We start from the raw sequence: 230686 nt of genomic DNA on the forward strand, positions 1-230686 counted from the left end.
CAGCATCAGCATGGCAAAAAGCGCAATGAGCCCAACGATATTCAGCAGCAGAATGGCGATCAGATATTCACGCCAGTTCATCTCCCGATCGACTATCCCCAGTACGCGCCAGATCCCTTTTTCAACGCTTCCCGTGCCGGGCAGGGGGACGTTGTTGATCAATCGCGCCAGTCCCGTTCCCAGCGGCCTTGCCAGGACGAACAATACCACTAAGAAGCTGGCAATAAGCAAAAACGCCTGAGCAGCCATCAGAATGCCTCCGCGTTAATCAGGGCATAGACCAGATAACCCAATAACAGGAACACCAGCACGATGCCGGCAATAAGACCTGCACTCACAATCCACCTCCGGGTGACTTTTGTTGTTGTGCTAACGGTAGGATTTATGGCGCAAAGATTTCGCAAAAATCAGAAGGGTGGGTGTAAAAAAAGTATAAAAATGGAAAGCCCACAATTTAACTATTGATAAGTAAATCATTAACTTTTTTGTAACTTAATTACGGCGCGAATGTAAATATTCACTAAATGGATAAAAATAAGTGGTCGGATGAGTAGTAAAATTACACGCAAAGCGATATTATTTTATCCAGGTCACAGATTTCACATTTTCCGGAGAAGGTTTCCGGCCAACTACAGGGGAGAAAAAAATGGATCTTTATAAAGAGTATCCGGCTCATATCGTGTTCATGCGTCGCACTTTCGCCGTAGTGGCTGGCGTGCTGGCCCTGCCGGTGATGCTGTTCTGGAAAGATCGCGCGCGTTTTTACAGCTATCTGCACCGCGTCTGGGCGAAAACCAGCGAGAAGCCGGTGTGGATGGATCAGGCAGAGAAAGCGACCTGCGATTTCTATTGATACAACGCGGACACGTAGCCATAAAAAAACCGCCAATAGCAATATGGCGGTTTTTTTGTCCCTCGGGATTCGCGGTCCGTTGGGTGGTTTTTTCAAGCTCTCACACAGAGGCTTATAAGCATACGTTTGCTGGTTGAATAAGCAACTGCCTCAATCCTAAATATATTCTTAATATCAGGTTCAATGGGTTACGTTTTGCTCACGTGATGTTTACCATGCTGCGTCCCTTTCCGCCATCTCGCAAATGGGCACCGGTCCCGGGAGAGGTGTTACAACAACCGTAGGTCAGGCTCCACACAGAGCTTGTGTCCACCGATTTATCACCGGTGGTGAACGGTGGAGCGGTTAGCAGCAGGGACCGCATAGTGAAACGCTATATATGCATCGCGTTCATTGTCGCCAGCGTACTCGTTGTAAAGAGTGATGAACCTAATGCGTTTGTCGCTTTAACCACGATAGCGCAGGACAAGTAGCGTTAAGGCCGCCCCGGGCGGCCTTTTTTATTTCATCCCGTCTACACTTCATGGCAAAGTAGTTCTATGCATGCTTTTTCCTTGTATGGCATGCCCTTATGGACATAATGGACAATAGCCTGGAGTTTTATGCCCACCCATCTGGTTTGGTTTCGCGCGGATTTGCGCGTACATGACAACATCGCTCTCGCGGCAGCCTGCCGCTCTGATGACGCCAGCGTGCTGGCGCTATTTATCGCCACGCCTGAGCAGTGGCAGCGGCATGATATGGCTCCACGGCAGGCGGCTTACCTCAAATCACACCTGAATGAACTGCAGCACGCGCTTGCCGGGAAAGGCATTCCGCTGATCTACAAAGAGGTCAGCGATTTTACCGCGCAGCTTCATATGCTGCAGGAGATATGTCAGCAGAACGGCGTCACGCATCTTTTTTATAACTACCAGTACGAACTGAACGAACAGCAGCGGGACCGCCAGCTGGAGAAAATGCTGGGAGAGGTGGTATGTGAGGGATTTGATGACAGCGTGATGCTGGCTCCGGGCAGCGTTATGACCGGCGGTCACGAAATGTATAAAGTGTTTACGCCGTTTAAAAATGCTTTTGTTAAGCGCCTGAAAGAGGCGCTGCCGGAGTGCGTACCCGCGCCCGCCGCCAGAGGAGAGGCTATAACCGATCTCCCCGAATTAACGTTCAACTATCCCCAACGGGCATTTGATGAACTTCTGTTCCCTGCCAGTGAGAAGGCCGCTATTGCGAAGCTGCGCCAGTTTTGCAAGCAGGGCGCGGGAGAATACGACGCGCGCAGGGATTTCCCGGCAATTGAAGGGACAAGCCGGTTATCGGCCTGCCTGGCGCTGGGCGTGCTCTCTCCTCGCCAGTGTTTGCATCGTCTTCTGGCCGAACAGCCGCAGGCGCTGGACGGTGGTGCGGGCTCGGTGTGGCTGAACGAACTTATCTGGCGTGAATTCTACCGCCATCTGATGACGTACCATCCCAATCTCTGCAAGCATCGTCCGTTCATTCCGTGGACCGACAGCGTAAAATGGCAGCACGATGAGGCACTTTTACAGGCCTGGCAAAAAGGGGAGACGGGCTATCCGATTGTGGACGCCGCTATGCGCCAGCTAAATGAAACCGGGTGGATGCACAATCGTCTGCGAATGATTACCGCGAGCTTCCTGGTGAAAGATCTGCTTATCGACTGGCGAATCGGAGAGCGCTATTTTATTTCTCAGCTGATCGATGGCGATCTGGCTGCGAATAACGGTGGCTGGCAGTGGGCGGCCTCTACCGGCACCGATGCGGCTCCCTATTTCAGGATTTTTAATCCGACCACTCAGGGGCAAAAATTTGATGCCAACGGCGACTTTATTCGCCGCTGGTTGCCCGCGCTCAGGAACGTTCCTGAAAAAGCGATCCATGACCCGTGGGCATGGGCGGATAAACAGGGCGTAAAGCTCGATTATCCCCGCCCGATTGTCGACCATAAACAGGCGCGCGTCGCCACGCTGGCGGCGTACGAAGCCGCACGAAAAGTTTGAGAGAATGATGATGAAAAACAGTGAACTGGAACGCCTGATTAACGAAAAACTTAATACCGCCTCCTTTAGCGACTATGGCCCGAATGGCCTGCAGGTCGAAGGGCGCGAAACGGTGCAGAAAATCATCACCGGCGTGACGGCAAGCCAGGCGCTGCTGGATGAGGCGGTGCGTCAGGAAGCCGACGCGGTGATTGTCCATCACGGTTACTTCTGGAAAAACGAATCGCCGATTATCCGCGGCATGAAGCGCAACCGCCTCAAAACGCTGCTGTCGAATGATATCAACCTGTACGGTTACCATCTGCCGCTGGATGCGCATCCTGAACTGGGAAATAACGTCCAGCTGGCACAGCTGTTAGGGATTACCGTGATGGGTGAAATCGAGCCGCTGGTGCCGTGGGGCGAACTGTCGATGCCGGTACCGGGGCTGGAGCTGGCATCGTGGATCGAAGCGCGGCTGGGGCGTCGTCCGCTGTGGTGTGGAGATACCGGGCCGGATACCGTGAAGCGCGTGGCGTGGTGTACCGGCGGCGGCCAGGGCTTTATCGACAGCGCCGCGCGCTTTGGTGTTGATGCGTTTATTACCGGCGAAGTTTCCGAGCAGACGGTTCACTCTGCCCGCGAGCAGGGGCTGCATTTCTACGCGGCAGGCCACCACGCTACCGAGCGCGGCGGTATTCGCGCCCTCAGCGAGTGGCTGACGGAAAATACCGATCTGGATGTGACCTTTATTGATATTCCTAATCCGGCCTGATGAGAGGTAGTTAAGTGCAGCGAGCGCGTTGTTATCTTCTGGGTGAAACCGCGGTAGTTCTGGAGCTTGAGCCTCCCGTGACGCTTGCCACGCAAAAGCGTATCTGGCGCCTGGCTCAGCGGCTGCCCGAGCTACCCGGCGTGGTTGAAGCTATTCCGGGTATGAATAATATCACCGTGGTGCTACGCGATCCGCACACCGGGGCGCTGGATGCCATTGAGCGTCTGCAGCGCTGGTGGGAAGAGAGCGAGGCGCTGGAGCCAGAATCGCGGACGATTGAGATCCCGGTTGTCTATGGCGGCAAAGGTGGCCCTGACCTGGGCGTGGTGGCCGAACACTGTGGATTAACAGTAAAGCAGGTTGTGGAGCTGCACAGCTCGGTGGATTACGTCGTCTGGTTTCTGGGTTTTCAGCCGGGCTTTCCGTATCTGGGCGGATTATCTCCCCGGCTGCATACCCCGCGTCGGGCTGAGCCGCGCCTGAGCGTACCCGCAGGAACGGTGGCAATTGGCGGTGAACAAACCGGAATTTATCCGCTTACTTCACCGGGCGGCTGGCAGCTTATCGGGCACACCTCTATGCCACTATTTAAACCGGGGCAGGAGGCACCGATCCTACTGCGTCCGGGTGATACCCTGCGCTTTATCCCGCAGAAGGAGGGGGTATGTTAACGCTTATTCGCGCGGGGCTTTATACCTCCGTTCAGGATGCCGGACGCTTTGGCATGCGCCAGTCCGGCGTGAGCTACTGCGGTGCGCTCGATCGTCCTTCGCTGGAGATTGCCAACCTGCTGGTAGGCAACGCGGGCAGCACGGCGGCGTTAGAAATTACGCTGGGTCAGTGCGTTATTGAATTTGGTGAGGAGACCTGGTTCGCCTTAACCGGCGCAGGCTGTGACGCGACGCTGGACGGCAAAGCGGTGTGGACCGGCTGGCGATTGCGGGCGAAAGCCGGGCAGCGTCTGACGCTTAAGCGTCCTCTGCACGGCGTGCGCAGCTATCTTGCCGTGGCGGGGGGCATCGACGTGCCGGAGGTGTTGGGGTCGTCCAGCACCGACCAGAAAGCGGGAATGGGCGGCCATGAAGGACGGCTGCTGCGCGACGGCGATCGTCTTGCGATTAAGCCATCAGCGCGCCATTTCACCACCACGCAGGGCGTGAAGCAGCTGTTGTGGGGGAACGTGATCCGCGCCTTGCCGGGACCAGAATATCAGGAGTTTGATGAAGCCTCGAAAGAGTCTTTCTGGCGTTCGCCGTGGAAAATCAGCCCGCAGAGTAACCGTATGGGTTACCGGCTTCAGGGGCAGCCGCTGACCCGCACGACTGACCGGGAGCTGCTTTCCCACGGGCTGCTGCCGGGGGTGATTCAGGTGCCGGGCAACGGGCAGCCCATCGTACTGATGAACGACGCGCAAACTACCGGCGGCTATCCGCGTATTGCCTGCATTATCGAAGCGGATCGCTACCATCTGGCGCAAATCCCTCTCGGTCAGCCGATACATTTTGTGCAGTGTACGCTGGAGGAGGCGCTAAAGGCGCGGCAGGATCGGCAGCGCTATCTCGAACAGCTGGCGTGGAGGCTTGATGGTAAAGATTGATTTAAACGCCGATCTGGGGGAGGGCAGCAGCGCCGATGCGGAACTGATGACCCTGGTCTCCTCGGTCAATATCGCCTGCGGTTTTCACGCGGGCGATGCGCAAACCATGCTGGAGAGCGTGCGTAATGCCATTAAAAACGGCGTGGCGATTGGCGCTCACCCGAGCTTCCCGGACCGGGAGAACTTTGGCCGTACGGCGATGGATCTGCCCCCTGAGACGGTCTACGCTCAGGTGCTCTACCAAATCGGCGCGCTGGAGGCGATAGCGCGCGCTGAGCATGGCGTGCTGCGTCACGTCAAACCGCACGGCATGCTCTATAACCAGGCAGCGAAAGATCCGGCGCTGGCGGAGGCGATTTCCCGCGCGGTGCGGGACTGCAATCCGCAGCTGATTCTGGTTGGCCTGGCGGGTAGCGAGCTTATTCGTGCCGGAGAACGGCTGGGGCTGACGACGCGGCAGGAAGTCTTTGCCGATCGGGGATACATGCCGGACGGCAGCCTGGTGCCGCGCACGCAGGCCGGTGCGCTGATTACTGACGAAAATAAAGCGCTGGCGCAGACGCTGGCGATGGTGCGCTTCGGGCGGGTGACCGCCGTGGATGGAACATCCGCAAATGTTCAGGCCGATACGGTGTGTTTACACGGCGACGGGGAGCATGCGCTCCAGTTTGCGCGACGCCTGCGGGCGGCGTTCTCTGAAGAGGGCATTCTCGTCAGCGCAGATTGATTATAAAAGGACAATGACATGCCTGAAGGTCCGGAGATCCGCCGCGCGGCGGATAGCCTGGAGGCGGCGATAAAGGGCAAACCGCTGACCGATGTCTGGTTTGCCTTTCCTCAACTTAAGCCGTTTGAAACAGAGCTGGTGGGACAGACGGTGACCCATATTGAAACGCGCGGCAAAGCGTTGCTCACGCATTTTTCCCATAACCTGACGTTATATAGCCATAACCAGCTCTACGGTGTGTGGCGCGTCGTCGATGCGGACGAGCAACCGCAAACGACGCGCGTGCTGCGCGTCCGGTTACAAACGGCGGATAAGGCGATCCTGCTCTACAGCGCCTCTGATATCGAAATGTTAACGCCGGAGCAGCTGCTGACGCATCCGTTCTTACAGCGCGTCGGGCCGGACGTGCTGGACATGCGCCTGACGGCGAGCGACGTGAAGGCCCGACTGTTATCGCCCAAATTCCGCAACCGCCAGTTTTCCGGATTGTTGCTCGATCAGGCTTTTCTGGCGGGATTAGGCAACTATCTGCGGGTGGAAATCCTTTGGCAAGTGGGGCTGGCTCCTCAGCGCAAGGCCTCTCAGCTTAGCGAGGAACAGCTGGACGCGCTGTCGCACGCGCTGCTGGATATTCCGCGGCTGTCGTACAACACGCGCGGCCTGGTGGATGAGAACAAACATCACGGGGCGCTGTTCCGCTTTAAGGTGTTCCATCGGGCGGGGAAAAAGTGCGAGCGTTGTGGTGGGGTGATTGAGAAGGCTACGATCTCTTCCAGACCGTTTTACTGGTGCCCTCGGTGCCAGATGTAAAAAAGCCGGGTGGCGGAGGTAAAAGCAAAACGGCAACGAAAGTTGCCGTTTTTAATGTTTTCACCCTCTCCCTGTGGGAGAGGGCCGGGGTGAGGGCATCAGGCCGCACCCAACGTTTTTTAGCGCTTCAGGTCAGACTTAAAATCACGCTGCTCGTAGCCGGTGTACAGCTGACGAGGACGGGCGATTTTCATGCCTTCGCTGTGCATTTCGTTCCAGTGCGCAATCCAGCCCACGGTACGCGCCATGGCGAAGATCACGGTGAACATGGAAGACGGAATGCCCATCGCTTTCAGAATAATGCCAGAGTAGAAATCGACGTTCGGGTAGAGTTTCTTCTCGATGAAGTACGGGTCGTTCAGCGCGATGTGTTCCAGCTCCATCGCCACTTCCAGCAGATCGTCTTTGGTGCCCAGCTCTTTCAGCACTTCATGGCAGGTCTCACGCATAACGGTTGCGCGCGGGTCGTAGTTTTTGTAAACACGGTGACCGAAGCCCATCAGGCGGAAGGAGTCATTCTTGTCTTTCGCGCGACGCACGAACTCTGGAATGTGCTCAACGGTGCTGATCTCTTCCAGCATCTTCAGCGCCGCTTCGTTCGCGCCGCCGTGCGCCGGTCCCCACAGGGAGGCGATGCCCGCAGCGATACAGGCGAACGGGTTCGCGCCTGAAGAGCCTGCGGTACGGACAGTAGAGGTAGAGGCGTTCTGCTCGTGGTCAGCGTGCAGGATCAAAATACGGTCCATCGCGCGTTCCAGCACCGGATTCACTTCATACTCTTCGCACGGCGTGGAGAACATCATGCGCAGGAAGTTGCCGGCGTAGGAGAGGTCGTTACGCGGATACACAAACGGCTGGCCGATGGAGTATTTGTAGCACATCGCCGCCATGGTCGGCATTTTGGACAGCAGGCGGAACGCCGCGATATCACGGTGACGCGGGTTATTCACGTCAAGTGAGTCGTGGTAGAACGCCGCCAGCGCACCGGTAATCCCGCACATCACCGCCATTGGGTGAGAGTCACGACGGAACGCATGGAACAGACGGGTAATCTGCTCATGGATCATGGTGTGACGGGTTACGGTGGTTTTGAATTCATCGTACTGCGCCTGCGTCGGCTTTTCGCCGTTAAGCAGGATGTAGCACACTTCCAGATAGTTGGATTCGGTGGCTAACTGATCGATGGGGAAGCCGCGATGGAGCAGGATACCTTCGTCACCGTCAATGTAGGTGATTTTGGATTCGCAAGATGCGGTAGAGGTAAATCCAGGGTCAAAGGTAAATACTCCTTTGGAACCCAGCGTACGGATATCAATAACATCCTGACCGAGCGTGCCTTTTAGCACATCCAGTTCAATAGCATCATCACCATTTAGGGTGAGTTTTGCCTTTGTATCAGCCATTTACGGTCTCCTTAGCGCCTTATGCTTAAGACTGCTTTTACCGGATTTGCCTTCAGCTGTTAATCACCGTTACCAGATTGTTATTTGGCTTACCGCTCAGCTCACGAGGAGTAACCAGGGTACAGAGCTATGGCGCCTTGCAGGTAAACGAATGAAATATCAGTGAAACAACAGCAAATCAGCGTTTTTGCAGTCCGAATTATTCAAACCTGTATATCACTAATAACTGTCCTGATAACTTCGGTCAATACCATCACACTGTTACATAACTATTTGTCAGGTGAAAGAGAGACCTCATAACTTTTGCGCATTATATGCCTTTTCTGATGACGTTTGTAACAATATTGTTTAACATTTGTCAAATCAGATGATTAAAAATTAAAAAGATGTTGTTATCGTGACCCTGATCACTGTTCCAGAGAAAACCCAACAAACTGTATGTAGGTTAATTGTAATGATTTTGTGAACGGCCTATACTGCCGCCAGGTCTCCGGAACACCCTGCAATCCCGAGCCACCCAGCGTTGTAACGTGTCGTTTTAGCATTTGGAAGCAATGTTTTGCATGACGCGCAGTTATAGAAAAGGAACGCTGCTTGACCCGCATCGCAGTCCGGAGGAAGGAAACAATAAGAACAGCATGTGGGCGTTATTCATGATAAGAAATGTGAAAAAACAAAGACCTGTCAATCTGGATCTCAAAACGATCCGGTTCCCCGTAACAGCAATAGCGTCCATTCTGCACCGTGTTTCTGGTGTGATTACGTTTGTGGCGGTCGGTATTTTGCTGTGGTTACTGGGCACCAGCCTCTCTTCCCCTGAAGGATTCCTCCAGGCCTCGGCCATCATGAATAGCTTCTTCGTGAAATTTATCATGTGGGGCATTCTCACCGCGCTGGCCTATCACGTTGTTGGCGGCGTACGCCACATGCTGATGGACTTTGGCTATCTGGAAGAGACGTTCGAGGCCGGGAAACGTACCGCGAACATTTCATTTGTGATCACTGTCGTGCTTTCACTTCTCGCAGGAGTTCTCGTATGGTAAGCAACGCCTCCGCATTAGGACGCAACGGCGTACATGACTTCATTCTGGTCCGCGCTACCGCCATCGTCCTCACGCTTTACATCATCTATATGATCGGTTTCTTCGCGACCAGCGGCACGCTGACGTGGGAAATCTGGAGTGGTTTCTTCGGATCGGCCTTCACCAAAGTGTTCACCCTGCTGGCCCTGTTCTCCATCCTTATCCATGCCTGGATCGGCATGTGGCAGGTGTTGACCGATTACGTTAAACCGCTGGCGATTCGCCTTCCGCTGCAACTGATTATTGTTGTTGCGCTGCTGGTTTACGTCATTTATGGATTTGTTGTGGTGTGGGGTGTGTAATGAAACTGCCAGTCAGAGAATTTGATGCTGTTGTGATTGGTGCGGGTGGCGCAGGTATGCGCGCCGCACTGCAAATTTCCCAGAGCGGCCAGACCTGTGCGCTGCTCTCTAAAGTGTTCCCGACCCGTTCCCACACTGTGTCCGCGCAGGGCGGTATTACCGTTGCGCTGGGTAACTCCCATGAAGATAACTGGGAATGGCACATGTACGACACGGTAAAAGGTTCCGACTATATCGGCGACCAGGATGCCATCGAATATATGTGTAAAACCGGCCCGGAAGCGATTCTGGAGCTGGATCACATGGGTCTGCCGTTCTCCCGTCTGGAAAACGGCACCATCTATCAGCGTCCGTTTGGCGGCCAGTCGAAAAACTTCGGCGGCGAGCAGGCGGCACGCACCGCGGCGGCGGCTGACCGTACCGGTCACGCGCTGCTGCACACCCTGTATCAGCAGAACCTGAAAAACCACACCACCATCTTCTCCGAGTGGTATGCGCTGGATCTGGTGAAAAACGCCGATGGCGCAATTGTTGGCTGTACCGCACTGTGCATCGAAACCGGTGAAGTGGTTTACTTCAAAGCCCGCGCGACCGTGCTGGCGACCGGCGGTGCGGGCCGTATTTATCAGTCCACCACTAACGCCCACATCAACACCGGTGACGGTGTCGGTATGGCTATTCGCGCCGGCGTACCGGTGCAGGACATGGAGATGTGGCAGTTCCACCCAACCGGTATCGCCGGTGCGGGCGTGCTGGTCACCGAAGGCTGCCGCGGTGAAGGTGGCTACCTGCTGAACAAACACGGCGAGCGCTTCATGGAGCGTTATGCCCCGAATGCGAAAGACCTGGCGGGTCGTGACGTGGTGGCGCGTTCCATCATGATCGAAATCCGTGAAGGCCGCGGCTGCGATGGCCCATGGGGTCCACACGCGAAGCTGAAGCTCGACCATCTGGGTAAAGAAGTGCTGGAATCCCGTCTGCCGGGCATCCTGGAACTGTCCCGTACTTTCGCGCACGTCGATCCGGTGAAAGAGCCGATTCCGGTTATCCCAACCTGCCACTATATGATGGGCGGTATTCCGACCAAAGTGACCGGTCAGGCGCTGACCGTGAACGAGCAGGGCGAAGACGTGGTCATTCCTGGCCTGTTCGCGGTAGGCGAAATCGCCTGCGTATCCGTACACGGCGCCAACCGTCTGGGCGGCAACTCCCTGCTGGACCTGGTGGTATTTGGTCGTGCGGTGGGTCTGCATCTGCAGGAGTCCATTGCCGAGCAGGGCGCGCTGCGTGATGCAACCGACGACGAAATCGACGCCTCTCTTGAACGCCTCAACCGCTGGAACGGTAACCGTAACGGCGAAGATCCGGTGGAAATCCGTAAAGCGCTGCAGGAGTGCATGCAGCACAACTTCTCGGTATTCCGCGAAGGCGATGCGATGGCCAAAGGCCTTGAGCAGCTGAAGGCGATCCGCGAGCGTCTGAAAAATGCCCGTCTGGACGACACCTCCAGCGAGTTCAACACCCAGCGCGTTGAGTGCCTGGAGCTGGATAACCTGATGGAAACCGCATTCGCAACCGCGATGTCGGCAAACTTCCGTACCGAAAGCCGTGGCGCCCATAGCCGCTTCGACTTCCCGGATCGTGACGATGAAAACTGGCTGTGCCATTCCCTGTATCTGCCAGAGTCGGAAACCATGACGCGTCGTAACGTCAACATGGAACCGAAACTGCGTCCGGCGTTCCCGCCGAAGATTCGTACTTACTAATGCGGAGACAGGATAATGAAACTCGAATTCTCAGTTTATCGTTATAACCCGGATGTTGATGACGCTCCGCGCATGCAGGACTATACCCTCGAAGCGGAAGAAGGTCGTGACATGATGCTGCTGGATGCCTTAATCCAGCTGAAAGAAAAAGATCCTACGCTGTCGTTCCGCCGCTCCTGCCGTGAAGGGGTATGTGGCTCTGACGGTGTGAACATGAACGGCAAAAACGGCCTGGCCTGTATCACGCCAATTTCAGCGCTGCAGCGTCCTGGTCAGAAAATTGTTATCCGTCCTCTGCCAGGCCTGCCGGTCGTGCGTGATTTGGTGGTAGACATGGGGCAATTCTATGCACAATATGAGAAGATTAAGCCTTACTTATTGAATAATGGGCAAAATCCACCCGCTCGCGAGCACTTACAGTCTCCTGAGCAGCGTGAAAAACTCGATGGTCTGTACGAGTGTATTCTCTGCGCATGCTGTTCAACGTCCTGCCCGTCGTTCTGGTGGAACCCGGACAAGTTTATCGGCCCTGCGGGTCTGCTGGCTGCCTATCGCTTCCTGATCGACAGCCGCGACACCGAAACCGACAGCCGTCTGGAAGGATTAAGTGACGCTTTCAGCGTATTCCGCTGCCATAGCATCATGAACTGCGTCAGTGTGTGTCCGAAGGGGCTGAACCCGACGCGCGCCATCGGCCATATTAAGTCGATGCTGCTGCAGCGCAGTGCGTAAGTAGTGAGAGGGGAGCGCTGTTCCCCTTACCCTAACCCTCTCCCAAAGGGAGAGGGAATAAATTGCAGAAACCTTTAAAAACTGCCCTGAAGTCTAGACAGTTTCTAAAGGTTCCTTCGCGGGCCAAATGAAAAGAGCTCGCAGGTGAACCCCGGCACGTACACGCGGTGTGCGTGGTAGTTTCTACGGCGAAAGTAAGCATAAAAATGCTTAAGGGATCACGATGCAGAACGGCGCAATGAAAGCCTGGCTGGACTCTTCTTACCTCTCTGGTGCCAACCAGAGCTGGATAGAACAGCTCTATGAAGACTTCTTAACCGATCCTGACTCAGTGGACGCAAACTGGCGTTCCATGTTCCAGCAGTTGCCTGGTACAGGGGTCAAACCGGATCAATTCCATTCCAAAACACGTGATTATTTCCGTCGTCTGGCGAAGGATGCCTCACGTTACTCTTCTGCGATTTCCGACCCTGACACCAATGCGAAGCAGGTTAAAGTCCTGCAGCTTATCAACGCTTATCGCTTCCGCGGTCACCAGCATGCGAATCTCGATCCGCTGGGACTGTGGCAGCAGGAACGTGTGGCCGATCTCGATCCGGCGTATCACGATCTGACCGAGGCCGATTTCCAGGAAAGCTTTAACGTAGGTTCCTTTGCCATCGGCAAAGACACGATGAAGCTGGGCGATCTGATTGACGCGCTCAAGCAAACCTACTGCGGCTCCATCGGCGCGGAATATATGCACATTACCTCTACCGAAGAGAAACGCTGGATCCAGCAGCGCATCGAATCCGTAGCGGGCCACGCGACCTTCTCGGCCGACGAGAAGAAACGCTTCCTCAGCGAACTGACCGCAGCGGAAGGGCTTGAGCGCTATCTGGGCGCGAAGTTCCCGGGCGCAAAACGCTTCTCGCTGGAAGGCGGCGACGCGCTGGTGCCGATGCTGAAAGAGCTGATTCGCCACGCAGGCAAGAGCGGCACCCGTGAAGTGGTGCTCGGCATGGCGCACCGTGGTCGTCTGAACGTGCTGGTCAACGTGCTGGGTAAAAAACCGCAGGACCTGTTCGACGAATTCGCGGGCAAACATAAAGAACACCTCGGCACCGGCGACGTGAAGTACCACATGGGCTTCTCGTCAGATATCGAAACCGAAGGCGGTCTGGTTCACCTGGCGCTGGCGTTTAACCCGTCACACCTGGAAATCGTCAGCCCGGTGGTTATCGGTTCCGTGCGCGCGCGTCTGGATCGTCTGGACGAGCCGAGCAGCAATAAAGTGCTGCCAATCACCATCCACGGTGATGCGGCGGTCACAGGGCAGGGCGTGGTTCAGGAAACCCTGAACATGTCGAAAGCGCGTGGTTATGAAGTGGGCGGTACCGTTCGCATCGTGATCAACAACCAGGTGGGCTTCACCACCTCTAACCCGCTGGATGCCCGTTCTACCCCGTACTGCACCGACATCGGTAAGATGGTACAGGCGCCAATCTTCCACGTTAATGCGGATGACCCGGAAGCCGTTGCTTTCGTTACCCGTCTGGCGCTGGACTTCCGTAATACTTTTAAGCGCGATGTGTTCATTGACCTCTTCTGCTACCGCCGTCACGGCCACAACGAAGCGGATGAGCCAAGTGCAACCCAGCCGCTGATGTACCAGAAAATCAAAAAACACCCGACCCCGCGCAAAATCTATGCTGACAAGCTGGAAAGCGACAAGGTGGCGACGCTGGAAGATGCGACCGAAATGGTCAACCTCTACCGCGACGCGCTGGACGCGGGTGAATGCGTGGTGAAAGAGCTGCGTCCGATGAACATGCACTCCTTTACCTGGTCGCCGTACCTCAACCACGAGTGGGATGAGAGCTACCCGAACAAGGTTGAGATGAAGCGCCTGCAGGAGCTGGCTAAACGCATCAGCACCGTGCCGGACGCTATCGAGATGCAGTCTCGCGTGGCGAAAATCTACGCCGACCGTCAGTCCATGGCGGCAGGCGAGAAGCTGTTCGACTGGGGCGGGGCGGAAACGCTGGCCTACGCAACGCTGGTTGACGAAGGCATTCCTGTTCGTCTGTCCGGTGAGGACGCGGGCCGCGGGACCTTCTTCCACCGTCACGCAGTGGTTCACAACCAGTCTAACGGTTCAACCTACACTCCGCTGCAGCACGTGCATAACGGTCAGGGCCAGTTCAAGGTCTGGGACTCCGTGCTGTCTGAAGAAGCGGTCCTGGCATTCGAATACGGCTACGCCACGGCGGAACCGCGCACCCTGACCATCTGGGAAGCGCAGTTCGGCGACTTCGCCAACGGTGCGCAGGTCGTTATCGACCAGTTCATCTCCTCCGGCGAGCAGAAGTGGGGCCGCATGTGTGGCCTGGTGATGCTCCTGCCGCACGGTTATGAAGGCCAGGGTCCGGAGCACTCCTCCGCGCGTCTGGAACGTTATCTGCAGCTCTGCGCCGAGCAGAACATGCAGGTCTGCGTGCCGTCCACCCCGGCTCAGGTGTACCACATGCTGCGTCGTCAGGCGCTGCGCGGTATGCGCCGTCCGCTGGTGGTGATGTCGCCGAAATCCCTGCTGCGTCATCCGCTGGCGGTGTCCAGCCTGGAAGAGCTGGCGAACGGTACCTTCCTGCCGGCCATCGGTGAAATTGACGAGCTGGATCCGCAGGCCGTGAAGCGTGTGGTGATGTGTTCTGGTAAGGTTTATTACGACCTGCTGGAACAGCGCCGCAAGAACGATCAGAAAGATGTCGCCATCGTGCGTATCGAACAGCTTTATCCGTTCCCGCATCAGGCGATGCAGGAAGTGCTGAAACAGTACGCTCACGTACATGATTTTGTCTGGTGCCAGGAAGAGCCGCTCAACCAGGGCGCATGGTACTGCAGCCAGCATCATTTCCGTGAAGTGATTCCATTTGGGTCAGCCCTGCGCTATGCAGGTCGCCCGGCCTCCGCCTCTCCGGCGGTAGGGTATATGTCCGTTCACCAGAAGCAGCAACAAGATCTGGTCAATGACGCGCTGAACGTCGATTAATTAAAGGATACATAATGAGTAGCGTAGATATTCTTGTTCCCGACCTGCCTGAATCCGTAGCAGATGCGACCGTCGCTACCTGGCACAAAAAACCAGGCGATGCCGTTAAGCGCGATGAAGTGCTGGTAGAAATCGAAACTGACAAAGTGGTACTGGAAGTACCGGCTTCGGCGGATGGCGTTCTGGACGCGGTGCTGGAAGATGAAGGCACCACCGTCACCTCTCGTCAGATCCTGGGGCGCCTGCGTGAAGGCAACAGCGCGGGCAAAGAGTCCAGCGCGAAGTCTGAAGAGAAAGCCTCTACGCCGGCTCAGCGCCAGCAGGCTTCTCTGGAAGAACAGTCTAACGACGCCCTCAGCCCGGCGATCCGTCGCCTGCTGGCTGAACACAGCCTTGACCCGGCAGCCATTAAAGGCACCGGCGTGGGTGGCCGCCTGACCCGCGAAGACATCGACAAGCACCTGGCGAAAGCGCCTGCTCAGGCAGAAGCGAAAGCCCCTGCGGCAGCTCCGGCAGCTCAGCCTGCTCTGGGTGCCCGCAGCGAAAAACGCGTACCGATGACGCGCCTGCGTAAGCGCGTGGCCGAGCGTCTGCTGGAAGCGAAAAACTCCACCGCGATGCTGACCACCTTCAACGAAGTGAACATGAAGCCAATCATGGATCTGCGTAAGCAGTACGGTGACGCTTTTGAAAAACGTCACGGTATCCGTCTGGGCTTTATGTCCTTCTACGTGAAGGCGGTGGTTGAAGCGCTGAAACGCTACCCGGAAGTGAACGCGTCTATCGATGGCGATGACGTGGTTTACCACAACTACTTCGACGTCAGCATGGCGGTTTCTACCCCACGCGGCCTGGTGACCCCGGTTCTGCGTGATGTGGATACCCTGGGTATGGCTGACATCGAGAAGAAAATTAAAGAGCTGGCCGTGAAAGGCCGCGACGGCAAGCTGACCGTAGACGATCTGACCGGCGGTAACTTCACCATTACCAACGGCGGCGTATTCGGCTCGCTGATGTCTACCCCGATCATTAACCCGCCGCAGAGCGCGATCCTGGGTATGCATGCCATTAAAGATCGCCCGATGGCGGTAGACGGTAAAGTTGAGATCCTGCCGATGATGTACCTGGCGCTCTCTTACGACCACCGCCTGATCGACGGCCGCGAGTCCGTGGGCTTCCTGGTAGCTATTAAAGAGCTGCTGGAAGATCCAACGCGTCTGCTGCTGGACGTCTAGTAACGATTTAGCATCACCTGCCCCGTGGACCGGCACACGCTGCGCCGGTCTACAGGTTTGAAGATAACGATTACCCTGAAGGATGGATAGAACACATGAACTTACATGAATATCAGGCCAAACAGCTGTTTGCCCGGTATGGCTTACCGGCTCCGGTGGGTTATGCCTGTACTACCCCGCGTGAAGCAGAAGAAGCCGCATCTAAAATCGGTTCCGGCCCGTGGGTAGTTAAATGTCAGGTTCACGCTGGTGGCCGTGGTAAAGCGGGCGGTGTGAAGGTTGTTAAGAGCAAAGAAGAGATTCGTGCGTTTGCTGAACATTGGCTCGGCAAGCGTCTGGTGACCTACCAGACAGATGCGAACGGCCAGCCGGTCAACCAGATCCTGGTCGAAGCGGCGACCGACATCGCGAAAGAGCTGTACCTGGGCGCGGTGGTTGACCGTAGCTCCCGTCGCGTGGTGTTCATGGCGTCTACCGAAGGCGGCGTGGAAATTGAAAAAGTGGCGGAAGAGACCCCGCACCTGATCCACAAAGTGGCTATCGATCCGCTGGCGGGTCCAATGCCTTATCAGGGTCGCGAGCTGGCGTTCAAGCTGGGTCTGGAAGGCAAGCTGGTTCAGCAGTTCACCAAGATCTTCATGGGCCTGGCGACTATCTTCCTTGAGCGCGATCTGGCGCTGATCGAGATCAACCCGCTGGTGATCACCACCCAGGGCGACCTGATCTGCCTCGACGGCAAGCTGGGCGCTGACGGCAACGCGCTGTTCCGCCAGCCGGATCTGCGCGAAATGCGCGACCAGTCTCAGGAAGATCCGCGTGAAGCACAGGCTGCTCAGTGGGAGCTGAACTACGTGGCGCTGGATGGCAACATCGGCTGCATGGTTAACGGTGCGGGCCTGGCGATGGGCACCATGGACATCGTTAAGCTGCACGGCGGTGAGCCGGCGAACTTCCTTGACGTGGGCGGTGGCGCAACCAAAGAGCGCGTAACCGAAGCGTTCAAAATCATCCTCTCTGACGACAACGTTAAAGCGGTACTGGTTAACATCTTCGGCGGCATCGTCCGTTGCGACCTGATTGCTGACGGCATCATCGGTGCGGTAGAAGAAGTGGGTGTTAACGTTCCGGTGGTTGTGCGTCTGGAAGGTAACAACGCTGAACTCGGCGCGAAAAAACTGGCTGACAGCGGCCTGAATATTATTGCAGCGAAAAGTCTGACGGATGCAGCTCAGCAGGTTGTTGCCGCAGTGGAGGGGAAATAATGTCAGTTTTAATTAATAAAGATACCAAGGTTATCTGCCAGGGCTTCACCGGTAGCCAGGGGACTTTCCACTCCGAACAGGCGATTGCCTACGGCACGCAGATGGTTGGCGGCGTAACGCCAGGTAAAGGCGGCACCACGCACCTGGGCCTGCCGGTGTTCAACACCGTGCGTGAAGCGGTAGAAGCGACGGGCGCAACCGCGACCGTGATCTACGTTCCGGCACCGTTCTGCAAAGACTCCATTCTGGAAGCGATCGACGCAGGCATCAAGCTGATCATCACCATCACCGAAGGCATCCCGACCCTGGATATGCTGACCGTGAAGGTGAAGCTGGACGAAGCAGGCGTGCGCATGATCGGCCCGAACTGCCCAGGCGTGATCACTCCGGGCGAATGCAAAATCGGCATCATGCCTGGCCACATTCACAAGCCGGGCAAAGTGGGCATCGTTTCCCGTTCTGGTACCCTGACCTATGAAGCGGTTAAGCAGACCACCGACTACGGCTTCGGCCAGTCCACCTGCGTGGGCATCGGCGGTGACCCAATCCCGGGATCTAACTTCATCGACATCCTGAAGCTGTTCCAGGAAGATCCGCAGACCGAAGCGATCGTGATGATCGGTGAGATCGGCGGTAGCGCGGAAGAAGAAGCGGCTGCTTATATCAAAGAACACGTGACCAAGCCAGTCGTGGGCTACATCGCGGGCGTGACCGCGCCGAAAGGCAAGCGTATGGGCCACGCGGGCGCGATCATCGCCGGTGGTAAAGGTACGGCTGATGAGAAGTTTGCTGCGCTGGAAGCCGCAGGCGTGAAGACCGTTCGCAGCCTGGCGGATATCGGCGAAGCACTGAAATCCATCATTAAGTAAGTCCTCTCTGCTCCCCGAACGGGGAGCGATGAAGTATAAAAATGTCCGTTTCGACATGGTTGGCCGCTGTAAAGCGGCCTTTTTTATTGCCTGCGTCTGGCGACGAGAGTGAACTTGTAGTCGTCGGTATTGAACACGTTGCGGCTGTATTCAAACACCCGTCCGTCTTTCAGGAACCCGCGGGAGACTTTTTCCAGGATCGGCTTTGCCGGATCGAGCGACAGCGCGGCGATCGCCTCCTCTGACGGCATGATCGGCATCAGCTCCTGCTCGCTGCGATCGATAACCAGCTTTTTGATCTGCTCAACGTAGTGATATTTCGAATTCTCCATCACTTCCCAGGTGAGGTCGGGAAACATGGCCAGCGGCATCCATGTCTCCTCCAGGTTCACCGGCTTCTGCTTGATGAAACGCACGCGCTTAACGTGCCAGACCTTATCTTCCACGCCAACCGCTAATGTTGCCGCCAGCCGCGCATCGGCTTTCACCACTTCAAAGATTTTGACATCACTGTGCGTATCGACATGACGATCCGCCAGCTTTTCGTAAAAGCCGGTGAGCTGATAAATATCGTAATTAACGCGCTCCTCTTTTTTTACATAAGAGCCGCTGCCCTGAATACTTTCGATGATCTGCTCATCGGCGAGCAGTTTCAGGGCCTGCCGCACGGTGACGCGGCTGACGCGAAACGCCTCCTGAAGACTGGACTCCGTCGGCAGCGCGTCTCCGGGTTTTAATTCCCCGGCGTTGATTTTCTCGCGGAACGCATCGGCTATCTGCCGGTACATCGGTTTGTTGCCCATTTTATCGCGCCTGCTTAATACCTTTTCAGGGAATTATGCATTCAACTGATGATTTGTAAATAATACAATTAAAATACAAATTTGGCTTTTAGTGAAAGTGATCACATAAATGTATTATCAGGTCTGCCAGAATCCTCCCCAGACAATAACTCTGTATAGGTGAGGATCTTTATGAACCTGACGACTCTGACCGATCCGCGTGCTGTTTGCGTTAAGGCGCAATTTACCCGCCGGGATGAGGCAATCCGTCAGCTTACGGCGCGGCTGGTGGCGCTGGGCAAAATCGCTGATGCCGATGCGTTTCTGGAGGAGGTGTTTCATCGGGAATCGCTTGGGCCGACCGCGCTGGGTGAAGGACTGGCCGTTCCTCACGGTAAATCAGCCGTCGTGAAGGAGGCGGCTTTTGCCGTGGCAACTTTGCGAGAACCGCTTGCATGGGAAGGCGTGGACGGGCCGGAAGAGGTTGAGCTGGTTTTTCTGCTCGCCATTCCGCCAGCAGAAGCGGGTTCGACCCATATTCAGGTGCTGACGGAGCTGACGTCTCGCCTGGCGGATGACGATCTCAGGGCGCGCGTGATGGCTGCTACCACGGCGGAAGACGTGCTTGCTGCGCTTGAAGCTGCCCCTGACACGGAAGAGGCAGCCGTCGCGCTGAATGCCCCGACAATCGTCTGCGTGACCGCCTGTCCGGCCGGGATCGCGCATACCTATATGGCCGCAGAGTACCTGGAAAAAGCGGGACGCAAGCTTGGCGTCAACGTGGTGGTCGAAAAGCAGGGGGCGAACGGCATTGAGGGGCGCATCACCGCGCAGCAGCTTCGTGAGGCCAAAGCGTGCATTTTTGCCGCAGAAGTGGCGATCAAAGAGAGCGAGCGTTTTCAGGGGATCCCCGCCATCTCTGTGCCCGTCGCGGAGCCTCTGCGCCATGCTGAAGCGCTTATTGAGCGCGCGCTGGCGCTGCAGCCTGCATCCGATGCGCGTCCTGCGCATGTCGATACCGAAACGAAAAAGAGCGTTAAAACTGAACTCAAGCAGGCACTTCTCAGCGGTATCTCTTTTGCGGTGCCGCTGATCGTCGCTGGCGGTACGGTGCTGGCCGTGTCGGTACTGCTGGCGCAAATCCTGGGTCTGCAGCACCTGTTTGACCAGGAAAACTCGTGGCTGTGGATGTACCGCAAGCTTGGCGGCGGCATGCTCGGCATTCTGATGGTACCTGTTCTGGCGGCCTATACCGCGTATTCGCTGGCGGATAAACCTGCGCTGACGCCGGGCTTTGCGGCCGGTCTTGCTGCCAATATGATCGGCTCCGGTTTTCTGGGCGCTATCGTCGGTGGGCTGATCGCGGGCTATCTGATGCGCTGGGTGAAAAACCACATCCGGCTCAGTAGCCGCTACAACGGCTTTCTGACCTTTTATCTCTATCCGGTAATTGGCGTGCTGGGCGCGGGCAGCCTGATGCTGTTTGTGATTGGCGAACCGGTGGCCTGGCTCAATAACACGCTCACCGTCTGGCTTAACGGACTCTCCGGCGCGAATGCGCTGCTTCTGGGGGCAATCCTCGGGTTTATGTGCTCATTCGATTTGGGTGGCCCGGTCAACAAAGCCTCTTACGCGTTTTGCCTGGGGGCGATGGCGAACGGCGTTTATGGTCCTTACGCAATCTTTGCCTCCGTCAAAATGGTATCGGCCTTTACCGTGACAGCGTCGACGATGCTGGCGCCGAAGCTGTTTAAACCGTTTGAAATTGAAACCGGTAAATCAACGTGGCTGCTCGGCCTGGCGGGCATTACCGAAGGGGCGATCCCGATGGCGATTGAAGATCCGCTTCGCGTCATTGGCTCATTTGTGCTCGGCTCCATGGTAACAGGCGCGGCTGTCGGTGCGATGGGGATCGGGTTGTCTACCCCGGGGGCCGGGATTTTCTCTCTCTTTTTACTTCACGATGCCGGGTTGGGCGGTGTGGTTGCGGCGGCGGGCTGGTTTGGCGCGGCGCTGGCGGGGACCGCTGTCTCCACGTTTGTTCTGCTGCTCTGGCGACGCCAGGCGGTAAAAAAGGGCAAGTACCTCACAGAAGACGCCATACCGTAAAAACTCACAAAACAGGAAACGAAGATGAAAGCTGTATCTCGCGTTCATATCACGCCGCATATGCACTGGGACCGTGAGTGGTACTTCACCACTGAAGAGTCGCGCATTCTTCTGGTCAATAATATGGAAGAGATCCTGACCCGCCTGGAGCAGGACGACGAGTATAAATATTACGTCCTTGATGGCCAGACGGCGGTGCTGGAAGATTATTTTGCCGTCGTGCCCGAAAACCGCGCACGGGTAAAGGCGCTTGTGGAGCGCGGAAAACTGATTATCGGCCCCTGGTATACCCAGACCGATACCACGATTGTCAGCGGCGAGTCGATTGTCCGCAACCTGATGTACGGCATCCGGGACTGTATGGCGTTCGGCGAGCCGATGAAGATCGGCTATCTGCCGGATTCGTTTGGTATGTCCGGCCAGCTTCCGCATATCTATAACGGATTTGGCATTACCCGGACGATGTTCTGGCGCGGCTGCTCGGAACGACACGGGACCGATAAAACCGAATTTCTCTGGCAGAGCCAGGACGGCAGTGAAGTCACGGCGCAGGTGCTGCCGCTGGGCTACGCGATTGGTAAGTACTTACCGGAGGACGAAGCCGGCCTGCGAAAACGGCTCGACAGCTATTTCGACGTTCTGGAAAAGGCCTCCGTCACCAAAGAGATTTTGCTGCCCAACGGTCACGATCAGATGCCGCTGCAGCAGAACATTTTCTCCGTGATGGATAAGCTGCGTGAAATCTATCCGCAGCGTCAATTTGTAATGAGCCGCTTTGAAGAGGTGTTTGACCACATTGAGGCACGCCGCGATGAACTGGCGACCCTGAAAGGGGAGTTTATCGACGGGAAATACATGCGCGTGCACCGGACAATCGGCTCCACGCGCATGGATATCAAAATTGCCCATGCGCGTATTGAGAACAAAATTGTCAACATCCTCGAACCGCTGGCGACGCTTGCATGGACGCTGGGCTTCGATTATCACCACGGCCTGCTGGAGAAGATGTGGAAAGAGATCCTTAAAAACCACGCTCACGACAGCATCGGCTGCTGCTGCAGCGACAAGGTGCATCGTGAGATTGTCTCTCGTTTTGAACTGGCTGAAGACATGGCAGATAACCTGGTGCGTTTCTATATGCGCAAGATTGTCGACAACATGCCGCAAAGCGACGCCGACAAACTGGTGATGTTCAACCTGATGCCCTGGCCGCGTGAAGAGGTGATGAACACCACGATTCGACTGCGCGCCAGCCAGTTCCGTCTGTTGGATGATAAAGGCAACGAGATCCCGTATTTCATTCGCAGCGCGCGCGAGCTGGACCCTGGTCTCATTGACCGGCAGATTGTCCATTACGGTAATTATGAGCCGTTTATGGAGTTTGATATTCAGATCAGCCAGATACTGCCGTCGATGGGCTACCGTACGCTGTTTATCGAGCCAAACGTGGCCGGGAAGGTGGTCTCTCCGGTGATAAACACCGAATCCTTGCTCGAAAACGCCTTCTGGCAGATTGATTTAAATAACGACGGTACGCTGCGCCTGCGCGACAAAGAAACCGGGCTGATTTATGACCGGGTGCTGGAAATCGAAGAGAGTTCGGATGATGGCGATGAGTACGACTACTCGCCTTCGCGGGAAGAGTGGAGACTCACTTCAGCGCAGGGCGAGCATCAGGTCGAGGTTATACACGAAGGCTGGCAGAGCAGGGCGGTGATTCGCCATCAGATCGCGGTACCGGCTAATCTGGCCGAACGCGCGGCGGGTCAGCGAAACGGGTCTCTCGGCGCTGAGGTTGAAATCACGCTTAGCCACCACAGCAGACGTATTGATGTGGCGGTGCGTCTGGATAATCAGGCTGACGACCACCGCGTTCGCGTGCTGATCCCAACGCCGTTTACAACCCAGGGCGTGTTAGCGGATACGCAGTTTGGCACCCTCACTCGTCCGGTGCAGGATGCGGCGATGGAAAACTGGCAGGAGGAGGGGTGGAAAGAAGCGCCGGTTCCCGTCTGGAATTTACTCAACTATGCCGTCCTGCAGGAAAAACGAAACGGGCTTGCGCTGTTCACCGAAGGACTACGCGAGTTTGAAGTAGTAGGCGAGAATAAAAAAGCCTTTGCCCTGACCCTGCTGCGCGGCGTGGGGTTACTCGGGAAAGAAGATTTGCTGTTGCGCCCCGGTAGGCCTTCAGGAATCAAAATGCCTGTTCCTGACTCCCAGGTGCGCGGTTCGTTAAGCTGTCGCTTTAGCCTTTTCAGCTTCAGTGGTACGCCGGAAAACGCGGGCGTCGCGCAGCAGGCTAAATCGTGGTTAACGCCGGTGCAGTGCTATAACAAAATTCCCTGGGACGCGATGAAGCTTAATCGCTCGTCGTTTACCACGCCGGAAAGTTACAGCCTGCTGGCGCTTTCGCCCTCGGGATGCGTGCTCAGTACGCTCAAAAAGGCTGAAGATCGAGACGAGCTCATTCTTCGTCTGTTCAACCCTTCCGAGTCCAGCGCATGTGACGCGACGTTATCCGTGGGTCCGACCGTGAAACGGTGCTGCGAAACGGACATGAATGAACGGATAATAGACAATCGTGAAGAAGAGGGCATCGTCGGGGCGTTCAGACCGGGACAGTCACGAACCTTCAGCATTCTTCTTGCCTGAAAACCGCTGACACGATCAAAAGGCCGCAGAGTTTGCGGCCTTTTTTCATTAAATAGTCACGCTTCGGTGTTAACTTCCGGGATAATAAAAGTAAATTAAATGTAATTTCTAAGAGTTGCAAAAACAGAATGGAAAAATAAACTGGCCCAGCTACGCTTATTGTTTGTCCCGCTTCGATAGGGCATTTTTCTCTCGCGTTAATTAAAATCACTTCTGTTTATATTTTTTTTGGTCTTCGATAACCAATCGCATCTTTGCATGCACATATCATTAACATGGTTTTTACCATTCTCACCGCAGCTAAACATGATTAACATCAAGACCGGTTTTTGATTTAAATCAAAGTTTAATGCTTGGAAAAAGATGCCGAAAAGCGCTAAATTGTCCCCGATCAAAATGGCCGAAAAGTGGTAATTTTGCTATAAATTGATCGCCGTCGAAAAACGTAAATGTGATTCAATAAAAACCTGTTTATTGTAAGGGTTTTGCAGCGTATTATATTTGCGGGATCAATTTGAGTTTTTTATTAACCTATTTGTAACCTGTCGTCATCGTTTTTATCCTTCTCCAGGGTAATAACGACGACCAGGATGCGAATAATTTGTATTGGGGCATGCGTGTGAATCTCTTTCTGACGGGGTTCACTCTCGGAGTCTTCATGCGATGAGCAAGGAGTCATAATGTTAGACGTAGTCGAACTGTCGCGCTTACAGTTTGCCTTGACCGCGATGTACCACTTCCTGTTTGTGCCGCTGACGCTCGGTATGGCGTTCCTGCTGGCAATTATGGAAACGGTTTACGTCCTCTCCGGCAAACAGATTTATAAAGATATGACCAAGTTCTGGGGCAAGTTGTTCGGTATCAACTTCGCGCTGGGCGTGGCAACCGGTTTGACCATGGAGTTCCAGTTCGGGACTAACTGGTCTTACTATTCCCACTATGTAGGGGATATCTTCGGTGCGCCGCTGGCCATTGAAGGCCTGATGGCCTTCTTCCTCGAATCCACCTTTGTAGGTCTGTTCTTCTTCGGTTGGGACCGTCTGGGTAAAGTTCAGCACATGGCCGTAACCTGGCTGGTGGCATTAGGTTCGAACCTGTCCGCGCTTTGGATCCTGGTGGCGAACGGCTGGATGCAGAACCCGATCGCGTCTGACTTCAACTTCGAAACCATGCGTATGGAGATGGTCAGCTTTGCCGAGCTGGTCCTGAACCCGGTTGCTCAGGTTAAATTTGTTCACACCGTGGCATCTGGCTACGTGTGCGGCGCGATGTTCGTGTTGGGTATTAGCTCCTACTATATGCTGCGCGGTCGTGACTTCGCGTTTGCCAAGCGCTCCTTTGCTATCGCTGCAAGCTTCGGTATGGCTGCAATCCTCTCCGTTATCGTTCTGGGTGATGAATCCGGTTACGAAATGGGTGACGTGCAGAAAACCAAACTGGCCGCTATCGAAGCCGAATGGGAAACCCAACCGGCGCCTGCTGCCTTTACGCTGTTCGGTATTCCCGATCAGGACGCGCAGGAAAACCGCTTCGCCATCCAAATCCCTTACGCGCTGGGTATCATCGCAACCCGTTCTGTCGATAAGCAGGTAACGGGTCTGAAGGAGCTGATGGTTCAGCACGAAGAGCGTATCCGTAACGGTATGAAGGCTTACTCGCTGCTGGAACAGCTGCGTGCCGGCTCTACCGATCAGGCCGTTCGCGATCAATTTAACGACGTGAAGAAAGACCTGGGCTACGGTTTGTTGCTGAAACGTTATACCCCGAACGTTTCTGATGCGACGGAAGCACAGATTCAGATGGCGACCAAAGACTCGATTCCACGCGTTGCGCCACTGTACTTCGCATTCCGTATCATGGTGGGCTGCGGCATCATCATGCTGCTGATCATTGCGGCGTCCTTCTGGTCCGTGATTCGTAACCGCATCGGCGAGAAAAAATGGCTGCTGCGCACCGCGCTGTACGGTATTCCACTGCCGTGGATCGCGATTGAATCCGGCTGGTTTGTAGCGGAGTATGGCCGTCAGCCATGGGCGATTGGTGAGGTACTGCCAACGGCGGTCGCGAACTCTTCCCTGACGGCAGGCGACCTGATCTTCTCCATGCTGCTGATCTGTGGTCTGTACACCCTGTTCCTGGTGGCTGAACTGTTCCTGATGTTCAAGTTCGCGCGCCTTGGCCCAAGCAGCCTGAAAACCGGTCGCTATCACTACGAGCAGTCCACTGCGACTACTCAGCCGGCACGCTAAGACAGGAGTCATCAAATGATCGATTATGAAGTATTGCGTTTTATCTGGTGGCTGCTGGTTGGCGTTCTGCTGATCGGTTTCGCCGTCACGGATGGTTTCGACATGGGGGTGGGGATGCTCACCCGTTTCCTCGGTCGTAATGACACCGAGCGTCGAATCATGATTAACTCCATCGCCCCTCACTGGGACGGTAACCAGGTGTGGCTGATCACCGCAGGCGGCGCGCTGTTCGCTGCCTGGCCGATGGTCTACGCGGCTGCGTTCTCCGGCTTCTATGTGGCGATGATTCTGGTGCTAGCCTCTTTATTCTTCCGTCCGGTCGGTTTCGACTACCGTTCCAAGATTGAAGATACCCGCTGGCGCAACATGTGGGACTGGGGCATCTTCATTGGTAGCTTCGTTCCACCGCTGGTGATTGGTGTGGCATTCGGTAACCTGCTGCAGGGCGTACCGTTCCACCTCGATGAATACATGCGTCTTTACTACACCGGCAACTTCTTCCAGTTGCTGAATCCGTTTGGCCTGCTGGCCGGTGTGGTGAGCGTGGCGATGATCATCACTCAGGGCGCAACTTACCTGCAGATGCGTACTGTGGGTGAACTGCACCTGCGTTCCCGTGCTACTGCTCAGGTGGCGGCACTGGTGACGCTGGTTTGCTTCGCTCTGGCAGGCGTGTGGGTGGTGTACGGTATTGATGGCTACGTGGTGACGTCTGCGATTAACCACTCGGCACCGTCTAACCCGCTGACCAAAGAAGTGGCGCGTCAGGCTGGTGCATGGCTGGTGAACTTCAACAATACCCCTGCGCTGTGGGCGATCCCGGCTCTGGGCGTGCTGCTGCCGCTGCTGACCGTGCTGACGTCTCGTCTGGAGAAAGGTGCTCTGGCATTCGTGTTCTCTTCACTGACGCTGGCATGCATCATCCTGACGGCGGGTATTGCCATGTTCCCATTCGTCATGCCATCCAGCACCATGCTGAATGCTAGCCTGACCATGTGGGATGCAACCTCCAGCCATATGACGCTGAACTTAATGACTTACGTTGCTTGCGTGTTCGTTCCGATTGTTCTGGCATACACCATCTGGTGTTACTGGAAAATGTTCGGTCGTATCACCAAAGAACATATCGAAAGCAACACCCACTCTATGTACTAAGTAAGGAGCTGAATATGTGGTATTTCGCATGGATTTTAGGGACGCTTCTTGCCTGTGCTTTTGGTGTCATCACTGCCCTGGCGCTTGAGCACGTCGAAGCGACCAAAGCGGGTGAAGAAAAACACTGATGAATATTATCGCGAAGCTTTACGCGGTAATGGATAAGCGCCCGTTAAGGGCGCTTTCTTTAGTGATGGCATTACTGCTGGCAGGCTGTATCTTCTGGGACCCGTCGCGCTTTGCGGCAAAGACCAGCGAGCTTGAGATCTGGCACGGCTTCCTCATCATGTGGGCAGTGTGTGCCGGGGTGATCCACGGCGTGGGCTTTCGTCCGAAAGCCGTTCACTGGCAGGGAATTTTTTGCCCGCTGATTGCCGATCTGGTGCTTCTCGCCGGTTTGATTTTCTTCTTCTTCTGAATAAGAAATGTCCGTTAACGTTATGGGCTTACCCGAGCCCATAAAAATTTACTCTCCGTTTACTTTCCCCCATTCCAAACCATCTTCCCCGCGCGTATAGTAGCGAAGTTTAAAAGCTCTAACTTTTGTTGCATTACTGGGATGTAAAGTGAATACAACGCTGTTTCGATGGCCGGTTCGTGTCTATTACGAAGATACCGATGCCGGTGGTGTGGTTTACCACGCCAGCTACGTTGCTTTTTATGAACGGGCACGCACAGAGATGCTGCGCCATCATCACTTTAGTCAACAGGTGCTGTTGGCTGAGCGAGTTGCCTTCGTGGTACGCAAGATGACGCTTGAGTATTTTGCGCCTGCCAGACTCGACGATATGCTCGAAGTCCAAACTGAAATTACATCAATGCGCGGGACCTCACTGGTTTTCACGCAGCGGATAGTCAACGCAGAGAACACCGTACTGAACTCAGCTGAAGTACTGATTGTTTGTGTTGATCCAACCATAATGAAGCCTCGTGCGCTTCCTAAGTCTATTGTCGCGGAGTTTAAGCAGTGACTGACATGAATATCCTTGATTTGTTCCTGAAGGCAAGCCTTCTGGTTAAACTTATCATGTTGATTTTGATTGGTTTTTCAATCGCGTCCTGGGCCATCATTATCCAGAGAACGCGTATCCTCAATGCAGCTGGCCGTGAAGCGGAAGCATTTGAAGATAAGTTCTGGTCGGGTATTGAACTTTCTCGCCTGTATCAGGAGAGCCAGGGACGCCGTGAAAACCTGACCGGCTCCGAACAAATTTTCTATAGCGGATTCAAAGAGTTCGCTCGTCTGCATCGGGCAAACAATCATGCGCCGGAAGCCGTCGTGGAAGGGGCATCGCGTGCGATGCGTATCTCCATGAACCGCGAGCTGGAAAATCTTGAAACGCACATTCCTTTCCTCGGCACCGTGGGTTCTATCAGCCCGTATATCGGTCTGTTTGGTACCGTGTGGGGGATCATGCACGCCTTTATCGCGCTGGGCGCGGTGAAGCAGGCGACGTTGCAGATGGTTGCACCGGGTATCGCTGAAGCACTGATTGCGACCGCTATCGGTCTGTTTGCGGCAATTCCGGCGGTAATGGCTTACAACCGTCTGAACCAGCGCGTGAACAAACTGGAACTGAACTACGACAACTTTATGGAAGAGTTCACTGCGATTCTGCACCGTCAGGCGTTTACCAGCACCGAGAGCAACAAGGGGTAAACCATGGCCAGATCGCGTGGACGAGGTCGTCGCGAGCTCAAGTCCGAAATCAATATCGTGCCACTGCTGGACGTTCTGCTGGTACTGCTGCTGATCTTCATGGCAACAGCGCCCATCATTACCCAGAGTGTGGAAGTCGATCTGCCGGATGCGACAGAATCACAGGCGGTGAGCACCAATGACGATCCTCCGGTCATCATTGAAGTTTCCGGCGTAGGGCAGTACAGCGTGGTGGTAGAGAAAGATCGTATGGATCAGCTGCCACCTGAGCAGGTTATTGCCGAAGCGCAGCGTCGCCTGGAGTCAAATCCGAAAACGGTCTTCTTAATCGGTGGCGCGAAAGACGTACCCTACGATGAAATTATTAAAGCGCTGAACTTGCTACATAGTGCGGGTGTTAAGTCTGTTGGCTTAATGACTCAACCTATTTGATCATCCGCGTAGTTTTTGGGAACCGATAGTGTCAAAGGCAACCGAACAGAACGACAAGCTTAAGCGAGCGATAATCGTCTCCGCAGTGCTGCACGTTATTCTTTTTGCAGCGCTGATCTGGAGTTCGTTCGACGAGCATATTGATGCATCAGCAGGCGGCGGTGGAGGGTCTTCCATTGACGCCGTAATGGTGGATCCCGGTGCGGTAGTGCAAAACTATAATCGCGAACAACAGCAGAAGGCGAGTGCCAAACGGGCTGAAGAGCAGCGTGAAAAACAGGCGCAACAGCAGGCGGAAGAGCTGCGTGAAAAGCAAGCCGCCGAGCAGGAGCGTTTGAAGCAGCTTGAGAAAGAACGTTTGCAGGCGCAGGAAGCCGCGAAAGCGCAGGCGGAACAGCAGAAGCAAGCCGAAGAGGCCGCGAAGAAAGCGCAGGAACAGCAAAAGCAGGCGGAAGAGGCGGCAGCAAAAGCCGCAGCGGATGCCAAAGCGCAGGCTGATGCCCAGGCAAAATTAGCGGCAGAAGCGGCGAAGAAAGCGGCTGCCGATGCCCAGAAGAAAGCTGAGGCCGAAGCCGCGAAGAAAGCCGCTGCGGATGCCCAGAAGAAAGCCGAAGCGGAAGCCGCGAAAAAAGCCGCTGCTGACGCACAGAAGAAAGCTGAAGCCGAAGCCGCGAAGAAAGCCGCTCAGGACGCAGAGAAGAAAGCGGCTGCCGAGGCTGCGAAGAAAGCCGCTGCGGCTGAGAAGGCTGCTGCCGAAAAAGCTGCCGCCGCTGAAAAAGCCGCTGCTGATAAAAAAGCTGCAGCTGAGAAGGCCGCTGCCGATAAGAAAGCCGCTGCTGAAAAAGCGGCTGCTAAAAAGGCTGCTGCCGCTGAAAAAGCCGCGGCCGCCGCAGGGGTTGACGATCTGCTGGGGGATTTAAGCTCCGGTAAGAATGCACCGAAAACGGGCGGTGGTGCGAAAGGAAACAACGCAGCGCCGACCGGAAGTGGTAACACTAAGAGTAACGGTGCGACAGGGGCTGAAATCAACGGCTATGCCGCGCAGATTAAATCGGCGATTGAAAGCCGGTTCTACGATGCGTCTTCCTATGCCGGTAAAACGTGTACGCTGCGTATAAAACTGGCTCCGGACGGCATGCTGCTTGATATTAAGTCTGAAGGTGGCGACCCGGCTTTATGTACTGCGGCTCTGGCTGCAGCGCGTCAGGCGAAGATGCCTAAACCGCCTTCTCAGGCAGTCTACGAAGTCTTCAAAAATGCGCCGCTGGACTTCAAACCTTAAGTTACATTTTCCCCGTGCAAACGGGGAAAAATAGACCAGGTTTAGTCACAGGGTTCGGGTAGTTTTGTCTATTTGAGTTTGTTAACATTCTGCTAAATTATCGTGGGTAAGGTTACCCGGATAAGGGAGATATGATGAAGCAGGCATTACGTGTAGCATTTAGTTTTTTAATGCTGTGGGCAGCAGTCCTGCACGCAGAAGTACGTATCGAGATCACCCAGGGGGTGGACTCGGCACGCCCAATCGGTGTTGTTCCGTTCCAGTGGGCCGGTCCTGGCGCTGCACCTGAAGATGCCGGTGGCATCGTGGCGGCTGACCTGCGTAACAGCGGTAAATTCAACCCGTTAGATCGTTCTCGTCTGCCGCAGCAGCCGGGCAGTGCGCAGGAAGTCCAGCCTGCTGCATGGTCTGCGCTGGGTATCGATGCCGTGGTGGTGGGGCAGGTTACGCCTAACCCGGACGGTTCTTACAACGTGGCCTGGCAGCTGGTAGATACCGGCGGTGCACCGGGTACCGTTCTGGCACAGAACTCTTACAAGGTCACTAAACAGTACCTGCGCTACGCGGCACACGCGGCCAGCGACGCGGTATTCGAAAAGCTGACCGGTATTAAAGGTGCGTTCCGTACCCGTATCGCATATGTGGTACAGACCAACGGCGGTCAGTTCCCGTACGAGCTGCGCGTCTCTGACTACGACGGTTACAACCAGTTCCTGGTGAAACGCTCTTCACAGCCGCTAATGTCTCCAGCCTGGTCTCCGGACGGGTCTAAGCTGGCCTACGTGACCTTCGAAAGTGGTCGTTCTGCGCTGGTTATCCAGACGCTGGCTAACGGTGCGGTGCGTCAGGTAGCGTCGTTCCCACGTCACAACGGTGCGCCTTCCTTCTCTCCAGATGGGTCTAAACTGGCGTTTGCGCTTTCTAAAACCGGTAGCCTGAATCTGTACGTGATGGACATTGGCTCTGGCCAGATCCGTCAGGTGACCGACGGTCGCAGCAACAATACTGAACCATCATGGTTCCCGGACAGCCAAAACCTGGCATTTACCTCTGACCAGGCAGGCCGTCCACAAATCTATAAAGTGAACATTAACGGCGGTGCTCCGCAGCGTATCACCTGGGAAGGCTCTCAGAACCAGAACGCAGACGTGAGCAGCGACGGTAAATTCATGGTAATGGTCAGCTCCAACGGTGGGCAGCAGCACATTGCCAAACAAGATCTGGTAGCGGGTGGCGTTCAAGTTCTGTCGTCAACGTTCCTGGATGAAACGCCAAGTCTGGCACCTAACGGCACTATGGTAATCTACAGCTCTTCTCAGGGGATGGGATCTGTGCTGAATCTGGTTTCTACAGATGGGCGTTTCAAAGCGCGTATTCCGGCCACTGATGGACAGGTAAAATCACCTGCCTGGTCGCCGTATCTGTAAATAATAATTAATTGATTACTAAAGGAATCATAGAAATGCAACTGAACAAAGTGCTGAAGGGGCTGATGATCGCTCTGCCTGTAATGGCAATCGCAGCGTGTTCTTCTAACAAGAACGCCAGCAATGACCAGAGCGGCGAAGGCATGATGGGTGCCGGTACCGGTATGGACGCGAACGGCAATGGCAACATGTCTTCTGAAGAGCAAGCGCGTCTTCAGATGCAGCAGCTGCAGCAGAACAACATCGTTTACTTCGATCTGGATAAATACGACATCCGTTCTGACTTCGCTGCGATGCTGGATGCTCACGCTAACTTCCTGCGTAGCAACCCATCTTACAAAGTCACCGTAGAAGGTCACGCGGACGAACGTGGTACTCCAGAGTACAACATCTCCCTGGGTGAACGTCGTGCTAACGCCGTTAAGATGTACCTGCAGGGTAAAGGCGTTTCTGCTGACCAGATCTCCATCGTTTCTTACGGTAAAGAAAAACCTGCAGTACTGGGTCACGACGAAGCGGCTTACTCCAAAAACCGTCGTGCCGTACTGGTTTACTAAGAGAATTGCATGAGCAGTAACTTCAGACATCATCTGTTGAGTCTGTCGTTACTGGTTGGAATAGCGGCCCCCTGGGCCGCTTTTGCTCAGGCACCAATCAGTAGTGTCGGCTCAGGCTCGGTAGAAGACCGGGTCACTCAGCTCGAGCGTATTTCTAACGCTCACAGTCAGCTTTTAACCCAACTCCAGCAGCAACTTTCCGATAACCAAAACGATATTGACTCTCTCCGTGGTCAGATTCAGGAAAGTCAGTATCAGCTTAACCAGGTTGTGGAACGTCAGAAGCAAATTTTATTGCAGATAGATAGCCTCAGCAGCGGCGGTGCAGCAGCACAACCCGCAGCGGGCGATCAAAGCGGCGCGGCAACCTCAGCGCCTGCGCCGTCTGCTGATGCTTCAGCCTCAACAGGAGCGCCTGTACAGAGCGGTGACGCGAATACGGATTACAATGCGGCCATTGCCCTGGTGCAGGATAAATCTCGTCAGGATGACGCGCTCGCTGCGTTTCAGAACTTTATCAAGAAATACCCTGACTCAACCTATCAGCCAAATGCGAATTACTGGCTCGGTCAGTTGAATTACAACAAGGGTAAAAAGGACGATGCGGCGTTTTATTTTGCCTCCGTGGTAAAAAATTACCCGAAATCGCCGAAAGCGCCAGATGCGATGTTTAAGGTTGGCGTGATCATGCAGGACAAAGGCGACACGGCGAAAGCCAAAGCGGTTTATCAGCAGGTGGTCGCAAAATTCCCGGGCACCGAAGGTGCTAAGCAGGCGCAAAAACGCCTGAATTCGATGGGATGATTATCGCATGACCAGAAATCGCGTTATTTCTGGTCGTGCAGCATGATTACTAAGCAGTTAAGTGATCTTCATCGAAATTTTTGTTGCGCAGAATTCTTAAATCAGTAATATATGCCGCCGTTGCCACGGGATATCAAACAACGTGAAAGCAGCATAAAAGTGGGTCGTTAGCTCAGTTGGTAGAGCAGTTGACTTTTAATCAATTGGTCGCAGGTTCGAATCCTGCACGACCCACCAATAAGTCAGGTGGAATTAGTAGTAAAACGTGAAGGATAACGTTGCGTCAGCAACGGCCCGTAGGGCGAGGCGAAGCCGAGTCATCCTGCACGACCCACCACTTAACGCAGTTCCGGCAGTACAGAGTGGGTGATTAGCTCAGTTGGTAGAGCATCTCCTTTACACGGAGGGGGTCGGCGGTTCGAGCCCGTCATCACCCACCACTCGGGTCGTTAGCTCAGTTGGTAGAGCAGTTGACTTTTAATCAATTGGTCGCAGGTTCGAATCCTGCACGACCCACCAATTTTATTGGTGCCGAGTGATAATTCAGGCAACACCCGAATGGGTCGTTAGCTCAGTTGGTAGAGCAGTTGACTTTTAATCAATTGGTCGCAGGTTCGAATCCTGCACGACCCACCAGCCTGAATAAATTTGCAGTACATCCCGCAAGGGGTCGTTAGCTCAGTTGGTAGAGCAGTTGACTTTTAATCAATTGGTCGCAGGTTCGAATCCTGCACGACCCACCAATGTAAAAAAGCGCCCTAAAGGCGCTTTTTTGCTATCTGCGATCTGGATGATTCGAACCTGCAGCAGGTTCGAGCCGAACGTAGTGAGGCACCGGAGCCGTTTACGGCGACGGCCCGAAGGGCGAGCGAAGCGAGTCATCCTGCACGACCCACCAGTGTAGAAAGGCGCCCTAAAGGCGCCTTTTTGCTATCTGCCGTACAACAAATGCTTCGCCCATCTATTCCCGGTGACTTTTCACTCCAGATTCGCTATCTTGTTTAGTATATAAAACACAATTGCCCTGCGTTTTGCTTTGTCAGGCAAAAGAAAGGCAATATTGTTAAGCCAGTAAAACGAGAAGCCATAATGAGCGTGATGTTCGATCCTGAAGCCGCAATCTATCCGTTTCCGCCAAAGCCTGTGCCATTAAGCCAGGATGAAAAACAATTCTACCGCGAGAAGATCAAACGGCTTCTCAAAGAGCGCGATGCGGTGATGGTGGCCCATTACTACACCGATCCGGAAATCCAGCAGCTGGCGGAAGAGACCGGGGGCTGTATTTCTGATTCACTGGAGATGGCCCGCTTCGGTGCAAAACATCCCGCTTCCACGCTGCTGGTTGCAGGCGTGCGTTTTATGGGCGAAACGGCAAAGATCCTCAGCCCGGAAAAAACCATTCTGATGCCGACGCTCAATGCGGAGTGTTCGCTTGATCTCGGCTGCCCGATTGACGAATTCAACGCCTTCTGCGACGCCCATCCTGACCGGACCGTGGTCGTTTACGCCAACACCTCTGCGGCGGTAAAAGCGCGCGCAGACTGGGTGGTCACGTCGAGCATCGCCGTTGAGCTGATTGAGCATCTGGACAGCCTGGGTGAGAAAATTATCTGGGCCCCGGACCGCCATCTTGGCAATTACGTTCAGAAGCAGACCGGCGCTGACGTTCTCTGCTGGCAGGGCGCCTGCATTGTGCACGACGAATTCAAGACCCAGGCGCTGTCCCGTATGAAGGCGCTTTATCCTGACGCGGCCATTCTTGTGCACCCTGAATCACCGCAGTCGATTGTTGATATGGCCGATGCGGTTGGCTCAACCAGCCAGCTTATCAACGCGGCCAGGACGCTGCCGCACAAGCAGCTCATCGTCGCGACCGATCGCGGTATCTTCTATAAGATGCAGCAGGCCGTACCGGAGAAAGAGCTGCTGGAAGCACCAACGGCAGGTGAGGGCGCGACGTGCCGCAGCTGCGCGCATTGCCCGTGGATGGCGATGAACGGCCTGAAGGCCATTGCCGAAGGGCTCGAGACAGGCGGTGCAGCGCATGAAATTCATGTGGATGCCGCTCTGCGTGAAGGTGCGTTAATTCCGCTTAACCGCATGCTGGATTTTGCGGCTACACTACGTACTTAATTCAAAAACGCCCTGGGGAAAAGATGGATTTTTTTAGCACGCAAAACATTCTGGTTCATATACCGATTGGTGCAGGTGGCTATGACCTGTCATGGATTGAAGCCGTAGGCACGCTGGCGGGGTTGCTGTGTATCTGGCTGGCAAGCCTGGAGAAGATCAGCAACTACGCGTTCGGGCTGATTAACGTCACGCTGTTTGCGATTATCTTCTTCCAGATCCAGCTGTACGCCAGCCTGCTTTTACAGCTGTTTTTCTTCGCTGCCAATATTTACGGCTGGTACGCCTGGTCCCGGCAGAACAGCCAGCAGGAGGCTGAGCTGCAGATCCGCTGGCTGCCCTTACCGAAAGCCATCGCCTGGTTTGTCGCCTGCGTCGTCGCAATTGGTTTGATGACCGTCTACATCAACCCGGTGTTTGCGTTCCTGACCCGCGTTGCCGTTTCGGTCATGTACGCTATTGGCCTCAACGTGACGATGCCGGAGCTTCAGCCGGATGCCTTCCCGTTCTGGGATTCCTGCATGATGGTGCTGTCGATCGCGGCGATGGTGCTGATGACCCGTAAATACGTTGAGAACTGGCTGCTGTGGGTCATCATCAACGTCATCAGCGTGGTGATTTTTGCCCTTCAGGGCGTCTATGCCATGTCGCTGGAGTATCTGCTGCTGACCTTCATTGCCCTGAACGGCAGCCGGATGTGGATCAAGAGCGCGCGTGAGCGTGGCTCACACGCGCTTTCAAGCTAGTGGTGATGATGTGAATGGTCGGGCTGCGTCTCGTTAAGGTGGCAGTCCGGCCCGCTACAGGGCTGATACTCCATCTGGATGGTGGCGTGACCAATCTCATAGTGATGTTCAAGAAAGTGCTGGATGCGTTCAAGCAGCGCGTCGTGGTCGTGGGGCGGGATGACCTGCACGTGCAGCGTCATGACCGGCTTCTCGCCTACCAGCCAGACGTGCACGTGATGAACGTTACGCACTTCCGGGACAGTACGGCGCAGGTTTCGTTTCAGCTCGTCGATGTCCATTGATGCCGGCGCCCCTTCCAGCAGTTCATTGACGCTCTCCTTCAGTAGCCGCCAGGCGCTGCGCAAGACCAGACACGATACCAGCACGGAGAGAATGGGGTCGACAGGCGTCCAGCCGGTATAGAGGATCACCAGCGCGGCGACAATCGCCCCGACTGAGCCGAGCAAATCCCCCAGCACATGCAGAGCCGCAGCGCGAACGTTGAGGTTCTTTTCCCCGCTGCCGCGATGCAAAATCCAGAACGCCAGAATATTTGCCAGCAACCCCGCCACGGCAATCACCATCATTGTCGTCCCGGCGATGGGCTGCGGGTGCCTGAAACGCTGTACGGCCTCCCAGACGATTAGAACAGTAATAACCACCAGCGCGATGGCGTTAACAAACGCGGCAAGGGTGGTCAGCCTCAGCCAGCCGAAGGTATGACGCGCGTTGGGCGGGCGGCGAGCAAACTGCACCGCCAGCAGGGCGAAAAGCAGCGCTGCGGCATCGGTCAGCATATGTCCGGCATCAGCCAGCAGCGCCAGCGAGCCGGAAACCAGGCCGCCAATGACCTCGATAACCATAAACGTGGCCGTAACGCCAAAGGCCAGCATAAGTCGTTTTGCATTGTCGTTGCCGGGAGAAGATGGGTGTGAGTGGGTGTGCGCCATGTCTGCTTTCCTGATTCGTTATTATTTTAGTGTAGCGTTTTTAACAGGTTACTCCAAAAAGAAAGGAGAGCCTGGGCTCTCCTTTCGCATTTGAAGCATCAAGAATTACTGGGTTGTGCCATCAGTTTTGGTATTGGCGTCGTTACCCACTTTGTCGTTCGGATCGGGACATTTGCCGTCCTTGCACATCGAGTTCTTATGAACCTCATCCGAGCTCATGTTGTCATGATTCATGGTGTCGGAAGCACTACCGTTCGGATGCAGCATGGTACCGCCGGTATTGGTATTGCCGGTATTGATTTGGCTGTTATCGACATTATTCGGGGCGATATTCTGTTTCGCATCAGGCGCAACCTGGCCTGCCGCTGCTGCCGCATTGGCATCACCGTTGCTGTCTGAAGCCCCCGTTTCTGCGGCCAGGACGCTGCCGCTGGCAAGGGTGAGTGTGGCAGTCAGGAAGAGGGTGGTCAGTTTTGTCATTTTCATGATGGTGCTCCTGTTCTTGTCGTTACGCTGGATAACATTCTCCAACAGTGCATCTTTTTATAGGCGAAAGATTCCGCCTTACGGACTTACGCCAGTAGGGAATCGCGTTTAAGCGTTTAAAAATGGTTGTTACAGTTAAAAAGCTTAGGTTAGATCTCATTTTTCGCTATTTTGTGGCGATTTTTAGGCGAATTCCAGGAATTATCTGCGTGAAGTGTAAAACCGTGTTTACACTTCCTGGTCGACAAGATAGATTGAAAGGATTGCTTTCATTACTAAAGATATGGCAGAGCTGGAAAGAAGATGAATTATCAGAACGACGATTTACGCATCAAAGAGATCAATGAGTTATTACCTCCTGTAGCACTCCTTGAGAAATTCCCCGCCACTGAAAATGCCGCAAATACGGTTTCTCATGCTCGTAAAGCGATCCACAAGATCCTGAAAGGTAATGACGATCGTCTTCTGGTGGTGATTGGCCCGTGCTCCATTCACGATCCTGCCGCTGCGAAAGAGTATGCTGCGCGTCTGCTCACCCTGCGTGAAGAGTTAAAGGATGAGCTGGAAATCGTCATGCGCGTCTATTTTGAAAAACCGCGCACGACCGTGGGCTGGAAAGGGCTGATTAACGATCCGCACATGGATAACAGCTTCCAGATCAACGACGGCCTGCGCATTGCGCGCAAGCTGCTGCTGGAGATCAACGACAGCGGCCTGCCTGCTGCCGGCGAGTTCCTGGATATGATTACGCCACAATACCTGGCAGACCTGATGAGCTGGGGTGCCATTGGTGCCCGTACCACTGAATCTCAGGTTCACCGCGAGCTGGCTTCCGGTCTCTCATGTCCGGTGGGCTTCAAAAACGGTACTGATGGCACCATCAAAGTGGCTATCGATGCCATCAACGCCGCGGGTGCGCCGCACTGCTTCCTGTCCGTGACCAAATGGGGTCACTCCGCCATCGTCAACACCAGCGGTAACGGTGATTGCCACATCATTCTGCGTGGCGGTAAAGAGCCAAACTACAGTGCAAAACACGTGGCAGAGGTGAAGGCCGGGCTGGAAAAAGCCGGGCTGCCACCGCAGGTGATGATCGACTTCAGCCACGCCAACTCCAGCAAGCAGTTCAAAAAGCAGATGGAAGTGGGGGCAGACGTCTGTCAGCAGATCGCCAACGGTGAGAAGGCGGTAATTGGGGTGATGATCGAAAGCCATCTGGTTGAAGGTAACCAGAACCTGGAAGGCAGCGAGCCGCTGGTGTATGGCAAAAGCGTCACCGATGCCTGCATTGGCTGGGACGATACCGATGCCATCCTGCGTCAGCTGGCGAATGCGGTAAAAGCGCGCCGCGGCTGAGTCCTCACGCACAAATAAAAAAGCGCGGAAGGCTCCGCGCTTTTTTTTATGTCCGGCGAAAATTACTTCGCTTTACCCTGGTTCGCGACAGCCGCTGCTTTCGCTGCGATCTCGTCCGCGTTACCCAGGTAGTAATGTTTGATTGGCTTAAAGTTTTCGTCGAACTCATATACCAGCGGTACGCCAGTTGGGATGTTCAGTTCGAGGATCTCGTCTTCGCCCATGTTGTCCAGATATTTCACCAGCGCGCGCAGGGAGTTACCGTGAGCAGCGATGATCACGCGCTCACCGCTTTTCAGGCGTGGCAGAATGGTTTCGTTCCAGTAAGGCACAACGCGGTCGATGGTCAGCGCCAGGCTCTCGGTGGTTGGCAGCTCAGCGTCGGTCAGTTTCGCGTAGCGCGGGTCGTGGCCCGGATAGCGCTCGTCATCTTTGGTCAGCTCTGGTGGGGTGACCGCGAAGCCGCGACGCCACTGTTTAACCTGCTCGTCACCGTATTTCTCAGCGGTTTCCGCTTTGTTCAGACCCTGCAGCGCACCGTAGTGACGCTCGTTCAGTTTCCAGGATTTCTCAACCGGCAGCCAGGCCTGATCCAGTTCGTCCAGCACGTTCCACAGGGTGTGGATGGCACGTTTCAGCACAGAGGTGTAAGCAAAATCAAAGCTGAAGCCTTCTTCCTTCAGCAGTTTACCTGCTGCTTTTGCTTCGCTTACGCCTTTCTCGGACAGATCAACGTCGTACCAACCGGTAAAGCGGTTTTCGTTGTTCCACTGGCTTTCGCCGTGACGCACCAGGACCAGCTTAGTAATAGCCATCTCTTACTCCTCAAGCATTTTTAGAATGATAACAATTCTCATTATATTGCTGTGGCCGTGCCAGCAGCAACGCTTAACCCTAACCATAGCGAAAATAGTCTCTGAGTGTAAGATGCTTGTGAATCCAGGGTTAGGATTTTGTCAGCGATCGGCGCTATTTTCAGCAAGACGCGCAGAAAAAAGCCCTCCGATGGGAGGGCTGGAAATCATTTCGGAATAAAATGGTATTCCGTCACGCTAATGTACTCTTCACCGGGGCGCAGCACGCAGTCCGGCTGCGGCCATTCCTGATGATTGGGGCTGTCCGGCAGGAACTCGCTCTCAAGCGCAAGTCCTTGCCAGTCGCTGTACTCATTGTGTTCGCGCGCCGTAGTGCCGCCGAGGTAGTTGCCCGAGTAGAATTGCAGGGCAGGGGCGGTGGTATACACCGTCATCTGCAGTTTCTCATCGCTGGACCAGACCTGTGCGGCAGGCTGCTTCACATCACCTTTGGCGTGCAGCAGGAACGCGTGATCGTAGCCTTTCACCTTGCGCTGATCGTCATCGCTCAGGAAATCCTGGGCGATAACTTTCGCGCTGCGGAAGTCAAAGCTGGTCCCGCTCACCTCTTTCAGGCCCTGATACGGAATGCCCATCTCGTCAACCGGCAGATACGCGTCCGCCAGGATCTGCAGCTTGTGGTTACGCACGTCGCACTGGTTGCCGTCGAGATTGAAGTAGGCATGGTTAGTCAGGTTAACCGGACACGGCTTGTCGACCGTCGCACGGTATTCAATGGCGATACGGTTGTCGTCCGTCAGCGTAAAGCGCGCGGACGCGGTAAGGTTCCCCGGGAAGCCCTGATCGCCATCAAGCGAATCCAGCGAGAACAGCACTTCGCCGTCGTTTTGACGAACAATTTTCCAGCGGCGTTTATCAAATCCGTCCGGACCGCCGTGAAGCTGGTTCTCGCCCTGGCTTGGCAGCAGCGGGTACTGCACGCCGTCGAGCTCAAAACGGCTTTTCGCGATGCGGTTGGCATAGCGCCCGACGGACGCGCCCAGATAGGCAGACTGATTAACGTACTGCTCGGGTGAGGCGCAGCCCAGCAGGGTTTCGCGCACGCTGCCGTCCGGCATCGGTACGCGGGCAGAAAGCAGGGTCGCACCCCAGTCCATCAGCGTAACCACCATCCCCGCGCTGTTGCGCAGGGTTAACAGGCGATACGGCAGACCATCCGGTGCGAGGGTAGGTGTTTCGTTTAGCACTGTCCGGCTCCTTGTGATGCTTTACATACATAGAACGTTTCTTTGATGCCCGTTTGCGCTTCGTACTGCTTCGCCACGGCGTCCTGGACGGCAGGGACCAGCTCTTCCGGCACCAGCGCGACGATGCAGCCGCCAAAGCCGCCGCCCGTCATGCGCACGCCGCCTTTATCGCCAATAACCGCTTTGACGATGTCCACCAGGGTGTCGATCTGCGGCACGGTGATTTCAAAATCATCGCGCATGGAGGCGTGAGATTCCGCCATCAGCTCACCCATGCGCTTCAGGTCACCTTTCGCCAGCGCGGAGGCGGCTTCAACGGTACGGGCATTTTCGGTCAGCACGTGACGCACGCGTCTGGCGACGACAGGATCCAGCTCGTGCGCCACTTTGTTAAATTCATCGAGCGTCACGTCGCGCAGGGCAGGCTGCTGGAAAAAGCGCGCGCCGGTTTCACACTGTTCGCGGCGTGTGTTGTACTCGCTGCCCACCAGCGTGCGTTTAAAGTTACTGTTGATAATCACGACGGCCGCGCCTTTTGGCAGGGGAACGGCTTTGGTACCAAGCGAGCGGCAGTCGATCAGCAGCGCATGCTCTTTTTTGCCCAGCGCGGAGATCAGCTGGTCCATGATGCCGCAGTTGCAGCCCACGAACTGGTTTTCCGCTTCCTGACCGTTCAGGGCAATTTGCGCCCCGTCCAGCGGCAGATGATACAGCTGCTGGAAGACGGTTCCCACGGCCACTTCGAGCGAGGCCGACGAGCTTAAGCCCGCACCCTGCGGCACGTTGCCGCTGATGACTAAATCGGCGCCGCCGAAGTTCTTGTTGCGCTTCTGCAGATGCTTCACCACGCCGCGCACGTAGTTAGACCACTGCTGGCTGTCGTGCGTCACAATCGGGGCATCAAGGGAAAACTCGTCCGTCTCATTACCGTAATCCGCCGCAATGACGCGGACTTTACGGTCGTCGCGCTTCGCACAGCTGATAACCGTCTGGTAATCGATGGCGCACGGCAGCACGAAGCCGTCGTTGTAGTCGGTGTGCTCGCCGATCAGGTTGACGCGACCAGGCGCCTGAATTACGTGGGTGGCAGGGTAGCCAAATTTCTCAGCAAACAGGGATTGTGTTTTATCTTTCAGACTCATTTTTAGACTCCTGATTCGCGATAGTGGACGTCGCTGACGGCACGCAGACGCTCTGCCGCCTGTTCCGCCGTCAGGTCACGCTGGGTTTCCGCCAGCATTTCGTAGCCCACCATAAATTTACGTACCGTCGCAGAGCGCAGCAGTGGTGGATAGAAATGGGCATGCAGCTGCCAGTGCTGATTCTCTTCCCCGTTAAACGGTGCGCCGTGCCAGCCCATGGAGTACGGGAAGGAGCACTGGAACAGGTTGTCATAACGGCTGGTCAGTTTTTTCAGCGCCAGAGCAAGGTCGTCGCGCTGCGCGTCGCTGAGATCGGTGATGCGCTGAACGTGCGCTTTCGGCAGCAGCAGCGTCTCAAACGGCCAGGCGGCCCAGTAAGGGACGACGGCCAGCCAGTGTTCGGTTTCCACCACGGTACGGCTGCCGTCGGCCAGCTCACGCTGGGTGTAATCCACCAGCATCGGCGAGCCATTTTCCGCGTAATACGCTTTTTGCAGACGGTCTTCACGCTCGGCTTCGTTAGGCAGGAAGCTGTTCGCCCAGACCTGGCCGTGCGGATGCGGGTTGGAGCAGCCCATTGCCGCACCTTTGTTTTCAAACACCTGCACCCACGGGTAAGTTTGACCCAGCTCGGCGGTTTGCGCCTGCCAGGTGCTGACCACCTCTTTCAGTGCCTCAACGCTCAGCTCCGGCAGCGTTTTGCTGTGATCGGGGGAGAAGCAGATCACGCGGCTGGTACCGCGCGCGCCTTCACAGCGCATCAGAGGATCGTGGCTTTCCGGCGCGTCCGGCGTGTCGGTCATCAGAGCGGCAAAATCGTTGGTAAACACGAAGGTGCCCTTGTAGTCCGGGTTTTTATCCCCGGTCACGCGCGTGTTGCCCGGACAGAGGAAGCAGTCCGGGTCGTGCTGCGGCAGGGTCTGTTTTGCAGGCGTCTCCTGCGCCCCCAGCCAGGGGCGCTTGGCGCGATGCGGAGAAACTAAAATCCATTGCCCGCTTAACGGGTTAAAACGACGATGCGGATGATCGACGGGATTAAATTGCGTCATGACGGATCCTTAGTCCGGATAGCCTTGCGGGTGGCGTGACTGCCAGTGCCAGGTATCCTGTGCCATTTCATCAAGCGTGCGCGTCACACGCCAGTTAAGCTCTTTGTCGGCCTTGGTGGCGTCGGCCCAGTAAGCAGGGAGATCGCCCTCACGACGCGGTGCGAAGTGGTATTTCACCGGCTTGCCGCAGGCTTTGCTGAAGGCATTGACCACGTCCAGCACGCTGCTGCCGACGCCGGCGCCGAGGTTGTAAATATGAACGCCAGGTTTATCCGCCAGCTGCTGCATCGCGGCCACGTGGCCGTCGGCCAGATCCATGACGTGGATGTAGTCGCGCACGCCGGTACCATCTTCGGTGGGGTAGTCATTGCCAAAAATCGCCAGCGAGTCGCGGCGGCCCACGGCAACCTGCGCGATATACGGCATCAGGTTGTTCGGAATACCCTGCGGATCTTCACCCATATCGCCAGACGGATGGGCGCCGACCGGATTGAAGTAGCGCAGCAGCGCGATGCTCCACTCCGGCTGGGCTTTTTGCAGATCGGTCAGGATCTGCTCCACCATCAGCTTGCTTTTGCCGTACGGACTTTGCGGCGTACCGGTCGGGAAGCTTTCAACGTAAGGAATTTTTGGCTGATCGCCATAGACGGTGGCGGAGGAGCTAAAGATAAAGTTTTTGACGTTTGCCGCGCGCATGGCGGAGATCAGACGCAGGGTACCGTTGACGTTGTTGTCGTAATACTCAAGCGGTTTCGCAACGGATTCACCGACCGCTTTCAGCCCCGCGAAGTGGATCACCGCTTCGATGGCGTGGTCGTGAAGGATCTCGGTCATCAGCGCTTCGTTGCGGATGTCGCCTTCAACGAAAGTCGGCTGTTTACCGCCAAGACGTTCAATCACCGGCAGCACGCTGCGCTTACTATTGCACAGGTTGTCGAGGATGATCACATCGTGACCATTTTGCAGCAGCTGCACACAGGTATGACTTCCGATGTAACCGCTACCACCTGTTACCAGAACTCGCATAATTCGCTCCATTGGGCCTATGGTATGTAATAACCATAGCATAACAGAGACGCAAAAAGTGTGACATGGGATAAAATAGTGGAATCGTTTACACTCGTTTTCACACTCGCTTTTTCGATGACGTAGAGCATTCTAGATCAAAGAGATAGCGATGTATTGATGCAAGTTATCTGAAAAGAGGAGGGCGGTGCCCTCCGCGGTTTAATCTACGTTGCTGAGAAGGTAGCGATAACCCTCACCGTCCGCGACGAACTCGAGGCGGTGGGTGATGCAGGCGGGGGCATCTTCGGCATGGTGTGAAACGAACAGCAGCTGCGTTTCACCTTCGCTAATCAGCACGTCCACAAAGCGGCGGACCAGCTGTCGGTTAAGCGGATCCAGCCCCTGCAGCGGCTCGTCGAGGATCAGGAGCGTAGGGTGTTTTACCAGCGCGCGAACGATCAGTGCCAGGCGCTGCTGCCCCCACGACAGGCTATGAAACGGCGCGTCAGCCACCCGGTTATCCATCCCCAGAATATCCAGCCACTGCTGGGCCAGCTTGTGCTGTTTATCTGACACTGCCTGATAAATGCCGATGGAATCAAAATAGCCGGAAAGGATCACGTTGCGTACCGTGGTACTGACCCGGTAATCCAGATGCAGGCTGCTGCTAACGTAGCCAATGTGCTTTTTGATATCCCAGATGGTTTCGCCGCTGCCGCGACGGCGGCCAAACAGCGTTAGATCGTTGCTGTAGCCCTGCGGGTGATCGCCGGTTATCAGGCTCAGCAGCGTGGATTTCCCCGCGCCGTTGGGACCGACAATCTGCCAGTGTTCGCCAGGATTGACCGTCCAGCTGAGGTGATTCAGGATCGGTCGTTCGTCATAGGAGACTACGCCATCGCGCAGGACGATAAGCGGCTGCCGGGGATCGAGACCGTGGCGTGCTGCCGGCGCGTCGGGATCCGGCAGCGCAATGCCCGCCAGCTTTTCGCTGTGCGCAAGCTGGGCAATCAGCGCCTGTCGGAGCAGCGCGGACTTTTCTCCGGTTTCGATCAGGCTACAGTCTGCCAGCACGCCCGCGTTCTGCACGAAGTCAGGAATTTCATCAAAGCGGTTCAGCACCAGTACGATCGTATAGCCTTCCTGATTCAGAGAGTCCAGCAGGGCAGCCAGCTGGGCGCGGGAGTGGACATCCAGCCCGTCAAAGGGCTCATCCAGAATCAGCAGCTCCGGCTGGCTCATGAGCGCCTGGCACAGCAGCGTTTTCCGCGTCTCGCCGGTAGAGAGGTACTTAAAGCGCCGGTTCAGCAGCGCGGAAATGCCAAACTGTTCCGCCAGATGCTGACAGCGGGCGGGATCTTTCACCTCATCCTGAATAATTTCCGCCGCCGTGCGGCCGGTATCTTCTTCGCCAGGACTGAGTAAATCGGTATTGTTGCGCTGCCACTCGTCGCTGACCAGCTTCTGTAGCTGTTCAAAGGACAGGCGCGTCAGGCGCGTGAAATCGCTCCGGCATTCGCCTTTGAGAAGGGTAAGCTCTCCGGCCAGCGCGCGGGCCAGCGCGGATTTACCGCTGCCGTTAGTGCCGACAAACGCCCAGCTTTCACCCGCGCGTATTGTCAGATCGGCAATCGTCAGCGTTCGGGTATCGCTAAGACGAAACGTACCTTGCGAAATATGCAATGATGACATGATGTATCCCATTTTTTGCAGCAATAGATATCAGGGATACGCACTGTCGTCACGATTGTCAATGCGCTCAGCACAATGTGGCGATAATCACCCGGTCCGCGTTGAAATATGCGGTGACGACAGCACCTTCTTCTAAATCGTTCGCCTCGCTGAGCGGGACCGTGGCGCAAAGCGCCTGTCCGTCTGCCAGGGGCATCAGCACTTCGCACTGCTCCTTGCCGCGTTCGATATGGCTGATGGTGCCCCGCAGCTGGTTATCAGCCGCCTTTGCTTTGTCCGGGTCGCGTGTGATATTGACCCAGGGTGCTTTCAGCAACACCAGCACCTCTTTACCTTCATCCAGGTCAAGGCGCTCTGCGCTCTGGGCCGTTATCGCCGCTTTCAGACGGGTGACACCATCGGCAAGCAGGATCTCAACATGCTGCTGTACCTGGAGATTATCGCGCGCCGTCACCGTACCAAACCACTGGTTGCGGGCGCTGGTCTGCAACGAGAAGCGGGAAATGGCGGCCAGCAAGCTGTCCAGCGGAACGTTGTCGTCGTCACTCAATACATCGAACGCTTTTTGCTGAATCTGGCCCAGGAGATCGTAGAGCTGAATCAGGCGCAGGCCGTAGCGTGTGACAACAGCACCTCCACCGCCTTTGCCCCCTGTGGCTCTGTCCACCAGCGGATGCTCGCTCAGGGTGTTCATGTCATTGATAGCATCCCAGGCGCTTTTATAGCTAATCCCGGCGTTCTTAGCGCCCTGGCTAATTGAGCCGGTTTGTTCTATCTGTTTAAGCAGGGCAATACGTCGGGGATCGGCGAAAAGCTTTTGCTGAAGTCGGAGAGTAAGAAGAATTTCGGCCTGCATAACAGTGTCCTGGCAAAAAGAATATTGTGACCCAAATGGTGCAGGGCGCAAAGGGCACCGCACAAAAGGGGATGTTTTTCTTACTTTTCAGGGTAGAATAGCCCATTCACAAAATCTGGAGAAAACCATGTTAGAGTTGTTGAAAAGTCTGGTATTCGCCGTGATCATGGTACCAGTAGTGATGGCCATCATCCTCGGTGCCATCTACGGCCTGGGTGAAGTTTTCAACGTCTTTTCGAATATCGGTCACCGAGACCGTGCGAAAAAGCAGCATTAATTTCCCACAAAACGCCCGGCTTGCCCGGGCGTTTTGCTCTCAAGCTTTTCTTACTTTCGCCGATATTATTTAACGTAACACACCGTGTTACCCCTTGAGCGGTACGAATTACCGCTGGGATCTCCCTGACGATACCGTTATATTAATATGTATATAACGCTACTCACAGGAGTTACAGATGGCACGTTCATGGGTACGCCTTTTCGCAGGGGCAACGCTGACGCTTTCACTTACCGGACACGCGCTGGCGGACGAAGGTAAAATCACGGTCTTTGCGGCGGCGTCGTTGACCAACGCGCTGCAGGATATTGCGGCGGCGTATAAAAAAGAGAAAAACGTCGAGGTAGTCTCCTCTTTTGCCTCTTCCTCTACGCTGGCACGGCAGATAGAAGCGGGCGCTCCGGCAGATCTGTTTATCTCTGCTGACCAAAAGTGGATGGACTACGCGGTGGAGAAGAAATCGATTGATGCGGCGACCCGCGAAACGCTGCTGGGCAATAGCCTGGTTGTGGTTGCACCGAAGGCCAGCGCGCAGGGTGAAATCACCATCAATAAAGAGACAAACTGGACCCGCCTGCTGAACGGTGGCCGTCTGGCGGTGGGTGACCCGGAACACGTTCCGGCCGGAATTTACGCCAAAGAAGCGCTGCAAAAGCTGGGCGCGTGGGAGGCCCTGTCACCAAAACTGGCCCCGGCGGAAGATGTGCGCGGCGCGCTGGCGCTGGTGGAGCGTAACGAAGCTCCGCTGGGCATTGTGTATGGTTCCGATGCCGTTGCCAGCAAGGGCGTAAAAGTGGTTGGCACCTTCCCGGAAGACTCCCACAAGAAAGTGGAATATCCTGTGGCGATTGTTGATGGACATAAAAATGCGACCGTAACGGCCTTCCGCGATTATCTGAAGGGGCCGGAGGCGTCCGCAATCTTTAAACGTTATGGATTTACGACTCACTGATGATACTGACCGATCCTGAATGGCAGGCTGTTCTGCTGAGCCTTAAAGTCTCTTCCCTGGCGGTTGCGCTGAGTTTGCCCTTTGGGATCTTTTTTGCCTGGCTACTGGTTCGCTGTCGGTTCCCCGGCAAAGCGCTGCTCGACAGCGTCCTTCATCTTCCCCTGGTTTTACCGCCCGTGGTGGTCGGTTATCTGCTGCTGATTTCGATGGGGCGACGCGGTTTTATCGGCGAAAAGCTCTACGACTGGTTCGGAATCACCTTTGCCTTTAGCTGGCGCGGTGCGGTACTGGCGGCGGCGGTGATGTCATTCCCGCTGATGGTCAGAGCGATCCGCCTCGCGCTGGAAGGCGTGGATATGAAGCTCGAACAGGCAGCCCGCACGCTCGGTGCCGGGCGCTGGCGCGTCTTTTTTACCATCACGCTTCCGCTTACGCTGCCGGGCATCATTGTCGGGACGGTGCTGGCGTTCGCCCGCTCGCTGGGCGAGTTTGGTGCGACCATCACCTTTGTGTCGAACATTCCCGGCGAGACGCGGACCATCCCATCGGCAATGTATACCCTGATTCAGACGCCAGGGGGAGAGAGTGCCGCAGCGCGGCTGTGCATCATCTCTATCGTATTAGCCCTGGTTTCGCTGCTGGTTTCTGAATGGCTGGCACGGCTAAGCCGCGAACGGATGGGGAAATAACGATGCTGGAACTGAATTTCACCCAGACGCTGGGAAACCATACTCTGACGCTTAACGAGACGCTGCCTGTAAGCGGCATCACCGCCGTCTTCGGCGTGTCGGGCGCGGGTAAAACGTCTCTGATTAACGCCATCAGCGGCCTGACGCGCCCGCGGTCAGGGCGCATTGTCCTGAACAACCGCGTCCTGAATGACGTGGAGAACAAGATTTACCTTTCGCCGGATAAACGCCGCATCGGCTATGTTTTTCAGGACGCGCGCTTGTTCCCGCACTACAGCGTGCGCGGCAACCTGCGCTACGGCATGGCGAAAAGCATGGCCGGGCAGTTTGATAAGCTGGTGACGCTTTTAGGCATTGAACCCCTGCTCGACAGGCTGCCGTCCTCGCTCTCCGGCGGGGAGAAACAGCGTGTGGCTATAGGCCGCGCGTTGCTGACCGCCCCCGAACTGCTGCTGCTCGACGAGCCGCTGGCCTCGCTGGATATACCGCGCAAGCGCGAGCTTTTACCTTACCTGCAGCGTCTGACCCGCGAAATTAATATTCCGATGCTCTACGTCAGCCATTCACTGGATGAGATCCTCCATCTGGCCGATAAAGTGCTGGTGCTGGAAGAGGGCAGCGTGAAGGCCTTCGGCAACCTGGAAGAGGTGTGGGGCAGTAGCGTGATGCACCCCTGGTTACCCAGGGAGCAGCAGAGCAGCATCCTGAAGGTGAGCGTTCTGGAGCATCATCCGCACTACGCGATGACCGCCCTGGCGCTGGGCGACCAGCATCTTTGGGTCAATAAGATCGACAAACCATTGCAGTCCGCGCTGCGGATCCGCATCCAGGCGTCGGACGTCTCGCTGGTGCTGCAGCCGCCGCTGCAAACCAGTATTCGAAATATTCTGCGCGCCAAAGTGGCGGAATGTTTTGATGATAACGGGCAGGTAGAGGTGAAGCTCGACGTGGGCAGCAGGACGCTCTGGGCGCGCATCAGCCCGTGGGCCAGGGATGAGTTAGCAATCAAGCCCGGCCTGTGGCTTTACGCGCAAATCAAGAGCGTTTCGATCACCGCCTGATTACAGCAGGTGGGTATAGATGTACTGCGCGATGCTGTCGGTGGTGTTGTCGCCAATCACCACGTTAGCGCGCGCTTTTACCGCGTCGTCGGCATTGCCCATCGCCACGCCCGTACCGACGGCTTCCAGCATGCTGATGTCGTTGTAGTTGTCGCCGAAGGCGATCGCGTCCTGCATTGACCAGCCCTGCGATTCCACGTACTGCTTCAGACGCTTGCCTTTGCTGTTGCCTTTGCGGGCAATATCCACCTGATCGTGCCAGGACCATTCGCACTCCAGCCCCAGCGTGTCCTCGACGTGTTTCGCGAAGGTATTCAGTTTGGTGGTGTCTTCATCCGTCAGGGCAAACTTCCAGATAGCCTCAACGTCCTGGGCCGCCTGACGCAGAGAGGAAACCTGGGTAAAGACCGGACGCTGCGCTTCTGGCAGGGACAACGCCCAGTTGCTGGTGCGTACCACATGGCCGGTTGGGCGCTCGTACACCATCGCGTTATCCACATACATCAGGCCGTGAACGTTATGCTCACCCAGCAGATCAATCAGCTGCAGCGCCTGGGGAACCGGCAGCGGGTCGGAGGCTAAAACCTTTTTTGCCTGATAATCATACAAATAAGTGCCATTACAACAAATTGCAGGTGTATCCAGCGCCAGTGCCTGATAAAAAGGGTGAATGGCAACGTGATGTCGACCCGTTACGATAAGGAGTTGATATCCCACCTCCTGCGCGCGTTTAAGCGCTTCAAGGGAGGAGGGGAGCAGGGTTTTCTGAGGGGTAAGTAATGTTCCGTCTAAATCCAGTGCAATCACACGCGAGGTCATTTGTTCTTCCGGGTTAATGTTGAATTTTAGGTCTCAGGGGATGTTACACCGAGAGTAAATCGCTGCAAAATTCCTGGCTAAAATTCAGCATTCACCGTTAAAAATAATCACTTTCACGTGCAGTGAGGAAAGGAGTATTCATGAAACAAACCGTTTATACCGCCAGTCCTGAAAGTCAGCAGATCCACGTCTGGCGCTTGAATGCAGAAGGTTCGCTCACGCTGGTTCAGGTTGTTGATGTGCCGGGCCAAGTGCAACCGATGGTCGTCAGCCCGGATAAACGTTTCTTATACGTGGGTGTGCGCCCGGAGTTTCGCGTGCTGGCCTACCGCATCTCTCCTGACGACGGCGCGCTGACCTACACCGCTGAAGCGCCACTGCCGGGCAGCCCAACCCACATCTCGACCGATCGTAAAGGCCGCTTCATTTTTAGCGGTTCTTACAATGCCGGTTGCGTCAGCGTGACCCGTCTTGACGATGGTATTCCGGTAGAAACTGTCGACGTGGTGGAAGGGCTGGAAGGCTGCCATTCGGCGAATATCTCCCCGGACAACCGCACGCTGTGGGTGCCTGCGCTGAAGCAGGATCGAATCTGCCTGTTCACCCTGAGCGACGATGGTCACCTGGTGGCGCAGAATCCGGCTGAAATCACCACCGTTGAGGGCGCGGGTCCGCGTCATATGGTCTTCCACCCGAACCAGCAATATGCTTACGTCGTTAACGAACTGAACAGCTCGGTGGACGTATGGGAGCTGAAAGATCCTAACGGTCAGATTGAGTGCGTACAGACGCTGGACATGATGCCGTCTGACTTCTCTGACACTCGCTGGGCGGCAGATATTCACATCACGCCGGATGGTCGTCATCTGTACGCCTGCGACCGCACCTCCAGCCTGATTACCGTCTTCAGCGTCTCCGAAGATGGCAGCGTGCTGGCTATTGAGGGCTTCCAGCCAACGGAAACTCAGCCGCGCGGCTTTAATATCGATCACAGCGGTAAATACCTGATTGCGGCGGGGCAGAAATCCCACCACATCGCGCTGTATGAAATCAAAGGCGAGCAGGGCCTGCTGGAAGAGAAAGGACGCTATGCGGTAGGTCAGGGGCCAATGTGGGTGGTGGTTAACGCTCACTAAGCGGCTTAAAACAAAAAACCTCGCGAATGCGAGGTTTTTTTATGCCCGGTAGAACGGCGTTTACCGGGCCTGCGGGTTGTGTAGGCCGGGTAAGGCGAAGCCGCCACCCGGCAAAACAGCTTACTGCTTCGGCTCAGCAACCACGTTGCTGCCCAGACCGCGGTTGTTGTATTCCCACATGCGGTTGAAGTTCGCGTCGTTCAGGTTGCGCTGCACGTTTCCTTTATCGTCCACCGCACCGGTGTTGCCGGAGAACGGACGTTTGGAGACAGCCGCATCAGCCCACGGCTTCGCCACGTTAAAGCCTTCGTTGATCACGCTGTCGCGAATAACGACCTGGCCGTTGGTCGCAGAGTCCACGTCCAGGGAGCGGCCCAGCTGCGCCACGCCATCACCGGCCGCGTTAAAGCGGCTGTTCACGGCCAGGAAGCCGTAAAACAGGTTAGACTGGGTTGCTGGAGCAAACACATAGCCTTCCTGCTGGGTACGGGAATTCACCACGCGGAAATCGGTGTTATCAAACACTACCGCGCCGCGACCGGACACCAGATCAACGTCACCTTCAACGTAGCTGTTGGTCACCAGCGTACGGGTCAGACGGTTGTTCTGCAGCGTGTTCTGTACGCCGCTGTTGGTCACGAAGAAGGTGTTCTGACGGCCCAGAATATTGACGTTGTTAATCTGCACCTTATCGCCGTCGCTACGCAGCGCCACGGCCTGATGGTTACCGGCATCCACGCTGTCACCCAGGGTATTCTGAATGGTCAGGTTCTGCAGTTGCAGGCCATTATTCTGCGACCAGAATACCGCCGAGCACATCACGCCAACGGTGGCGGAACGCTTGCTCTGGCAATTATCAAACATATACCACGCCGGTTTGCCCGGCATATATTTGCCTGCCGGGTTCACCAGGTGACGCCAGGCGGTGCTGTCGATTTCGGAATCAATCGCCAGGCCAATTTTTACGTCGATGGCTTTTTCACCCAGACCGTAAATCGTAATGCTGCCAGGAGCCGCCGGAACATACACGGTACCTTCGTATTCACCCGGCAGGATCGCGATGTACTGGCGAGACGCGCTGTGTTTAGTGATTGCCGCGTCAACCGCTGCCTGGATAGAGGTATGCGTTACGCCCTGCGCGCCAGCCGGGCCAACAACGAAGTCAGGCTGTTTAGGCAGGTTAATAGAAGACGGTGTCCACGGCGCGGCGTTAGGATCCATCGCCGAGAAGTAATGGGTGCGGTCGAAATTCTTCGCTTCATCCGCGGACAAAATCGGGCGGGAGGCGGTACCGGGCGCTACCTGCTCAGAAGGACGCTGATCCGGTGGTGTAGAACTGCATGCGGATAATGTCACGCCAAAGGCGAGCGCTAACGCCAGACGGGAAATCCTGGAAATGTTCAAGGTGAAGCTCCTGGGTATGCAAGTCTTTACGGGATAGACGAAATAGCCTGCTTTTTTATACTAAGTTGAGCGAAACGGGAAGATAAAAAGGGTAAAAGTTGCATTTTTTGCCCGGAGGTGACGGGAAAGTCATCACAAATAAATAACATTTTCCCTTAAGGCGGTTGACAGCAGACGATGGATGCAAATAAATGTCTATACAACCCATGACAAGTGGAATGCCCATGCAGCTTCAACCTGACGATGTTATATGGCGAAATGCGCGCCTGGCAACAATGGTTCCCGATACATCCGCGCCTTATGGCCTGAAAGAGCAGCACGCGCTGGTCGTGCGCGGCCAAACTATCCTTGGCGTGCTTCCTGAATCTGACCTTCCTTCCGGACACCGTCACGTCATCGATCTTGAGGGACGTCTGGTCACGCCTGGCCTGATTGACTGCCATACCCATCTGGTATTTGGCGGCGACCGCGCGGCGGAGTGGGAACAGCGTCTGAACGGCGTCTCTTACCAGACCATCAGCGCTCAGGGGGGCGGGATTAACGCCACCGTGACGGCAACGCGCAGCAGTTCCCTGGAAACCCTGCTGAAACTTGCGCAGCAGCGGCTCCAGCGTCTGATGAATGAAGGTGTAACGACCGTTGAAATCAAATCGGGATACGGACTCAACGCCGAGGCCGAAGAGAAGATGCTGCAGGTTGCCCGCCAGCTGAGCCTCGATAATCCGATCGATATCAGCCCAACGCTGCTGGCGGCCCATGCGGTTCCGCCGGAATACCGACAGGATCCGGATGCGTACCTCGCGCTGGTTTGCGAGCAGATCCTGCCCACGCTGTGGCAAAAAGAGTTATATGAAGCAGTAGACGTGTTTTGTGAAAACGTCGGCTTTACCCCGTCGCAAACCGAGCGCCTCTTCCAGGCCGCCGCCGCGCTCGGTATCCCGGTGAAAGGGCATGTTGAACAGCTGTCGAATCAGGGCGGAGCGGCGCTGGTCAGCCAATATAACGGACTGTCGGCCGATCATATCGAATATCTCGACGACGCGGGCGTTCAGGCGATGGCGCAAAGCGGTACGGTTGCGGTACTGCTCCCCGGCGCGTTCTATTTTCTGCAGGAACGCCAGCGTCCGCCGGTTGATCAGCTCAGAAAACGTGGTGTGCCGATGGCCGTCGCCACCGACTATAACCCCGGCACCAGCCCGTTTGCCAGCCTGCACCTGGCGATGAATATGGCCTGCGTCCAGTTTGGCCTGACGCCTGAAGAGGCCTGGGCTGGCGTCACGCGCCATGCGGCGCAGGCGCTGGGCCGCGGCGCAACGCACGGGCAGCTGCAGTCGGGGTTTGTCGCTGATTTTATCGTCTGGGATGCTCACCATCCTGTAGAGATGGTCTACGAGCCGGGACGCAATCCGCTGTATCAACGTATTTTCCGTGGGGAGGCAGTATGAAGTTATGGCGGCCCGTCGCCGAAACGGTCTGGCAGGGGCGAGACGACAGCGCCGAAGCCAGCAATGCAACGCGCATTTTCCAGACGATACAACAGCAGGCGCAGTTCACGCCGCTTTCATCCGGCATCGCGCTGATAGGATTTGAATGCGATGCAGGGGTTAAACGCAATCAGGGCAGGCCCGGCGCCGCGCAGGCCCCTGACATTCTGCGCAAAGCGCTGGCGAATATGGCAAGCCATCAGGGACACGAACGGCTGGCGGATATGGGCTCGGTGTACGTTGAAAGCGATGAGCTTGAACCCGCGCAGCGGGCGTTAAGCGATGCCGTGACGGCCTGCCAGCAGTCCGGGATGCGCACCCTGGTGTTTGGCGGCGGGCATGAAACCGCCTGGGCGCATGGACGGGGTGTTCTGGATGCGTTCCCCGGCGAGCGCGTGGCAGTGATAAACCTGGATGCGCATCTCGACCTGCGCAAGGCCGACCGGGCGACGTCCGGTACGCCGTTTCGTCAGCTGGCTCAATACTGCGATGAATGCGGGCGCGAGTTTCGCTACGCCTGCTTCGGCGTCAGCCGCGCGGCGAACACCCAGGCACTGTGGGATGAGGCCGAACGCCTGAACGTCACGCTGGTGGAGGATCTTCATTTCAGACGCGAGGCATTATCGGCCTTGGAAAAGGTGCTGGCGCAGGCCGATCGTATCTATCTGACAATCGATCTGGATGTCCTGCCCGCGGGCGAAATGCCTGCCGTTTCCGCCCCTGCGGCGTTAGGCGTCCCGGCAATGGATCTAATGCCGGTTATTGAACAAATCTGCCGCAGCGGTAAGCTGCAGGCCGCCGATCTGGTAGAGTTTAACCCGCAGTACGATCGGGACGGACAGGGCGCAAAGCTCGCTGCCCGTCTGGCCTGGCAAATTGCTCACTGGTGGGCATAACACTATTAAAGGAGTCACGATGTTTTCACGCTCACCCCTGCCGCAACCGAGCCCGCCCGCGCCTTTCTATGAAAAGGTGAAGCAGGCGATCAGCGAAAAAATCGCCACCGGCGTCTGGCGCCCGCACGATCGCATTCCGTCGGAGGCCGAGCTGGTGGCGCAGTTCGGTTTTAGCCGGATGACCGTCAACCGGGCGCTGCGCGAGCTCACCGACGAAGGACTTCTGGTGCGCCTGCAGGGCGTGGGGACGTTTGTGGCGGAACCGAAAGGGCAATCTGCCCTGTTTGAAATCCGCAGCATTGCCGATGAGATAACCTCGCGTAATCATCAGCACCGCTGCGAAGTGCTGGTGCTGGAAGAGACCCAGGCCAGCGCCGAGCAGGCCGTTGAGCTAAATGTCAAAGAGGGTAGCCGCATCTTCCACTCTGTGATGGTGCATTTTGAAAACGACATTCCGGTGCAGATTGAAGATCGCTGCGTCAACGCAGAGCGGATACCGGAATACCTGAACCAGGATTACACCCACACCACGCCGCACGCGTATCTCTCGCTCGTTGCACCGCTCACGGAAGGGGAGCACATTGTGGAGGCCGTACGCGCGACGCCGCAGGAGTGCGAGCTGTTGCGCATTAAAGAACACGATCCGTGCCTGCTGATCCGCCGTCGTACCTGGTCATCATCGCATATCGTGTCGCATGCCCGACTGCTTTTCCCGGGGAACCGTTACCGGCTTCAGGGCCACTTTATGTCATAAGTTTTATAAGCGTGATCGCTAACGCAATATAACAAAATTGTATCTTTTTTGTTAAATCCGACCTTGTGTGTGCTTGTCTATACAAGTATATCTAAATGCATCATCTGTCCCTTATGAGGAGCACACAATGTCGTCAGGTAAATACCGCCAGCAGGACGTCCGCGCCGCGCGCGGCACCACGCTTACTGCCAAAAGCTGGCTCACCGAAGCCCCGCTGCGCATGTTGATGAACAACCTTGATCCTGAGGTGGCGGAAAACCCCCACGAACTGGTGGTCTACGGCGGCATAGGCCGTGCCGCACGCAACTGGGAATGCTATGACGCAATTGTAAAATCCCTGACCGAACTCGAACACGACGAAACCCTGCTGGTGCAGTCCGGCAAGCCGGTTGGCGTATTTAAAACCCATAAGAACGCGCCGCGCGTGCTGATCGCCAACTCTAACCTCGTGCCGCACTGGGCCACCTGGGAACACTTCAACGAGCTGGACGCGAAAGGGCTGGCGATGTATGGCCAGATGACCGCCGGGAGCTGGATCTACATCGGCAGCCAGGGGATTGTGCAGGGCACCTACGAAACCTTCGTGGAAGCGGGGCGTCAGCACTATAACGGCTCGCTGAAAGGCCGCTGGGTGCTTACCGCCGGTCTGGGCGGGATGGGCGGCGCGCAGCCGCTGGCCGCCACGCTGGCCGGCGCGTGCTCGCTGAACATTGAATGCCAGCAGAGCCGCATTGATTTCCGTCTGCGTACCCGTTACGTCGATGAACAGGCCGAAAATCTCGATGACGCGCTGGCGCGCATCAAAAAATACACGTCCGAAGGCAAAGCGGTGTCGATTGCCCTGTGCGGCAACGCGGCGGATATTCTGCCGGAGCTGGTTGCCCGCGGCGTGCGTCCGGATCTCGTTACCGACCAGACCAGCGCCCATGACCCGCTGCACGGTTACCTGCCAAAAGGCTGGACGTGGGAAGACTACCAGCAAAAAGCGGAAACCGACCCTGAAGGCACGGTACTGGCGGCTAAGCGTTCGATGGCGGAACACGTCTCCGCGATGCTGGCTTTCAGCCAGTTTGGTATTCCAACCTTTGACTACGGCAACAACATCCGCCAGATGGCGAAAGAGATGGGCGTGAATAACGCCTTCGACTTCCCCGGCTTCGTGCCTGCCTATATCCGTCCGCTGTTCTGCCGCGGCATCGGCCCGTTCCGCTGGGTGGCCTTGTCCGGCGATCCGCAGGATATCTACAAAACTGACGCTAAAGTGAAGGAGATCGTCGCAGACGACGAACACCTGCACCACTGGCTGGATATGGCTCGCGAACGCATCAGCTTCCAGGGCTTGCCGGCGCGCATCTGCTGGGTAGGGCTGGAGTGGCGGCAAAAGCTGGGTCTGGCCTTCAACGAAATGGTGCGCAGCGGTGAAGTCTCCGCGCCTATCGTCATTGGCCGCGACCATCTGGACTCCGGCTCCGTCGCCAGCCCGAACCGTGAAACCGAAGCCATGCGCGACGGATCTGACGCGGTCTCCGACTGGCCATTGCTTAATGCCTTGCTGAATACCGCCAGCGGCGCCACCTGGGTCTCGCTGCACCACGGCGGCGGCGTCGGGATGGGCTTCTCCCAGCACTCAGGGATGGTCATCGTCTGTGACGGAACCGATGAAGCGGCCGCGCGCATCGCCCGCGTGCTGCACAACGACCCGGCAACCGGCGTGATGCGTCACGCGGATGCGGGTTACGAGATTGCCATTGACTGTGCCAAAGAGCAGGGACTGAACCTGCCGATGATCTCTGCCACACAAGGAAAGCATGCATGAACGCGTTAACTCTCACTCCCGGCTCGCTGACGCTCAAACAGCTGCGTAACGTCTGGCGCCAGCCGGTCACCCTTTCACTTGATGAAAGCGCCCACGCCGCGATAAACGACAGCGTCGCCTGCGTAGAAGCGATTGTTGCCGAAGGGCGCACCGCCTACGGGATTAACACCGGCTTTGGCCTGCTGGCGCAGACCCGCATCGCCACGCACGATCTGGAAAACTTACAGCGTTCGCTGGTGCTGTCGCACGCGGCAGGCGTCGGCCAGCCGCTGGATGATGAGATTGTCCGTCTGATGATGGTGCTCAAAATCAACAGCCTGGCGCGCGGTTTCTCGGGCATTCGCCTGAGCGTGATCCAGGCGCTGATGGCCCTGGTGAATGCAGAAGTCTATCCGTGGATCCCGGCAAAAGGCTCCGTCGGCGCCTCCGGCGATCTCGCCCCGCTGGCGCACATGTCGCTGCTGCTGCTGGGCGAAGGCAAAGCGCGCTGGCAGGGTGAGTGGCTCCCTGCGAAAGAAGCGCTGGCAAAAGCCGGCTTAACGCCAATCACCCTCGCGGCAAAAGAGGGGCTGGCGCTGCTCAACGGCACGCAGGCGTCGACGGCCTTTGCGCTGCGCGGCCTGTTTGAAGCGGAAGATCTCTTTGCCTCGGCGGTGGTGTGCGGTGCGCTGACCACCGAGGCGGTGCTCGGCTCGCGTCGTCCGTTTGATGCGCGTATTCACGCGGTGCGCGGCCAGCGCGGGCAGATTGATGCCGCCGCCATGTACCGCCACGTGCTCACCGACACGAGTGAGATTGCGGATTCACACCATAACTGCGAGAAGGTGCAGGATCCGTATTCTCTGCGCTGTCAGCCGCAGGTGATGGGCGCGTGCCTGACGCAGCTGCGCCAGGCAGCAGAGGTGCTGCTGGTGGAGGCCAACGCGGTCTCCGACAACCCGCTGGTATTCGCCGAGGAAAACGAGGTGGTCTCCGGGGGCAATTTCCACGCCGAGCCGGTGGCGATGGCGGCGGATAATATCGCGCTGGCGATTGCCGAAGTCGGGGCGTTATCCGAGCGCCGCATCGCGCTGATGATGGATAAACACATGTCCCAGCTGCCACCGTTCCTGGTGCGTAACGGCGGGGTTAACTCAGGCTTTATGATCGCTCAGGTGACGGCCGCAGCGCTGGCAAGCGAGAACAAAGCCCTGTCGCACCCGCACAGCGTGGACAGCCTGCCAACTTCGGCGAACCAGGAAAGATCACGTTTCGATGGCACCCGCTGCCGGGCGTCGTCTCTGGGAAATGGCCTCCAACACCCGCGGCGTGCTGGCGGTGGAGTGGCTGGCGGCGTGTCAGGGTATCGATCTGCGCGAAGGGCTTAAATCCAGCCCGCTGCTGGAGCAGGCGCGCCATGTGCTGCGCGAGCACGTCACGCATTACGATGATGACCGCTTCTTTGCGCCGGATATTGATAAGGCGATGCAGCTTCTGGAAGAGGGACGCCTTGTAGGACTGCTACCTTCGGTGCTGTGATGTTTTGCCCGGTGGCGCTGCGCTTACCGGGCCAACAAATGCGAAATCCAGGCCGGGTAAGGCGTAGCCGCCACCCGGCTTTTTTCAGGAATACATCGCCGTAATCGACGCGCTCCCCAGGGAATGGAAATGCACGTTAAACCCGACCATCGCGCCGCTCGCGCCTTCATCGACCTCAATCTTCTCCACATCCAGCGCGTGCACCGTGAAGATATAGCGGTGGGTTTCCCCTTTTGGCGGCGCCGCGCCGCCGTAGCCCTCTTTACCAAAGTCAGTGCGCGTCTGAATGGCACCTTCAGGCAGGGCAACCAGGTCTGAACCGGAACCCTGCGGCAGCACGCGCGTGTCGGCGGGCAGGTTCGCCACAACCCAGTGCCACCAGCCCGAGCCGGTCGGCGCGTCCGGGTCGTAGCAGGTCACGACAAAGCTTTTGGTTCCTGCAGGAACGTCGTCCCACGCCAGGTGTGGGGAGATATTATCCCCCTGATAGCCCATGCCGTTGAAAACGTGGCGTTCGGGGAGTTTTTCACCGTCGCGCAGATCTTTACTGATGATTTTCATACGGTTTACCCTCGTTATTCACTCGTTCAGGAAGTGTAACGCATGGGATTAAATCGCGAAATGCGCGGGAATGTTAACGGCTGTTACGACCGCGTCGGTTAATTTACGCAGCTGCTCCGGCGTGATGCTGTACGGCGGCATCAGGTAGATAAGCTTGCCGAAAGGCCGCACCCAGACGCCCTGCTCAACGAAAAAGCGCTGCAGCGCCGCCATGTTCACCGGGCGGGTGGTTTCAATCACCCCGATGGCACCCAGCACGCGCACGTCCGCCACAAAATTCGCCCCCGAGGCGGCGCTCAGCTCTCCTTTCAGCTGTGCCTCAATCGCCGCGACCTGCGTCTGCCACTCGCCGCTCTCCAGAATGGCGAGGCTTTCGCTTGCCACGGCGCAGGCCAGCGGGTTGCCCATAAACGTCGGGCCGTGCATAAAGCAGCCCGCCTCGCCGTCGCTGATAGTGTCGGCAACCTGACGAGTGGTGAGGGTGGCGGAGAGCGTCATGGTGCCGCCGGTCAGCGCTTTACCCAGACACAGAATATCCGGGGCGATACCCGCATGTTCGCAGGCAAACAGCTTGCCGGTGCGGCCAAAGCCGGTGGCAATTTCATCGGCAATCAGCAGAATGCCCTCGCGGTCGCACATCTTGCGGATGCGCCTCAGCCATTCCGGATGGTACATCCGCATTCCGCCCGCGCCCTGCACGATCGGTTCGAGAATAACGGCGGCGATTTCATGGCGATGTGCCGCCATCAGCCGCGCGAAGCCCACCATGTCCATCTCGTTCCATTCGCCGTCGAAGCGGCTTTGCGGCGCAGGGGCAAACAGGTTTTCTGGCAGATACCCCTTCCACAGGCTGTGCATGGAGTTGTCCGGATCGCAGACCGACATCGCCCCGAAGGTATCCCCGTGATAGCCGTTGCGGAAGGTGAGGAACCGCTGGCGCGTTTCGCCCTTCGCATGCCAGTACTGCAGCGCCATCTTCATCGCCACTTCCACCGCCACCGAGCCGGAATCGGCCAGGAAAACGCACTCCAGCGATTCAGGCGTCATCGCCACCAGGCGACGGCATAAATCCACCGCGGGCTGATGAGTGATCCCGCCAAACATCACGTGCGACATCTGGTCAATCTGGGCCTTCATCGCCGCGTTCAGGCGCGGATGGTTGTATCCGTGAATGGCCGCCCACCAGGAGGACATTCCGTCAACCAGCCGCTCGCCGCTGGCGAGATGCAGCTCGCAGCCGTGGGCAGAGGCCACCGGATAGACGGGAAGGGGGCGGGTAGTGGAGGTGTAAGGGTGCCAGATATGCTGCTTGTCGAAGGCGAGATCGTCCTGGGTCATAATCGACTTGTAAACCATTTTGAAAAGTTTTAGGTTTACGAGTATAAACCGAACCGAAAATTAACAAAACCCTTTGGAGAAGCCCAATGGCTCACCACGCACGCTGGACGATGTCGCAAGTTACTGAATTATTCAACAAACCTTTCCTTGAGCTGATGTTTGAAGCGCAACAGGTGCATCGTCAGCACTTCGATCCGCGCCATGTTCAGGTCAGCACGCTGCTGTCGATCAAGACCGGCGCCTGCCCCGAAGACTGCAAATACTGCCCGCAGAGCGCGCGCTACAAAACCGGTCTCGAATCCGAGCGTCTGATGGAAGTGGAGCAGGTGCTCGACTCCGCGCGCAAGGCGAAAAACGCGGGCTCAACCCGCTTCTGCATGGGCGCGGCGTGGAAAAACCCGCACGATCGCGATATGCCGTATCTGGAGCAGATGGTGAAAGGCGTGAAGGAGATGGGGCTTGAGGCCTGCATGACCCTCGGCACGCTGAACGAGGAGCAGGCGCAGCGCCTCTCGGCGGCGGGGCTGGATTACTACAACCACAACCTTGATACCTCGCCGGAATTTTACGGCAACATCATCACCACGCGCACCTACCAGGAGCGTCTGGATACGCTGGATAAAGTGCGTGACGCGGGGATCAAGGTCTGCTCCGGCGGCATCGTGGGCTTAGGCGAAACGGTGAAAGACCGCGCGGGTCTGCTGCTGCAGCTGGCGAACCTGCCCACCCCGCCGGAAAGCGTGCCGATCAACATGCTGGTGAAGGTCAAGGGCACGCCGCTGGCGGATAACGAGGATGTGGATGCGTTTGATTTTATTCGCACCATCGCGGTGGCGCGCATCATGATGCCAACGTCTTACGTTCGCCTCTCTGCGGGCCGCGAGCAGATGAACGAGCAGACTCAGGCGATGTGCTTTATGGCCGGCGCCAACTCCATCTTCTACGGCTGCAAGCTGCTGACCACGCCGAACCCGGAAGAGGACAAAGACGTCCAGCTGTTCCGCAAGCTGGGGCTGAACCCGCACCAGACCGGGGTGCTGACGGGCGATAACGAGCAACAGCAGCAGCTGGAGCAGCAGATTCTCAACGCCGACACCGACCAGTTCTACAACGCGGCAGCCGTATGACCTGGCAGGCACGGATTAATGCCGCGCTGGAAGAACGCCGGGCGGCAGAGGCGTTTCGCGTTCGCAGAGTGGTGGAAAACGGCGCGGGCCGTTTTCTGACCCGCGAGGGACGGCAGTTTTGTAATTTCTCCAGCAACGACTATCTCGGGCTGAGCCAGCATCCGGCCATCGTCCGCGCCTGGCAGCAGGGCGCGGAGCGGTTTGGCGTGGGCAGCGGTGGCTCGGGGCACGTCAGCGGATACACCACGGCGCATCAGGCGCTGGAGGAAGAGCTGGCCGACTGGCTGGGCTACCCGCGTGCGCTGCTGTTTATCTCCGGCTTTGCCGCCAATCAGGCGGTCATCGCGGCCATGATGGGGAAAGAGGACCGCATTGTCGCCGACCGTTTAAGCCACGCCTCCCTGCTGGAGGCTGCAAACTTAAGTCCCGCCCAGCTGCGGCGTTTTGCCCATAACGATGCGTCACAGCTCGCCTCGCTGCTGGACAAACCCTGCGACGGGCAACAGCTGGCGGTCACGGAAGGGGTGTTCAGCATGGACGGCGACAGTGCGCCGCTTGCCGCGCTTCACGAGGCCGCAAAGCGGCAAAACGCCTGGCTACTGGTCGATGATGCTCACGGTGCTGGGGTGATGGGCGATGAAGGACGCGGCAGCGCCCATCAACAAAACGTGAAGCCGGAACTGCTGTTGGTTACCTTCGGCAAAGGCTTTGGCGTCAGCGGCGCCGCCGTGCTGTGCAGCGAATCTGTCGCCGACTATCTGCTGCAGTTTGCCCGTCACCTCATCTACAGCACCAGCATGCCCCCGGCGCAGGCCGTGGCGCTGTCGGCGTCGCTGGCGGTGATCCGCAGCGCAGAAGGGGATGAACGCCGTCAGCAGCTGGCAGAGCACATCTCCTGCTTCCGTCAGGGACTGGCGGCGCTTCCCTTCCAGAGTCCCGATTCGCAGAGCGCCATCCAGCCCGTGATTGTCGGCGAAAACGGCCGCGCGCTGGCGCTGGCCCAGGCGCTGCGCGAGCGGGGGATGTGGGTAACGGCCATTCGTCCACCAACCGTTCCGCCGGGCACCGCGCGTCTGCGCTTAACCCTGACGGCGGCGCATGAGGCGCAGGATATCCAGACGCTGCTGGAGGCGCTTCATGATGCCGGTGAATAAGCAGGCCGTTGCGGCGGCGTTTGGCCGGGCCGCGCGGAGCTATTCGCAGCACGATGAACTCCAGCGCCAGAGCGCGCAGGGGCTTCTGGCCGCGCTTGGCGAGAACCGCTTCCCGCAGGTGCTGGACGCTGGCTGTGGTCCCGGCAGCAACAGCCGCTACTGGCGCGAGGCGGGGAGCGAGGTGACGGCCATCGACCTGTCGCCCGCTATGCTGGACGAGGCACGCCAGCAGCAGGCGGCGCACCACTATGTCGTGGCCGATATCGAGGCTATCCCGCTGGCGGACGCGCAGTTCGATCTGGTCTGGAGCCATCTGGCGGTGCAGTGGTGCAGCAGCCTGCCGCAGGCGTTACGCGAGCTTTATCGCGTCGCACGCCCGGGCGGAAAGGTAGCCTTTACCACCTTGCTGGAAAGTTCGCTGCCGGAGCTGAATCAGGCGTGGAAAGCGGTGGATGAACAGCCGCACGCGAACCGCTTTTTATCGTATGAGCAGGTGACGCAGGCGCTGGCAGGCTGGCGCTGTCGCAGCACGGTGCAAACCATCACGCTTAATTTTAGCGACGCGTTCAGCGCCATGCGCTCTCTGAAGGGCATCGGCGCCACGCACCTGCACGCCGGGCGGGAGAAAAAACCGCTGACCCGGGGGCAGCTGCAACGCCTGGAACTGGCCTGGCCGCAGCAGCGGGGCCTTTTCCCGCTCTCTTATCAACTTTTTCATGGGATTATCGAACGTGACTGAACGTTATTTTGTTACCGGCACTGATACGGAAGTGGGCAAAACGGTTGCCAGCGCTGCGCTGCTGCAGGCGGCACGACTGCTCGGAAAAAACACCGCCGGATATAAGCCCGTGGCTTCCGGCAGCGAGATGACGGCGGAAGGGTTACGCAACACCGACGCGCTGGCGCTCCAGCGTAACAGTAGCCTTGAGCTTGCCTATTCGGCGGTGAATCCCTATACCTTTGCCGAGCCGACGTCGCCACACATTATCAGCGCTGACGAAGGCCGTCCGATTGATTTCGCCGTGCTGTCTGCCGGGTTACGGACGCTGGAAAGCCAGGCCGACTGGGTGCTGGTGGAAGGCGCGGGAGGCTGGTTTACGCCGCTTTCGGACACGCAGACCTTTGCTGACTGGGTGCAGGCCGAGCGGCTTCCGGTCATTCTGGTCGTCGGCGTGAAGCTGGGCTGCATCAATCACGCCATGCTGACGGCGCAGGCCGTTCAGCAGGCAGGGCTGACGCTGGCAGGCTGGATAGCCAACGACGTGGTTGCGCCGGGCAGGCGGCATCAGGAGTATCTGGCGACCCTCAAGCGCGTGCTCCCGGCACCGTTCCTCGGGGAAATCCCCTGGATTGCTGGCGTTGCTGAGCAGGCCGAAACCGGGCGCTATCTCGACCTCAGCGTCTTGCTTCCCGCGACATCCAGTGGGCAATGAGCTCATCGTTCAGCTCGCTAACGTGGCCCTGAGCCACGTTACGCCCGCGATAAAGCATGCAAAACCGATCCGCCACCCGGCGGATAAACGACAGCTGCTGCTCCGCCAGCAGCACCGTCATGCCTAACTCTCGGTTTAAGCGCCCCAGCAGCTGCGCCAGCTTCTGGGCAAATCCGTGTCCTGCCCCATGCGTAGGCTCGTCCAGAATTAGCATCCGCGGGCGGTTGACCAGTGCATTCGCCAGGGCAAGCTGATACTGATCCTCTGGCGAAAGGGCATTGCCCCGCGTCTGACGTCGCGCGTAGAGTTCCGGGAACAGATCGTATACGTCGCTTTTCGCCGCCAGGTCGGGTTTCCCCATCGCCCGCATGGCAATATGCAGATTCTCCTCAATCGTCAGTTGAGAGAAAATACGCCTGTCCTGCGGCACATAGCCTATTCCCGGCTCTGAACGTTGTTCCGGTGCCGGGCTGAGCAAATCACGCGGCGGTGCGCCCGCTTCATGCCAGATAATCGTGCCGCTTTCGACGGGGATGTTTCCGGTAATGCAGTTCATCAGGGTGGTTTTGCCCATCCCCGGCAGGCCTATGATGCCTGTACACATCCCTTGCGGAAAATCCAAATCCACGTTCCATAGCGTATGTTGGCTTCCGTAAAATTGATTCACTGCACGCAGACTCAACATCTTTCTCTCCTTAAAAATGCGTAGGGATAGGCCTGACGTGAAGCTGCAAAACGCTTGCCAGAAACCTGAAATCGATTAAAAAAACGACTTTTTTAGGAATAAGCCACAGGAGAGCAGGGTAAAAACGCGTGGCTTGCACATCGACGGTGCCGGGAATGGTGAGTTGTGGTGCAGGACGAAAAATGGCTGAAATGTGAGCAGGATCGCATCTGTTGGTTATGAATGACTCAACTGTTTATCGTCAAAAAAGAGCTATAAAAATTTTTTGTTGCCGCCTCGTGGGAAAATCCGGGAATTTGCTGAGCGGCGGTCTACACGGGCTGGAAGCAGTTATCCACTATTCCTGTGGATAACCATGTGCATTAGAGTTAGAAAACACGCGATAAGCGAGAGAAGACGCGGCTTTCGCCCAAATTGACGCGAAACGCGGCTTTAGAAAATATCGTTTAAAATTTAATTGCTTAGATAAAAGCAATTACCGTAATGAAAGTGTCACTCGTTGCCATAAAACTATCATTACCTGGCTTGACAAATGTTAAAAAAGAAAAAGTTCTGGGGATAACCCAACCTGGCTGGTTTTTTATCTCGTCAGAGCCTAAATTTTGTCCGCTAACGCGCTAATGACTCCGCCGCTACGCTAAATATCCTGACACGCCACTGGTTTTTCATCCAGTGTTTTTTACTGGCATTCCTGGCAACAACGAGTAAAATTACTCACCTGCCGCTTATAACGTCATCAGGTCGTCGCCCATGAGTAAACCGTTCAAACTGAATTCTGCTTTCCGCCCCTCTGGCGATCAGCCTGAGGCGATCCGTCGTCTTAAAGAGGGGCTGGAAGACGGGCTGGCGCACCAGACGCTGCTGGGAGTAACCGGCTCGGGCAAAACGTTTACTGTCGCCAACGTGATCGCTGACCTGCAGCGCCCCACGATGGTGCTTGCACCCAATAAAACCCTCGCGGCACAGCTTTACGGCGAGATGAAAGAGTTCTTCCCGGAAAACGCGGTGGAGTATTTTGTCTCCTACTACGATTACTACCAGCCGGAAGCCTATGTGCCGAGCTCTGATACCTTCATCGAGAAAGATGCTTCGGTGAACGAACACATCGAACAGATGCGACTGTCTGCGACCAAGGCGCTGCTTGAGCGTCGCGATGTGGTTGTGGTCGCGTCTGTTTCGGCGATTTACGGCCTGGGCGATCCGGATCTCTATCTGAAGATGATGCTGCACCTGACGCAGGGGATGATCATCGATCAGCGCGCAATTTTGCGCCGTCTGGCCGAACTGCAGTACACCCGTAATGACCAGGCCTTCCAGCGCGGGACGTTCCGCGTGCGCGGTGAGGTGATCGACATCTTCCCGGCGGAATCGGACGATATGGCGCTGCGCGTCGAGCTGTTTGACGAAGAGGTCGAGCGTTTGTCACTGTTCGACCCGCTGACCGGCCACGTTGAGTCGGTGATACAGCGTTTTACCATCTACCCTAAAACGCACTACGTGACGCCACGAGAGCGTATCGTGCAGGCGATGGAAGAGATCAAAGAGGAGCTTGCAGAGCGCCGTAAGGTGCTTCTGGCTAACAATAAGCTGCTGGAAGAGCAGCGCCTGAGCCAGCGCACCCAGTTCGATCTGGAGATGATGAACGAGCTGGGCTACTGCTCGGGTATCGAAAACTACTCGCGCTTCCTCTCCGGGCGCGGGCCGGGCGAGCCACCGCCGACGCTGTTTGACTACCTTCCGGCCGACGGTCTGCTGGTGATCGACGAATCCCACGTCACGATCCCGCAGATCGGCGGGATGTACCGCGGCGACCGCGCGCGTAAAGAGACGCTGGTGGAGTACGGCTTCCGCCTGCCGTCAGCGCTGGATAACCGTCCGATGAAGTTTGAAGAGTTTGAGGCGCTGGCGCCGCAGACCATCTACGTGTCGGCCACGCCGGGCAACTACGAGCTGGAAAAATCCGGCGATGAGGTGATCGACCAGGTGGTCCGTCCGACCGGGCTGCTGGACCCGATTATCGAAGTGCGCCCGGTGGCGACCCAGGTGGACGATCTGCTCTCTGAGATCCGCGCCCGTTCCGCCATCAACGAGCGCGTGCTGGTGACGACGCTCACCAAGCGCATGGCGGAAGACCTGACCGAGTATCTTGAAGAACACGGTGAGAAGGTGCGCTATCTGCACTCGGATATCGACACCGTGGAGCGCATGGAGATTATCCGCGATCTGCGTCTGGGCGAGTTTGATGTGCTGGTGGGGATCAACCTGTTGCGAGAAGGTCTGGATATGCCGGAAGTCTCGCTGGTGGCGATTCTGGACGCCGATAAAGAGGGCTTCCTGCGCTCTGAACGCTCCCTGATCCAGACCATTGGCCGCGCCGCGCGTAACGTCAACGGGAAAGCGATTCTGTACGGCGACAAAATCACCCCGTCGATGGCGAAAGCGATTGGCGAAACGGAACGCCGACGCGAGAAGCAGCAGCGCTACAACGAAGAGCACGGCATTACGCCGCAGGGGCTGAACAAGAAGGTGGTGGATATTCTGGCGCTGGGTCAGAACATTGCGAAGACCAAAGCGAAAGGCCGCGGCAAGGCACGTTCAGTGGTGGAAGAAGATACCGTCGTACTGACGCCGAAGGCGCTGCAGCAGAAAATCCACGAGCTGGAAGGGCAGATGATGCAGCACGCCCAGAACCTGGAGTTCGAAGAGGCGGCACAGATCCGCGACCAGCTGCATCAGCTGCGGGATCTGTTTATTGCGGCATCATAGGTAAAGCGGCGTGTATTCCCCCTCTCCCCGTGGGAGAGGGCTGGGGTGAGGGCATCAGGCCGCACAAAGCGAACCTAACCCAACGCCTGAATCGCTTTCTCCAGCGCCTCGCGCAGCAGGTGGCGGTCGTGACGATATTTAATATCGCTGGCTTCCAGCGGCTCCTGCACCACCACGCGATCGCCAATCCCTGTCACATCCACTTTCGGCCCAACCACCACACCGTCGATAATTTTCTTACCGACGTACTGCTCCATCAGGTCCAGCTTGTCCGCCAGCGACAGGCTCGCCGCTGCCGGGCTCAGCTCACGGCCCAGGTTACCGATATAGACCATCGGGGCAGGGGTGCGACGCAGCGCCTGCGCCAGCTCTTTTACCAGCAGAATGGGCATCAGGCTGGTATAAAAACTGCCTGGACCGATCAGGATAAGATCCGCTTCACCAATGGCCTCCACCGCTTCTCGCGTGGCGGGCACGCTCGGATAGGTCATCAACTCCGTTGGCGGCAGGAGGAGCTGGTCAATATTCACCTCGCCGTAGACTTCATGCCCTTCGGCATCGATTGCCATCAAGTCAACCGGTTGTTCAGACATGGGGATCAGGAATGCGTCCACCTTGAGCAGATTACGGATTAAGTTGATGGCTTCCAGAGGCCGTACGCTCAGGTGATCCAGCGCCTTTAGCATCAGATTTCCGAGGTTATGCCCGGAAAGTTCGCCATTGCCGCCAAAACGGTACTCAAACATCGCCGACGCGACGCTCGGCTCGGTAATTAACTGGTTCAGGCAGTTGCGCATATCTCCCCAGGCAATGCCGCCTTCAGCCCGCCTGATCCGCCCGGTTGAGCCGCCGTTGTCGGTGGTTGTCACTATCCCTGTCAGCCGTGAGCCCAGTGACGACAAAGAGGACATGACGCGGCCCAGGCCGTGGCCTCCGCCAAGAGCGACCACTCGGTCAAGATCCGCAAAAGTGCGATTGCGCATACGTATTCCTTATCACGTTCGATCGCGTAACAGTAACCTAACTACCCCCAAAAGACGATGCCTCACCCAATGCAAAATGACGTATATCAATGCGAAAATGCGGTTTTTAGGTATTCTGTAGCGAAAATGCAGGACTGAATCGCTATATACATAATTATATAGCGAAAAGCGACAATGGCGGAGTGTCGATTTCCACGCTACTATCGCCATAACCACGTTTTCAAAACTGAAAACATACACTCTAGCCCTGGCGCCTGTGTCGAATGATATGGCGCCCTGGCCGTGGCGGATTTGCCACCAGGGTACAGAAAGAAATGACTGTGCCTCCCGATCTGGAAAGGTGTACATGGCTTCACAACTTACTGATGCTTTCGCGCGTAAGTTTTACTACTTGCGTCTGTCGATTACCGATGTGTGCAACTTCCGTTGCACCTACTGTCTGCCCGATGGCTACAAGCCGGGCAGCGTCACCAATAACGGCTTTCTCTCCGTGGATGAAGTGCGCCGCGTCACGCGTGCGTTCTCTGAGCTCGGTACCGAAAAAGTCCGTCTGACCGGTGGCGAACCCTCCCTGCGCCGCGATTTCCCCGACATCATTGCCGCGGTACGCGAAAACGAACGCATCCGCCAGATCGCGGTGACCACCAACGGTTATCGCATGGCGCGTGACGTGGCCACCTGGCGCGACGCTGGCTTAACCGCGATCAACGTCAGCGTGGACAGCCTTGATGCCCGGCAGTTTCACGCCATTACCGGTCAGGACAAGTTCCGCCAGGTGATGGACGGCATCGATGCGGCGTTTACCGCCGGGTTCGAAAAAGTCAAAGTCAACACGGTGCTGATGCGCGACGTAAACCACCATCAGCTGGACACCTTCCTGGCGTGGATTAAATCCCGTCCCATTCAACTGCGTTTTATCGAGCTGATGGAAACGGGCGAGGGCAGCGAACTGTTCCGCCGCCACCATATTTCCGGCATGGTGTTGCGCGATGAGCTGCTGAAACGCGGCTGGATCCACCAGATCCGCCAGCGCAGCGACGGCCCGGCACAGGTCTTTTGTCACCCGGATTACGAAGGCGAGATTGGGCTGATCATGCCCTATGAGAAAGACTTCTGCGCCAGCTGCAACCGCCTGCGCGTATCGTCGGTGGGCAAGCTGCACCTCTGCCTGTTTGGCGACGGTGGCGTGGATCTTCGCGATCTGCTGGAAGACGATGCGCAGCAGGCCGCGCTTGAAGCGCGCATTTCTGAAGCGCTGACGCACAAAAAGCAGACCCACTTCCTGCATCAGGGCAATACCGGCATTACTCAGAACCTGTCCTACATCGGCGGGTAATCAGTCTTTAGAAGGAACCAGAAGATGAGTCAGGTCAGCGCAGAATTTATCCCGACACGCATTGCTATTCTTACCGTTTCCGACCGCCGTGGCGAAGAGGATGATACCTCCGGCCACTGGCTGCGTGAGGCGGCCCATGACGCGGGGCATACCATCGTCGATAAAGCGATTGTGAAAGAGAACCGCTACGCCATTCGCGCGCAGGTCTCTCAGTGGATCGCCAGTGCTGAGGTACAGGTGGTGCTGATCACCGGCGGCACCGGCTTTACCGCGGGCGATCAGGCCCCCGAGGCGCTGATCCCGCTGTTTGACCGCGAGGTAGAAGGCTTCGGTGAGGTGTTCCGCATGCTCTCCTTTGAAGAGATTGGCACCTCCACGCTGCAGTCGCGCGCGGTGGCCGGCGTGGCAAACAACACGCTGATTTTCGCCATGCCGGGCTCGACCAAAGCCTGCCGCACCGCATGGGAAAATATTATTGCCCCGCAGCTGGATGCCCGTACCCGTCCGTGTAATTTTCATCCCCATTTGAAGAAGTAAACTATGTCACAACTGACCCACATTAACGCCGCTGGCGAAGCGCATATGGTGGATGTCTCCGCCAAGGCCGAAACGGTGCGCGAGGCGCGTGCTGAGGCATTCGTCACCATGCTGCCTGAGACGCTGGCGATGATTATCGACGGCAGTCACCACAAGGGTGACGTCTTTGCCACCGCCCGCATCGCCGGTATTCAGGCTGCAAAACGGACCTGGGACCTCATCCCGCTCTGCCATCCGCTGATGCTGAGCAAGGTGGAAGTGAACCTGCAGGCGCAGCCGGAGCACAACCGCGTGCGTATTGAGTCCCTCTGCCGCTTAACCGGCAAAACCGGCGTGGAGATGGAAGCCCTGACGGCGGCCTCCGTCGCCGCGCTGACCATCTACGACATGTGCAAAGCGGTGCAGAAAGATATGGTGATTGGCCCGGTTCGTCTGCTGGCAAAAAGCGGCGGCAAATCCGGTGATTTTAAGGTGGACAGCCATGATTAAGGTGCTCTTTTTCGCCCAGGTGCGTGAGCTGGTTAATACCGACAGCCTGACGCTGGACGCCTCTTTTGAAAACGTCGCCGCCCTGCGCGCGCATCTGGCGGCACAAAGCGACCGCTGGGCGCTGGCGCTCGACGAAGGCAAGCTGCTGGCGGCCGTTAACCAGACGCTGGTGGAGTTCACCCACCCGCTGACTGAAGGGGATGAAGTGGCCTTCTTCCCGCCGGTCACAGGGGGCTAAGATGGCTGAAACCCGAATTCTGGTCGGTCCCGAGCGCTTTAACGTCGGTACAGAATATGACTGGCTGGCGGAGCGCGATGAAGACGGCGCGGTCGTTACGTTCACCGGTAAAGTGCGTAACCACAATCTCGGCGACAGCGTAAAAGCGCTGACGCTGGAGCACTATCCGGGCATGACGGAGAAATCGCTGGCGGCAATTGTGGATGAAGCGCGAGGCCGCTGGCCGCTCGGGCGGGTCACGGTGATCCACCGCATCGGCGAGATGTGGCCCGGCGAAGAGATTGTCTTTGTCGGCGTGACCAGCGCGCACCGCGGTAGCGCCTTTGCGGCAGGGGAGTTCATTATGGATTACCTCAAAACCAAAGCGCCGTTCTGGAAGCGCGAAGCCACGCCGGAAGGCGAGCGCTGGGTGGAATCTCGCGACAGCGATAAACAGGCCGCCAGCCGTTGGTAGTCGGTTTACGTGGATGTGTTACTCTTAATGTGTGTGTCTCTTCTTAACCTTAATCAGGAGTGAATCATGGACCGATTTCCGCGTTCCGATTCAATAGTACAGCAGACCCGTAGCGGCCTGCAGACGTATATGGCGCAGGTGTACGGCTGGATGACGGTCGGCCTGCTGCTTACCGCGTTTATCGCGTGGTATGCGGCAAACACGCCTGAGCTGATGATGTTTATCTTCTCCAGCAAAATCACCTTCTTTGGGCTGATTATCGCACAGCTGGCGCTGGTGTTTGTGCTTTCCGGCCTGGTGCAGAAACTCAGTGCCGGAATGGCGACCACGCTGTTTATGCTCTATTCGGCGCTGACCGGTTTGACGCTCTCCAGCATTTTCATCGTCTACACCTACTCCTCCATCGCCAGTACCTTCGTGGTGACCGGCGGGATGTTTGGCGTGATGAGCCTGTACGGTTACACCACCAAACGTGACCTGAGCGGCTTAGGTAATATGCTGTTTATGGGGCTGATCGGGATTGTGCTGGCATCGCTGGTGAACCTGTGGCTGAAGAGCGACGCGCTGATGTGGGCCGTGACCTATATCGGTGTAGTAGTCTTTGTCGGGCTGACGGCCTATGACACTCAGAAGCTGAAAAACATCGGCGAGCAGATCGACGTGCGCGACAGTTCAAACCTGCGCAAATACTCGATTCTGGGCGCGCTGACGCTCTATCTGGACTTCATCAATCTGTTCCTGATGCTGCTGCGGATTTTCGGTAACCGTCGCTGAGGTTGCTTTGCCGGGTGGCGGTGCGGTCTGGTACCCTCACCCTGACCCTCTCCCACGGGAGAGGGAACAAACACTAAAAACGGCAACAAGGTTGCCGTTTTGCTTTTATTTCGCCATTGCCTTCTCATTTTTCGCCCGTAACTTTTTCGCCCGGCTCTCCAGCACCAGATAACAGACCGTTGCCAGCGCCAGCGGCAGGAAGTAATAGAGCATGCGGTAGGCGAGCAGGGCGGCAATAATCGTCCCCTGTGAAACATGTTCTCCGGCCAGCAGCGCGATAAACACCGCCTCCAGCACACCAATTCCCGCCGGAATATGCACGATAACCCCGGCGATACTGCTCACCAGCAGCACGCCCAGCACGAAGAAGTAGTTCACGTCCTCGCCAATCAACAGCCAGATGATCGCCCCCATCGCCATCCAGTTGGCGCTGGATACCGCCATCTGCAGCACCGCGAACTTCCACGACGGCAGTACCAGTTTCTGCCCTTTAATGGTCATATGGCGGCGTCTGGCAAAGGCGCAGGCCCACAGATACACGGCGATGATCAGCAGCAGCACGATGCCGAGAATGCGCAGCGTGGCCTCGTCGATATACCAGTGCGCGGGCAGCTGCACCACGCCGATGGTGAAAATCACCCCACCCAGCAGAATGTACCCCAGCCAGTTGGTTGTGATACTCAGCGAGAAAATGCGGGTGATGGTTCCGCCCGGTAATCCGAGGCGTGAGTACAGGCGATAGCGCATGCCGATGCCGCCCACCCAGGTGCTCAGCGTCAGGTTGAAGGCGTAGCAGATAAACGACACCAGCATCACCTGACGTTTAGCCAGCTTGTGGCCGCAGTAGGCGCGACCGAGCAGGTCGTAGCAGCCGTACATCAGGTAGCTGACGATAACCAGCCCTACGGCGCCCAGCAGCACCAGCCGGTTATAGTTTCGGATAACCTTCCACACCTCTTCCCAGTCCACTTTCTGCGCGTAGACCACCAGCAGTACAGCGACCGCGATAAAGAATACCCAGGTGAGGATTTTTTTCGCCAGCCGCCAGCGAGGATGAGATTTTGACATCAGGGTTTGCCTCCATCTTCCGCTTCAACGCGGTCCTGGGTTTCCATTTCAGGTTGTACCGGCGGATCAACCTGCGCCAGCTTTGGCGTATGCGCCGGCAGCCAGCCGACCATCGCCGGGAAGTGGCGCAGGAAGTGGAACACCACCACGCCGATGCCAACGTTCCACCAGCTCCGTTTCGGCACCATGGACTCATCCACCCGCACACAGTCCTTATGGATAAGTCCCTGAAGGTTATCCCGCAGGGTCTGGTTAAACTGACGGTCGTGGATGATCAGGTTCGCTTCCAGGTTCAGCGACAGGCTCAGCGGATCGAGGTTACTGGAGCCGACGGTTGCCCAGTGGTCATCCATGACGGCCACTTTGCCGTGCAGCGGGCGGCGGCGATATTCATATATCTGCACGCCGCTTTTCACCAGGTAGCGGTAGAGCAGGCGCGCGCCCACCTTTACAATCGGCATATCCGGCTCGCCCTGCACAATCAGTTTAACGCTCACGCCGCGTCGGGCCGCGTTGCGCATGGCGTGCAGAATACGGTAGCCGGGGAAGAAATAGGCGTTGGCGATAATCACTTCGCGCTTCGCATTGGCCAGCATCTTCAGGTAATGACGTTCAATATCGTCCCGATGCTCCTCGTTGTCCCGCCAGACAAACAGCGCCTGCGCTTCGCCGGGCTTGCGGTTCTCTTCCGGGCGATGACGGCGTCGCCACCAGCGGCGAGCGGCCTCTTTACCGGGCAAGTTTTCCAGCACGAACAGCTGGATGTCCTGAACCACCGGTCCCTCAATACGGATCGCGTAGTCCTGCTTGGCCTCCGGGCCGTAATCCGACATATGTTCGGCGGAGTAGTTAATGCCGCCCACGAACGCCACCGTTTCGTCCACTACGACGATTTTGCGGTGCATGCGGCGGAACAGGTTGGTGCGCATGCCGAACAGACGCGGACCGGGATCGTAATAGCGGAACACCACGCCGGCGGCGGTGAGCTCGTTAACAAATTCATCGCTAAGATCCGGCGAGCCATATCCATCGAGCAGGGCCTCGATTTTTATCCCGCGCCGGGCGGCATGCAGCAGTACGCTGTGTAGCTGCCTGCCAACGTCGTCTTCAAACCAGATAAACGTTTCAAGGTAGACTTTCTGCTGTGCGTGGCTAATCGCCTCAAAGACCGCCGGATAAAAGTTATCGCCGTTTTCCAGCAGCGTAATACGGTTACCTTCCTGCCAGGTGCATTTCATAAGTGGATCTCCGCGCTCAGCGGGGCATGGTCGGAAAGATGTCGCCAGTTCAGTAACGCCAGCGCCGTCGGGCTGCTGGCATGCGCATTTTTCACGTAGATGCGGTCCAGGCGCAGCAGGGGGAAGCGCACCGGAAACGTCCGTGCGGGACGACCATGGGCCCGGGTGAAAATTTCCTCCAGTCCCGCTTTGACCTTCAGCGGATGGTTGGCGCGCTGCCGCCAGTCGTTAAAATCCCCGGCGACCACCACGGGTTCGCCTTCCGGCAGCGCATTGGTCCAGTCCGCCAGCATCTGCAGCTGCGCCTGGCGGTGGGCTTCACGCAGTCCGAGGTGAACGCAGCCCACGTGAACCGGAACGTCAAGTTCCGGCGGCGTGATGCGGCAGTAAAGCAGCCCGCGCTTTTCGCTCTCCCCGACGGAAACGTCCCGGTTCTCATAATGTTCTATAGGAAAACGCGACAGCACCGCATTACCGTGATGGCCTTCCGGATAGACCGCATTGCGGCCGTAAGCGTAATCGCTCCACATGGTGTCGGCCAGGAATTCATAGTGCGGCGTATCGGGCCAGTTTTCGAAATGCATGGGGTGTACCTCATGCGCGCCCATCACCTCCTGCAGGCAGACAATGTCCGCGCTGACGGTGCGTACCGCGTCGCGCAGCTCCGGTAAAATGAAGCGGCGGTTAAATGCTGTGAAGCCCTTATGAATGTTTATCGTCAGCACCTTAAGCGAGAAATGCTGCGTTTTTTTGCTCATAAACACCTTCCTGGGTGACTATCCCGATGAAAATAAAGTGTAGTCGGCGTCACAAAAAGATGCGGCGTTACGGAATTTTCCGTAAAGTGCGGTAGTCTGATTAAGCAGAGAAAAATCCTTCAGGAGAGAAGCCATGAAGTGGCAACAACGTGTTCGTGTCGCAACGGGTTTGAGTTGCTGGCAGATAATGTTGCATTTACTGGTCGTGGCCGTACTGGTGATGGGCTTGATGAGCGGCACGCTGGTGCGTGTTGGCTTAGGGCTATGCGTCCTCTATGGCGTCACCGTGCTGTCGATGCTGTTCTTACAGCGCCACCATGACGCGCGCTGGCGCGAGGTGGGTGATGTGCTCGAAGAGCTCACCACCACCTGGTACTTTGGTGCCGCGATGATCGTGCTGTGGCTGCTGTCACGCGTGCTGCAAAACAACCTGCTGCTGGCCCTCGCGGGTCTGGCAATCCTTGCAGGGCCAGCGGTAGTGTCGCTGCTCACTAAAGAGAAAAAGCTACGCAATGTTGCGTCTAAACATCGCATAGGCCACTGACCCCGTCGTGGCCGCTATGACCAGTAGCGGCCACAAACTTCCCCAGACAATGTCCAGACTCGCATCCTTCAGATAGATCTGCTTGGTGATATCCGTAAAGTGTCGAATCGGGTTTATCCACGTTAAATCCTGCAGCCACACCGGCATGTTCTCGACGGGCGACACGTACCCGGAGAGCAGAATCGCCGGCATCATAAAGACGAATACCCCGATAAACGCCTGCTGCTGCGTGGAGCAGAGCGCTGAAATCAGCAGCCCAAACCCCACCAGCGACAGCCCGTAAATCACCATCGTGAAGTAAAACAGCGCCAGCGATCCGGCGAACGGGATCTCATAGGCCCAAATTCCCACCCCCAGCACGATGGTGGCCTGGAAGGTGGCGACGATCAGCGCCGGCACCGCTTTGCCGACGAAAATCTGCCAGGTGGCGAGCGGGGAAACCAGCAGCTGATCCAGCGTGCCCTGTTCGCGCTCGCGGGCCACGGACAGAGAGGTCACGATCATCACCCCGATGGTGGTGATCATGGCGATCAGCGACGGCACCACAAACCACTTGTAGTCCAGATTCGGGTTGTACCAGTTGCGCACCACCAGCTCGCTGTTATTAGGCTTCGGTTTGCCCTCCATCAGCTCCTGCTGATACTCCTTCACTATCTGCTGCAGGTAGTTGGCCGCTATCTGGGCGCTGTTGGAGTTGCGCCCGTCGAGGATCAGCTGCATCGGCGCGGTCTGGAAGGTGTCCAGATTGCGGGAGAAATCCGCCGGGAAACGCACCAGCAGCAGCGCTTTTTGCGTGTCGATAGTGGGCTGGATCTCCTGCGGGCTTTTCAGCAGCAGGATGTGGGTAAAGGCTTTCGCCCGGGCAAAACGCTGCGTCAGTTCGACGGCGTGTTTGCCGTTGTCTTCATTATAAATGGCAATGGTGGCGTTAGTTACCTCAAGGGTGGCGGCAAACGGGAACAATAAAACCTGAAGCAGCACCGGCAGCACCAGAATGGCGCGGGTTTGCGGCTCGCGCAGCAGGGACTGCAGTTCTTTGCGGATCAATGTCCATAAGCGGTGAAACATGTGCGCTCCTTAATCCAGTCGCCGTTTGGTTTTCAGCCACGTCAACCCGATAAACATCACCGCCGACGCCAGCAAAAACAGGGTATTGATAATCAGCACCACCGGAATATTCCCCGCCAGGAACAGGCTCTGCAGCGTGCTCACGAAGTAGCGCGCCGGAATGATGTAGGTCACGGCGCGGATCACCGCAGGCATGCTGTCTATCTGGAAGATAAAACCGGAGAGCATAATCGATGGCAGGAAAGCGGCGTTGAGCGCCACCTGCGCGGCGTTAAACTGGTTGCGGGTGATGGTGGAGATGAGCAGCCCCATCCCCAGCGTGCTGAGTAAAAACAGGCTGGTGATAAAGAACAGCACCACCAGCGAGCCGCGATACGGCACGCCAAGAATAAAGACCGCGACCAGCATGCAGAGCAGCATCGCCAGCATGCCGAGGAAGTAGTAGGGGATGAGCTTGCACAGCAGCAGCTCAACCCGCGTCACCTCGGTGGAGAGCAGCGCCTCCATAGTGCCGCGCTCCCACTCGCGGGCGATGACCAGCGAGGTGAGGATCGCGCCAATCACCGTCATAATGATGGTCACCGCCCCCGGAATAATAAAGTGCTGGCTGATGGCGGCGGGGTTAAACCAGTAGCGCGTCTGCACATCGATGAGCGGTTCAAACGTCTCGCCCCGGTCTTCGGCGCGCTGCATCTGCCAGAGCTGCCAGATCCCCTCCGCATAGCCCTGCACGAAGTTGGCGGTGTTCGGCTCGCTGCCGTCGGTAATCACCTGAATCGGCGCATCGGCGCCCGGGCGCGCCATGTTGGCGGCGAAATCCACCGGGATGACGATCAGGCCGCGAATTTTCCCGGCCTGCATTTTCTGGATCAGTTCCTGCCGGTTGTCGCTGACGGTGGCGTCAATGTAGGGTGAGCCGGTCATGGCATGGGTGAAGTCCAGCGCCTCTTCGCTCTGCTGCTCCAGCAAAATACCGACCCGCAGCTTGCTGGAGTCGAGGTTAATGCCGTAGCCAAAAATAAACAGCAGCAGCAGGGGGATCACCACCGCAATCAGCCAACTGCTGGGATCGCGCACGATCTGCCGCGTCTCTTTGATGCACAGGGCACGCACCCGGCGCCAGGAAAGGGCGTTACTGCGCATGAGCATTCTCCTTATCCCAGTCGTGGATGAGGGTGATAAACGCCTGCTCCATGGTCGGGTCTGGCTGTGCGTCGTCGGCGGCCTGCGCTTTCAGGTCGTCCGGCGTGCCGTGGGCAATCAGCTTGCCGCGGTAGACCAGCCCGATGCGGTCGCAATACTCTGCCTCGTCCATAAAGTGGGTGGTGACCATTACGGTCACGCCTTTTTCCACCATGCTGTTGATATGCAACCAGAATTCTCGGCGGGTGAGGGGATCCACGCCTGACGTGGGTTCATCAAGAAACAGGATATCCGGCTCGTGCATCAGCGAGCAGGCCAGCGCCAGCCGCTGCTTAAAGCCGAGCGGCAGCTCGTCGGTGGCGTGGGACGCAATATTCGTTAACCCGAAGGCGTCGCTCATGCGGCGGATTTTTTCATTCTGCGCCCGCCCGCGCAGGCCGTACACGCCGGAGAAAAAGCGCAGATTCTGCTCGACCGTCAGGTTGCCGTACAGCGAGAACTTCTGCGCCATATAGCCGAGATGCTGGCGCGCCTTGCCGGAGCTGACTTTAAGATCCATGTCCAGCACCAGCGCCTTGCCGGACGTCGGGACCAGCAGGCCGCACATCATTTTAAAGGTGGTGGATTTTCCCGCCCCGTTCGGCCCGAGCAGGCCAAATATCTCGCCGCGCTTCACCGCGAAATTGACGTTGTCGGTGGCGGCGAAATCCCCGAACTTTTTGGTGAGCGATTTGGCTTCGATCACCGTTTCGCCGGGCGTGCCTTCCACCGTGTGCAGGATCGCCCCAAGCGGCGACTCGGAGGTCCCCGCGCCGCCCAGCAGGTCGATGAACGCATCTTCAAAACGCGGCGCCGTCTCTTCCATCTCAATCGTCGGCATCCCAGGCGCCCGGCGAATATCGTCGACGGTGGCCTCTTTTTTGAGGATGACCCGCACCGAGCGGCCCTGAATCATCCCGTCGCTGACCTGCGGCAGCCTGAGCACCCGCTGCAGCAGCCTGCGGTTGGACTCCTGCGGGCTGTGCAGCAGGAAGCTGCGCCCGGCCATGCTCTGCGTCAGCGTCGTCGGCTCGCCCTGATAGAGCAGTTCGCCTTCGTTCATCAGCAGCACGTCCCGACACTGCTCCGCTTCGTCGAGGTAGGAGGTGCTCCAGAGGATCAGCATCCCGTCCCCCGCCAGCTCGTGCACCATCTGCCACAGCTCGCGGCGGGAAATCGGGTCCACGCCGACGCCGGGCTCATCGAGCAACAGCACCTTCGGCTCGCCCACCAGCGTGCAGGCCAGCCCCAGCTTCTGCTTCATCCCGCCGGAAAGCTTGCCCGCCAGCCGGTCGGTGAACGGGCCGAGGGAGGTAAATTCGAGCAGTCGGGCGAAGGTTTTCTGCCGGGTTTCACCGGTGACGCTGCGCAGGTCGGCGTACAGATTGAGGTTCTCCATCACCGTCAGATCTTCGTACAGGCCAAACTTCTGCGGCATATAGCCGAGCATGGCGTGGAGCGCGCCGTCGTCTTTTATCGGGTCAAGGCCAAGCACTCTGGCCGAGCCTTCATCCGGTTTCAGCAGCCCCGCCAGCATCCGCATCAGCGTGGTTTTGCCCGCGCCGTCCGGGCCCACCAGTCCGGTCACGTAGCCTTTCTGAATGCTGCAGTTCAGCGGCGCGACCGCCGGTTTATCCATTCCGGGGAAGCGTTTGACCAGATTATTGAGCTGGATAACCGCATCATTCATGTCGTTCCCCGTCGTTTAAGGTCACGGTAACAGGCATGCCCTGACGCAGCGCGTCGTCCGCGTCGGTGACGATGATGCGCAGACGGTACACGAGGTCGGTACGCAGATCCGGCGTTTCAACGGTTTTCGGCGTGAATTCGGCGGTAGGGGAGACAAAGCCCACTTTGCCGTGATACGGCTTGTCCGGGCGACCGTCGGTATAGAGCAGCAGCTCGCGGCCCGGCTGCATCTGGCCGAGATTCGGCTCATCAATGTAGGCCCGCACCCATACCGGACGGGTTAAGGACAGCGTCAAGACGGTACTGCCCGCGCTGAGCATGCTGCCCGGCTCTACCGCGCGGGTCATCAGCGTGCCGTCAGATGGGGCGGTTAAGATAGTGTCGTGCAGATCCAGCTCCGCCTGAGCCAGCTGCGCCTGCGCCTGCTCGAGGCTGGCCTTCGCCTGGGCGATGTCCTGCTCGCGGTTACCGGAGCGGTACTGGCTTAATTTATCCTGCGCGGATTTCAGCGTCGCCTGCGCCTGGTCGCGGGATGACCGCGCGTTTTCCAGATCGTTGGCGGAAATGGTGCGGCTTTTCCACAGCCCCTGCTGGCGGTTATAGAAGTTCTGCGCGTAGTCGTAGGCGGCTTTGGCCTGCTTAACGGCGGCAGCGGCCTGGGCAATCTCCTCATCGCGATAGCCTGCCAGCATCAGATCATACTGCGCCTGGGCGACGGAGACGCCGGCTTTTGCCTGCATCAGCGCGTTCTCAAAGGGAGCTTTATCCAGCACGCCCAGCGTCTGCCCGGCTTTGATGGCATCGCCTTCGTCAACGCTCAGCGAGGCGAGACGTCCGCCGACGCGGAAGCTCATATTCACCGTGCGAATATCCACGTTACCGTACAGCGTCAGGCCCCGATCCTGCTGGCTCTGATACCACAGCCAGCCACCGATTCCCGCGGCAAGCAAAACAACTACCACCAGAACGATGGCGACAGGTTTTTTCATCACTTCAGGCTCCTTTGCGTTAAGCCTTGCAGGATCAGATCGAGATGACAGGTGATGACCTGGCTAATCTGCGCGGCTTTATCCTCATCGAATTGTGCCCAGCCCGTGCGTAACAGGATGGTTTCACGCCCCAGACGGAAGGCGAGAATTTCGCCCAGCAGGGCGTGGGTATGCAAAATGGTGTCGGTATCGCTGGCGTCCCGCCCGGTGTAGGCGGCAATCAGCCGGGTCAGATGGGTGTGCATCGGGGCAATCACCTGATCGTGTACCAGCTGATAAGCGGCAGTGGGGGAGAGCTGCTCGCGGGAGATAAATTTGCTCAGGTTGAGCGTATCGTCGTGCGTCAGCAGGCGGATCATATTGTGGCAGGCATTGAGAATAAGTTGCCTGATAGCGGTACGATCCGGCGTCGGCTGGCTCAGCAGCGCGCAGGCCTCCTCAACGTGCGGGCGAAAATTGTTGCCAATAAAATCGGCAATCCACTGGGCGCAGGCGAGGTATAAATCCTCTTTTGAGCCAAAATAGTAGGTAATGGCCGCAATGTTTTGCCCGGCCTGGGCGGCGATATCCCGCGTGGTGGCATGCAGGCCATACTCGCCAAACTGCGCCAGCGCGGCGGCGATAAGCTGGCTTTTGGCCTGTTCACCTTTGGTTGTCGTCGGTGTCGTATTCATGTCGGCATTAAAAATTAATCAATCGATTGATTAAAATTATACCTGAATCGCTAAATCGTCGAGGGATACGACAGGGATATTTTATGCGCCACGTCACAAAAGCTGCTACACTCCGCACCTTCGCGACATTGTGGTTTTTGTCCTTCTATTCGTGATATCTCCCTGAAAACTACACCTGTGATGGTCGGGGCGGTTCGGAGTTTTTATGTCTTTTGATTCCCTTGGCCTGAACCCGGAAATTCTGCGCGCGATCGCAGAGCAGGGCTACGTTGAGCCAACCCCTATCCAGCAGCAGGCTATTCCGGCCGTGCTTCAGGGCCGTGACCTGATGGCCAGCGCCCAGACCGGCACCGGTAAAACCGCGGGCTTTACCCTGCCGCTGTTAGAGCTTCTGGTAAAAAACCAGCCGCACGCCAAAGGCCGTCGTCCGGTGCGCGCGCTGATCCTCACCCCAACCCGCGAGCTGGCAGCCCAGATTGGCGAGAACGTGCGTGAGTACAGCCGCTATCTCAACATTCGCTCGCTGGTGGTTTTCGGTGGCGTGAGCATTAACCCGCAGATGATGAAGCTGCGCGGCGGCGTGGACGTGCTGGTGGCAACGCCGGGCCGTCTGCTGGATCTGGAACACCAGAACGCGGTTAAGCTCGACAGCATTGAAATTCTGGTGCTGGACGAAGCCGACCGCATGCTCGATATGGGCTTCATTCATGATATTCGTCGCGTGCTGGCGAAGCTGCCGCCGCGTCGCCAGAACCTGCTCTTCTCCGCGACCTTCTCCGATGAGATCAAGGCGCTGGCGGAAAAGCTGCTGCATAACCCGCTGGAAGTGGAAGTGGCGCGCCGCAACACCGCTTCCGAGCAGGTGACGCAGCACGTTCACTTTGTGGATAAAAAGCGCAAGCGGGAGCTGCTCTCCCAGATGATCGGTCAGGGCAACTGGCAGCAGGTGCTGGTCTTTACCCGCACCAAGCACGGTGCCAACCACCTGGCGGAACAGCTGAATAAAGACGGCATCCGCAGCGCGGCGATCCACGGTAACAAGAGCCAGGGCGCGCGTACCCGCGCGCTGGCGGACTTCAAGTCCGGCGACATCCGCGTACTGGTGGCGACCGACATCGCTGCCCGTGGCCTCGATATTGAAGAGCTGCCGCACGTGGTGAACTACGAGCTGCCAAACGTCCCGGAAGATTACGTTCACCGTATCGGTCGTACCGGCCGTGCGGCAGCAACAGGTGAGGCGCTCTCTCTGGTCTGCGTGGACGAGCACAAGCTGCTGCGCGACATCGAACGCCTGCTGAAGAAAGAGATCCCGCGCATCGAAACCCCGGGCTATGAAGTGGACCCGTCCATCAAAGCGGAGCCGATTCAGAACGGTCGTCAGGGTGGTGGTCGCGGTCAGGGCGGCGGTGGTCGCGGCCAGCAGCCGCGTCGTGCTGAAGGTGGCGCGCCGAAGTCATCCGGCAAACCGCCGCGTCGTAATAACGACGGCAAGCCGGCCGGTGAAAGCCCGTGGCGCAGCGGCGAAGGGAAACCGGCAGGCGAGGGGCAGCGCCGACGCCGCCCGCGCAAGCCTGCTAACCCGCAGTAATCTGGAAGCCCGGTCGTAAAGCCGGGCTTTTCTTTTTGCGACGGCGAAGAGAAAGTGCCACAATAGTGGCTGTTTATACAGTATTTCAGGTTTTCCAATGGCTTTAACCGCGGCGCTGAAAGCGCAAATAGGCGCCTGGTATAAGGCGCTTCAGCAGCAGATCCCCGATTTTATCCCCCGAGCGCCGCAGCGGCAGATGATTGCCGACGTGGCAAAAACGCTCGCCGGGGACGACGGGCGACATCTGGCGATTGAAGCCCCGACCGGCGTTGGGAAAACCCTGTCGTATCTCATTCCCGGCATCGCTATTGCGCGGGAAGAGGACAAAACGCTGGTGGTCAGCACTGCGAACGTGGCCTTGCAGGACCAGATCTTCAGCAAAGATTTGCCGCTGCTGCGCAAAATCATCCCCGATCTCCGCTTCACCGCCGCCTTTGGGCGCGGGCGCTACGTCTGTCCGCGTAACCTGGCGGCGCTGGCCAGCAGCGAGCCCTCGCAGCAGGATCTGCTCGCCTTTCTGGATGACGAGCTGACGCCAAACAATAAAGCCGAGCAGGAACAGTGCGCAAAGCTGAAAGCCGAGCTCGACGGCTATAAGTGGGACGGCCTGCGGGATCATACCAGCCTGGCGATTAGCGACGACCTGTGGCGCAGGCTCAGTACCGATAAAGCAAGCTGCCTGAACCGCAACTGTCACTACTACCGGGAATGCCCGTTCTTCGTCGCCCGGCGCGAGATCCAGGAGGCGGAGGTGGTTGTCGCCAACCACGCGCTGGTGATGGCGGCGCTGGAGAGCGAAGCGGTGCTGCCGGAGCCGAAAAATCTGCTACTGGTGCTCGACGAAGGCCACCACCTGCCTGACGTGGCGCGGGACGCGCTGGAGATGAGCGCGGAAATCACCGCTCCGTGGTTCCGACTTCAGCTGGATCTGTTCTGCAAACTGGTGGCGACCTGCATGGAGCAGTTTCGCCCAAAAACCACGCCGCCGCTGGCGGTACCCGAGCGTCTGAGCGAGCACTGTGAAGAGGTTTACAGCCTTATCTCGTCTCTGAATAACATCCTCAATCTTTATCTTCCGGCAGCCCAGGAGGCAGAACACCGCTTCGCGATGGGCGAGTTGCCGGACGAGGTGATGGAGATCTGCCAGCAGCTGGCGAAGCATCTCGAAAAGCTGCGCGGGCTGGCGGAGATGTTCCTGAACGACCTCAGCGAGAAAACTGGCTCGCACGACGTGGTGCGGCTGCACCGCATCCTGCTGCAGATGAACCGCGCGCTGGGGATGTTTGAGGCGCAGAGCAAGCTCTGGCGGCTGGCCTCGATGGCGCGGGCGTCGGGCGCGCCGGTCACCAAATGGGCCACCCGCGAAGTACGCGACGGGCAGGTGCATCTCTTTTTCCACTGCGTGGGCATCCGCGTGGCCGATCAGTTGGAAAAGCTGATCTGGCGCAGCGTGCCGCACGTGGTCGTTACCTCTGCGACGCTGCGCTCTCTGAACAGCTTTTCACGGTTGCAGGAGATGAGCGGCCTGAAAGAGAAAGCGGGCGATCGTTTTGTGGCGCTGGACTCGCCGTTCAACCACTGCGAGCAGGGCAAGCTGGTCATTCCACGCATGAAATACGAGCCGCTTATCGACAACGAAGAGCAGCACATTGCGGAGATGGCGGCCTACTTCCGCGAGCAGGTCGAAAGTAAAAAATATCCCGGCATGCTGGTGCTGTTTGCCAGCGGGCGGGCGATGCAGCGCTTCCTGGAGCACGTCACCGACCTGCGTTTACTCCTGCTGGTGCAGGGCGACCAGCCCCGTTACCGGCTGGTGGAAACGCATCGCAAACGTATTGATAACGGCGAGCGCAGCGTGCTGGTGGGGCTACAGTCCTTTGCCGAAGGGCTGGATTTGAAGGGGGATTACCTGACGCAGGTGCATATCCATAAGATCGCCTTTCCGCCTATCGACAGCCCGGTGGTGATCACCGAGGGCGAGTGGCTGAAAAGCCTCAACCGCTATCCGTTTGAGGTGCAGAGCCTGCCTGCGGCGTCGTTTAACCTGATTCAGCAGGTGGGGCGTCTTATTCGTAGCCACGGCTGCTGGGGTGAGGTAGTGATTTACGACAAGCGTTTGCTCACCAAAAACTACGGTCAGCGGCTGCTGAACGCGCTGCCGATCTTCCCGATTGAGCAGCCGGAGGTGCCTGAAGTAAAAAAACGCCCGGCAAAACTGGCCGCCGGGCGCAGGAAAAGCATCCGTGCTAAGGGGCGCGGTCCTACTGGTAAGTAAAGGTCACCTGAATCACGCTGCTGAACGTGCCTGCGGAGACGGGCATAGACGTGGCGTAATAGCGGGCGGAGAGCGGAAACGTGGCCGTGTGGTCAGCCGGGTTAATCGGCACGTTAAACGCCGCCTGCGGGGCGATCAGGATCTTGTCCTGTCGGTCGGCCAGCTCCAGCGCCAGCCCCTTCGCGCTGCCGGTGTTGGCGAATTTGGTCGGGTGCACGCTGTCTGCCTGGCCGTAGAAATAGGCCGTGGCAAGCGCCAGCGTGGCGGGACAGTGCGATACCGAGAGCGAAAAATCTTTCCATTCGCCGGTATCCCCTACATCTTTAAAATTACCTGATACTGCCTGGCCTAAATCTACAGTCAGGTTGCGGCTGGCGCTGTCAATGACGCAGGTGTTGGCGTAAATATTCCCCGTCATCTGGATCTGAATATCATCGGCGTGGGCCTGGGCTATCAGGCCCAGCGCCAGCATCAAAGCTGTTTTTTTCATGATCGTCACTTATAAGCGAGGGTAACGGTGGCGACGGTGTTGGCAGGGCCTGGCGTCACGACGTTGCTGGTTTGTTCGTAGCGAACCTCAAACGGGATCGCCAGCGTCTGGTTGGCGATTGCCTGGCTTTGGGTGTTCACGTAGGTGTCAAAGGTGGCGAGTTGGTTATCAACCAGCATTCTGACCCCGACGCCGGTTGCCATGCCGGGCTGCCGGGTGAGTTTGATCACCCCTGCTGACCCCGGTTCATAACCATTTGAACTGGTGACCTTCACTTCAGGCTGCACGTTGCTGTTGCAGTTCACCGTCACGTCAAAGTTTTGCGCCGGGCTGGATAACATCCCCACGCTAATAAAATCGCTGACCGGGAAGTCGCCCAGATTAATGGTCAGGTTTTTTGGGGAAACGGAGCAGGTGACGTTCTGGAAGTTAACGTTTCCTGCGTAGGAGATAACATTGGGTGAACCAATGCCGTCGTTGCCATATACGCCAATACCGAACTCTGTTTGCGCCTGAAGCAGCGTGCCGGACTGTACTGCATCACTGGTTTTAACCAGCTCAAGCGTGACGTTAAAGTCAAAGGACTGATATCCATCGGTCGAGACATAGCCGATGGGCGTACTGCGGGAATCGCAGGCGACCTTTCCCCCGCCTGAAATGCGCTGGCCCTGGTCGTTCCTTAAGGCAATGCCGACTCCAGGCACGCCTGTGTCATAAACGCCGGTCAACCCGGGTATCTCCGAACCACTTCCGTAATAGCAGGAGATGATTTCCATCCCGCTTTCGTAAGGATGGTTGCAGTTACCCGCGACGTGTACCGTCTGCTCCGTACCGGGAATGGTAGCGCCTACTGCCAGCGTCGTCGGAACCGAAATGGTGGCAACGTTGATCATTTTCGGCATATCGGGCGTAGTGCAGTCAGCCTTCGCATGCGGCATAAATAATGCCGCGGTGCCCAGAATCAGTAAGAAAAAGCATTGTTTTATCATTTGCATAGTCGTTAGCCTGAACGGTGAATCAATGACACTGCGCGGCAGCGTTAATGATGCTGGTTTTCTCTTTCTCATCCGTTAGCGCATAGTCAGCGATGCAGTGCTCGCTCGCGTCCTGTCCCCAGGAAACGGCGAGATGCCCCTGCTGCGGCAGACCCGAAAGATAGGTCTGGCCGTCATTACCCACAATAAACTCGCTGTCCTTATCCTCTGTGGTGACCGTCGCGCCGAACGGCAGCGGTTTGCCGTTGTGCGTCAGCGTCATCAGCACGCGGTTGCCCACGCGGGTGTTAAAGCTGGCGCGCACCACGGCCCCGCGAGTTGGGGTGACGACCTGCGCGGCGTGGGTGACGTCGGCATTGTCCGGCAGCGTTTCGGTATCCAGCGCAATGGTGTTATGGCGATACGCGGTCACATACGGGACAACGGTGTAGCCGCGGAAGTCGGTTTCAACGCCGGTCTGATTAGTGATATGCGTCCCGTGCGTGCCCGGCGCTTTCACCAGCGCGATGGTCTCACCGAGCGGCTGGCTCAGGGTGATGCCGTTCGCATGGGCAACCACGCCGCCCTGCAGACCGACGTTCACGGTCTGCTGATATTTGTCCTGGCTGACGCCGCCGCTCAGTTCGCCGTACGTTGCTTTGTAATCGGCGTTGAGGCTGGTGGAGTTGCCGCTGCCGGTACTGCTCACCCCCTCCTGAATATTCCAGTTGAGGTTATCTTCTTTCAGCGCCGTGCCGTTCAGACCGATATTCTGCGTGGTGCCATCTTTGGTGTTGTTCAGGTTGTAGGTGGCCCAGGTGTTATGCATCCAGTGGTCCAGCGGCACCGAGACGCTCAGCGCGAACTGGTTGTCGTTCGTCACCTCATTGCCGTCTTCGTCGCTGTCGCGGGTGTTTTTGTTCATGCTGTAGCTGAGGCTGTAGCTCACGCCGTGCCAGCTGTTGTTGTAGCTGACGCTCACCGAGGTCATGTCCTGGCTCTGGGTCCAGTAGGTTTCTTTCACCAGGCTCAGGGTTACGGAACCCCAGCCTTCCGGCAGCGTCTGGTCGACGGTGGCTTCGGTACGGGCGCGGCGCTGCTGCGGTTCAGACCAGTCGTCAGAGCGGGTATACGACTCCATGGTGTCTTCCAGGGTGTAAAACCCTTTGCTGTTATAGCGGTAGCCGGCCAGCGAGAAGTTGGTGCCTGACTGGGCGATATCTTTGCTGTAGCGCACGCGCCACGACTGGCCTTTGCTGGCCTGCTGTTTTTTCAACAGGGCTTTGGCGCGAGTGACGTCAATGGAGAAGGCGCCTAAATCGCCCATGTTTTTCCCGACGCCCACCGCCTGAGACTGATAATGGCTGCTCTGCTGAACGCCGCCGTAGGCGGTGATACCGTAGGGTAAACCGTAGATGGCGCTGCCCTGGGCAAACGGGGTCTTTTCGACATCGTTGTCATAGGAACGATAACGCCCGGCGGTCACGCTGTAGCGCAGGTTTTTTTCACGCTGCAAGACCGGCACGGAGGCAAACGGCACGACAAAATGGCTTTCGCTGCCGTCGGTCTCTTTCACGGTAACCTGCAGGTCGCCGCTGCTGCCGGTGGGGTAGAGATCGTTAATTTCGAAGGCGCCCGGCGCGACCGTGTTCTGATAAATGACGTAGCCGTTCTGGCGAACCACCACCAGCGCGTTGCTGTGGGCCGTGCCGCGGATAATCGGCGCGTAGCCTTTCTCGCTGTCCGGCAGCATGTCGCTGTCGGATTTCAGCTCCACCCCGGTGTAGGGAACGCTGTCAAACACGTCGGCAGGGGATGAGCTCTGGCCGACGGTGATGTCGCTTTTCATTGCCACGATATCGCGTTGCGCATAGGTATAAACGGAGGTGAATTTCTGCTCCTCCTCATGGCCCGTGGTGCTGCGATTCCAGGTGGAATAGTTGCGAATGCGCCATGCGCCAACGTTCAGGCCTGGGCGCAGGTTTACGTACTGGCTGCTGTTATCCTGCTCACCGTGCTGTCGCGCGCGGCTGTGGCTGGCATTGGCGCTGTAATTAAGCAGGCCCGCAGTGATCCCTTCGTCAAACTCTTTCGGGTCAATGTAACCGCGAGGCACCTGGCCCAGCGCCGTTTGAGGGATGCTCATCAGCAGCTGCTGGTTGCGAACGCGAAAGGTGGCGGATGCCGCAGGAATGACATGTAAATCAGCACACTGGCCTTTGGCCATCAGCTGCGGAAATTTTTTGGTTTTGATGCCGAGGCTTTTTAATTCCTCAAGGCTAAAGCAAGGCTGCAGCGTGCTGTTGCCCTGCGAATCTTTCTGAAGCGTAAAGGTCACGTTGCGGGTATCAATTTTATTATTATTGATAAATACCGCGACCTCATATTTCCCCGGCGCCTGACCAGGCCCTTTTTCATAGATGGACAGATCGGTTTTACCCTGCTGGGGATTATCAATATCCAGCAGGGCAGGGTTAAAATAATCATCAGCCATAACCTGCTGCGCAAAGATCGCCATTGCCAGGCCACAGAGAATGACCAGCAATGAAGACAATCGGCAGGTGAACGGCTTTTTATGGCTGTACATAATTATTTTATTACCGGGCAAAAGAATTAATGAACGGATTTCGACCAGGTATGGCTGATGCTGCCGAAGTCGGTAATAATGGAATACGTCACGTTCGCGCCCCCGACATTACCCGGTAAGGCAAAATGCGTTTCCGTTTTCGGAACAGCCCAGGTGGCTTTCGCGACTTTATGACCATTCAGCGTAACGGTCTGGAAATTCATATAGAACGGCGTGGGGTTATTCACCACCAGATCGTTCCCTTCGCGGCGCCATTCAAGTTTATCCGCCACATCTTCTGGTCTGCCTTTTACCGCAGACGGGCGATACAGTAATTTGATTCGAGTATTAATGGCGATTTGCAGCGTATTTACCCCCTCAACGTGTTTTGAGGAAGGGATTGCTTTAATGTTCAACCAGTACAGGGATTCCCTGTCTTCTGGTAAATTTCCGCCCGTACGCACCACGCGCAGAACGTTATCTTCGTGCGCATCCAGACGGAAAAGCGGCGGGGTGATCAGGAACGGGGCTTTGGCCAGGTTTTTACCGCCGGAATCAACCCAGGACTGCACCAGATAATCCGTCGCATCTGGATTTGAAAGACCAAGAGAAGATTCCTTTTTATCTCCCTGATAGACCAGTCGGGTGCCGTTAATAATGACCCCAGCATGTGAAGCAGTTGCTACCAGTAAAAGCGTGCTCAGTAAATAACCGTGGCGCATAAAGATTTCTCAATGAATAGAGAAGATATTAATGCTCGCGAAAGCATTAATATCTCCGGATTGATAAGATCAGTTATAAATAACGGTGAAGGTTGAAACGGAGTTAGCGGGGCCTGCGGTAATTGCCGGGCCGGTTTGGATATAGCGTGCGCCGAACTCCAGATCGTTAACCGCCGTGCCGGAGGTTAACTGATACTGCTGAGACGGCGTATACAGGCTGACAGGCTGCTGCGAGGCATCCACCAGCTGAATCGCCACCCCTGTCGCCGCATCGGTATCTGGCGTTAAGGCAAGCGTTGAATTGTTATTCGCATCCGGTGTTCCGCCAAAGTTAATGGCGGCGGAAGTGACCGTGTCAGGACAATTCGTTAACTGAATATCAAACTTCGTTAAGGTGCTGGTAGAGCCTGCACCGGTAAATACCGTTTTAGACACTTTCCCCAGCTGTACATTTAATGGATTACTTAATCCATTTACGACCTGACAAGCAGAATCGATAATTTCGCCGGTGAAGTTTATTTGCCCTTCACCGTTCGTTGCCGCAAACGTGGATGCAGAACATCCCACCGCTGCGGCGATGATTAAACCTAAAGCAACCTTGTTCATAGCAAATCCTGATATGTTTCGGGTGAGAGCGTTGCCTGGACGTTTTCACCGTTGACCCTTAATGACTTTCCGCTGGTTATTTAATCAAAAAATGTATGAATACGAATCTGCTATAGAAATCACAAATAATTGAAAAAAAGCTTGTGTTTATTTTTTGCTATTAAAACAGAAGGTTGTCTTAAGGGATAAAAAACTAACGGATAGCCATTCATCAGGGCTATAGTGTTAACAAGATAGGCTGTCAGGAGGAATGTCGTGGATTATCGCAAAATTATCAAAGAGGTAGGACGTGGGAAAAACCACGCCCGCGACCTGGACCATGAAACCGCTCGCGCGCTTTACACCCGTATGCTCAACGGCGAGGTACCGGACCTGGAAATGGGCGGCATCCTGATTGCGCTGCGTATCAAAGGCGAAGGCGAAGCGGAGATGCGTGGTTTCTACGAGGCGATGCAGGCGCAAACGCTGCGCTTAACGCCGCCGGTGGCAAAACCGATGCCGATTGTGATCCCGAGCTATAACGGGGCGCGCAAGCAGGCAAACCTGACGCCGCTGCTGGCGATATTGTTACATAAGCTGGGGTTCCCGGTGGTGGTACATGGGGTCAGCGAAGATCCCACGCGCGTACTGACAGAAACCATCTTTGAACTGCTGGGCATTGAACCGACTCTCCATGCCGGCCAGGCGCAGGCAAAGCTGGAGGGGAACCAGCCGGTCTATATTCCCGTTCGTGCGCTCTGCCCGCCTTTGGAAAAGCAGCTGGACATGCGCTGGCGCATGGGCGTGCGTAACAGTGCGCACACCCTGGCGAAGCTGGCAACGCCGTTTGCTGAGGATGCCGCACTGCGCCTTTCCAGTGTTTCTCATCCGGAGTACGTGACGCGCGTCGGTCAGTTCTTTGCCGAAATCGGTGGACGCGCACTGCTGATGCACGGAACAGAAGGGGAGGTGTACGCCAACCCGCAGCGTTGCCCACAGCTGATGCTGATCGATTCTGTCGGTACGCGCGTTGTGCTTGAACGCGGGGAAGAAAACAGCGATGTGATTCTGCCGGAGTCAAAAGATCCGCAGGTTACCGCGCACTGGATTACGCAGTGCCTGGCCGGAAATGTGCCGGTCCCACAGTCGATCAAACTGCAAATGGCCTGCTGCTTGCTGGCGACAGGGGAGGTAGAGACGGTGGAAGCGGGGTTACAGCGGGTGGCACAGTCGTTTTAAGCAAAAAAAAGCCCGTCCAGTGGCGGACGGGCAAGCAAGGGTAACAAACAACAGGGTCAATGAGGGTTGGAGCAGCTCACCAGAGGGTTTGGCGAGGGTACAGCATTCATTTCAGGCGATTATTTGTAGATAACCGCAGTACCGCTCAGCTTGTTATTGGTGTTAGCGGAGGTGATGGTGTATCCGCTTGCACCGGCAGAAGCGGCTTTCTCAGCCAGCTTGGCTTCCAGGCCGTCCAGCGTGGTCGCGCCTTCTGCACTTACCACACCGATTTTATTCATGCTCTGGGCCTGAGTGGATGAAACAGGCTCTACGGCGAATGCGCCGAAAGACAGAGCGGACAGGGCAACAGCAGCTACAGCATATTTGATGGTTTTCATAATTAATCTCTCGCAGGTGTTTTCTGTTAAGGGGACGATGTTCCGTCGATGTGATAAGTATCACGTTTTTTCCTGAGGGATAAAATCGAAGAGAATTGACGTGATCAGTCAAAAAAATTGAATGACAAATAACTTATTGAATATTAATAAATTCAAACCAGCGCTTTACACTTCTTGTGGATGCGCTTTACAGAAGAAAGATGAAGGGCACATTTTGCTACGCGGTTCGCTAAAAACCGTGAGCGTAAAGGTAAGTGCAGGCAGGGTTAACTTTGGTAAAGGAGAGTCAGCGTAACTGGCTATCTTTCGATCCTCTGCGATTATAACCTGAATGTGAGGCATTTTTTGAATCTTTATCCTGCTGGCAGGCAATGCATAACCTTACGCCTGGAATGGCTTTACGCCGCGCCTCCGGGATCGGCTCTCCGCATTCTTCGCACTCCTTCAAACTTTCGCCGCGCGGAATCTCGCCGCGAGCGCGCGCAACCGCATCTTCAATGGTACTGTTGATCTGTTCGTTAACGGCGTCGTCATTCGCCCAACCGGAAGCCATGGCATCCTCCTGAAATCGGTTTATACCCTGCTTTTAATATGGGGTTAAAAAATGAACAATCAAGATAAAGTGGAAATGAACTGCATCCGGCAGGCAGATGCAGTCTTGTTGTGGAGGAAAAAATTATTTATAGATGGTTGCTGTGCCGTACATATGGTTATCTCCGCCAGCGGAGTTCACGACAAAGCCTTTCGCACCTTCCTGGCGGGCTTTTTCGGCCAGTTTATTCTGCAGATCGTCCAGGTTACTTGCGCGACTTACCGAGACGGTGCCCGCCGGACGCAGCTGGCTAGTATCGGTACTTTCATTCAGTGACTGAACGGCCATCGCAGAAAATGAAGCCGTTGCCAGGGCGCCGGCGATAACAGCAAGGGTCAGGTACTTTTTCATAATCACATCCTCATGAGGAAACAACAGGTGATTCCCTTTAAGTTTAGAAGCCTGACGAGTGTGACTTAGCGCAAATATTTGATGATGATCTGCTTATTTTTTGAACGATAAAAACTGACAATTCGCTGACAGATCATAGACGTAGAGGTGTTTGATTTACGGTGTTTTTTTAAGCGCCGCAGAGAAAGATTTACCGCTGGGCCAGCACAGGGTATCTTACGCCGCTGTTTAAAGGAGAACGCCATGACTTCCCAAAAGCCGGGATTGCACCCACGAAATCGCCACCGCAGCCGCTACGACATGAACGCCCTGTGCCAGAGCTGCCCTGCGCTGCAGGACTATATTGTCCAGACCCCAGCGGGTGAGCCGACCGTCAACTTTGCCGATCCGCAGGCGGTGAAAACGCTGAACAAAGCCCTGCTGGCGCATTTTTACGGTGTGGCTCACTGGGATATTCCGGAAGGCTTTCTCTGCCCCCCTGTGCCGGGCCGCGCTGATTACGTTCATCACCTTGCCGATCTGCTTGCCGAAGATCGTGACGGCGCTGTACCGCAGCAGGCTTCCATCCTGGATATAGGCACCGGGGCAAACCTGATTTACCCGCTGATTGGCGTACATGAATATCACTGGCGCTTTACCGGGAGCGAAATCGGCGCCGAGGCCTTTGCCAGCGCGCAGGCGATTATCAGTGCGAACCCTGGCCTGAGCCGTTCCATTCGTCTGCGTCGTCAGAAAGAGGCGGCCTCCATCTTCAACGGCATAATTCATAAAAACGAAAGCTATGACGCTACGATGTGCAACCCGCCGTTTCATGATTCGGCGGCAGCGGCTCGCGCGGGCAGCGAGCGTAAACGCCGCAACCTCGGTCAGGCGGAAGACGCCGCGCTGAACTTCGGCGGGCAGCAGCAGGAGCTGTGGTGCGAGGGCGGTGAAGTTGCCTTCATCCTGCGCATGATTGCGGAAAGCCAACAGTTTGGCCGTCAGGTGAAGTGGTTCACGACGCTGGTTTCCCGCGGGGATAACCTGCCGCCGCTCTACCGCGCGCTGAGCGAAGCGGGCGCCGTAAAAGTGGTGAAAAAAGAGATGGCGCAGGGCCAGAAGCAGAGCCGCTTTATCGCCTGGTCGTTTATGGACGATAACAAACGTCGCAAATAGTATCCCGCCCCAGGCCGGGTAGGGCAAAGCCGCCACCCGGCTCGGTTACAGCGTCGGCTCCTGCGGAGGGCGCGGCGAGGCGGGCGGCGACAATACCTGATACGTCTGCACCGGCGTTCGCACGTTCGCCAGATCGAAGTGCTTTTTCACCATGCTGTCGAGGGCAAAGCGCACCGTCCATTGCTTCAGCGGCTGGGTGGTGAACGACACGCGCAGGGTGAACGCCGTGTTGGTCAGCCCAACGATGCCGGCAAACGACGGCTCGCCAATCACCAGCCCGCGAATATCCTCCATTTCCATCAGTTCACTGACCGCATCCCGCAGCGCCTGCTTCGCTTTGTCGGCATCTTCATGACGATCCACATCGTAGTTGGCCACAACGGAGCCAATGCCGCGCACAAAGTTGGCGAAGGTAGTGATCGATGACCAGGGAATGATGTGATATGCCCCGGTATCCTGACGCACGCCTACCGAGCGAATCGACATCCTCTCCACGGTACCGGTCAGCGGCCCGATGGTCACCAGATCCCCTGTGTTCATCCCGTTCTCAAACTGGATAAAGATGCCGGTAATAATATCCTTCACCAGCGTTTGCGAGCCGAAGGAGATCGCCAGCCCCAGCGCGCCTGCACCCGCCAGCAGCGGGGCGATATTCACGCCGATTTCCGATAGCACAATCATGATGGTGATGGTGCTGATGATCACCGCCAGCGCGTTGCGGAACAGCGTCAGCAATGTGCGGGCCCGTGCGCTGGGCAGGGGCCTGCCGTGAATATCCGACACCAGACGGTTCTCGATAAGGCTCGCCAGCAGCGTCCAGCCGACGGCGGAGAAGAACAGAATCAGCGCGATACGAATCAGAATGTCGACCGTTTTTTCACCTGCACCGTTATGCAGCCAGTTCCAGAAATCAAACAGGCTCCACGCATTCAGCAGCAGCATGATCGCCACGCAGACGGTCAGAATGCGCGCCACCTTAAGCGATACCGACATCCAGCCGTTCACCCGTTTTTGCAGTTCCGGGTAATTACGCTGCACCTGCGGCGACAGGGTGATGGTTTTCGAGATCCAGCGGGACAGCAGCCCGGACACAAACGCCGCGATGCCGATAATCGCCAGGCTTTTAAACGTCGCCCCCATCATAAATTTCAGGCTGTTTCCCGGGTCGAACAGCGAGAAGAAGCACAGCACAATAAAATACGCGCTTGCCAGCCAGTGCCACACCAGCGCGAAGGCGCGGATAAACAGGCTAAAGAAAGAGAGGGAACGGTCGGCCAGATGCAGCAGACTCTCGGTGATCGCCCTTTTATTGTGAAAGATAAGGTACAGAGACCAGACGGTTATACAGAGCATAATCAGCACGTTCGCCAGCGCGCCAAACTGCACGTTGACCTGGTTGGAGATAATCGGCACGGCAACCAGCAGGCCGTAGCCTATCAGCCCGCTGAGCACGCTTAGCCGCACGGCCCAGTATTTCGCGCTGTCGTCGTTGATGTTGAAAGGGCGAAGTTCAGGCACGCGCGGGCAAAAGATGACGCGCAGCACCGCTTTAAAAAATTCGATGAGCGCAAACGCATTCAGGAAGAGCGCCTGCTGGAAGGCAATGGTTTTGTTGCCCGTATTGAGGCGGTCCGCCAGCACCTGACCGACAAACAGCGTCAGGGCCAGCAGCAGTAAATCGATGATAAACGCCCCGGTAATCATGGCCGGGAGGTGCAGCCAGCTGCTTTTATGCTGATTTTTTTTCCGTCCCCAGTGGCCCATCTTCCGGTAGAGCGGCCAGGCGCACAGGCGCAGCAGCCAGTAAAAAATGAATACGGCACCCGCCAGAATCGCAAACTGCGTGGCGGCTGCGGTGAAGGTGTGGGGATTAAAAGGTTTATGCGAGGTGCCAACAAGATTTCGATAGAGCTGGGCAAAACGCGACGACAGGGCTTCCCCGTAGCGGCGGCTGATGTCGGTGACATTTTCCAGTACCGTCTTTTCCTCTTCGATCTGCGGTGGCGTAATGGTCGGAACCGGATCCTGAGGCGGCGTGGCGGCCACCTTCCTCAACTGATCGATCAGCTCCTGCCGGGAGGTGTCATTCTCAAGGACGTCGGCAAGTGCGCCATAGGCCGCTTTTTTTTGTTCTGCATCCGGCTCCGGAGGCGGCGTATTTTGCTGAGTAGCAGTTGCTCCGGTGGTGACGCCGGGGATTGCCACGGCAAGCGATGGCGTACTAAACAGGCTTATCAACAGCAGCAGGATCCACGGCACGGCGTCCTCCGACAAAAATATCGTGCAAAATGATAAGTATAGAGGGCGAGAGGCGGAGGGGAGTTTTTGGGAACAATCTGGCGTAAAAAAGCCGGGCAAGCCCGGCTCGGTATGTAGCGAGGGATCAGGAGACGTGCTGCAGGAACTCCTGCAGACGCTGGCTAGGCGGATTCGCGATCAATTCCTGCGGGTTACCGTCTTCGGCGATGCGGCCTTTATCAATAAAGATCAGGCGGGAAGCCACTTTCTCAGCAAAGCCGATTTCGTGGGTCACGATCACCATCGTCATCCCTTCTTCCGCCAGATCCTGCATGACTTTCAGCACCTCGTGGCGCAGTTCCGGGTCGAGTGCAGACGTCGGCTCATCAAACAGCATCATCTTCGGTTTCACCGCCAGCGCGCGCGCAATCGCCACGCGCTGCTGCTGGCCACCGGAGAGCTCGGAAGGGTAGTGGTGCGCACGCTCCGCCAGGCCAACCTTCGCCAGCAGATCTTTTGCCAGCGCTTCCGCCGCCGCTTTGTTGGCACCGCGCACGCGCAGTGGGCCAAACATCACGTTTTCCAGCGCCGTCAGGTGCGGGAACAGGTAGAACTGCTGGAACACCATGCCCGCTTCCTGACGAATCAGACGCTCGTCCACTTTCGGGTCGTTTACCTTCAGACCGTCAACGATCAGATCGCCGCTGGTGATCTCTTCCAGCTTGTTGATGCAGCGCAGCAGGGTCGATTTACCGGAACCGGAAGGCCCGATAATCACCACCACTTCACCCTGCTTGATATTCAGATCGATATTGTGCAGCACCTGGGTTGGGCCAAAGTGCTTGGAGACGTTTTTAAATTCAATCACAGGATTTTCATCCTTCTTTCAAGACGGCGCAGAACGAAGCTCAGTACCAGCGTAATGATCAGATAAACGACGGCGACCGCACTCCAGATTTCCAGCGCGCGGAAGTTGCCCGCAATAATTTCCTGGCCCTGACGGGTCAGTTCGGCCACGCCGATAACGATGAACAGCGATGTATCTTTAATGCTGATGATCCACTGGTTACCCAGCGGCGGCAGCATGCGGCGCAGCGCCAGCGGGAGAATAACGTGACGGATCGTTTCGCGACGAGAAAGACCTAATGCCAGACCGGCTTCGCTGAAACCTTTATGAATCGACAGCACCGCCCCGCGGGTGATTTCCGCGATGTAGGCGCCCGAGTTGATCATAATGGTCACGACGGCCGCGCTGAACGGATCGATGCGCAGGTCGGTAAAGGCCATTGGCAGGGCGAAGTAGATAAACATGACCTGCACGACAATCGGCGTGCCGCGGATCACTTCGATGAAAACCAGTGCGATGTGGTTTGCAATCCAGCCACCGTAGGTGCGGGCGAAACCGGCGACAAGACCGATAATCAACCCACCTACCAGACCCAGGACCGAAATCCACAGGGTCATTTTAGCGCCTTCAAGCAAGAGTGGAATGGCAGGCCAGATGGCGCTCCAGTCAAACTGCATGATGTATTCCTGTATACCGTGGTGAAAAACGAAAAATGTAGGCCCGGCCAGCGTGAGCGCCGCCGGGCGCTATAAACCTGAATTCAGGTAAAATTATTTAGGCTCAGTACCGAACCATTTTTTATAGATTTCGTTGTAGGTGCCGTTCTCTTTCAGCGTTTTCAGTGCGCCGTTAACTTTGGTGCGCAGATCGTCGCTGCCTTTCGGGAACGCGATACCGTACTGCTGAGCTTCCAGAGAGTCGCCCACGGCTTTGAACTTGCCGTTACCAGCCGTTTTAATGAAGTACAGGATGTTCGGCGTGTCGTGCAGAACAGCGTCAGCACGGTTGGTGCCGAGTTCCATATACGCGTTGTCAATGTTCGGGAACTGGCGCAGGTCTTTGGTTTTGATGTTCGCTTTCGCGTAATCCACGGAACCGGTGCCGCTCTTCACTGCCACCACTTTACCGTCGAGGTCTTTCACGCTTTTTACGTCGTTATTATCCGCTTTGACCATCACCAGCAGGCCGCTTTTGTAGTAGCCGTCAGAGAAGTCGATCGCTTTTTTACGTTCTTCGGTAATGGTGATGCCCGCCAGCGCCAGATCGACGTTTTTGGTTTGCAGCGCCGGGATGATGCCGCTGAAGTCCATCGGCTTCAGGGTGTAGTCCAGTTTGAGTTCTTTGGCGATAGCGGCCCACAGATCAACATCAAAACCAACGTATTTGTCACCCTGTTTGAATTCAAACGGAACGAACGCCGTGTCGGTCGCCACAACCAGTTTGTCGGCAGCCTGAGAGGACACCGCAAAAGCCAGGGTAAGTGCAGCCAGTGAAACTTTTAATACAGACTTCATAGCATTTCCTTTTATATCCACGGGGCGATCCCCTGCGAGAACGACTGGCACAATGAAAAAATCGTGCCAACTTTACAAGCTGTTGTTTTACAAAGGGGATGAAATCATACATTGCACAAAAAGCGTGGCAATGATGTCGTGTTGCACCAGCATGGAGCACCATTTTGGTGCGCTTCGTTTGGGTCAACTGACGGGGAGATATTAAGCGTAAATTCTGACGAAAAAACAATCTTCCATTAACGGTTGTGTGAGGTGATTATTACAATTTATTCACTTTTGGACCGTCTCAGGCAAAAACTGTGCACCATAAATGTGCAAAACCCTCACCAGAGGCGAGGGTTTGACAGGAAAGTCTTATGGATTACTCGATGTTAGATTCGATAAACCACAGGAACTGATCCAGGTCGCGGGATGCGGCGGTGAAGATGTCTGCGGTATCTTCATCCTTGGCTTCGCTAATCGCTTTGCGCACGTCATTGGCCACAATCGCGTAGCGGTCCGCCAGCTCTTTCAGGTGATCCTGAACGGTGTGGATATCCAGCGGGTAGCTTTTCAACGGCGTTTTGCTGTTGATCACCTGCGTGGTCCCAAGCGCGACACCACCCAGCTGAACGGCACGTTCAGCCATCGTATCGAGGTGTGTCACCAGTGCTGTGCGGAAGCCATCCAGCATTTCATGGACGGCAATGAAGTTTGCACCGCGCATATTCCAGTGGGCCTGTTTGGTGATCAGCGAAAGATCGATGAACTGGATCACCTGGCGATTCAGCAACTCAATGGTCGCTTTTTTGTCGCTATCCGATACATCGTTACGGGTATAAAGCAGATTAGACGCTTTCGTTTTCACCAGTTTAGCGGTACTCATAATCTCATATCCTCTTGATGTTTATGTCCCAGGTAATTACGGAACTAAGTATAGCACCGGATTTTTTCTCTGCGGTCTGGCTGTGCCTATCGGTTTAATAGCAAGAAGGAGGTTGATAATTTAATTTATTGAAATTAAAAGATAATTTTAAAATTGATACAGATCAATCTTAATTCGCATTGAGGAGAATGGGTGGGGAAGGATATTTCGGTAATATGACAAACTATGTAAGAAATTATAACAGATGGCATTCTGGCCTTTATTCTGCATGGCCGTGAAGCCATGCAGAATATATGGCATTAGCCGATGTCGATTTTCTCAACTTTAGGTTCAGGGCGCATGGTGAGCGTTGACCCCATTGACGCCGCGATAATTGAGCAGAGCGCTAGCGTCTGGGTAAACGTCAGCGTTTCGCCCAGGAACACCATCCCGGAGATCGCCGCAAGGGCGGGCTCCATGCTCATCAGAGTGCCAAATATGCGCGTCGGCAGACGCGTCAGGGCAATCATCTCCAGAGAATAGGGGAGAGCCGTTGAAAGAATAGCGACCGCCAGCCCGATGGGCATGACTGACCATTGCCAGATAGACTCCGTGGCCTGCGCCATACCGATCGGCACAAAAACGATAGCCGCAATCACGGAACCCAGGGCGACCGTTGCCGGGCCATGCTCTTCACCCGCTCGCTGCCCGGTGAGTATATAGACAGCCCAGCAGGCTCCTGCTCCCAGCGCCAGCGCTGCGCCCGTGAGATCAATCTCAGAGACATTCTGGCCGAGCGGCAGCAGGAACCATAAGCCCAGAACGGCCAGCACGACCCAGATAAAATCCACCGGACGACGTGACGAGAAAAGCGCGACCGCCAGCGGGCCGGTAAACTCCAGCGCGACGGCAATCCCCAGCGGGATGGTCTGGATGGAGAGGTAGAACATATAGTTCATTGCCCCGAGGGACAGACCATAAAAAAGCAGGGGGAGACGTTGCTCTTTTTTGAAGCGCAGACGCCAGGGTTTGAAGATGACGACCAGTATCGCCGTTCCCAGCACGATACGCAGGGCTGTTACCCCGGGCGCACCCACCAGTGGAAAAAGCGATTTTGCCAGCGAAGCACCGCTTTGGATGGACAACATGGCAATAAGTATGACGGCTACCGGCAACCAGACCGACGACGTGCGGGATAACCCAGGCATCCTTTCTCCTGTCAGCTAATGTCAAGTGGAGTAAAGGTTGCAGTGTAAAGGAAATATACAGCTACGGTTGAGACTACGTTGAAAAAAAAGACCCGTGAAATCCGTAAAATGGTTAAGCGCTGGTGGATTTATCACCTGAAAGATTAGGAATAATCTGGATGAATGTAACGGCGCAGACGCGCAATATGGGCGTTTAGTAGGAAAAATCGCATGTGATTTGAAAGAGTTAGCTGAGGTTGGAAACGTTCTGTTACAGGAAAGGCCTCATTAGACATCACGAATCACAAAGAGTTTCGCAAAATTTTTTGATATATTTAAAACTTACGGACTTACTTGAAGCACATTTGAGGTGGTTATGAAAAAAATTGCATGTCTTTCAGCACTGGCCGCTGTACTGGCTGTTTCCGCAGGTACCGCTGTAGCTGCTACTTCTACTGTAACTGGTGGTTACGCTCAGAGCGATATGCAGGGCGTGATGAACAAAACCAACGGTTTCAACCTGAAGTATCGTTACGAGCAGGATAACAACCCGCTGGGCGTGATCGGTTCTTTCACCTACACCGAGAAAGATCGTACTGAAAACGGCGCATACAACAAAGGCCAGTACTACGGTATCACTGCTGGTCCAGCTTACCGTCTGAACGACTGGGCGAGCATCTACGGTGTTGTAGGTGTTGGCTACGGTAAATTCCAGCAGACCGAAAACCAGGGTCTGAACCGCACTGCAAGCAACAGCGACTACGGCTTCTCCTATGGCGCAGGCCTGCAGTTCAACCCAATCCAGGACGTGGCTCTGGACTTCTCCTATGAGCAGAGCCGTATCCGCAACGTTGACGTTGGCACCTGGATCGCGGGCGTAGGTTACCGCTTCTAATCACTTCGGTGAGCTAATAAAAAATCCGCCCAATGTGGCGGATTTTTTTTTAGCTTTTTCCCCTCTCCTTGTGGGTGTACAGTCCGGGGACATGGTAGACAGGTGTTCGGGGACATGGTGAACACTTTTTAACATCCTTTACCCATGGTGATCGACTTTTTCTTCAGGTCGATCACCCCCACTTTCGTGCTGTACCACCACACTTCATAGCAGCCGTCATCCTGCGTCTCCCTCAGCCCGACCCGTTCTCCCCTGAACGCCTTGCCTGCGCTCAGACTGACACCCTGTATGCTCAGCTTTCCGCTGACATCCACTTTCCTGACCTTCACCCCTTCATCGTACTCAGGTGGCGTTACGCTGCCGCTGTACTGCCGGGCAGACGGCTGATAACGCGAGGCCGGTACCGCCATATCCAGCGCCTCGTGCGGGCGTTCAAGGTTGTACACCGTGCGCCAGTGATCGAAAGCGCGTTGCAGCTCTCCGCTGTCCGCGAACCATTTTCCCTGCAGCACTTCCGCCTTCAGGCTGCGGTGAAAACGCTCCAGCTTGCCCTGCGTCTGCGGATGATAAGGCCGGGAGTGCCCCACCCGGATACCGTGGCGCATCAGCCACAGCTCCAGCGCCGTCCCAGGTGCCGGTGGTGTCGCCCCACGGTGAGCCGTTGTCCATCGTCATCCTGTCCGGCAGGCCGTAGCGTTCAAACGCGCTGACCAGCTGCTGCTGCACGGTCTCGCGCCGTTCATCGGTACAGTGCGCCAGGCACAGGGAAAAACGGGAGTGGTCGTCCAGCAGGGTGAGCGGATGGCAGCGGCCACCGCCAAAGGGAAAGTGACCCTTAAAATCCATCTGCCAGAGCCGGTTCGGCGCGTCATGTTCGAAGCGTCCCGTAGCCGGAACGCCCGGTGATGCGCCCGGCAGCAGACCGTGACGGGCCATCAGATTATGGACGGTGCTGAAGGCGGGCATACGGTGCCCCTGGTCTTCAAGCCAGCGCTTAATCTTGCGGGCGCCCCAGCGTTGATGACGGTCATGCGCCATGCGCAGCAGGGCCGTGATGTCGTCAGATGAGCGGTTCGGGGAATGATGAGGTGCGCGGGAGCGGTCCTGAAGACCGGAGGCACCTTCCTCAGCCCAGCGCTGAAGCCACTTGTAGCCGGTGGCAGGAGAAATGCCGAACTGACGGCAGAGGAAACGGATGTTCGCCCCGTCCTGCGAGGCGAACAGTACAAACTCGGTACGTAATGACATGGTATCTCTCGCATCCCAGGGCATAAGCGACTCCATAAACGGGTTCTTATGCCTCAGTTGTAAGTGTCTACCATGTCCCCGAACAAGTGTTCACTATGTCCCCGGACCGTACAGTGGGAGAGGGTCAGGGTATCAGACCGCACAGCTTACTTACTCTTAATATCAAAAATATCGGTACCCAGATGGTTATAGTCAACTTTCTGTAACTTGAAGTTGGTAACGTACACTGGGGGCGCTTTCTTGTTGGAGATAAACGGGTAATCATTTTTTATCTCTTTGGCCTTAATCCCCGTCCACTGCGAGAAGAACTGCAGGAAATCATTCGCCGAGCGCCGCGCTTTGATAACGCGATGCGTTTTATCATCGCTCGACAGCACCATAAACGGCACCTGGAAATTCTGCTGGAACTGGTCGTCGTGCGCCAGATACTGCACTTCTTTGCCACGCTCTTTAAACGCCAGCCCGTGATCCGAGAAATAGACCACAGAGAAGCTTTCGCCCGTATTGCGCAGCTGATCGTAAAGCTTGCTGAGCAGCTCATCGGTTTGCGTCATAGTATAGAGATAGCAAGAGGTCTCTTTCGACTGCACAAACTCCGCGTATTTACCGCCAGTGCGATCGCAGGCCTGCGGGTGCGATCCCATCAGGTGCAGAACAATCAGCTGCGGCTGGGTGCGCGGGGTAGCAAAGACCTGCGCCGTCATCTTCAGCAGCGCCTCGTCTTTGGTGTTTTTGTCGGCTTCAAAATCACCGCTCTTCAGGAACTGCACTTCGTCAGCACGCTTAGCAATACTGGCGATGGCGGTGTCGTATTCGCCAATTTGCCCCTGATTGGAGAACCACCAGGTCTGAAAACCGGCGCGGTTGGCCAGCGTGACAAAATTATCCTGAAACTGAGGTTTGCCATCCACCACGCGGTTCAGCGTCAGGCCGAGCGATTTCTGCGTCGAGCCGCTGGCCGCCACATAATCGGTAAACAGGGTGCCGTTGACAGAGCTGGCAAACGGCGTGTTATTCCAGTGCCCGCCGAAAGCGCCCAGCGCGTCGCGACGTGCGCTCTCGCCAATCACCACCACATAGGTATGGTATTTCGGCTTAACCGCCAGCACGTTCCAGGTGTCTTTCATATTGGAAAGTTCAGCCATGCGCGCCTGCTCGTCGAGAACCTCTTTATTGTTCACGACGACGTCTTTAACGAAACGGAACACCGGATAGCCCGTATCTTTCAGCTTGAACACGCCGCCCCAGGCCAGGTTTTGCACCGGCGCAACGAAAAACGTCCCCACGCTAAACGCCAGGCACAGAGACTCCATTTTTCCCCATGATCTCTTCGCGTCTGCTTTGCGACGAACCGCGATGACGCCAAGCGCAAAGATAAAGAGGCCGACGACGTAGCTGTACCAGGGGAAGATCGTCAGGATCTCCGTCGACTCTTCCATATTGGTGGAGTGCAGCGCCAGCAGGGTGTTGAAGTTTGGCGCGCCGTAGGCCTGGCCAAACGGGAAATACATCGCAGCAATCAGCGAACAGACCCCTACCAACGCTTTCTGCACGCGCGGGGCCGCTCGCCACAGCACATGCAGGATGCAGGTGAAAGCCACTGCATAAAGCAGGCTGAAGGGATAGCCGAGCGCAAAGTTAATCAGCAGCGACTGCAAAAAGTAAAATCCCGTCCACGGGCTTAAGGCCCGGCTGCGGGTAACGATGGTATCTATCAGGGTTACATTCATAGGTCACTATCACAAAAACGCCATGTGCTCACCCTGGCGCCAAGGGTCAAAGCCTGCCGGACAGTGCGTGGAAAGGGAATGAGAGGTCCGCTTCAGCGAGCCGCAAATTGTGCAGGGCTGCAAGAAGATAGTGCGAGCGTGAATTAAGGTCAACAGTTGCTAAACAGATGTTTTGCGAAGGGGGCTGCAAATCCGCAAAAATTATCGGGAATTGGTCAGTTTACAGCGGAAGTGTGACAGAAAAATGAAGCGGCGTACCGCAACGCCGCTTAGTGGGAAGGTTTGTCGTCCTGATGCGGTTTGTTGTTAAACATATCGCACAGCATGTTCAACAGCATTAAGCGCACTTTAAAAGGAGAGTGGGTAAACACGTTCATACACCTCTTGAATTCGTTCATGAGACCTCCTGAAGTTTGATCCCTTCGATCCGTGAAGGGTGACTGCATTACATACAGATATAGCACAGGCTATATTGTATAGCTATGGCTATTTCGTTAATTTTTTGTGCTTGTGGAGGGATGGTTTACAATGTGCGCTCTCGATACCGGGCGCTGGAAGCGTCACCCCAATGAGGAAGTACAATGAACCGTCGCGCAGGTAAGCCAGCCATTAAAAAAACGACGCAACTGGTGAATGTTGAAGAACATGTCGAAGGTTTTCGCCAGGTCCGTGAAGCGCACCGGCGTGAACTGATTGATGATTATGTTGAACTGATTTCCGATCTGATCCGCGAGGTTGGGGAAGCGCGTCAGGTCGATATGGCCGCCAGGCTCGGGGTTTCGCAGCCGACGGTCGCTAAAATGTTAAAACGTCTGGCCTCGGTAGGCCTGATCGAAATGATCCCCTGGCGCGGCGTGTTTCTGACGCCGGAAGGGGAGAAGCTTGCGCAGGAGAGCCGCGAGCGCCATCAGCTTGTCGAGAACTTTTTGCTGGTGCTGGGCGTCAGCCCGGAAATTGCCCGTCGGGATGCGGAAGGAATGGAGCACCACGTTAGCGAAGAGACGCTGGTGAAGTTTCGCGAATTTACCCTTAAATATGGTCCCTCCGCTGAATGAAAATCCCTGGACTGCAGGCCCTCTCACGCGATCGTTTCTTCCATCTCTTATTAATCATTGGCGCCGGGTTAAGCCTGTTTGTGCCGTTTGCGCCACAGGCCTGGTCTGCGGCGATTGACTGGCGCACCATCATCACCCTGAGCGGGTTAATGATGCTGACCAAAGGGGTCGAGCTGAGCGGCTATTTTGACGTCCTGGGGCGTAAAATGGTGCGCCGTTTTGCCACCGAGCGCAGGCTGGCCCTGTTTATGGTCTTCTCCGCCGCGGTGCTGTCGACGTTTCTGACCAACGATGTGGCGCTGTTTATCATCGTGCCCCTCACGCTCACCCTGCGTAAGCTTTGCGAGATCCCGGTCAGCAGACTGATCATCTTTGAAGCGCTCGCCGTTAACGCCGGTTCTCTGTTGACGCCCATCGGCAACCCGCAAAATATTCTTCTCTGGGGACGTTCCGGTCTGTCATTCGCCGCCTTTACCTGGCAGATGGCGCCTCTGGCGCTGGTGATGATGCTGTCGCTGCTGGCGGTCTGCTGGTTCGCGTTTCCGGATAAAAAGCTGCAATACCATAGCGGGACCACGGGCCCGCAGTGGCAGCCGCGGCTGGTCTGGAGCTGCCTCGGGCTGTATATCGTCTTTCTGTTCGCCCTGGAGCTGAGGTATGAGCTCCAGGGCGTCCTGCTCGTCGCCGCGGGCTTTGTCGTGCTGGCGCGGCGCGTGCTGGTGAGCGTGGACTGGACGCTGCTGCTGGTCTTTATGGCGATGTTCATCGACGTGCATCTGCTTATTCAGCTTCCGGTGCTGCAAAACGTTCTGCACAGCGTCAGCACGCTGTCGCAGCCGGGGCTGTGGCTGACGGCGATTGGCCTGTCGCAGTTTATCAGCAACGTGCCTGCCACCATTCTGCTGCTCAACTACGTTCCGCCGGACACGCTGCTGGCCTGGGCGGTGAACATCGGTGGGTTTGGGCTGCTGCCCGGCTCCCTGGCAAACCTGATCGCCCTGCGCATGGCCAACGACCGTCGCATCTGGTGGCGCTTCCACCTCTGGTCGATCCCGATGCTGCTCTGGGCTGCGGCGATCGGTTTCGGACTATTCCTTCTCATATAGTGCGCAATTTGTCAGTTTTTCCTGGCAAATGTATAGCAACGTCCTAGCTTTAGTGAACGGCATAGTGTGATGCCGCTCACTGACAGGACCGTTGCTGAATTATGGCAGAAGAACAAAATCCACCTGCTGACGAGCAGGATAAAAACAATAACGAGCGTAAACGCCCGGGCAAAAAACCGTTAATTATCCTTGGCATCGTGGTCATCGTGATGGTGATCGTGGCGCTGGTCTGGTGGTTTTTAACCCGCAACGAAGAGACCACCGACGACGCCTTTACCGACGGCAACGTGGTGACCATTGCCCCCAAAACGGCGGGCTACGTTACCGAGCTTCGCGTGCGGGATAACCAGCGCGTGAAGAAAGGGGATGTGCTGGTGGTGATCGATCCGCGTGATACCACCGCCCAGCGCGATCAGGCTCAGGCTCAGCTTGGGCTGGCTATCGCGCAGCTGCATCAGGCTCAGGCGCAGCTGGCGCTCTCAAAAGTGCAGTATCCCGCCCAGCGTGACGAAGCCAAAGCGCAGGTGCTGAAAGCGCAGGCCGATCTGGCGAACGCGCAGGCGGAATACCGCCGCCAGCGCGGCGTCGACCCGCGCGCGACCACCCAGCAAAGTATTGATTCTGCGAACGCTCAGCTGCGCAGCGCCCAGGCTGGCCTTGCCAGCGCACAGGCGCAGCTGGAAGTGGCGGAGCAGGTACAGCTGCAAATCCGCCAGCAGGAGACCAACGTCGAAGCCCGCGAGCGTCAGGTCGAACAGGCCAAAGCGCAGCTGGAAACCGCGAATCTGAACCTCTCTTACACCGAAGTCCGCGCCCCGTTCGACGGCTTTGTCACCAAACGCAACGTGCAGCCCGGCACGCTGGTTCAGGCGGGCACCGCGCTGTTCTCGCTGGTCTCCCCGAACGTATGGGTGGTGGCGAACTTTAAAGAGTCCCAGCTTGAGCGCATGAAGCCCGGCGATAAGGTTAGCGTCTCCGTGGATGCCTGGCCGGATATGGAGCTTGAAGGCCATATCGACAGCATCCAGCAGGGCAGCGGCTCGCGCTTCTCCGCCTTCCCGTCGGAAAACGCCACCGGTAACTTCGTGAAGATTGTTCAGCGCGTACCGGTAAAAATCGTCATTGATAAAGGTCTGGATCCGAACAAGCCGCTGCCGCTGGGGCTGTCGGTTGAACCGAAGGTCACCGTGGAATGACGGATCATAGCCACGATAACTGGAAGCCCGCCAGTAACCCGTGGGCGGTGGCGATTGTCGTCACCCTGGCGGTGTTCATGGAAATTCTGGACACTACCATCGTCAACGTCGCGCTGCCGCACGTGGCGGGGTCGCTCTCGGCCAGCTACGACGAATCCACCTGGGTACTGACAAGCTACCTGGTGGCGAACGGCATCGTGCTGCCCATCTCGGCGTTCCTGAGCCGGCTGTTTGGCCGCAAGCAGTTCTTCCTCATTTGCATCGTGATGTTCACCATCTGCTCGTTTCTGTGCGGCATCGCCACCGAGCTGTGGCAAATCATCCTGTTCCGCGTAATGCAGGGCTTCTTTGGCGGCGGGTTGCAGCCCACCCAGCAGTCGGTGCTGCTTGACTACTTCAAGCCGGAGGACAGGGGCAAAGCGTTTGGGCTTTCCTCCATTGCGATTATCGTCGCGCCGGTGCTCGGCCCGACGCTGGGGGGCTGGATCACCGACAACTACTCCTGGCGCTGGGTGTTCTTTATCAACATCCCGGTGGGGATTGTGACGGTGCTGGCGATCTACCAGCTGTTGGAAGATCCGCCGTGGGAGAGCAAATCAAAAGAGAAGCTGACCATCGACTGGACGGGGATCGGCCTGATCGCCCTCGGCCTTGGCTGTTTGCAGGTGATGCTCGACCGGGGCGAGGATGATGACTGGTTCTACTCGAACTTTATCCGCACCTTCGCGGTGCTGACGCTGGTCGGCATTATCGGCGCAATCTACTGGCTGATGTATGCCAAAAAGCCGGTGGTGGATCTGCACTGCATGAAGGACCGCAACTTCGCGATCTCCAGCCTGCTGATGGCGGGGATGGCGATGATCCTCTACGGCAGTTCGGTGGTGATCCCGCAACTGGCGCAGCAGGATCTGGGCTATACCGCGACCTGGTCCGGGCTGGTGCTCTCGCCCGGCGCGGTGCTGATCGTGCTGACCATCCCGCTGGTGCTGAAGCTGATGCCGGTGGTGCAGACGCGCTGGATCATCGCCTTTGGCTTTACCTGCCTGGCGGTGTCGTTCTTCTGGTCGCGCACGCTGACGCCGGATATTGACTTCGAAACCCTGGTGCTGTTCCGCAGCGCCCAGTCGATTGGTCTGGGGTTCCTGTTTGTGCCGCTCACCACCATCGCCTTCATCTCGATACCGAGACGGCTCAACGCCGATGCGGCGGCGCTGTTTACCATGTTCCGCAACGTGGCGGGATCCATCGGGATTTCTCTCTCGACGGCGGCCATCACCGAGCGCGCGCAGGCGCACAGCGCGCACCTTGCCTACCACGCCTCGCCGTTTAACGAGCAGTTCCAGCTGGCGATTCGCGAAAGCGCCCAGGCGATCCAGAACTTCACCACCCAGGTGGGCGATCCGACCGGGATTGCCACCGGGCGGATGTACCAGACGATGATCGAGCAGTCCCGCTTCCTGGCCTACATCGACGTCTTCACCATTCTGAGCGCCGTGGCCTTGCTATTGATTCCGTTTTGTTTGTTGCTCTCGCCGGTTAAGAGCGAGGGGAGTGCAGGAGCACACTGATGATACACAGACGTTTACACCCCCTGATGATAATGATGCTGCTGGTGGGCTGCGCCGTCGGGCCGGACTACCAGCAGCCTGCGCCACCCGCCGTTACGCACTGGAACGATAAGGGCGACAGCGCGGTAAAATCGCAAACCACCTCCGCCGCGACCAATCCGCGCTGGTGGAAAACCTTCGGCTCGCCGCAGCTCGACAGTCTGGTTGAACGCGCCATCGCCGGAAACCTGACGCTGCAGCAAACGGTACTGCGCATTGCCGGGGCGCGTGAACAGATTAACCAGGCGGGCGGGGCATTTTTCCCGTCGGTGAACGGCAATCTGCAGGCGACGCGCCAGCAGCTCGGGCTGGAAGGGGAGCTAAAATCCCACGGCGTGTACGACCAGCTGGATAATGTCGACCCTGAACTCAGAGGCGCTCTGGGGCCGCTGACGCAGCCGATTAACCTTTATCAGGGCAGCTTCGACGCCCAGTGGGAAATCGACCTCTGGGGCAAGGTGCGCCGTCAGGTGGAAGCCGCCGAGGCGCAGCAGAAGGCCGCCATCGAACAGCGTAACGATGCGCTGGTGTCGCTGGAAGCGGAAGTGGCGCGCGCGTGGCTTCAGTTGCGCGGGGCGCAGAGCATTATCGCTACCCTGAACACCCAGATTAAAAGCGCGCAGCAGACGCTGGACCTGACCGAAAGCCGCCAGCGCGGCGGGCTGTCACCGCAGATGGACGTGGAAAACGCCCGGGCGCAGCTGGGCAATCTTGAAGCCCAGCTGCCGCAGTATCAGGCCCAGGAACGCCAGGCGATGAACGGGCTGGCTATTCTGCTCGGCAAGCCGCCGGGGGCGCTGGATAGCGAGCTGCAATCAGCGCAGCCAATGCCCGCGCTGCCGGATATCGTGCAGACTGGTATACCGTCCACGCTGGCGCGCCGCCGTCCGGACGTGCGCGAAGCGGAGGCCAACCTTCATGCCGCCACGGCGCAGATTGGCGTCTCGGTGGCCGAGCTGTTCCCGAGTTTTACCCTCTCCGGACAGTTTGGCCTGCGCAACAGCGAATCCGGCTGGCTGACCGACTGGAGCAGCCACTTCTACAGCTTCGGCCCGCAGGTTTCCATTCCGATTTTCCAGGGTGGTCGGCTGGTCTCCAGCGTTAAGGTGGCGCGAGCGCAGCAGGGCGCTGCGGTACTGGACTATCGCCAGACGGTGCTGACCGCGCTCGGGGATGTGGAAAACGCGCTGGTGAGCTATCGCACCGACCAGCAGCGTGAGGCGGGCCTCGCGAAAACCATCGACGCACTGCAAAACGCCTTTGATTTAGCCAGCGACAGCTACCGGCAGGGGATCGCCAGCTTTATCGACGTGCTGGACGCCCAGCGTCAGCTGGCGCAGGCCGAGCAGCAGCGCGCGCAGGCGCAGGTCCAGAGCGCCCTCGATCTGGTGGCGCTCTACAAGGCGCTCGGCGGCGGCTGGGAGCCGTATCAGCAGGTGCAGCTCCCGGACTACAGTGTCTTTGGCGACGCCCCGCGCGGATAAATATTCAGAGGATTGGGCAAGAAACGGACAGGAACGCCACATTCGCGATGGCTGAGGGGCGGGTATAACTATCGGGTACCCAATCGACATGCGAGGATTATCTTATGCGTTATCAAAAACTGGGCAACACCGGTCTGTTCGTTTCTGAACTGTGCCTCGGCACCATGACCTTCGGCGGAGAAGGCGGCATGTGGGGCAAGATTGGTCAGCTCCAGCAGAGCGAAGCAGAACAGCTGGTGGGTCGCGCGCTGGACGCGGGTATCAACTTTATCGATACCGCGGACGTTTACTCGGAAGGGCGCTCGGAGGCGATCCTCGGGCAGGCGCTGAAAAACCTCAACGTCCCGCGCGAGAACGTGGTGGTCGCGACTAAAGTATTTGGCGAAACCGGGACGGCGGGAGTGAACTCGCGCGGCAGCTCGCGCTATCACATCATCAGCAGCGTGAAGGAGAGCCTGCGTCGCCTGCAGCTCGATCATATCGATCTCTATCAGCTTCACGGTTTCGATCCGGCCACGCCGATTGAGGAGACGCTGTATGCGCTGGATAACCTGGTGCAGCACGGCCACGTGCGCTACATCGGCGTCTCGAACTGGGCGGCGTGGCAGATAGCCAAAGCGCTGGGCATTTCCGAGCGACTCGGGCTGGCGCGTTTTGCGTCATTGCAGGCGTACTACACTATTGCCGGACGCGATCTTGAGCGCGAGCTGGTGCCGATGATGCAGAGCGAAGGCGTCGGGCTGATGGTCTGGAGCCCGCTGGCGGGCGGCCTGCTGAGTGGAAAATATGGTCGCGACGGGCAGAGCGAAGCCGGTAGCCGCCGTCTGGCGTTCGACTTCCCGCCGGTGGACAAAGAGCGCGCCTTTGACTGCGTGGACGTGATGCGCGTGATTGCCGAAAGTAAGGGCGCCTCCGTGGCGCAAATCGCGCTGGCGTGGCTGCTGCACCAGAAGGCGGTGACCAGCGTAATTATTGGTGCGAAACGCGTCGATCAGCTTGACGACAACATTGCCGCCACCGGGATCCGCTTAAGCGAAGACGAGCTTAAACAGCTGGATGCCGTCAGCGCGCTGCCGCGTGAATATCCGGGCTGGATGCTGGAGCGTCAGGGGGAATATCGTCGCAATCAGCTTGCGCAACAATAACGCTCCTCATCCCCGGCGGCGCTTCGCCTGCCGGGGATGATATCGAAGAAATGACGATAAGCTGCTTTTACCGATTCAACGATGGGCTGTGGCGGTAATCAGCAGCCGTCTTTGCAGGTTGCGGCTGGGTTTTGCTCAAGGACTCTTACCAGCAGGGCTCGGGGCTCTCTGACCACATCTGTTCCAATTGCCAGTACTTTGCCGTCCCTTTCCGCTGAATACTTCGCGACAACATCACCGAAAGCATTTCGCTGCAGGGCGACCTCTTGTCCTGCTTTTACCGTGTCGCCGGGTTTAACGAAAACTTCCGCAAACCCACCCGTAGTTGCTCGTATGGAACTGATCGCATTACCAATATACGTTTTATTGCTGCTGGCGGTTGCGCCGATTTTGCCTTCAATCACCTTGTAATGGATCAGTACATTGAGAGCACCCTCTAAACCCCGGGCAATCATATCCTGCTGGTAAATCCTCGGCTCTCCCGTCTCGGCCGTTATCGCCGGGATACCATGTTGAATAAAGGTGGTTTCCATTGAGCCGGCTTCGCCGGGGTCTTTCTTAATTTGATCTGCCGGAAAAAGTTCCGCAATTGTCCGGGCATCCGCATTGCGGTAGTCGGCATAAATGAACAGCGGATAAGCCGTTCCGGTAGACTGGGTGTGATAGTCAATCGCCAGGTCGACATTCCCCTTGTAAACCTTGTTCCACATCATCCATGCCTGACGCTCAGCAGGGTTACCCGTTTCTTTTCCTGGATGGACGCGATTGTAGTCGATCGTTTCACCCCCATCGGTTGAAACAGACCATGTCCGGGAGACTCTCTCAAGGCCAGAACGGTTTGGGCCAATGATGCCAATAACGCTGCCGTTCATTTTTTCGGGGGCCAGTTGTTCCATCACTTTTTGTACGATGCGCACGCCGTTTAGCTCATCCCCGTGGACGCCCGCCTGCAGAAGGACTTTCTTCCCGTCCGTTTTCCCTTTTGCCACCATTATGGGTACATACCAGCGCTGTCCCGTTCCTGTCTCAACCCCCTCGAACATGAAGCGATGTTGTCCGGCTGGCAGGTCTGATACATCCAGCGTAGAGATAACCGGCACTCCCTGCACTTTATCACCCGTATACACCGTTGCCGCGTGAGTCATTGAGCCGGGCAACGCTAAGCTGAGAGCGAATGCGATACGGCGAGTAGATATCTTCATGAGCGTCATTTTCCATTTGATAGGGTTGAGATTTTTATGTTCTGGCCTGGGCCGTGGTTGGTGCGCATTAAGTTAATAATGATTTTATGAGGCCAGCCAGTGGCACGTTCGGGAAATGTGATTCTGCATAGGCTAGCGCTCAGGCCTAAATAACAGGATTTCGCTATTCATTTTTCCTGCTCAGCGCTTCTTTCCGACATTCCTCACAAAAAACGATCCTCCCCTTTGATCGAAATTTCATCTTCGCCTATATGACTAGTCATGAGATTTTAAATGACTAGGCATATAGGGAGAGAGCATGAACAATTCACTACCGGCCAACTTTTTATGGGGCAACTCGGTGTCCAGCATGCAGACGGAAGGGGCCTGGAACGAGGGTGGGAAGGGGATGTCGGTGTACGACATTCGTGAAGCCGGAGAAAACGTCTCCGACTGGAAGGTGGCGACCGACTCCTACCACCGCTACCGGGAAGATTTCGATCTGATGCAGGATCTGGGCATGAACTGCTACCGCTTCCAGATCTCCTGGAGCCGCGTCTGCCCGCAGGGCGACGGCGCGTTCAACGACGAGGGCATCGCCTTTTACGACCGCTTTATTGACGATCTCATCGCCCGCGGCATCGAGCCGATGGTCTGCCTCTACCACTTCGACATGCCGCTGGCGCTGGCGCAGGAGTACAACGGCTTCAACGATCGCCGCGTGGTGGAGGCTTTTATCCGCTACGGCAAAAAGATGATCGACTGCTTCGGCGACCGCGTAAAGTACTGGCTGACCTTTAACGAGCAGAACATCTTCCATATGCCGGAAGCGTTCCGCATTTCCGGCTATATGAAAGGCGAGAAAACCCTGCGCGAGCTGTATGAGCTTCAGCACCATGCGATGGTGGCGCACATGTCGCTGACCGAGTATCTGCACCAGACAAAACCGGGCCAGCTAATGGGCGGCATGCTGGCGCACCAGCTGATCTATCCGGCCACCTGCAAGCCGCGCGATATCTTCTGCGCCCAGCAGTATGACGAATTCCTCAACCAGAACCTGCTGCGCGTCTTTGCCGGCCAGGGCTACAGCCCGGCGGTGATGGCGGTGGTGGAGCAGGAGGGCTTCGGTGATATCTATCGCGCCGACGATCTCGCTCTGTTTGCCCGCACGAAAAACGACTTTATGGCCTTCAGCTACTACGCCAGCAAAACGCTGGACAGCGATGCGATCCCGGAAGGCACGCCGGTCAACTATTACCTGCTGCACGGTGAGAAAAATAACCCCTACCTGAAAGCCACCGAGTGGAACTGGCAGATCGATCCGCTGGGCTTTCGCACCATCATCACTCGCTATGCCAACGACTGGCGGATGCCGGTCTTCCCGATTGAAAACGGTATTGGGGTAATTGAGTCCTGGGACGGGGTCAACCCGATTGAGGACACCTACCGCATCGACTACCACCGGGCGCATATCGAGGCCATGAAGGAAGCCATATTCGAGGATGGCGCAGAGGTCATTGGCTATCTCGGCTGGGGGTTAATTGACATTCTTAGCTCGCAGGGGGACATGCGTAAGCGCTACGGCGTGGTCTACGTCAACCGCGAGAATCACGACCTGAAAGACCTGAAGCGCGTGCCGAAGAAGAGCTACGCGTGGTTAAAACAGGTTATCCATACCAACGGACGCGAGATGTAAGCCGTACGCTGCCGGGCCGTTTTTGTGACTGATTGATGGGAACACTCCGCTATGTCTGAAACAAAAATCACACCGCACATGCAGTCCTTTGTCGATAAATTTGTTGAGTTCTCGGCGCGCCTGGCAAACCAGGTGCACCTGCGATCCCTGCGCGACGCCTTCGCCACGGTGATGCCGATTTTCATCCTCGCCGGTCTGGCGGTGCTGGTGAACAACGTGGTGTTCCCGTGGATTTTTGAGGGCGACACGCTCACACAGTTTAAGGTGTGGGGCGAGGCGATTATTAACGGTACGCTGAACATCGCCGCGCTGCTGCTGGCGCCGATGATTGCCTGGTCGCTGGCGCGCAACAAAGATTTCGACAATCCGGTCTCGGCAGTGGTTATCGCCGTCAGCAGCTTTATCATCATGATGCCGATGCGCTTACAGGTTACGCCCGTTGGCAGCGAGGCTGCGGTGAACGTCACGCAGGTGCTGACCTTCGCCAATATCGGCTCCACCGGGATTTTCGCCGGGGTGCTGATTGGCCTGCTTTCCACCGAGCTGTTCATCGCCATTTCGCGGCTGAAGGCGCTACACATTTCGCTGGGGGAAAACGTGCCCCCGGCGGTGAGCAAATCCTTTACCGCGCTGATCCCAACCATTCTTACCTTGTCGGTGTTCGCCGTGCTGGCGGCGCTGCTGGCGAACGTGCTGCATACGGATCTGATCCATCTCATTACGACCTTTATCCAGCAGCCGCTGCGGCTGATCAACACCAGCCTGCCGGGGACGATTTTCATCTACAGCTTCGGCAACTTCCTGTTCACGCTCGGCATTCATCAGTCGGTGGTCAACAGTGTGGTGCTGGAGCCGTTCCTGCTGATCAACACCAACGAGAACATGCTGGCCTTCGCCAACGGACAGCCGATCCCGCACATCATCAACAACATCTTTGTGCCGACGTTTGGCATGGTGGGCGGTACGGGCAGCACGATCTCGCTGCTGATCGCCATCTTTATCTTCTCGCGGCAACAATCGGCGAAGCAGGTGGCGCGTCTGTCGCTGGCGCCGGGCCTGTTCAACATCAACGAGCCGGTGATTTTCGGCCTGCCGATCGTCTTTAACCTGCCGCTGATGATCCCGTTTGTGCTGCTGCCCGCCATCGGCATTTACTTCGCCTGGCTCTGCACCACGCTGGGGTTAATGTCCCGCTGCGTGGTGATGATCCCCTGGACCACGCCGCCGATCCTCAGCGCCTGGCTGGCGACGGCGGGGGACTGGCGCGCCGTGGTGGTCCAGTTGGCAATCATCGTATTTGGTGTATTCTTCTACCTGCCTTTCCTCAAAATTGCCGAGCGAGTGGCGTTGAAAAACAGCGGGATAGAAAACTAACAGAAAGGAAGGACGATGGCGGCGAAGTACATCACCATAGCGCGGGAAATTAAGAAACGCATTATCAGCCAGCAGTACGCCGCCAACGAACCCCTGCCGGACCAGTTTGCACTGGCGGCGGAGTTCAGCACCAGCCGGATGACTATTCAGCAGGCGATGCGCCAGCTGATCGTCGAAGGGCTGGTCTACACCCGTCAGGGGCAAGGGACGTTCATCCGCAAAAACTTCCTCCAGCTCTCGCAGTGGGATCTCTCCGGCAGCGACTACTTTGGCGCGACCAAAACCTGGGCGCATCTGGGTACGGTCACGAGCCAGGTGGTGCATTTCGAACTGCGCTTCCCGAACGAAAAAGAGCAGGCGTCGCTGATGATTAACGCCGATGCGCCGATCTACGACTTCATTCGCCTGCGTCTACTGAACGGCGAACCGATGTCGCTGGATTCCACAGTGATGCCGATGAATCTGGTGCCGGGCCTGACGAAAAACCACCTTGAAGGGTCAGTGTTTCAGTACGTTCAGGAAACCCTGGGGCTGAAAATTATGGGGTCATACCGGGTCGTGCGGGCGCTAAAGCCCAGCGCGCTGGACAGAGAGCATCTGGTCTGTGAGGAAACCGATCCGGTGCTGGAGGTGGAGCAGGTCATTTATCTGGAAGATGGCACGCCGCTGGAGTATGCCCACTGCCACTATCGCTACGACCACGGCGGGATTGTGATTGTGAATAACGGATAAAAAAAAGCGGGCCTCGAAGCCCGCTTTTTTAATACGCGTGATTAATTCAGACGCACCGGCATACCGGAACGGTTCTGAATCGCCTGGTCGACGATGGTGGTTTCCACGTCTGGCTGAGAGGTCACTGACTGCACCGCGCTGTTCAGCGTAATCGGCACGATCTCGTTGTTGTTGATCTGGTCTTCGCTGGTGGAGAGCGGGTTGTGCACTTCGATGTAGCGGCTGCCGTCTGGCTCGGACGTCGCTTTCACCGGTTCGTTGATGAACTGCACGCGCGTACCGACCGGCACGTTTTCGAACAGGAACTTGATGTCGTCGTTACGCAGGCGCACGCAGCCGTGGCTCACGCGCAGGCCGATACCGAAGTTGGCGTTGGTGCCGTGGATGGCGTACAGACGACCAATGTACAGCGCGTACAGGCCCATCGGGTTATCCGGGCCGGCTGGCACAACGGCGGGCAGCGGCTCGCCCGCAGCGATGTATTCCGCGTGCATTTTTGCCGTCGGCGTCCAGGTTGGTCCTGCTTTCTTACGCTCTACTTTGGTGGTCCAGTTCAGCGGGGTGTCTTTACCCAACTGGCCGATACCGATTGGCAGCACGATAACGGTGTTGGTGCCTTTCGGGTAGTAATACAGACGCATTTCGGCGCTGTTAATCACGATGCCTTCATGAACGGTATCCGGCAGGATCAGCTGCTGAGGAATATTCAGCACGGTACCTGCTTTTGGCAGATACGGGTCAACGCCCGGGTTCGCTTCCAGCATGTTGGACAGGCCCAGCTGGTACTGCGCGGCGAAATACTCCAGCGGCTGAGAGTTACCCTCAGGCACCGTCACCACCTGGTTTTGACCCACCAGACGGCTTCCGTCTGTCGGCAGGGGATACGTCACCGCAGACGCGGTCTTACAAAAACCTACTACGGCTAACGCCGCCGCAAAAAGCGTTGTTAATTTCATGTTCATGTTGTGCGAGGTATCTAAGCCATTCAGGCGATGAGTTGATAAGTCTGAATCTGTGATGGGAGCGCATTATATGTGCATTCCCGCTAACAGGGAATTCAGATGTGTACGAAATCACATTTTTTTCGATTTTGTTAAAGTTTAGTGGATTGCCGCAACACGGGATCTCAATTCGGAATTGTGGCATAATGCCGTGTTTATCACACTTTTCGCAGGAATCTCTCCGTGTTAGTTACCAGCAACGTCACTATGCAGTTTGGCAGTAAGCCGCTGTTCGAAAACATTTCCGTCAAATTTGGCGGCGGCAACCGTTACGGCCTGATTGGTGCCAACGGTAGCGGAAAATCCACCTTTATGAAGATCCTCGGCGGCGATTTAGAGCCGACGCTGGGCAACGTGTCGCTCGATCCGAACGAGCGTATCGGTAAGCTGCGTCAGGATCAGTTCGCCTTCGAAGAGTTCACCGTGCTCGACACCGTGATCATGGGGCACGCGGAGCTGTGGGAAGTGAAGCAGGAGCGCGATCGTATCTACGGTCTCGCCGAAATGAGCGAAGAAGACGGCTATAAAGTGGCCGATCTGGAAACCCAGTACGGCGAAATGGACGGCTACTCCGCGGAAGCGCGTGCGGGCGAGCTGCTGCTGGGCGTGGGTATTCCGGTTGAACAGCATTACGGCCCGATGAGCGAAGTCGCGCCAGGCTGGAAGCTGCGCGTGCTGCTGGCACAGGCGCTGTTCTCTAACCCGGACATCCTGCTGCTCGACGAACCAACGAACAACCTGGACATCGATACCATCCGCTGGCTGGAGCAGACTCTGAACGACCGCGACAGCACCATGATCATCATCTCGCACGACCGTCACTTCCTGAACATGGTCTGTACGCACATGGCGGATCTGGACTACGGCGAGCTGCGCGTATATCCGGGCAACTACGACGAATACATGACGGCAGCCACCCAGGCGCGTGAACGTCTGCTTGCCGACAACGCCAAGAAGAAAGCGCAGATTGCGGACCTGCAATCCTTCGTGAGCCGCTTCAGCGCTAATGCCTCTAAATCCCGTCAGGCAACATCGCGTGCCCGTCAGATCGACAAAATTAAGCTGGAAGAAGTGAAGGCCTCCAGCCGTCAGAACCCGTTCATCCGCTTCGAGCAGGACAAGAAACTGTTCCGTAACGCGCTGGAAGTTGAGGCGCTGACCAAAGGCTTTGATGAAGGCCCGCTGTTTAAAAACTTCAACCTGCTGCTGGAAGTGGGTGAGAAGATTGCCATTCTGGGCGCCAACGGCGTGGGTAAATCTACCCTGCTGAAAACCCTGGTGGGTGAACTGCAGCCGGACAACGGCACCGTGAAGTGGTCTGAAAACGCGCAGATTGGTTACTACGCGCAGGACCACGAATATGAGTTCGAAAACGACCTGACCGTCTTCGACTGGATGAGCCAGTGGAAGCAGGAAGGTGACGACGAGCAGGCGGTGCGCAGCATTCTGGGTCGTTTGCTGTTCAGCCAGGACGACATCAAAAAGCCGGCCAAAGTGCTCTCCGGTGGTGAAAAAGGCCGCATGCTGTTCGGCAAGCTGATGATGGAAAAACCGAACATTCTGGTGATGGACGAACCGACCAACCACCTGGACATGGAATCGATCGAATCGCTGAACATGGCGCTGGAGATGTATCAGGGCACCCTGATCTTCGTCTCTCACGACCGTGAGTTCGTCAGCTCCCTGGCGACCCGCGTGATCGAAATTATGCCAGAGCGCGTGGTGGACTTCACCGGTAACTACGAAGATTACCTGCGCAGCAAAGGTATCGACGGCTAATTTCCCGTCGTCTTTCACGCTGCAGATGCGTTGGCTGCACCTGTTCACCCCGGTCACTTACTTATGTAAGCTCCCGGGGATTCACAGGTTTGCCGCCTTCCTGCAGCGCGAAATACTTAGGGAAAGGCGTCGTGCCTTTATCCCCTCTCCCTGTGGGAGAGGGCTAGGGTGAGGGCATCAGGCCGCACTACACCACCCACTCGCTCCCTTCAACCCCGTTCACCCGCAGCGTACGTTTTTCCCCTACAGGTAATGACACCTTCAGCGCCTTCCACGCCGGACGATAATCCCCGCGCGCGTTGACCTTCAGGTTGATGGTTGCGCCATCACACTCCATTTCCCATTCCACCCACAGCGCATTGCCCTTCTGATAGCCCCAGCTTTCACCGTCGTCTTCAAATAGCAGCCCCGTGGTTGTGCCGACGCCTTTAACCGGGAACAGCTTCAGCTCGCGGGTCGTATCTTTTTCAGCACTCACATGCGTGATGCGCTCGCTCAACGGCAGACCGGCCCCGGCGCGCACCAGCAGCGGCAGTTTTTCCAGCGGCGCATCAAGGACGATGGATTGCCCGCCCGCATACCACGCGTGGGTGTAAAAATCGTACCAGCCCGTTTCGTTATCTGGCAGCCAGACGCGGCGCTCGCGCTGCCCGGCTTCGACGACGCTGGCGACCAGCAGGTCGCGGCCCAGCAGGAAGTCATCGCACTCTTCGAAGGTCTGCGCGTCGTGCTCGTGGTCGAGGAAGGTCGGGCGCAGCATCGGCTCGTCGTCGGCGTGCGCCTGCCAGAGCAGGGTGTAGAGATACGGCAGCAGGCGGTAGCGCAGCTCAATGGCGCTGCGGATCGCAGGGGTCACGCCCGGGTACATCCACGGCTCGTTCACGGTGCGATCGTCATTCCAGGAATGGATGGTAAAGCGCGGGTGCATTACGCCGTTCTGCACCCAGCGCACGAACAGCTCGGCGTCCGGCTTGTCGCCGGAGAAACCGCCGACGTCGTGCCCGACGTTGAATAATCCGGACAGGCTCATGCCCAGCCCCATGCGGATGTTATAGCGCAGGGTGTCCCAGTTGGTGCGGTTGTCGCCGCTCCAGGTCTGAACGTAGCGCTGCATCCCGGCGCAGCCGGAGCGGGAGATGAGATACGGGCGTTTTTCCGGCGCAAAGCGCTGCTGCGCTTCCAGCGAGGCGCGCATCATCAGCAGCGGCATCACCGGGCGAATGTGCTTGATGGCGATCTCCTTGCCGAAGCCAAAGCAGCGGGCTTCCCCGTCCCACACTTCATACTCGTTGTTGTCGTTCCAGGTGGAGTCGATGCCCATCTCCAGCAGCTGCGTGGTCACGCCGTTCTGCCACCACTGCACCGTCTGCGGGTTGGTAAAGTCGAGGTGCGAGCCTTCGTCATCCCAGAAGCTGGAACGTTCAGGCGCATCGGTTTCTGAATCACGGATGAACAGGCCGCTCTCCGCCACTTCGTTATAGCGGGGATGATCCTGCAGCAGGCACGGCTTGATGTTGGCCGCAAGCTTCAATCCCGCGTCGTGGAAGGCCTGGCTCATCGCCTTCGGCTGCGGCACCTTGTCGTAGTTCCAGTTGAAGACGTAGCGCTTGCCGTTGATGGAGGTATAGCCGGACGAGAGCTGGAACGAATCGCACGGAATGGCGTGCTCTTCGCACAGGCGGATGAAGTTCATCAGCTGGTTTTGCGCGTCCGGCGCGTCGGTGTAGTGCATGGTCGAGCCGCTGTAGCCAAGGCTCCATTTCGGTCCGAACAGCGTCTTCCCGGTCAGGCGCACGAAGGCTTTGGTGACGTCCAGCGCGCGCGCGCCGGTAAAGAGGTAGTAATCAATATCGCCCGCTTCCGCCTGCCAGCGGCGATAGGCGGTGTGATAGTTGTCGATCTCGTTGCCCAGATCCAGCCAGCAGCTGCTCAGGTTGTCGTAGAACAGGCCGTAGCTCACGTCATCGCGGCGGGTGAGGGTAAACGGAATGTGCTTATAAAGCGGATCGGTGCTGGCGGCGTTATAGCCCATCGCGTCCAGGTTACGCATCTCGTAGCGTTTGCCGTTGCGCTGCAGATCGCCCGCTTTCTCGCCCAGACCGTAGAAACGCTCATCCTTGTGACGGCTGAGATAGTGCGCCACGCCATCGCCGTGTGCGTTCAGCAGGTAGGCGCTGGTCGGGCGATCCTGGACCAGCGGCTGCCATTCGCCCGCATCATTACGGTAGTGCCACTCCAGCCACAGGGGCTGGTGGACGGTCACGCGCAGCTGCTCGGTTGCCACCGTCACTGCGTCATCCTGCTGCGTCAGGGTCCAGGCCGGGCAGGAGAAACCGCTCAAGTCGTCACGACGGCGGCCTTCCCACGGCACGTCTTGTTCCGGCGCGATGCTCCAGGTGCGGTCCAGCGCCAGCTCGCCTTTGCGTTTGATCAGCACGCGGAACAGGTTCTGTTCCAGCACGTACAGGCACAGGCGGTGCTGATTATCGACCAGCAGCTCCAGATGATTCGCAGACTGCTTATCGACGGTCCAGTTTTTCAGGGTTTTCATATGCAATACATCCACTATCAGGCGCGCTTGGCGCGACGTTCAGCAATAAATGCCACCAGGAAGAGAGCGCCAATCAGGTCAAAGAAGCCCATGGCAATAAAGAGCGGGTTGAAGCCGATTTTGTCGGCGGTCACCCCGATTAATAGCGAGAACAGGAAGCTGGCGATCCACGCCGCCGAGCCGCGCATGCCGTTGACGGTCGCCATCTGGCCCTTATCGAAGGACTCCACCACCAGCGCGCTCAGCATGCAGGAGATAATCTGGTGCCCGAAGCCGCCGATGGAGATCAGTACGATGGTGATATACGGGTCGCGGGTCACGGCGACGATGGCCAGAGAAATCATCAGAAACGCGCCGGTGACGGAGCTTGCCACCACCGAGTTCACGCGGGAGCAGCCGAACCAGCGGGTGTACAGACGCGTCAGGTAGCCGCTTGCCACGCTGCCGAGGTCGGCGGCGAGGAAGGGCAGCCAGGCAAACATCGCAATCTGCTTCAGGTCCATGCCGTGCTCTTTAGCGAGGTACAGCGGCACCCAGAAGCTCAGCACCGCCCAGGCGGGTTCTGCCATAAAGGCCGGGATGGCGATACCGTAGAAGCGTTTGTTTTTCGAGACGGTTTTCAGCGCGGTCAGGAAGGGCAGCTTGACCGGTGCGGGTTCGTTATCCTGCTTAATAAACGCCAGCTCGTCGCGGCTCAGGTTCGGGTGCTGTTCCGGGTTGTGGTAGAACGCCCACCAGAGGATCACCCACAGCAGCGCCAGCACGCCGGTAAACATAAACGCGCCCTGCCAGCCGAACGACGCGTGAGCAAAGTAGATGATAGGCGGGGCCAGCATCGCGCCGATGGAGAAGCCCACGCCTGCCCAGCCAGCGGCAACGGGACGTTCCGATTTCGGGAACCATTCGCCGATGGTTTTGGCATTCGCTGGCGTGGCGGCAGCTTCGGAAGCACCCATAAAGAAGCGCAGAATCGCCAGGTGCAGCCAGCTTCCGGCGCCCGCGTGGAAGATACACATCAGCGCCCAGATCCCGGCGCAGACCATAAAGCCAATCTTCAGGCCGATAACGTCGATCAGCCAGCCGCACAGGGGCTGGAAAATGGTGTAGGCGATCTGAAACGCGCCGACTATCCAGGAGTACTGCTCGGTGGTGATCCCGAGGCTCTCTTTCAGTTCCGGGGCGAGGATCCCAAGTGAGTTACGGGTGATGTAGTTAACGGTGACGCCAAGTAAAAACAGCACCAACACGTACCAGCGCAAATTCTTAATGACGCGACGTGTTTTGCTTGTCGCAACGGTGTTATTGATGTCCTGACTCATTTTACTCTCCACAAGACGGACGGTAAGGGGACGGAGGTTCAGGTGTCACACAGATTGTTATGCCTTTGATTTCTATCCGCTTAGAATGCTCAAGTTGCTATACAACTAGTATGGAAGCTGTGTGACAAGTTCACCTTAGGGAAGAAAATGAGAGGGCAAAAGTGGATTTTGTGCAAAATTTCTCATAACTGACGTAAACCCTCTGGCATGATGGTCTTTATGTCAGTTATTGCCTGATGAACACGCTATGAAAATTTTTTCATTTCGCAAATGGAGCCAGATCACAAAATGGACAAAAGGCTAAAAATCACCGAAATCGCCGCCCGTACCCAGCTCTCCATCAGTACGGTTTCCCGTGTGCTGGCAGGCAAAGCGAATACCAGCGAAAAGGCGCGGGCTAAGGTGCTGGCGTGCGCGCGGGAGCTGGGGGTGATGGACGGCATGGCGGCGGGGCGTCTGCTGCTTAACAGCCTGGTGGTTTTTGCCCCTCAGCGTGCCTTCGACGAGCGGTCCGACATCTTTTACTACCGCGTGATCCAGAGCGTGAGCAAAGGGCTTGCCTCGCACGAGGTTCGGCTGCGCTACTGCGCGCTGGAGGAGAACGACAGCGACGCCCAGATTTTTCTGGCACGCATGAACGAGCCGGATACCCAGGCGGCCATTCTGCTCGGTATCGACGATCCGCATATCCACGATCTGGCGGTGGATGTGGGGAAACCCTGCATGCTGATTAACTGCCGGGACCGCCGCATGCGCCTGCCTGCCGTTGCCCCGGATCACCGTGCTATTGGCGAGCGGGCGGCGGAGTACCTGTTCGAGATGGGGCACCGCGAGGTGATGAACGTGCTGTGCCTGCGTCGCTACACCATGGAGCTGCGCCTGGCGGGGATCCGCGACGCGTGGCACGCCCATAATCTCAGGTTTAACGACAGGCGCGACCTGTTGGTGGTGCCAAGCTTCAGCGCCAGAGAGACGGAGCAACTGGTGAGCGAGTGGCTTAACCAACAGAAGGGAAAAGACCTGCCGACGGCGTTCCTGGTAGGCGGGGACTTTATGGCGGCAGGCACCATCAGCGCGCTGCAAAATCACGGTCTGCGCGTGCCGCAGGACGTCTCGGTGATGAGCATTGACGGCTTTAATCTGGCGGCGATTCAGGATGTGCCCTTAACGGCGGTGCATGTTCCCCGCGACGAGCTGGGAACGGAAGCGGTGCATATGCTCCAGCAGCGGCTGATGCGCCCGGACGCGCCGGTAGGAACATTGCTGCTGAACGGCACGCTGGCCGTGCGGGAATCGGTACGGCGGATACGTCAGGGGAAACGACGCACCGCCGTGGAGCGGGAAGGGCTGTACGACAGTTAAGCCATGCCCAGCGCGCGCTTGCCGTGGATATTGAGATCGTTCACGGTAAAGCGGCCCTGCCAGCTTTTTTCATAATCCTCGCGCGGAAAGTCTCCCGGCGACGCGCCGGTCTCCAGCGCTTCCTTGACCTTTTTCGCATAGGCGAGGTTCTTCTCGCACATTGGCGCGGCGGGGATGTACATCACGTTGCCCCAGCCCTGCTGATTTTCCACCGGCGCGACGGAGTGGATCACGTCGCAGTGCCACCACACGGAATCGCCCGCCTCCAGCGCCGGAATGCTGGTCAATGCTTCGACAAGCAGCGGGTGCCACTTCTCGGAAATCGGCAGCACGCGCCCCGGCGCCACGCCGCAGAGTTCGTCTTCCGGCACGTCGTCCAGCAGCGGACGCAGCAGAATGTAGGCCATTGCTTCCGGGATCGGCACCACGTGCAGCAGCCCCTGGCCGGGGATCATGTCCGACAGCGCCGTCCAGCCCTGGAAGGTGCGGAACACCGAGCATTTGGTGGTGTTATCCACGGTGTATTCTTCCACTTCAGTACGGTGCGCGGCGTTCCACGGATCGTATTTCTCGACGTTGCCGTCAAACACGCGGGCAAACACCTGCTGGTAGGCAGGCAGCAGCCAGCGCTCCAGCGCGCCGGAATCGGTGTGCGCGCCCAGCCCTTTTGAGGTGGTTCCCGGCGGACGGCGGCGAATACGGTCCGGGTAAATCACGCTCACGTCAGGGTCGAACCACTGCTTACCGTTGCTCTCGAATGTCCATAAACGGTTCAGGAACGACTGCACCTGCGCCATCTCTTCACTCTGGCGCGCCTGCATTTGTGCCTGGGACCAGTAGATCGGGTAAATCTCCGGGCGGGAGGCGGTTAAGGTGCCGAAGAAGTTGTCGCCCGGCCCTTTGTACACCTCGTCAAACTTGTTCAGATCGAGATAGTCGAGCATCGACCGATCCCACGCCAGCGCCTGCTCGCGGGGAAAGTGACCTTTAATCACCGCGCAGCCGCGGCGCTTAACGGCCTCGCGCTGAGCGTCGGTAATCGTGCCGTTTTTCACATCTGCAAACGGAATCACCGGCCAGACGGATTCGCCTTTATTTTTCAGGGCGTTGATCTCCGCCACGCGGGTGGCGATTTTATCGCTGAGCTTGTCGAACACCGCCTGCACGTCGCCGATCTGCGCGCGTAACTCACGTTTTAACTGACGGATTGCCGCTTTGTGGTCCGCTGGCAAGGTTTCACTGGTAAAGGTCATAACAGCCTCGCATCTTTCATTCGAAAGTAAAAATATCTACAAGTGATACTTTAAGTTAAAAATAAGTTAATGCAAGTTTAAAAACTTGACGCAAGCCACAGGTCGGAAAAAGAGTGAGAGGCCGGAGCGGGGCTCCGGCGAGGAAAGGATCAGACGTCGAAAGGAGAGTGGTTGTCGAGCACGGCCTGAATGACGTTCAGCGCGCCCTGATGGTTGTTATCGTCGGTGCTGTAGCGGCTAATGTCTTTAATGCTCTGCGCCGCGTTGCCCATCGCAAAAGAGTATTTCACCAGCTTCAGCATTTCCGCGTCGTTGCCGCTGTCGCCAATGCCGACGCACTCCTGCGGGGAGATTTTCCAGCGTTTTAGCAGGCGGCTAATGCCGTTGGCTTTGTGCAGGCCGGGGATAATCAAATCGACAAAACCGAAACCGCTGGTGACCGGCTTCATGATGCCGTCAAGGGAGACGTGCAGTTTATCGACCAGGTTCGGGATATCGCTGTCCGGCAGGTTCAGGGAGAACTTAAACAGCACGTCGTCGATTTCGCGGTAATCGCTGATGCGTTTTAAGCGGTGATAGTGCTTTGACATCAGCGCCACGAAGGCGTCTGGGGCTTTGTCGCTGACGTAGGCGCTCTCCAGACCGCAGGCTACAAAGTTCAGCCCTTCGTCTTTCAGCAGTTCGCCAATAACGATCTGCGACTCATGGCGGGTCAGCTCGCCGTGGAAAACCTGTTCGCCGTGGTCGAACACCAGCGCGCCGTTCTCCGCCACGAAGGAGATCTGCTCTTTCAGTTCGGGGAAGAAGGAGATGAGCTGGTAATACTGGTTGCCGCTGGCGACAACGAATTCAATATTGCGGGATTTAAGCTGCTCAAACTGTGCCTGGAAGCGGTCACGATCGTACTGCTTGGCATCATCAAGGAAAGTTCCGTCCATATCGGTGACGATAACTTTAACGGTCATACTGTGCTCCTGGGTCACTGCGTTTTGAAACATTCTAATAACAAGGTGACGGGGAGCACAAATTTAATTTCGAATGAAAGTCAGAAAGCCGGGTGGCGGCTTCGCCTTACCCGGCCTACGGGGAGACTCTGTAGGCCCGGTAAGCGCAGCGCCACCGGGCGTTTTCTTACAGCGTATGCTCAGTACGGGCGATAATATCGTCCTGCGCATCCGGCGACAGGGCGGTGAAGAACGCCGAGTAACCCGCCACGCGCACTACCAGGTCGCGGTACTGGTCCGGGTGCTTCTTCGCTTCCAGCAGCGTTTCGCGGGAGACAATGTTGTACTGAATATGCCAGCCCTTGTGCACCTCGAAGAAGGTACGCAGCAGTACCATCAGCTTCTGTCGGTCGCTGTCGTTTTCCAGCGTCGACGGATTCAGCTTCTGGTTAAGCAGCACGCCGCCCAGGATCGCCTCGGTAGGTAGTTTACCGACCGAGCCGATCACCGCCGTCGGGCCGAGGTGGTCCGTACCGGAGGCCGGGCTTGCCCCTTCCGCCAGTGGGGTATGCGCCTTACGTCCGTCCGGCGTCGCCATCGTCGCCGCGCCAAACGGCACGTTCGCGGAGATGGAAGAGGTGCCTGCGTAGTAGTTACCGCCAATCGGGCCGCGGCCGTAGCGCGGGTTGTGGTACTGCTTCAGCTCCTCAATGTAGGTCTGATAGGCTCGGGTCAGCAGCATGTCCACGCTGTCGTCGTCGTTGCCGTACTTCGGCGCGCCGTTGATCAGGCGCTGGCGCAGCTGCTCGTGGGTCAGCCCGTCGAAATCATCCGCCAGCGCCGCCGCCAGCTGCTGCTGACCGATAGCGCCCTGCTCAAAGACCAGCTTTTTCACCGCTGCCAGGCTGTTGCCGAGGTTGGCGATACCCACCTGCAGGCCGGAGACCCAGTCATACTTCGCGCCGCCCTGCTTGATGCTTTTCGCGCGCTCGATGCAGTCGTCCACCAGCGCCGAGCAGAGAATATCGTGGACGTTCTCTTCCAGCATGGTATCCACCACGTACTCGATCTCGATGGATTTGCGGGTGTAGTAGCGGATCTGGCTGTCCCACGCCGCCATCACCTCATCGAAATTGTCGAAGTTCCCGGCAGAGAGCGCTTTCTCCTGCGGCAGGAATACCTTGCCGCTGGTGGCGTCGCGGCCGCCTTCCAGCGCCGCCAGCATGACGCGGGCAAAGTTGATAAAGCTCATGCCGGTGCAGCGGTAGCCCCACTTGCCGCCCACCGCGGTTTCGATACAGCCGATGGCCGCGTAGTCATACGCATCGTCGCGCTCCACGCCAAGCTTGATAAATTCCGGGATCACGATTTCATCGTTGTTAAATGCCGGCATCCCGAAGCCGCAGCGGATCACCTGCACGCAGGCGTCGAGGAAGTCGTTGCTCATGCCCGCGTGATAGCGCACGCTCAGGTTCGGCTGGGTGGAGCGCAGGCGACCGCAGGATTCCAGAATCGCGTAAGAGAGCGGGTTCACCGCATCCATCGGCTCGCCGTTAACCAGCTTCTGACCACCAATGGTGACGTTCTGGTACAGCGGGCTACCGGCGGAGGCCTTGGAGTGCGAGCCGGAGCGGATCTTGTTCACTTCCAGCAGCTTCAGCCAGCAGCTGTGCAGCAGCTCGATGGCGTGCTCGCGGTCCAGGCTCTGGTCCAGCTCCACGTCGCGGCGGTAGTACGGATAGAGATACTGGTCCATACGCGCGAAGGAGACGGAGTGGCCGTTGGACTCAATCTGCAGGATCAGCTGAATGAAGTAGCACAGCTGCAGCGCCTGCCAGAAGGTTTTTGGCGGCTCGTGGGCAATCACGTCGCAGTTTTCCGCCATCGCCAGCAGCTCGTCGCGGCGGCTTTCGCGGGTTTCCGTAGACGCCATCTCACGCGCCAGGTCGGCGAAGCGTTTGATGTGCAGGCTGACGGCTTCCAGCACGATATCAATTGCCTTCAGGAACTGATCGCCGTGCAGGTCTTCCAGCACCGTCAGGTTGATGCGCGAGCGGCGCTCGTCCACTTTGGCGCGCAGGCCGTCGAGACCTTTCTCCAGCACCAGCGGGAAGTTTACCGCCAGGTGCGCGTCGCCGGAGGTCATGTTGCCTTCGGCTTTGATGATGCCGGTTTCCAGCAGGCCTTTCTGCTCGTCGGTGAACATGCCGTAGCAGCGGTCCTGCACCGTCTGGCCGCGCCACCACGGGCAGATTTCATGCAGAACACGCTTGTTCTCTTCGCTCACCGCGAAGCCCGCACCCGGACGGTCCGCCAGATCGTCAATCTCTTTCTCAATCCAGGAGACGGTATATTCCGGGAAGATCGGCGCGGCGCGCACTTCGCTTGCCTGGTTGCCGATAATCAGCTCGTCGTGCTTGATCCAGATGGTGCGTTCCGCCAGGTGATGTGCCAGCGCCAGCGCGCGACGCACCGGGATCGGCTTGTCCATGTGCTGCTGGTACATTTCGGTGTAATGCTGCGCGCGCTCGGTACAGACCGGCGGCTTGACGATATGCACCAGCGCCATTTTATGCGCTTTAATACGTTCGCTGAGGGTGTTGAGATTCAGGGTGGTCATAGGTTTATCCTCGTAAGGTCGCGGTTAACCCTTTCTGGCAGGCGTACTGCTGCGCGAAATCCAGCAGGGCAGGGTTATCCAGCGGTTTGTCAGGGGCAGAGTAGGGTTGGCTGAGCAGGGTGTATTTGTTCATGCCCAGCGTGTGATACGGCAAAAAATGAATATCATCGACGCCGAGTTCGTCGGCGGCGAAGTTGGTAATGGCTGTGATGGACGCTTCATCGGCGTTAAAGCCCTGGATCAGCGGCACGCGGATGGTGATCTTTTTCCCGGCAGCGGCGAGGCGCTTCAGGTTGTCCAGGATCCGTTTGGCCGAACCGTCGGTCCACTGTTTGAACACCGCTCCATCGACGTGCTTAAGGTCGGCAAGGAACAGATCGACGTACGGTAATGACGGCTCGATATAGTGCCACGGCACGTGAAGGCAGGTTTCGACGGCGGTGTGGATACCCTGTTCGTGGCTGGCCTTGAACAGGGCGTGCGCCAGCTCCGGGTTCATAAACGGCTCGCCGCCGGAGAGGGTGATCCCGCCGCCGCTGCGGTCATAAAAAGGTTTGTCGCGCAACACGGTGGCCATGATCTCGTCCACCTGCTTCTCTTCACCGCAGACGGTAAGCGCCTGCGTTGGACAGCAGTCGGTGAGGGCATTAAGCGTCTCTTCACTCAGCTTTTCGCGGTGGATGACCAGGCCATTGAGCGCGCGTTCGATACAGCCCGGTGCCGCCAGCTGACACAGGTCGCAGCCTTCCAGACACAGGCGCGCGTCAAACAGTACGTCCCGGCTGCGCGAGCGGCTTTCCGGGTTCTGGCACCAGCGACAGCCCAGCGAGCAGCCTTTCAGGAACACTACGGTTCGAATACCGGGGCCGTCGTGGGTGGAGTAACGCTGAATATTGAAGATCATATTTTTGCCCTCAAGTTGCATATGAAGATTAAATGACTTTCGAATGAAAGTTATCTTGATGCAGGTCAACTCTTGAGCAGGTTTTATCGTGATAGGGTAAGTGCAGGCTAATTTTGAGGGTGACATCATGGAACTTTATCTCGACACATCTGACGTTGCGGCAGTCAAAAAGCTGGCGCGTATCTTCCCGCTGGCGGGCGTGACCACCAACCCAAGCATCGTTGCTGCCGGTAAAACGCCGCTCGACGAGCTGCTGCCCGCGCTGCACGACGCGCTGGGCGGCAAGGGGCGTCTCTTCGCGCAGGTGATGGCAACCACCGCCGAAGGGATGGTGGAAGACGCGCGCAAGCTGCGCGCTATCATTAACGACCTGGTGGTGAAGGTGCCGGTGAGCGCAGAAGGGCTGGCGGCGATTAAGATGCTGAAAGCGGAAGGGATCCCGACGCTGGGCACGGCGGTGTACGGCGCCGCGCAGGGGATGCTGTCCGCCCTGGCCGGAGCAGAGTATGTGGCCCCTTACGTTAACCGCGTGGACGCGCAGGGCGGGGACGGGATCCAGACCGTGATTGAACTGCAGCAGCTGTTGGCGCTGCACGCGCCGCAGTCAAAGGTGCTGGCCGCGAGCTTTAAAACCCCGCGTCAGGCGCTGGACTGCCTGCTGGCAGGGTGCGAGTCCATCACGCTGCCGCTGGACGTCGCGCAGCAGTTTATTACTTCCCCTGCGGTGGATGCGGCGATAGTGAAGTTTGAGCAGGACTGGCAGGGAGCGTTTGGACGGACGTCTATCTGACGGGTGCGGCCTGATGCCCTCACCCCAACCCTCTCCCAAAGGGAGAGGGAGCAAACACTAAAACGGCAACCTGAAGGTTGCCGTTTGCTTTAACCTCCGCAAACCTCACACCCCGGATTGCGCATCAGCTTCATCTCGCGGAACTGACAGGTCATCGCGTCATACATCACGATTTTCCCCGCTGCGGGCGTGCCGTAGTGCGCCAGCACTTTGATCGCTTCCATTGCCTGCAATGAGCCAATCACGCCGACGAGTGGCGCCATCACGCCCGCCTCGACGCAGGTCAGCGCATTCTCGCCAAACAGACGGCTCAGGCAGCGGTAGCAGGGTTCACCATCCGCGTACGTGAAGACGCTGATTTGCCCCTCCATGCGGATCGCCGCGCCGGAGACCAGCGGGATTTTGTGGGCAAAACAGCCCGCGTTCAGCTGGTTACGGACGGCGACGTTATCGGTGCAGTCGAGCACCAGATCGTGCTGCGCAATCTGCGCGAACAGCGCGTCGTCATCCAGCATCGCGTCAATCAGGGTGAACTGAACGTTGGGGTTGATGCGCGCCAGCGCCGTGCGGGCAGAGTCCACTTTCGGCTGGCCAACCGTCGCGTCGCTGTGCAGCGTCTGGCGCTGCAGGTTGGACACCGAGACGGTATCGAAATCCAACAGCGTCATCCTGCCCACGCCCGCCGCCGCAAGATACTGCGCGGCGGCGCAGCCCAGCCCGCCGAGACCGACGACCAGCACATTGGCTGCCTTAAGCGCTTCCTGGCCCTCAAAGTCAAACCCGCGCAGCACGATCTGGCGGTTGTAGCGCATCATCTCCTGGTCGCTCAGCTCCACCGTCATGTCAGCCTCCGAACAGGTGGTTAAAGCGCTCAACCTCAACCCATTCGCCGGCTTCCACGTTGCCGCGCTCGCGCTCCAGCACGATGAAGCAGTTACCCAGACTGAAGGAGCTGAAAATGTGCGAGCCCTGATGTCCGGTGGTGCTCACTTCGAGCTCACCGTCCGCGCCGCGGACCAGAATGCCGCGCTGGAAATCGAGACGACCCGGCGATTTTTTCAGGCGCGTAGCGGCACGCACGCGCAGGCGTTCCGGCAGCGGGCTGGCTTTGTTGCCGGAAAGCTTCGCCAGCAGCGGGATCGCCAGCTGGTAGAAGGTGAGTGCCGCAGAGACCGGGTTACCCGGCAGGCCGCAGAACCAGCTGTGCGGAAGCTTGCCAAACGCGAACGGTTTGCCCGGCTTAATCGCCAGCTTCCAGAAGGCGATTTCTCCCAGCTCTTCAAGCAGGGTTTTGGTGTAATCCGCTTCGCCCACGGAGACGCCGCCGGAGCTGATGACCACGTCGGCGGATTTGTCCGCCTCGATAAACGCCGCGCGCAGTTTTTCCGGGTCGTCTGGAATGATGCCGAGGTTAATCACCTCGCAGCCCAGCTGTTCCAGCATCAGGTGTACCGCCAGGCGGTTGGTGTCATAAATCTGGCCGTCCTGCAGCGGCTGGCCCGGAAGCTGCAGCTCGTCGCCGGTGGAGAAGACCGCCACGCGCACCTTGCGGACAACGTCAACTTCGGCGATGCCGAGCGACGCCAGCACCGGTAGTTCACCTACCGTCAATTTCTGCCCGGCGGCAAAAACGGTCGCGCCGAGGGTGATGTCTTCGCCCGTGCGGCGGATGTTCTGGCCCGCTTTAACGTTCGCGGTAAAACGCACGCCGTCGTCGGTCTGCTCGGTCTCTTCCTGCATCACCACGGCGTCGCAGCCCTGCGGAACCGGCGCGCCGGTCATGATGCGCACGCAGGTGCCAGCAGGCCATTCGCCGCTAAACGGCTGGCCCGCAAAGGCTTTACCCGCCACCGGCAGGGCGTTACCCGTCTGGAGATCCGCCAGGCGCACCGCGTAACCGTCCATCGCGGAGTTATCGAACCCCGGCACGTTCATCGGCGAGACGATATCGCGCGCGGCAATACGACCAAAACAGCGCATAAGCGGCAGCGTCTCAACGTCATGCAGCGGAGAAATACGGTCAAGCATCTGCGAGAGTGCCGTCTCAAGCGGCATCAGTCCGGCGGTAAAATCCATGGTGGGCTCCTGCGGAGTAACAACGAAAGCGCCCATTATGGCAGAAAAGTGCGGCTAACTGTATGACCCGATGGGTGTACGCTTTACATCACTGTTGCGTCTTTCTATATTCAAAAATCATCTGAAGTTTCATCGACGATAATGATATTTATAGAAAAAGCCGCGAATCAGGCTAACGGGTGATGCGAATGGTTAATGCGGTAATCGCAATTCATGGCGGCGCAGGGGCAATCACCCGTGCACAGCTCAGTCCCGAGCAGGAAAAGCGCTACATTGACGCACTGTACGCCATTGTGGAAACGGGCCAGAAAATGCTGGAAGCGGGCGAGAGCGCGCTGGATGTGGTCACCGAGGCGGTGCGCCTGCTGGAAGAGTGTCCGCTCTTTAATGCCGGAATAGGTTCGGTCTTTACCCGGGATGAAACCCACGAGCTGGACGCCTGCGTGATGGACGGCGTCACCCTGAAGGCGGGCGCCGTGGCGGGCGTGAGCCATCTGCGAAATCCGGTGCTGGCGGCGCGTCTGGTTATGGAGGAGAGCCCGCACGTTCTGCTGGCGGGCGCTGGGGCGGAAAAATTTGCCTTTGAGCACGGAATGGAACCGGTATCGCCGGATCTGTTTTCCACGGAAGAACGCTATCAGCAGCTGCTGGAAGCCCGTACGGCGGGTATAACGCAGCTTGACCATACTGCGCCGCTGGATGAAACCACCAAAATGGGCACGGTCGGCGCGGTGGCGCTCGATAAAGCCGGTAACCTCGCGGCGGCGACGTCAACGGGCGGCATGACCAACAAGCTGCCGGGACGCGTCGGCGACAGCCCGCTGCCCGGCGCGGGCTGCTATGCCAATAACGCCACGGCGGCGGTGTCGTGTACCGGCACCGGGGAAGTGTTTATTCGCGCCCTCGCGGCCTACGACATCACCGCGCTGATGGATTACGGCGGTTTAAGCCTGAGCGAGGCTTGCGAGCGCGTGGTGATGGAAAAATTACCTGCCCTGGGCGGCGTCGGCGGGCTGATTGCGGTCGATCGTGAGGGCAACGTGGCCCTGCCGTTCAACAGCGAAGGCATGTACCGCGCCTGGGGTTATGCCGGTGATGAGCCGAGTACGGGCATCTATCGTGAATAAGGGGGCAGCGCGTGCCGCACACTGAAGAACTGGACAACCGCGAGGTGCTGGCTGTCCATCAGCTGAATATTGCGTTTCAGGAAGAGCGGCAGTTCATCCCCGCAGTACAGAATTTATCGTTCTCGCTCAGGCGCGGCGAGACGCTGGCGATTGTTGGCGAATCCGGCTCCGGGAAATCGGTCACCGCGCTGGCGCTGATGCGCCTGCTGGAACAGACGGGCGGGCAAATCAGCAGCGAGAAAATGCTCCTGCGCCGCCGTAACCGTCAGGTCATCGATTTAAACGAGCTAAGCGGCGCGCAGATGCAGGGCGTGCGCGGGGCGGATATCGCGATGATCTTCCAGGAGCCGATGACCTCCCTGAACCCGGTGTTCCCGGTCGGGGAACAAATTGCCGAGTCCATCCGGCTGCATCAGGGGCTGAGCGGCGATGAGGCGCTCAAAGAGGCCCGACGCATGCTGGAGCTGGTGCGCATTCCGGAGGCGCAGGCCATTCTGGGGCGCTACCCGCATCAGCTTTCCGGCGGCATGCGCCAGCGGGTGATGATTGCCATGGCGCTCTCCTGCCGTCCGGCGGTGCTGATCGCCGATGAGCCGACGACGGCGCTGGACGTGACGATTCAGGCGCAGATCCTGCAGCTCATCAAAGTGCTGCAGCAGGAGATGGAGATGGGGGTGATTTTCATCACCCACGATATGGGCGTAGTGGCTGACATCGCCGATCGGGTGCTGGTGATGCACAAGGGCAATGCTGTGGAAACCGGGGCGGTCGAGCAGATTTTCCATGCCCCCGAGCATCCTTACACCAAAGCGCTGCTGGCGGCGGTGCCGCGGCTTGGAGCGATGAACGGCAGCGATTTGCCGCGTCGTTTTCCGCTGATTTCCCTGGAGGCGACAGAGCCGCAGGAGGATGAAGGCGAGCAGGACACCGTGGTGTCGGGCAAACCGATACTCGAAGTGCGCAATCTGGTGACCCGCTTTCCGCTGCGCAGCGGAATTTTCAACCGCCTGAAGCGCGAAGTGCATGCGGTGGAAAACGTCAGTTTTGATCTCTGGCCGGGTGAAACGCTGGCGCTGGTAGGAGAGTCCGGCTGCGGGAAATCCACCACCGGGCGGGCGCTGCTCAGGCTTGTGGAGACCCAGGAGGGGACGATAACCTTTAACGGTGAACGAATCGACACTCTGCCAGATAATAAATTACAGGCGATACGGCGAGATATTCAGTTTATCTTCCAGGATCCGTATGCCTCTCTCGACCCGCGCCATACGGTAGGGTACTCAATTATGGAGCCGCTGCGGGTGCATAACCTGCTCGACGGCGAGGCGGCGCAGCGTCGTGTGGCCTGGCTGCTGGAGCGCGTTGGCCTGAAGCCGGAACATGCCTGGCGTTATCCGCACGAGTTTTCCGGCGGGCAGCGGCAGCGTATCTGCATCGCCCGCGCGCTGGCGCTGAACCCGAAGGTGGTGATTGCGGATGAGTCCGTCTCGGCGCTGGATGTCTCGATCCGGGCGCAAATTATCAACTTACTGCTGGATTTACAGCGGGATATGGGGATTGCCTTCCTGTTTATCTCGCACGATATGGCGGTGGTAGAGCGTATCAGCCACCGCGTGGCGGTGATGTTTATGGGGCAGATCGTGGAGATTGGCCCGCGAAGGGCGGTGTTTGAGAACCCGCAGCACCCCTACACCCGCAAGCTTATTGCGGCGGTGCCGGTTGCCGATCCCGCGCACCGTCACGGCCAGCGCGTGCTGCTGCAGGATGAGATGCCGAGCAACATTCGTAAACGCGGCGAAGCCGTGGAGCGCGTCACGCTGCGTGAGGTTGGTCCGGGCCACTTCGTGGCTCCGCCGCGCCAGGACAATGCCTTCTCACGGTTATAACTTACAACAGGCAGGAGAACACAATGGTTACATTTGTAGCGCGTAGATGGTTGTTAGCCGCGAGCGTGACGGCAGCCCTGGCCGCTGCCCCCGCGTTCGCCGCCAAAGACGTGGTGGTTGCCGTCGGCTCCAACTTCACCACGCTCGATCCGTACGACGCCAACGACACGCTCTCCCAGGCGGTGGCGAAATCGTTCTATCAGGGGCTGTTTGGTCTCGACAGAGAGATGAAGCTGAAAAATGTGCTGGCGGAGGGGTACACCGTATCCGACGACGGGCTGGTCTATACCATCAAGCTCCGTTCCGGCGTGAAGTTCCAGGACGGGACTGATTTCAATGCGGAGGCGGTAAAGGTCAACCTCGACCGTGCCAGCAATCCTGAAAACAGCCTCAAGCGCTATAACCTGTATAAAAATATCGCCAGCACCGAGGTAGTCGACCCGGCAACGGTAAAAATCACCCTGAAAGAGCCATTCTCCGCGTTTATCAATATTCTGGCGCATCCGGCGACGGCGATGATCTCACCCGCCGCGCTGAAAAAGTACGGTAAAGAGATCGGCTTCCACCCGGTGGGAACCGGTCCGTACGAGCTGCTCACCTGGAACCAGACCGATTTTGTGAAGGTGAAAAAATTCGCGGGATACTGGCAGCAGGGTCTGCCGAAGCTGGACACCATCACCTGGCGTCCGGTGGTGGATAACAACACCCGCGCGGCAATGCTGCAAACCGGCGAGGCGCAGTTTGCCTTCCCCATCCCGTATGAGCAGGCCGCCATTCTGCAGAAAAACAGCAAGCTGGAGCTGGTTGCCAGCCCGTCTATCATGCAGCGCTACATCAGCATGAACGTCACGCAGAAGCCGTTCGATAACCCGAAGGTGCGTGAAGCCATCAACTATGCCATCAACCGTCAGGCGCTGGTGAAGGTCGCTTTTGCGGGTTATGCCACCCCGGCCACCGGCGTGCTACCGCCGTCTATTGCGTATGCGCAAAGCTATCAGCCGTGGCCGTACGATCCGGCCAAAGCGCGCGAGCTGCTGAAAGAGGCGGGTTTCCCGAACGGCTTCAGCACCACGCTGTGGTCGTCGCACAATCACAGCACCGCCCAGAAGGTGCTGCAGTTCACCCAGCAGCAGCTGGCGCAGGTCGGCATTAAGGCGCAGGTCACCGCGATGGATGCCGGGCAGCGTGCGGCAGAAGTGGAGGGGAAAGGGCAGAAAGAGAGCGGCGTGCGGATGTTCTACACCGGCTGGACGGCCTCGACCGGTGAAGCCGACTGGGCGCTGTCGCCGCTGTTCGCCTCGCAGAACTGGCCGCCAACCCTGTTCAACACCGCGTTTTACAGCAATCCGCAGGTGGACAAAGACCTGGCCGATGCCCTGAAAACCACCAAACCGGATGAGAAAGCCCGCCTCTACAAGGACGCGCAGGACATTATCTGGAAAGAGTCGCCGTGGGTACCGCTGGTGGTGGAGAAACTGGTCTCAGCCCATAACAAAGCGCTGACCGGGTTCTACATCATGCCGGACACCGGCTTTAGCTTTGACGATGCGGATTTAAAATAAACCTCATGCTGAATTATGTTTGTAAACGTCTGCTGGGGCTTATCCCGACGCTACTGATAGTGGCGGTGCTGGTGTTTTTGTTTGTCCATATGCTGCCGGGCGATCCGGCGCGTCTGGTAGCCGGGCCCGAAGCGGATGCCACCGTCATTGAGCTGGTGCGTAAACAGCTGGGCCTCGACCAGCCGCTGTATATGCAGTTTCTGCACTATATGTGTAACGTTCTGCAGGGCGATTTTGGTATCTCGATGGTGTCGAGGCGTCCGGTGTCGGAGGAGATTGCCAGCCGCTTTATGCCCACGTTCTGGCTAACGATTGCCAGCATGGGCTGGGCGGTGGCGTTTGGGCTGGGCGCGGGGATTATTGCGGCCGTCTGGCGCAACCGCTGGCCGGACAAGCTCGGCATGGCCCTGGCGGTGACCGGCATCTCCTTCCCGGCATTCGCGCTGGGGATGCTGCTGATGCAAATCTTTTCCGTTGAACTGGGCTGGCTGCCGACCGTCGGGGCCGATACCTGGAAGCATTACATTCTGCCCTCCATGACGCTGGGCGCTGCCGTGTCGGCGGTGATGGCCCGCTTTACCCGCGCCTCGTTCGTGGACGTGCTGAGCGAAGATTATATCCGCACCGCGCGGGCGAAAGGGGTCAGCGAGAAGTGGGTCATTCTCAAGCACGGGTTCCGCAATGCGATGATCCCGGTGGTGACGATGATGGGGCTACAGTTTGGTTTCCTGCTGGGTGGCTCTATCGTCGTGGAAAAGGTCTTCAACTGGCCGGGGCTGGGGCGCCTGCTGGTCGACCGTCGAGATGCGCGACTACCCGGTGATTCAGGCAGAAGTCCTGCTTTTCTCGCTGGAGTTTATTCTTATCAACTTAGTGGTGGACGTGCTCTACGCCGCCATTAACCCGGCCATCAGGTATAAGTAAGATGCGATTGTTGAACTGGCGGCGTCAGGCCGTTTTGAACGCGATGCCGGGGCTGAAACCGGAGCATGTCCGCACCCCGTGGTCCGAATTCTGGCGACGTTTTCGCCGTCAGCCGGTCGCAATGGCGGCGGGGCTGTTCGTGCTGGTGCTGATTGCCGTGGCGGTCGTTGCGCCGTGGATAGCGCCGTTTGATGCGGAAAACTACTTTGACTACGACCGTCTGAACGACGGCCCCTCAATGCTGCACTGGTTCGGCGTGGACTCGCTTGGCCGCGATATCTTCAGCCGCGTGCTGGTGGGGGCGCAAATTTCTCTCGCCGCCGGGGTAGTCGCGGTGCTGATCGGCGCAGCTATCGGTACCGTGCTGGGGCTCGTCGCCGGGTATTATGAAGGCTGGTGGGACCGCATCATCATGCGCATCTGCGACGTGCTGTTTGCTTTCCCCGGCATTCTGCTGGCGATTGCCGTTGTCGCCATTATGGGCAGCGGCATGGCCAACGTCATTATCGCGGTGGCGGTCTTTTCGATTCCGGCCTTTGCCCGCCTGGTGCGCGGCAACACGCTGGTGCTGAAACAGCAGACGTTTATTGAATCCGCCCGCAGCATGGGAGCCAGCGATACCACCATTCTGTTCAGCCATATTCTGCCCGGGACGGTGTCGTCCATCGTAGTCTATTTCACCATGCGTATCGGCGTGTCGATTATTTCGGCGGCCAGCCTGTCGTTTCTGGGCTTAGGCGCGCAGCCTCCGACACCGGAATGGGGCGCGATGCTGAACGAGGCGAGGGCGGATATGGTGATTGCGCCACACGTGGCGATTTTCCCGAGCCTGGCTATTTTTCTGACCGTGCTGGCGTTTAATTTGCTGGGGGATGGGCTGCGCGACGCGCTGGATCCGAGGATTAAAGGGTAGTGCAGTGAAATGTGCCGGGTGGCGGCTACGCCTTACCCGGCCTGTAAAAGATGTGCAGTGAGATTAAACCCGGCTACCCCACAGGTCATACTCGTCCGCGTTTTCAACTTTGACGCGAATAATATCACCCGGCTTAACGTTGGTTTCGCCGTTCAGGTACACCGCGCCGTCGATTTCAGGGGCGTCCGCCATGCTACGGCCAATCGCGCCTTCTTCGTCCACTTCGTCGATGATAACCATGATCTCGCGGCCCACTTTCTCCTGCAGACGTTCAGCAGAGATCTGCTGCTGCAGCTGCATGAAGCGGTTCCAGCGCTCTTCCTTAACCTCTTCCGGCACCTGATCCGCCAGCTCGTTGGCGGTTGCGCCTTCCACCGGGCTGTACTTGAAGCAGCCGACGCGGTCCAGACGGGCTTCTTTCAGGAAGTCGAGCAGCATCTGGAAGTCTTCTTCGGTTTCACCCGGGAAGCCGACGATAAAGGTGGAGCGCAGGGTCAGATCCGGACAGATTTCACGCCACTGCTTGATGCGCGCCAGCTGGCGGTCAACGGAGCCAGGGCGTTTCATCAGCTTCAGGATACGCGGGCTGGCGTGCTGCAGCGGGATGTCCAGGTACGGCAGAATTTTGCCTTCCGCCATCAGCGGGATCACGTCGTCAACGTGCGGGTACGGGTAGACGTAGTGCAGACGCGTCCAGATACCGAGTTTGGACAGCTGCTCGCACAGGCCCACCATGCTGGTTTTCACCGGCTCGCCGTTGTGGAAACCGGAGCGGTGTTTAACGTCTACGCCGTAAGCCGAGGTGTCCTGGGAAATCACCAGCAGCTCCTTCACGCCCGCATCGGCCAGACGTTTGGCTTCCGCCAGCACTTCGCCAATCGGACGGCTCACCAGATCGCCACGCATCGACGGGATGATGCAGAAGGTGCAGCGATGGTTGCAGCCTTCAGAAATTTTCAGGTAGGCGTAGTGACGCGGCGTCAGCTTTACGCCCTGTTCCGGCACCAGGCTCAGGAACGGGTTGTGCTTTGGTTTTGGCACGTAGTGATGAACATGTTCCAGCACCTGCTCGTAGCTGTGCGGGCCGGTGATCTCCAGCACCTTTGGGTGCACCTCGCGGATTTGGTCCACTTTCGCGCCCAGGCAGCCGGTAACAATCACTTTGCCGTTTTCGGTCAGCGCTTCACCGATGGCTTCCAGTGACTCCTGGACCGCGCTGTCGATAAACCCGCAGGTGTTAACGATCACCATATCGGCGTTGTCGTAGCTTGGCACCACGTCATAGCCTTCGGTGCGCAGTTCGGTCAGGATGCGTTCGGAATCCACCAGGTTTTTCGGGCAGCCCAGGGAGACGAAGCCGATTTTCGGCTGGTGCGTAACATTGCTCATAGGTTAAAAATTCATCAATTATGGAGTTATCAGGGCGGGATTTTACAGCGTATCGCGGGGGATTTATACACTCTTTGCAAGGCGGATGCGCCAGGCCGAGGTTGTAACATTGTAAATAATGTTAATCAGTTAAGAATAATTGATCTCAGGCATTAAACTGTACAAAAAATGACCTTATTCTGAATGTGCAACATGGCTGACAGAGGAGGAAATAGCATGTCCGTTGACAGACTGAAACGCGATCTGCTTAACAAGCTGATCAACGCCCGAATCGACCTGGCCGCCTATCTGCAGCTCAGGAAGGCAAAGGGCTATATGTCAGTCAGCGAAAGCGAACATCTGCGTGATAATCTGTTTGAACTGTGTAATTTCATGCGTGAAAAAGCACCGACCCTGAAGGCGGAATACGATGAATGCGAGCTGATGGCGCTGCGTCGCGCCGCTGAGGTGCTCTCCATTGCAGGGGTATGTTTGATGAACGGACGCCACGACTGCCCAAATTTTATCGCTGTTAACGCGGAGAAGCTTGAAAACTGCCTGACAACGCTCTCTCTTTGCATCATGTGTCTTAACAAGCACGAGACGCTTGCACAACACTGAGTTCGGGGGGAGGCAACTCCCCCCATCTGATTAAGCTTTTGTAAAAGTGGTAACGCGCCCGGAGGTAATGGCTAATCTTTATGCCATATGCCGAAAAAGGAGCGCTTTATGCCTCGATCCTCGTTGATTTTCCTGCCTGCATTGTTCATTCCGTTTTCGCTTCTTGCTGCGCCAGAGGCGGTAAAGGTTGAGGTGCTGCAAAACCGACTCGATCACCCCTGGTCGATGGCGTTCCTGCCGGGTAATGACGGTTTACTGGTCACTCTTAAGGGCGGGCAGCTCAAGCGCTGGCAGGCCGGGAAAGGACTTTCCGATCCCATTGTCGGCGTGCCGAAGGTGTGGGCGAACGGCCAGGGAGGACTGCTGGACGTGGTGCTGGCGCCTGATTTTGAAAAGTCGCGCCGCGTCTGGCTGAGCTACGCCGAAGCCGGGCGTGACGGCAAGGCCGGAACGGCGGTGGGCTATGGTCGCCTGAGCGACGATCTTTCCCGCATCGAGGGATTCCAGGTGGTGTTCCGCCAGATGCCGAAACTCTCAACCGGTAACCATTTTGGTGGGCGACTGGTGTTCGACGGCAAAGGGTATCTCTTTATTGGACTCGGTGAGAACAATCAGCGCCCGACGGCGCAGGATCTGGACAAGCTGCAGGGTAAAGTGGTGCGCCTCACCGAAGACGGTAAAGTGCCGCCGGATAACCCCTTTGTGAACACCTCCGGCGCGCGGCCGGAAATTTGGTCCTATGGCATTCGTAACCCGCAGGGGATGGCGATGAACCCGTGGAGCGACACGCTGTGGCTGAACGAGCACGGCCCGCGCGGCGGGGATGAAATCAACATCCCGGAGAAGGGCAAAAATTACGGCTGGCCGCTGGCAACGCACGGCATTAACTACAGCGGGCTGAAAATCCCGGAGGCCAAAGGCGAGCACGTTGAGGGAGCCGAAAAGCCGCTGTTTGTCTGGAAAGTGTCGCCCGCGGTCAGCGGCATGGCGTTCTATAATAGCGATGTGTTCCCGCAGTGGAAAAACAAGCTGTTTATTGGGGCGCTGAAGGAAAAGGACGTTATCGTGCTGAGCGTGGACGGCAATAAGGTGACGGAGGACGGGCGGATCCTGGGCGACCGGGAGCAACGTATTCGCGACGTGCGGGTGGGGCCGGATGGCTATCTGTATGTCCTGACCGACGAAACGGACGGGCAGCTGTTAAAAGTCAGCCCGTCCGGTGCGTAATCAGGTGACCGGGATCATCACCACGTTACGGTACGCCGGGCGCTCGCCAAGCTGCTTAAGCCAGCGGTCAAGGTTCGGGCGCGGCGTCCATTTCAGACCGAGGTTGGTCAGGTTCCAGACGAACGGCGCTACGGCAATGTCCCCCACGCCGAACGTATCGCCGGAGAACCAGGCGTGCTTCGCCAGCTCATCGTCCATCATCGCAAACAGGTTTTCGCAGGCATCCTGCGCGGCATGAATGGCGGGGTAGTCGCGCTCGGCTTCAGGGGTTCTCACCAGCCCCATCAGGATCACGCGGTGAACGGGAGAGAGCGTCTGATTTGCCCAGTCCATCCACTTCTCACCCTGCGCGCGCTGCGCCGGGTTTTCAACCCACAGGCGGCCAAGACCGTACTGGGCGGCGAGGTAACGCACAATGGTGTTGGACTCCCAAAGCGTTGCGTCTGTTTCGTCATCGCGCAGCAGCGGCACCAGGCCGTTCGGGTTCATCGCCAGATAGTCGGCCTCTTTGTTCACGCCGAACGACATGCCAGCCATGATTTGGTTAAACGGTAAATCCAGTTCCTCCAGCGTCCAGAGCACTTTCTTCACGTTGGTTGAATTATTCCTGCCCCACAGCGTAATCATATTTACTCCTGATGAGTGTGAATCCGGGTCGGCTTTTTGCCATGGTGAGATAAACCTAACAATTACGCAACAGAAGACAAAAAAATCGCCTGAATCAAAGCGTAAATGAATGTTATTGCATAAACTTTAATAACTTTACCCTCGTTGGGTTTCTTTAACCGTTTTAGTGCGCTATTACTCATCGCTTCTTGCGACACGGTGATGTGACGTAATTTTTGAATGGACACTCGGGTGGCATTTATGACGCGAAAAATGACTTCTCTGCGCAGCCTGGCGGCAGGCTCTGCGCTTCTTTTCCTGTTTGCACCAACACTCTACGCGGCTGAACAGGCTGCGCCCGAAGCGCCGCCTGTGGACGCGCGCGCCTGGATACTGATGGACTATTCCAGCGGTAAGGTGCTGGCGGAAGGCAATGCGGATGAGAAACTCGATCCGGCCAGCCTGACCAAAATCATGACCAGCTATGTGGTCGGGCAGGCGTTAAAAGCGGGCAAGATCAAGCTGGACGATATGGTCACCATCGGGAAGGATGCCTGGGCGACCGGCAACCCGGCGCTGCGGGGCTCGTCGGTGATGTTCCTGAAGCCTGGCGATCAGGTCTCCGTCTCCGATCTGAACAAAGGGGTAATCATTCAGTCGGGAAATGATGCCTGTATCGCGCTGGCCGACTACGTTGCCGGCAGTCAGGATTCTTTCATTGGTTTGATGAATGGCTATGCGCAAAAGCTCGGCTTAACCAACACCACCTTCAAAACGGTCCACGGCCTGGATGCGCCGGGACAGTTCAGTACCGCGCGCGACATGGCGCTGCTGGGAAAAGCGCTGATCCACGACGTGCCGGATGAATACGCCATCCACAAAGAGAAAGAGTTTACCTTCAACAAAATTCGCCAGCCGAACCGCAACCGCCTGCTGTGGAGCAGCAACGTTAACGTGGACGGAATGAAGACCGGCACTACGGCCGGCGCGGGCTACAACCTGGTGGCCTCCGCGACGCAGGGCGACATGCGCCTGATCTCGGTGGTGCTGGGCACCAAAACTGACCGCATCCGCTTTAACGAGTCAGAAAAACTGCTGACCTGGGGCTTCCGCTTCTATGAAACCGTGACGCCGATTAAACCGGATGCCACGTTCGTCAGCCAGCGCGTCTGGTTTGGTGACAAGAGCGAGGTGAATCTGGGGGCGGGTGAGGCCGGTTCCGTGACCATTCCACGCGGTCAGCTGAAAAACCTGAAAGCAAGCTATACCCTGACCGACCCGCAGCTCACCGCGCCGCTGAAAAAAGGCCAGGTAGTCGGGACGATTGATTTCCAGCTAAACGGTAAGTCGATTGAACAGCGTCCGCTGATTGTGATGGAAGCGGTGGAAGAGGGCGGCTTCTTCAGCCGGATGTGGGATTTCGTGTTGATGAAATTCCATAGCTGGTTTGGCAGCTGGTTTAGTTAAGTTTTATGCCGGGTGGCGCTGCGCTTACCCGGCATAACCTCAATACATCAACTTCACCTGCTGTGCCTTTGCATGGGCCACAATCTCGTCATCGGGGCGGCAATCGCTGACGATAGCGTCAAACTGCGCCAGCTCGCCCATTCTTGCCGAACGCACCTTGCCAAACTTGCTGTGATCGACCACCAGCACATGATACTGCGCGGCATTTAACGCCCAGTGCTTGACCGGCAGCTCCTCCAGATTAAAGCAGGTTGCACCCTGGCGCACGTTCACGCCTGCGGCAGAATAAAACGCGATGTCCGGGCATAAATTGCTAAGCGTGTCCTGCAGGTTAAGCGGTTTAAAGATGGCGTTGCTGGCGTGAAACTCGCCGCCGCAGAGGATCACCCGGCACTCGGGTTTCTCCTGAAGCGCCAGAAAGGTGTTCAGGGAGTAGCACACCGCGGTAAAGGGAATACTGCTGTCAATGGCTTCGATAATCCACGGCGTAGTGGTGCCGCAGTCAAAAAACAGCGTCTGGTGCGGCTGAACCAGCGTAGCCGCAAGGCGCGCGGCTTTGCGCTTCTCTTCAACCAGACGCGTCTTCTGGTCGCTGATCAGATAATGGCTGGCGCTGCGCGGCTCAAGGACGATGTACCCGCCCAGCAGTACCACGGGGGCGCTGTCGCTGTTCAGATCGCGACGAATGGTCATCTCTGAGACGCCGAGGAGGTTGGCGGCTTCCTTCAGATGCAGCTTATCGCTGCGCTTCAGCGCCTGCAGCAGCTGAGCAATGCGGTCATCGCGTCGTGTTTCCATAGTTCCTCGGGATAAAAAAGTGAGCCCCCGCAGGGCGGGGGCTCAGTGTAACCTGTCCGGTTGGGATTAGTCACGTATCCAGCCCTTACGGATCGGGATGGCAAAAATGGCGCGATAGAGCGAAGAGAGCCCGCGGTAGAGCGCCTCACCGAAGAGATTCCACAGGATAGCCGCGCTCACGCAGCCAATCAGCCCCACCAGGAAACCGCCCACCATATCCAGCGGCCAGTGGACGCCAAGATAGACGCGCGACCAGGCGATAGCCACAGCGACCACCATCAGCACCGCACCCGACCACAGGCGATGCCAGAACAGGAAAGCCAGCGCGAAAGTGAAGATCACCGTACCGTGATCGCTCGGGAAAGAGTCATCCGGCGCGTGGTGCAGGAAGGTGTAGCCAATGCGATCGACAAAAGGACGATCGTGCGGGAACGCGTGGCCGAGAAGTAGCTGACCAGCACGCTTACCCCGAGCGCCATCGCGACTTTGATCACCAGCTGACGCTGTGCCTTAACCTGGCTGCGCGGCCCCCACAGCCAGAGAATGGCAGCCAGCGCAGGCACGATGCTGATAAGGTCTTTCGCCAGAAAGGTGGCAAAATCAATCATCCACTCTGGCGAGGCCGGGGTGGCGTTGATCAGATAAAACAGCTGATAATTCAGATTCTCTAGCATAGCGTAATCACTCTTTTGCAAACCGGGTGGAAACCAGCCCGTAGACCGCCACCTGGGAAAACCAGACCCACCACCCGGCCCACAGGTTGTGAGAGAAAAAATGTGCCCCGCGCATCACCTGACCGAAGCCCATCGCCAGACCCAGAACCGCGCCAAGGACCACAAAGCTCCAGGCGAGACGCGGACGCTCGCGCCAGAAGGCAAAAAACAGCCCCATCACCATAAAGCCGCTGGAAGAATGGCCACCCGGGAAGCAGCGGCCCGGACCGCTGTCTGCCGGAACGGCGCTGAACAGGGGGTAAGACACGGCCTTACCGCCATATTCCACCAGATCCCACGGGCAGCTGTGGTGGCTGATGCTTTTCAGCATGCCGACCACCAGCGCGCCAAGCCCCATCAGCAGCGCGGCTGTGACAAGCCTTGCGTTACGTTTGTAAGCGCCGTAAAGCAGCGCCACGGCGCCTAAGGCAATCGCTATGTACTTCGCCAGACGATGGTTCAGCAGATCCAGCAGGTGGTCTTTCTGCAGCGGGAAAGTCTGTGTCGCCGCGTCATACCAATAACCGGTGATCCATCTGTCGAGCGCTTCATCGCGCGATAGCCACGTAAACACCACGGCAAGCGCTACTAGCACCAAAAGCTGATAACCATAAAAGCGGGACGGTAAGCGGTAAAGCTGTTTTGTCTTATTAGTCTGTAAGTTAGACAATTCTGAACGGCTGGAAGTGAGTGCCATAATTAGGGATCAGTGACGAGTAATCGCGCTATCATAAATCTGTCAACTTAAGGAAACCTTAAACGAAGACGATATGTGCTTTATTTCTGTTTCTCCTCGATAAATCACTATCTCGGATTACGGCATTTCATTAAACTCGTCGCGATTTTGTCATTATAAAGAGATTGCATGTTAAACCGTTCTTCTTCTGGTTCACGTCTGGGTCGTCAGGCGTTGCTTTTCCCTCTGTGTCTGGTGCTCTACGAATTCTCTACCTATATCGGCAACGATATGATCCAGCCCGGTATGCTGGCCGTTGTGGAGCAGTACAACGCGGGAATCGAGTGGGTGCCGACCTCCATGACCGCCTATCTGGCTGGCGGCATGTTTTTGCAGTGGCTGTTAGGCCCGCTGTCGGATCGTATTGGCCGCCGTCCGGTGATGCTGACGGGCGTGGTGTGGTTTATCGTTACCTGCCTCGCCACGCTGCTGGCGCAAAACATTGAACAATTTACCCTGTTGCGTTTCCTGCAGGGGGTGAGCCTGTGCTTTATCGGTGCCGTGGGGTATGCCGCCATCCAGGAGTCGTTTGAGGAGGCGGTGTGTATCAAAATTACCGCGCTGATGGCGAACGTGGCGCTGATCGCCCCCTTACTCGGGCCGCTGGTGGGGGCCGCGTGGGTGCACGTTGCGCCGTGGGAAGGGATGTTTGTGCTCTTTGCTGTTCTCGCCGCCATCGCGTTCTTCGGCCTGCACCGCGCGATGCCGGAAACGGCTACCCGTCTGGGCGAAAAACTCTCGCTGAAAGAGCTGGGCCGGGATTACAAAGCAGTGTTGCAAAATGGCCGCTTTGTGGCGGGGGCGCTGGCGACCGGATTCGTTAGCCTGCCTCTGCTGGCGTGGATCGCGCAGTCACCGGTTATTATCATCAGCGGTGAAAAGCTCAGCAGCTACGAGTACGGCCTGCTGCAGGTGCCGATCTTTGGCGCGTTGATTATCGGTAACCTGGTGCTGGCCCGTCTGACGTCTCGCCGCACCGTGCGTTCACTGATTATCATGGGCGGCTGGCCGATTGCGGCAGGGCTGATTCTGGCGGCGGTAGCGACCGTCGCGTCATCCCACGCCTACCTGTGGATGACGGCGGGGCTGAGCATTTATGCCTTCGGAATTGGCGTGGCGAACGCTGGTCTGGTGCGCCTGACCCTGTTTGCGAGCGAGATGAGTAAAGGTACGGTCTCTGCGGCGATGGGCATGCTGCAGATGCTGATTTTTACCGTCGGTATCGAGGTGAGCAAGCACGCTTACGCGCTGGGCGGCAACGGGTTGTTCAGCCTGTTTAACCTCGCCAACGGCGTGTTGTGGATAGCCCTGATGGTGGTGTTCCTGAAGGACAAACGCGTCGGAAACGCCCTGCAACCATAATCTTTTTTTCCCCTCTCCCCTTTGGGGAGAGGGCCAGGGTGAGGGGCGAGGCTGCCAGACCGCATGCGGTCAATTAAACGGTGCCTCCCCGTTCAACACCTTCTCAATCACGTTTAAAACGCCTTCCTCGTTATTATGCGGTGCTTCAAAGCGCGCCTCCGCTTTAATATGCGGTTTGGCATTCGCCATCGCAAAGCTGAACCCGGACTGACGCAGCATCTCCACGTCGTTGCCGCTGTCACCAAAGGCCACCACTTCGCTGTCCTCGATGCCCCAGCGCGTTTGCAGGATCCGCAGGCCGTTGGCTTTATGCACGCCGGGGATAATCAGGTCAATGCTGCCGTGACCGGTGGTGACGGGCACCATAATGTCACTTAGCTTTTCATGCAGCAGCGCCTGAATGCGCGGAATTTCGTCATCGGAAACGTTGAGCCCGAACTTGAAGAAGATGTCGTTCAGGCTGTTGAAATCCTGCACCCTTTCGAGGCGGTGATAATATTTTGACGCGATATCAATGAAGGCATCGTCATAGGTCTTAAGCGTGTAGGCGCTGCCTTTCCCGCAGGCGATAATCTCAATGCCGGGGACGTCGTTTAAGACGGTGGCCACGGTGCTGAAATGCGCTTTTGTCAGCTCGCCGTTGAAGACATCTTCCCCGGCATCGACCACCCAGCCGCCGTTTTCGGCAACAAAGGCAATTTCATGCGCGATCTCCGGGAAGAAGGAGATCAGCTGGTAATACTGGTTGCCACTCGCGACCACAAAGCGAATGCCTTGCTCCTTCATGCGCGCATACTGCGCCAGAAAGCGCGGGCGGTTATAGGTCTTGGCATCACTCAGGAATGTGCCATCCATGTCGACGGCGATCAGTTTAACGCTCATATCCCTTCTCCATTGACGTTTGTTCCGTTTCCGGCTTTGCCACCGCGCGTGCCACCAGCGCCGCGATGATAACCAACCCTAACACCACCAGCATGGCGCTGCGCAGCCCGTAGTGCTCACCGAGGAAACCGAGCAGCGGCGGCCCGACCAGGAAGGCGAGGTAGCCCGTGGTCGCCACTACGCTGACGCGGGTCGGGGCATCCGGGCCGGTGTCGCTGGCGGCCGAAATAGTCAGTGGGAAGCCGAGCGACGCGCCCAGACCCCAGAGGATCACCGAGACCCCGGCAATCCAGTCCACGTCCACAAAGACGATCATCGCGATACCCAGGCCGCCGAGCAGGGCGCTGGCGCGCACTACCGCCACGCGGCTGTAGCGGTCGATAAACCAGCCGCCGGTGAAGCGCCCTACGGTCATCCCCAGCGTAAACCCGGCGTAAATCAGCGAGCCGGAGGTCGGACTAAAGCCGTGGCCGTCCACCATCAGCAGCGGCAGCCAGTCGTTGGCAGAACCTTCCGCGAAGGCCATCGCCAGCACCACCACGCCGATGAGCATCAGCTGGAAATCGCGGTAGAAGGGCAGCCCTTTTTCCGTCGAATGCTGTTCTTCAGCGGAATTCTTGCCGGTACCGTTCGGGATCGCCCGAATGCCGGTCAGGATCGGAATGATGCATACCAGCGCCGCCAGCAGGATATGCAGATTCGCGCTCATGCCAAAGGCCGTCAACGCCATCCCCACGCCCGCGCCGGCGAGCGTGCCGAGGCTGTAAAAGCCGTGCATCATGGGCAGCACGGTTTTGTTCATCTCGCGCTCGACCGCCGCCCCTTCAACGTTGATCGCAACCTCCGCCGAGCCGAAGCTGCCGCCAAATACCGTCAGCCCCAGGGCAAACAGCACCGGCGAAGCAAACCACAGCGCGACGCTTAGCACGATCATCCCAATTACCGCGAAGCACATGGTGGTGCGGATCACCGCCCGCGTGCCAAAGCGCTTCACCAGCCACGCGGAGCAGAGGATGCCGCTCATGGAGCCTATCGACAGGCCGAACAGCACGATGCCCATCTCCGCGGTGGAGACGGACAATATATCGCGAATGGCGGGCGTACGTGTGGCCCAGGAGGCCATCAGCAGACCGGGAATAAAGAAGAACATAAACAATGCCCACATGCGTAGTCGCAGGGCGTTGCGGGAAGAGGTCAGCGTCATTGGGGTAGCACCAGAAGTACAACAGTAGCGACAACACTAGCAAGTTTGTGTACATTTGTACACAAACCAGGTGAGGGATTTATGAGCAGACCACCGAACGATCCGCATCGACGTGAAAAAATTCTCCAGGCGACGCTGGACACCATTGCCGAACACGGGATTCACGCCGTCACGCACCGCAAAATCGCCACCTGCGCGGGCGTGCCGCTGGGGTCAATGACCTACTATTTCGACGGCATGGAGCCGCTGCTGGAGGAGGCCTTCACGTGGTTTACCCGGCAGATGTCGCAGCAGTACCGGGATTTCTTCGCGGGCGTCACCGGGCCGGAGATGGCGTGTGAATCCATCACCACCCTGATCCACAGCTCGCAGGTGACCACGCCGCACAACATGGCGCTGATGTATCAGCTTTACGCCTTTATGCACCGCAGCGCGGCGCTCAAAACGGTGATGCAGGACTGGATGAAGATGAGCCAGACCACGCTGGAGCAGTGGTTCGACCCGGTCACCACCCGCGCGCTGGACGCGTTTATCGAAGGGATGACGCTGCACTATGTGACTGACCGAGAGCCATTAAGCCGGGAGGAAATTCGGGCGATGGTGGGGAGAATTGCGGGCGAGGGGAACCCTTAGGCATTACTCGCCCTGCCTGTTTTACCTGGGTTCGATCTTGTTCCCGCTGGCGTCCACGACGGCTTCGCCATCCTCTTTACTAAACGCGCCTTTCTGCGCGTCCGGCAGAATGTCGAGGACAATTTCAGACGGGCGGCACAGGCGGGTGCCCAGCGGCGTTACCACAATCGGACGGTTAATCAGGATCGGGTGTTGCAGCATAAAGTCGATAAGCTGGTCGTCGCTGTAGATATCTTCGGCCAGGCCGAGCTGTTCATAGGGCTCCACGTTTTTGCGCAGCAGATCCCGCACCGAAATCCCCATATTAGCAATCAGGGTGGCCAGCTTATCGCGCGACGGCGGGGTTTCCAGATAGAGGATAATCTCCGGCTCCGTGCCGCTGTTGCGGATCATCTCCAGCGTATTGCGCGAGGTGCCACAGGCGGGGTTGTGGTAAATGGTGATGTGGCTCATATCAGTGGCTCATTACAGTGTGAAGGAGAGACGTAGCGCCAGCGCGGCGAGCGTCACAAACAGGACCGGCAGCGTCATGATGATGCCCGTCCGGAAATAGTAGCCCCAGGTTATCGTCATGTTTTTCTGCGCCAGCACGTGGAGCCAGAGTAGGGTGGCGAGGCTGCCGATAGGCGTGATTTTCGGCCCCAGATCGCAGCCAATCACGTTGGCGTAAATCATCGCGTCCTTGAGCAATCCCGTCGCCATGCTGCCCTCAATAGAGAGCGCGCCAATCAGCACCGTGGGCATATTGTTCATTATGGATGACAGAAACGCGGTGATGAACCCGGTTCCCAGCGTGGTGGCCCACAGTCCGTGTCCGGCCAGGCTATTCAGCACGCCTGTGAGATAATCCGTCAGCCCGGCATTGCGCAGGCCATACACCACCAGATACATCCCGAGCGAGAAAATAACAATTTGCCAGGGTGCGCCGCGCAGCACTTTTCCGGTGTTTATTGCATGTCCCCGTTTTGCGACAGCGAATAAAATCAGCGCGCCGACGGTGGCGATGGCGCTGACCGGAATGCCGAGAGGTTCAAGCACAAAAAAGCCAACGAGCAGAAGCAGCAGCACGATCCAGCCCGTTCTGAACGTCGGGAGATCGTGAATGGCCCGCGCGGGCTCCTGAAGTTTCGCCAGGTCATATTCTGGGGGAATTTCCTTGCGGAAGAAGAGATGCAGCATCACCAGCGTTGCGACAATCGCGGCGATATCAACGGGGATCATCACCGAGGCGTATTCGCTGAACCCCAGCTTAAAGAAGTCTGCCGACACGATGTTGACCAGGTTGGAGACAATCAGCGGCAGGCTGGCGGTATCGGCGATAAAACCTGCCGCCATCACAAACGCCAGCGTGGCCTGCTTGCTGAACCCCAGCGCCAGCAGCATGGCGATGACGATAGGCGTCAGGATCAGCGCCGCGCCGTCATTGGCAAACAGCGCCGCCACGGCCGCACCCAGCAGCACGATATAAGTAAACAGCAATCGCCCGCGACCGTTTCCCCAGCGGGCAACGTGCAGCGCCGCCCATTCGAAAAAGCCGGACTCATCCAGCAGCAGGCTGATAATGATGACGGCGATAAACGTCGCCGTGGCGTTCCAGACGATATTCCAGACCACAGGTATATCGTTAATGTGAATTACCCCGCTGGCCAACGCCAGCACGGCGCCAATGGTCGCGCTCCAGCCGATACTGAGCCCTTTGGGCTGCCAGATGACCAGTACCAGCGTAAACAGAAAAATTGCCCCTGCCAGAAACATCGCTTACTCCATCATATCTGTTTTTGTGAATGTGTTGTGATCAACACGAGCCTGAGAGTCGGTTTTTCAGCTTAATGCGCGTCTCTTCCCGCAGGCAGTTCCAGCTGGTGTCGATAACGGCTGCCGCCCATGCCGGCATGTTGGGAGAGAGACGGTAATGGACCCATTTGCCCTCGCGACGATCGATAACCAGCCCGGACTCGCGCAGCAAGGCCATATGGCGGGAGACTTTCGGCTGCGGTTCGCTGGTGGCGGAGCAGAGATCGCAGACACACAGCTCGCCCGCTTCACGGAGCAGCATGACGATGGCGAGCCGCGTTTCGTCGGAGAGGATTTTGAAGAGCTGGAGCGGGTGGAGCATGGGTGTTCCTGAGGGTAGATTAAATCATATTCGTTTAATCATATATGTTTTGGTGGGAAGAGAGAAGGTCAGATTACAGGACGGGGAATTTCAGGCAACAAAAAACCCATCAACCTTGAACCAAAACGGCGGGGTTGATGGGCTCCACAAATTGGGGACATCAAAGAAAAGCAGTGGCACTAGTTATGACTGCCCCCTGCTAAAAAAGTTCTGCGCGTTACAAAAATTTTTTCATTACGCGCAAACTTAGGAGTTATCCGAGTCCCGGCCAGATGATGATAATCAGCGTACCCGCCAGCGTCAGCAGTACGTTCGCGATAGCATAGGTGCCTGCATACCCCAGCGCCGGGATGTTGCTGCGCGCGGTATCGCTGATGATTTCCATCGCCGGCGCGCAGGTACGGGCCCCCATCATTGCCCCGAACAGCAGGGCGCGGTTCATACGCAGCACGTAGGCGCCGAACAGGAAGCAGATCACCACCGGCACCAGGCTGACGATAAGGCCGGAAACCAGCATCTGCCAGCCGACGGCGCCCAGGCTGTGGCCGATGCCGCTGCCCGCGCTCAGGCCGACGCCCGCCATAAACACCATCAGACCGAACTCTTTCACCATGTTCAGCGCGCCCTGCGGAATGTAGCCGAAGGTCGGATGGTTGGCTCGCAGGAAGCCCAGCATGATCCCGGCGAACAGCAGACCGGCGGCGTTACCGATGCCGAAGCTAAAGTTGCTGAACTGGAAGGTGATCATCCCGATCATCAGGCCAACAATGAAGAAGGCGCAGAAGGCCAGCAGGTCGGTGACCTGGCTGTGAATGGAGATAAAGCCGATGCGGTCGGCAACGGTTTTTACGCGTCGCGCGTCGCCGCTGACCTGCAGCACGTCGCCTTTGTTGAGCACAACGTTGTCGTCGATAGGCATCTCAATCTGGCTGCGGATCACGCGGTTGAGGAAGCAGCCGTGGTCGGTCAGCTTCAGCTGCGCCAGGCGGCGGCCCACGGCGTTATGGTTTTTCACCACGATCTCTTCGGTGACGATACGCATGTCGAGCAGGTCGCGGTCGAACACCTCTTTGCCGTTACGGAAGCTCGGGTCGAGACGGGCGTGCGCGTCCGGGTAACCCACCAGCGCGATGTCGTCGCCCATCTGCAGCACCGCGTCGCCGTCCGGGTTCGCCAGAATACCGTTGCGGCGGATACGTTCGATGTAGCAGCCCGTCTGGCGGTAAATCCCCAGTTCGCGAAGATTTTTGCCGTCTGCCCATGCCACCAGCTCCGGCCCGACGCGGTAGGCGCGGATAACCGGGAGATAGACTTTACGTTTGGAATCGGTATCCAGGCCGCGCTCGCGGGCGATTTGCTGGGCGCTGGTCTGCAGATCCTGGTGCTGCAGTTTTGGCAGGTAGCGCGCGCCAACGATCAGGCTCACCAGACCAATCAGATAGGTCAGGGCGTAGCCCAGGCTCAGATGGTCGAGGGCGGTAGAGAGCTGCGCGCCCGCCATGCCGGAATGGCGCAGGGTATCACCGGCGCCCACGAGCACGGGGGTTGACGTCATAGAGCCGGCCAGCATACCGGCCGTAAGCCCGATATCCCAGCCAAACAGTTTGCCCAGTCCTAACGCGATCAGCAGCGCGCTGCCGACCATCACCAGCGCCAGCATCAGATAATTTTTGCCGTCGCGGAAGAAAATTGAAAAAAAGTTAGGTCCCGCTTCTACGCCAACGCAAAAAATAAACAGCATAAAACCTAAGTTCAGCGCGTCCGTGTTAATGCTGAAGTGCTGCTGGCCTAATAATAAGGAGACGACTAAAACGCCAATGGAATTACCGAGTTGAACCGACCCCAGGCGCAATTTACCCAGGCAAAGACCCAGCGCCAGTACCACAAATAATAACAGGATGTAATTCCCATTTAACAAGTCTGCGACGTTTATATTCACGGAGGCTAACTTCTTGTTTACCAGTAAGTTGTTGAATGAAAGGACTTTTTGGGCTACTGTTTTCTGGATCAGGGAAAAGCGCTAACGCTCCCTGTTTCCTGCTTTATTCCCTAAAACATTAGCTGGCGTGTAGTTTAATCGCATTAGCTACTGACAGCTACTGATTATCGCATCACCCTGTGCGTACTTTGGCATGGATTGCCGCACTGCTTTATCTGACTGGGCGTCTACCCGACGAATGTGTATTTGATAGAGATAAGTCAGGAGGATAGTTTGAATATGAAACGAAACTGGGCGGGGGTGATCAGCTGTTTTTTGCTGTTCACTGTCGTGTGCATGTCGCTCGCATTTAATGTAAAGGGCGCATTCAGGGCGTCCGGGCATCCTGAGCTGGGGTTGCTCTTCTTCACGTTGCCGGGGGCTGCCGCCAGTTTTCTCTCCCGTAAAGGGGAGGTGGTGAAACCGCTGCTCGGCGCCATGCTCGCTGCACCGCTGTGTCTGCTGATGATGCGCCTGATGTATATTTCAACGCGGAGTTTCTGGCAGGAGCTGGCGTGGTTGCTGAGCGGCGTATTCTGGTGCGCGCTTGGCGCGCTGTGCTACCTGTTTGTGCGCAGCCTGGTTCAGCACCGACGGCACCGCAAATAAAAACGCCCTCAGGGTGAGGGCGTCTCTTCATTACTGCTCGGCAAACAGGCCCAGATGCTCTTTGGCGTAGGCCTCAAAGTCGGTGCAACCGCCGATGTGTTTCTGATCGAGGAAGATCTGCGGCACGGTCTCAACCGGCTTACCGACGGTTTTTTCCAGGTCGGCTTTGGTGATGCCTTCCGCGTGGATGTCCACATAGCGGAAGTTGAAGTCATCGCGCTCTTCGGTCAGTTTCTCAGCCAGCTCTTTCGCGCGCACACAGTAAGGGCACCCTGGACGACCAAAAATTACTGCAAACATTTCTCTCTCCTCAAAAAACAAGCCTGACGGCGAATGACTCGTATAGTGCCCCATAACCCGCCGTCATTAAAGAAGGTTTCGCCTGTCGTTATAATACCTATGAGCTATGTTTCGCCAATTACACCGCGCACATCATTGCCTATACTGGCTGCCATACGTATTAAGCAAGACTAAAGAGAGACAAGATGACGCCAACCATAGACCTGCTCCAGTCCCACCGCTCCATTCGCCACTTTACCGATGAGCCGATTACCGAGGCGCAGCGTAATGCGATTATCGACAGCGCAAGAGCCACCTCCAGCTCCAGCTTTTTGCAGTGCAGCTCGATTATCCGCATTACTGATAAAGCCATGCGTGAACAGCTGGTGACGCTCACCGGCGGGCAGAAGCATGTGGCTCAGGCAGCCGAGTTCTGGGTGTTCTGCGCCGACTTTAACCGCCACCTGCAGATCTGCCCTGAGGCGGAACTTGGGCTGGCCGAACAGCTGCTGCTGGGCGTGGTGGATACCGCGCTGATGGCGCAAAACGCCTTTACGGCCGCGGAATCGCTGGGGTTAGGCGGTGTCTATATCGGCGGGCTGCGTAACAACATTCAAAGCGTGACCGACCTGCTGAAGCTGCCAAAACACGTGCTGCCGCTGTTTGGCCTCTGCCTCGGCTGGCCGGCGGACAACCCGGATCTCAAGCCGCGCATTCCTGCCGCGATGCTGGTGCATGAAAACCATTACCAGCCGGTCGATCAGGATGTCCTGAATCAATACGACGAAGAGCTGGCGAACTACTACATGACGCGCGGCAGCAATAACCGTCGCGACACCTGGACGGACCATATTCGCCGCACCATCATCAAAGAAAACCGCCCGTTTATTCTTGAGTATCTGCACAAGCAGGGCTGGGCAACGCGATAGTCCATTCCTCCTGCGCCTGCCTGCGTATATGATATGCAGGCTTTTTCCATGTCTTCAGAGAGGTGCAGGGTGAAAATTGCCATATTGTCCCGGGACGGAACGCTCTATTCATGTAAGCGCCTGCGAGAAGCGGCGGCGAAACGCGGGCATCAGGTTGAGATCCTCGACCCGATGTCCTGCTATATGAATATCGACCCCGCCGCCTCGTCGATTCACTACAAAGGCCGCAAGCTGCCGCACTTTGACGCGGTCATCCCCCGCATCGGCTCCCAGATTACCTACTACGGCACCGCCGCGCTGCGCCAGTTCGAGATGCTGGGCAGCTATCCGCTCAACGAATCCGTCGCCATTTCCCGCGCCCGCGACAAGCTGCGCTCCCTGCAGCTTCTCGCCCGACAGGGGATCGATCTCCCCGTCACGGGCATTGCTCATTCACCGGACGACACCAGCGATCTCATCGATATGGTGGGCGGCGCGCCTCTAGTGATCAAGCTGGTGGAAGGCACGCAGGGCATTGGCGTGGTGTTAGCGGAAACACGTCAGGCGGCGGAGAGCGTGATCGACGCCTTTCGCGGGCTGAATGCGCACATTCTGGTGCAGGAGTACATTGAAGAGGCGAAAGGGCGCGACATTCGCTGTTTCGTGGTGGGGAACGAGGTCGTGGCGGCCATCGAGCGCCAGGCCAAAGAGGGCGACTTCCGCTCTAACCTTCACCGCGGCGGCGTCGCGCGGGTAGCCGATATTAGCGAACGCGAACGGGAAATAGCCGTGAAAGCGGCGCAAACCCTGGGGCTGGACGTAGCGGGCGTGGACCTTCTGCGCGCGACGCGCGGGCCGCTGGTGATGGAGGTGAACGCCTCCCCGGGGCTGGAAGGTGTGGAAAAAACCACAGGGGTCGATATTGCAGGTAAAATGATCTCATGGATCGAGCGTCATGCCACGCCGGGTTACTGTCTGAAAACGGGCGGTTAAATGGATTACCGGGCGCTTTTTGAGTACCCTATGCGAAGTTTTTACTAAAGAGGCTGCACAGCGATGGATTTACAGGTCGTACCTACACTGGATACGTTACGTCAATGGCTTGATGATGCCGGGATCACCTTCTTCGAATGTGATTCCTGCCAGGCGCTGCATCTGCCTCATATGCAGAATTTCGACGGCATTTTCGATGCCAAAATCGATCTGATTAACGACGTGATCCTTTTTTCCGCGCTGGCCGAAGTGAAGCCTTCTGCGCTGCTGGCGCTGGCCTCCGATCTCTCGGCTATCAACGCCAGTTCTTTGACGGTGAAAGCATTTCTCGATATACAGGACGATAATCTGCCAAAACTGGTCGTTTGCCAGTCTTTATTCTCCGGGGCAGGGCTGTCGTTCAAGCAGTTCGCCTGGTTTATGCGCCTGAGCGAAGAGCAAATTTCCATGGTTATGATGGAAGCCAATGCACATCATCTGCTGTATAGCGCGGAAGACGATGCTGAGAATAATGATGCATCTCCCAATTTTCTTCACTAAGCCTGTCTGACTTTTGCGCAGTCGCTGCCATAGCGGCTGCAGAAGGCCATTTTTTCTGCTGCCTTTAACCTTTCTTTAAAGAATTTTTCACCTCCCTCAAGGCCATTTCGGCTTATCACGTAGACTTAACCTGCATAAAAAATTGATAAAAGGCGTTTTTTCGTCTGGGCTATAGCCGGAGACACGGGCTACAGTTATTCTTGCGATGCTTAAAAAAGCGAGCGGATCCTGCCGGGTAAAGAGGTTTCTTTTTATTTTGAGCAGAGCGACAAACTATGCATGATTTTTGCATATATCCAGATTGCACAGTTTAGTTCGTTTGTTAACGAGCTTTCAGAAGGAATAACACTATGATCGCCTTGAATAAAAAATGGTTATCGGGTCTGGTTGCGGGTGCTCTGATGGCCGTCTCTGCCGGCACGCTCGCTGCGGAACAAAAAACGCTGCACGTATACAACTGGTCTGACTATATTGCGCCGGACACGGTCGCTAATTTTGAAAAAGAGACCGGCATTAAAGTGGTCTATGACGTTTTCGATTCCAATGAAGTGCTGGAAGGAAAGCTGATGGCAGGCAGCACCGGTTTTGACCTGGTCGTACCTTCCGCAAGCTTCCTGGAACGTCAGCTGACGGCGGGCGTCTTCCAGCCGCTGGACAAGAGCAAGTTATCGAACTGGAAAAACCTCGATCCGGAAGTGCTGAAGCTGGTGGCGAAGCACGACCCGGACAACAAATACGCCATGCCTTACCTGTGGGCGACCACCGGTATCGGCTACAACGTGGATAAAGTCAAAGCCGCGCTGGGCCCGGACGTTAAGCTGGACAGCTGGGACGTGGTGCTGAAGCCGGAAAACCTTGAGAAGCTGAAAAGCTGCGGCGTCTCCTTCCTCGATGCGCCGGAAGAGATTTTCGCCACCGTGCTGAACTACCTGGGCAAAGACCCGAACAGCAATAAAGCCGATGATTACACCGGCCCGGCGACCGATCTGCTGCTGAAGCTGCGTCCAAACATTCGCTACTTCCACTCGTCACAGTACATCAACGACCTGGCGAACGGCGACATCTGCGTGGCGATCGGCTGGGCAGGGGACGTGTGGCAGGCGGCGAACCGCGCGAAAGAGGCGAAAAACGGCGTGAATGTGTCCTACTTTATTCCAAAAGAGGGGGCGCTGGCCTTCTTTGACGTCTTCGCCATGCCGGCTGACGCGAAAAACAAAGAGGAAGCCTACCAGTTCCTGAATTACCTGATGCGTCCTGAGGTGATCGCCCACATCAGCGACCACGTTTACTACGCCAACGGTAACAAGGCCTCCGTGCCGCTGGTGAGCGAAGCGATCCGCAGTAATCCGGCAATCTATCCGCCAGCGGACGTGTTCGCCAAGCTGTTCACCCTGAAGGTTCAGGATCCAAAAATTGACCGCGTGCGTACCCGTGCGTGGACCAAGGTGAAAAGCGGTAAATAACGGCGTTTGGTAACGTTGCCCGGTGGCGCTATCGCTTACCGGGCCTACACAACCCGTAGGCCGGGCAAGCGTTCGCGCCGCCCGGCGATGCGCACCCAGACGGTGCGTTTGCACCAGTATTGATCTATGCCGGAGAGCACCCCGTGAATGACGCGATCCCCCGCCCGCAGGCGAAAGTCCGTAAAGCGCTGACCCCGCTTCTTGAAATTCGTAACCTCACCAAATCTTTCGATGGCCAGCATGCCGTGGACGACGTCAGCCTGACTATCTATAAAGGCGAAATATTCGCGCTACTGGGCGCATCGGGCTGCGGTAAATCGACCCTGCTGCGTATGCTGGCCGGTTTTGAACAGCCTACCGCCGGGCAAATTATGCTCGATGGTGTGGATCTCTCCAGCGTGCCGCCGTATCAGCGCCCGATTAACATGATGTTCCAGTCCTACGCACTGTTTCCGCACATGACGGTGGAGCAAAACATCGCCTTTGGCCTGAAGCAGGACAAGCTGCCGAAAGCCGAAATCACCGCGCGCGTGGCCGAAATGCTGAGCCTGGTGCATATGCAGGAGTTCGCGAAGCGTAAGCCGCACCAGCTTTCCGGCGGTCAGCGTCAGCGCGTGGCGCTGGCGAGAAGCCTGGCGAAACGCCCGAAACTGCTGCTGCTCGACGAGCCGATGGGCGCGCTGGATAAAAAGCTGCGCGACCGTATGCAGCTCGAAGTGGTCGATATCCTCGAGCGCGTGGGGGTGACCTGCGTGATGGTCACCCATGACCAGGAAGAGGCCATGACCATGGCCGGGCGTATCGCGATCATGAACCGCGGGAAGTTCGTGCAGATTGGCGAGCCGGAAGAGATTTACGAGCATCCGACCACCCGCTACAGCGCGGAGTTCATCGGCTCGGTCAACGTTTTTGAAGGGCTGCTGAAGGATCGTCAGGAGGATGGTCTGGTCATCGAATCACCGGGGCTGCAGCATCCGCTTAAGGTCGATCCTGACAGCTCGGTGGTGGACAACGTGCCGGTCTACGTGGCGCTGCGCCCGGAGAAGATCATGCTCTGTGACGATCCGCCTGCCGATGGCTATAACTTTGCCGTCGGGGAAGTGGTGCACATTGCCTATCTGGGCGATCTCTCCATTTACCACGTGCGTCTGAAAAGCGGACAGATGCTCAGCGCGCAGCTACAGAACGAACATCGCTACCGCAAGGGGCAGCCGACCTGGGGCGACGAAGTGCGCCTGTGCTGGGACGCGGACAGCTGCGTCGTGCTGACGGTATAAGGAGCGATCATGAGCACACTTGAACCTCCAGCCCGCGTCAAAAAACCGGGCGGCTTTGCCCACTGGCTGACGCGCCTTAAGATGAACCACGGCCGCAAGCTGGTAATCGCCATGCCTTACGTGTGGCTGATCCTGCTGTTCCTGCTGCCGTTCCTGATCGTCTTTAAGATCAGCCTGGCGGAGATGGCGCGGGCGATCCCGCCGTATACCGATCTGTGGGAGTGGGCCGACGGGCAGCTGACGCTGACGTTGAATCTGGGCAACTTCCTCCAGCTCACCGAGGATCCGCTCTATTTCGAAGCCTATCTGCAGTCTCTGCAGGTGGCGGCGATCTCGACGCTCTGCTGTCTGGTGATGGGCTACCCGCTGGCGTGGGCCGTGGCGCACAGCAAGCCGTCAACGCGTAACATCCTGCTGCTGCTGGTGATCCTGCCGTCGTGGACCTCGTTTCTGATACGCGTTTACGCGTGGATGGGGATCCTGAAAAACAACGGGGTGCTGAATAATTTTCTGATGTGGCTTGGGGTTATCGATCAGCCGCTGACCATCCTGCACACCAACCTTGCGGTCTATATCGGCATTGTCTATGCCTATCTGCCGTTTATGGTGCTGCCGATTTACACCGCCCTGACGCGGATTGACTACTCGCTGGTGGAAGCCTCGCTCGATCTCGGCGCGCGTCCGCTGAAGACCTTCTTCAGCGTGATTGTCCCGCTGACCAAAGGCGGAATCATTGCCGGGTCGATGCTGGTGTTTATTCCGGCGGTCGGGGAGTTTGTGATCCCGGAACTGCTCGGCGGGCCGGACAGCATCATGATTGGCCGCGTGCTGTGGCAGGAGTTCTTCAATAACCGCGACTGGCCGGTGGCGTCGGCGGTGGCGATTATCATGCTCCTGCTGCTGATCGTCCCGATCATGTGGTTCCATAAGCATCAGCAGAAACAGATGGGAGATCGCGGATGAACAATTTACCGGTAGTACGCTCCCCGTGGCGCATTCTGATCCTCGTTATCGGCTTCACCTTCCTGTATGCGCCGATGCTGATGCTGGTGATCTACTCGTTCAACAGCTCTAAGCTGGTGACGGTCTGGGCGGGCTGGTCGACGCGCTGGTACAGCGAGCTGTTCCACGACGACGCGATGATGAGCGCGGTGGGGCTGAGCCTGACCATTGCCGCGCTGGCGGCCACGATGGCCTGCGTTCTGGGCACCATCGCCGCGCTGGTGATGGTGCGCTTCGGGCGTTTTCGCGGCTCAAACGGTTTCGCCTTTATGATCACTGCCCCGCTGGTGATGCCGGACGTTATTACCGGCCTGTCGCTGCTGCTGCTGTTCGTGGCCCTGGCGCACGCCATCGGCTGGCCGGCGGATCGCGGCATGCTCACCATCTGGCTGGCGCACGTCACCTTCTGTACCGCGTATGTGGCGGTGGTGATCTCCTCGCGCCTGCGCGAGCTGGACCGCTCCATTGAAGAGGCGGCGATGGATCTCGGCGCCACGCCGCTAAAGGTCTTTTTCATCATTACCCTGCCGATGATTATGCCGGCGGTGATCTCCGGCTGGCTGCTGGCGTTCACGCTCTCCCTCGACGATCTGGTTATCGCCAGCTTTGTTTCGGGGCCGGGCGCGACGACGCTGCCGATGCTGGTCTTCTCCAGCGTGCGCATGGGGGTGAACCCGGAGATCAACGCCCTGGCCTCTATCATCCTCGGCGTGGTCGGAATTGTCGGATTTATCGCCTGGTATTTGATGGCGCGCGCGGAAAAACAGCGCGTGCGCGATATCCAGCGTGCAAGACGCGGCTGAAGGATTTAAAATTTCCGGTGATGTGCCGCGCATGACGCGGCACTGTTTTTCAGGGAAGTAAAACATTGGGATTAGTAAAAAAATCACGTATTACGCACGCCCGTCCTAACGTTCCTGCGCTGGTTCAGGTGGCGGCGCTCGCCATTATTATGATCCGCTGCCTGGACGTGCTGATGATTTTGAATACGCTGGGCGTGCGCGGCATCGGGGAATTCATTCACCGCAGCGTGCAAACGTGGAATCTGACGCTGGTCTTTTTAAGCAGCCTGGTGCTGGTGTTTATCGAGATCTACTGCGCGTTTTCGCTGGTCAAAGGGCGAAACTGGGCGCGCTGGGTCTATCTGCTCACGCAGGTGACCGCCGCCAGCTATCTGTGGGCCGCCTCGCTGGGCTATGGCTATCCTGAGCTGTTCAGCATTCCGGGCGAGTCGCGACGTGAGATTTTCCATGCGCTGGTCATGCAAAAACTGCCGGATATGCTGGTGCTCTGCCTGCTTTTCGTTCCGGCGTCCAGTCGGCGGTTCTTCCGCCTGCAATAATGTGTATAATCGCAGCCCTCGTTTTCCTTAAGGTTTTCATATGCAGTGCGCACTCTATGACGCCGGACGCTGCCGCTCCTGTCAGTGGATAGAACAGCCGGTTTCTCAACAACTCACCGCCAAAATGACCGACCTGCAACAGCTGCTGGCAGCACGCGCGGTGGGCGAGTGGTGCGCACCCGTCAGCGGCCCGGAGCAGGGGTTCCGTAATAAAGCCAAAATGGTGGTCAGCGGCAGCGTTGAAAAACCGCTGCTGGGGATGCTGCACCGCGACGGCACGCCGGAAGACTTAACCGACTGCCCGCTCTATCCCGCCTCGTTTAAGCCGGTTTTTGCCGCACTGAAACCGTTTATCGCTCGCGCGGGGTTAACGCCTTACAACGTTGCCCGCAGGCGTGGCGAGTTGAAGTACCTTCTCCTGACGGAAAGCCAGATCGACGGCGGCATGATGCTGCGCTTCGTGCTGCGTTCGGAAGCCAAGCTGGCGCAGCTGCGCGCGGCGCTGCCGTGGCTGCAGGAACAGCTTCCTCAGTTAAAGGTGATTACCGCAAACATTCAGCCGGTGCATATGGCGATCATGGAAGGGGAGAAAGAGGTTTTCTTCACCGACCAGCACGCGCTGGCGGAGAGCTTCAACGGCGTGCCGCTGTGGATCCGCCCGCAAAGCTTCTTCCAGACCAACCCGACCGTGGCAAGCAGCCTGTACGCCACCGCCCGCGACTGGGTGCACGCGTTAAACATCCATCATATGTGGGATCTGTTCTGCGGCGTGGGCGGTTTTGGCCTGCACTGCGCCACGCCTGAGATGCAGCTCACCGGCATTGAGATCTCCGCCGAAGCGATTGCCTGCGCAAAGCAGTCCGCTGCTGAGCTGGGGTTAACCAATCTGCACTTTCAGGCGCTGGACTCCACGCAGTTCGCGACCGGTCAGGGCAACGTGCCGGAGCTGGTGCTGGTTAATCCGCCGCGTCGTGGGATTGGCAAATCCCTCTGCGACTACCTGAGCCAGATGGCGCCGGAATACATCGTCTATTCAAGCTGTAACGCACAGACCATGGCGAAAGACATCGCTCAACTGCCGGGCTATCGCATTGAACGCGTGCAGCTTTTCGATATGTTCCCGCATACCGCGCATTATGAAGTCCTGACGTTGCTCGTGAAATCTTAAACAAAATGTGAACTCTGCCCGCCCATAAAATCAGGTAAGCTTACGTCATAAGAGATGAATAAAGGCTTACCCATGAAGCAGATCCTGCTGGTGGAAGACGACCACGATATCGCGGCGCTTCTGCGGCTCAACTTAGAAGACGAAGGCTACGCCATCACCCACGAGCCCGACGGGGGCAACGCCCTGCAGCGCCTTGAAAAACAGCCGTGGGATGCGGTGATCCTCGACCTGATGCTGCCCAACGTTGACGGCCTGGAGATCTGCCGCCGCATCCGCCAGATGACCCGCTACCTGCCGGTGATCATCATCAGCGCCCGCAGCAGCGAAACCGACCGCATCACCGGGCTGGAAACCGGCGCCGATGATTATCTGGCAAAACCCTTTTCAGTGCAGGAATTGATTGCCCGCATCAAAGCGCTGTTCCGCCGCCAGCAGGCGATGGGGCAGGCGCAGGCTGACGGGCAAATCCAGGCCCACGGCCTGACGATCGATCCCCTGGCGCGCAGCGTGCTGCTTCACGGCCAGGTGGTGGATCTCACCCCGCGCGAATTCGAACTGCTGTACTTCTTCGCCCGCCATCCAGGCGAGGTGTTTTCCCGTCTGGCGCTGCTGGAGCAGGTGTGGGGCTATCAGCACGAAGGCTACGAGCACACCGTCAACACCCATATCAACCGCCTGCGCATCAAGATTGAGAAGGACGCCGCCGAGCCGGAGATAATTCGCACCGTCTGGGGCAAGGGCTATAAATTTGCGGAGCCAAACCATGATGCGCCGCTTTAGCCTGAGCCAGCGTCTGACGCTGCTCTTTGTCCTGCTGATGATGCTCTGCGCTACCGTCGCCTGCGCGGTGCAGCTCTACAGCAGTATGCAGTACGGCAACGCGATGGTGCAGCGGTTGTCGGGCGGCCTGGCGCAGCAGATCGTCCAGCGGGAACCGATTCTGGACGCGCAGGGCAGGGTTGACCGCACCGCGCTGAAGCCGCTGTTCGACCGTCTGATGACCTTCAACCCGAGCGTTGAACTGTACGTTATCTCGCCGGACGGCGAAATCCTGGCCGATGCCGCACCGCCGGGCCATATTCAGCGGCAAAAAATCGACCTGGCACCGGTTCAGACCTTCCTGAGCGGTACTGCCATACCGGTACTGGGCGACGACCCGCGCAGTCAAAATAAAAAAGTGTTCAGCGCCACGCCGCTGCGGCAGGACGGCGAGCTTAAGGGCTACCTGTACATCATTTTGCAGGGCGAGGAGTCGAACGCGCTGGCGGAAATGGCCTGGCATAAGGCGCTCTGGAGCACGGTGCTCTGGTCATTGCTGTGGGTCGCGCTGTTTGGCCTGCTGGCGGGTCTGCTGGTCTGGTACTGGGTAACGCGTCCGGTTAAGCGCCTGACGGAAGAGGTCACCGGCCTGGAGCAGGACAGCATTAGCGCAATCAGGCTGCTCGCAGCACAGCCGCCGGATGCCGCGGCCAATGACGAAGTGGCGCTCCTGCGCAACAGTTTCATCGAGCTGGCGCGGAAAATTACCCGCCAGTGGGACCAGCTGGCCGACAGCGATCGCCAGCGCCGGGAGTTTATCGCCAACATTTCGCACGATCTTCGCACGCCGCTGACCTCGCTGCTGGGCTATCTTGAAACCCTGTCGCTCAAATCCGCCACCCTGACGCCGCAGGAGCACCAGCAGTATCTCGCCACCGCGCTGCGTCAGGGACAAAAGGTACGACATCTTTCCCAGCAGCTTTTCGAGCTGGCGCGCCTTGAGCACGGCGGCATTAAGCCGCAACGCGAACGGTTCGCGATGGGAGAGCTGATTTCCGACGTGGCGCAGAAGTTTGAGCTTACCGCCCGCACGCGCGAGGTGAATCTGCATATTGACGTGCCGGGCCCCTTGCCGCTGGTCAATGCCGATGTGTCGATGATCGAGCGCGTGGTGACCAACCTGCTCGATAACGCGATGCGTCATACGCCCACTGGCGGGGAAATTCGTCTGGCGGTGTGGCAGGAGAATGAACGGCTTCAGGTTGAAGTGGCAGACTCCGGAACGGGCGTGGATGCCTCGCTGCGCGACGATCTGTTCCAGCGGCCTTCGGCGCTGAATACCCAGGCATCGCGGGAGAACCGCGGCGGGTTAGGACTGTTAATCGTTAAGCGAATGCTGGAGCTGCACGGCGGCGGGATCAGGCTGATGGAGTCCGTGAGCGGGGCGCGGTTCAGGTTCTTTGTGCCGCTGTGAGAAATTGCCGGGTGGCGCTGCGCTTGCCCGGCCTACAGACCACCCCCGTAGGCCAGACCACCCGGCAAAAAGAGATTACTGCGGGAACCACTGCTCGCTGATTTTCTGGTACGTGCCGTCTGCTTTAATCGCCTTCAGCGCGCCGTTCAGTTTTTCCAGCAGGGCTTTGTTATCCGGGCGTACCGCGATGCCGAGGCCTGTACCAAAGTACTGCGGGTCGGTCACTTTCTCGGTCGCCGTACCCAGCTGCGGGTTGGTTTTCAGCCATTCGTTTACCACGGCGGTGTCGCCGAAGACGCCATCGATACGGCCGTTTTTCAGGTCGATAATCGCGTTCTGGTAGCTGTCATAGGCCACGGTTTTCACTTCGGGATGTTTGTCCTGCAGGTATTTCTGGTGCGTGGTGCCATTTTCCATCCCGATGCGTTTGCCTTTCAGCTCGTCAAAGGACTTATAAGCCCCTTTCTTCGCAATTACCACCGCCGAGTTGGCGTAGTACGGGTCGGTGAACGCGACCTGCTTGCTGCGCTCCGGCGTGATGTCCATCCCAGAGATCACCGCATCGTATTTCTTGAATTTCAGCGACGGGATCAGGCTGTCGAAGGCATGGTTGGTAAAGGTGCAGTCGGCCTGCATCTGCTTGCACAGGGCTTTCGCCAGGTCGATATCGAAACCGACGATCTGATTGCTGGCGTCCAGCGATTCAAACGGCGGATAGGTGGCCGAAACGCCAAAATTGATTTTATCAGCAGCGGATGCGCCAGCGGCGAAGGTGGCGAGTAGTGCGGCCAGAACTAACTTTTTCATTGTAATGCTCCCGTCTGTCTATCTTGTCATTATGCGCCGTGTCTGCGGCATGGATGTACAATGCCAGTTAATGAATTTATATGCAATAAATATGATTAAATATTGTATGTGGTATAAAAAAAAGCGGATAAGCCATCGGGTTATCCGCTCTGGTAATTACGTTTTATGCACTCGCGTGATTAATTTCTGCGCTCAAACGCTAACGCTTTACGCTCAATCAGTCGCATCATTAGCGTCAGCAGACCGTTCACCACCAGATAGACCACGCCGGCCGCGCCGAACACCATCACGTCATAGGTGCGCCCGTACAGCAGTTGCCCGTGACCCATCACTTCCATCAGGGTGATGGTGTAGGCCAGTGAGGTACTTTTGAACACCAGCACCACTTCGTTGGAGTAAGAGGAGAGCGCGCGCTTGAAGGCGTACGGCAGCAGGATCGCCAGCGTGTCTTTTTTGCTCATGCCCAGCGCCCCGCAGGACTGCCATTGTCCTTCCGGGATGGCACGGATCGCCCCGTAAAACAGCTGGGTGGTATAGGCCGCGCTGTTCAGCGAAAGGGCAATCAGAGCGCAGAGCCACGGCTCAGAGAGCAGGTGCCAGATAACCGGATACGCCTGCAGTGACGGGAACTGGCCCGGACCGTAGTATATCAGGAAGATCTGCACCAGCAGCGGCGTACCGGTAAACAGGGTGATGTAGCCGCGCACGATCCACACCAGCACCGGCGTTTTCAGCGTCAGGATGATGGTGAAGATGAGCGCCAGGATCAGCGCCACAATGATGGACGCCACGGTCAGCGTCAGGCTGGTGTGCAGCCCTTTCATCAACTCCGGGAAATATTCAAGCATCAGCCTGGCCTCCGTTCAAAGCGCGTCGCACGCAGGTCAATACGCTTGAGGATGTACTGACTGAGCAGCGTGATTACCAGATAGATAGCCGCCGCCACGATGTACCAGGTAAATGGCTCCTGAGTACGGGTGGCGATGCTTTTGGTTTGCAGCATCAAATCGTTCACGCTGATCAGGCTCACCAGCGCGGTATCTTTCAGCAATACCAGCCACTGGTTACCCAGGCCCGGCAGGGCGTGGCGCCACATCTGCGGCATCACCAGACGGAAGAAGATCGCTGCTTTCGACATGCCCAGCGCATGACCGGATTCCCACTGCCCCTGCGGTACCGCTTTCAGCGCACCGCGCAGGGTTTGCGACGCGTACGCGGAGTAGAGCAGGGAGAGGGCAATCACGCCGCAGAGGAACGGACTGACGTCAAAGTTGTCAATCTGCATCTGCACCGGTATCTGCGCAAAGCCGAGATTGAGGGTGAAGCCGTCCGACAGCGTGAGCAGCAGCTGTGAGGAGCCGAAATAGATGAACAGGACCACCAGAATTTCCGGTAGCCCACGCAGTACGGTAACCAGCGCGGAGCCCGCCCAGGCGACGGGGAACCATTTTGCTGATTCCCACACCGCAAAGAACATCGCCAGCACCAGGCCGATAATCAGTGCGCAAACGGCAAGGCCGACGGTCATCCCGGCGGCGCTTGCTAAAGGAAAAATTTCATTCATCAGGAATTACTTCTGGAACCATTTTTTGTAGATGGTTTCGTAGGTGCCGTCTTTCTTCACTTTTTCCAGCGCAGCGTTGAATTTCTGCTGCAGCTCGGTGTTGCCCTGACGAACGGCAATCCCCAGACCGGTACCGAAGTAGTCCTTATCGGTCACTTTGTCGCCCACTGGCGCCAGTTTGTCGTTGGCTTTCAGCCACTCGGTCACGACAGCAGTATCACCAAATACGCCGTCGATACGGCCATTCTGCAGATCCAGCTTCGCGTTCTGGTAGCTGTCGTACGGAACGGTGGTGATTTCCGGATGTTTATCCATGATGAACTTCTGGTGCGTGGTGCCGTTCTGCACGCCGACTTTCTTGCCTTTCAGCTGATCGACAGAGGTGAATTTACCTTTCTGACCAATAAACAGGGCGGAGTTGTCGTAGTAAGGGGTGGTGAACAGCACCTGCTTTTCGCGCTCAGGAGTGATGTCCATACCGGCCATGACGGCGTCAATACGGCGGAACTTCAGGCTTGGGATCAGGCTGTCGAACGCCTGATTGCTGAAGGTACAGGTTGCGTCGATCTCTTTACACAGGGCGTTTGCCAGGTCTACGTCGAAGCCAACAATTTTGTTGTTCGCATCAATGGACTCAAACGGAGGGTAGGAGGCTTCCGTGGCGAAACGAATGGTCTGGGCTGCGGTAGCGGAAAGGGTAACGCCAGCAAGCAGCACGGCAAGTAATACTTTTTTCATTATATTTCCCCTGACACAATCAATGAGATAAATAGTTTTTGAAGGCATCGGTTTGCGGGTTCGCGAAGCAGCTCGCGTCACCTTGCTCAACGATATACCCGTTTTCCATGTAGACCACACGGCTGGCGGTTTTACGCGCCACTTCCACTTCGTGGGTAACAATGACCTGCGTAATATTGGTTTCCGCCAGCTCGCGAATGATGCTGACGATCTGGGCGGTGATTTCCGGGTCCAGCGCCGCGGTCGGCTCATCAAACAGCAGTACCGCGGGCTCCATCATCAGCGCGCGGGCAATCGCCACGCGCTGCTGCTGACCCCCAGAGAGGTGCAGCGGATAGCGGTCGCTGTAGGGCTTAAGGCGCAGACGCTCCAGCAGCTTTTCAGCACGCGCGATGGCCTGATCTTTGCTTAACCCCAGCACGCGGCACGGGGCTTCAATCAGGTTTTGCAGCACGGTCAGGTGCGGCCAGAGATTGTATTGCTGGAAGACCATGCCGACGTTTTGACGCAGTTCGCGTATAGCTTTATCTGACGGGGTTTTCGCGAAATCAAAATGGTTACCGGCGATAGCCAGCGTACCGGAACGGGGCATTTCAAGCAGATTAAGGACGCGCAGAAGGGAGCTTTTGCCTGCACCGCTTGGGCCAAGTAAAACCAGCGTTTCGCCTTCCGGGCAGTTCAGCGTGATGTCAAACAGCGCCTGGTGTGCGCCGTAGAAGCAGTTAATGCCGTTTAGTTTAATACTCATCGGGGCAGTCTTTACTCATCCAGGCAATCTATAGCAATTGAGGCCGCAGATAGTACCGTTGACAGAATAGTTATGCAATATTTCTGCGTTAAAAGTTAAATATAACCCGCATTTCCTCTTAAACATAGCACAAAATAGCGAACGGCAAGGTCGGCGAGTATAAATGTCGGCATTCCACGTGAAATGCCGGACATTTTACGGGGGTAACATTTTTATCACTAATGATCTAGCGGTTCTCAATCGACTGGCGCAGCGTGCCGGCCGGGGCATGAACGCTGCCGCCGATATAGCGCACATCGTCCACCGCCCAGCACTGGCCTTCACGGATCATCAGCACTTCGTCCTGCCAGGTTTGGGTTCCCTGGGTCAGCTTCACGCGCAGCGGAATGTTCCGCGCATCGGTGTTCGGGATGGTTGACGCGCTGGCCACCTCGGCGCTGTCCGGCAGCGTGGTGCGGCTGGAGAACGGATCGGATTTCAGCAGGGCGTTATGCTGCGGATCGCGAGTGGCATCGTTGAGCAGTTTTGCAAGATTATCGCTCAGGTACGGGCGCAGGGCGGTGAGATCATTTCCGCGATGCTGAATGCGGTAATCATAGAACTGTTGCGCCACGGTATCCGGGCCGCCGTCTATGCAGGGGCCGCTGCGGGTACCGATATCCTTAAAGGCTGGCGTGACCGTGGTAGTACAGGCGCTGAGCACCAGCGCGCAGGGCACTAAAAGTGTTAAAGCAGAGTAGCGCATGTTGATTTCCTTATTTATTAACTATCCTTTCAATCATAGCGTAACGAACCGATAATGCTGTTGCTAACGCATTGAACGCTAAAGAAGGAGAGAAAGTATGCAGTTTTCAACAACGCCAACCCTGGAAGGACAGACCATTACCGAGTATTGCGGCGTGGTCACCGGCGAAGCGATTCTGGGCGCGAACATTTTCCGGGATTTCTTTGCCGGGATTCGTGACATCGTCGGTGGACGCTCCGGCGCGTACGAAAAAGAGCTGCGTAAAGCGCGCGAAATTGCGTTTAAGGAGCTGGGCGAGCAGGCCAAAGCGCTGGGCGCAGATGCCGTTGTAGGAATCGATATTGATTATGAAACCGTCGGCAAAGATTCGAGCATGCTGATGGTGAGCGTAAGCGGCACGGCGGTGAAAACCCGTCGATGAAGCGCTCGCTTTCAACGCTCCTGCTGGCGATGTTGCTGGCAGGATGCGCCCAGGAAAAAGGCATTGTTGATAAAGGTGCCTACGAGCTGGATACCCACCATCAGGCGCAGGCGGCCTACCCGCGCATAAAGGTGCTGGTGATCCACTACACCGCCGACGACTTCGACACCTCGCTGGCCACGCTGACGGACAAAAACGTCAGCTCCCACTATCTCATCCCTGCGAAGCCGCCCGCACCCGACGGCAAACCGCGCATCTGGCAGCTGGTGCCGGAGAGCGAGCTGGCCTGGCATGCGGGCATCAGCTTCTGGCGCGGCACCAACCGGATCAATGACACGTCTGTCGGCATTGAGCTGGAGAACCGCGGCTGGCAGAAGCGCGACGGTGTGAAAGTTTTCGCCCCGTTTGAGCCCGCGCAAATCGCGGCGCTTATCCCGCTCGCGAAAGACATTATCGCCCGGTACGACATCAAACCGCAGAACGTGGTGGCGCATGCTGATATCGCGCCCCAGCGTAAGGACGATCCCGGCCCGCTGTTTCCCTGGCAGGCGCTGGCGAAGCAGGGGATTGGGGCCTGGCCCGATGCCGGGCGCGTGAACTTCTATATCAATGGTCGTCCGCGCTATCAGGAGGTAGATCGTGCAGCCCTGCTCGATCTGCTGATGCGCTATGGCTATGAGGTGCCGGACAACGCCACGGATCAGCAGCAGCAACGCGTTATCACCGCCTTCCAGATGCACTATCGCCCGCAGGTATGGAACGGCGTCGCGGATGTGGAAACGATGGCCATTGCAGAAGCCCTTTTAGAGAAATACGGGCAGGGGTAAACCTTCGGTTTGCGCCCGAATGCGCGTTTTCCCCTTATTTGTGCTTGAGATTAATCTTAAGTACAAACTCAATTCATTTTTAGTAAATTGACTTAAAATTATCCGGATTTAAGATAGACACATAGCTTGCTAAGTAAATCAAAAAAATATTGCTGGCGGCAGGCGTTCTTATTTTCTCCTTGAGCCTTTCATCAGGAAAAGATTGTTGGTTTTCGGTTTTAATACCGCGGCCATGCTATGTCTAATAAATCTAATCTTAAATGGGTATAACAATGTTAAGCATTTACGGTAAAAAATTACGTCCACAACCTGAAATGGAAGCCATTATTTCTGCCACGGAAGGTTTTGAAGAGAAAACCTTAAAGAAATGGCAGAAAATTTCCACGGCTGACTCTCAGTATATTCATATTATCGTCAGCGGCGAAGTCGAATTCCGTCGTGAATCAGACGAACTCTGCATGTTTACCGTCACCGGACAGTGCGTGTTTGGCCTGTCCGCTATTTTCTATCAGTCAGCCCATATGTACGGCCTGGTCCGCGCAAACACCGTGGTACGCAGCATCAAAAAAGAGGCCTTCGCGCAGCTTATGACCGAGAAAAACCTTTGGCCTGAATTGACCAAAGTGCTCTCCTGGTACATCTGCCTGCTGAGCAAACGCGATGATGTTCTGGTCGCCCGTAGCGCCTATTCTGTGGTCCGCGAATTCCTCTACGAAATTAATGAGCTGATTGTTCACCAACAGCGCGATATTAATATTTATGACTATATTCAGGAATATACCAACCTGGCCCGCAGTACCATTATTAAAATCCTCTCCGACCTGAAAAAAGGTCAATATATTGTGGTGGAGAAAGGTCGTCTGCTTAACCTCACCACGCTACCTGAAAAATATTAACTACTCCAGCCGGTCTCCTTTTTTACTCAAAGGAGACTGGACGTTATCGTTATGCAACAAACTGCTTTGCGATTGATCCTGCGTTTCGTCAACCGGCGGCGCGGGAATTTTGCCTTGAGAATAATCCTGCTCTTGTTCTTTTAACGCCTGCTTAAACAATTCGGCTAACGAAGCATCTTCACTTCCCGACGACGCGGTGGCGTTTTCGTGCGCCTCGGTTCCCGGCAGGGTATCACGCGAGGTATCGTGCCCGGCATCCTGCGGCACGGTGCTGTCAGGGGCCTGCTGCCAGTCAGCATCATCGGTGCTTATCGGCAGATCCTGCATGGGCGGCATCTCTTCCCGTACCGGGGCCGGTTTAGGATGCGGATGCGGGAACGGTTTACTCACGTACACATAATGCATATCGGAAAGCTGCGTTTCCGGTTTAGCGACGCTCGCTTTTACCGGTTCAGGGGCCGGGTGGCGCAAATTCCAGTAAATATGCGCGTACAGCCCTGCCATGACCAGGGCGCACAAACCCAATACCCATAAAAAGGTATGACCGCAAATTTTTCTCAGGCTGGGGAGGCGGTACGAAAACCAGACCGCCTCTCCGGTAGTGTAGCTGCGCTGAGCCGCAAGACAGATGGTAGACATTAGGAATGCTTCTCCTGCGTGTTGGCGTCCGGTGTGGCATGCGTGGCCTGAATCAACACGCTCGGCGTGGTATGGGTTTCACGCATTAACTGCATCAGCGTATCTTCCCCAGGAATGCCATCCACATGCAGATGCATTTTTTGCTGGAACTCGCGGGTGCGTTTCATCATCTCAGCCTTCCAGGTCTGAGCATGGGTTTCAGGCTGGCCAAGAGCCAGACTCAGCGCCTGATCCAGCCAGCCCATGTCTTTCGCATCGCTGGCGGCGCTGATGGCATCTTTGCCTTCCGGCGTCAGGCGATGCAGCTGGGTAAAGTTACCGGTGGCATGCTGGTTAAACCAGCTGCGGCTCACCTGCCAGGTGCGGTTATTCATCAGCAGATCCATCGAGTCATCGCCTACGCGGGCGACAACAGCGTAGTTAAGATGGTTACCGGTTTTGAGTTCACTGACCCACGGATAACCCTCCTGTGCCAGCGCATCCGGTGACGCGTTGCCCTGTTTACACATCAGATTGACCTTCCCGGCGTTCTGACACAGCGCATCATCCGCGGAGGCGTCATACCCCCACATCAGGTACAGCTGGTGCATCGCATCCGGCTGATTAACCACTTCATTGTCGATAACCGGCACGACAGGCGCGTCGGCTTTTGGCTTCTGCTGTTTCCAGCTCGCCGGTACGGGAAGCTGAATCGGCAGTTTTGCATTGATTGAGGTGGTTAAATACCATCCGCAGGCGGCGAACAGAACCGAGGCGAACAATCCCACGGTCGCCAGGCGCTTACCGTGTTTTTTTGCCGGGAGGAGCTCTCCCGCCGCCAGGCGTAAATGACGCGGGCTGACCTGCGCTGCACGTTCGGTCCAGGCCGCGAGCATTGACAGGTGCGCCAGTTCATTCAGTTTGCTGATGTTGCCTTTGGTCAGCGCGTGCATCTTGCGCACGCGCGCCGGGGTTAGCGGCGAATTCTCGCACCCGTGTTCTTCACACTGCGCCTGCACATAGCTGAGAAATTCCCGGCAGGTCAGGGGACGCAATGTATGACGGGTATGGGCATATTCGCGAAGTTCAGATGGGTGTAAGAGGGCGGCTTCCTGCTCCGCGCTGCCCATCAGCACGATGGACAGACGGAACTCCAGCTCCTGAGCACGCGTAAGCAACATCCCCAGCACCTCACGGCAGGTCTCCTTCATCGCTTCCGCGTGACGGATGACCAGGGTTTTGCTGCGGTTTTTTCCGCCCTGCCACTGATGCAGCACGGCATCCACCGCCTGAATGCGGCTCTTGCTCTCTTTCGTTCCCGGGTTGAGCTTGTACAGCAGGCTACTGGCACTCAGCTTAGGAAACGCGTTGATGGCAATGGCGCCAGGAAGGCTGGCCTTCAGCGCATCGCTGAAGTGGCCCAGCAGCGGTGCGTCGTTGCAAAAGAGCCCGATAATTCCCGCCACCTGGCTTTTCTCTTTCAGCAGGTTAAATACGTCCTGATGATAAGGCACCAGAAAATCGCCGGAGAAACCCGTGATTGTTCTGAATGGCGGTTGTTTAAATTTAAAGTGGCTCTGATACATAACGACTTACCGTCTCTGATTAGGAATAGCAACAGGACGAGAAAGTAAAGCAACGCCACAGGGTGGTCAATTTGCGCACAGGGTAAAAATATCCAGTTGCAATGACCTAACATCCAGATTTTATTTGGTCAATAGTTTTTTTTATTAAAGTTAATGGCGAAGTCGATGGTCGTATTTACGGCAGTTAATTACTATTTTTCACACATATTGGCGCAGCCCGACGCTGCTTATTTCCGCTTTGCTAAAGGCCAGATGAAAAATGAGGTTCTCATTTCTGTCACGGTGGATAACGCCTTGTATTATGTTTGTGCTGTTAATTTTTTGCGGCCAGCAAGGCTATCTGACGTTTAAAGATTATAAAAAAGTTACGAATAAGTTGGCTAAATCTGATGAACAGCCGCTGAAAAATCGTCGTGAAGAAAAGACATTTACTCTGTTCACGGCTGCGGTGCGTCAGGATAACTTACCGGCTGCCGCGAAAGCCCCGCTGGCAGCGGAAATTGAAGGAATTGTCAGCAGTGACGATGCCTGGCTCTCCTTTGCGGTGATTAAAACCCCGGCAGGCCAGCGCAGCTATCGCGAAGGCGAGCCGCTGACCGGTTTCAACGATGCCTTTATTCAGGAAATTAACAAAGACAATGTGGTGGTTAATTACGAAGGTGCTACGCAGGTACTGGCGTTAAATAAGCCTGACTATTTTAAGGGCGGCGTTGACAGCGGCCCGGTAACCAAATCGACGAAAGATGCAGGCGCGGAAAGCGTGCATCTGGATGATTATCTGGTGTTAAAACCGGTAATCGAAAAAGGCCAACTGGAAGGCTACAACATCAATCCAAGGAATGCCTCAGCGTTCTTCAGCCATTCCGGGCTGGAAAAGGGCGACGTGGCTGTGAAAGTCAACTCTGTCGATATGACCGATGAAGCAAAGGCAAAAAGTATTATTGCCAACTGGTCGAAAATGAAAGAAGCGGAGGTCGTCGTCAGACGTCACGCTCACCTTGAAAATATTCGGGTTAATGTTCTAAACAATTAACAAGTGTACAGACATGAAGAAATTTCCTTGGGCGTGCGTGGCGCTGACCGCATTGTCGTTATATTCCAGTTCGCTGCTTGCAGCCAACTTTAGCGCGAGCTTTAAAAATACCGATATCCGCGAGTTTATCGATACGGTAGGCCGCAATCTTAACAAAACCATTCTCGTCGACCCGTCCGTTCAGGGCACGGTGTCGGTCAGAACCTATAACGTGCTGACGGAAGATGAGTATTACCAGTTCTTCCTGAGCGTGCTGGACCTGTACGGTCTGTCGGTGATCCCGATGGACAACGGCATGGTCAAAGTGGTGCGCTCAAGCGTAGCCCGCACCGCCGGGGCCCCGCTGGCCGACAGCAAAAATCCGGGCAAAGGCGATGAGATCATCACCCGCGTCGTGCGCATGGAAAACGTGCCGGTGCGTGAGCTGGCGCCGCTGCTGCGCCAGCTGAACGATGCCACCGGTATCGGTAACGTGGTGCATTTTGAGCCGTCGAACGTCCTGCTGTTAACCGGGAAAGCCTCGGTGGTGAACCGCCTGGTAGATCTGGTGCAGCGCGTCGACAGAGACGGCATTCAGCGTCGCGAAATCGTGCCGCTACGCTTTGCGTCCGCCAAAGAGCTCTCCGACATGTTGAACAACCTCAACAACGAAGAGCAGAAGGGGCAGAACGCGCCGCAGCTCGCCACCAAGGTGGTAGCGGATGACGAGACCAACAGCCTGGTGATCAGCGGTTCGGAAGATGCGCGCATGCGCACCCGTTCCCTGATCCATCAGCTGGATCGCGAGCAGAACAACGAGGGGAATACCCGCGTCTTCTACCTCAAATACGCCAGCGCCACCAAAGTGGTTCCGGTGCTGACCGGTATTGGCGAGCAGCTGAAAGACAAGGCGGGTGCGCCGAAGTCGAAAACCGCCACGGCGGCCAGCGATCTGAATATTAGCGCCGACGAGTCAACGAACTCGCTGGTGATCACCGCGCAGCCTAACGTGATGAACTCCCTGGAGAAGGTGATCGACAAGCTCGACATTCGCCGTCCGCAGGTGCTGGTGGAAGCGATCATTGCTGAAGTGCAGGACGGTAACGGCCTGGATCTCGGCGTGCAGTGGACCAGCAAACACGGCGGCGTGCAGTTCGGCTCAACCGGCCTGCCTATCAGCCAGATTAAAAACGGCACCATGAAGGGGGCAAGCTTCACCGGCCTGGCGACCGGTTTCTTCAACGGCGACTTCGGCGCCCTGATGACCGCGCTCTCCACCGACGGTAAAAACGACATTCTCTCCACGCCGAGCGTGGTCACGCTGGATAACAAAGAAGCGTCGTTTAACGTGGGCCAGGACGTGCCGGTCCTTGCCGGTTCGCAGACCACCAGCGGCGACAACGTCTTTAACTCCGTTGAGCGTAAGACCGTCGGTACCAAGCTGAAAATTGTGCCGCAGATTAACGACGGTGACATGATCCACCTGAAGATTGAGCAGGAAGTCTCCAGCGTTGACAACAGCGCGACGGAAGACGCCAGCCTCGGCCCAACCTTCAACACTCGCACCATTAATAACGAAGTGATGGTCCACAGTGGCCAGACGGTGGTGCTCGGCGGCCTGATGGAAAACGTCACCAAGCAGTCGGTTTCCAAAGTGCCGCTGCTCGGCGATATCCCGCTGGTGGGCCAGCTGTTCCGCTACACCTCGCAGGACACGTCGAAACGCAACCTGATGGTGTTTATCCATACCACCGTCCTGCGTGACGACGACAACTACAGCGCCGCGTCGAAAGAGAAATATGACCAGATCCGCGTTCGCCAGATGCAGCGCGTGGAGGAGAAAAAGCTCGGCATTATTGAGCCAGCGGATAACGCCATTCTGCCCGCGTTTCCGTCTGCCGACACTAAGACTGCCACCCATGCCGCACCGGTGAAAACCAGCGCGACACGCAATCCGTTTAAAGAGTAAGGCGGAGGGGCAACGTGGACGAACTGAGTAAAACACTGTGTAGCAGCAGCTACGCAAAAGATAACGGCGTTTTATTTTATAACAATGACGTCTATATCCGTGATGACACCCCGGCATTTGCACTGCTGGAAGTGCGCCGGGTGCTGGGACGCGCGTTCGTCCCGGTCACCCTCACGCCGGAAGCGTTTGACGAGATGCTGGCCAAAATCTGGCAGCAGAGCAGCGGCGTCTCGCAGCAGCTGGTGGACGATATGGACGCGGATATCGACCTGATGGCGTTAACCGAGGAGATCCCGGATAACGAAGATCTGCTCGATAATGACGAAAACTCGCCGGTAATCCGCCTGATCAACGCCATTCTCGGCGAGGCGGTGAAGGACGGCGCGTCGGATATTCATATCGAAACCTTCGAGCGCACGCTGAGCATTCGCTTCCGCGTTGACGGCGTGCTGCGCCCGGTGCTGCAGCCTGCGCGCAAGCTCGCGCCGCTGCTGGTATCGCGCATCAAGGTCATGTCAAAACTCGACATCGCCGAGAAGCGCCTGCCGCAGGATGGCCGTATCTCCCTGCGCATTGGCCGCAAGGCGATCGACGTGCGCGTCTCGACCATTCCGTCCCAGTACGGCGAGCGCGTGGTGATGCGTCTGCTCGATAAAAGCAATCTCAAGCCCGACATCAACAAGCTGGGCCTGATTGATGAAGAGCTGGAGAAGCTGAAAGGGCTGATTGACCGCCCGCACGGCATTATCCTGGTCACCGGGCCGACAGGCTCCGGTAAAAGTACCACCCTGTACGCCATTCTTTCGGCGCTGAACGGTCACGAACGCAACATTCTGACCGTAGAAGACCCGATTGAATACGAGCTGGAAGGGGTGGGGCAGACGCAGGTTAACCCGCGCGTGGACATGACCTTTGCCCGCGGGCTGCGCGCCATTCTGCGTCAGGACCCGGACGTGGTGATGATCGGGGAAATTCGTGACGGTGAGACCGCGCAAATTGCGGTGCAGGCGTCGCTTACCGGTCACCTGGTCATGTCTACGCTGCACACCAACAGCGCCGCAGGGGCGATAACCCGCCTGCGGGATATGGGGCTGGAATCCTTTTTAATCGGTTCATCGTTGCTCGGTGTCATTGCCCAGCGTCTGGTGCGTCGGCTGTGTACGCACTGCCGGATCACCAGTCCGCTGGATGCCAATGAAAAAGCGCTGTTCAGCTTTATGGACGCGCCGCCAAAAGCGATTTACCGCGCGGTGGGCTGTGAACACTGCCGCCAGAGCGGCTATCAGGGCCGGGCCGGTATTCATGAGTTCCTGGTGGTGGACAGCACCATGCGCCGCGCCATTCATGAAGATAAGGACGAAATGTCCATCGAGACGCAGCTCTTTAAGCAGGCTTACAGCCTGCGTGAAAACGGGCTGCTGAAGGTGATTAGCGGCGTGACCTCGCTGGAAGAGGTGATGCGCGTCACCGCCGAGCGTGGGGGGGATGCGTAATGGCCTTCTACGCCTGGACCGCAACGGACGGCGCGGGGAAAACCCAGCGCGGCACGCTGCAGGCCGAGGGGCAAAAGCAGGTTCGCCAGTGGCTTCGCGAGCAAAAGCTGATGCCCGTCAGCATCAACGAAACCCGCGAGGCGGCGGCGTCCGGTAAAGCGAAAACCGGCGCAAAGCTCTCCACGCCGGTGCTGTCGATGTTTACCCGCCAGCTTTCGACGCTGGTCAACGCCGCGCTGCCGCTGGAAAGCGCCCTGAAGGCTATCTCGAAGCAGACGGAGGACAAAAAGCTGGCGGCGATGGTGGTGGAGATCCGCGAGAAAGTAGTGGAAGGCCACACGCTGTTCGACGCGTTTAGCCAGTTCCCGCGCACCTTCGACAAGCTCTACTGCACCCTGGTGATGGCCGGCGAAAAAACCGGCCACCTGGGCGACGTGCTGGAGAAGCTGGCGGAGTACAACGAGCAGCGCCAGAAGATGAAAAGCAAGCTGACGCAGGCGATGGTCTACCCGATTACCCTGACCGTGGTCGCCATCGCGGTCATCAGCATTCTGCTGGTGGCGGTGGTGCCGCAGGTGATCGAGCAGTTCACCCACATGAAGCAGCAGCTGCCGATCACCACCCGCACGCTGATTGCGGTGAGTGATTTTCTGCAGGCGTACGGGATCTACATCGTGGCGATCCTCGGCGGCGGGTTTGTCGGCTTTAAGACCTGGCTGAGAAACGCCAAAAACCGTTTTCGCTGGCACAGCTGGCTGGTGAACGGATCGCCGATCAAAAAGCTGGTGTGCGCCATCAACAGCGCCCGCTATATCCGCACCCTGAGCATTTTGCAGGCCAGCAGCGTGCCGCTGCTGGAGGGGATGTACATCGCGATGGACGGTATCGAAAACCTCTATGCCCGGCAGGTGCTGGAGCAGGCCGCTGATACCGTGCGCCAGGGGGCATCGCTCTATGCCGCGCTGGAACAGGCGAAATTATTCCCGCCAACCATGCTGTATATGATTGCCTCCGGCGAAGAGAGCGGAGAATTAGGCAATTTAATGGACCGCGCGGCGGAAAATCAGGAATCGGCATTGCAGCATCGAATTACATTAACGCTGTCGGTATTTGAACCGGCGCTGGTGGTATCCATGGCGACGATTGTTTTATTCATCGTGCTGTCAATATTACAACCGCTTCTGCAACTTAATAATATGGTAGGTTAAATCATGGCTTTAAAACGTAAAAACCTGGCGCGTCAGGCGGGTTTCACCTTGCTCGAATTAATGGTGGTCATTGTTATTCTCGGCGTACTGGCGAGCATGGTGGTGCCAAACTTAATGGGCAATAAAGAAAAAGCAGATACGCAAAAAGCAACCAGCGATATTGTCGCGCTCGAAGGTTCGCTGGATATGTATAAGCTGGATAACCACCGCTACCCGACAACCGAGCAGGGTTTACAGGCGCTGGTCACCAAGCCTGAAATCGCGCCAATCCCGAACGGCTACCGTGCTGATGGCTATATCCGTCGCCTGCCGCAGGACCCGTGGGGCGGAGATTATATTCTGGTTAGCCCGGGCGAACACGGCGCGGTCGACGTCTTCTCCGCCGGTCCGGACGGTGAAGCCAATACCGCCGATGATATTACGAACTGGTCTCTGGATAAGAAAGAGAAATAATGAATAAACAACGCGGCTTTACGTTGCTGGAAATTATTCTGGCGCTGGTGATATTTGCCAGCTGCGCCATGATGGTGGTGTCAACCATACCCTCACGCAGCGGTGCGGATATATTTGGCCAGCAATTAAAAGCCCTCGTTGATTATGGTTCAGACCGTGCGGTGATGGACGGAAATATCGTCGGGCTGGTCATCACGACGGATAATTATCAGCTGGTGACGCTCGAGGATAAAAACGGCGAACGTCACTGGGTGCCGTTATCCGCCGGGCGTATTACCACCAAAGGCGATTTCCCGGAAGAGATGCACGTTTCGCTCTCGCCCCAGCGCCTTGCCGCCACGGTAAGCGCCGATCCGCAGGTGCTCTTTTTACCGGACGGCGAAATCAGCCGCTTCACGCTGACGCTGCAAAGCTATGACAAACAGCACCATTTCCGCGTGGTGTCGCAAGGCGCTGCGCCTGTATCGGTAGAGAACGATGGCTAACGGCAAAAAGCAAAAGGGGATGACGCTGCTGGAGGTGATGGTCGCGCTGGTGATCTTCTCCACCGCCGCGCTGGCGCTGATGAACTCCGTCTCCCTGAACGTGCGTTTCACTCACGGCCTGGCCGACACGCTGCAGGCCAACTGGGTGGCGGAAAATCAGCTGGCGGAAGCGCAGCTCACGAAAACCGACTTCCCGGACGCCGAGGCGCAGGGGACGGAAATCATGGGCGGGCGCAGCTGGAACTGGCGCAAGCAGCGGGTGAAAACCGCCGACAACGGCTGGGCGAACGCCATTCGCGTCTACGCGGAAGGGGACGACAGCCAGCCGGTTATCGCTTTGCAGATCGTTCCGCCGGGAGAGAGCAAGTGAAAAAAACGCGACGCCAGCGCGGGTTTACCCTGCTGGAGATCATGATTGCCCTGACGATATTTGCGGTGATCAGCACCCTGGCCTGGCAAATTCTGGACGGCGCAATGCGCACCAGTTCGGCAACCGACGCCAGCGCCGCGAAGCTCAATCAGCTGCAGCGGGCCTGGAATCTGATGGAGCGCGATTTCTACCAGCTGCAGGCGCGCGCCCCGCGTAACGAGCCGGATCTGTTTCGTCAGGTGGATGATGCGCTTGAGCTGACCACGCTGAATGGCGTGAGCGGAACGATCCAGCTGGAGCGTGTGCGCTGGCGCCTGGAAGAGGGGCGTCTGTATCGCGACGTCTGGCCGGTGATTGATGGCCCGGTGGACGCGAAGCCCGATGAAGTGCCGATTGTCAGCGAGGTGAAATCCCTGCAGTGGCGTTTTTATCGTCAGGGCTGGCAGAAAAGCTGGAGCGACCCGGCGCATCTGCCGGACGGCGTGGAGCTGACGCTGACCATGGAAAACGGCGATACCTGGCGCTGGGTCTTTACGACCCCGGGCGATATGCCTGAAGCGGCGGCGCCAGCGCCCGCCGCTGCGCCAGAGACCGCGCCTGCGCCGGTGGCGGCACCGGCACCGGAAGCAAAATCATGAGTGCATTACGTAAACAGAAAGGGGTAGCGCTGCTGGTGGTGCTGATCCTGCTGGTCATGATGTCGGCGCTGGCCGCCAAAATTAGCCAGCAGTTCTGTCGCAATCTGCAGAAAACCCATTATCAGGTCAGCCAGCAGCAGTTGCGCTGGGCGATGCAGGCGCAGGAGAAGGTGGTGAAGGACCGCCTGCAGACCGACGCCACCGGTGAAAACAAGGCTCTGAACCTTGACGGCGACTGGCACCAGCCGCTGGAGACGCGGGGCGAAGATTACACGGTGGTCAGCCAGGTGGAAGACGCGCAGGACTGCTTTAACGTCAATAACCTGCTGGCCGCAGAGAAAATACCACAGGGGCAAAACGCGCCCGCCGTGCCGGAAAAACCGCGCAACGAGCAGATTGTTGAACAGATCCTGACGGAAAGCGGCATCAGCCACACTACGGCAGAAGAGGTGTATCAACAGCTGGTGGACTATCTCGATGGCGACGCGACGACGGCCAAAGACGGTGCAGAGAGCGATGCCTGGGCGGGCGTTGTGCCCGCCCGACAGCCCGCGAACCAGATGATGCGCACCATTGCGGAGATCAAACAGCTGCCCGCGTTCCCGGTAGCGGCATATCCGAAGGTGAGCAAGCTGCTCTGCGCGCTGCCGGACTCTGCCAGCAAGGTGGATGTGAACACCCTGAAACCGGAACAGGCCGCCTTACTGGCCGCCCTGTTCCCCGGAAAATTAACGGAAGATGATGCCGTTCGCCTGATTGATTCGCGTCCAGAAACCGGCTGGGAAAATATGGAAACCTTCAGCAAAGCGCTGGAGCAGACCTTCCCGCAGTTGAAAGACGATCTCCCGCAGGTGGCTGAGCTTCTCTCCATCAGCAGCCGGTATTTCCGCGTGAACTATACCGGCAATACCGATGAATTAACGCTTCGCGTGGTTAGCCAGCTTCAGGTCAATAACGAGGCCGGTGAGATCGTGACGTGGCAACGTCGTTACCGAATGATTGAATAAGAAAAGTAGATCGCTATGAAACAGGTACTTTTTGTTCGTCCCGATAACCGCGAGGGCGGGAAAATAATGGGGTGTGTCTCCGGCAGCCAGCAGGTTGAGACGCTGGAGAGCCTGGACGCGCTGGCGGACCACCCACTGGCGGCCCGTGTTTGTCTGCTGCTGCCCGCCAGCAGCATGATCTTCCGCCATTTTACGCTGCCGAAGAAAGTCGCCTCTCAGGCGACGGCATTCTCCTGGATGGCGGAAGAGACGCTGATTGGCGAGGTGGATAATCTCCACTGGACGGTGCTGAACAAAAAAGGCGCTGAGGTTGATGCGGTTGCGATAGACGCCGATCTGCTGCGCGGGTGGTTAAGCCGCTGTCAGGAGGCGGGGTTAAAAGTGATCCAGGTGCTGCCGGATGCCTGGCTGCTGCCCGTGACGGCTGGCGGAAGTACTCTTGTCGCTCAGGACGACGGCTACTGGCTACGTTTATCACCGCATGTTGCCAGCGAAATGGAAGCGAGCCTGCTGCCGCTTCTGATGCAGAAGGCCGGAGAGGGGGAGGTGTGCTGTTACGGCGAAGCGCCTGCTGGTGTGGACGTCGACATTGCCCAGCCCTGGCAGCATCCGTTGGTGCTGATCCAGCCGCAGTGGCAGGCCTGTCGCGTGAATCTGCTTCACGGTGAATTCAGCCTTAAGGCCGGTAACGGGCGTGTCGCGAAAAGCATGAAAGCCGCAGTGGCAATTGCGGGCCTGCTGTCCGTTGGCCTGCTGCTGGGGCCGCGCGTTGCGATGGCCTGGATGCTGGTGCAGCAGGAAAACCAGATACAGGAGGAGATCCTCCAGGTGTATAAGCACCATTTCCCCAGCATGCGTCACCAGACCAATATCAAATATCACTTTGGTCAGAACGTCAAAAAACAGAGTAAGGGGATCTTCCTTCAGCTGGACGAGCTGGCGGCCGCCCGGCAGTCAGTGCCTGCGATGGAAATCGATCTGCTGGAATACGATGCTCAGCAAAACACGCTGACGCTGAGCGTTAGCGCGCAAAACCAGCCCGCGTTGCAGGCGTTTGTTAACCAGACCCGTGAGAATTTCGATTTTACCTTACAGCCTGTTTCAACCACCAAACCCTATACCGCCATGATCGCAGGGAAACATAAATGAAAGAGCGAATCGCGCAGCTGAAATCACGCTACCAGAACTACAGCGCCCGGGAGAAAGTTATTTTAAAACTCTGCATCGTTGCCCTGCTTGGGGCTGCAGTGTATTACGCAGGAGTCATCCCTTTGGATAATATGATTCAAAATAGTAAATCGACGCTTAAAAGACAAAAAGAGACGCTTAACTGGATGCGCAATGAAATTGATAAAAATCATCTTCAGGTTCAGTTAGTCAAAACGGATAATCCTCGCACGGTGGTCGAGAAAAGCGCCAATGAAATTAACCTGTCGCTGACGGACGTGCGACAGGAGGGACAAACTTTATCGTTCGTGGTTAATCGGGTAAATGTTTATGAATTAAAAAACTGGCTGCGCGAAATTAATCAAACCTCCGGCGTCAGATTGCAAAAAATAAACCTTACGCCGGTTGACCATCTCAGCGATGTAAAAGCGCAGGTGCAGCTCACCTGGGCAAAAAACGCATGAATACCTTCTCGCTGATCAGGGAGGCCTGCCCGGTTAGTTTTCCGATAATGAGTGCGATCCTGGGCGGGATTATGGGCAGTTTTCTTGGCGTTGTTGCCGAGCGCCTGCCGGGGATCGTGATGGATGAAGAGGGAAGCGGCAATCTGCTCTTTCCTGCCTCGCACTGTCCGGTGTGCCAGCACACGCTTGCTGCATGGGAAAATATCCCCCTGGTCAGCTGGCTGTTATTACGGGGACGCTGCCACCAGTGCGGCACGACCATCCCGCTGCGGTTATTTTTGATCGAACTTTTCTCGGCGCTGTTTTTTGGCGTTACGGCCTGGTGCATGCCGGACGTTCAGGGGTTGTTTTCGCTGTGGTTACTCGCGCTGTTTTTACTGCCACTGGCGATGATCGACTGGCAGTATCAGCTTCTCCCGGACTGCCTGACCCAGCCGCTGTTGTGGGCAGGTCTCTTACTCCATGCATTTGACCACAGATTGCCGTTGCAGGACGCGTTGTTCGGTGCGGTAGCAGGCTATCTGTCGCTCTGGCTGCTCTACTGGGCCTTTCGCCTGCTGACAGGGCGGGAAGGGCTGGGCTACGGCGATTTTAAGCTGCTGGCGGCCTTAGGCGCCTGGTGCGGCTGGCAGGCGCTGCCTTCAATTGAACTTGCCGCAGCGTTGAGCGGTATCGCGGGCTATTTCGCGTTAAATAATTTAAATAAAAATAACCTCACTATTTCTTTCGGACCCTATCTGTCATTTGCTGGAATAGTCGTGTTTATTGGACAGCAGTTTGCTTTCATATTTTAAATATACAGGTCAAGTTTTTTTATAAGTTTTTTTGACGGTGGAAGAGAAGGATGTCTCTTTGCGCTCAGTGTATCGTAAAAGATATAAGCTACACGGAATTTGGGCTTGTATCTTTTTATGGGGGAATACAACGCAGCAAAACGTTTTTTGTCACGGTTTTCAGGTTGGTTAAATACGCATTACGCAAATAGACTCCATGCTCTCAAGGAAGACATGGATTATTACGTTACGAATAAATTTATCAGGAAATAAAAAATGAAATTTATGAAGCCTAAATATCTGGCGCTTTTTGTTGCAGCCGCAACAAGCTCAGTATTTGCAGCGGCGCCGGGTACACCGTCAATTACATCAGGCAATGATAAGTTTGCGCTGGTAGAGGTGGATCAGGCGGCACAGGACTACAACAACCTCATCAAAGTGCATAAAGATGGCGTTGACGTGAAGGTGGAGTGGAACGTCTGGAGCGGCGATGCCCCAACGTCTGCAAAAGTTTTGCTGGACGGCAAGACCGTCTGGACCGGTGCGGGTAGTGCCGCAGGCTCTGCAACCTTTAAAGTGAAGAAAGGCGGACGCTATCAGGAGCAGGTTGAGCTGTGTAACGACAGCGGCTGCACCAAGAGCGCCAGCAAGCTGATCATCGTGGCGGATACCGACGGTAGCCACCTGCTTCCTCTGAACACCCCGCTGCTGGAAAACAACAAAGCGTTCGCGCAGCACACCGATAAAGTGGTTGGCGCTTACTTCCCTGAGTGGGGCGTGTACGACCGTAACTTCTCGGCAGACAAAATTCCTGTCGCGAACATTAACCACCTGCTGTACGGCTTCATTCCAATCTGTGGCGGCGACGGCATTAACGACAGCGCCAAATCCTCCGGCGCGCTGGAGTCTCTGAAACGCGCCTGTCAGGGCCGCCAGGACTACACCGTGGCGATCCACGACCCGTGGGCTGCGCTGCAAAAACCTCAGCAGGGTGTAAGCAACTGGGACGACCCGTACAAAGGCAACTACGGCCAGCTGATGGCGATGAAAAAAGCCCATCCTGATCTGAAAATCCTGCCATCCGTAGGCGGCTGGACTCTGTCTGACCCGTTCTATCAGATGGATAACAAAGTGCTGCGTGACCGCTTCGTTGCGTCCGTTAAAGACTTCCTGACCACCTGGAAAGTGTTCGACGGTGTGGATATCGACTGGGAATTCCCGGGCGGCGGCGGTGAGAACGCCAAGCTGGGTAACCCGCAGACCGACAAAGCGACTTACACCGCGCTGATGCATGACCTGCGTCAGATGCTGAACGAGCTGTCTGCGGAAACTGGCCGTACCTACGAGCTGACCACGGCAATCGGTGCAGGTAAAGATAAGATCGAAGACGTGGACTACAACACCGCGCAGCAGTACATCGACCATATCTTCCTGATGAGCTACGACTTCTACGGTGCGTGGAGTAATACCGATTTGGGCCACCAGACCGCGCTGTACGGTGCGTCCTGGAAACCAGATACCAACTACACCACCGATAACGCAGTGAAAGAGATGCTGGCGCAGGGCGTTCAGCCTGGCAAGATCGTCGTCGGTGCGGGCATGTATGGCCGCGGCTGGACCGGCGTTCACGGTTACACGGGTGACAATCCATTCACCGGTACCGCGACGGGTCCAATCAAAGGGACATGGGAAAACGGTATTGTTGACTACCGTCAGATTGTAAACCAGATGCTGGGCAAACCAGGCTGGGAATACAAATACGACGAAGCAGCAGAAGCGCCGTACGTGTTCAACAAATCCACCGGTGAGCTGGTGACATACGATAACGCCCGTTCCGTCAATGCGAAAGGCAAATACGTCCTGAGCAAAAACCTGGGTGGTTTGTTCGCATGGTCTATCGAATCCGATAACGGCGATATCCTGAATGCCATGAACGAAAGCCTGCTGGGCGGCAGCTCTACGCCTGTTGAGCCGGTTGTAACCAACCATGCGCCGGTCGCTTCTGCAACCGACATGACGGTAACGGGCCCGGCGACTGTCACGCTCGACGGCTCAGCCTCCAGCGACCAGGACGGCGATGCGCTGACCTATAAATGGACGCAGGTTTCCGGCGCCACCGTGACCCTGGCGAACAGCACCAAAGCGAAAGCCAGCTTCAGCGTACCGGCCGTGACCAGCGATCAGAACCTGGTGTTCCGCCTGACCGTGACCGACGCGAAAGGGTTGAGCAACGCTATCGACGTACAGGTAGTGAACAAAGCGCCTAAGGCCAACCAGGCTCCGGTGATCAATGCCATGGAATCCGTTACCGTTGAATCCGGTGAAGCGATTTCTCTGCATGCACAAGCCTCCGATCCTGATGGCGATGCGCTGACCTACAGCTGGAGCGTACCGGCTGATATGAACGCAACGGGTACCGATACTGCTAACGTTCGCATCACTGCGCCAGAGGTGAACAATACCTCTTCTTACACGCTGAGCGTTGTTGTGACGGATGGTAAAACCAGCGTGCAGTCTAACGTGCAGGTGACTGTGAATCCAAAACCGGCTGACGTAACGCCACCGGCTGATGAGGTGACCCCTCCGGCTGACGATGTGACCCCTCCGGCTGATGATGTGACCCCTCCGGCTGATGATGTGACTCCGCCATCTGACGAAGGTTCTGCAACCGGTGGCTGCGACGCGCCTGTCGATGCTAACGCCAGCAAATATGCTGCGTGGGATGCCAGCAAAATCTACAACAATGGCGATACCGTAAGCTTCGACCATCTGGTGTGGAAAGCGAAGTACTGGACGCAGGGCAACCAGCCTGGCTTCGGTGTGGATGCATGGGAACTGGTGAGCAACGTGAAGATGAACTGGCGTTCTGACCTGGTCTATAACGGCGGTGATACCACCACTTACCAGGGCAGCGTTTACCGTGCCAAATGGTGGACCCGTGGTGATAACCCGGCCAACAGCGACGTATGGGTAAAAGAAGGCGCAGCAACAGACTGCAAATAATCTAGCCCAATAAATGCTCCCCCCTTATTGGGGGGAGCAATTCAAACTTCATTTTACAGGATGTTGGCCAGGAGAAATAACCGAAAATGTCAGCAGGTAAAAATGAAAAAGTTCATCTTGTTATTATTGATAATAAGCCACGGCGCACTGGCAAACTGTTGGAATAACGCCGCGCACTATTATCATGTCGATCCTTATTTGCTGTACGCCATCGCTAACGTTGAATCGGGGATGAACCCGTATGCGGTAGGGCAAAATCATGATGGCACACGCGATGTCGGATTAATGCAAATAAACAGCTCACACTTTACGGAGCTTGAGAGAAAAGGCATTGATGAGTATCGGTTGATGGCCGAACCCTGTACCTCAATTATGGTGGGAGCGTCGATTCTCTCAAACATGATTAAGGTCTACGGTTATAACTGGGAAGCAGTAGGGGCTTATAACGCCGGATTAAAAAGAGAGAACTATCCGCAGCGTATGATGTATGCCCACAAAGTCTGGAAAAAATATCAAGAGTTGAAATTAGCAGCGCGTTATTAACGTTTTTTATTTTTGAAGAATTCCTTTTGGTGTTCTTCGAAAAGTGAAAACAGCTGTCTGTGGTTTATTTATTAATGGATTAATACATAAACCGGGATTCTTTTTTTAATCTTACTGAAACAGGAATATTGAAATGAACAAAAGGACGTTACTGAGTGTACTTGTTGCTGGTGCTTGCGTTGCACCTTTTATGGCGCAGGCTGCCTCTTTGCAGGCGACCACCGGCGAGCCGTACACCATGAAAGCCAGCGATCTGGCGAAGAAAGAGCAGGAGCTCACTAACTTCCCGCTGATGACCTCCGTTAAAGAGACGATTCAGACTCTTGATAACGCGCAGGTCGAAATGATTGAGCCAGGCCGTGCGGCGAACCCGGACAACGTTAAGCGCGTGGAAGGGATCGTGAAGGCCAGCGACTGGGATTATCTCTTCCCGCTGCGCGCTCAGGCCTACACCTACAGCAACTTCCTGAAAGCCGTAGGTAAATTCCCGGCGCTGTGTAAGACCTATAACGACGGTCGCGACAGCGATGCGATCTGCCGCAAAGAGCTGGCCACCATGTTTGCCCACTTTGCCCAGGAAACCGGCGGCCACGAAAGCTGGCGTCCGGAAGCCGAGTGGCGTCAGGCGCTGGTCCACGTGCGTGAAATGGGCTGGAGCGAAGGGCAGAAGGGCGGCTATAACGGCGAATGTGACCCGAAAGTATGGCAGGGCCAGACCTGGCCGTGCGGTAAGGATAAAGACGGCGACTTCCTGAGCTACTTCGGTCGCGGCGCGAAGCAACTGTCCTACAACTACAACTACGGTCCGTTCTCCGAAGCAATGTACGGCGACGTGCGTACCCTGCTGGATAAACCTGAGCTGGTGGCGGATACCTGGCTGAACCTGGCGAGCGCGATCTTCTTCTTCGCCTACCCGCAGCCGCCAAAACCAAGCATGCTGCAGGTTATCGACGGCACGTGGCAGCCGAACGATCATGATAAAGCCAACGGTCTGGTCCCTGGCTTCGGTGTGACCACCCAGATCATCAACGGCGGCGTAGAGTGCGGCGGCCCGACTGAAATTGCTCAGTCTCAGAACCGTATCAAGTACTACAAAGAGTTCGCGAACTACCTGAAAGTGCCTGTTCCGGCCAATGAAGTGCTGGGCTGCGCCAACATGAAGCAGTTCGACGAATACGGTGCCGGCGCCCTGAAGATCTACTGGGAGCAGGACTGGGGATGGAGCGCGGATACGCCAGACGGTAAGACCTACTCGTGCCAGCTGGTGGGCTACCAGACGCCGTTCAGCGCGTTCAAAGACGGCGACTATACCAAGTGCGTGCAGAAGTTCTATAACGTCAATATCGTGAACGATGACGGCTCTGCCGTAACGCCGGACGAAACCCCGGTAACGCCAGCGCCAACGCCTTCAGAAGATGAAACGCCGGCACCAGCTCCAGCGCCAACGCCGGATGAAACCCCGGCTGAACCTGTTGCGGTGAACCACGCGCCGGTTGCGCAGATTGCGGGTCCAATCGGTGCCGTTGAAGCGGGCGCACAGGTTTCTCTGAGCGCGGAAGGCTCTACCGACGCGGACGGCAACAAGCTGACCTACACCTGGCATTCTCAGGATGGCCAGACTGTGACCGGCGAAGATAAAGCGGTGGTGACCTTCAAGGCGCCTGAGTCCGCAACGGCGCAGCAGATTGAAATCAGCCTGACCGTCAGCGATGGCGAGCTGAGCAATACCACCACTTACCTGCTGAACGTGAAAGCGAAAGCGGCAACGCCATCAGGTGACGAAGGTGCTTACCAGGCGTGGAGCGCGAACAGCAAGTACAACGCAGGTGATATCGTGAACAACCACGGTAAACTGTTCCAGTGCAAACCGTTCCCGTACAGCGGCTGGTGTAACAACTCCCCGGCATACTATGAACCAGGCGCAGGTCTGGCTGGGCTGATGCCTGGACGGCTCTGTAAAAGCAAACGGCAACCGAAAGGTTGCCGTTTTAGTATCTGCACTTTCCCCTCACCCTAACCCTCTCCCCGGAGGGGCGAGGGGATGTAGGCCCGGTAAGGCGAAGCCGCCACCGGGCAAAAAGGCTAGCGGTGCAACTTCCCGTGATCCCGTAACCACGCCGCCGTGAGCACAATGCCTTCATCCAGCGTCACAATCGGCTTATACCCCAGCTCAGTCTCCGCGCGCGTGATATCCAGCGTAAAATCAAAGTTAAGCTTCGATACGCCGTAGTGCGTCAGCGCGGGCTCTTTGGCGGATTTACTGCCAAAACGCTCCATGCTGCGGGCGATCATGTCCAGCATCGGGTAGGGCACGGAACGGATACGGCAGTCGATCTGCAGTTCATCAATCAGCCGCTGCACAATGCTGCGCAACGTGCACGGTTCACCGTTGGTGATGTTATAGGCGCGACCGGAGATAAGCTTATCGCAGTCCGGCTGGCTTGCCAGCCACATGGCGTGGACGGCATTTTCGTAATAGGTCATGTCCACCAGCGCATCGCCGCCGCGCGGCAGCAGCACGCTGCCGTAGTGGTGCATCATCTGCGCCAGACGCGGAATAAACACTTTGTCGTGCGGTCCGAAGAGGCTTTGCGGGCGCAGGACGGTAAAACGGGTATGCGGGTTTGACTGCGCCAGCAGGTCGATCACCTCTTCGCTGGCCGCCTTGCTGCGGGCAAACTCGCAGGCAAAGCGAGTAGGGCGGAAATCTTCCTGCACGTCGCGATGGTGGTGATAATCAAAATAGAGCGACGGGGAGGAGATATGGATAAAGTTACGCACGCCCCAGGCGACGGCCCATTCGCCCAGACGACGCGTGGCGCGCACGTTGGCGAGATCGAAGGCTTCCTGGGTTCCCCACGGGGAGGTAAAACTGGAGCAGTGCCACAGCGTGTCGATACCGGCGAGCATCACCTTCGCCTGCGAGGAGACCAGCTCCGTCAGGTCGGCATGGACGAACTCCGCGCCCATTTTTTGCAGCAGTTTCCCCATCGCTTCGTTGCGACCGGTGGCCCTGACGCTGATGCCCTTGTTGCGCAGAAATTCGACCGCATTTCGGCCTAAGCCGCTGGTCGCCCCGGTAACCAGTACCTTCATATCAATCCACTGTGTTGAAAAGAATTTCGTGCGCATTCTTTCGTGAATTACGATGTGTTGCAATGGGAAAGGTGAAAGAAAGAGGGTTTTATTAACTTATTTTCGTCTTTTGTTCTGCCAGTTGCGCAATGCGTTTTGCCATTCCCCGAAAGATAAACAGATGGGCGGGGATCATAAACAGCCAGTAGAACAGACCCGGCATCCCGTGTGGGTGCCACCAGGCGCGAACGTCCAGTTCCCGATGGTCGCCTTTGTCCTTGAGCGTAAAGCAGAGCCGCCCCAGCCCCGGCGCCTTCATGCCGAACAGTAGCGCCAGCTGTTTTTCCGGCTCGACGACGATCACCTTCCAGCTGTCGACCGCATCGCCTGGCTTAAGATACGGATGCGCCGGGCGGCCTTTCGCCAGCCGGTGACCGACCAGCAGATCCATCGCACCGCGCGTCTGCCAGAGGATATTACCGAAGAAATAGCGCTCTTTGCCGCCGATCTGGTTCACCACCTCCCACAGCGCGTGAAGGCTGGCAGAGGTTTTTACCGTGCAGCCCGCCTGTTTCGGGTAATAGCCGTACTCGGGGCGCCAGCGGGCAAAGGCCTGCGCGTCGTAGCCCCAGTCGCTGGAGTTCACCAGCTTCTCTTCTTCTTTCAGCGTATGGCGCACCGCGTCGTCAAAGCGGATCAACGCCTGGGGGATCAAGGCGCGCAGCGCGCGATCGTCCGCCAGCAGATCGTGCTTTAGCCCCTGGATCAGCGCTTTGGCAGTCGTTGGGGGAACCGAGGTGATGACATTCAAAAACCACACCGATATCCAGCGGGTCGGGAAGGGAATGGGGATCAGCCAGCGGCGGCGTCCGCTGACGCGCATGAAATGTTCGAACTGCTCCTGATAGCTCAGCACTTCCGGGCCTGCCGCCTCCAGCACGCGGTGTTGCTCTGCCGGGTGATCCAGCAGGGCCACCAGATAGTGGAGCAAATTCTCCAGCGCAATCGGCGTGGTGCGCGAGCGCACCCAGCGCGGCGGGGTCAGCACCGGCAGGTTGTAGACCATATCGCGCATTACTTCGAAGGCGGCGGAACCCGCGCCGACGATGATCCCGGCGCGCAGTTCGGTGACGGGAATATTCGCCCCGCGCAGCGTGTCTGCCGTCAGCTGGCGGGCGCGCAGATGGTCGGACTGCTCGTGTTCGGGTGCCTGGAGCGAGCTTAAAAAAATCACCTGCTTCACCGGCGTTTGCAGCAGGGCATCGCGGACGTTCATCGCCACCTGCCGCTCGTGGGCAATGAAATCCCCGCCTTCGCCCATGCTGTGGACCAGGTAGTAAAGCGTGTCGACCCCTTCCAGCAGCGCGGAAAGTTCCTTCGGCCAGTTGAGATCGACGTTGTGACAGGTCACGCCAGGCAAACCAAGCTTTTGCAGGCGCTCGGTATTGCGTGCCGCTGCCCGCACCTGATGCCCCTGCTGGCTTAATGCAGTAGTGAGGTGCTGACCGATATATCCGCTGGCACCGAGCACCAGAATACGTTGCGGCACGTGATGCTCCTTAACGCTGTAAAAACGCCTGCCAGTGTTTCACCACGTCCGCCAGCTGTTCGCGGCTCACGTCGAGATGCATCACCAGGCGCACGACCGGGGAGGCGTTGATCAGCACGCCACGCGCTTTCATAAATTCACCCAGCGCAGCGGCGTGCTCGTCGCCCACGCGCACAAAAAGCATGTTGGTGTCGTGACGCATCACGTCCGCGCCGATCTCGCGCAGCTGCGTTGCCATCCACGCGGCGTTGTCATGATCGTCCTTGAGGCGCGCCACGTTATTTTTTAACGCGTACAGTCCCGCAGCCGCCAGAATGCCCGCCTGACGCATGCCGCCGCCGGTCATTTTACGCCAGCGGTTGGCGCGCTTGATGTAGTCTGCACTGCCGACCAGCAGCGAACCCACCGGCGTACCCAGCCCTTTTGAGAGGCAAATGGTGAACGAGTCGCAATATTGCGTTATCTCTTTCAGCTCGCAGCCGTACTCCACCACGGCGTTGAAAATGCGTGCGCCATCGACGTGCAGGCCGAGCCTGCGCTCGCGAGTGAATTCCCACGCCGCTTTCAGGTATTCGCGCGGCAGCACTTTACCGTTGTGGGTGTTTTCGAGGCTGAGCAGCCTGGTGCGGGCGAAGTGAATATCGTCAGCTTTGATTTTTGCCGCGACTTTATCCAGCGGCAGGGAGCCGTCCGGCGCGGCGTCAATCGGCTGCGGCTGGATGCTACCGAGCACCGCCGCGCCGCCAGCTTCGTACAGGTAGTTATGCGCACCCTGGCCGACGATATACTCTTCGCCGCGCTCGCAGTGGCTGAGCAGCGCCACCAGGTTAGCCTGCGTGCCGGTCGGCAGGAACAGCGCGGCCTCCTTGCCGCTCAGCTCTGCCGCATAGCGCTGCAGTTCGTTGACCGTCGGGTCATCGCCGTAGACGTCGTCCCCGACCGGGGCGGCCATCATCTCTTCGAGCATGGCGCGGCTCGGGCGGGTAACGGTATCACTACGCAAATCAATCATTTCACATCCCTTTATTTTAAGAGGTCATGCGAAACGTTTTACCTGAGCCAGTTGGTTTTTGCCAGTTCGATCACTTCGTCACCGCGCCCGCTGATGATGGCGCGCAGCATGTAGAGGCTAAAACCTTTGGCCTGTTCCAGTTTGATCTGCGGCGGGATCGCCAGCTCTTCTTTGGCGACGACGACGTCAACCAGTACCGGACCGTCGATGGAGAAGGCGCGCTGCAGGGCTTCATCCACCTCGGAGGCTTTCTCGACGCGGATGCCGGTGATGCCGCACGCTTCGGCGATGCGGGCAAAGTTGGTGTCGTGCAGCTCGGTGCCATCCGTGAGATAGCCTCCGGCCTTCATCTCCATCGCCACGAAGCCCAGCACGCTGTTGTTAAAGACCACGATTTTCAGCGGAAGCTTCATCTGCACCACTGACAGGAAATCCCCCATCAGCATGCTGAACCCGCCGTCGCCGCACATCGCCACGACCTGACGCTCCGGTGCCGTCGCTTTTGCCCCCAGCGCCTGCGGCATGGCGTTGGCCATTGAGCCGTGGTTGAACGAGCCGAGCAGGCGACGTTTGCCGTTCATCTTCAGGTAGCGCGCCGCCCAGACGGTTGGCGTGCCGACGTCGCAGGTAAAAATAGCGTCGTCGTCCGCAAAATGGCTGATCTGCTGCGCCAGATACTGCGGATGAATGGCTTTGTCGCTCGGTTTGGCGAGGTCGTCCAGCCCCTTGCGCGCGTCGCGGTAGTCGCTCAACGCCTTATCAAGGAATTTGCGGTCGGTTTTCTCTTCCAGCAGCGGCAGCAGGGCGGCAAGGGTGGATTTAATATCGCCCACCAGCGCCATATCGACCTTGCTGTGCGCGCCGATGCTGGCCGGGTTGATATCAATCTGAATGATTTTGGCGTCCGTCGGGTAGAACGCGCGGTACGGGAACTGGGTGCCGAGCAGGATCAACGTGTCGGCGTTCATCATGGTGTGGAAGCCGGAAGAAAAACCGATCAGCCCGGTCATGCCCACATCGTACGGGTTATCGTATTCGACGTGCTCTTTGCCGCGCAGGGCGTGGACGATCGGCGCTTTAAGCTTTCCGGCAAATTCCAGCAGCTCTTTATGCGCGCCCGCACAGCCGCTGCCGCACATCAGGGCGATATTGCTGGAGTAGCGCAGCAGCTGCGCCAGCTTTTTCAGCTCCTCTTCGGCTGGCGTTACCACCGGCTGCGGAGCGTGATACCAGTGGGTGCTGGCCCCTTCAGGCGCAGCCTTGAGCGCCACGTCTCCCGGGATAACGACCACGGAAACGCCACGGTTTAGTACGGCTTTGCGCATGGCGATCGCCAGCACCTGCGGGATCTGCTCCGGGGATGAAACCAGCTCACAGTAGTGGCTGCATTCACGGAACAGCTCCTGCGGATGCGTCTCCTGAAAATAGCCGCTGCCGATTTCGGAAGAGGGGATATGGGCGGCAATCGCCAGCACCGGCACGTGGTTACGGTGACAGTCGAACAGGCCGTTGATCAGATGCAGGTTGCCAGGTCCGCACGAGCCTGCACACACGGCCAGTTCTCCTGTGAGCTGCGCTTCGGCACCGGCGGCGAAGGCAGCGACCTCCTCATGACGGGTCGGCATCCATTCGATGGTTTTCATCTTGTTCAGGCTGTCGCTAAGCCCGTTCAGGGAATCGCCGGTCACGCCCCAGATACGTTTTACGCCAGCCTGTTCGAGCGTTTTCGCTATATATGCAGCCACGGTTTGTTTCATGGTTGTCCGTCTCCTTTTTGTGATATCGCTTACAAGCTTAGAAGAAAGTCACTGTATTGCCCGTCAAATCCCCCCATTTAAAAGGTGCTTTTCATGCGCCACGCTTCGGCATAATCTGGTGATGCCTCAGTGAAAACAGGAATAATTTCAAATGGTTAAATCATTGTTAATTGCTGTTAATGAAAAGCTATCGTGCGACGATCTTGGCAAACTCTTGTTACGACTTGCCGTCGGTGGGCTGATGCTTTTTCACGGTTTGCATAAGCTGTTTGGTGGCGTGGGCTTTATCAGCGGCATGCTGGTAGAGAAAGGGCTACCGGGATTTATTGCCTACGGCGTGTTGATTGGCGAAGTGGTGGCACCGATCCTGATTATTGTCGGGCTCTTTACGCGCCCGGCCGCGCTGGTGCTGGCGTTTACGATGATCGTGGCATGGCTGATGGTGGGAATGGGTGAAACGTTCGCGCTCGATAAGGTTGGGGCATGGGCGATTGAAAGTCTGGTGTACTTCTTTGTTGGCTCGCTGGCGGTGGCGTGTTTAGGGGCAGGGCGGTTTGCGTTAGGGAAAGCGCCTGCGTGGCAATAAAGCTGGGTGCTAAAAATATAAGGGTCTCTGGACCCTTTTTTATTGGTGGTTTTTAAGTGTTTGATTTTATTAAGCGGAATTATTTGTGATGAAAAAAGGGTTTAAAGGGTATTTTTTAGGGGAATTCTTTATCTGACAAGGTGATAGGTGTAGATTGTTCCAGTTCACTGCCGTACAGGCAGCTTAGAAAGCCGGAACAACACCCACGCGCGATCCACAGCCGTTCACTGCCGTACAGGCAGCTTAGAAAAAGACTCTCCATCGCTTGCTGTATTTTTGGGTGTTCACTGCCGTACAGGCAGCTTAGAAATCCACGATATACGTAAGGGTATTGAACATAAGAGTTCACTGCCGTACAGGCAGCTTAGAAAACGACGGCCAGGAGAGAAAGTGCAATTCCTGCAGTTCACTGCCGTACAGGCAGCATGCACAACGTAGGCCGGGTAAACGCAGTGCCACCCGGCAAAAAAGCCCGGTGGCGCTGACGCTTACCGGGCCTACGAACGAACGTTTATTGCTTATGCGAGGACCAGATCCCCCTGCGGGTGGCACGAGCACGCCAGCACGTAACCCTCGGCAATTTCCGCGTCGGACAGCGTCATGGTGCTGGTGACGGTATATTCCCCGGAAACCACTTTCGTTTTACAGCAGCCGCACACGCCCGCACGGCAGGCCGCGACTACCGGCACCTTGTTGCTTTCCAGCGCTTCCAGCAGCGTGGTGCCCACGCGGCCAAAGAAGGTCTGTGCGGGCTGCAGTTTGGTGAACTGAATCCCGCTGGTTGCCGCTTCCGCCACCGGCGTGAAGAACTGCTCTTTGAAGAAGCGGGTCACGCCAAGCGCTCTAACTTCTTTCTCCACGATATCCATGTACGGCGCCGGGCCGCAGGTCATCACGGTACGGTTCGCAATGTCCGGCACGCTTTGCAGCAGCTTGCGGCTCAGGCGACCGGGCACAAAACCGTGGGTCGCGTTGTGTTCCGCCACCAGCGTCACCGGATAGTTACGCCACTCCTCGGCAAAAATCACATCTTCCGGAGAGCGCACGCTGAAGATTGTCTGCACGTCGGCCTGCGGGCGGTTCTTCGCCAGCCAGCGGCGCATCGACATGATCGGCGTTACGCCGCAGCCCGCCGCCAGCAGCAGGAATTTATCGTCTGCCTTGTCGTCACACGTGAAATCCCCCTGCGCGTCAGACAGCCAGATGTAATCCCCGCGCTTCACGTCACGGGTCAGCCACTGGGAGCCTGCACCGTCATCAATGCGGCGGATAGTGAGCGTAATGTACTCGCTCACGCCCGGCGTGGAGGAGATCGTATAGGCGCGAAGCGTGTCCGCCGAGTTGCGAACGCTGACCAGCGCATACTGGCCCGCACGGTACGGATAGTAGTCGTGGCAGAGCAGCGACAGCGTCCACACATCCGGCGTCTCCTGATGGATGTGATGAATCTGCATCCGCCACGGACATTGTGAGGTTGGCATGGTCATGAATCGCTCCTTACGCGCTCAGCAGTTGCTTCATATCATCTTCAACGTTGGTCACGGAACGCAGACCGAATTTCTCGTTCAGCACCGCCAGCAGGTCCGGCGTCAGGAAGCCTGGCGCGGTCGGGCCGGTTACGATGTTGGTCACGCCGAGAGAAAGCAGGGTCAACAGAATGACGATCGCTTTCTGCTCGAACCAGGAGAGCACCAGCGACAGCGGCAGATCGTTCACGCCGCAGCCGAGTTTTTCCGCCAGCGTGACCGCCAGAATGATGGCCGAGTAAGCATCGTTGCACTGGCCTGCATCAATCAGGCGCGGCAGGCCTTCGATGTTGCCGAAGTCCAGCTTGTTGAAACGGTATTTACCGCACGCCAGGGTCAGGATCAGGCAATCATCCGGCACGCTGGTGGCGAAATCGGTGAAGTAGTTACGCTCGCCGCGCGCGCCGTCGCATCCCCCAACGAGGAAGATGTGGCGCAGCTTTTCACGGCTGACGAGGTCAATCAGAGAATCTGCCGCACCCAGCAGCGTTTCGCGACCGAAGCCAACGGTGATCAGATGTTCGATTTCGCTGTACGGGAAGCCCGCCATCTGCTGCGCCTGCTCAATAACCGGACCGAAATCGTCGCCTTCAAGGTGGCTCACGCCCGGCCAGCCGACGATGCTGCGGGTCCAGATGCGGTCGTCATACGCGCCCACGGTAGGGTCAATGATGCAGTTGGAGGTCATCACGATAGGGCCAGGGAAGCGGGCGAACTCTACCTGCTGATTCTGCCAGCCGCTGCCGTAGTTACCCGCCAGATGCTTGAACTTACGCAGTTCCGGGTAGCCGTGGGCGGGCAGCATTTCGCCGTGGGTATAGACGTTAACGCCGGTGCCTTCGGTCTGCTTCAGCAGGTTGTAGAGATCTTTCAGGTCGTGGCCGGAAATCAGGATGCATTTGCCTTCGGTCGCTTTGACGTTGACCTGCGTCGGGGTCGGATGACCGTAGGTGCTGGTTTCACCGGCATCCAGAATGCTCATGACCTTGAAGTTCATCTGGCCGATTTCCATTGCGCACTCGAGCAGGGCGTTCATGTCGGAAGGCCAGGTGCCGAGCCACGCCATAATTTTGTGGTACTGGGCGTAAATGTCGTTATCTGACTTCCCGAGAACGTGCGCGTGTTCCATATAGGCCGCTGCACCTTTCAGGCCGTACAGGCACAGCAGACGCAGGCCGAGGATGTTCTCGCCGATCGCCGCTTTGTCCTTATTAGGGGTAAATTCTGCGGCCTGGCGCTGTAGCTCGCCCAGGTCGTCGCTCACCAGCTGAAGCTCCGCCATTGGGTTGTCCACGCGGGCACTGGTATCGGCATTCAGGCACTGCGCTTTCAAAGCTTCGCGCAGGGCAATCGCTTCGCGGGCATAGCCGACGATGCGCGGAGAATCGAAGTTGACGTTAGTAAGCGTGGAGAAAAACGCGCGCGGCGCGAAGCTGTCGACGTAATGGTCGACGATGCCGTATTCACGGGCTTTGAAGGCCCAGGCGGAAAGACCATGCAGGGCGGCTATCAGCAGATCCTGCAGGTCTGATGTTTCTGCGGTTTTACCGCACATACCCTGCGCGTAAGAGCAGCCATTGCCTGCCGGGGTACGGATGGTTTGTTCACATTGCACACAAAACATAATCACACCTGTAAAAGTTATATTTAATATACATGTTTAAGGGTATGCCTGTGCCAGAACGGTGAAAAGAGCTTTCTGCGACAAAATAGAGGGAGATTGATTTAGCGCAATTTTGGCGGCAGGAGCCCTACCGCCACAGAGGTATCAGGCAGAGAAAAACGCCATCAGGACGGGAACCAGCAGGCTCAAAATAAAGCCGTGAACGATGGCTGCGGGCACCATCTCCAGCCCGCCCGAACGCTGGAGGACCGGCAGGGTAAAGTCCATCGACGTGGCGCCGCACAGGCCCAGTGCCGTCGAGCGGCTGCGGCGAACCAGACCCGGGATCAGCATGATGGCAATCAGCTCTCGAGCCAGATCGTTAAAGAAGGCAGCGCTGCCGATCACCGGGCCGAAGGATTCGGTCAGCAGAATACCGGAGAGAGAGTACCAGCCAAACCCGGAGGCCATCGCCAGGCCGGTTTTTAGCGGCAGATCGAGAATAAAGGCATTAATCACGCCCGCGACCATGGAGCTGACGACAACCATAACGGCAACGATCATTCCCCGACGGTTCAGGACGATCTGTTTCAGCGTCATACCGTTATTTCGCAGCTGAATACCAATCAGGAACAGCAGGAAGATCAGGGTATATTCGCTGGCGTCCGTCGCGTGCTGCAAAAATGTCCATCCGGTAAGGCCCAGAAGAAATCCAAGCACCACGACGCCGCAGAGCTTTAATGATTCCAGCGCCATTGCAATTCGGGAGGGAAGCTTTTCCTGGTGGTGATTATTTTTCCACGGAATAGTGCGTTCCAGCCACAGCAGGGCGGCAATATTGCACAGCAAAATAACCACCACGGTGACCGCAGAATAATGCAGGATGGAAAGTAAATTTGTCGCCAGATTATCCAGGAAGGCCAGGCTGATCCCCATAAAGAACAGAATGACGTAAACAATCCAGCTGAGAAAACGGTTAATAAGCTTTAAGGCCGATTCATGACGCAGCGGAATAAGATAGCCCACAATCAGGGGCAGCAGAATAATGAGGAGTCCTGAAAACATGAACAGCCGGTCCTTTTGAGTTTCTGTTAAGCGCCAGAGACACTACCCAATAAAGGCTGCTCAGTAAAGCGGCAAAAGAAAGCCGGGCGGCGGCTGCGCCTTACCCGGCTTGTGTCTATGTGGGGGTGCGGCCTGTTGCCCTCACCCCGACCCTCTCCCACGGGGAGAGGGAGGGAAAGATTAATCGCGTTTTTCCAGCAGAGTGCGGTACAGCACGCCGCCCAGAATACCGCCGACGATCGGCATCACCCAGAACAGCCACAGCTGCTCAAGCGCCCAGCCGCCCTGGAAAATGGCGACGGCGGTGCTGCGCGCCGGGTTAACGGAGGTGTTGGTCACCGGAATGGAGATCAGGTGGATCAGCGTCAGCGCCAGACCAATGGCGATGGGCGCGAAGCCTGCAGGCGCGTGTTTGTCGGTTGCACCGTGGATCACCAGCAGGAAGCCTGCGGTCAGTACAATTTCAATTACAATGGCAGAAAGCATGGAATAACCGCCCGGAGAGTGTTCGCCGAAGCCGTTAGAGGCGAAGCCGCTGGCCGCCGCGTCAAAGCCTGCTTTACCGCTGGCAATGACGTACAGCACGCCCGCCGCAATAATACCGCCAACCACCTGCGCCACGATGTAGCCAATAACCTCTTTCGCCGGGAAACGTCCGCCCGCCCATAAGCCTAATGTCACCGCCGGGTTAAAATGACCGCCGGAAGTATGCCCCACGGCGAAAGCCATGGTTAATACGGTTAAGCCAAATGCCAGCGCGACGCCGACAAAACCAATACCTAATTCCGGGAATGCTGCTGCCAGAACGGCGCTACCGCAGCCACCAAATACCAGCCAGAATGTACCAAAGCATTCTGCTGCCAATTTTCTAAACATAACCACCTCAAAATAATTTTCCACGCGTTTTCCCGCGCGCGGGATATATCGCCATAAAGGGATGACGACTCAAAGAGCCCGTATTTTAAAAACCAACAACATCCCTTCGCCACTTAAATAAATTCGGTTAATTTGATTTAAGGCAATGTGATGTTAATCCTTGTTCAAATCAGCGGTAAATAGAGCATAGTTCAAATCCCGCAAGGGTGAATGTTCTGCTGTCGTGCCAGGGTTCCTGCCGCTATACTGCTGATAACTTAAAGGAAAAAGTGATCATTTCGCGGGGGATTTATGCTTCTCGAACGTGTGGAAATTGTCGGGTTTCGCGGTATTAACCGCCTGTCGCTGCAGCTGGAGCAGAACAACGTCCTGATCGGCGAGAACGCGTGGGGTAAGTCCAGCCTGCTGGATGCGCTGACGCTGCTGCTTTCACCCGAAGACAAGCTGTATCACTTCGCCCACGATGATTTCTGGTTCCCGCCCGGCGATATCGCGGGCCGCGAGAAGCACCTGCATATCATCCTGACGTTCCGTGAATCTGAACCCGGCCGTCACCGCGTGCGTCGCTTCCGCCCGCTGTCGCCCTGCTGGGTGCCCTGCGACGACGGTTTCCACCGGATTTTCTATCGGCTGGAAGGTGAGATGGCGGAAAACGAGGGGGTACTGACCCTGCGTGAATTCCTCGATGAGAAAGCCAACCCGATTCCGCTGGAGAATATCGACGATCTGGCGCGTCACCTTATCCGCCTGACGCCGGTGTTACGCCTGCGCGATGCGCGCTTTATGCGCCGTATTCGTAACGGCACCGTACCGAATATGCCGGAGGTGGAAGTCACCGCCCGCGAGCTGGATTTCCTGGCGCGAGAGCTGGTGTCGCGTCCGCAAAACCTCACCGATGGTCAAATTCGTCAGGGGCTGTCGGCGATGGTGCAACTGCTGGAGCACTATTTTTCCGAGCAGGGCACCTCGGAGTCGCGCCATCGTTTGATGCGCCGCCGTTCTCATGATGAACAGCGCAGCTGGCGCTATCTCGACATCATCAACCGGATGATCGACCGGCCCGGCGGGCGTACCCATCGGGTGATTTTGCTGGGGCTGTTTTCAACGCTTCTGCAGGCGAAGGGCACCGTGCGTCTTGACCGGGATGCCCGCCCGCTGCTGCTGGTGGAAGATCCGGAAACGCGACTGCACCCCATCATGCTCTCCGTGGCGTGGCACCTGCTGAATCTGTTGCCGCTCCAGCGGATTACCACCACCAACTCCGGTGAGCTGCTATCGCTGACGCCGGTGGAGCACATCTGCCGTCTGGTGCGCGAGTCCTCCCGCGTATCCGCATACCGCCTCGGACCCGGCGGGATGAACGCCGAAGACGGGCGGCGAATCGCGTTTCATATACGCTTTAATCGCGCCTCGTCGCTCTTCGCCCGCTGCTGGCTGCTGGTGGAAGGGGAAACGGAGACCTGGGTCATCAACGAACTGGCGCGCCAGTGCGGCCACCATTTTGATGCGGAAGGCATCAAGGTGATTGAATTCGCCCAGTCGGGACTCAAGCCGCTGATCAAATTTGCCCGCCGAATGGGAATTGAATGGCATGTGCTGGTGGACGGCGACGAGGCGGGGAAAAAATATGCCTCAACCGTGCGCAGCCTGCTGAACAACGAGCGGGAAGAAGAACGGGACCATTTAACGATGCTGCCCGCGATGGACATGGAGCATTTTATGTACCGTCAGGGCTTTGACGACGTATTCCACCGCATTGCGATGGTGCCGGTCGACGTCCCGATGAACATGCGGCGCGTGATCGCCAAAGCTATTCACCGTTCGTCGAAACCGGACTTAGCCATTGAAGTGGCGACGGAAGCGGGAAGGCGGGGCGTAGAGGCGGTTCCGACCCTGCTGCGGAAAATGTTCTCCCGCGTGCTGTGGCTGGCACGCGGAAGGGCGGATTAACGTTCGGTCGCCTGTTTCACCTGCTGAATCAGGCTATCCAGCAGCGCGTAGCGGCGACGGTATTCGGCGCGTTTTTTGCTCGCGATCTCTTCTACGGGTTTACGCGGCATGGCAAGCGGCAGCATAAAGTGGCCGCTCTCCTGTTTTTCCCCACCGAGGGAACTCCAGAAGCCGTCGTAATCGGCCAGCAGTTTTCCCTCTTTTTTCTTGCGGTAGCGCCAGCTGCGATAAATATGGGTGGCATTACTGACGGCAACAATCTGCGCGACCGGGAATGCGGCGCCGAACGTCATGGCGGCTTCAACCAGCAGGCGTTTCGGGAACAGACCGTGGCAGGCCTTCGTCGCTTTCTGGATCAGCTCATGGGGAACATGCGCTTTCGCGCCCTGCAAACCGCCGATGAACAGCGTCGATTTTCCTTCAAACTGGCAGAGCGTAAAGGTTAGCTCCGCCAGCACCGTATTCTGAACGTCGCAGAAGGTGAGGGTGGCCTCTCCCTCTTTATCCAGGAACGCATCGGCACACAGGCGGACGGTAAATTGCTGTTCATCTTTCCCGGTTAAGGTCAGCAGTGTAGTCCCCTGCGTCGAAAGATAGCCCTTCAGGAGCGTGGCCGGGAGCTGGCGGCTCATGGCCTGATAATGCCAGTTCAGGGATTCCAGCGCGTGCTGGCGATCCATCTTCACCGTCAGCCAGGGACGATGAAGCCGACACGGCAGACCGGGCTGCACCTGCAGCATCTGCATCAAACGCGGCTGCTTAGCGAGGTTTGTTAACAGGCGAGAGGTGCTCACGGGCGTCGCCAGAGAACGCAGCATGAACTTACGGCGATAGGCGGGGTTCTGCCATGCAAGGCCGGGCGCGATCTTGCCGAACGCCAGATTTTTGAAGAGCTGCCAGCCGGATGTCGGCTGCGTCAGGTTTGGAAGAGGTGTATCGACGATAGAAGACATGATAAATCCTGAGTCTTTTGGAATACCGCTATTTCAGCAGGGGAAATATCAACGTCTTGTAAACAAATTAGGGTGATTTCGGAGAACAGGGGTTTCGTTAAGGAGTCGTTTAGATAGAATCAACGTTTATTATTGCCAGAACATTTATTTGGAATATTTATGAACCTCAAGGGAAAACGCAGAACGCTGTTTCTGCTGCTGGCGCTGGTGATTGTAGCCGGTGGATTCTGGTTATGGCAGGTGCTTAACGCGCCTGTGCCGCAGTACCAGACGCTGATCGTTCGTCCGGGTGAACTGCAGCAAAATGTCCTTGCGACGGGCAAACTTGATGCGCTGCGCAAAGTTGACGTCGGCGCTCAGGTCAGCGGCCAGCTGAAAACGCTGTCGGTAGAGATTGGCGACAAGGTGAAAAAAGGCCAGCTGCTTGGCGTTATCGATCCCGAGCAGGCTGAGAACCAGATCCGCGAAGTGGAAGCGACGCTGATGGAACTGCGCGCGCAGCGTGCGCAGGCGCAGGCAGAGCGTAACCTGGCGCAGGTGACGCTGACGCGCCAGCAGGCGCTGGCGAAAACCCAGGCTATCTCGAAACAGGATTTAGACACCGCCGCGACTGAACTGGCGGTGAAACAGGCGCAGATTGGCACGATCGACGCGCAAATCAAGCGTAACCAGGCCTCGCTGGATACGGCGAAAACCAATCTTGATTACACAAAAATCGTCGCGCCGATGGCCGGGGAAGTGACGCAAATTACCACGCTGCAGGGCCAGACGGTGATTGCCGCCCAGCAGGCGCCAAACATTCTGACGCTGGCGGACATGAGCACCATGCTGGTGAAGGCCCAGGTCTCCGAGGCGGACGTGATCCATCTTAAGCCGGGGCAGAATGCCTGGTTTACCGTACTCGGCGATCCGCAGACCCGCTACGAAGGCGTGCTGAAAGACATTCTGCCGACGCCGGAAAAGGTTAACGACGCCATTTTCTACTATGCGCGTTTTGAAGTGCCAAACCCGAAGGGCGTGCTGCGCCTGGACATGACCGCGCAGGTGCACATCCAACTGACCGGCGTGAAGAACGTGCTGACCGTTCCGCTCTCCGCGCTGGGTGAATCCGCCGGGGACAATCGCTACAAGGTGAAAGTGCTGCGCAACGGTGAAACGCGCGAGCGCGAGGTGGTGATTGGCGCGCGCAACGACACCGACGTGGTGGTGGAGAAAGGGCTGGAAGAGGGCGAGGAGGTTGTTGTCAGCGAAAGCCTGCCCGGAGCCGCTAAATGACCGCGCTGCTTGAGCTGAAGGACATTCGTCGCAGCTATCCGTCCGGCGACGGCCCGGTGGAGGTGCTGAAGGGCATCTCCCTGCGCGTCGAAGCGGGCGAGATGGTGGCGATTGTAGGCGCATCGGGCTCCGGTAAATCGACGCTGATGAACATTCTCGGCTGTCTGGATAAACCCACCAGCGGTACGTACCGCGTGGCCGGGACGGACGTCTCGACGCTGGACGGCGACGCGCTGGCGAAGCTGCGCCGGGAACACTTTGGCTTTATCTTCCAGCGTTACCACTTGCTCTCTCACCTGAGCGCGGCGCAGAACGTGGAGGTTCCCGCGGTGTATGCGGGCGTTGAGCGGAAGAAACGCCTTGAGCGCGCGAAGGCGCTGTTAACGCGTCTGGGGCTGGCGGAGCGGGTGGAGTACCAGCCGTCGCAGCTGTCCGGCGGCCAGCAGCAGCGCGTGAGTATTGCCCGCGCCCTGATGAACGGCGGGCAGGTGATCCTCGCGGATGAACCGACCGGGGCGCTCGACAGCCGCTCCGGCGAAGAGGTGATGGCGATCCTGCACCAGCTGCGCGATCAGGGCCACACGGTGATTATCGTTACCCACGATCCGCAGGTAGCGGCGCAGGCCGAACGGATTATAGAGATCCACGACGGCGAGCTGGTGAGCAACCCGCCGCCGCGTGAGTCCCGCGCGGCGGCACCGAAGGAAGCGCTGCCTGCGTCGACCGGCTGGGCGCAGTTCTCCAGCGGCTTTCGTGAAGCGCTGACCATGGCCTGGCTGGCGATGGCGGCCAACAAAATGCGCACCCTGCTGACCATGCTCGGCATCATTATCGGTATTGCCTCGGTGGTGTCGATTGTGGTGGTGGGCGACGCGGCCAAGCAACTGGTGCTGGCGGATATCCGCGCCATCGGGACCAACACCATTGACGTTTATCCCGGCAAAGACTTCGGCGACGACGAGCCGCAGTATCAGCAGGCGCTCAAGTATGACGATCTGGCGGCGATTCAGAAGCAACCGTGGGTGAACTCCGCCACGCCTGCGGTCTCGCAAAACCTGCGTCTGCGCTACGGCAACATCGACGTGGCGGCCAGCGCCAACGGCGTGAGCGGCGACTACTTCAACGTCTACGGCATGACCTTCAGCGAAGGCGCCACCTTCAACGCCGAACAGCTGGCGGGGAGGGCGCAGGTGGTGGTGCTGGACGCCAACTCGCGCAGGCAGCTTTTCCCCAATAAAGCGAACGTGGTGGGCGAAGTGATCCTCGTCGGCAACATGCCTGCCACGGTCATTGGCGTGGCGGAAGAGAAGCAGTCGATGTTCGGCAGCAGCAAGATCCTACGCGTCTGGCTGCCGTATACCACCATCTCCGGGCGGATTATGGGCCAGTCGTGGCTTAACTCCATCACCGTGCGCGTGAAGGAGGGCTACGACAGCGCGCTGGCGGAACAGCAGCTGGAACGGCTGTTAACGTTGCGCCATGGGAAGAAGGATTTCTTCACCTGGAATATGGACGGCCTCTTGAAAACGGCGGAAAAGACCACACGTACTCTTCAGTTGTTCCTGACGCTGGTGGCGGTGATCTCGCTGGTTGTTGGCGGTATCGGGGTGATGAATATCATGCTGGTGTCGGTAACTGAACGCACCCGGGAGATTGGCATCCGCATGGCGGTCGGGGCCAGGGCCAGCGACGTGCTTCAGCAGTTTTTAATTGAAGCGGTGCTGGTATGCCTGGTGGGCGGCGCGATGGGCATTGCGCTCTCGATGATGATTGCCTTTGCGCTCCAGCTTTTTTTACCCGGCTGGGAGATTGGCTTCTCGCCGATGGCGATACTCACCGCGTTTTTGTGTTCCACCTTTACCGGGATTTTGTTTGGCTGGCTGCCTGCGCGCAACGCGGCGCGGTTGGATCCGGTGGACGCGCTGGCTCGGGAATAACCCGAAAATAAAAATGCCAGCCGATCGGGCTGGCATTTTGACTGCGTGATGTACACAATAAAACAGAGAGCTATGCAACCGTTTCTGCTTCAACGGGTACGATTAGGCTTGCATGATTGCCTTTTGGTCCCTGGTGTACATCGAACCGGACGGACTGCCCGGCTTTGAGCGTCCTGTAACCATCCATCTGAATGGTGGAATAGTGAGCGAAGATATCTTCGCCGCCGCCTTCGGGGCAGATGAAGCCAAACCCCTTGGCGTTGTTGAACCACTTAACAGTACCCATTTCCATGCTTCGACATCCTTCGTAAATCTTATAAATTAAGATGGAATGAACCGGTGGTGGAGTGGGGGCTGTTCAAAACCTCGCCATCTCACGCTTGTACAATTTAGATAAACGAAAGACGTCGTCAAGCGTTTGGCGCTGGAGTTGGGACAATAATCAACCAAAGTTTGAAGCAGTTAACGCTATTGCAACAGTTTGTGACAGACATCGCGGATGACAGTAATAGATGATTGTTATCTAACATCTGAGGTAGATTCAAAGTGGTTATGCAAAATGGGTAAGACCAACGACTGGCTGGATTTTGACCAGCTGGCGGAAGATAAAGTGCGCGACGCGCTAAAACCGCCATCTATGTATAAAGTTATGTTAATGAACGATGATTACACGCCGATGGAATTTGTTATTGACGTGCTACAAAAGTTCTTTTCTTATGATGTAGAACGTGCAACGCAACTGATGCTTACCGTTCATTATCGTGGCAAAGCTATCTGCGGCATTTTTACCGCCGAAGTGGCGGAAACCAAAGTGGCGATGGTGAACGACTATGCGAGGGAGAACGAGCATCCGTTGCTGTGTACGCTGGAAAAGGCCTGATAAGGCATAAAATTGGGGGAGGTGCCTATGCTCAATCAAGAACTGGAACTCAGTTTAAACATGGCTTTCGCCAGAGCGCGTGAGCACCGACATGAGTTTATGACCGTCGAGCATTTACTGCTCGCACTGCTTAGCAACCCATCTGCCCGCGAAGCGCTGGAAGCCTGCTCCGTGGATCTGGTGGCGCTACGTCAGGAACTCGAAGCCTTCATCGAACAAACCACACCGGTGCTGCCAGCCAGTGAAGAGGAGCGCGACACGCAGCCGACGCTCAGCTTCCAGCGCGTGCTGCAGCGCGCGGTATTCCACGTCCAGTCTTCCGGACGTAGCGAAGTGACTGGCGCAAACGTCTTAGTCGCCATCTTCAGCGAGCAGGAGTCACAGGCTGCCTATCTGCTGCGCAAACACGAAGTCAGCCGCCTCGACGTGGTTAACTTTATTTCTCACGGAACGCGCAAAGACGAGCCTAACCAGGCATCGGATTCCAGCAATCAGGTCAATAACAATGAAGAGCAAGCAGGCGGGGAGGATCGTATGGAAAACTTCACCACCAACCTTAATCAGCTTGCTCGCGTTGGCGGCATCGACCCGCTGATTGGCCGCGATAAAGAGCTGGAGCGCGCGATTCAGGTGCTGTGCCGTCGCCGCAAGAACAACCCGCTACTGGTGGGCGAGTCAGGCGTGGGTAAAACGGCGATTGCCGAAGGTCTTGCCTGGCGCATTGTGCAGGGCGACGTGCCGGAAGTGATTGCCGACTGCACCATCTACTCGCTGGATATTGGCTCGCTGCTGGCGGGCACTAAATACCGCGGTGATTTTGAAAAACGCTTCAAGGCGCTGTTGAAACAGCTGGAGCAGGACACCAACAGCATCCTGTTTATCGATGAGATCCACACCATCATCGGCGCAGGTGCGGCCTCCGGTGGCCAGGTGGATGCGGCAAACCTGATCAAACCGCTGCTTTCAAGCGGCAAGATCCGCGTGATGGGCTCCACGACGTACCAGGAGTTCAGCAACATTTTTGAGAAAGATCGCGCGCTGGCGCGTCGTTTCCAGAAAATCGACGTCACCGAGCCGTCGGTTGACGAAACGGTGCAGATCATCAACGGCCTGAAAACCAAGTACGAAGCGCACCACGACGTGCGTTACACCGCGAAAGCGGTGCGTGCGGCGGTGGAGCTGGCGGTGAAATACATCAACGACCGTCACCTGCCGGATAAGGCGATTGACGTGATTGATGAGGCCGGGGCGCGTGCGCGCCTGATGCCGGCCAGCAAGCGTAAGAAAACCGTGAACGTGGCGGATATCGAGTCCGTGGTCGCCCGCATCGCGCGTATCCCTGAGAAAAGCGTCTCTCAGAGCGACCGCGATACGCTGCGCACCCTCGGCAATCGCCTGAAAATGCTGGTCTTTGGTCAGGATAAAGCCATTGAGGCCTTAACCGAAGCGATCAAGATGGCCCGTGCCGGCCTGGGGCATGACCACAAGCCCGTTGGTTCCTTCCTGTTTGCCGGCCCGACCGGCGTGGGGAAAACCGAGGTGACGGTTCAGCTTTCCAAAGCGCTGGGCATCGAGCTGCTGCGCTTTGATATGTCCGAGTATATGGAGCGTCACACCGTCAGCCGTTTGATTGGTGCGCCTCCGGGCTACGTGGGCTTTGACCAGGGCGGCCTGCTTACCGACGCGGTGATCAAGCATCCGCACGCGGTCCTGCTGCTCGATGAAATCGAGAAAGCGCACCCGGACGTGTTCAACATCCTGTTGCAGGTGATGGACAACGGGACGCTGACCGATAACAACGGGCGCAAGGCGGACTTCCGCAACGTGGTGCTGGTGATGACCACTAACGCCGGGGTACGTGAAACCGAGCGCAAATCCATCGGCCTGATCCACCAGGATAACAGCACCGATGCGATGGAGGAGATCAAGAAGATCTTCACGCCGGAGTTCCGTAACCGTCTGGACAACATTATCTGGTTCGATCACCTGTCTACCGAGGTGATCCATCAGGTCGTAGACAAGTTCATCGTCGAGCTGCAGGTTCAGCTGGATCAGAAAGGCGTCTCGCTGGAAGTGAGCCAGGAGGCCCGCAACTGGCTGGCCGAGAAAGGCTACGACCGCGCGATGGGGGCCCGTCCGATGGCGCGCGTGATTCAGGACAACCTGAAGAAACCGCTGGCGAACGAGCTTCTGTTTGGCTCGCTGGTGGACGGCGGTCAGGTGACCGTGGCGCTGGATCAGGCGAAGAACGAGCTGACGTACGATTTCCAGAGTGCGGCGAAGCACAAGCCGGAAGCGGCTCACTGAGTTGAAAGGTAAAAGCAAAACGGCAACTTCGGTTGCCGTTTTTGTGTTTGCAAGTAAGAGACGTATGGGCATATCAGAAAAAGGACTCTTTGGAGTCCTTTTTTATGCTACTGCTCTTTCATTCCATGAGTCTTTGAACATTATGTTCCCATCACAGTAAATCCATTCTATTGATTCATAGCGAATTTCAATTTCTTCCATATGCTTACTTGCGACTCCTATTGGAAATAGAATTGGAGAAATTCTTGTAATCTTTACGTTTTCCAATTTTATATTAAAGTATTCTACTTCTATTCCTGCTTCATTAATTCTGTACATTTTAATTAAAGCTTTTTTAAATGTTCTACCCTGACATACCGCCCTGAATAAATAGGGGGTGAGGCGATCTATCTCTTTTTCAAATGTAATTGGAACATGTAGGCGTGTTCCAGTAAGTTTTCCAGTGTTATAATCTGTTGGAATCCATACAGAATGATTGAACGATTTAAGTTCTGTGGAACCCAATCGTGTAGGCATTAAACATTCACCTGTTATAGGTGAGTTATTTTCATCAGTAAGCCACATATGTGCTGGTATAGACATTCATTTTTTTCCTTTACAAAAAAGCACTAATGAAAATATAGTCACTACTATAGAGACGATAATTATAAATGAAACCTTGTTATTATTTACTAGAGCCGAAACGAAAATGGAGATCATTATAATAAAAAAAATAATCCCCCAACCTATAAGATCATTAATGCAATCATCTTTAATACTGGTAAATAAACGCTTAACACAACGCCAAAGAAATTCATTTATCAAATTAAACATTATCACATCATTCTCTTTAATGCTTGGGTAATTTCCTCATTCGAGGCTAAGCTAATATTCAGATATCCTGCTTTCAGGATAATCGGTTCGATCAAGAAATACAGCATTTCTAATCCCTCTCTATATAAAGCATTATAAAATAATGGACAAAAATATTTTAGATTATTTGCACTTTCAGCAGCACGTTGAACAATGCCATAAATATTTGCGCCTCCCACCACCCATCCGACTCTGCTACCAATTTTTTTCATTAATGCATCTTGAACTACTAAACTCATCTTATTCCCGTAGCATATATAAGATGTCACAGTATATATTAAACCATTTTTTGAAATGTATTTTATAGAGTAGTGTGTTGTAAAGGGTGTTAATTTCTCAAGGATTGATTTTTTTTCTACTTCACTCTTATTTTTTAGAAGTGTTTCAATGTATATTTTTATCATCCGGAATATAACATCCCGATGCTTTATCAGTTCATACAGAGAAAACAAAAATCTTTTATCCTCAGATATTAGTTTATTACACACATCTTGATAATTGTCTGTAAGACAAGAGGTATAATAAAGTAATCGTGTTACGCCATCCTCCAGACCATTTAAATAATCTACGACCCCCTCTTTAACTCCAGCTAACGCTTTATCTAATCGCACAGCTAGCTCTTTATCGGTTCCAATTTTTCTAATGATTTCTTCGCTATAATACATAATATATTCCTTTAGTTTAATGCGTTTATCTTCTTATACGAAAAGATTTGATCAAGTGATCATGCTCTCACTTTTGTTAAATAGGGAAAAAATTACTCTTTATCATCTTGATGGATGAATGGGTTTAGATAATTAATGTGGTGAATATAAAACTGGATTATCAGTTGTTTATTATTTTGATTGGCTTATTTTCCGATTTCAAAGTGCGTCCGAAGAAGTAATCACGCATTCCAACCCGTCCTGCACCTCTCTCACTTAAATTACATTATTATTTGTTCTTTTTGGACGTCCTTTGTTGTAGGAGAGGGGGGAGAGCATGTGGCTGCAGAGGAATTTTGCGAGGCACTTTCCAGTTTCTTTCGAAGTCAGTTGCTGGATAAATCCACAGTAATAAAATAGCGGCGCACCTGCAAAATCAGGTGCCGGGATTGGCGTCCTGATTACACACGAGAAATGATGTTGATACGTCAACTATCATCAGGTTCGTTCACACTTTTGAAAGCTAGCGATATAATCCGCAGACTCAATTATGGTGGGCTGAACCGGGGCTTCTTTTGAAGCGCCGATTTTCCCGTGTGGGTCGGTACGCCAAACCGGTTCAGTCTGCCACCTGAGTTGGCGTTCGGGTGGAGATAACACCATTTCACACGGAGTCATGAACAAATGGAACATAACAATTTTTCTCAGTTTTACAGCGAACTCTCCCTAAACCCCGATCTCCCCACCCTGGCTGAGCGCTGCGAACTGCTCACTGAAATCCTGCTCGACTGCAAATCACTCCCGCAAACGCAGCCCGTATGCCGTTGCCTCGGGGCATATCTGGAAGAGGTTAAAACCGGCCTCACGGAATCCATGCGTGATTTTCAGATAGTGGAATTTGAGGACGAGGCGGAACAACCGCGACAAAAAGAGTGGCTGCTGGAAGATACCGAAACGAAATGTGACTACTGCCGGGCGTTGAATCATGTGCTGCTGGTGTCGCATTTTGACCGCGACATGCTGCCGCATCTTACAGGACTGCTCCATGACATCACGCATTCTATGGCCGCAGATGTCGTTGCGCCTCAACGTGCAGAAACGGTAGTTCACATTATTTCCTGAATGTAGTTTGTGACGTCCGGGGTAGGCTCCTGAGGCCACTGGCTAGACCCTTTTTTTTGATGATAATGTAAAGTATTGATTTATATGATGCGAATTTACGTACCAGAAAAAAGGGTTTTATGCGGGAAAGTTGATTATTTTCTTTTCTAACAATAAGATGGCGGGGTTTCCTTTCAGTTCACTGCCGTACAGGCAGCTTAGAAAGCATTGAATTCACGCCCACCAGCCCCGGCGTTGTTCACTGCCGTACAGGCAGCTTAGAAAGAAAGCAGCAGCAGCATCGGTATCTGGATCACGTTCACTGCCGTACAGGCAGCTTAGAAAATTGCGTTTACGGCGGTATCAGACAGGCCGAAGTTCACTGCCGTTCAGGCAGCTTAGAAAAGTGCGTAAGCCTGTTGCTCTGTAATGCCGAATGTTCACTGCCGTACAGGCAGCTTAGAAAAGATTGAGCCAGATAGCGACCATCCTAAGTGTGTTCACTGCCGTACAGGCAGCTTAGAAAAGATTGAGCCAGATAGCGACCATCCTAAGTGTGTTCACTGCCGTACAGGCAGCTTAGAAAGCCTCCTGCGTCGCCGCCTGACTGATACCAATGTTCACTGCCGTACAGGCAGCTTAGAAAGCTGAGATTGCCAGCAGTTTTGGAAGTGTTCGCGTTCACTGCCGTACAGGCAGCTTTGAAAGCCCCTCTGGGCTTTAATGCCGTGGAAATGGCGTTACTGTCCCACAGACAGTACAAGTAAACCCATCCCTCACAAATATTCACCTCGTCTATTTAAAAACGAAATACCATCATCCACACGCTTTCCATTTGCAGATTAAATAAAAATCCCATTCAGGGGTTAATTATATTTCCGTGTATATATTATTTGTAAAAATAATACTTTTAAAAAATAATGTGTTTTTGTTTAGTTATCACAGAAATTTCCATTCATTTGATATATATCACATTTGTATTTCTCTCATCTCCGATAACATACCCGCATTCAATATCTTGAAATAAAAGCCGTTGCTATGCCTGCAAACAGCGTTACCCCAACAGATTTAAAAACCATCCTGCATTCTAAACGCGCCAACATTTATTACCTGGAGAAATGCCGCATCCAGGTGAATGGTGGGCGTGTTGAATATGTCACCCAGGAAGGAAAAGAGTCTTTTTACTGGAATATTCCCATCGCGAATACCACGGCAGTGATGCTGGGAATGGGAACATCCGTTACGCAAATGGCAATGCGGGAGTTTGCCCGGGCTGGGGTGATGGTCGGCTTTTGCGGAACGGATGGCACGCCGCTTTATTCTGCGAACGAGGTGGATATCGATGTCTCATGGCTCAGCCCGCAAAGCGAATACCGTCCGACCGCATATTTACAAAACTGGGTCTCATTCTGGTTTGATGAAGAAAAACGTCTGCAGGCAGCAAAGCGTTTTCAATTTATCCGTTTACAGCAAATTGAAAAACAGTGGGAGAGGCTGCGAATACAGCGAGAAACGCCTTTTCAGCCTGATAAGGTCGTACTGGAGGCTACTCTGGAGCGGGCCAGAACGGGCATGGAAAACGCACAGGATCACACCTCGCTGATGCTCCAGGAAGCGCAGCTTACAAAATCGCTCTACAAACTGACCAGCCAGACGGTGGGCTATGGCAGCTTTACCCGCGCCAAACGCGGTGGCGGGGCGGATATGGCGAACCGTTTTCTCGATCAGGGCAACTATCTGGCCTACGGGCTGGCGGCTGTCGCGGCCTGGGTGACGGGCATTCCTCATGGTCTGGCCGTCATGCACGGAAAAACCCGACGCGGCGGGCTGGTTTTTGATATTGCCGATTTAATCAAAGACGCCCTCGTTATGCCGCAGGCCTTTATTGCGGCGATGGAGGGTGAGGATAATCAACAGTTTCGTCAGCGCTGCATCAACGCGTTTCAACAGTCTGATGCGCTGGATGTGATGATCACTACCTTGCAGGACACCTCGCAAGCGCTGGCGGGCGTCGCAAAATGAATGTGCTGATTATCTCCCGATGTACCAAACGTGCGCGCGAGCAAAGCTGCCGGATTATCGATCAGTTTGCTGAGCGCACGGGTGACGCGGCGTGGCAGACGACGGTTACGATGGAAGGCGTCGTCACGCTGCGCAAGCTGCTGCGTAAAACGGCCCGTCGTAACACCGCCGTGGCCTGCCACTGGCTGAAAAAAAACGGTCAAACCGAACTGCTGTGGATAGTCGGAAACATGCGTCGCTTTAACGCACAGGGGCGCGTGCCAACGAATCGCACGACGCTACAAGTTATTCGCAACGACGGTGAACACCGCTGGCAAAGCGCGGAAAGCATCGCCTTGCTGGCGGCGATCGCCGGGCTGTTTCATGATTTTGGTAAAGCGGGGATGTGCTTCCAGCAGACGCTCAAGGGGGAAAGTCAGCACGTTTGTCAGCCGTACCGCCACGAGTGGATTTCGGTTCGTCTGTTCGAGGCGTTTGTAGGAGAGCGTAGTGATGAACAGTGGCTGGCATCGTTAACGCAGCTTAAGGCCGCTGACGAAAAAGCCATGCTGAAAGCGCTGAAGATGGACAGCGCAGAGTGGAGCAATAGCCCGTTCGAAAAATTGCCCCCGTTAGCGAGGGTGGTGGCGTGGCTAATGCTATCGCACCACCGTTTACCTCAACCGTACCCGGCAAATTCCTCGTTACTGTACAGCGAAGGCTGGCTTGAGCGGCAGCTAAATGCGGACTGGAACGCGCTTAATCATAAATCTACCGAAAAACATCAGTGGAAAGCGCGTGATTTTAAAAATGTCTGGAAATTCCCCCACGACACGCCGCTAAAAAGTAAAACCTGGCGCGAGAAGGCCCGGCAAATTGGTAAACGCATCCGGAACCTGCCCGCACTGCTTCATGCGGGATCGCTGGATAATCTCTTTACCCTCCATCTTGCCCGCCTGTCGCTGATGCTGGCCGATCACGTTTACTCCTCACAACCGGCTTATGCCGGATGGCAGGATGATGACTTTCAGGCGTGGGCTAACAGCTATCGAGGGACCGGGGAACTCAAGCAAAAGCTGGATGAGCACAATGTCGGTGTCGCGCATCAGGCGCTATTGATGGGGCGTTCTCTTCCTGCGTTGCGCCGTTCATTGCCCGCCATCGCCCGGCATAAAACGTTTCGGGAAAGGGCGAAAGAAGAGCGTTTTGACTGGCAGAACAAGGCCTGGGATGTCGCCTCTTCCCTGCGCGAGAAAAGTGCAGAGCAGGGCTTCTTCGGCATCAATATGGCCTCGACCGGATGCGGTAAAACCTTTGCCAATGCCCGAATTATGTACGCGCTGGCAGATGAGCAGGCGGGATGTCGTTTCAGCGTGGCGCTGGGGTTACGCACGCTGACGCTGCAAACGGGGCTGGCTTTGCAGTCGCGCCTGGGGCTGGATGACGACACGCTGGCCGTGGTGACCGGTGCTGCAGCCGTGAAGGAGTTGTATCAGGGCAATGATACCGAAGATATCAGTAGCGCCAGCGACGAAGCGTTCTTCGCCAGCCATCATTACGTGCATTATGAAGGGGCGACCAGCAGCGGGATCGCGCAGCAATGGCTGGCGAAAGAACCGGCGCTAAACCGTCTGGTCAGTGCCCCGGTGCTGGTGACAACCATCGATCACCTGATGCCTGCCACGGAAGGCGTGCGCGGCGGCAGGCAGGTCCCCGCCATGCTGCGCCTGCTGACCAGCGACCTGGTGCTTGACGAGCCTGATGATTTTGACGTTGATGATTTGCACGCCCTTTGTCGGCTGGTGAACTGGGCGGGCATGCTCGGCTCTCGCGTGTTGCTCTCCTCCGCAACGCTGCCCCCTGCATTAACGGAAGCGCTGTTTGAAGCCTATCGGGAAGGGCGCAAAGCCTGGCAGGCGGCGTGCGGTCAGTCGGACAGACCGACGACTATCTGTTGCGCCTGGTTTGATGAATACGGCGCGCAGTCGCAGGATGTGGCCGAAGATGCCCAGTTTCGTCAGGCGCATGACGATTTTGTCAGGCAGCGGATTAAACGTCTGCCAGACCAGCTCCGGCTTCGTCTGGGGAAATTGGCCGCAGTAGTACCGCAGTCTTGCCGTAATGACGACGTTGTCTCCGTGCTGGCACAGACGTTGCACCAGCACATGATCGCGCTGCACGACGATCATCGCAGCACGCACAAAAGCGGCAAAACCGTGTCGTTTGGTCTGGTGAGGATGGCGAACATCAACCCGCTGGTTGCCGTCGCGCAGGCGCTGATGGCATTACCTTCTCCGGAGAATTACCGCATTCATTATTGCGTGTACCACAGCCAGCACCCGCTGGCTGTGCGTGCGGCGATTGAAAAACGACTCGATGCCGCGTTCGCGCGGCACAAACCGCAGCAGGTCTGGCAGTTGCCTGACGTTAAGCAGGCGCTGACGTCACCGGAACAGCATCATCTCTTTGTCGTGCTCGGCACATCCGTTCTGGAAGTCGGGCGCGATTTTGATGCCGACTGGGGGATTATCGAGCCGAGTTCGATGCGTTCACTTATTCAGTTTGCGGGGCGTATTCAGCGGCATCGTCAGATCGTGCCTGAGAGCGAAAACCTTGTGATCCTGGAACGCAACGTTCGTGCGCTTCGCGGAGAAAAGATCGCCTACTGCCGGCCCGGTTTTGAAACTGAACATCATCTTCTGCCTCACCACGATCTCCATGAGCTACTCAGCGAAGAGGGCTATCGCACGCTGAATGCGATCCCGCGCATCGTTGAAAACCTGCCCGGCAATGCGCTGGCGGCGCTGGAGCATGCCCGGTTGCGAGCCGCATTGTTGGATGGCGGCGAACGGTCAGATGCGGTTGCCGCGTCGTGGTGGCGGCTGCCGCTGACGTGGAACGGTGAGTTGCAACGGCGGACGCCGTTTCGCCGCTCGTCGCCGCAGGACACTTTCTTTTTAAGCATGAAAGACGAAGGTGAGCAACCTGAGTTTTGCCTGATGCAGGAAAACGGGGTGTTAAAGCCTGCGGGACGGTTTTGCGAGAAGACCTTATCGATGGCTCACGGCGTAGAGCCGTGGATGGCGATTGATTATGGCGAGGTATTACAGGCGCTGGCCGAGACAAGACAGATGGAGCTGGCCGCGGTATCGCGACGGTATGGCGAAATCACATTGAGAATCAGCAGGGAGGAGGAGACAGAGCAATGGCTGTATCACCCGGTGTTGGGTGTGTTCAGGGAATATCGATAAGGTGCCAGGAGCGAGTATGTCAGTTGAAGCACTAAGCGCTTTCATTGCTGAGTATATTGCCGGACGACGGCAAACAAAGCTGGAAGCATTTGATAAAGAGGCCGCAAAGCGCAGCGATACAGATAGCGCAACGCTTGCGGCAGAACGCCGGGATCTGGAGCTTCGCTATGAACCGAAAGCCTGGCTGACGGATGCAGCGAAGCGAGCCGGACAAATTAACCTCGTGACCCATGCGGCGAAATTTACCCACGGGGATTCAAAAAGTAGCAGTATCTACAGCGAGGCAGTGGCGCTGGAAGGCTATCTCAGCACCGCTGCGTTGTCAGGTCTGGAACCGGATGCCGTGGGAAACGCCGCGGCGCTGGACGTCGCGAAATTACTGCAAACGCGGGTTGAAGGCGGTGACTCCCTTCTGGCAAGCCTGAAACGTGGCGATCGCGCTGCACTGGCCGCTTTTACCGATGACGCAAACCAACTGGATGAATGGATTGTGGGATTTTCCCGTGCCTTAACGCCCGGAGAGCCCGCTTCACACAAGCTGGCTAAACAGGGCTATTTCCCGGTAGGTGAAAATTACCATCTGCTGAGCCCGTTATATGCCACCTCGCTTGTTCATGCCATGCATCAGAAAATGATTGCCTTCCGTTTTGGCGACGATGTTAAAGCCATCTGGAAAGCGCGCCGGGAGAAAACCTGGCATCCCACTCCGCTGACGCTTTTCCCGCATTCAGCGGAAATACACTTTGGTGGCACCAAACCGCAAAACATTTCCTATCTCAACAGCGTCCGCGGCGGGCGTATCTGGCTGCTTTCCTGTCAGCCGCCGCAGTGGAAAAAAGCAGACAAGCCGCCGACGACGTTACGTTCTATTTTCACTTCAGGTGGTCAGTTTGATCGACGTGCAAACAGCACTGTTCAACTGCTTGTGTCTTTACTGGCCAGAACCGGTGATTACACCAACGTCCGTATTCGCGAAGCGCGTGATGAATACATTGATGCGCTTATCGACCTGCTGTTTGTGGTGGCGTCAGAACTACAGCGTGATACGTGGCAAAACTGGACGCTCTCGTGCGAACGATTAGTCACTCATCAACAACTCTGGCTCGATCCCTGGCGCACCAAAACCGATGAGGCTTTTCGGCTCGAGCGGGATAAAGACGACTGGCAGGTTAGCGTCGCGACAGATTTTGCCCTGTGGCTTAACGCGCGTCTGAGCAAGGTGTTGAAGGACCTGGGGTATGTGGAACAGCGTGAATGGCAAACCCGTGAGCGTTTACGCAGTAACCTGCGTGAGATGGAAAAAATTATCCGGGAGGCGCTGAAATGAGTTCCTTGATCCTGCTTCGCCGTATCAGCGTCGAAAACGCCAACGCGATTGCTGGCCTGACTTACGGTTTCCCCGCCATTACCCATTTCCTGGGATTTGCCCATGCGCTGTCGCGCAGGTTGACCGAAACGCACGGGCTGCGCATTGATGGCTGTGCCGTGGTCAGCCACGAACAACAGATCCATGCTCACACGTCTGGCCGCGATTATCAGTTTGCCCTGACCCGCAATCCGCTTACACGGGACGCGAAAACGGCCTCCTTTAACGAAGAGGGGCGCATGCATATGACGGTTTCGCTGCTGCTCGAGTGTCACGGGGAAATCCCCAACGGTGAATACGGGCAGCGCGACCTGGCCGAGTTTCTGTCTCAGGTGTGCCCTACGCTCCGGCTGGCCGGAGGAATCATCGTGGATATCCAGAATATTTCCGTTATGGCGATGCCTGCCAGCGCTCAGGAGATGGGCCGATTACAGTGGCAACTGATGCCGGGCTTTGCTTTACGCGACCGAAGTAGCTGGCTGGGCGAACATCATCAAATGCTTCTTGAGAACGATCCTAACGCCACGCTGCTTGACGCCTGGCTGGATTTTGCTGCGCTAAAAATACAGGCCGAAACGCCGGAAGACGGCAACATACGCGAAGGTGAACCGGCCAACTGGCATGTTGTTCCCAAACCCAATTCCGGTTATCTGGTGCCATTAATGACCGGCTACCAGCGTATCTCTGAACTCTATGCCCCCGGCGTCGTGGCAAACGCGCGCGATGCGGAAACGCCCTTCACGTTTACGGAAGCCGTGTATGGCGTGGGCGAGTGGTGCGGTCTGCACCGTATTCGGTCACTGGACGAGATTTTCTGGCGTTATCGCACGACGGAAACGGGCTATTACTGTCAGGGCGCGGGCGCGCCAGTGACAACTGAACATCTTAATTAAAAAGGACTTATCTATGGCAAAGGCTCCAACGGCCGTTAAAACGGCATCCGTACTGGCATTTGAACGTAAGCTGGCAACCTCGGATGCGGTGATGTATTCCGGAAGCTGGCAGGGCAAGCAGTGGCAACCGATCCGTATACAGGAAAAAGCGGTCCGCGGTACGATTTCGAACCGCCTGAAAAATGCCCTGACCAACGATCCGGCTAAACTGGATGCCGAGATCCAGAAAGCGAACCTGCAGCGTGTGGATGTGGCGGCGCTACCTGCCGATGCAGACACCCTGAAGGTGAAGTTTACCCTGCGTGTGCTGGGTAACCTGTCGACGCCATCAGTGTGTAACGATCGCGCCTATCAGGATGAACTTCAGCAGGTTATCGACGGCTATATCAGTGAACACGGTTTTGCAGAACTGGCGCGCCGCTACGCAACTAACCTGGCGAACGGACGTTTTTTATGGCGTAACCGCGTCGGTGCAGAAAAAATTATCGTGACCGTGACGGGCAGTAAGTCATGGACGTTTGATGCGTACAGTTATGCGCTGCGAGATTTTTCTGCCAGCGACGAGAGCCTAAACGCACTGGCCCAGGAAATCGAAAAAGGGCTTAGCGGCGAAGGTTTTGTGCTGTTGAACGTCGAAGCGCAGGTGCTACTCGGTGCCGGACAGGAGATCTTCCCGTCGCAGGAGCTGGTGCTGGACAGCAACAGCAGCAAGAGCCGCCTGTTGTATCAGGTAGACAGCGTAGCGGGCATGCATTCGCAGAAAATCGGTAATGCCATTCGAACTATCGATACCTGGCACCCTCAGGTAGATGCGCTGGGCGCTATTGCCGTTGAGCCGTACGGCTCAGTCACCAGTCGCGGTGTGGCTTGTCGTCAGCCGAAAGAGAAAATGGACTTCTATACCTTGCTGGACAACTGGGTGACGAAGGGCCAAAAGCCTGACGTTGAACAGCAGCATTATGTGATGGCCGTGCTGATCCGCGGCGGCGTCTTCGGTGAGAAGGGCGAGTAAGGAGTGGTTATGGATCACTATCTAGAGATCCGCGTCCTGCCCGACCCGGAGTTCAGCGAGGAGATGCTGATGGCCGCGCTGATGGCTAAACTGCATCGTGCGCTGGGCCAACGGGGGCTGGGGGATATTGGTATCAGCTTCCCTGCACATGGCATAAAGCCCGGCGCGATGTTACGCCTGCACGGTTCGCAACAGGCGTTAAGCGAGCTCGACTCCCTGGCATGGCGAAAGGGACTAAGCGATTACTGCCTGTGCACGGCGATACAACCCGTTCCAGAGGTAAAGCAATGGCGATGCGTGTCCCGTGTGCAGGTGAAAAGCAGCGCGCAGCGGCTTATGCGCCGTTCGGTAAAAAAAGGATGGATCACTGAGGAAGAGGCGCAGCAGCGCCTATTAAAAATGGAAGAGGCGCGGACTGATTTGCCCTGGCTTAATTTACGTAGCCTCTCTACAGGTCAGTCTTTCAGGCTTTTTATTCGTCATGGTGAGTTGCTTCCCGAACCCGTGGATGGACGCTTTTCAACCTACGGGATGAGCGCGACAGCGACAGTTCCCTGGTTCTGAGGAAACACAGCCGCATCAGCGTTCAGGGTGCGGTTTTTTCTGCGAGACGGGTATCAAAAATAAAGGGCATCTGCTGAACAGAACTGAGCGCCGTATGGAATGCCGGATGTAAGGGGTTAAGGATGGCGTTGTTTTCATAGGGTATGATGCAGGAAGGTAGGATAAGCGCGAGGGCACTGCTAGCCTGCAACCACCCGGTTCCCAGATCCATCGTCGATACCGGTGCCGGATTTTCCTGCCAGTCCTCGGGGAGCCAGGCTTTATCCAGGTAATCAATCTGGTCATCCGGGATATCAATGCTGAAAAGCTGGTACTGATTCAACACGGTATCTTTTCTGATGTGCACCAAAATCTCCAGTGAGGCCAGCGAGATGGACGTGGACACATATACGGCGGGATGCCCTTTATGATTCCAGCGACCACCGTACTGATTTGCGCCGCTTCCACTCCACGCTTCGCTGGCATAGCGTCCCGTCACCAGCCGATAAAAAATCATGCAAACACTCCGTGTTCCAGACGACCAATCAAATCGGTGACTTCCAGTGCACCGGTTTCCGTAGCGATCAGGTCAACAGGCGCAACATTGCCAAGCCCGCGCACCGGCGACTGAAGCCAGTTCCATGCTTCTTCTTTACTGCCAAAATAGTCGACGGCCGCATCCAGCACCCGAACAAAACGGGCTACGCGTTCGCTCTCATCCGGCGTCAGCGTCCGTCCCGCGCTTTTGCGGCGGGCCACGTTACGTTCGTTAATCCCGGTAACGCGCAAAATGTCCGCTTTCGACATGGCCGTCCATTCATGAATATTGTCGAGCACGCTGACGGGCAATCCCTGGTTGAGAAATTCTATCAGCCGCATACCTCTGTTCGCGGGTAAACCGGCATAGCGCCAAAGTGCGTTATCAGCAGGTTTCTTGGCGGGGATCCAGGTTCTCATATTACCTCCTGATTAATGTCATTTGTCATGGTTAAGTATAGCCATTTGTCATATGGAGTGGAATGGGGATTTTTTGTGCTGGGTGGTTTATGAGAAGAACGATGTTTTGACCCTAATTTTTAACGGTTGTGTAATTCATTAATTTTAAATGAGTATTTTTGGTGGATAAAAAAGAGGGTCAGAGAAGGTTTTTTAGCTTTTTTTGTATGCAAATCAGTAGGGTGTGGAGATATTATTTCAGTGCACTGCCGTACAGGCAGCTTAGAAAATATGAAAATGGCGGGGTTATCCCCGTCCTACGTGCACTGCCGTACAGGCAGCTTAGAAATTAACGAGAGCGACGATTTCCCCGATCGAGACGGTGCACTGCCGTACAGACAGCTTAGAAATTCAATCGAATTAACCGACAGTACCGGGAGTAGTGCACTGCCACACGCAGCTCAGCAAAATAGAAAATAAGGCCTAACAGTCGTCGCACCGTGCACTGTCGAACAGACAGCCCTGAAGCTGGAACGAACGGCTAAATAATAGTTCAAATAATCAACAGCACCACTAAAAAATAAGGCCGGGATTAACCCGACCTTTTATATATTCATCTGCCATTACAGGCGAAAAAATTAGCGACTACGGAAGACAATGCGGCCTTTGCTCAGGTCGTACGGGGTCAGTTCAACAGTCACTTTGTCGCCCGTCAAAATGCGGATGTAGTTTTTGCGCATTTTACCGGAGATGTGCGCAGTTACCACGTGACCGTTTTCCAGCTCTACGCGAAACATGGTATTAGGCAACGTATCAAGTACGGTACCCTGCATTTCAATATTGTCTTCTTTGGCCATCTAATCCTCTGGGGTATCACTACCAAGTTTTGAACCGACAAGATAATGCCGAAATTCATCAATTAAGTAAAGAATTGCGCGATTAAAACGCAGCAAAACAGTTTCGGCGCATTGCCCAAGCGTCACGGTACAACCGAACAGGAAGCGCATTCGTAAAGGGGAGACGACAGGATAAACGTCAGGACGTTATCTGAAGCGAGGGTCCCAAACGGCGGCGGGGCAACAGGCAGAAGCTACTCTGCGGCATAATTATAACACCCTCACAAAAAATATGCGGAAAACATTTAAGCATTGGGCATAAAGAGCGTTCTGGGGATCCAGAAGTCGCGTGGGAGCTTCTCCTGACGGCAGGCGTCAAGATGCTCGATATACTGTCGTCGCGGGATGTCAACTGCACCGAGAGAGGCCGTGTGCTCGTTCAGCACCTGACAATCGATCAGGCGTCCGCCGCGCTGGGCAAAGGCCTCGCAGAAGACCAGCAGCGCGGTTTTCGAGGCGTTAACCGCACGGGAGAACATCGATTCGCCGCAAAACAGCGTCCCTTGCGCCACGCCGTACATGCCGCCAACCAGTTCCCCCTTTTCCCAGACCTCAATGGAGTGGGCGTAGCCAAGCTCATGGAGCTGGTGGTAAGCGTTGACGATATCGCGGGTGATCCACGTCCCTTCATGGCGATCTTCGGCACAGCCTTCGATCACCTGCCCAAAGGCGTGATTCAGCGTGACGCGATACGGGGATTTAGCATGGAAACGCTTCATGCTGCGGCTCAGATGGAACTGCGCTGGCCACAGCACGGCGCGCGGGTCGGGAGACCACCATAAAATCGGGTCGCCGGGAGAAAACCACGGGAAGATGCCGCGCTGGTAGGCCATTAATAGCCGCGCAGGGCTAAGGTCACCGCCAAGGGCCAGCAGCCCGTTGGGCTCACGCAGCGCTCCCTCCGGCGAAGGGAACGCAATGTTATGACGAGAAAGCTGGACCAGGCGCATGACGGCAAAACTCCAGTACGCGAGTGAGGACGCTACAAATATAGTCTACAGACGCTGTTTAAACTGGTAGTAGCGACCCTGTTTCGCCAACAGCTCTGCGTGACTACCTTGCTCAATAATGTGTCCGTTGTCCATCACAATTATCCGATCAAAACTTGCCAGTCCGCGCAGGCGGTGCGTGACCATCAGGACGGTCTTACCGGTCATGACATTGGCCAGCAAATCAAGGATTTGGCTCTCGGTTGTGGCATCGAGCCCTTCGGTAGGCTCGTCAAGCAGCATCAGCGGCGCATCGTGCAGCAGCGCGCGCGCAATCGCCAGGCGGCGCAGCTCTCCGCCGGAGAGTTGACGACCGCCTTCGCCCAGCCAGCTGTTTAATCCCTCGTCCTCAAGCAGCTTATGCAGACCGACCTGTTCCAGCATGGCGCGAAGCGCATCATCAGTGGCCTCTGGGGCAGCCAGCAGCAGGTTATCGCGCAGAGTGGCGCTAAACAGATGCACGCGCTGCGGAACGACGCTGACGGTCTTGCGCAGGGCCTGCTCGCTGAAATCAGTGAGCGACGTATTATTAAAACGAATCTGACCGCGCTGCGGATCCCAGGCGCGGGTCAGCAGCTGCAGCAGCGTCGACTTACCGCAGCCGGTACGGCCGAGGATCGCAATCCGCTGCCCTGCATTAACGGAAAGGTTGATACCCTCCAGCGCGTTCTGCGCCTGTTTGTCATAGGCGAAGGTCACGTTATCAAGCGTCAGCGCCACCTGCTCAGGCACGGTGGTTTGCCCGGCACTGAACGTGACTTCAGGCTCCTGTTCGGCAATCTGGGTGATGCGCAGGGCAGAGGCGATCACCTGTCCAAGATGCTGGAAAGCGCCCGTCACCGGGGCCAGAGCCTCAAATGCGGCCAGCGCGCAGAAAACAAAGAGGG

At 56.8% G+C, this 230686-nt stretch carries 209 protein-coding genes, 5 tRNA genes, 1 other RNA gene, 5 pseudogenes, 2 CRISPR repeat arrays and 1 riboswitch (2 of these 223 cut by a window edge); of the genes and pseudogenes, 129 read left to right on the forward strand and 91 right to left on the reverse strand.

The features are described from left to right. Positions 1–249, reverse strand: partial view of a potassium-transporting ATPase subunit KdpA gene (gene kdpA, locus DG357_RS06630; RefSeq protein ID WP_088205148.1) — the 5' portion only. 1431 nt of this gene lie to the left of the window's left edge; the window shows 249 of its 1680 coding nt (coding positions 1–249); its start codon is at positions 247–249; its stop codon lies off the left edge, out of view. After that, the gene (gene kdpF, locus DG357_RS06635) at positions 249–338 is read right to left on the reverse strand and encodes a K(+)-transporting ATPase subunit F (RefSeq protein WP_014069365.1); all 90 of its coding nucleotides are present in this window, start codon (positions 336–338) and stop codon (positions 249–251) included. Before kdpF ends, kdpA begins: the two co-directional genes overlap by 1 nt. Positions 339–646: 308 nt before the next feature. Here kdpF and DG357_RS06640 point away from each other — a divergent pair, with 308 nt between their 5' ends. The 7 genes from DG357_RS06640 to nei all read left to right on the forward strand — a co-directional run bounded on the left by DG357_RS06640 (position 647) and on the right by nei (position 6756). Continuing rightward, positions 647–853: a YbfA family protein gene (locus tag DG357_RS06640; RefSeq protein ID WP_014069366.1), complete on the forward strand. Its 207-nt coding sequence runs from the start codon at positions 647–649 to the stop codon at positions 851–853. A gap of 602 nt (positions 854–1455) precedes the next feature. Beyond that, positions 1456–2868, forward strand: coding sequence for a deoxyribodipyrimidine photo-lyase (phrB, locus tag DG357_RS06645; protein ID WP_088205147.1), 1413 nt, complete (start codon positions 1456–1458; stop codon positions 2866–2868). A 10-nt stretch (positions 2869–2878) separates the two neighbouring features. Beyond that, on the forward strand, positions 2879–3622 hold the full coding sequence (locus tag DG357_RS06650) for a type 2 GTP cyclohydrolase I (RefSeq protein WP_028012373.1): 744 nt from the start codon (positions 2879–2881) through the stop codon (positions 3620–3622). A gap of 14 nt (positions 3623–3636) precedes the next feature. After that, positions 3637–4293, forward strand: a complete 657-nt coding sequence (pxpB, locus tag DG357_RS06655; RefSeq protein WP_088205146.1) for a 5-oxoprolinase subunit PxpB — start codon at positions 3637–3639, stop codon at positions 4291–4293. Next, positions 4287–5219 (forward strand): 5-oxoprolinase subunit PxpC, encoded by a 933-nt coding sequence (pxpC, locus tag DG357_RS06660; protein ID WP_028012375.1) that lies wholly within the window; start codon positions 4287–4289, stop codon positions 5217–5219. Before pxpB ends, pxpC begins: the two co-directional genes overlap by 7 nt. Then, the gene (pxpA, locus tag DG357_RS06665) at positions 5206–5946 is read left to right on the forward strand and encodes a 5-oxoprolinase subunit PxpA (protein WP_088205145.1); all 741 of its coding nucleotides are present in this window, start codon (positions 5206–5208) and stop codon (positions 5944–5946) included. The genes pxpC and pxpA overlap by 14 nt, the downstream gene beginning before the upstream one ends. Before the next feature lie 18 nt (positions 5947–5964). Further along, positions 5965–6756, forward strand: coding sequence for an endonuclease VIII (gene nei, locus DG357_RS06670; protein WP_063438221.1), 792 nt, complete (start codon positions 5965–5967; stop codon positions 6754–6756). A gap of 119 nt (positions 6757–6875) precedes the next feature. Here the strand turns inward: nei and DG357_RS06675 are convergent, their stop codons facing one another. Then, entirely contained in the window at positions 6876–8159 is a 1284-nt protein-coding gene (locus tag DG357_RS06675; protein WP_028012378.1) for a citrate synthase, read from the reverse strand. A 638-nt stretch (positions 8160–8797) separates the two neighbouring features. Between DG357_RS06675 and sdhC the strand changes: the two genes are divergently transcribed. From sdhC to sucD, 8 genes are all read left to right on the forward strand, one after another. Further along, entirely contained in the window at positions 8798–9202 is a 405-nt protein-coding gene (gene sdhC, locus DG357_RS06690) for a succinate dehydrogenase cytochrome b556 subunit (protein WP_026080740.1), read from the forward strand. After that, the gene (gene sdhD / locus DG357_RS06695) at positions 9196–9543 is read left to right on the forward strand and encodes a succinate dehydrogenase membrane anchor subunit (RefSeq protein ID WP_003858621.1); all 348 of its coding nucleotides are present in this window, start codon (positions 9196–9198) and stop codon (positions 9541–9543) included. The genes sdhC and sdhD overlap by 7 nt, the downstream gene beginning before the upstream one ends. After that, the gene (gene sdhA, locus DG357_RS06700; protein ID WP_041910764.1) at positions 9543–11309 is read left to right on the forward strand and encodes a succinate dehydrogenase flavoprotein subunit; all 1767 of its coding nucleotides are present in this window, start codon (positions 9543–9545) and stop codon (positions 11307–11309) included. The genes sdhD and sdhA overlap by 1 nt, the downstream gene beginning before the upstream one ends. A gap of 15 nt (positions 11310–11324) precedes the next feature. After that, entirely contained in the window at positions 11325–12041 is a 717-nt protein-coding gene (gene sdhB / locus DG357_RS06705) for a succinate dehydrogenase iron-sulfur subunit SdhB (protein ID WP_008501090.1), read from the forward strand. A gap of 223 nt (positions 12042–12264) precedes the next feature. Beyond that, positions 12265–15072 carry a 2-oxoglutarate dehydrogenase E1 component gene (gene sucA / locus DG357_RS06710; RefSeq protein ID WP_045261080.1) on the forward strand — a complete coding sequence of 936 codons (2808 nt, stop codon included), beginning with the start codon at positions 12265–12267 and terminating at the stop codon, positions 15070–15072. Between the two features lie 14 nt (positions 15073–15086). Further along, on the forward strand, positions 15087–16307 hold the full coding sequence (gene odhB, locus DG357_RS06715) for a 2-oxoglutarate dehydrogenase complex dihydrolipoyllysine-residue succinyltransferase (RefSeq protein ID WP_080327873.1): 1221 nt from the start codon (positions 15087–15089) through the stop codon (positions 16305–16307). Positions 16308–16402: 95 nt separating this feature from the next. Then, positions 16403–17569 (forward strand): ADP-forming succinate--CoA ligase subunit beta, encoded by a 1167-nt coding sequence (gene sucC / locus DG357_RS06720; RefSeq protein WP_006809579.1) that lies wholly within the window; start codon positions 16403–16405, stop codon positions 17567–17569. Further along, positions 17569–18438 carry a succinate--CoA ligase subunit alpha gene (gene sucD / locus DG357_RS06725; protein WP_008501094.1) on the forward strand — a complete coding sequence of 290 codons (870 nt, stop codon included), beginning with the start codon at positions 17569–17571 and terminating at the stop codon, positions 18436–18438. The genes sucC and sucD overlap by 1 nt, the downstream gene beginning before the upstream one ends. Before the next feature lie 83 nt (positions 18439–18521). On the opposite strand, the gene DG357_RS06730 is transcribed toward sucD, so the two are convergent. Further along, complete coding sequence (locus tag DG357_RS06730) at positions 18522–19241, reverse strand: GntR family transcriptional regulator (RefSeq protein ID WP_028012382.1); 720 nt, start codon at positions 19239–19241, stop codon at positions 18522–18524. A 171-nt stretch (positions 19242–19412) separates the two neighbouring features. Here DG357_RS06730 and mngA point away from each other — a divergent pair, with 171 nt between their 5' ends. The 21 genes from mngA (at position 19413) to pnuC (ending at position 36426) form a co-directional block, all read left to right on the forward strand. After that, the gene (mngA, locus tag DG357_RS06735; RefSeq protein ID WP_088205144.1) at positions 19413–21329 is read left to right on the forward strand and encodes a PTS 2-O-a-mannosyl-D-glycerate transporter subunit IIABC; all 1917 of its coding nucleotides are present in this window, start codon (positions 19413–19415) and stop codon (positions 21327–21329) included. A 24-nt stretch (positions 21330–21353) separates the two neighbouring features. Further along, a complete protein-coding gene (mngB, locus tag DG357_RS06740) occupies positions 21354–23984 on the forward strand; it encodes a mannosylglycerate hydrolase (RefSeq protein ID WP_088205143.1) in 2631 nt (876 codons plus the stop codon). Between the two features lie 680 nt (positions 23985–24664). Beyond that, entirely contained in the window at positions 24665–26233 is a 1569-nt protein-coding gene (gene cydA, locus DG357_RS06745; RefSeq protein WP_045261075.1) for a cytochrome ubiquinol oxidase subunit I, read from the forward strand. Between the two features lie 15 nt (positions 26234–26248). Then, complete coding sequence (gene cydB / locus DG357_RS06750) at positions 26249–27388, forward strand: cytochrome d ubiquinol oxidase subunit II (protein ID WP_028012386.1); 1140 nt, start codon at positions 26249–26251, stop codon at positions 27386–27388. Between the two features lie 14 nt (positions 27389–27402). Next, on the forward strand, positions 27403–27516 hold the full coding sequence (cydX, locus tag DG357_RS06755; protein WP_003858598.1) for a cytochrome bd-I oxidase subunit CydX: 114 nt from the start codon (positions 27403–27405) through the stop codon (positions 27514–27516). Next, a complete protein-coding gene (ybgE, locus tag DG357_RS06760; RefSeq protein ID WP_008501100.1) occupies positions 27516–27806 on the forward strand; it encodes a cyd operon protein YbgE in 291 nt (96 codons plus the stop codon). The genes cydX and ybgE overlap by 1 nt, the downstream gene beginning before the upstream one ends. Before the next feature lie 148 nt (positions 27807–27954). Further along, positions 27955–28359 (forward strand): tol-pal system-associated acyl-CoA thioesterase, encoded by a 405-nt coding sequence (ybgC, locus tag DG357_RS06765; RefSeq protein WP_003858593.1) that lies wholly within the window; start codon positions 27955–27957, stop codon positions 28357–28359. Next, entirely contained in the window at positions 28356–29048 is a 693-nt protein-coding gene (tolQ, locus tag DG357_RS06770; protein ID WP_008501101.1) for a Tol-Pal system protein TolQ, read from the forward strand. Before ybgC ends, tolQ begins: the two co-directional genes overlap by 4 nt. Before the next feature lie 3 nt (positions 29049–29051). Continuing rightward, positions 29052–29480, forward strand: a complete 429-nt coding sequence (tolR, locus tag DG357_RS06775) for a colicin uptake protein TolR (protein ID WP_003858589.1) — start codon at positions 29052–29054, stop codon at positions 29478–29480. 28 nt (positions 29481–29508) lie between these two features. Next, on the forward strand, positions 29509–30762 hold the full coding sequence (tolA, locus tag DG357_RS06780) for a cell envelope integrity protein TolA (protein WP_028012388.1): 1254 nt from the start codon (positions 29509–29511) through the stop codon (positions 30760–30762). Between the two features lie 134 nt (positions 30763–30896). Then, complete coding sequence (gene tolB, locus DG357_RS06785; RefSeq protein ID WP_013097529.1) at positions 30897–32189, forward strand: Tol-Pal system beta propeller repeat protein TolB; 1293 nt, start codon at positions 30897–30899, stop codon at positions 32187–32189. A gap of 35 nt (positions 32190–32224) precedes the next feature. Then, on the forward strand, positions 32225–32746 hold the full coding sequence (gene pal, locus DG357_RS06790; protein WP_003858578.1) for a peptidoglycan-associated lipoprotein Pal: 522 nt from the start codon (positions 32225–32227) through the stop codon (positions 32744–32746). A gap of 9 nt (positions 32747–32755) precedes the next feature. Beyond that, complete coding sequence (gene cpoB / locus DG357_RS06795; protein WP_028012389.1) at positions 32756–33550, forward strand: cell division protein CpoB; 795 nt, start codon at positions 32756–32758, stop codon at positions 33548–33550. Positions 33551–33711: 161 nt separating this feature from the next. Continuing rightward, a tRNA-Lys gene (locus tag DG357_RS06800) sits at positions 33712–33787 on the forward strand. A 127-nt stretch (positions 33788–33914) separates the two neighbouring features. Continuing rightward, positions 33915–33990: transfer RNA gene (locus DG357_RS06805), tRNA-Val, on the forward strand. Between the two features lie 3 nt (positions 33991–33993). Continuing rightward, positions 33994–34069 (forward strand) — tRNA-Lys (locus DG357_RS06810). A gap of 41 nt (positions 34070–34110) precedes the next feature. Next, positions 34111–34186, forward strand: a tRNA-Lys gene (locus tag DG357_RS06815). A gap of 31 nt (positions 34187–34217) precedes the next feature. Beyond that, positions 34218–34293 (forward strand) — tRNA-Lys (locus DG357_RS06820). Between the two features lie 26 nt (positions 34294–34319). Further along, a non-coding RNA gene (locus tag DG357_RS06825) (RtT sRNA) lies at positions 34320–34448 on the forward strand. A gap of 191 nt (positions 34449–34639) precedes the next feature. Then, positions 34640–35683: a quinolinate synthase NadA gene (gene nadA / locus DG357_RS06830; RefSeq protein ID WP_045259931.1), complete on the forward strand. Its 1044-nt coding sequence runs from the start codon at positions 34640–34642 to the stop codon at positions 35681–35683. A 23-nt stretch (positions 35684–35706) separates the two neighbouring features. Beyond that, positions 35707–36426: a nicotinamide riboside transporter PnuC gene (gene pnuC / locus DG357_RS06835; protein ID WP_088204411.1), complete on the forward strand. Its 720-nt coding sequence runs from the start codon at positions 35707–35709 to the stop codon at positions 36424–36426. Here pnuC and zitB read toward each other — a convergent pair. Both zitB and DG357_RS06845 read right to left on the reverse strand, forming a co-directional pair. Then, complete coding sequence (gene zitB, locus DG357_RS06840) at positions 36423–37358, reverse strand: CDF family zinc transporter ZitB (RefSeq protein WP_088204412.1); 936 nt, start codon at positions 37356–37358, stop codon at positions 36423–36425. The two genes, pnuC and zitB, sit on opposite strands and share 4 nt — an antisense overlap. 105 nt (positions 37359–37463) lie before the next feature. Beyond that, entirely contained in the window at positions 37464–37844 is a 381-nt protein-coding gene (locus DG357_RS06845; RefSeq protein ID WP_045259933.1) for a protein YbgS, read from the reverse strand. 303 nt (positions 37845–38147) lie between these two features. On the opposite strand from DG357_RS06845, the gene aroG reads away from it, so the two are divergent. Beyond that, complete coding sequence (gene aroG, locus DG357_RS06850) at positions 38148–39200, forward strand: 3-deoxy-7-phosphoheptulonate synthase AroG (RefSeq protein WP_028012394.1); 1053 nt, start codon at positions 38148–38150, stop codon at positions 39198–39200. A 62-nt stretch (positions 39201–39262) separates the two neighbouring features. On the opposite strand, the gene gpmA is transcribed toward aroG, so the two are convergent. The 7 genes from gpmA to modE all read right to left on the reverse strand — a co-directional run bounded on the left by gpmA (position 39263) and on the right by modE (position 47009). Then, on the reverse strand, positions 39263–40015 hold the full coding sequence (gene gpmA / locus DG357_RS06855; protein WP_008501111.1) for a 2,3-diphosphoglycerate-dependent phosphoglycerate mutase: 753 nt from the start codon (positions 40013–40015) through the stop codon (positions 39263–39265). Between the two features lie 206 nt (positions 40016–40221). Then, positions 40222–41262: a galactose-1-epimerase gene (gene galM / locus DG357_RS06860; protein ID WP_088204413.1), complete on the reverse strand. Its 1041-nt coding sequence runs from the start codon at positions 41260–41262 to the stop codon at positions 40222–40224. Continuing rightward, entirely contained in the window at positions 41256–42404 is a 1149-nt protein-coding gene (galK, locus tag DG357_RS06865) for a galactokinase (RefSeq protein WP_028012396.1), read from the reverse strand. The genes galM and galK overlap by 7 nt, the downstream gene beginning before the upstream one ends. Before the next feature lie 2 nt (positions 42405–42406). Continuing rightward, positions 42407–43453, reverse strand: a complete 1047-nt coding sequence (gene galT, locus DG357_RS06870; protein WP_088204414.1) for a galactose-1-phosphate uridylyltransferase — start codon at positions 43451–43453, stop codon at positions 42407–42409. 9 nt (positions 43454–43462) lie between these two features. Continuing rightward, positions 43463–44479: a UDP-glucose 4-epimerase GalE gene (galE, locus tag DG357_RS06875; RefSeq protein WP_088204415.1), complete on the reverse strand. Its 1017-nt coding sequence runs from the start codon at positions 44477–44479 to the stop codon at positions 43463–43465. Positions 44480–44680: 201 nt separating this feature from the next. Further along, positions 44681–46153 (reverse strand): molybdate ABC transporter ATP-binding protein ModF, encoded by a 1473-nt coding sequence (gene modF / locus DG357_RS06880; protein WP_059357966.1) that lies wholly within the window; start codon positions 46151–46153, stop codon positions 44681–44683. A gap of 67 nt (positions 46154–46220) precedes the next feature. Further along, positions 46221–47009 (reverse strand): molybdenum-dependent transcriptional regulator, encoded by a 789-nt coding sequence (gene modE / locus DG357_RS06885; protein WP_047367754.1) that lies wholly within the window; start codon positions 47007–47009, stop codon positions 46221–46223. A gap of 127 nt (positions 47010–47136) precedes the next feature. Here modE and DG357_RS06890 point away from each other — a divergent pair, with 127 nt between their 5' ends. The 4 genes from DG357_RS06890 to modC all read left to right on the forward strand — a co-directional run bounded on the left by DG357_RS06890 (position 47137) and on the right by modC (position 49988). Beyond that, on the forward strand, positions 47137–47286 hold the full coding sequence (locus tag DG357_RS06890) for an AcrZ family multidrug efflux pump-associated protein (RefSeq protein ID WP_013097516.1): 150 nt from the start codon (positions 47137–47139) through the stop codon (positions 47284–47286). A gap of 178 nt (positions 47287–47464) precedes the next feature. After that, the gene (gene modA, locus DG357_RS06895; RefSeq protein WP_049136999.1) at positions 47465–48238 is read left to right on the forward strand and encodes a molybdate ABC transporter substrate-binding protein; all 774 of its coding nucleotides are present in this window, start codon (positions 47465–47467) and stop codon (positions 48236–48238) included. After that, complete coding sequence (gene modB / locus DG357_RS06900) at positions 48238–48927, forward strand: molybdate ABC transporter permease subunit (RefSeq protein WP_041910749.1); 690 nt, start codon at positions 48238–48240, stop codon at positions 48925–48927. The genes modA and modB overlap by 1 nt, the downstream gene beginning before the upstream one ends. A 2-nt stretch (positions 48928–48929) precedes the next feature. Further along, entirely contained in the window at positions 48930–49988 is a 1059-nt protein-coding gene (gene modC, locus DG357_RS06905) for a molybdenum ABC transporter ATP-binding protein ModC (RefSeq protein ID WP_088204416.1), read from the forward strand. Here modC and DG357_RS06910 read toward each other — a convergent pair whose 3' ends face one another. After that, the gene (locus DG357_RS06910) at positions 49989–50807 is read right to left on the reverse strand and encodes a pyridoxal phosphatase (protein ID WP_088204417.1); all 819 of its coding nucleotides are present in this window, start codon (positions 50805–50807) and stop codon (positions 49989–49991) included. Positions 50808–50947: 140 nt separating this feature from the next. On the opposite strand from DG357_RS06910, the gene pgl reads away from it, so the two are divergent. Next, complete coding sequence (pgl, locus tag DG357_RS06915) at positions 50948–51943, forward strand: 6-phosphogluconolactonase (RefSeq protein WP_028012405.1); 996 nt, start codon at positions 50948–50950, stop codon at positions 51941–51943. Positions 51944–52063: 120 nt separating this feature from the next. Here pgl and DG357_RS06920 read toward each other — a convergent pair whose 3' ends face one another. Further along, complete coding sequence (locus tag DG357_RS06920; RefSeq protein ID WP_088204418.1) at positions 52064–53347, reverse strand: putative acyl-CoA thioester hydrolase; 1284 nt, start codon at positions 53345–53347, stop codon at positions 52064–52066. A gap of 224 nt (positions 53348–53571) precedes the next feature. Between DG357_RS06920 and hutI the strand changes: the two genes are divergently transcribed. The 5 genes and pseudogenes from hutI (at position 53572) to hutH (ending at position 59815) form a co-directional block, all read left to right on the forward strand. Then, on the forward strand, positions 53572–54792 hold the full coding sequence (gene hutI / locus DG357_RS06925) for an imidazolonepropionase (protein WP_088204419.1): 1221 nt from the start codon (positions 53572–53574) through the stop codon (positions 54790–54792). Continuing rightward, entirely contained in the window at positions 54789–55727 is a 939-nt protein-coding gene (gene hutG / locus DG357_RS06930) for a formimidoylglutamase (protein WP_088204420.1), read from the forward strand. The genes hutI and hutG overlap by 4 nt, the downstream gene beginning before the upstream one ends. Positions 55728–55746: 19 nt before the next feature. Then, complete coding sequence (locus DG357_RS06935; protein WP_047367758.1) at positions 55747–56481, forward strand: histidine utilization repressor; 735 nt, start codon at positions 55747–55749, stop codon at positions 56479–56481. Positions 56482–56608: 127 nt separating this feature from the next. Beyond that, positions 56609–58297, forward strand: coding sequence for a urocanate hydratase (gene hutU / locus DG357_RS06940; RefSeq protein WP_088204421.1), 1689 nt, complete (start codon positions 56609–56611; stop codon positions 58295–58297). Beyond that, positions 58294–59815: pseudogene (gene hutH, locus DG357_RS06945) on the forward strand (histidine ammonia-lyase). Before hutU ends, hutH begins: the two are co-directional and overlap by 4 nt. 84 nt (positions 59816–59899) lie before the next feature. Here the strand turns inward: hutH and DG357_RS06950 are convergent. After that, positions 59900–60376, reverse strand: coding sequence for a kinase inhibitor (locus DG357_RS06950; protein ID WP_088204422.1), 477 nt, complete (start codon positions 60374–60376; stop codon positions 59900–59902). Between the two features lie 48 nt (positions 60377–60424). Next, the gene (gene bioA / locus DG357_RS06955) at positions 60425–61714 is read right to left on the reverse strand and encodes an adenosylmethionine--8-amino-7-oxononanoate transaminase (RefSeq protein ID WP_375714050.1); all 1290 of its coding nucleotides are present in this window, start codon (positions 61712–61714) and stop codon (positions 60425–60427) included. Between the two features lie 86 nt (positions 61715–61800). Here bioA and bioB point away from each other — a divergent pair, with 86 nt between their 5' ends. The 4 genes from bioB to bioD are packed head-to-tail and all read left to right on the forward strand — an operon-like array spanning position 61801 to position 65428. Continuing rightward, complete coding sequence (gene bioB / locus DG357_RS06960; protein WP_028012414.1) at positions 61801–62841, forward strand: biotin synthase BioB; 1041 nt, start codon at positions 61801–61803, stop codon at positions 62839–62841. Continuing rightward, complete coding sequence (bioF, locus tag DG357_RS06965) at positions 62838–63995, forward strand: 8-amino-7-oxononanoate synthase (protein ID WP_088204424.1); 1158 nt, start codon at positions 62838–62840, stop codon at positions 63993–63995. The genes bioB and bioF overlap by 4 nt, the downstream gene beginning before the upstream one ends. Beyond that, a complete protein-coding gene (bioC, locus tag DG357_RS06970) occupies positions 63979–64734 on the forward strand; it encodes a malonyl-ACP O-methyltransferase BioC (RefSeq protein WP_045259949.1) in 756 nt (251 codons plus the stop codon). Before bioF ends, bioC begins: the two co-directional genes overlap by 17 nt. Further along, positions 64727–65428, forward strand: a complete 702-nt coding sequence (gene bioD, locus DG357_RS06975; protein ID WP_088204425.1) for a dethiobiotin synthase — start codon at positions 64727–64729, stop codon at positions 65426–65428. Before bioC ends, bioD begins: the two co-directional genes overlap by 8 nt. Here the strand turns inward: bioD and DG357_RS06980 are convergent. Then, positions 65391–66113 carry an ABC transporter ATP-binding protein gene (locus DG357_RS06980; protein WP_088204426.1) on the reverse strand — a complete coding sequence of 241 codons (723 nt, stop codon included), beginning with the start codon at positions 66111–66113 and terminating at the stop codon, positions 65391–65393. The two genes, bioD and DG357_RS06980, sit on opposite strands and share 38 nt — an antisense overlap. A gap of 750 nt (positions 66114–66863) precedes the next feature. Here DG357_RS06980 and uvrB point away from each other — a divergent pair. Beyond that, a complete protein-coding gene (gene uvrB, locus DG357_RS06985) occupies positions 66864–68879 on the forward strand; it encodes an excinuclease ABC subunit UvrB (RefSeq protein ID WP_028012419.1) in 2016 nt (671 codons plus the stop codon). 74 nt (positions 68880–68953) lie between these two features. Here uvrB and yvcK read toward each other — a convergent pair whose 3' ends face one another. Further along, positions 68954–69862 carry a uridine diphosphate-N-acetylglucosamine-binding protein YvcK gene (gene yvcK / locus DG357_RS06990; RefSeq protein WP_028012420.1) on the reverse strand — a complete coding sequence of 303 codons (909 nt, stop codon included), beginning with the start codon at positions 69860–69862 and terminating at the stop codon, positions 68954–68956. 225 nt (positions 69863–70087) lie between these two features. Next, positions 70088–70221, forward strand: a riboswitch (molybdenum cofactor riboswitch). Between yvcK and moaA the strand changes: the two genes are divergently transcribed. The 6 genes from moaA to DG357_RS07025 all read left to right on the forward strand — a co-directional run bounded on the left by moaA (position 70209) and on the right by DG357_RS07025 (position 73690). Beyond that, on the forward strand, positions 70209–71198 hold the full coding sequence (gene moaA / locus DG357_RS07000) for a GTP 3',8-cyclase MoaA (RefSeq protein WP_088204427.1): 990 nt from the start codon (positions 70209–70211) through the stop codon (positions 71196–71198). It overlaps the preceding riboswitch by 13 nt. 24 nt (positions 71199–71222) lie before the next feature. Next, positions 71223–71735, forward strand: coding sequence for a molybdenum cofactor biosynthesis protein B (gene moaB, locus DG357_RS07005; protein ID WP_028012422.1), 513 nt, complete (start codon positions 71223–71225; stop codon positions 71733–71735). A 3-nt stretch (positions 71736–71738) separates the two neighbouring features. Next, a complete protein-coding gene (gene moaC / locus DG357_RS07010) occupies positions 71739–72224 on the forward strand; it encodes a cyclic pyranopterin monophosphate synthase MoaC (RefSeq protein WP_008501142.1) in 486 nt (161 codons plus the stop codon). Beyond that, positions 72217–72462, forward strand: coding sequence for a molybdopterin synthase sulfur carrier subunit (gene moaD / locus DG357_RS07015; RefSeq protein WP_045259953.1), 246 nt, complete (start codon positions 72217–72219; stop codon positions 72460–72462). The genes moaC and moaD overlap by 8 nt, the downstream gene beginning before the upstream one ends. Position 72463: 1 nt before the next feature. Next, positions 72464–72916, forward strand: a complete 453-nt coding sequence (gene moaE / locus DG357_RS07020; protein WP_041910729.1) for a molybdopterin synthase catalytic subunit MoaE — start codon at positions 72464–72466, stop codon at positions 72914–72916. Positions 72917–72982: 66 nt separating this feature from the next. After that, complete coding sequence (locus DG357_RS07025) at positions 72983–73690, forward strand: Bax inhibitor-1/YccA family protein (RefSeq protein ID WP_010428846.1); 708 nt, start codon at positions 72983–72985, stop codon at positions 73688–73690. A 105-nt stretch (positions 73691–73795) separates the two neighbouring features. On the opposite strand, the gene DG357_RS07030 is transcribed toward DG357_RS07025, so the two are convergent. Genes DG357_RS07030 through DG357_RS07040 form a run of 3 tightly spaced genes read right to left on the reverse strand, consistent with a single transcriptional unit; the run spans position 73796 to position 76754 of the window. Continuing rightward, positions 73796–74758 (reverse strand): lysylphosphatidylglycerol synthase domain-containing protein, encoded by a 963-nt coding sequence (locus tag DG357_RS07030; RefSeq protein WP_048959982.1) that lies wholly within the window; start codon positions 74756–74758, stop codon positions 73796–73798. Continuing rightward, complete coding sequence (clsB, locus tag DG357_RS07035; protein WP_045259955.1) at positions 74758–75996, reverse strand: cardiolipin synthase ClsB; 1239 nt, start codon at positions 75994–75996, stop codon at positions 74758–74760. The genes DG357_RS07030 and clsB overlap by 1 nt, the downstream gene beginning before the upstream one ends. Further along, entirely contained in the window at positions 75993–76754 is a 762-nt protein-coding gene (locus tag DG357_RS07040; RefSeq protein WP_041910727.1) for an endonuclease/exonuclease/phosphatase family protein, read from the reverse strand. Before DG357_RS07040 ends, clsB begins: the two co-directional genes overlap by 4 nt. 133 nt (positions 76755–76887) lie before the next feature. Here DG357_RS07040 and DG357_RS07045 point away from each other — a divergent pair, with 133 nt between their 5' ends. Then, positions 76888–77298 carry a YbhQ family protein gene (locus DG357_RS07045; RefSeq protein WP_028012428.1) on the forward strand — a complete coding sequence of 137 codons (411 nt, stop codon included), beginning with the start codon at positions 76888–76890 and terminating at the stop codon, positions 77296–77298. Here the strand turns inward: DG357_RS07045 and DG357_RS07050 are convergent. Genes DG357_RS07050 through cecR form a run of 5 tightly spaced genes read right to left on the reverse strand, consistent with a single transcriptional unit; the run spans position 77260 to position 82900 of the window. Next, a complete protein-coding gene (locus DG357_RS07050) occupies positions 77260–78366 on the reverse strand; it encodes an ABC transporter permease (protein WP_041910726.1) in 1107 nt (368 codons plus the stop codon). The genes DG357_RS07045 and DG357_RS07050 overlap by 39 nt on opposite strands. Before the next feature lie 9 nt (positions 78367–78375). Beyond that, the gene (locus tag DG357_RS07055) at positions 78376–79509 is read right to left on the reverse strand and encodes an ABC transporter permease (RefSeq protein WP_028012430.1); all 1134 of its coding nucleotides are present in this window, start codon (positions 79507–79509) and stop codon (positions 78376–78378) included. After that, positions 79499–81238: an ATP-binding cassette domain-containing protein gene (locus DG357_RS07060; RefSeq protein WP_108780328.1), complete on the reverse strand. Its 1740-nt coding sequence runs from the start codon at positions 81236–81238 to the stop codon at positions 79499–79501. Before DG357_RS07060 ends, DG357_RS07055 begins: the two co-directional genes overlap by 11 nt. Continuing rightward, on the reverse strand, positions 81231–82226 hold the full coding sequence (hlyD, locus tag DG357_RS07065) for a secretion protein HlyD (RefSeq protein WP_049136972.1): 996 nt from the start codon (positions 82224–82226) through the stop codon (positions 81231–81233). The genes DG357_RS07060 and hlyD overlap by 8 nt, the downstream gene beginning before the upstream one ends. Beyond that, the gene (gene cecR, locus DG357_RS07070; RefSeq protein WP_045630915.1) at positions 82226–82900 is read right to left on the reverse strand and encodes a transcriptional regulator CecR; all 675 of its coding nucleotides are present in this window, start codon (positions 82898–82900) and stop codon (positions 82226–82228) included. The genes hlyD and cecR overlap by 1 nt, the downstream gene beginning before the upstream one ends. Before the next feature lie 205 nt (positions 82901–83105). On the opposite strand from cecR, the gene rhlE reads away from it, so the two are divergent. Beyond that, a complete protein-coding gene (gene rhlE / locus DG357_RS07075; RefSeq protein WP_028012434.1) occupies positions 83106–84488 on the forward strand; it encodes an ATP-dependent RNA helicase RhlE in 1383 nt (460 codons plus the stop codon). A gap of 97 nt (positions 84489–84585) precedes the next feature. Continuing rightward, entirely contained in the window at positions 84586–86763 is a 2178-nt protein-coding gene (dinG, locus tag DG357_RS07080) for an ATP-dependent DNA helicase DinG (RefSeq protein ID WP_088204429.1), read from the forward strand. Here dinG and DG357_RS07085 read toward each other — a convergent pair. From DG357_RS07085 to DG357_RS07105, 5 genes are all read right to left on the reverse strand, one after another. Continuing rightward, complete coding sequence (locus tag DG357_RS07085) at positions 86750–87253, reverse strand: fimbrial protein (protein ID WP_047368144.1); 504 nt, start codon at positions 87251–87253, stop codon at positions 86750–86752. The genes dinG and DG357_RS07085 overlap by 14 nt on opposite strands. A gap of 5 nt (positions 87254–87258) precedes the next feature. Beyond that, complete coding sequence (locus DG357_RS07090; RefSeq protein ID WP_048960241.1) at positions 87259–88248, reverse strand: fimbrial protein; 990 nt, start codon at positions 88246–88248, stop codon at positions 87259–87261. A 22-nt stretch (positions 88249–88270) separates the two neighbouring features. Beyond that, positions 88271–90814, reverse strand: coding sequence for a fimbria/pilus outer membrane usher protein (locus tag DG357_RS07095; protein WP_139128217.1), 2544 nt, complete (start codon positions 90812–90814; stop codon positions 88271–88273). Positions 90815–90840: 26 nt separating this feature from the next. Beyond that, complete coding sequence (locus tag DG357_RS07100) at positions 90841–91515, reverse strand: fimbrial biogenesis chaperone (protein ID WP_028012439.1); 675 nt, start codon at positions 91513–91515, stop codon at positions 90841–90843. 69 nt (positions 91516–91584) lie between these two features. After that, positions 91585–92121, reverse strand: a complete 537-nt coding sequence (locus tag DG357_RS07105; protein ID WP_028012440.1) for a fimbrial protein — start codon at positions 92119–92121, stop codon at positions 91585–91587. Positions 92122–92376: 255 nt separating this feature from the next. Here DG357_RS07105 and ybiB point away from each other — a divergent pair, with 255 nt between their 5' ends. Beyond that, a complete protein-coding gene (gene ybiB / locus DG357_RS07110; protein WP_047368145.1) occupies positions 92377–93339 on the forward strand; it encodes a DNA-binding protein YbiB in 963 nt (320 codons plus the stop codon). Between the two features lie 119 nt (positions 93340–93458). On the opposite strand, the gene ybiJ is transcribed toward ybiB, so the two are convergent. From ybiJ to mcbA, 3 genes are all read right to left on the reverse strand, one after another. Further along, a complete protein-coding gene (gene ybiJ / locus DG357_RS07115) occupies positions 93459–93719 on the reverse strand; it encodes a DUF1471 family protein YbiJ (protein ID WP_088204430.1) in 261 nt (86 codons plus the stop codon). Between the two features lie 286 nt (positions 93720–94005). Further along, positions 94006–94272 (reverse strand): DksA/TraR family C4-type zinc finger protein, encoded by a 267-nt coding sequence (locus DG357_RS07120; RefSeq protein ID WP_045259965.1) that lies wholly within the window; start codon positions 94270–94272, stop codon positions 94006–94008. Positions 94273–94395: 123 nt separating this feature from the next. Further along, positions 94396–94662 (reverse strand): DUF1471 family periplasmic protein McbA, encoded by a 267-nt coding sequence (mcbA, locus tag DG357_RS07125; protein WP_028012443.1) that lies wholly within the window; start codon positions 94660–94662, stop codon positions 94396–94398. A gap of 243 nt (positions 94663–94905) precedes the next feature. Here mcbA and rlmF point away from each other — a divergent pair, with 243 nt between their 5' ends. Next, positions 94906–95817: a 23S rRNA (adenine(1618)-N(6))-methyltransferase RlmF gene (gene rlmF / locus DG357_RS07135; RefSeq protein WP_041910718.1), complete on the forward strand. Its 912-nt coding sequence runs from the start codon at positions 94906–94908 to the stop codon at positions 95815–95817. A 45-nt stretch (positions 95818–95862) separates the two neighbouring features. Here the strand turns inward: rlmF and ybiO are convergent, their stop codons facing one another. From ybiO to rhtA, 6 genes are all read right to left on the reverse strand, one after another. Then, a complete protein-coding gene (ybiO, locus tag DG357_RS07140) occupies positions 95863–98076 on the reverse strand; it encodes a mechanosensitive channel protein (RefSeq protein WP_088204431.1) in 2214 nt (737 codons plus the stop codon). 124 nt (positions 98077–98200) lie between these two features. Beyond that, a complete protein-coding gene (gene glnQ, locus DG357_RS07145; protein ID WP_028012446.1) occupies positions 98201–98923 on the reverse strand; it encodes a glutamine ABC transporter ATP-binding protein GlnQ in 723 nt (240 codons plus the stop codon). Next, on the reverse strand, positions 98920–99579 hold the full coding sequence (glnP, locus tag DG357_RS07150; protein WP_003858462.1) for a glutamine ABC transporter permease GlnP: 660 nt from the start codon (positions 99577–99579) through the stop codon (positions 98920–98922). The genes glnQ and glnP overlap by 4 nt, the downstream gene beginning before the upstream one ends. 93 nt (positions 99580–99672) lie before the next feature. Beyond that, positions 99673–100416, reverse strand: coding sequence for a glutamine ABC transporter substrate-binding protein GlnH (glnH, locus tag DG357_RS07155; RefSeq protein WP_014831177.1), 744 nt, complete (start codon positions 100414–100416; stop codon positions 99673–99675). A gap of 361 nt (positions 100417–100777) precedes the next feature. Then, the gene (gene dps, locus DG357_RS07160) at positions 100778–101281 is read right to left on the reverse strand and encodes a DNA starvation/stationary phase protection protein Dps (protein WP_008501171.1); all 504 of its coding nucleotides are present in this window, start codon (positions 101279–101281) and stop codon (positions 100778–100780) included. 299 nt (positions 101282–101580) lie between these two features. After that, the gene (gene rhtA / locus DG357_RS07165; RefSeq protein ID WP_041910716.1) at positions 101581–102468 is read right to left on the reverse strand and encodes a threonine/homoserine exporter RhtA; all 888 of its coding nucleotides are present in this window, start codon (positions 102466–102468) and stop codon (positions 101581–101583) included. A 355-nt stretch (positions 102469–102823) separates the two neighbouring features. On the opposite strand from rhtA, the gene ompX reads away from it, so the two are divergent. Beyond that, entirely contained in the window at positions 102824–103342 is a 519-nt protein-coding gene (gene ompX, locus DG357_RS07170; protein ID WP_028012448.1) for an outer membrane protein OmpX, read from the forward strand. Positions 103343–103470: 128 nt separating this feature from the next. On the opposite strand, the pseudogene DG357_RS07175 reads toward ompX, so the two are convergent. The 3 genes and pseudogenes from DG357_RS07175 to mntS all read right to left on the reverse strand — a co-directional run bounded on the left by DG357_RS07175 (position 103471) and on the right by mntS (position 106718). Then, positions 103471–104614, reverse strand: a pseudogene (locus DG357_RS07175) (IS481 family transposase). 122 nt (positions 104615–104736) lie between these two features. Continuing rightward, positions 104737–106320, reverse strand: coding sequence for a phosphoethanolamine transferase (locus tag DG357_RS07180; RefSeq protein ID WP_028012449.1), 1584 nt, complete (start codon positions 106318–106320; stop codon positions 104737–104739). A gap of 269 nt (positions 106321–106589) precedes the next feature. Further along, on the reverse strand, positions 106590–106718 hold the full coding sequence (gene mntS, locus DG357_RS07185) for a manganase accumulation protein MntS (protein ID WP_032644847.1): 129 nt from the start codon (positions 106716–106718) through the stop codon (positions 106590–106592). A 183-nt stretch (positions 106719–106901) separates the two neighbouring features. On the opposite strand from mntS, the gene mntR reads away from it, so the two are divergent. The 6 genes from mntR (at position 106902) to DG357_RS07215 (ending at position 113913) form a co-directional block, all read left to right on the forward strand. After that, entirely contained in the window at positions 106902–107375 is a 474-nt protein-coding gene (gene mntR / locus DG357_RS07190) for a manganese-binding transcriptional regulator MntR (RefSeq protein ID WP_028012450.1), read from the forward strand. After that, a complete protein-coding gene (locus tag DG357_RS07195; RefSeq protein WP_088204898.1) occupies positions 107372–108481 on the forward strand; it encodes an anion transporter in 1110 nt (369 codons plus the stop codon). Before mntR ends, DG357_RS07195 begins: the two co-directional genes overlap by 4 nt. Before the next feature lie 101 nt (positions 108482–108582). Then, positions 108583–109677 carry an HlyD family secretion protein gene (locus DG357_RS07200; protein WP_088204899.1) on the forward strand — a complete coding sequence of 365 codons (1095 nt, stop codon included), beginning with the start codon at positions 108583–108585 and terminating at the stop codon, positions 109675–109677. After that, positions 109674–111245, forward strand: a complete 1572-nt coding sequence (locus DG357_RS07205) for a DHA2 family efflux MFS transporter permease subunit (protein WP_028012453.1) — start codon at positions 109674–109676, stop codon at positions 111243–111245. The genes DG357_RS07200 and DG357_RS07205 overlap by 4 nt, the downstream gene beginning before the upstream one ends. After that, positions 111245–112768, forward strand: a complete 1524-nt coding sequence (locus DG357_RS07210; protein WP_028012454.1) for an efflux transporter outer membrane subunit — start codon at positions 111245–111247, stop codon at positions 112766–112768. Before DG357_RS07205 ends, DG357_RS07210 begins: the two co-directional genes overlap by 1 nt. 104 nt (positions 112769–112872) lie before the next feature. Further along, complete coding sequence (locus DG357_RS07215; protein ID WP_088204900.1) at positions 112873–113913, forward strand: aldo/keto reductase; 1041 nt, start codon at positions 112873–112875, stop codon at positions 113911–113913. Between the two features lie 98 nt (positions 113914–114011). Here DG357_RS07215 and DG357_RS07220 read toward each other — a convergent pair whose 3' ends face one another. Further along, positions 114012–115115 (reverse strand): succinylglutamate desuccinylase/aspartoacylase family protein, encoded by a 1104-nt coding sequence (locus tag DG357_RS07220; RefSeq protein ID WP_088204901.1) that lies wholly within the window; start codon positions 115113–115115, stop codon positions 114012–114014. Positions 115116–115413: 298 nt separating this feature from the next. On the opposite strand from DG357_RS07220, the gene DG357_RS07225 reads away from it, so the two are divergent. The 3 genes from DG357_RS07225 to DG357_RS07235 are packed head-to-tail and all read left to right on the forward strand — an operon-like array spanning position 115414 to position 118896. Next, the gene (locus DG357_RS07225; protein WP_088204902.1) at positions 115414–116790 is read left to right on the forward strand and encodes a glycoside hydrolase family 1 protein; all 1377 of its coding nucleotides are present in this window, start codon (positions 115414–115416) and stop codon (positions 116788–116790) included. 51 nt (positions 116791–116841) lie between these two features. Then, the gene (locus tag DG357_RS07230) at positions 116842–118164 is read left to right on the forward strand and encodes a PTS sugar transporter subunit IIC (RefSeq protein ID WP_088204903.1); all 1323 of its coding nucleotides are present in this window, start codon (positions 116842–116844) and stop codon (positions 118162–118164) included. Between the two features lie 15 nt (positions 118165–118179). Then, positions 118180–118896, forward strand: coding sequence for a GntR family transcriptional regulator (locus tag DG357_RS07235; protein WP_025912880.1), 717 nt, complete (start codon positions 118180–118182; stop codon positions 118894–118896). Between the two features lie 41 nt (positions 118897–118937). Here the strand turns inward: DG357_RS07235 and ldtB are convergent, their stop codons facing one another. After that, positions 118938–119858, reverse strand: a complete 921-nt coding sequence (gene ldtB, locus DG357_RS07240) for a L,D-transpeptidase (RefSeq protein WP_008501186.1) — start codon at positions 119856–119858, stop codon at positions 118938–118940. Positions 119859–120080: 222 nt separating this feature from the next. On the opposite strand from ldtB, the gene DG357_RS07245 reads away from it, so the two are divergent. Next, positions 120081–121676 (forward strand): ABC-F family ATPase, encoded by a 1596-nt coding sequence (locus DG357_RS07245; protein WP_088204904.1) that lies wholly within the window; start codon positions 120081–120083, stop codon positions 121674–121676. 187 nt (positions 121677–121863) lie between these two features. Here the strand turns inward: DG357_RS07245 and DG357_RS07250 are convergent, their stop codons facing one another. Together DG357_RS07250 and DG357_RS07255 are read right to left on the reverse strand one after the other, a co-directional pair. Continuing rightward, complete coding sequence (locus DG357_RS07250) at positions 121864–124227, reverse strand: glycoside hydrolase family 31 protein (RefSeq protein WP_159087777.1); 2364 nt, start codon at positions 124225–124227, stop codon at positions 121864–121866. Positions 124228–124244: 17 nt separating this feature from the next. Then, positions 124245–125546 carry an MFS transporter gene (locus DG357_RS07255; protein ID WP_028012467.1) on the reverse strand — a complete coding sequence of 434 codons (1302 nt, stop codon included), beginning with the start codon at positions 125544–125546 and terminating at the stop codon, positions 124245–124247. Positions 125547–125834: 288 nt separating this feature from the next. Here DG357_RS07255 and DG357_RS07260 point away from each other — a divergent pair, with 288 nt between their 5' ends. Continuing rightward, the gene (locus DG357_RS07260) at positions 125835–126908 is read left to right on the forward strand and encodes a LacI family DNA-binding transcriptional regulator (protein ID WP_047368158.1); all 1074 of its coding nucleotides are present in this window, start codon (positions 125835–125837) and stop codon (positions 126906–126908) included. On the opposite strand, the gene DG357_RS07265 is transcribed toward DG357_RS07260, so the two are convergent. The 4 genes from DG357_RS07265 to DG357_RS07280 all read right to left on the reverse strand — a co-directional run bounded on the left by DG357_RS07265 (position 126905) and on the right by DG357_RS07280 (position 132629). Beyond that, the gene (locus DG357_RS07265) at positions 126905–128161 is read right to left on the reverse strand and encodes a DUF1479 domain-containing protein (protein ID WP_088204906.1); all 1257 of its coding nucleotides are present in this window, start codon (positions 128159–128161) and stop codon (positions 126905–126907) included. The two genes, DG357_RS07260 and DG357_RS07265, sit on opposite strands and share 4 nt — an antisense overlap. Before the next feature lie 149 nt (positions 128162–128310). Beyond that, the gene (locus DG357_RS07270; protein WP_048999329.1) at positions 128311–129126 is read right to left on the reverse strand and encodes a Cof-type HAD-IIB family hydrolase; all 816 of its coding nucleotides are present in this window, start codon (positions 129124–129126) and stop codon (positions 128311–128313) included. Positions 129127–129292: 166 nt separating this feature from the next. Beyond that, positions 129293–131725: a formate C-acetyltransferase/glycerol dehydratase family glycyl radical enzyme gene (locus DG357_RS07275; RefSeq protein ID WP_049138379.1), complete on the reverse strand. Its 2433-nt coding sequence runs from the start codon at positions 131723–131725 to the stop codon at positions 129293–129295. A 4-nt stretch (positions 131726–131729) separates the two neighbouring features. Then, positions 131730–132629 (reverse strand): glycyl-radical enzyme activating protein, encoded by a 900-nt coding sequence (locus DG357_RS07280; protein ID WP_047368162.1) that lies wholly within the window; start codon positions 132627–132629, stop codon positions 131730–131732. Positions 132630–132756: 127 nt separating this feature from the next. Here DG357_RS07280 and fsa point away from each other — a divergent pair, with 127 nt between their 5' ends. Beyond that, on the forward strand, positions 132757–133419 hold the full coding sequence (fsa, locus tag DG357_RS07285; protein ID WP_049138382.1) for a fructose-6-phosphate aldolase: 663 nt from the start codon (positions 132757–132759) through the stop codon (positions 133417–133419). A gap of 89 nt (positions 133420–133508) precedes the next feature. Here the strand turns inward: fsa and moeB are convergent, their stop codons facing one another. Then, entirely contained in the window at positions 133509–134261 is a 753-nt protein-coding gene (gene moeB, locus DG357_RS07290) for a molybdopterin-synthase adenylyltransferase MoeB (protein WP_048960857.1), read from the reverse strand. 1 nt (position 134262) lies between these two features. Then, complete coding sequence (moeA, locus tag DG357_RS07295; RefSeq protein ID WP_088204907.1) at positions 134263–135495, reverse strand: molybdopterin molybdotransferase MoeA; 1233 nt, start codon at positions 135493–135495, stop codon at positions 134263–134265. A 188-nt stretch (positions 135496–135683) separates the two neighbouring features. On the opposite strand from moeA, the gene iaaA reads away from it, so the two are divergent. The 5 genes and pseudogenes from iaaA to gsiD all read left to right on the forward strand — a co-directional run bounded on the left by iaaA (position 135684) and on the right by gsiD (position 141904). Continuing rightward, complete coding sequence (iaaA, locus tag DG357_RS07300) at positions 135684–136622, forward strand: beta-aspartyl-peptidase (RefSeq protein WP_045260003.1); 939 nt, start codon at positions 135684–135686, stop codon at positions 136620–136622. An 11-nt stretch (positions 136623–136633) separates the two neighbouring features. Next, a complete protein-coding gene (gsiA, locus tag DG357_RS07305; RefSeq protein ID WP_045630941.1) occupies positions 136634–138505 on the forward strand; it encodes a glutathione ABC transporter ATP-binding protein GsiA in 1872 nt (623 codons plus the stop codon). A 23-nt stretch (positions 138506–138528) separates the two neighbouring features. Then, the gene (gsiB, locus tag DG357_RS07310; protein ID WP_048960860.1) at positions 138529–140067 is read left to right on the forward strand and encodes a glutathione ABC transporter substrate-binding protein GsiB; all 1539 of its coding nucleotides are present in this window, start codon (positions 138529–138531) and stop codon (positions 140065–140067) included. 5 nt (positions 140068–140072) lie between these two features. After that, positions 140073–140991, forward strand: a pseudogene (gene gsiC, locus DG357_RS07315) (glutathione ABC transporter permease GsiC). Between the two features lies 1 nt (position 140992). Then, the gene (gene gsiD / locus DG357_RS07320) at positions 140993–141904 is read left to right on the forward strand and encodes a glutathione ABC transporter permease GsiD (RefSeq protein ID WP_047368167.1); all 912 of its coding nucleotides are present in this window, start codon (positions 140993–140995) and stop codon (positions 141902–141904) included. A gap of 63 nt (positions 141905–141967) precedes the next feature. Here the strand turns inward: gsiD and rimO are convergent, their stop codons facing one another. Then, positions 141968–143293: a 30S ribosomal protein S12 methylthiotransferase RimO gene (rimO, locus tag DG357_RS07325; RefSeq protein ID WP_045259986.1), complete on the reverse strand. Its 1326-nt coding sequence runs from the start codon at positions 143291–143293 to the stop codon at positions 141968–141970. Positions 143294–143509: 216 nt separating this feature from the next. Between rimO and bssR the strand changes: the two genes are divergently transcribed. Both bssR and DG357_RS07335 read left to right on the forward strand, forming a co-directional pair. After that, the gene (gene bssR, locus DG357_RS07330) at positions 143510–143893 is read left to right on the forward strand and encodes a biofilm formation regulator BssR (RefSeq protein ID WP_028012482.1); all 384 of its coding nucleotides are present in this window, start codon (positions 143510–143512) and stop codon (positions 143891–143893) included. A 108-nt stretch (positions 143894–144001) separates the two neighbouring features. Next, positions 144002–145120 carry a PQQ-dependent sugar dehydrogenase gene (locus tag DG357_RS07335; protein WP_048957049.1) on the forward strand — a complete coding sequence of 373 codons (1119 nt, stop codon included), beginning with the start codon at positions 144002–144004 and terminating at the stop codon, positions 145118–145120. Here DG357_RS07335 and DG357_RS07340 read toward each other — a convergent pair whose 3' ends face one another. Then, positions 145121–145747, reverse strand: a complete 627-nt coding sequence (locus tag DG357_RS07340; RefSeq protein WP_028012484.1) for a glutathione S-transferase family protein — start codon at positions 145745–145747, stop codon at positions 145121–145123. It lies immediately after the preceding gene. Between the two features lie 240 nt (positions 145748–145987). Here DG357_RS07340 and dacC point away from each other — a divergent pair, with 240 nt between their 5' ends. Continuing rightward, complete coding sequence (dacC, locus tag DG357_RS07345; RefSeq protein WP_045260004.1) at positions 145988–147193, forward strand: serine-type D-Ala-D-Ala carboxypeptidase; 1206 nt, start codon at positions 145988–145990, stop codon at positions 147191–147193. Positions 147194–147232: 39 nt separating this feature from the next. Here the strand turns inward: dacC and deoR are convergent, their stop codons facing one another. The 3 genes and pseudogenes from deoR to DG357_RS07360 all read right to left on the reverse strand — a co-directional run bounded on the left by deoR (position 147233) and on the right by DG357_RS07360 (position 149401). After that, the gene (gene deoR / locus DG357_RS07350) at positions 147233–147991 is read right to left on the reverse strand and encodes a DNA-binding transcriptional repressor DeoR (protein WP_047368171.1); all 759 of its coding nucleotides are present in this window, start codon (positions 147989–147991) and stop codon (positions 147233–147235) included. Positions 147992–148057: 66 nt separating this feature from the next. Then, positions 148058–148665: pseudogene (gene ybjG, locus DG357_RS07355) on the reverse strand (undecaprenyl-diphosphate phosphatase). A gap of 7 nt (positions 148666–148672) precedes the next feature. Then, entirely contained in the window at positions 148673–149401 is a 729-nt protein-coding gene (locus DG357_RS07360; protein ID WP_088204908.1) for a phosphatase PAP2 family protein, read from the reverse strand. A 168-nt stretch (positions 149402–149569) separates the two neighbouring features. On the opposite strand from DG357_RS07360, the gene DG357_RS07365 reads away from it, so the two are divergent. Further along, positions 149570–150802, forward strand: a complete 1233-nt coding sequence (locus DG357_RS07365) for an MFS transporter (RefSeq protein WP_088204909.1) — start codon at positions 149570–149572, stop codon at positions 150800–150802. A 69-nt stretch (positions 150803–150871) separates the two neighbouring features. On the opposite strand, the gene DG357_RS07370 is transcribed toward DG357_RS07365, so the two are convergent. Together DG357_RS07370 and DG357_RS07375 are read right to left on the reverse strand one after the other, a co-directional pair. Then, positions 150872–151684, reverse strand: coding sequence for a Cof-type HAD-IIB family hydrolase (locus tag DG357_RS07370; RefSeq protein ID WP_028012490.1), 813 nt, complete (start codon positions 151682–151684; stop codon positions 150872–150874). After that, the gene (locus DG357_RS07375; RefSeq protein WP_041910681.1) at positions 151674–152888 is read right to left on the reverse strand and encodes an MFS transporter; all 1215 of its coding nucleotides are present in this window, start codon (positions 152886–152888) and stop codon (positions 151674–151676) included. The genes DG357_RS07370 and DG357_RS07375 overlap by 11 nt, the downstream gene beginning before the upstream one ends. Positions 152889–152969: 81 nt before the next feature. Here DG357_RS07375 and DG357_RS07380 point away from each other — a divergent pair, with 81 nt between their 5' ends. Continuing rightward, positions 152970–153521: a TetR/AcrR family transcriptional regulator gene (locus DG357_RS07380; protein ID WP_028012492.1), complete on the forward strand. Its 552-nt coding sequence runs from the start codon at positions 152970–152972 to the stop codon at positions 153519–153521. 21 nt (positions 153522–153542) lie between these two features. Here DG357_RS07380 and arsC read toward each other — a convergent pair whose 3' ends face one another. The 4 genes from arsC to DG357_RS07405 form a co-directional block, all read right to left on the reverse strand. Continuing rightward, on the reverse strand, positions 153543–153974 hold the full coding sequence (arsC, locus tag DG357_RS07385; RefSeq protein ID WP_088204910.1) for a glutaredoxin-dependent arsenate reductase: 432 nt from the start codon (positions 153972–153974) through the stop codon (positions 153543–153545). 12 nt (positions 153975–153986) lie between these two features. Further along, complete coding sequence (locus tag DG357_RS07390) at positions 153987–155276, reverse strand: arsenic transporter (RefSeq protein ID WP_088204911.1); 1290 nt, start codon at positions 155274–155276, stop codon at positions 153987–153989. A gap of 40 nt (positions 155277–155316) precedes the next feature. After that, positions 155317–155637 carry a metalloregulator ArsR/SmtB family transcription factor gene (locus tag DG357_RS07395; RefSeq protein WP_088204912.1) on the reverse strand — a complete coding sequence of 107 codons (321 nt, stop codon included), beginning with the start codon at positions 155635–155637 and terminating at the stop codon, positions 155317–155319. 253 nt (positions 155638–155890) lie between these two features. Continuing rightward, complete coding sequence (locus DG357_RS07405; protein WP_014169303.1) at positions 155891–157576, reverse strand: aspartate:alanine antiporter; 1686 nt, start codon at positions 157574–157576, stop codon at positions 155891–155893. 279 nt (positions 157577–157855) lie between these two features. On the opposite strand from DG357_RS07405, the gene DG357_RS07410 reads away from it, so the two are divergent. After that, on the forward strand, positions 157856–158224 hold the full coding sequence (locus DG357_RS07410) for an inner membrane protein YbjM (RefSeq protein ID WP_088204913.1): 369 nt from the start codon (positions 157856–157858) through the stop codon (positions 158222–158224). Between the two features lie 30 nt (positions 158225–158254). Here the strand turns inward: DG357_RS07410 and DG357_RS07415 are convergent, their stop codons facing one another. Further along, positions 158255–158524 carry a GrxA family glutaredoxin gene (locus tag DG357_RS07415; RefSeq protein ID WP_028012502.1) on the reverse strand — a complete coding sequence of 90 codons (270 nt, stop codon included), beginning with the start codon at positions 158522–158524 and terminating at the stop codon, positions 158255–158257. Between the two features lie 185 nt (positions 158525–158709). Between DG357_RS07415 and nfsA the strand changes: the two genes are divergently transcribed. From nfsA to DG357_RS07475, 11 genes are all read left to right on the forward strand, one after another. Further along, positions 158710–159432 carry a nitroreductase NfsA gene (gene nfsA / locus DG357_RS07420; protein WP_028012503.1) on the forward strand — a complete coding sequence of 241 codons (723 nt, stop codon included), beginning with the start codon at positions 158710–158712 and terminating at the stop codon, positions 159430–159432. A gap of 69 nt (positions 159433–159501) precedes the next feature. Next, on the forward strand, positions 159502–160404 hold the full coding sequence (gene rimK / locus DG357_RS07425; protein ID WP_028012504.1) for a 30S ribosomal protein S6--L-glutamate ligase: 903 nt from the start codon (positions 159502–159504) through the stop codon (positions 160402–160404). A 63-nt stretch (positions 160405–160467) separates the two neighbouring features. Continuing rightward, complete coding sequence (locus tag DG357_RS07430; protein ID WP_003858385.1) at positions 160468–160944, forward strand: YbjN domain-containing protein; 477 nt, start codon at positions 160468–160470, stop codon at positions 160942–160944. A gap of 350 nt (positions 160945–161294) precedes the next feature. Next, positions 161295–162407: a spermidine/putrescine ABC transporter substrate-binding protein PotF gene (gene potF / locus DG357_RS07440; RefSeq protein ID WP_028012505.1), complete on the forward strand. Its 1113-nt coding sequence runs from the start codon at positions 161295–161297 to the stop codon at positions 162405–162407. 143 nt (positions 162408–162550) lie between these two features. After that, the gene (potG, locus tag DG357_RS07445; protein ID WP_045630953.1) at positions 162551–163684 is read left to right on the forward strand and encodes a putrescine ABC transporter ATP-binding subunit PotG; all 1134 of its coding nucleotides are present in this window, start codon (positions 162551–162553) and stop codon (positions 163682–163684) included. 9 nt (positions 163685–163693) lie between these two features. Further along, positions 163694–164647 carry a putrescine ABC transporter permease PotH gene (gene potH, locus DG357_RS07450; RefSeq protein WP_041910674.1) on the forward strand — a complete coding sequence of 318 codons (954 nt, stop codon included), beginning with the start codon at positions 163694–163696 and terminating at the stop codon, positions 164645–164647. Continuing rightward, positions 164644–165489, forward strand: a complete 846-nt coding sequence (potI, locus tag DG357_RS07455) for a putrescine ABC transporter permease PotI (RefSeq protein WP_028012508.1) — start codon at positions 164644–164646, stop codon at positions 165487–165489. The genes potH and potI overlap by 4 nt, the downstream gene beginning before the upstream one ends. A 65-nt stretch (positions 165490–165554) precedes the next feature. Next, positions 165555–166028 carry a YbjO family protein gene (locus DG357_RS07460; protein ID WP_028012509.1) on the forward strand — a complete coding sequence of 158 codons (474 nt, stop codon included), beginning with the start codon at positions 165555–165557 and terminating at the stop codon, positions 166026–166028. Between the two features lie 40 nt (positions 166029–166068). Continuing rightward, positions 166069–167196 (forward strand): 23S rRNA (uracil(747)-C(5))-methyltransferase RlmC, encoded by a 1128-nt coding sequence (gene rlmC / locus DG357_RS07465; protein ID WP_088204914.1) that lies wholly within the window; start codon positions 166069–166071, stop codon positions 167194–167196. 72 nt (positions 167197–167268) lie between these two features. Next, entirely contained in the window at positions 167269–167976 is a 708-nt protein-coding gene (locus tag DG357_RS07470; RefSeq protein ID WP_041912037.1) for a response regulator transcription factor, read from the forward strand. Continuing rightward, complete coding sequence (locus DG357_RS07475; protein WP_028012512.1) at positions 167960–169429, forward strand: sensor histidine kinase; 1470 nt, start codon at positions 167960–167962, stop codon at positions 169427–169429. Before DG357_RS07470 ends, DG357_RS07475 begins: the two co-directional genes overlap by 17 nt. Positions 169430–169504: 75 nt before the next feature. Here DG357_RS07475 and artJ read toward each other — a convergent pair whose 3' ends face one another. The 6 genes from artJ to DG357_RS07505 form a co-directional block, all read right to left on the reverse strand. Further along, positions 169505–170236 (reverse strand): arginine ABC transporter substrate-binding protein ArtJ, encoded by a 732-nt coding sequence (artJ, locus tag DG357_RS07480; RefSeq protein WP_015571008.1) that lies wholly within the window; start codon positions 170234–170236, stop codon positions 169505–169507. 179 nt (positions 170237–170415) lie between these two features. Next, positions 170416–171084 carry an arginine ABC transporter permease ArtM gene (gene artM, locus DG357_RS07485; protein WP_028012513.1) on the reverse strand — a complete coding sequence of 223 codons (669 nt, stop codon included), beginning with the start codon at positions 171082–171084 and terminating at the stop codon, positions 170416–170418. Then, on the reverse strand, positions 171084–171800 hold the full coding sequence (gene artQ, locus DG357_RS07490; protein WP_088204915.1) for an arginine ABC transporter permease ArtQ: 717 nt from the start codon (positions 171798–171800) through the stop codon (positions 171084–171086). The genes artM and artQ overlap by 1 nt, the downstream gene beginning before the upstream one ends. A gap of 6 nt (positions 171801–171806) precedes the next feature. Beyond that, positions 171807–172538, reverse strand: a complete 732-nt coding sequence (gene artI, locus DG357_RS07495; RefSeq protein ID WP_008500032.1) for an arginine ABC transporter substrate-binding protein ArtI — start codon at positions 172536–172538, stop codon at positions 171807–171809. 19 nt (positions 172539–172557) lie between these two features. Continuing rightward, on the reverse strand, positions 172558–173286 hold the full coding sequence (artP, locus tag DG357_RS07500; RefSeq protein WP_008500030.1) for an arginine ABC transporter ATP-binding protein ArtP: 729 nt from the start codon (positions 173284–173286) through the stop codon (positions 172558–172560). A gap of 226 nt (positions 173287–173512) precedes the next feature. Then, positions 173513–174031, reverse strand: coding sequence for a lipoprotein (locus DG357_RS07505; RefSeq protein WP_028012515.1), 519 nt, complete (start codon positions 174029–174031; stop codon positions 173513–173515). Between the two features lie 97 nt (positions 174032–174128). On the opposite strand from DG357_RS07505, the gene DG357_RS07510 reads away from it, so the two are divergent. The 3 genes from DG357_RS07510 (at position 174129) to DG357_RS07520 (ending at position 176175) form a co-directional block, all read left to right on the forward strand. Beyond that, positions 174129–174452, forward strand: a complete 324-nt coding sequence (locus DG357_RS07510) for a heavy metal-binding domain-containing protein (RefSeq protein WP_028012516.1) — start codon at positions 174129–174131, stop codon at positions 174450–174452. After that, positions 174449–175279 carry an N-acetylmuramoyl-L-alanine amidase gene (locus DG357_RS07515; RefSeq protein ID WP_088204916.1) on the forward strand — a complete coding sequence of 277 codons (831 nt, stop codon included), beginning with the start codon at positions 174449–174451 and terminating at the stop codon, positions 175277–175279. Before DG357_RS07510 ends, DG357_RS07515 begins: the two co-directional genes overlap by 4 nt. Before the next feature lie 272 nt (positions 175280–175551). Further along, the gene (locus DG357_RS07520; protein ID WP_028012518.1) at positions 175552–176175 is read left to right on the forward strand and encodes a helix-turn-helix domain-containing protein; all 624 of its coding nucleotides are present in this window, start codon (positions 175552–175554) and stop codon (positions 176173–176175) included. Here the strand turns inward: DG357_RS07520 and DG357_RS07525 are convergent, their stop codons facing one another. Together DG357_RS07525 and DG357_RS07530 are read right to left on the reverse strand one after the other, a co-directional pair. Further along, positions 176176–176814, reverse strand: a complete 639-nt coding sequence (locus DG357_RS07525) for a hypothetical protein (protein ID WP_069732570.1) — start codon at positions 176812–176814, stop codon at positions 176176–176178. After that, the gene (locus tag DG357_RS07530) at positions 176814–178379 is read right to left on the reverse strand and encodes an ExeA family protein (protein WP_088204917.1); all 1566 of its coding nucleotides are present in this window, start codon (positions 178377–178379) and stop codon (positions 176814–176816) included. Before DG357_RS07530 ends, DG357_RS07525 begins: the two co-directional genes overlap by 1 nt. 301 nt (positions 178380–178680) lie before the next feature. Here DG357_RS07530 and gspC point away from each other — a divergent pair, with 301 nt between their 5' ends. From gspC to DG357_RS23250, 15 genes and pseudogenes are all read left to right on the forward strand, one after another. Continuing rightward, positions 178681–179412: a type II secretion system protein GspC gene (gene gspC, locus DG357_RS07535; RefSeq protein WP_041910664.1), complete on the forward strand. Its 732-nt coding sequence runs from the start codon at positions 178681–178683 to the stop codon at positions 179410–179412. A 13-nt stretch (positions 179413–179425) separates the two neighbouring features. Beyond that, entirely contained in the window at positions 179426–181360 is a 1935-nt protein-coding gene (gene gspD / locus DG357_RS07540) for a type II secretion system secretin GspD (RefSeq protein WP_048959671.1), read from the forward strand. A 14-nt stretch (positions 181361–181374) separates the two neighbouring features. Then, complete coding sequence (gene gspE, locus DG357_RS07545) at positions 181375–182853, forward strand: type II secretion system ATPase GspE (protein WP_088204918.1); 1479 nt, start codon at positions 181375–181377, stop codon at positions 182851–182853. Then, the gene (gene gspF / locus DG357_RS07550) at positions 182853–184061 is read left to right on the forward strand and encodes a type II secretion system inner membrane protein GspF (RefSeq protein WP_088204919.1); all 1209 of its coding nucleotides are present in this window, start codon (positions 182853–182855) and stop codon (positions 184059–184061) included. Before gspE ends, gspF begins: the two co-directional genes overlap by 1 nt. Positions 184062–184064: 3 nt before the next feature. Further along, the gene (gene gspG / locus DG357_RS07555) at positions 184065–184514 is read left to right on the forward strand and encodes a type II secretion system major pseudopilin GspG (protein ID WP_028012525.1); all 450 of its coding nucleotides are present in this window, start codon (positions 184065–184067) and stop codon (positions 184512–184514) included. Next, complete coding sequence (gspH, locus tag DG357_RS07560; RefSeq protein WP_028012526.1) at positions 184514–184999, forward strand: type II secretion system minor pseudopilin GspH; 486 nt, start codon at positions 184514–184516, stop codon at positions 184997–184999. Before gspG ends, gspH begins: the two co-directional genes overlap by 1 nt. Further along, positions 184992–185369, forward strand: coding sequence for a type II secretion system minor pseudopilin GspI (gene gspI / locus DG357_RS07565; protein WP_088204920.1), 378 nt, complete (start codon positions 184992–184994; stop codon positions 185367–185369). The genes gspH and gspI overlap by 8 nt, the downstream gene beginning before the upstream one ends. Further along, positions 185366–186007 (forward strand): type II secretion system minor pseudopilin GspJ, encoded by a 642-nt coding sequence (gene gspJ / locus DG357_RS07570; protein WP_047368188.1) that lies wholly within the window; start codon positions 185366–185368, stop codon positions 186005–186007. The genes gspI and gspJ overlap by 4 nt, the downstream gene beginning before the upstream one ends. After that, complete coding sequence (gene gspK, locus DG357_RS07575) at positions 186004–187014, forward strand: type II secretion system minor pseudopilin GspK (RefSeq protein WP_045261800.1); 1011 nt, start codon at positions 186004–186006, stop codon at positions 187012–187014. The genes gspJ and gspK overlap by 4 nt, the downstream gene beginning before the upstream one ends. 15 nt (positions 187015–187029) lie before the next feature. Then, entirely contained in the window at positions 187030–188163 is a 1134-nt protein-coding gene (gene gspL, locus DG357_RS07580) for a type II secretion system protein GspL (RefSeq protein ID WP_088204921.1), read from the forward strand. Continuing rightward, positions 188160–188645, forward strand: a complete 486-nt coding sequence (gspM, locus tag DG357_RS07585; RefSeq protein ID WP_045261799.1) for a type II secretion system protein GspM — start codon at positions 188160–188162, stop codon at positions 188643–188645. The genes gspL and gspM overlap by 4 nt, the downstream gene beginning before the upstream one ends. Then, on the forward strand, positions 188642–189439 hold the full coding sequence (locus tag DG357_RS07590; protein ID WP_088204922.1) for a prepilin peptidase: 798 nt from the start codon (positions 188642–188644) through the stop codon (positions 189437–189439). The genes gspM and DG357_RS07590 overlap by 4 nt, the downstream gene beginning before the upstream one ends. A 255-nt stretch (positions 189440–189694) precedes the next feature. Next, positions 189695–192421 carry a glycosyl hydrolase family 18 protein gene (locus DG357_RS07595; protein WP_088204923.1) on the forward strand — a complete coding sequence of 909 codons (2727 nt, stop codon included), beginning with the start codon at positions 189695–189697 and terminating at the stop codon, positions 192419–192421. Between the two features lie 102 nt (positions 192422–192523). Beyond that, positions 192524–192964: a type III secretion system invasion protein IagB gene (gene iagB, locus DG357_RS07600; RefSeq protein WP_048959679.1), complete on the forward strand. Its 441-nt coding sequence runs from the start codon at positions 192524–192526 to the stop codon at positions 192962–192964. 133 nt (positions 192965–193097) lie between these two features. Continuing rightward, positions 193098–194923 (forward strand): annotated as a pseudogene (locus DG357_RS23250) (glycoside hydrolase family 19 protein). A 123-nt stretch (positions 194924–195046) separates the two neighbouring features. Here DG357_RS23250 and DG357_RS07610 read toward each other — a convergent pair. The 4 genes from DG357_RS07610 to poxB form a co-directional block, all read right to left on the reverse strand. Further along, positions 195047–196060: an NAD-dependent epimerase/dehydratase family protein gene (locus DG357_RS07610; protein ID WP_088205015.1), complete on the reverse strand. Its 1014-nt coding sequence runs from the start codon at positions 196058–196060 to the stop codon at positions 195047–195049. A gap of 91 nt (positions 196061–196151) precedes the next feature. Then, the gene (locus tag DG357_RS07615; protein WP_088204924.1) at positions 196152–197588 is read right to left on the reverse strand and encodes an SDR family oxidoreductase; all 1437 of its coding nucleotides are present in this window, start codon (positions 197586–197588) and stop codon (positions 196152–196154) included. A 10-nt stretch (positions 197589–197598) separates the two neighbouring features. Then, positions 197599–198600 carry a low-specificity L-threonine aldolase gene (ltaE, locus tag DG357_RS07620; protein WP_049136617.1) on the reverse strand — a complete coding sequence of 334 codons (1002 nt, stop codon included), beginning with the start codon at positions 198598–198600 and terminating at the stop codon, positions 197599–197601. Between the two features lie 38 nt (positions 198601–198638). Continuing rightward, entirely contained in the window at positions 198639–200357 is a 1719-nt protein-coding gene (poxB, locus tag DG357_RS07625) for a ubiquinone-dependent pyruvate dehydrogenase (RefSeq protein ID WP_041910648.1), read from the reverse strand. Between the two features lie 151 nt (positions 200358–200508). On the opposite strand from poxB, the gene DG357_RS07630 reads away from it, so the two are divergent. Next, positions 200509–200943, forward strand: a complete 435-nt coding sequence (locus tag DG357_RS07630; protein ID WP_063449197.1) for a DoxX family protein — start codon at positions 200509–200511, stop codon at positions 200941–200943. A 162-nt stretch (positions 200944–201105) separates the two neighbouring features. Beyond that, a CRISPR array of direct repeats spans positions 201106–201375; the repeat unit is 28 nt; unit sequence GTTCACTGCCGTACAGGCAGCTTAGAAA. An 86-nt stretch (positions 201376–201461) separates the two neighbouring features. Here DG357_RS07630 and hcr read toward each other — a convergent pair. The 4 genes from hcr to aqpZ form a co-directional block, all read right to left on the reverse strand. Then, positions 201462–202430, reverse strand: coding sequence for an NADH oxidoreductase (gene hcr, locus DG357_RS07635; protein ID WP_088204925.1), 969 nt, complete (start codon positions 202428–202430; stop codon positions 201462–201464). A 10-nt stretch (positions 202431–202440) separates the two neighbouring features. Next, entirely contained in the window at positions 202441–204093 is a 1653-nt protein-coding gene (hcp, locus tag DG357_RS07640) for a hydroxylamine reductase (RefSeq protein WP_088204926.1), read from the reverse strand. 144 nt (positions 204094–204237) lie between these two features. Further along, a complete protein-coding gene (locus DG357_RS07645; RefSeq protein WP_028012543.1) occupies positions 204238–205137 on the reverse strand; it encodes a lysine exporter LysO family protein in 900 nt (299 codons plus the stop codon). A gap of 180 nt (positions 205138–205317) precedes the next feature. After that, complete coding sequence (gene aqpZ / locus DG357_RS07650) at positions 205318–206013, reverse strand: aquaporin Z (protein ID WP_088205016.1); 696 nt, start codon at positions 206011–206013, stop codon at positions 205318–205320. A gap of 291 nt (positions 206014–206304) precedes the next feature. On the opposite strand from aqpZ, the gene DG357_RS07655 reads away from it, so the two are divergent. Next, a complete protein-coding gene (locus DG357_RS07655) occupies positions 206305–207963 on the forward strand; it encodes an ATP-dependent endonuclease (RefSeq protein WP_088204927.1) in 1659 nt (552 codons plus the stop codon). On the opposite strand, the gene DG357_RS07660 is transcribed toward DG357_RS07655, so the two are convergent. Then, on the reverse strand, positions 207960–208916 hold the full coding sequence (locus DG357_RS07660; protein WP_045630014.1) for a VirK/YbjX family protein: 957 nt from the start codon (positions 208914–208916) through the stop codon (positions 207960–207962). The two genes, DG357_RS07655 and DG357_RS07660, sit on opposite strands and share 4 nt — an antisense overlap. A gap of 159 nt (positions 208917–209075) precedes the next feature. On the opposite strand from DG357_RS07660, the gene macA reads away from it, so the two are divergent. Both macA and macB read left to right on the forward strand, forming a co-directional pair. Beyond that, a complete protein-coding gene (macA, locus tag DG357_RS07665; protein ID WP_041910641.1) occupies positions 209076–210191 on the forward strand; it encodes a macrolide transporter subunit MacA in 1116 nt (371 codons plus the stop codon). After that, positions 210188–212128 carry a macrolide ABC transporter ATP-binding protein/permease MacB gene (macB, locus tag DG357_RS07670; RefSeq protein WP_048999361.1) on the forward strand — a complete coding sequence of 647 codons (1941 nt, stop codon included), beginning with the start codon at positions 210188–210190 and terminating at the stop codon, positions 212126–212128. The genes macA and macB overlap by 4 nt, the downstream gene beginning before the upstream one ends. Before the next feature lie 70 nt (positions 212129–212198). Here the strand turns inward: macB and cspD are convergent, their stop codons facing one another. Further along, a complete protein-coding gene (gene cspD, locus DG357_RS07675) occupies positions 212199–212420 on the reverse strand; it encodes a cold shock-like protein CspD (RefSeq protein WP_006809408.1) in 222 nt (73 codons plus the stop codon). Positions 212421–212687: 267 nt separating this feature from the next. On the opposite strand from cspD, the gene clpS reads away from it, so the two are divergent. Both clpS and clpA read left to right on the forward strand, forming a co-directional pair. Then, on the forward strand, positions 212688–213008 hold the full coding sequence (clpS, locus tag DG357_RS07680) for an ATP-dependent Clp protease adapter ClpS (protein WP_006174393.1): 321 nt from the start codon (positions 212688–212690) through the stop codon (positions 213006–213008). 27 nt (positions 213009–213035) lie between these two features. Continuing rightward, positions 213036–215315: an ATP-dependent Clp protease ATP-binding subunit ClpA gene (clpA, locus tag DG357_RS07685; protein ID WP_028012550.1), complete on the forward strand. Its 2280-nt coding sequence runs from the start codon at positions 213036–213038 to the stop codon at positions 215313–215315. Between the two features lie 102 nt (positions 215316–215417). On the opposite strand, the gene DG357_RS07690 is transcribed toward clpA, so the two are convergent. After that, positions 215418–215897, reverse strand: a complete 480-nt coding sequence (locus DG357_RS07690; protein WP_088204928.1) for an Hcp family type VI secretion system effector — start codon at positions 215895–215897, stop codon at positions 215418–215420. A gap of 233 nt (positions 215898–216130) precedes the next feature. Further along, on the reverse strand, positions 216131–216832 hold the full coding sequence (locus DG357_RS07700) for a hypothetical protein (RefSeq protein ID WP_088204930.1): 702 nt from the start codon (positions 216830–216832) through the stop codon (positions 216131–216133). Positions 216833–217495: 663 nt separating this feature from the next. Between DG357_RS07700 and DG357_RS07705 the strand changes: the two genes are divergently transcribed. From DG357_RS07705 to cas6f, 7 genes are all read left to right on the forward strand, one after another. Then, entirely contained in the window at positions 217496–217933 is a 438-nt protein-coding gene (locus DG357_RS07705; RefSeq protein ID WP_088204931.1) for a hypothetical protein, read from the forward strand. Positions 217934–218109: 176 nt separating this feature from the next. Continuing rightward, a CRISPR array of direct repeats spans positions 218110–218619; the repeat unit is 28 nt; unit sequence GTTCACTGCCGTACAGGCAGCTTAGAAA. 331 nt (positions 218620–218950) lie between these two features. Continuing rightward, positions 218951–219934, forward strand: a complete 984-nt coding sequence (gene cas1f / locus DG357_RS07710) for a type I-F CRISPR-associated endonuclease Cas1f (RefSeq protein ID WP_088204932.1) — start codon at positions 218951–218953, stop codon at positions 219932–219934. Beyond that, the gene (gene cas3f, locus DG357_RS07715) at positions 219931–223164 is read left to right on the forward strand and encodes a type I-F CRISPR-associated helicase Cas3f (protein ID WP_088204933.1); all 3234 of its coding nucleotides are present in this window, start codon (positions 219931–219933) and stop codon (positions 223162–223164) included. The genes cas1f and cas3f overlap by 4 nt, the downstream gene beginning before the upstream one ends. A 16-nt stretch (positions 223165–223180) precedes the next feature. Continuing rightward, positions 223181–224491, forward strand: coding sequence for a type I-F CRISPR-associated protein Csy1 (gene csy1 / locus DG357_RS07720; protein WP_088204934.1), 1311 nt, complete (start codon positions 223181–223183; stop codon positions 224489–224491). Further along, positions 224488–225423: a type I-F CRISPR-associated protein Csy2 gene (csy2, locus tag DG357_RS07725; RefSeq protein ID WP_088204935.1), complete on the forward strand. Its 936-nt coding sequence runs from the start codon at positions 224488–224490 to the stop codon at positions 225421–225423. The genes csy1 and csy2 overlap by 4 nt, the downstream gene beginning before the upstream one ends. Before the next feature lie 13 nt (positions 225424–225436). Continuing rightward, positions 225437–226435 carry a type I-F CRISPR-associated protein Csy3 gene (gene csy3, locus DG357_RS07730; protein ID WP_045261779.1) on the forward strand — a complete coding sequence of 333 codons (999 nt, stop codon included), beginning with the start codon at positions 225437–225439 and terminating at the stop codon, positions 226433–226435. Positions 226436–226444: 9 nt separating this feature from the next. Then, entirely contained in the window at positions 226445–226999 is a 555-nt protein-coding gene (gene cas6f / locus DG357_RS07735; protein WP_088204936.1) for a type I-F CRISPR-associated endoribonuclease Cas6/Csy4, read from the forward strand. Positions 227000–227021: 22 nt separating this feature from the next. Here cas6f and DG357_RS07740 read toward each other — a convergent pair whose 3' ends face one another. The 5 genes from DG357_RS07740 to cydC all read right to left on the reverse strand — a co-directional run. Then, complete coding sequence (locus DG357_RS07740) at positions 227022–227495, reverse strand: RES family NAD+ phosphorylase (RefSeq protein ID WP_088204937.1); 474 nt, start codon at positions 227493–227495, stop codon at positions 227022–227024. Then, positions 227492–227935: a type II RES/Xre toxin-antitoxin system antitoxin gene (gene parS / locus DG357_RS07745; protein WP_045261776.1), complete on the reverse strand. Its 444-nt coding sequence runs from the start codon at positions 227933–227935 to the stop codon at positions 227492–227494. Before parS ends, DG357_RS07740 begins: the two co-directional genes overlap by 4 nt. 617 nt (positions 227936–228552) lie before the next feature. After that, positions 228553–228771 (reverse strand): translation initiation factor IF-1, encoded by a 219-nt coding sequence (gene infA, locus DG357_RS07750; RefSeq protein WP_002211347.1) that lies wholly within the window; start codon positions 228769–228771, stop codon positions 228553–228555. Between the two features lie 284 nt (positions 228772–229055). Continuing rightward, positions 229056–229760, reverse strand: a complete 705-nt coding sequence (gene aat / locus DG357_RS07755) for a leucyl/phenylalanyl-tRNA--protein transferase (protein ID WP_041910636.1) — start codon at positions 229758–229760, stop codon at positions 229056–229058. A 45-nt stretch (positions 229761–229805) separates the two neighbouring features. Continuing rightward, on the reverse strand, positions 229806–230686 hold the 3' portion of the coding sequence (cydC, locus tag DG357_RS07760; RefSeq protein ID WP_088204938.1) for a heme ABC transporter ATP-binding protein/permease CydC. 841 nt of this gene lie beyond the right edge of the window; 881 of the gene's 1722 nt are visible here — the last part of the coding sequence; the start codon falls outside the window, past its right edge — the gene reads right to left on this strand; the stop codon is at positions 229806–229808.

It is taken from the genome of Enterobacter bugandensis, assembly GCF_900324475.1.
Lineage (GTDB): Bacteria > Pseudomonadota > Gammaproteobacteria > Enterobacterales > Enterobacteriaceae > Enterobacter > Enterobacter bugandensis.

What these genes read in the sequence shown, in the direction of transcription:
- DG357_RS06640 (WP_014069366.1), top strand. Translation starts at nt 647, where the DNA reads ATGGATCTTTATAAAGAGTATCCGGCTCATATCGTGTTCATGCGTCGC.
- phrB (WP_088205147.1), top strand. Translation starts at nt 1,456, where the DNA reads ATGCCCACCCATCTGGTTTGGTTTCGCGCGGATTTGCGCGTACATGAC.
- DG357_RS06650 (WP_028012373.1), top strand. Translation starts at nt 2,879, where the DNA reads ATGAAAAACAGTGAACTGGAACGCCTGATTAACGAAAAACTTAATACC.
- pxpC (WP_028012375.1), top strand. Translation starts at nt 4,287, where the DNA reads ATGTTAACGCTTATTCGCGCGGGGCTTTATACCTCCGTTCAGGATGCC.
- pxpA (WP_088205145.1), top strand. Translation starts at nt 5,206, where the DNA reads ATGGTAAAGATTGATTTAAACGCCGATCTGGGGGAGGGCAGCAGCGCC.
- nei (WP_063438221.1), top strand. Translation starts at nt 5,965, where the DNA reads ATGCCTGAAGGTCCGGAGATCCGCCGCGCGGCGGATAGCCTGGAGGCG.
- DG357_RS06675 (WP_028012378.1), bottom strand. Translation starts at nt 8,159, where the DNA reads ATGGCTGATACAAAGGCAAAACTCACCCTAAATGGTGATGATGCTATT.
- sdhC (WP_026080740.1), top strand. Translation starts at nt 8,798, where the DNA reads ATGTGGGCGTTATTCATGATAAGAAATGTGAAAAAACAAAGACCTGTC.
- sdhD (WP_003858621.1), top strand. Translation starts at nt 9,196, where the DNA reads ATGGTAAGCAACGCCTCCGCATTAGGACGCAACGGCGTACATGACTTC.
- sdhA (WP_041910764.1), top strand. Translation starts at nt 9,543, where the DNA reads ATGAAACTGCCAGTCAGAGAATTTGATGCTGTTGTGATTGGTGCGGGT.
- sdhB (WP_008501090.1), top strand. Translation starts at nt 11,325, where the DNA reads ATGAAACTCGAATTCTCAGTTTATCGTTATAACCCGGATGTTGATGAC.
- sucA (WP_045261080.1), top strand. Translation starts at nt 12,265, where the DNA reads ATGCAGAACGGCGCAATGAAAGCCTGGCTGGACTCTTCTTACCTCTCT.
- odhB (WP_080327873.1), top strand. Translation starts at nt 15,087, where the DNA reads ATGAGTAGCGTAGATATTCTTGTTCCCGACCTGCCTGAATCCGTAGCA.
- sucC (WP_006809579.1), top strand. Translation starts at nt 16,403, where the DNA reads ATGAACTTACATGAATATCAGGCCAAACAGCTGTTTGCCCGGTATGGC.
- sucD (WP_008501094.1), top strand. Translation starts at nt 17,569, where the DNA reads ATGTCAGTTTTAATTAATAAAGATACCAAGGTTATCTGCCAGGGCTTC.
- DG357_RS06730 (WP_028012382.1), bottom strand. Translation starts at nt 19,241, where the DNA reads ATGGGCAACAAACCGATGTACCGGCAGATAGCCGATGCGTTCCGCGAG.
- mngA (WP_088205144.1), top strand. Translation starts at nt 19,413, where the DNA reads ATGAACCTGACGACTCTGACCGATCCGCGTGCTGTTTGCGTTAAGGCG.
- mngB (WP_088205143.1), top strand. Translation starts at nt 21,354, where the DNA reads ATGAAAGCTGTATCTCGCGTTCATATCACGCCGCATATGCACTGGGAC.
- cydA (WP_045261075.1), top strand. Translation starts at nt 24,665, where the DNA reads ATGTTAGACGTAGTCGAACTGTCGCGCTTACAGTTTGCCTTGACCGCG.
- cydB (WP_028012386.1), top strand. Translation starts at nt 26,249, where the DNA reads ATGATCGATTATGAAGTATTGCGTTTTATCTGGTGGCTGCTGGTTGGC.
- cydX (WP_003858598.1), top strand. Translation starts at nt 27,403, where the DNA reads ATGTGGTATTTCGCATGGATTTTAGGGACGCTTCTTGCCTGTGCTTTT.
- ybgE (WP_008501100.1), top strand. Translation starts at nt 27,516, where the DNA reads ATGAATATTATCGCGAAGCTTTACGCGGTAATGGATAAGCGCCCGTTA.
- tolR (WP_003858589.1), top strand. Translation starts at nt 29,052, where the DNA reads ATGGCCAGATCGCGTGGACGAGGTCGTCGCGAGCTCAAGTCCGAAATC.
- tolB (WP_013097529.1), top strand. Translation starts at nt 30,897, where the DNA reads ATGAAGCAGGCATTACGTGTAGCATTTAGTTTTTTAATGCTGTGGGCA.
- pal (WP_003858578.1), top strand. Translation starts at nt 32,225, where the DNA reads ATGCAACTGAACAAAGTGCTGAAGGGGCTGATGATCGCTCTGCCTGTA.
- cpoB (WP_028012389.1), top strand. Translation starts at nt 32,756, where the DNA reads ATGAGCAGTAACTTCAGACATCATCTGTTGAGTCTGTCGTTACTGGTT.
- nadA (WP_045259931.1), top strand. Translation starts at nt 34,640, where the DNA reads ATGAGCGTGATGTTCGATCCTGAAGCCGCAATCTATCCGTTTCCGCCA.
- pnuC (WP_088204411.1), top strand. Translation starts at nt 35,707, where the DNA reads ATGGATTTTTTTAGCACGCAAAACATTCTGGTTCATATACCGATTGGT.
- zitB (WP_088204412.1), bottom strand. Translation starts at nt 37,358, where the DNA reads ATGGCGCACACCCACTCACACCCATCTTCTCCCGGCAACGACAATGCA.
- DG357_RS06845 (WP_045259933.1), bottom strand. Translation starts at nt 37,844, where the DNA reads ATGAAAATGACAAAACTGACCACCCTCTTCCTGACTGCCACACTCACC.
- aroG (WP_028012394.1), top strand. Translation starts at nt 38,148, where the DNA reads ATGAATTATCAGAACGACGATTTACGCATCAAAGAGATCAATGAGTTA.
- gpmA (WP_008501111.1), bottom strand. Translation starts at nt 40,015, where the DNA reads ATGGCTATTACTAAGCTGGTCCTGGTGCGTCACGGCGAAAGCCAGTGG.
- galK (WP_028012396.1), bottom strand. Translation starts at nt 42,404, where the DNA reads ATGAGTCTGAAAGATAAAACACAATCCCTGTTTGCTGAGAAATTTGGC.
- galT (WP_088204414.1), bottom strand. Translation starts at nt 43,453, where the DNA reads ATGACGCAATTTAATCCCGTCGATCATCCGCATCGTCGTTTTAACCCG.
- galE (WP_088204415.1), bottom strand. Translation starts at nt 44,479, where the DNA reads ATGCGAGTTCTGGTAACAGGTGGTAGCGGTTACATCGGAAGTCATACC.
- modF (WP_059357966.1), bottom strand. Translation starts at nt 46,153, where the DNA reads ATGTCATCATTGCATATTTCGCAAGGTACGTTTCGTCTTAGCGATACC.
- modE (WP_047367754.1), bottom strand. Translation starts at nt 47,009, where the DNA reads ATGCAGGCCGAAATTCTTCTTACTCTCCGACTTCAGCAAAAGCTTTTC.
- DG357_RS06890 (WP_013097516.1), top strand. Translation starts at nt 47,137, where the DNA reads ATGTTAGAGTTGTTGAAAAGTCTGGTATTCGCCGTGATCATGGTACCA.
- modA (WP_049136999.1), top strand. Translation starts at nt 47,465, where the DNA reads ATGGCACGTTCATGGGTACGCCTTTTCGCAGGGGCAACGCTGACGCTT.
- modB (WP_041910749.1), top strand. Translation starts at nt 48,238, where the DNA reads ATGATACTGACCGATCCTGAATGGCAGGCTGTTCTGCTGAGCCTTAAA.
- modC (WP_088204416.1), top strand. Translation starts at nt 48,930, where the DNA reads ATGCTGGAACTGAATTTCACCCAGACGCTGGGAAACCATACTCTGACG.
- DG357_RS06910 (WP_088204417.1), bottom strand. Translation starts at nt 50,807, where the DNA reads ATGACCTCGCGTGTGATTGCACTGGATTTAGACGGAACATTACTTACC.
- pgl (WP_028012405.1), top strand. Translation starts at nt 50,948, where the DNA reads ATGAAACAAACCGTTTATACCGCCAGTCCTGAAAGTCAGCAGATCCAC.
- hutI (WP_088204419.1), top strand. Translation starts at nt 53,572, where the DNA reads ATGCAGCTTCAACCTGACGATGTTATATGGCGAAATGCGCGCCTGGCA.
- hutG (WP_088204420.1), top strand. Translation starts at nt 54,789, where the DNA reads ATGAAGTTATGGCGGCCCGTCGCCGAAACGGTCTGGCAGGGGCGAGAC.
- DG357_RS06935 (WP_047367758.1), top strand. Translation starts at nt 55,747, where the DNA reads ATGTTTTCACGCTCACCCCTGCCGCAACCGAGCCCGCCCGCGCCTTTC.
- hutU (WP_088204421.1), top strand. Translation starts at nt 56,609, where the DNA reads ATGTCGTCAGGTAAATACCGCCAGCAGGACGTCCGCGCCGCGCGCGGC.
- DG357_RS06950 (WP_088204422.1), bottom strand. Translation starts at nt 60,376, where the DNA reads ATGAAAATCATCAGTAAAGATCTGCGCGACGGTGAAAAACTCCCCGAA.
- bioA (WP_375714050.1), bottom strand. Translation starts at nt 61,714, where the DNA reads ATGACCCAGGACGATCTCGCCTTCGACAAGCAGCATATCTGGCACCCT.
- bioB (WP_028012414.1), top strand. Translation starts at nt 61,801, where the DNA reads ATGGCTCACCACGCACGCTGGACGATGTCGCAAGTTACTGAATTATTC.
- bioF (WP_088204424.1), top strand. Translation starts at nt 62,838, where the DNA reads ATGACCTGGCAGGCACGGATTAATGCCGCGCTGGAAGAACGCCGGGCG.
- bioC (WP_045259949.1), top strand. Translation starts at nt 63,979, where the DNA reads ATGATGCCGGTGAATAAGCAGGCCGTTGCGGCGGCGTTTGGCCGGGCC.
- DG357_RS06980 (WP_088204426.1), bottom strand. Translation starts at nt 66,113, where the DNA reads ATGTTGAGTCTGCGTGCAGTGAATCAATTTTACGGAAGCCAACATACG.
- uvrB (WP_028012419.1), top strand. Translation starts at nt 66,864, where the DNA reads ATGAGTAAACCGTTCAAACTGAATTCTGCTTTCCGCCCCTCTGGCGAT.
- yvcK (WP_028012420.1), bottom strand. Translation starts at nt 69,862, where the DNA reads ATGCGCAATCGCACTTTTGCGGATCTTGACCGAGTGGTCGCTCTTGGC.
- moaA (WP_088204427.1), top strand. Translation starts at nt 70,209, where the DNA reads ATGGCTTCACAACTTACTGATGCTTTCGCGCGTAAGTTTTACTACTTG.
- moaB (WP_028012422.1), top strand. Translation starts at nt 71,223, where the DNA reads ATGAGTCAGGTCAGCGCAGAATTTATCCCGACACGCATTGCTATTCTT.
- moaC (WP_008501142.1), top strand. Translation starts at nt 71,739, where the DNA reads ATGTCACAACTGACCCACATTAACGCCGCTGGCGAAGCGCATATGGTG.
- moaD (WP_045259953.1), top strand. Translation starts at nt 72,217, where the DNA reads ATGATTAAGGTGCTCTTTTTCGCCCAGGTGCGTGAGCTGGTTAATACC.
- moaE (WP_041910729.1), top strand. Translation starts at nt 72,464, where the DNA reads ATGGCTGAAACCCGAATTCTGGTCGGTCCCGAGCGCTTTAACGTCGGT.
- DG357_RS07025 (WP_010428846.1), top strand. Translation starts at nt 72,983, where the DNA reads ATGGACCGATTTCCGCGTTCCGATTCAATAGTACAGCAGACCCGTAGC.
- DG357_RS07030 (WP_048959982.1), bottom strand. Translation starts at nt 74,758, where the DNA reads ATGTCAAAATCTCATCCTCGCTGGCGGCTGGCGAAAAAAATCCTCACC.
- clsB (WP_045259955.1), bottom strand. Translation starts at nt 75,996, where the DNA reads ATGAAATGCACCTGGCAGGAAGGTAACCGTATTACGCTGCTGGAAAAC.
- DG357_RS07040 (WP_041910727.1), bottom strand. Translation starts at nt 76,754, where the DNA reads ATGAGCAAAAAAACGCAGCATTTCTCGCTTAAGGTGCTGACGATAAAC.
- DG357_RS07045 (WP_028012428.1), top strand. Translation starts at nt 76,888, where the DNA reads ATGAAGTGGCAACAACGTGTTCGTGTCGCAACGGGTTTGAGTTGCTGG.
- DG357_RS07050 (WP_041910726.1), bottom strand. Translation starts at nt 78,366, where the DNA reads ATGTTTCACCGCTTATGGACATTGATCCGCAAAGAACTGCAGTCCCTG.
- DG357_RS07055 (WP_028012430.1), bottom strand. Translation starts at nt 79,509, where the DNA reads ATGCGCAGTAACGCCCTTTCCTGGCGCCGGGTGCGTGCCCTGTGCATC.
- DG357_RS07060 (WP_108780328.1), bottom strand. Translation starts at nt 81,238, where the DNA reads ATGAATGATGCGGTTATCCAGCTCAATAATCTGGTCAAACGCTTCCCC.
- hlyD (WP_049136972.1), bottom strand. Translation starts at nt 82,226, where the DNA reads ATGAAAAAACCTGTCGCCATCGTTCTGGTGGTAGTTGTTTTGCTTGCC.
- cecR (WP_045630915.1), bottom strand. Translation starts at nt 82,900, where the DNA reads ATGAATACGACACCGACGACAACCAAAGGTGAACAGGCCAAAAGCCAG.
- rhlE (WP_028012434.1), top strand. Translation starts at nt 83,106, where the DNA reads ATGTCTTTTGATTCCCTTGGCCTGAACCCGGAAATTCTGCGCGCGATC.
- dinG (WP_088204429.1), top strand. Translation starts at nt 84,586, where the DNA reads ATGGCTTTAACCGCGGCGCTGAAAGCGCAAATAGGCGCCTGGTATAAG.
- DG357_RS07085 (WP_047368144.1), bottom strand. Translation starts at nt 87,253, where the DNA reads ATGAAAAAAACAGCTTTGATGCTGGCGCTGGGCCTGATAGCCCAGGCC.
- DG357_RS07090 (WP_048960241.1), bottom strand. Translation starts at nt 88,248, where the DNA reads ATGCAAATGATAAAACAATGCTTTTTCTTACTGATTCTGGGCACCGCG.
- DG357_RS07095 (WP_139128217.1), bottom strand. Translation starts at nt 90,814, where the DNA reads ATGTACAGCCATAAAAAGCCGTTCACCTGCCGATTGTCTTCATTGCTG.
- DG357_RS07100 (WP_028012439.1), bottom strand. Translation starts at nt 91,515, where the DNA reads ATGCGCCACGGTTATTTACTGAGCACGCTTTTACTGGTAGCAACTGCT.
- DG357_RS07105 (WP_028012440.1), bottom strand. Translation starts at nt 92,121, where the DNA reads ATGAACAAGGTTGCTTTAGGTTTAATCATCGCCGCAGCGGTGGGATGT.
- ybiJ (WP_088204430.1), bottom strand. Translation starts at nt 93,719, where the DNA reads ATGAAAACCATCAAATATGCTGTAGCTGCTGTTGCCCTGTCCGCTCTG.
- DG357_RS07120 (WP_045259965.1), bottom strand. Translation starts at nt 94,272, where the DNA reads ATGGCTTCCGGTTGGGCGAATGACGACGCCGTTAACGAACAGATCAAC.
- mcbA (WP_028012443.1), bottom strand. Translation starts at nt 94,662, where the DNA reads ATGAAAAAGTACCTGACCCTTGCTGTTATCGCCGGCGCCCTGGCAACG.
- rlmF (WP_041910718.1), top strand. Translation starts at nt 94,906, where the DNA reads ATGACTTCCCAAAAGCCGGGATTGCACCCACGAAATCGCCACCGCAGC.
- glnP (WP_003858462.1), bottom strand. Translation starts at nt 99,579, where the DNA reads ATGCAGTTTGACTGGAGCGCCATCTGGCCTGCCATTCCACTCTTGCTT.
- glnH (WP_014831177.1), bottom strand. Translation starts at nt 100,416, where the DNA reads ATGAAGTCTGTATTAAAAGTTTCACTGGCTGCACTTACCCTGGCTTTT.
- dps (WP_008501171.1), bottom strand. Translation starts at nt 101,281, where the DNA reads ATGAGTACCGCTAAACTGGTGAAAACGAAAGCGTCTAATCTGCTTTAT.
- rhtA (WP_041910716.1), bottom strand. Translation starts at nt 102,468, where the DNA reads ATGCCTGGGTTATCCCGCACGTCGTCGGTCTGGTTGCCGGTAGCCGTC.
- ompX (WP_028012448.1), top strand. Translation starts at nt 102,824, where the DNA reads ATGAAAAAAATTGCATGTCTTTCAGCACTGGCCGCTGTACTGGCTGTT.
- DG357_RS07180 (WP_028012449.1), bottom strand. Translation starts at nt 106,320, where the DNA reads ATGAATGTAACCCTGATAGATACCATCGTTACCCGCAGCCGGGCCTTA.
- mntS (WP_032644847.1), bottom strand. Translation starts at nt 106,718, where the DNA reads ATGAACGAATTCAAGAGGTGTATGAACGTGTTTACCCACTCTCCTTTT.
- mntR (WP_028012450.1), top strand. Translation starts at nt 106,902, where the DNA reads ATGAACCGTCGCGCAGGTAAGCCAGCCATTAAAAAAACGACGCAACTG.
- DG357_RS07195 (WP_088204898.1), top strand. Translation starts at nt 107,372, where the DNA reads ATGAAAATCCCTGGACTGCAGGCCCTCTCACGCGATCGTTTCTTCCAT.
- DG357_RS07200 (WP_088204899.1), top strand. Translation starts at nt 108,583, where the DNA reads ATGGCAGAAGAACAAAATCCACCTGCTGACGAGCAGGATAAAAACAAT.
- DG357_RS07205 (WP_028012453.1), top strand. Translation starts at nt 109,674, where the DNA reads ATGACGGATCATAGCCACGATAACTGGAAGCCCGCCAGTAACCCGTGG.
- DG357_RS07210 (WP_028012454.1), top strand. Translation starts at nt 111,245, where the DNA reads ATGATACACAGACGTTTACACCCCCTGATGATAATGATGCTGCTGGTG.
- DG357_RS07215 (WP_088204900.1), top strand. Translation starts at nt 112,873, where the DNA reads ATGCGTTATCAAAAACTGGGCAACACCGGTCTGTTCGTTTCTGAACTG.
- DG357_RS07220 (WP_088204901.1), bottom strand. Translation starts at nt 115,115, where the DNA reads ATGAAGATATCTACTCGCCGTATCGCATTCGCTCTCAGCTTAGCGTTG.
- DG357_RS07225 (WP_088204902.1), top strand. Translation starts at nt 115,414, where the DNA reads ATGAACAATTCACTACCGGCCAACTTTTTATGGGGCAACTCGGTGTCC.
- DG357_RS07230 (WP_088204903.1), top strand. Translation starts at nt 116,842, where the DNA reads ATGTCTGAAACAAAAATCACACCGCACATGCAGTCCTTTGTCGATAAA.
- DG357_RS07235 (WP_025912880.1), top strand. Translation starts at nt 118,180, where the DNA reads ATGGCGGCGAAGTACATCACCATAGCGCGGGAAATTAAGAAACGCATT.
- ldtB (WP_008501186.1), bottom strand. Translation starts at nt 119,858, where the DNA reads ATGAACATGAAATTAACAACGCTTTTTGCGGCGGCGTTAGCCGTAGTA.
- DG357_RS07250 (WP_159087777.1), bottom strand. Translation starts at nt 124,227, where the DNA reads ATGAAAACCCTGAAAAACTGGACCGTCGATAAGCAGTCTGCGAATCAT.
- DG357_RS07255 (WP_028012467.1), bottom strand. Translation starts at nt 125,546, where the DNA reads ATGAGTCAGGACATCAATAACACCGTTGCGACAAGCAAAACACGTCGC.
- DG357_RS07260 (WP_047368158.1), top strand. Translation starts at nt 125,835, where the DNA reads ATGGACAAAAGGCTAAAAATCACCGAAATCGCCGCCCGTACCCAGCTC.
- DG357_RS07265 (WP_088204906.1), bottom strand. Translation starts at nt 128,161, where the DNA reads ATGACCTTTACCAGTGAAACCTTGCCAGCGGACCACAAAGCGGCAATC.
- DG357_RS07270 (WP_048999329.1), bottom strand. Translation starts at nt 129,126, where the DNA reads ATGACCGTTAAAGTTATCGTCACCGATATGGACGGAACTTTCCTTGAT.
- DG357_RS07275 (WP_049138379.1), bottom strand. Translation starts at nt 131,725, where the DNA reads ATGACCACCCTGAATCTCAACACCCTCAGCGAACGTATTAAAGCGCAT.
- DG357_RS07280 (WP_047368162.1), bottom strand. Translation starts at nt 132,629, where the DNA reads ATGATCTTCAATATTCAGCGTTACTCCACCCACGACGGCCCCGGTATT.
- fsa (WP_049138382.1), top strand. Translation starts at nt 132,757, where the DNA reads ATGGAACTTTATCTCGACACATCTGACGTTGCGGCAGTCAAAAAGCTG.
- moeB (WP_048960857.1), bottom strand. Translation starts at nt 134,261, where the DNA reads ATGACGGTGGAGCTGAGCGACCAGGAGATGATGCGCTACAACCGCCAG.
- moeA (WP_088204907.1), bottom strand. Translation starts at nt 135,495, where the DNA reads ATGGATTTTACCGCCGGACTGATGCCGCTTGAGACGGCACTCTCGCAG.
- iaaA (WP_045260003.1), top strand. Translation starts at nt 135,684, where the DNA reads ATGGTTAATGCGGTAATCGCAATTCATGGCGGCGCAGGGGCAATCACC.
- gsiB (WP_048960860.1), top strand. Translation starts at nt 138,529, where the DNA reads ATGGTTACATTTGTAGCGCGTAGATGGTTGTTAGCCGCGAGCGTGACG.
- gsiD (WP_047368167.1), top strand. Translation starts at nt 140,993, where the DNA reads ATGCGATTGTTGAACTGGCGGCGTCAGGCCGTTTTGAACGCGATGCCG.
- rimO (WP_045259986.1), bottom strand. Translation starts at nt 143,293, where the DNA reads ATGAGCAATGTTACGCACCAGCCGAAAATCGGCTTCGTCTCCCTGGGC.
- bssR (WP_028012482.1), top strand. Translation starts at nt 143,510, where the DNA reads ATGTCCGTTGACAGACTGAAACGCGATCTGCTTAACAAGCTGATCAAC.
- DG357_RS07335 (WP_048957049.1), top strand. Translation starts at nt 144,002, where the DNA reads ATGCCTCGATCCTCGTTGATTTTCCTGCCTGCATTGTTCATTCCGTTT.
- DG357_RS07340 (WP_028012484.1), bottom strand. Translation starts at nt 145,747, where the DNA reads ATGATTACGCTGTGGGGCAGGAATAATTCAACCAACGTGAAGAAAGTG.
- dacC (WP_045260004.1), top strand. Translation starts at nt 145,988, where the DNA reads ATGACGCGAAAAATGACTTCTCTGCGCAGCCTGGCGGCAGGCTCTGCG.
- deoR (WP_047368171.1), bottom strand. Translation starts at nt 147,991, where the DNA reads ATGGAAACACGACGCGATGACCGCATTGCTCAGCTGCTGCAGGCGCTG.
- DG357_RS07360 (WP_088204908.1), bottom strand. Translation starts at nt 149,401, where the DNA reads ATGGCACTCACTTCCAGCCGTTCAGAATTGTCTAACTTACAGACTAAT.
- DG357_RS07365 (WP_088204909.1), top strand. Translation starts at nt 149,570, where the DNA reads ATGTTAAACCGTTCTTCTTCTGGTTCACGTCTGGGTCGTCAGGCGTTG.
- DG357_RS07370 (WP_028012490.1), bottom strand. Translation starts at nt 151,684, where the DNA reads ATGAGCGTTAAACTGATCGCCGTCGACATGGATGGCACATTCCTGAGT.
- DG357_RS07375 (WP_041910681.1), bottom strand. Translation starts at nt 152,888, where the DNA reads ATGACGCTGACCTCTTCCCGCAACGCCCTGCGACTACGCATGTGGGCA.
- DG357_RS07380 (WP_028012492.1), top strand. Translation starts at nt 152,970, where the DNA reads ATGAGCAGACCACCGAACGATCCGCATCGACGTGAAAAAATTCTCCAG.
- arsC (WP_088204910.1), bottom strand. Translation starts at nt 153,974, where the DNA reads ATGAGCCACATCACCATTTACCACAACCCCGCCTGTGGCACCTCGCGC.
- DG357_RS07390 (WP_088204911.1), bottom strand. Translation starts at nt 155,276, where the DNA reads ATGTTTCTGGCAGGGGCAATTTTTCTGTTTACGCTGGTACTGGTCATC.
- DG357_RS07395 (WP_088204912.1), bottom strand. Translation starts at nt 155,637, where the DNA reads ATGCTCCACCCGCTCCAGCTCTTCAAAATCCTCTCCGACGAAACGCGG.
- DG357_RS07410 (WP_088204913.1), top strand. Translation starts at nt 157,856, where the DNA reads ATGAAACGAAACTGGGCGGGGGTGATCAGCTGTTTTTTGCTGTTCACT.
- DG357_RS07415 (WP_028012502.1), bottom strand. Translation starts at nt 158,524, where the DNA reads ATGTTTGCAGTAATTTTTGGTCGTCCAGGGTGCCCTTACTGTGTGCGC.
- nfsA (WP_028012503.1), top strand. Translation starts at nt 158,710, where the DNA reads ATGACGCCAACCATAGACCTGCTCCAGTCCCACCGCTCCATTCGCCAC.
- DG357_RS07430 (WP_003858385.1), top strand. Translation starts at nt 160,468, where the DNA reads ATGGATTTACAGGTCGTACCTACACTGGATACGTTACGTCAATGGCTT.
- potF (WP_028012505.1), top strand. Translation starts at nt 161,295, where the DNA reads ATGATCGCCTTGAATAAAAAATGGTTATCGGGTCTGGTTGCGGGTGCT.
- potH (WP_041910674.1), top strand. Translation starts at nt 163,694, where the DNA reads ATGAGCACACTTGAACCTCCAGCCCGCGTCAAAAAACCGGGCGGCTTT.
- potI (WP_028012508.1), top strand. Translation starts at nt 164,644, where the DNA reads ATGAACAATTTACCGGTAGTACGCTCCCCGTGGCGCATTCTGATCCTC.
- rlmC (WP_088204914.1), top strand. Translation starts at nt 166,069, where the DNA reads ATGCAGTGCGCACTCTATGACGCCGGACGCTGCCGCTCCTGTCAGTGG.
- DG357_RS07470 (WP_041912037.1), top strand. Translation starts at nt 167,269, where the DNA reads ATGAAGCAGATCCTGCTGGTGGAAGACGACCACGATATCGCGGCGCTT.
- DG357_RS07475 (WP_028012512.1), top strand. Translation starts at nt 167,960, where the DNA reads ATGATGCGCCGCTTTAGCCTGAGCCAGCGTCTGACGCTGCTCTTTGTC.
- artJ (WP_015571008.1), bottom strand. Translation starts at nt 170,236, where the DNA reads ATGAAAAAGTTAGTTCTGGCCGCACTACTCGCCACCTTCGCCGCTGGC.
- artM (WP_028012513.1), bottom strand. Translation starts at nt 171,084, where the DNA reads ATGCTTGAATATTTCCCGGAGTTGATGAAAGGGCTGCACACCAGCCTG.
- artQ (WP_088204915.1), bottom strand. Translation starts at nt 171,800, where the DNA reads ATGAATGAAATTTTTCCTTTAGCAAGCGCCGCCGGGATGACCGTCGGC.
- artI (WP_008500032.1), bottom strand. Translation starts at nt 172,538, where the DNA reads ATGAAAAAAGTATTACTTGCCGTGCTGCTTGCTGGCGTTACCCTTTCC.
- artP (WP_008500030.1), bottom strand. Translation starts at nt 173,286, where the DNA reads ATGAGTATTAAACTAAACGGCATTAACTGCTTCTACGGCGCACACCAG.
- DG357_RS07505 (WP_028012515.1), bottom strand. Translation starts at nt 174,031, where the DNA reads ATGCGCTACTCTGCTTTAACACTTTTAGTGCCCTGCGCGCTGGTGCTC.
- DG357_RS07510 (WP_028012516.1), top strand. Translation starts at nt 174,129, where the DNA reads ATGCAGTTTTCAACAACGCCAACCCTGGAAGGACAGACCATTACCGAG.
- DG357_RS07515 (WP_088204916.1), top strand. Translation starts at nt 174,449, where the DNA reads ATGAAGCGCTCGCTTTCAACGCTCCTGCTGGCGATGTTGCTGGCAGGA.
- DG357_RS07520 (WP_028012518.1), top strand. Translation starts at nt 175,552, where the DNA reads ATGTTAAGCATTTACGGTAAAAAATTACGTCCACAACCTGAAATGGAA.
- DG357_RS07525 (WP_069732570.1), bottom strand. Translation starts at nt 176,814, where the DNA reads ATGTCTACCATCTGTCTTGCGGCTCAGCGCAGCTACACTACCGGAGAG.
- DG357_RS07530 (WP_088204917.1), bottom strand. Translation starts at nt 178,379, where the DNA reads ATGTATCAGAGCCACTTTAAATTTAAACAACCGCCATTCAGAACAATC.
- gspC (WP_041910664.1), top strand. Translation starts at nt 178,681, where the DNA reads ATGTTTGTGCTGTTAATTTTTTGCGGCCAGCAAGGCTATCTGACGTTT.
- gspD (WP_048959671.1), top strand. Translation starts at nt 179,426, where the DNA reads ATGAAGAAATTTCCTTGGGCGTGCGTGGCGCTGACCGCATTGTCGTTA.
- gspF (WP_088204919.1), top strand. Translation starts at nt 182,853, where the DNA reads ATGGCCTTCTACGCCTGGACCGCAACGGACGGCGCGGGGAAAACCCAG.
- gspG (WP_028012525.1), top strand. Translation starts at nt 184,065, where the DNA reads ATGGCTTTAAAACGTAAAAACCTGGCGCGTCAGGCGGGTTTCACCTTG.
- gspH (WP_028012526.1), top strand. Translation starts at nt 184,514, where the DNA reads ATGAATAAACAACGCGGCTTTACGTTGCTGGAAATTATTCTGGCGCTG.
- gspI (WP_088204920.1), top strand. Translation starts at nt 184,992, where the DNA reads ATGGCTAACGGCAAAAAGCAAAAGGGGATGACGCTGCTGGAGGTGATG.
- gspK (WP_045261800.1), top strand. Translation starts at nt 186,004, where the DNA reads ATGAGTGCATTACGTAAACAGAAAGGGGTAGCGCTGCTGGTGGTGCTG.
- gspL (WP_088204921.1), top strand. Translation starts at nt 187,030, where the DNA reads ATGAAACAGGTACTTTTTGTTCGTCCCGATAACCGCGAGGGCGGGAAA.
- gspM (WP_045261799.1), top strand. Translation starts at nt 188,160, where the DNA reads ATGAAAGAGCGAATCGCGCAGCTGAAATCACGCTACCAGAACTACAGC.
- DG357_RS07590 (WP_088204922.1), top strand. Translation starts at nt 188,642, where the DNA reads ATGAATACCTTCTCGCTGATCAGGGAGGCCTGCCCGGTTAGTTTTCCG.
- DG357_RS07595 (WP_088204923.1), top strand. Translation starts at nt 189,695, where the DNA reads ATGAAATTTATGAAGCCTAAATATCTGGCGCTTTTTGTTGCAGCCGCA.
- iagB (WP_048959679.1), top strand. Translation starts at nt 192,524, where the DNA reads ATGAAAAAGTTCATCTTGTTATTATTGATAATAAGCCACGGCGCACTG.
- DG357_RS07610 (WP_088205015.1), bottom strand. Translation starts at nt 196,060, where the DNA reads ATGAAGGTACTGGTTACCGGGGCGACCAGCGGCTTAGGCCGAAATGCG.
- ltaE (WP_049136617.1), bottom strand. Translation starts at nt 198,600, where the DNA reads ATGATTGATTTGCGTAGTGATACCGTTACCCGCCCGAGCCGCGCCATG.
- poxB (WP_041910648.1), bottom strand. Translation starts at nt 200,357, where the DNA reads ATGAAACAAACCGTGGCTGCATATATAGCGAAAACGCTCGAACAGGCT.
- DG357_RS07630 (WP_063449197.1), top strand. Translation starts at nt 200,509, where the DNA reads ATGGTTAAATCATTGTTAATTGCTGTTAATGAAAAGCTATCGTGCGAC.
- hcr (WP_088204925.1), bottom strand. Translation starts at nt 202,430, where the DNA reads ATGACCATGCCAACCTCACAATGTCCGTGGCGGATGCAGATTCATCAC.
- hcp (WP_088204926.1), bottom strand. Translation starts at nt 204,093, where the DNA reads ATGTTTTGTGTGCAATGTGAACAAACCATCCGTACCCCGGCAGGCAAT.
- DG357_RS07645 (WP_028012543.1), bottom strand. Translation starts at nt 205,137, where the DNA reads ATGTTTTCAGGACTCCTCATTATTCTGCTGCCCCTGATTGTGGGCTAT.
- aqpZ (WP_088205016.1), bottom strand. Translation starts at nt 206,013, where the DNA reads ATGTTTAGAAAATTGGCAGCAGAATGCTTTGGTACATTCTGGCTGGTA.
- DG357_RS07655 (WP_088204927.1), top strand. Translation starts at nt 206,305, where the DNA reads ATGCTTCTCGAACGTGTGGAAATTGTCGGGTTTCGCGGTATTAACCGC.
- DG357_RS07660 (WP_045630014.1), bottom strand. Translation starts at nt 208,916, where the DNA reads ATGTCTTCTATCGTCGATACACCTCTTCCAAACCTGACGCAGCCGACA.
- macA (WP_041910641.1), top strand. Translation starts at nt 209,076, where the DNA reads ATGAACCTCAAGGGAAAACGCAGAACGCTGTTTCTGCTGCTGGCGCTG.
- macB (WP_048999361.1), top strand. Translation starts at nt 210,188, where the DNA reads ATGACCGCGCTGCTTGAGCTGAAGGACATTCGTCGCAGCTATCCGTCC.
- cspD (WP_006809408.1), bottom strand. Translation starts at nt 212,420, where the DNA reads ATGGAAATGGGTACTGTTAAGTGGTTCAACAACGCCAAGGGGTTTGGC.
- clpS (WP_006174393.1), top strand. Translation starts at nt 212,688, where the DNA reads ATGGGTAAGACCAACGACTGGCTGGATTTTGACCAGCTGGCGGAAGAT.
- clpA (WP_028012550.1), top strand. Translation starts at nt 213,036, where the DNA reads ATGCTCAATCAAGAACTGGAACTCAGTTTAAACATGGCTTTCGCCAGA.
- DG357_RS07690 (WP_088204928.1), bottom strand. Translation starts at nt 215,897, where the DNA reads ATGTCTATACCAGCACATATGTGGCTTACTGATGAAAATAACTCACCT.
- DG357_RS07700 (WP_088204930.1), bottom strand. Translation starts at nt 216,832, where the DNA reads ATGTATTATAGCGAAGAAATCATTAGAAAAATTGGAACCGATAAAGAG.
- DG357_RS07705 (WP_088204931.1), top strand. Translation starts at nt 217,496, where the DNA reads ATGGAACATAACAATTTTTCTCAGTTTTACAGCGAACTCTCCCTAAAC.
- cas1f (WP_088204932.1), top strand. Translation starts at nt 218,951, where the DNA reads ATGCCTGCAAACAGCGTTACCCCAACAGATTTAAAAACCATCCTGCAT.
- cas3f (WP_088204933.1), top strand. Translation starts at nt 219,931, where the DNA reads ATGAATGTGCTGATTATCTCCCGATGTACCAAACGTGCGCGCGAGCAA.
- csy1 (WP_088204934.1), top strand. Translation starts at nt 223,181, where the DNA reads ATGTCAGTTGAAGCACTAAGCGCTTTCATTGCTGAGTATATTGCCGGA.
- csy2 (WP_088204935.1), top strand. Translation starts at nt 224,488, where the DNA reads ATGAGTTCCTTGATCCTGCTTCGCCGTATCAGCGTCGAAAACGCCAAC.
- csy3 (WP_045261779.1), top strand. Translation starts at nt 225,437, where the DNA reads ATGGCAAAGGCTCCAACGGCCGTTAAAACGGCATCCGTACTGGCATTT.
- cas6f (WP_088204936.1), top strand. Translation starts at nt 226,445, where the DNA reads ATGGATCACTATCTAGAGATCCGCGTCCTGCCCGACCCGGAGTTCAGC.
- DG357_RS07740 (WP_088204937.1), bottom strand. Translation starts at nt 227,495, where the DNA reads ATGATTTTTTATCGGCTGGTGACGGGACGCTATGCCAGCGAAGCGTGG.
- parS (WP_045261776.1), bottom strand. Translation starts at nt 227,935, where the DNA reads ATGAGAACCTGGATCCCCGCCAAGAAACCTGCTGATAACGCACTTTGG.
- infA (WP_002211347.1), bottom strand. Translation starts at nt 228,771, where the DNA reads ATGGCCAAAGAAGACAATATTGAAATGCAGGGTACCGTACTTGATACG.
- aat (WP_041910636.1), bottom strand. Translation starts at nt 229,760, where the DNA reads ATGCGCCTGGTCCAGCTTTCTCGTCATAACATTGCGTTCCCTTCGCCG.